Annotated in this window: 145 protein-coding genes, 6 tRNA genes and 1 pseudogene (1 of these 152 running past the window's edge); 85 read left to right on the plus strand and 67 right to left on the minus strand. The window is 70.2% G+C overall.

The window, feature by feature from the left end; genetic code table 11:
- The 3 genes in view from IE142_RS19790 to IE142_RS19800 are tightly spaced (each overlapping or abutting the next) and all read left to right on the plus strand, a layout consistent with a single transcriptional unit that may run on beyond the window.
- Nucleotides 1-599: the 3' portion of a replication initiator gene (locus tag IE142_RS19790; protein WP_191886982.1), read on the plus strand. 892 nt of this gene lie to the left of the window's left edge; only the last 599 of its 1,491 coding nucleotides appear in the window; its start codon lies off the left edge, out of view; its stop codon occupies nt 597-599.
- Nucleotides 596-778 (plus strand): helix-turn-helix domain-containing protein, encoded by a 183-nt coding sequence (locus tag IE142_RS19795; protein ID WP_191886983.1) that lies wholly within the window; start codon nt 596-598, stop codon nt 776-778. Before IE142_RS19790 ends, IE142_RS19795 begins: the two co-directional genes overlap by 4 nt.
- The gene (locus IE142_RS19800) at nt 778-2,061 is read left to right on the plus strand and encodes a site-specific integrase (protein ID WP_191886984.1); all 1,284 of its coding nucleotides are present in this window, start codon (nt 778-780) and stop codon (nt 2,059-2,061) included. The genes IE142_RS19795 and IE142_RS19800 overlap by 1 nt, the downstream gene beginning before the upstream one ends.
- Here IE142_RS19800 and IE142_RS19805 read toward each other — a convergent pair.
- From IE142_RS19805 to IE142_RS19815, 3 genes are all read right to left on the minus strand, one after another.
- Nucleotides 2,058-2,474, minus strand: a complete 417-nt coding sequence (locus tag IE142_RS19805; protein ID WP_059303023.1) for a DUF6234 family protein — start codon at nt 2,472-2,474, stop codon at nt 2,058-2,060. The two genes, IE142_RS19800 and IE142_RS19805, sit on opposite strands and share 4 nt — an antisense overlap.
- 194 nt (nt 2,475-2,668) lie before the next feature.
- Nucleotides 2,669-2,741: transfer RNA gene (locus tag IE142_RS19810), tRNA-Arg, on the minus strand.
- A 168-nt stretch (nt 2,742-2,909) separates the two neighbouring features.
- Nucleotides 2,910-3,000, minus strand: a tRNA-Ser gene (locus IE142_RS19815).
- Nucleotides 3,001-3,178: 178 nt separating this feature from the next.
- Between IE142_RS19815 and IE142_RS19820 the strand changes: the two genes are divergently transcribed.
- Both IE142_RS19820 and IE142_RS19825 read left to right on the plus strand, forming a co-directional pair.
- Complete coding sequence (locus IE142_RS19820; RefSeq protein WP_191886985.1) at nt 3,179-3,664, plus strand: SSI family serine proteinase inhibitor; 486 nt, start codon at nt 3,179-3,181, stop codon at nt 3,662-3,664.
- Between the two features lie 201 nt (nt 3,665-3,865).
- Nucleotides 3,866-8,449 carry a hybrid sensor histidine kinase/response regulator gene (locus tag IE142_RS19825; RefSeq protein WP_191886986.1) on the plus strand — a complete coding sequence of 1,528 codons (4,584 nt, stop codon included), beginning with the start codon at nt 3,866-3,868 and terminating at the stop codon, nt 8,447-8,449.
- 41 nt (nt 8,450-8,490) lie between these two features.
- Here the strand turns inward: IE142_RS19825 and IE142_RS19830 are convergent, their stop codons facing one another.
- Nucleotides 8,491-9,069 (minus strand): TetR/AcrR family transcriptional regulator, encoded by a 579-nt coding sequence (locus tag IE142_RS19830; RefSeq protein ID WP_191886987.1) that lies wholly within the window; start codon nt 9,067-9,069, stop codon nt 8,491-8,493.
- Nucleotides 9,070-9,208: 139 nt separating this feature from the next.
- On the opposite strand from IE142_RS19830, the gene IE142_RS19835 reads away from it, so the two are divergent.
- Nucleotides 9,209-10,438 carry an MFS transporter gene (locus IE142_RS19835; protein ID WP_191886988.1) on the plus strand — a complete coding sequence of 410 codons (1,230 nt, stop codon included), beginning with the start codon at nt 9,209-9,211 and terminating at the stop codon, nt 10,436-10,438.
- 104 nt (nt 10,439-10,542) lie between these two features.
- Here IE142_RS19835 and IE142_RS19840 read toward each other — a convergent pair whose 3' ends face one another.
- The 3 genes from IE142_RS19840 to IE142_RS19850 form a co-directional block, all read right to left on the minus strand.
- Nucleotides 10,543-12,219 (minus strand): long-chain fatty acid--CoA ligase, encoded by a 1,677-nt coding sequence (locus IE142_RS19840; RefSeq protein WP_191886989.1) that lies wholly within the window; start codon nt 12,217-12,219, stop codon nt 10,543-10,545.
- Between the two features lie 226 nt (nt 12,220-12,445).
- Nucleotides 12,446-13,042 carry a SigE family RNA polymerase sigma factor gene (locus IE142_RS19845; protein ID WP_191886990.1) on the minus strand — a complete coding sequence of 199 codons (597 nt, stop codon included), beginning with the start codon at nt 13,040-13,042 and terminating at the stop codon, nt 12,446-12,448.
- A gap of 361 nt (nt 13,043-13,403) precedes the next feature.
- A complete protein-coding gene (locus IE142_RS19850) occupies nt 13,404-13,730 on the minus strand; it encodes a hypothetical protein (protein WP_191886991.1) in 327 nt (108 codons plus the stop codon).
- 404 nt (nt 13,731-14,134) lie between these two features.
- On the opposite strand from IE142_RS19850, the gene IE142_RS19855 reads away from it, so the two are divergent.
- Both IE142_RS19855 and IE142_RS19860 read left to right on the plus strand, forming a co-directional pair.
- Complete coding sequence (locus tag IE142_RS19855) at nt 14,135-15,007, plus strand: bifunctional DNA primase/polymerase (protein WP_191886992.1); 873 nt, start codon at nt 14,135-14,137, stop codon at nt 15,005-15,007.
- An 89-nt stretch (nt 15,008-15,096) separates the two neighbouring features.
- Nucleotides 15,097-15,555: a hypothetical protein gene (locus IE142_RS19860; RefSeq protein WP_191886993.1), complete on the plus strand. Its 459-nt coding sequence runs from the start codon at nt 15,097-15,099 to the stop codon at nt 15,553-15,555.
- Here IE142_RS19860 and IE142_RS19865 read toward each other — a convergent pair.
- The 4 genes from IE142_RS19865 to IE142_RS19880 all read right to left on the minus strand — a co-directional run bounded on the left by IE142_RS19865 (nt 15,543) and on the right by IE142_RS19880 (nt 19,158).
- On the minus strand, nt 15,543-16,565 hold the full coding sequence (locus IE142_RS19865) for a DUF4232 domain-containing protein (protein WP_191886994.1): 1,023 nt from the start codon (nt 16,563-16,565) through the stop codon (nt 15,543-15,545). The genes IE142_RS19860 and IE142_RS19865 overlap by 13 nt on opposite strands.
- Before the next feature lie 57 nt (nt 16,566-16,622).
- Entirely contained in the window at nt 16,623-17,042 is a 420-nt protein-coding gene (locus IE142_RS19870; RefSeq protein ID WP_229830700.1) for a hypothetical protein, read from the minus strand.
- A gap of 424 nt (nt 17,043-17,466) precedes the next feature.
- Nucleotides 17,467-17,554: transfer RNA gene (locus IE142_RS19875), tRNA-Ser, on the minus strand.
- Between the two features lie 62 nt (nt 17,555-17,616).
- Entirely contained in the window at nt 17,617-19,158 is a 1,542-nt protein-coding gene (locus IE142_RS19880) for a S1C family serine protease (protein ID WP_191886995.1), read from the minus strand.
- A 303-nt stretch (nt 19,159-19,461) separates the two neighbouring features.
- On the opposite strand from IE142_RS19880, the gene IE142_RS19885 reads away from it, so the two are divergent.
- The 3 genes from IE142_RS19885 to IE142_RS19895 all read left to right on the plus strand — a co-directional run bounded on the left by IE142_RS19885 (nt 19,462) and on the right by IE142_RS19895 (nt 22,564).
- On the plus strand, nt 19,462-20,289 hold the full coding sequence (locus tag IE142_RS19885) for a glycerophosphodiester phosphodiesterase (protein WP_191886996.1): 828 nt from the start codon (nt 19,462-19,464) through the stop codon (nt 20,287-20,289).
- A gap of 215 nt (nt 20,290-20,504) precedes the next feature.
- A complete protein-coding gene (locus IE142_RS19890) occupies nt 20,505-21,056 on the plus strand; it encodes an ATP-binding protein (RefSeq protein WP_306432576.1) in 552 nt (183 codons plus the stop codon).
- A gap of 518 nt (nt 21,057-21,574) precedes the next feature.
- Entirely contained in the window at nt 21,575-22,564 is a 990-nt protein-coding gene (locus tag IE142_RS19895) for a DUF5926 family protein (RefSeq protein ID WP_191886998.1), read from the plus strand.
- A 365-nt stretch (nt 22,565-22,929) separates the two neighbouring features.
- Here the strand turns inward: IE142_RS19895 and IE142_RS19900 are convergent, their stop codons facing one another.
- On the minus strand, nt 22,930-23,670 hold the full coding sequence (locus IE142_RS19900) for a hypothetical protein (protein ID WP_306432577.1): 741 nt from the start codon (nt 23,668-23,670) through the stop codon (nt 22,930-22,932).
- Nucleotides 23,671-23,725: 55 nt separating this feature from the next.
- Nucleotides 23,726-24,391: a bifunctional DNA primase/polymerase gene (locus IE142_RS19905; RefSeq protein ID WP_191886999.1), complete on the minus strand. Its 666-nt coding sequence runs from the start codon at nt 24,389-24,391 to the stop codon at nt 23,726-23,728.
- 646 nt (nt 24,392-25,037) lie between these two features.
- Between IE142_RS19905 and IE142_RS19910 the strand changes: the two genes are divergently transcribed.
- Together IE142_RS19910 and IE142_RS19915 are read left to right on the plus strand one after the other, a co-directional pair.
- The gene (locus tag IE142_RS19910) at nt 25,038-26,483 is read left to right on the plus strand and encodes a PP2C family protein-serine/threonine phosphatase (RefSeq protein ID WP_191887000.1); all 1,446 of its coding nucleotides are present in this window, start codon (nt 25,038-25,040) and stop codon (nt 26,481-26,483) included.
- 132 nt (nt 26,484-26,615) lie between these two features.
- Nucleotides 26,616-28,109 carry an aminopeptidase P family protein gene (locus IE142_RS19915; protein WP_191887001.1) on the plus strand — a complete coding sequence of 498 codons (1,494 nt, stop codon included), beginning with the start codon at nt 26,616-26,618 and terminating at the stop codon, nt 28,107-28,109.
- 148 nt (nt 28,110-28,257) lie between these two features.
- On the opposite strand, the gene IE142_RS19920 is transcribed toward IE142_RS19915, so the two are convergent.
- Nucleotides 28,258-28,713 (minus strand): ATP-binding protein, encoded by a 456-nt coding sequence (locus IE142_RS19920; protein ID WP_191887002.1) that lies wholly within the window; start codon nt 28,711-28,713, stop codon nt 28,258-28,260.
- Between the two features lie 233 nt (nt 28,714-28,946).
- Here IE142_RS19920 and IE142_RS19925 point away from each other — a divergent pair, with 233 nt between their 5' ends.
- The 9 genes from IE142_RS19925 (at nt 28,947) to IE142_RS19965 (ending at nt 39,148) form a co-directional block, all read left to right on the plus strand.
- Nucleotides 28,947-29,795, plus strand: a complete 849-nt coding sequence (locus IE142_RS19925) for a hypothetical protein (RefSeq protein ID WP_191887003.1) — start codon at nt 28,947-28,949, stop codon at nt 29,793-29,795.
- A gap of 184 nt (nt 29,796-29,979) precedes the next feature.
- Entirely contained in the window at nt 29,980-30,738 is a 759-nt protein-coding gene (locus IE142_RS19930; protein ID WP_191887004.1) for a YcnI family copper-binding membrane protein, read from the plus strand.
- A 126-nt stretch (nt 30,739-30,864) separates the two neighbouring features.
- Entirely contained in the window at nt 30,865-31,515 is a 651-nt protein-coding gene (locus IE142_RS19935; protein WP_191887005.1) for an SCO family protein, read from the plus strand.
- A 65-nt stretch (nt 31,516-31,580) separates the two neighbouring features.
- Nucleotides 31,581-32,054, plus strand: coding sequence for a copper chaperone PCu(A)C (locus IE142_RS19940; protein WP_191887101.1), 474 nt, complete (start codon nt 31,581-31,583; stop codon nt 32,052-32,054).
- 13 nt (nt 32,055-32,067) lie between these two features.
- Nucleotides 32,068-34,125 carry a copper resistance CopC/CopD family protein gene (locus IE142_RS19945; protein WP_191887006.1) on the plus strand — a complete coding sequence of 686 codons (2,058 nt, stop codon included), beginning with the start codon at nt 32,068-32,070 and terminating at the stop codon, nt 34,123-34,125.
- An 8-nt stretch (nt 34,126-34,133) separates the two neighbouring features.
- Nucleotides 34,134-35,462 carry an iron uptake transporter deferrochelatase/peroxidase subunit gene (gene efeB, locus IE142_RS19950; RefSeq protein ID WP_191887007.1) on the plus strand — a complete coding sequence of 443 codons (1,329 nt, stop codon included), beginning with the start codon at nt 34,134-34,136 and terminating at the stop codon, nt 35,460-35,462.
- A gap of 80 nt (nt 35,463-35,542) precedes the next feature.
- Nucleotides 35,543-36,475 carry a prephenate dehydratase gene (pheA, locus tag IE142_RS19955; RefSeq protein WP_043382422.1) on the plus strand — a complete coding sequence of 311 codons (933 nt, stop codon included), beginning with the start codon at nt 35,543-35,545 and terminating at the stop codon, nt 36,473-36,475.
- Between the two features lie 559 nt (nt 36,476-37,034).
- Nucleotides 37,035-38,312 (plus strand): serine--tRNA ligase, encoded by a 1,278-nt coding sequence (gene serS, locus IE142_RS19960; protein ID WP_191887008.1) that lies wholly within the window; start codon nt 37,035-37,037, stop codon nt 38,310-38,312.
- Nucleotides 38,309-39,148, plus strand: coding sequence for an HAD family hydrolase (locus IE142_RS19965; RefSeq protein WP_191887009.1), 840 nt, complete (start codon nt 38,309-38,311; stop codon nt 39,146-39,148). The genes serS and IE142_RS19965 overlap by 4 nt, the downstream gene beginning before the upstream one ends.
- A 249-nt stretch (nt 39,149-39,397) precedes the next feature.
- On the opposite strand, the gene IE142_RS19970 is transcribed toward IE142_RS19965, so the two are convergent.
- The 5 genes from IE142_RS19970 to IE142_RS19990 all read right to left on the minus strand — a co-directional run bounded on the left by IE142_RS19970 (nt 39,398) and on the right by IE142_RS19990 (nt 43,452).
- Nucleotides 39,398-39,658 carry an SGM_3592 family protein gene (locus tag IE142_RS19970; RefSeq protein ID WP_191887102.1) on the minus strand — a complete coding sequence of 87 codons (261 nt, stop codon included), beginning with the start codon at nt 39,656-39,658 and terminating at the stop codon, nt 39,398-39,400.
- Nucleotides 39,659-39,896: 238 nt separating this feature from the next.
- Nucleotides 39,897-40,616, minus strand: coding sequence for an ABC transporter permease subunit (locus tag IE142_RS19975; RefSeq protein WP_043382433.1), 720 nt, complete (start codon nt 40,614-40,616; stop codon nt 39,897-39,899).
- An 11-nt stretch (nt 40,617-40,627) separates the two neighbouring features.
- The gene (locus IE142_RS19980) at nt 40,628-41,539 is read right to left on the minus strand and encodes an ABC transporter ATP-binding protein (RefSeq protein ID WP_191887010.1); all 912 of its coding nucleotides are present in this window, start codon (nt 41,537-41,539) and stop codon (nt 40,628-40,630) included.
- A 52-nt stretch (nt 41,540-41,591) separates the two neighbouring features.
- On the minus strand, nt 41,592-42,500 hold the full coding sequence (locus tag IE142_RS19985) for an ABC transporter permease (RefSeq protein ID WP_191887011.1): 909 nt from the start codon (nt 42,498-42,500) through the stop codon (nt 41,592-41,594).
- Nucleotides 42,490-43,452, minus strand: a complete 963-nt coding sequence (locus tag IE142_RS19990; protein WP_191887012.1) for an ABC transporter ATP-binding protein — start codon at nt 43,450-43,452, stop codon at nt 42,490-42,492. Before IE142_RS19990 ends, IE142_RS19985 begins: the two co-directional genes overlap by 11 nt.
- A gap of 203 nt (nt 43,453-43,655) precedes the next feature.
- Between IE142_RS19990 and IE142_RS19995 the strand changes: the two genes are divergently transcribed.
- The 5 genes and pseudogenes from IE142_RS19995 (at nt 43,656) to IE142_RS20015 (ending at nt 48,228) form a co-directional block, all read left to right on the plus strand.
- The gene (locus tag IE142_RS19995) at nt 43,656-45,374 is read left to right on the plus strand and encodes an SDR family oxidoreductase (RefSeq protein WP_191887103.1); all 1,719 of its coding nucleotides are present in this window, start codon (nt 43,656-43,658) and stop codon (nt 45,372-45,374) included.
- A gap of 224 nt (nt 45,375-45,598) precedes the next feature.
- Nucleotides 45,599-45,870 (plus strand): annotated as a pseudogene (locus IE142_RS20000) (RNA 2'-phosphotransferase); the annotation flags it as partial.
- Between the two features lie 6 nt (nt 45,871-45,876).
- Complete coding sequence (locus IE142_RS20005) at nt 45,877-46,335, plus strand: hypothetical protein (protein WP_191887013.1); 459 nt, start codon at nt 45,877-45,879, stop codon at nt 46,333-46,335.
- A gap of 51 nt (nt 46,336-46,386) precedes the next feature.
- Complete coding sequence (locus IE142_RS20010; protein ID WP_191887014.1) at nt 46,387-47,292, plus strand: LLM class flavin-dependent oxidoreductase; 906 nt, start codon at nt 46,387-46,389, stop codon at nt 47,290-47,292.
- A 48-nt stretch (nt 47,293-47,340) separates the two neighbouring features.
- The gene (locus tag IE142_RS20015) at nt 47,341-48,228 is read left to right on the plus strand and encodes a Cof-type HAD-IIB family hydrolase (protein ID WP_191887015.1); all 888 of its coding nucleotides are present in this window, start codon (nt 47,341-47,343) and stop codon (nt 48,226-48,228) included.
- Between the two features lie 28 nt (nt 48,229-48,256).
- Here IE142_RS20015 and IE142_RS20020 read toward each other — a convergent pair whose 3' ends face one another.
- From IE142_RS20020 to IE142_RS20035, 4 genes are all read right to left on the minus strand, one after another.
- On the minus strand, nt 48,257-49,300 hold the full coding sequence (locus IE142_RS20020) for a M23 family metallopeptidase (protein ID WP_191887016.1): 1,044 nt from the start codon (nt 49,298-49,300) through the stop codon (nt 48,257-48,259).
- A gap of 256 nt (nt 49,301-49,556) precedes the next feature.
- Entirely contained in the window at nt 49,557-53,069 is a 3,513-nt protein-coding gene (gene cydD, locus IE142_RS20025; RefSeq protein WP_191887017.1) for a thiol reductant ABC exporter subunit CydD, read from the minus strand.
- 80 nt (nt 53,070-53,149) lie between these two features.
- Nucleotides 53,150-54,154 carry a cytochrome d ubiquinol oxidase subunit II gene (cydB, locus tag IE142_RS20030; protein WP_191887018.1) on the minus strand — a complete coding sequence of 335 codons (1,005 nt, stop codon included), beginning with the start codon at nt 54,152-54,154 and terminating at the stop codon, nt 53,150-53,152.
- A gap of 20 nt (nt 54,155-54,174) precedes the next feature.
- The gene (locus IE142_RS20035) at nt 54,175-55,680 is read right to left on the minus strand and encodes a cytochrome ubiquinol oxidase subunit I (RefSeq protein ID WP_191887019.1); all 1,506 of its coding nucleotides are present in this window, start codon (nt 55,678-55,680) and stop codon (nt 54,175-54,177) included.
- A gap of 451 nt (nt 55,681-56,131) precedes the next feature.
- Between IE142_RS20035 and IE142_RS37540 the strand changes: the two genes are divergently transcribed.
- On the plus strand, nt 56,132-56,302 hold the full coding sequence (locus IE142_RS37540; protein WP_306432579.1) for a hypothetical protein: 171 nt from the start codon (nt 56,132-56,134) through the stop codon (nt 56,300-56,302).
- Between the two features lie 39 nt (nt 56,303-56,341).
- Here the strand turns inward: IE142_RS37540 and hisC are convergent, their stop codons facing one another.
- Nucleotides 56,342-57,421 (minus strand): histidinol-phosphate transaminase, encoded by a 1,080-nt coding sequence (gene hisC / locus IE142_RS20045; RefSeq protein ID WP_191887020.1) that lies wholly within the window; start codon nt 57,419-57,421, stop codon nt 56,342-56,344.
- A gap of 401 nt (nt 57,422-57,822) precedes the next feature.
- Here hisC and IE142_RS20050 point away from each other — a divergent pair, with 401 nt between their 5' ends.
- The 3 genes from IE142_RS20050 to IE142_RS20060 all read left to right on the plus strand — a co-directional run bounded on the left by IE142_RS20050 (nt 57,823) and on the right by IE142_RS20060 (nt 61,293).
- Entirely contained in the window at nt 57,823-58,935 is a 1,113-nt protein-coding gene (locus IE142_RS20050) for a LacI family DNA-binding transcriptional regulator (protein ID WP_191887021.1), read from the plus strand.
- A gap of 202 nt (nt 58,936-59,137) precedes the next feature.
- Nucleotides 59,138-60,244, plus strand: coding sequence for a metallophosphoesterase family protein (locus tag IE142_RS20055; RefSeq protein ID WP_268252969.1), 1,107 nt, complete (start codon nt 59,138-59,140; stop codon nt 60,242-60,244).
- A gap of 182 nt (nt 60,245-60,426) precedes the next feature.
- Nucleotides 60,427-61,293 carry a hypothetical protein gene (locus tag IE142_RS20060; protein WP_191887023.1) on the plus strand — a complete coding sequence of 289 codons (867 nt, stop codon included), beginning with the start codon at nt 60,427-60,429 and terminating at the stop codon, nt 61,291-61,293.
- Between the two features lie 61 nt (nt 61,294-61,354).
- Here IE142_RS20060 and thiC read toward each other — a convergent pair whose 3' ends face one another.
- Nucleotides 61,355-63,166 (minus strand): phosphomethylpyrimidine synthase ThiC, encoded by a 1,812-nt coding sequence (thiC, locus tag IE142_RS20065; protein WP_229830704.1) that lies wholly within the window; start codon nt 63,164-63,166, stop codon nt 61,355-61,357.
- 253 nt (nt 63,167-63,419) lie between these two features.
- Between thiC and IE142_RS20070 the strand changes: the two genes are divergently transcribed.
- A complete protein-coding gene (locus IE142_RS20070) occupies nt 63,420-64,964 on the plus strand; it encodes a YibE/F family protein (RefSeq protein ID WP_191887024.1) in 1,545 nt (514 codons plus the stop codon).
- 63 nt (nt 64,965-65,027) lie between these two features.
- Here IE142_RS20070 and IE142_RS20075 read toward each other — a convergent pair whose 3' ends face one another.
- The 4 genes from IE142_RS20075 to IE142_RS20090 form a co-directional block, all read right to left on the minus strand.
- Entirely contained in the window at nt 65,028-65,465 is a 438-nt protein-coding gene (locus tag IE142_RS20075; RefSeq protein ID WP_043382478.1) for an SsgA family sporulation/cell division regulator, read from the minus strand.
- 98 nt (nt 65,466-65,563) lie between these two features.
- Nucleotides 65,564-66,298, minus strand: coding sequence for an IclR family transcriptional regulator (locus IE142_RS20080; RefSeq protein WP_306432581.1), 735 nt, complete (start codon nt 66,296-66,298; stop codon nt 65,564-65,566).
- A 295-nt stretch (nt 66,299-66,593) separates the two neighbouring features.
- Nucleotides 66,594-66,806 (minus strand): DUF5326 family protein, encoded by a 213-nt coding sequence (locus IE142_RS20085; protein ID WP_191887025.1) that lies wholly within the window; start codon nt 66,804-66,806, stop codon nt 66,594-66,596.
- A gap of 175 nt (nt 66,807-66,981) precedes the next feature.
- Complete coding sequence (locus IE142_RS20090; protein ID WP_043382483.1) at nt 66,982-67,299, minus strand: cupin domain-containing protein; 318 nt, start codon at nt 67,297-67,299, stop codon at nt 66,982-66,984.
- Nucleotides 67,300-67,358: 59 nt separating this feature from the next.
- Between IE142_RS20090 and IE142_RS20095 the strand changes: the two genes are divergently transcribed.
- The 6 genes from IE142_RS20095 to IE142_RS20120 all read left to right on the plus strand — a co-directional run bounded on the left by IE142_RS20095 (nt 67,359) and on the right by IE142_RS20120 (nt 72,044).
- Nucleotides 67,359-67,736 carry a phage holin family protein gene (locus tag IE142_RS20095; protein WP_191887026.1) on the plus strand — a complete coding sequence of 126 codons (378 nt, stop codon included), beginning with the start codon at nt 67,359-67,361 and terminating at the stop codon, nt 67,734-67,736.
- 4 nt (nt 67,737-67,740) lie between these two features.
- Nucleotides 67,741-68,235, plus strand: coding sequence for a low molecular weight protein-tyrosine-phosphatase (locus IE142_RS20100; RefSeq protein WP_191887027.1), 495 nt, complete (start codon nt 67,741-67,743; stop codon nt 68,233-68,235).
- Nucleotides 68,232-69,410 (plus strand): cystathionine gamma-lyase, encoded by a 1,179-nt coding sequence (locus IE142_RS20105; protein ID WP_191887028.1) that lies wholly within the window; start codon nt 68,232-68,234, stop codon nt 69,408-69,410. Before IE142_RS20100 ends, IE142_RS20105 begins: the two co-directional genes overlap by 4 nt.
- A gap of 228 nt (nt 69,411-69,638) precedes the next feature.
- Nucleotides 69,639-70,544, plus strand: coding sequence for a LysR family transcriptional regulator (locus IE142_RS20110; protein ID WP_191887029.1), 906 nt, complete (start codon nt 69,639-69,641; stop codon nt 70,542-70,544).
- 65 nt (nt 70,545-70,609) lie between these two features.
- Nucleotides 70,610-71,092: an NUDIX domain-containing protein gene (locus IE142_RS20115; protein WP_191887030.1), complete on the plus strand. Its 483-nt coding sequence runs from the start codon at nt 70,610-70,612 to the stop codon at nt 71,090-71,092.
- 88 nt (nt 71,093-71,180) lie between these two features.
- Nucleotides 71,181-72,044 (plus strand): GNAT family N-acetyltransferase, encoded by an 864-nt coding sequence (locus IE142_RS20120; protein ID WP_191887031.1) that lies wholly within the window; start codon nt 71,181-71,183, stop codon nt 72,042-72,044.
- A gap of 71 nt (nt 72,045-72,115) precedes the next feature.
- Here IE142_RS20120 and IE142_RS20125 read toward each other — a convergent pair whose 3' ends face one another.
- Nucleotides 72,116-72,535 (minus strand): GlcG/HbpS family heme-binding protein, encoded by a 420-nt coding sequence (locus IE142_RS20125; protein ID WP_191887032.1) that lies wholly within the window; start codon nt 72,533-72,535, stop codon nt 72,116-72,118.
- A 108-nt stretch (nt 72,536-72,643) separates the two neighbouring features.
- Nucleotides 72,644-73,855 carry an MFS transporter gene (locus tag IE142_RS20130; protein WP_191887033.1) on the minus strand — a complete coding sequence of 404 codons (1,212 nt, stop codon included), beginning with the start codon at nt 73,853-73,855 and terminating at the stop codon, nt 72,644-72,646.
- Nucleotides 73,856-73,993: 138 nt separating this feature from the next.
- On the opposite strand from IE142_RS20130, the gene IE142_RS20135 reads away from it, so the two are divergent.
- Both IE142_RS20135 and IE142_RS20140 read left to right on the plus strand, forming a co-directional pair.
- Nucleotides 73,994-74,458, plus strand: coding sequence for a MarR family winged helix-turn-helix transcriptional regulator (locus IE142_RS20135; RefSeq protein WP_100045400.1), 465 nt, complete (start codon nt 73,994-73,996; stop codon nt 74,456-74,458).
- A 22-nt stretch (nt 74,459-74,480) separates the two neighbouring features.
- Nucleotides 74,481-74,933: a GNAT family N-acetyltransferase gene (locus IE142_RS20140; protein WP_191887034.1), complete on the plus strand. Its 453-nt coding sequence runs from the start codon at nt 74,481-74,483 to the stop codon at nt 74,931-74,933.
- 64 nt (nt 74,934-74,997) lie between these two features.
- On the opposite strand, the gene IE142_RS20145 is transcribed toward IE142_RS20140, so the two are convergent.
- Both IE142_RS20145 and dnaB read right to left on the minus strand, forming a co-directional pair.
- On the minus strand, nt 74,998-76,383 hold the full coding sequence (locus tag IE142_RS20145) for a serine hydrolase domain-containing protein (protein WP_191887035.1): 1,386 nt from the start codon (nt 76,381-76,383) through the stop codon (nt 74,998-75,000).
- 299 nt (nt 76,384-76,682) lie between these two features.
- Nucleotides 76,683-78,161 (minus strand): replicative DNA helicase, encoded by a 1,479-nt coding sequence (gene dnaB, locus IE142_RS20150; RefSeq protein ID WP_107479440.1) that lies wholly within the window; start codon nt 78,159-78,161, stop codon nt 76,683-76,685.
- A 459-nt stretch (nt 78,162-78,620) separates the two neighbouring features.
- On the opposite strand from dnaB, the gene IE142_RS20155 reads away from it, so the two are divergent.
- A complete protein-coding gene (locus tag IE142_RS20155; RefSeq protein ID WP_191887036.1) occupies nt 78,621-79,958 on the plus strand; it encodes an MATE family efflux transporter in 1,338 nt (445 codons plus the stop codon).
- A gap of 131 nt (nt 79,959-80,089) precedes the next feature.
- Here the strand turns inward: IE142_RS20155 and rplI are convergent, their stop codons facing one another.
- From rplI to rpsF, 4 genes are all read right to left on the minus strand, one after another.
- A complete protein-coding gene (gene rplI / locus IE142_RS20160) occupies nt 80,090-80,536 on the minus strand; it encodes a 50S ribosomal protein L9 (protein WP_003975023.1) in 447 nt (148 codons plus the stop codon).
- Between the two features lie 18 nt (nt 80,537-80,554).
- Complete coding sequence (rpsR, locus tag IE142_RS20165) at nt 80,555-80,791, minus strand: 30S ribosomal protein S18 (RefSeq protein WP_003949403.1); 237 nt, start codon at nt 80,789-80,791, stop codon at nt 80,555-80,557.
- A gap of 42 nt (nt 80,792-80,833) precedes the next feature.
- Complete coding sequence (locus IE142_RS20170) at nt 80,834-81,424, minus strand: single-stranded DNA-binding protein (RefSeq protein ID WP_043382521.1); 591 nt, start codon at nt 81,422-81,424, stop codon at nt 80,834-80,836.
- 75 nt (nt 81,425-81,499) lie between these two features.
- Nucleotides 81,500-81,790 (minus strand): 30S ribosomal protein S6, encoded by a 291-nt coding sequence (gene rpsF, locus IE142_RS20175; RefSeq protein ID WP_003975025.1) that lies wholly within the window; start codon nt 81,788-81,790, stop codon nt 81,500-81,502.
- Between the two features lie 276 nt (nt 81,791-82,066).
- On the opposite strand from rpsF, the gene IE142_RS20180 reads away from it, so the two are divergent.
- The 3 genes from IE142_RS20180 (at nt 82,067) to IE142_RS20190 (ending at nt 84,732) form a co-directional block, all read left to right on the plus strand.
- Entirely contained in the window at nt 82,067-82,372 is a 306-nt protein-coding gene (locus tag IE142_RS20180) for a hypothetical protein (RefSeq protein ID WP_191887037.1), read from the plus strand.
- Between the two features lie 149 nt (nt 82,373-82,521).
- On the plus strand, nt 82,522-83,643 hold the full coding sequence (femX, locus tag IE142_RS20185; protein ID WP_100049528.1) for a peptidoglycan bridge formation glycyltransferase FemX: 1,122 nt from the start codon (nt 82,522-82,524) through the stop codon (nt 83,641-83,643).
- 57 nt (nt 83,644-83,700) lie between these two features.
- A complete protein-coding gene (locus IE142_RS20190) occupies nt 83,701-84,732 on the plus strand; it encodes an alanine racemase (RefSeq protein WP_191887038.1) in 1,032 nt (343 codons plus the stop codon).
- Between the two features lie 49 nt (nt 84,733-84,781).
- Here IE142_RS20190 and IE142_RS20195 read toward each other — a convergent pair whose 3' ends face one another.
- Complete coding sequence (locus IE142_RS20195; RefSeq protein ID WP_191887039.1) at nt 84,782-86,290, minus strand: glycosyltransferase family 87 protein; 1,509 nt, start codon at nt 86,288-86,290, stop codon at nt 84,782-84,784.
- Between the two features lie 120 nt (nt 86,291-86,410).
- Nucleotides 86,411-88,786 carry a transglycosylase domain-containing protein gene (locus IE142_RS20200; protein ID WP_370466386.1) on the minus strand — a complete coding sequence of 792 codons (2,376 nt, stop codon included), beginning with the start codon at nt 88,784-88,786 and terminating at the stop codon, nt 86,411-86,413.
- 655 nt (nt 88,787-89,441) lie between these two features.
- On the opposite strand from IE142_RS20200, the gene IE142_RS20205 reads away from it, so the two are divergent.
- The 4 genes from IE142_RS20205 to IE142_RS20220 all read left to right on the plus strand — a co-directional run bounded on the left by IE142_RS20205 (nt 89,442) and on the right by IE142_RS20220 (nt 93,204).
- On the plus strand, nt 89,442-90,119 hold the full coding sequence (locus IE142_RS20205) for a PadR family transcriptional regulator (RefSeq protein WP_191887041.1): 678 nt from the start codon (nt 89,442-89,444) through the stop codon (nt 90,117-90,119).
- A gap of 44 nt (nt 90,120-90,163) precedes the next feature.
- Complete coding sequence (locus IE142_RS20210; RefSeq protein ID WP_191887042.1) at nt 90,164-91,246, plus strand: inositol-3-phosphate synthase; 1,083 nt, start codon at nt 90,164-90,166, stop codon at nt 91,244-91,246.
- Nucleotides 91,247-91,324: 78 nt separating this feature from the next.
- Nucleotides 91,325-92,584, plus strand: coding sequence for an MFS transporter (locus tag IE142_RS20215; protein WP_191887043.1), 1,260 nt, complete (start codon nt 91,325-91,327; stop codon nt 92,582-92,584).
- A gap of 122 nt (nt 92,585-92,706) precedes the next feature.
- A complete protein-coding gene (locus IE142_RS20220; protein WP_191887044.1) occupies nt 92,707-93,204 on the plus strand; it encodes an LppU/SCO3897 family protein in 498 nt (165 codons plus the stop codon).
- Nucleotides 93,205-93,269: 65 nt separating this feature from the next.
- Here the strand turns inward: IE142_RS20220 and IE142_RS20225 are convergent, their stop codons facing one another.
- A complete protein-coding gene (locus tag IE142_RS20225; protein ID WP_191887045.1) occupies nt 93,270-94,739 on the minus strand; it encodes a CCA tRNA nucleotidyltransferase in 1,470 nt (489 codons plus the stop codon).
- A 225-nt stretch (nt 94,740-94,964) separates the two neighbouring features.
- Here IE142_RS20225 and IE142_RS20230 point away from each other — a divergent pair, with 225 nt between their 5' ends.
- From IE142_RS20230 to trxA, 7 genes are all read left to right on the plus strand, one after another.
- Nucleotides 94,965-97,361, plus strand: a complete 2,397-nt coding sequence (locus IE142_RS20230) for a DUF6049 family protein (RefSeq protein ID WP_191887046.1) — start codon at nt 94,965-94,967, stop codon at nt 97,359-97,361.
- A gap of 44 nt (nt 97,362-97,405) precedes the next feature.
- The gene (gene murJ / locus IE142_RS20235; RefSeq protein WP_191887047.1) at nt 97,406-99,826 is read left to right on the plus strand and encodes a murein biosynthesis integral membrane protein MurJ; all 2,421 of its coding nucleotides are present in this window, start codon (nt 97,406-97,408) and stop codon (nt 99,824-99,826) included.
- Nucleotides 99,827-99,965: 139 nt separating this feature from the next.
- Nucleotides 99,966-101,684, plus strand: a complete 1,719-nt coding sequence (locus IE142_RS20240; RefSeq protein ID WP_191887048.1) for a protein kinase family protein — start codon at nt 99,966-99,968, stop codon at nt 101,682-101,684.
- 27 nt (nt 101,685-101,711) lie between these two features.
- Nucleotides 101,712-102,455 carry an RNA polymerase sigma factor SigM gene (gene sigM / locus IE142_RS20245; RefSeq protein WP_191887049.1) on the plus strand — a complete coding sequence of 248 codons (744 nt, stop codon included), beginning with the start codon at nt 101,712-101,714 and terminating at the stop codon, nt 102,453-102,455.
- Nucleotides 102,452-103,324 carry an anti-sigma factor family protein gene (locus IE142_RS20250; RefSeq protein WP_191887050.1) on the plus strand — a complete coding sequence of 291 codons (873 nt, stop codon included), beginning with the start codon at nt 102,452-102,454 and terminating at the stop codon, nt 103,322-103,324. Before sigM ends, IE142_RS20250 begins: the two co-directional genes overlap by 4 nt.
- Nucleotides 103,325-103,474: 150 nt before the next feature.
- Nucleotides 103,475-104,443 (plus strand): thioredoxin-disulfide reductase, encoded by a 969-nt coding sequence (gene trxB, locus IE142_RS20255; RefSeq protein WP_043382567.1) that lies wholly within the window; start codon nt 103,475-103,477, stop codon nt 104,441-104,443.
- Between the two features lie 41 nt (nt 104,444-104,484).
- Nucleotides 104,485-104,817: a thioredoxin gene (gene trxA, locus IE142_RS20260; protein ID WP_019324700.1), complete on the plus strand. Its 333-nt coding sequence runs from the start codon at nt 104,485-104,487 to the stop codon at nt 104,815-104,817.
- An 81-nt stretch (nt 104,818-104,898) separates the two neighbouring features.
- Here trxA and IE142_RS20265 read toward each other — a convergent pair whose 3' ends face one another.
- The 9 genes from IE142_RS20265 to rpmH form a co-directional block, all read right to left on the minus strand.
- Nucleotides 104,899-105,516, minus strand: a complete 618-nt coding sequence (locus tag IE142_RS20265) for a GNAT family N-acetyltransferase (RefSeq protein ID WP_043382571.1) — start codon at nt 105,514-105,516, stop codon at nt 104,899-104,901.
- A 327-nt stretch (nt 105,517-105,843) separates the two neighbouring features.
- Complete coding sequence (locus IE142_RS20270) at nt 105,844-106,944, minus strand: ParB/RepB/Spo0J family partition protein (RefSeq protein WP_191887051.1); 1,101 nt, start codon at nt 106,942-106,944, stop codon at nt 105,844-105,846.
- Complete coding sequence (locus IE142_RS20275) at nt 106,941-108,014, minus strand: ParA family protein (RefSeq protein WP_191887106.1); 1,074 nt, start codon at nt 108,012-108,014, stop codon at nt 106,941-106,943. Before IE142_RS20275 ends, IE142_RS20270 begins: the two co-directional genes overlap by 4 nt.
- Before the next feature lie 248 nt (nt 108,015-108,262).
- Complete coding sequence (gene rsmG, locus IE142_RS20280; protein ID WP_191887052.1) at nt 108,263-108,982, minus strand: 16S rRNA (guanine(527)-N(7))-methyltransferase RsmG; 720 nt, start codon at nt 108,980-108,982, stop codon at nt 108,263-108,265.
- 126 nt (nt 108,983-109,108) lie between these two features.
- Nucleotides 109,109-109,621 carry a Jag family protein gene (locus tag IE142_RS20285; protein ID WP_191887053.1) on the minus strand — a complete coding sequence of 171 codons (513 nt, stop codon included), beginning with the start codon at nt 109,619-109,621 and terminating at the stop codon, nt 109,109-109,111.
- A gap of 15 nt (nt 109,622-109,636) precedes the next feature.
- A complete protein-coding gene (gene yidC / locus IE142_RS20290; RefSeq protein ID WP_191887054.1) occupies nt 109,637-110,932 on the minus strand; it encodes a membrane protein insertase YidC in 1,296 nt (431 codons plus the stop codon).
- Nucleotides 110,933-110,935: 3 nt separating this feature from the next.
- On the minus strand, nt 110,936-111,310 hold the full coding sequence (yidD, locus tag IE142_RS20295) for a membrane protein insertion efficiency factor YidD (protein ID WP_191887055.1): 375 nt from the start codon (nt 111,308-111,310) through the stop codon (nt 110,936-110,938).
- Nucleotides 111,307-111,678, minus strand: a complete 372-nt coding sequence (gene rnpA, locus IE142_RS20300) for a ribonuclease P protein component (protein ID WP_191887056.1) — start codon at nt 111,676-111,678, stop codon at nt 111,307-111,309. The genes yidD and rnpA overlap by 4 nt, the downstream gene beginning before the upstream one ends.
- A gap of 20 nt (nt 111,679-111,698) precedes the next feature.
- Nucleotides 111,699-111,836, minus strand: coding sequence for a 50S ribosomal protein L34 (rpmH, locus tag IE142_RS20305; protein WP_003975051.1), 138 nt, complete (start codon nt 111,834-111,836; stop codon nt 111,699-111,701).
- 376 nt (nt 111,837-112,212) lie between these two features.
- Between rpmH and dnaA the strand changes: the two genes are divergently transcribed.
- The 9 genes from dnaA to IE142_RS20350 all read left to right on the plus strand — a co-directional run bounded on the left by dnaA (nt 112,213) and on the right by IE142_RS20350 (nt 125,209).
- Nucleotides 112,213-114,228 carry a chromosomal replication initiator protein DnaA gene (dnaA, locus tag IE142_RS20310; protein WP_191887057.1) on the plus strand — a complete coding sequence of 672 codons (2,016 nt, stop codon included), beginning with the start codon at nt 112,213-112,215 and terminating at the stop codon, nt 114,226-114,228.
- Between the two features lie 966 nt (nt 114,229-115,194).
- Nucleotides 115,195-116,325: a DNA polymerase III subunit beta gene (gene dnaN / locus IE142_RS20315; RefSeq protein ID WP_043382592.1), complete on the plus strand. Its 1,131-nt coding sequence runs from the start codon at nt 115,195-115,197 to the stop codon at nt 116,323-116,325.
- A 227-nt stretch (nt 116,326-116,552) separates the two neighbouring features.
- Entirely contained in the window at nt 116,553-117,428 is an 876-nt protein-coding gene (gene gnd, locus IE142_RS20320) for a phosphogluconate dehydrogenase (NAD(+)-dependent, decarboxylating) (protein ID WP_191887058.1), read from the plus strand.
- Between the two features lie 29 nt (nt 117,429-117,457).
- A complete protein-coding gene (gene recF, locus IE142_RS20325; RefSeq protein ID WP_191887059.1) occupies nt 117,458-118,579 on the plus strand; it encodes a DNA replication/repair protein RecF in 1,122 nt (373 codons plus the stop codon).
- Nucleotides 118,576-119,148 (plus strand): DciA family protein, encoded by a 573-nt coding sequence (locus IE142_RS20330; protein ID WP_191887060.1) that lies wholly within the window; start codon nt 118,576-118,578, stop codon nt 119,146-119,148. Before recF ends, IE142_RS20330 begins: the two co-directional genes overlap by 4 nt.
- Before the next feature lie 445 nt (nt 119,149-119,593).
- A complete protein-coding gene (gene gyrB, locus IE142_RS20335) occupies nt 119,594-121,654 on the plus strand; it encodes a DNA topoisomerase (ATP-hydrolyzing) subunit B (protein ID WP_191887061.1) in 2,061 nt (686 codons plus the stop codon).
- Between the two features lie 42 nt (nt 121,655-121,696).
- Entirely contained in the window at nt 121,697-124,291 is a 2,595-nt protein-coding gene (gene gyrA, locus IE142_RS20340; RefSeq protein WP_191887062.1) for a DNA gyrase subunit A, read from the plus strand.
- 18 nt (nt 124,292-124,309) lie between these two features.
- Nucleotides 124,310-125,032 carry a DUF3566 domain-containing protein gene (locus IE142_RS20345; protein ID WP_071528906.1) on the plus strand — a complete coding sequence of 241 codons (723 nt, stop codon included), beginning with the start codon at nt 124,310-124,312 and terminating at the stop codon, nt 125,030-125,032.
- Nucleotides 125,033-125,132: 100 nt separating this feature from the next.
- Nucleotides 125,133-125,209: transfer RNA gene (locus IE142_RS20350), tRNA-Ile, on the plus strand.
- Nucleotides 125,210-125,338: 129 nt separating this feature from the next.
- Here the strand turns inward: IE142_RS20350 and IE142_RS20355 are convergent.
- Complete coding sequence (locus tag IE142_RS20355) at nt 125,339-129,361, minus strand: WD40 repeat domain-containing protein (RefSeq protein WP_191887063.1); 4,023 nt, start codon at nt 129,359-129,361, stop codon at nt 125,339-125,341.
- Between the two features lie 211 nt (nt 129,362-129,572).
- Nucleotides 129,573-129,821, minus strand: coding sequence for a hypothetical protein (locus IE142_RS20360; protein ID WP_191887064.1), 249 nt, complete (start codon nt 129,819-129,821; stop codon nt 129,573-129,575).
- Nucleotides 129,822-130,030: 209 nt separating this feature from the next.
- Between IE142_RS20360 and IE142_RS20365 the strand changes: the two genes are divergently transcribed.
- Nucleotides 130,031-130,225, plus strand: a complete 195-nt coding sequence (locus IE142_RS20365) for a ferredoxin (RefSeq protein WP_107480313.1) — start codon at nt 130,031-130,033, stop codon at nt 130,223-130,225.
- 62 nt (nt 130,226-130,287) lie between these two features.
- Entirely contained in the window at nt 130,288-131,163 is an 876-nt protein-coding gene (locus IE142_RS20370; RefSeq protein ID WP_229830723.1) for an FkbM family methyltransferase, read from the plus strand.
- A 235-nt stretch (nt 131,164-131,398) separates the two neighbouring features.
- On the opposite strand, the gene IE142_RS20375 is transcribed toward IE142_RS20370, so the two are convergent.
- The 3 genes from IE142_RS20375 to IE142_RS20385 form a co-directional block, all read right to left on the minus strand.
- The gene (locus IE142_RS20375) at nt 131,399-132,193 is read right to left on the minus strand and encodes a glycosyltransferase family 2 protein (RefSeq protein WP_191887066.1); all 795 of its coding nucleotides are present in this window, start codon (nt 132,191-132,193) and stop codon (nt 131,399-131,401) included.
- A gap of 8 nt (nt 132,194-132,201) precedes the next feature.
- On the minus strand, nt 132,202-132,990 hold the full coding sequence (locus IE142_RS20380; protein WP_191887107.1) for a GntR family transcriptional regulator: 789 nt from the start codon (nt 132,988-132,990) through the stop codon (nt 132,202-132,204).
- 200 nt (nt 132,991-133,190) lie between these two features.
- Complete coding sequence (locus IE142_RS20385; RefSeq protein ID WP_191887067.1) at nt 133,191-133,565, minus strand: DUF6344 domain-containing protein; 375 nt, start codon at nt 133,563-133,565, stop codon at nt 133,191-133,193.
- A gap of 338 nt (nt 133,566-133,903) precedes the next feature.
- Here IE142_RS20385 and IE142_RS36805 point away from each other — a divergent pair, with 338 nt between their 5' ends.
- The gene (locus tag IE142_RS36805) at nt 133,904-134,032 is read left to right on the plus strand and encodes a DLW-39 family protein (protein WP_003999697.1); all 129 of its coding nucleotides are present in this window, start codon (nt 133,904-133,906) and stop codon (nt 134,030-134,032) included.
- 188 nt (nt 134,033-134,220) lie between these two features.
- Nucleotides 134,221-135,597 (plus strand): hypothetical protein, encoded by a 1,377-nt coding sequence (locus IE142_RS20395; RefSeq protein WP_370466384.1) that lies wholly within the window; start codon nt 134,221-134,223, stop codon nt 135,595-135,597.
- A gap of 13 nt (nt 135,598-135,610) precedes the next feature.
- Here the strand turns inward: IE142_RS20395 and IE142_RS20400 are convergent, their stop codons facing one another.
- Entirely contained in the window at nt 135,611-137,275 is a 1,665-nt protein-coding gene (locus tag IE142_RS20400) for a serine/threonine-protein kinase (RefSeq protein WP_191887068.1), read from the minus strand.
- Between the two features lie 89 nt (nt 137,276-137,364).
- Entirely contained in the window at nt 137,365-137,913 is a 549-nt protein-coding gene (locus IE142_RS20405; RefSeq protein WP_100048608.1) for a helix-turn-helix domain-containing protein, read from the minus strand.
- 179 nt (nt 137,914-138,092) lie between these two features.
- Between IE142_RS20405 and IE142_RS20410 the strand changes: the two genes are divergently transcribed.
- Both IE142_RS20410 and IE142_RS20415 read left to right on the plus strand, forming a co-directional pair.
- A tRNA-Ala gene (locus tag IE142_RS20410) sits at nt 138,093-138,165 on the plus strand.
- 354 nt (nt 138,166-138,519) lie between these two features.
- Nucleotides 138,520-139,296, plus strand: coding sequence for an isoprenyl transferase (locus IE142_RS20415; RefSeq protein ID WP_043382622.1), 777 nt, complete (start codon nt 138,520-138,522; stop codon nt 139,294-139,296).
- Nucleotides 139,297-139,393: 97 nt separating this feature from the next.
- On the opposite strand, the gene IE142_RS20420 is transcribed toward IE142_RS20415, so the two are convergent.
- On the minus strand, nt 139,394-140,095 hold the full coding sequence (locus IE142_RS20420; protein ID WP_191887069.1) for a DUF5324 family protein: 702 nt from the start codon (nt 140,093-140,095) through the stop codon (nt 139,394-139,396).
- A gap of 385 nt (nt 140,096-140,480) precedes the next feature.
- On the opposite strand from IE142_RS20420, the gene IE142_RS20425 reads away from it, so the two are divergent.
- Both IE142_RS20425 and IE142_RS20430 read left to right on the plus strand, forming a co-directional pair.
- Nucleotides 140,481-141,014: a peptidylprolyl isomerase gene (locus tag IE142_RS20425; protein WP_043382627.1), complete on the plus strand. Its 534-nt coding sequence runs from the start codon at nt 140,481-140,483 to the stop codon at nt 141,012-141,014.
- Nucleotides 141,015-141,126: 112 nt separating this feature from the next.
- Complete coding sequence (locus IE142_RS20430) at nt 141,127-142,017, plus strand: rhomboid family intramembrane serine protease (RefSeq protein WP_191887070.1); 891 nt, start codon at nt 141,127-141,129, stop codon at nt 142,015-142,017.
- 253 nt (nt 142,018-142,270) lie between these two features.
- Here the strand turns inward: IE142_RS20430 and crgA are convergent, their stop codons facing one another.
- Nucleotides 142,271-142,525, minus strand: coding sequence for a cell division protein CrgA (crgA, locus tag IE142_RS20435; protein WP_003975080.1), 255 nt, complete (start codon nt 142,523-142,525; stop codon nt 142,271-142,273).
- Between the two features lie 121 nt (nt 142,526-142,646).
- On the opposite strand from crgA, the gene IE142_RS20440 reads away from it, so the two are divergent.
- The 5 genes from IE142_RS20440 (at nt 142,647) to IE142_RS20460 (ending at nt 146,131) form a co-directional block, all read left to right on the plus strand.
- Nucleotides 142,647-143,426, plus strand: a complete 780-nt coding sequence (locus IE142_RS20440) for a DUF881 domain-containing protein (RefSeq protein ID WP_191887071.1) — start codon at nt 142,647-142,649, stop codon at nt 143,424-143,426.
- A gap of 81 nt (nt 143,427-143,507) precedes the next feature.
- Nucleotides 143,508-143,669, plus strand: a complete 162-nt coding sequence (locus IE142_RS20445; RefSeq protein ID WP_043382636.1) for a hypothetical protein — start codon at nt 143,508-143,510, stop codon at nt 143,667-143,669.
- On the plus strand, nt 143,666-144,304 hold the full coding sequence (locus tag IE142_RS20450) for an aminodeoxychorismate/anthranilate synthase component II (RefSeq protein ID WP_191887072.1): 639 nt from the start codon (nt 143,666-143,668) through the stop codon (nt 144,302-144,304). The genes IE142_RS20445 and IE142_RS20450 overlap by 4 nt, the downstream gene beginning before the upstream one ends.
- Nucleotides 144,301-145,347, plus strand: a complete 1,047-nt coding sequence (locus IE142_RS20455) for a class E sortase (RefSeq protein ID WP_191887073.1) — start codon at nt 144,301-144,303, stop codon at nt 145,345-145,347. Before IE142_RS20450 ends, IE142_RS20455 begins: the two co-directional genes overlap by 4 nt.
- Nucleotides 145,348-145,360: 13 nt before the next feature.
- Nucleotides 145,361-146,131 carry a class E sortase gene (locus IE142_RS20460; protein ID WP_191887074.1) on the plus strand — a complete coding sequence of 257 codons (771 nt, stop codon included), beginning with the start codon at nt 145,361-145,363 and terminating at the stop codon, nt 146,129-146,131.
- A gap of 807 nt (nt 146,132-146,938) precedes the next feature.
- On the opposite strand, the gene pknB is transcribed toward IE142_RS20460, so the two are convergent.
- The 6 genes from pknB to fhaA form a co-directional block, all read right to left on the minus strand.
- Entirely contained in the window at nt 146,939-148,954 is a 2,016-nt protein-coding gene (gene pknB, locus IE142_RS20465; protein WP_191887075.1) for a Stk1 family PASTA domain-containing Ser/Thr kinase, read from the minus strand.
- A 190-nt stretch (nt 148,955-149,144) separates the two neighbouring features.
- Complete coding sequence (locus IE142_RS20470; protein ID WP_191887076.1) at nt 149,145-150,617, minus strand: peptidoglycan D,D-transpeptidase FtsI family protein; 1,473 nt, start codon at nt 150,615-150,617, stop codon at nt 149,145-149,147.
- Entirely contained in the window at nt 150,614-152,050 is a 1,437-nt protein-coding gene (locus IE142_RS20475; protein WP_191887077.1) for an FtsW/RodA/SpoVE family cell cycle protein, read from the minus strand. Before IE142_RS20475 ends, IE142_RS20470 begins: the two co-directional genes overlap by 4 nt.
- Before the next feature lie 27 nt (nt 152,051-152,077).
- The gene (locus IE142_RS20480) at nt 152,078-153,625 is read right to left on the minus strand and encodes a Stp1/IreP family PP2C-type Ser/Thr phosphatase (RefSeq protein WP_191887109.1); all 1,548 of its coding nucleotides are present in this window, start codon (nt 153,623-153,625) and stop codon (nt 152,078-152,080) included.
- A gap of 144 nt (nt 153,626-153,769) precedes the next feature.
- Nucleotides 153,770-154,288 (minus strand): antibiotic biosynthesis regulator FhaB, encoded by a 519-nt coding sequence (fhaB, locus tag IE142_RS20485; protein ID WP_100048619.1) that lies wholly within the window; start codon nt 154,286-154,288, stop codon nt 153,770-153,772.
- A 10-nt stretch (nt 154,289-154,298) separates the two neighbouring features.
- Nucleotides 154,299-155,177 (minus strand): antibiotic biosynthesis regulator FhaA, encoded by an 879-nt coding sequence (fhaA, locus tag IE142_RS20490; RefSeq protein WP_191887078.1) that lies wholly within the window; start codon nt 155,175-155,177, stop codon nt 154,299-154,301.
- Nucleotides 155,178-155,711: 534 nt separating this feature from the next.
- Here fhaA and IE142_RS20495 point away from each other — a divergent pair.
- Nucleotides 155,712-155,798: transfer RNA gene (locus IE142_RS20495), tRNA-Leu, on the plus strand.
- Nucleotides 155,799-156,329: 531 nt separating this feature from the next.
- Here IE142_RS20495 and IE142_RS20500 read toward each other — a convergent pair.
- From IE142_RS20500 to IE142_RS20510, 3 genes are all read right to left on the minus strand, one after another.
- Nucleotides 156,330-156,707, minus strand: coding sequence for a hypothetical protein (locus IE142_RS20500; RefSeq protein WP_191887079.1), 378 nt, complete (start codon nt 156,705-156,707; stop codon nt 156,330-156,332).
- Between the two features lie 100 nt (nt 156,708-156,807).
- On the minus strand, nt 156,808-157,356 hold the full coding sequence (locus IE142_RS20505) for a chorismate--pyruvate lyase family protein (RefSeq protein WP_191887080.1): 549 nt from the start codon (nt 157,354-157,356) through the stop codon (nt 156,808-156,810).
- A gap of 833 nt (nt 157,357-158,189) precedes the next feature.
- Nucleotides 158,190-158,360, minus strand: a complete 171-nt coding sequence (locus tag IE142_RS20510) for a hypothetical protein (protein ID WP_191887081.1) — start codon at nt 158,358-158,360, stop codon at nt 158,190-158,192.
- A gap of 73 nt (nt 158,361-158,433) precedes the next feature.
- On the opposite strand from IE142_RS20510, the gene IE142_RS20515 reads away from it, so the two are divergent.
- From IE142_RS20515 to IE142_RS20545, 7 genes are all read left to right on the plus strand, one after another.
- A complete protein-coding gene (locus IE142_RS20515; protein ID WP_191887082.1) occupies nt 158,434-159,423 on the plus strand; it encodes an acyltransferase domain-containing protein in 990 nt (329 codons plus the stop codon).
- Between the two features lie 20 nt (nt 159,424-159,443).
- The gene (locus IE142_RS20520) at nt 159,444-160,751 is read left to right on the plus strand and encodes a beta-ketoacyl synthase N-terminal-like domain-containing protein (RefSeq protein WP_268252970.1); all 1,308 of its coding nucleotides are present in this window, start codon (nt 159,444-159,446) and stop codon (nt 160,749-160,751) included.
- A gap of 4 nt (nt 160,752-160,755) precedes the next feature.
- Nucleotides 160,756-163,071 (plus strand): ACP S-malonyltransferase, encoded by a 2,316-nt coding sequence (gene fabD / locus IE142_RS20525; RefSeq protein ID WP_191887084.1) that lies wholly within the window; start codon nt 160,756-160,758, stop codon nt 163,069-163,071.
- A gap of 17 nt (nt 163,072-163,088) precedes the next feature.
- Nucleotides 163,089-163,862: an enoyl-CoA hydratase/isomerase gene (locus IE142_RS20530; protein WP_191887085.1), complete on the plus strand. Its 774-nt coding sequence runs from the start codon at nt 163,089-163,091 to the stop codon at nt 163,860-163,862.
- Nucleotides 163,859-168,745: a beta-ketoacyl synthase N-terminal-like domain-containing protein gene (locus IE142_RS20535; RefSeq protein WP_191887086.1), complete on the plus strand. Its 4,887-nt coding sequence runs from the start codon at nt 163,859-163,861 to the stop codon at nt 168,743-168,745. The genes IE142_RS20530 and IE142_RS20535 overlap by 4 nt, the downstream gene beginning before the upstream one ends.
- Nucleotides 168,742-175,782 carry an SDR family NAD(P)-dependent oxidoreductase gene (locus IE142_RS20540; protein WP_191887087.1) on the plus strand — a complete coding sequence of 2,347 codons (7,041 nt, stop codon included), beginning with the start codon at nt 168,742-168,744 and terminating at the stop codon, nt 175,780-175,782. The genes IE142_RS20535 and IE142_RS20540 overlap by 4 nt, the downstream gene beginning before the upstream one ends.
- 24 nt (nt 175,783-175,806) lie before the next feature.
- Nucleotides 175,807-176,956: phosphopantetheine-binding protein (locus tag IE142_RS20545; protein WP_229830727.1), on the plus strand; the 1,150-nt coding region annotated here is incomplete at its 3' end.

Consider the following 176,956-nt stretch of genomic DNA (forward strand, 5'->3'; position numbering starts at 1 on the left):
GCGAACTCACCGACGCCAGGGTTGCCGAGTACACAGACGCCAAGGTCGCCGGATACGTCGCCAAGTACGCCACCAAGAACGCAGAAGGCGCGGGCACCGTCGACCGCACCCTGATGTGCCGTCCCTGCGCCGGACGCGGCTACGTACGCGGCCCCGACCACTTCCACGACCGGTGCACCGACTGCGACGGCACCGGACAGGCCGAACTCATCAAGGCCCTGCCCATCCAGCAGCACGTACGGCAGATGATCCGTACCGCCTGGGACCTCGGCCACCTGCCGGAGTTCGCCCACCTCAAGCTCTGGAAGTGGGCTCACATGCTCGGCTTCCGCGGCCACTTCTCCAGCAAATCCCGCGCCTACTCCACCACCCTCGGCGCCCTCCGCGACGTACGCCGCGCCTGGCGCCTCGCCCAGGCAGAAGCCGCCCGCGCCCGCGCCGGCCACCCCGCCACCGACGAAACCACCCTCGTCACCACCTCCTCCTGGACCTACCTCGCCAGTGGCTACCGCCCCGGCGAAGAACTGCTCGCCGCCCAGGTCCGCCACGACATCACCCACGCCCAGCGCATCAAGCAGGAAGGACTGGTGCCGGAATGACGACGGCCGTGCTCACCGTGGACCAGGTCGCCGAACGACTCGGCATCAGCCGCTGGAAGGTCCACGACCTGATCCGCTCGCGCGAACTCTCCTCTTTCAAGATCGGCCGTTGCCGCCGCATAAGCGAGGCCGCCTTGGACTCCTACGTATCCCTCCGCACCGAACAGGAAGCCGCCTGATGGCCAAGCCGAAGAAGAACGCCAACAACGAAGGCACCATCTACCAGCGCAAAGACGGACGGTGGGAGGGCAGCGCGTACATACTGACGACAGACGGCACGTACAAGCGACGCAGCGTCTACGGCAAGACCTGGGACGAAGCGCACGAGAAGCTGACCAAGCTCAAGGCCGACTCGCTCAACGGCCTGCCGGTGGCCACCAACAAGATGACGATCGCCGAGTACCTGACGTACTGGCTGGCGAACGTGGCCAAGGGCAAGGTCCGCAGGACTACGTACGTCAACTACGAATCCCTCGTCCGTAACTACGTGACCCCGGAGTTCGGCAGGAAGAAGCTGGTCCGGCTCACCGCCCGCGACATCCGGGCCTTCCTGACCAAGACGGCGGCCACGTGCCAGTGCTGTGCACAGGGCAAGGACAAGAAGCGGCCGGAGCACAGGCGGCGCTGCTGCGCCCTCGGCAAGTGCTGCAAGAAGCTGCCGTCTGATCGGACCGTGCGTTTCCTGCTGGTGATCCTTCGTGCTGCCCTCCAGCACGCCGTACGGGAGGACGAGTTGCCCCGCAACGTCGCGCGGAACGTGGAGCTGAGCATGGGCACCAAGCGTGAGATAGAACCGCTGACAGCCAAGGAGGGGCGTCAGCTCCTGACGGCGGCCCGGGACCACCGGTTGTGGGCTGCGTACGAGCTGGCAGTCCGCATCGGCCTGCGGCGCGGTGAGCTGCTCGGGCTGCGCTGGTCGGACGTGGATCTCCACGAAGGCATCCTGACCGTGCGGCAGGCCCTACAGCGGGTCGGCGGCGAACTGCTCATCGTCGCGCCGAAGACTCAGCGCTCGGCTCGCCGCGTCGCGCTGCCGGCCGAGTGCGTGACCGCGCTCCGTGCCCAGCGCGCGCAGCAGATCGCTGACAAGAAGGCCGCTGCTGCCAACTGGAAGGGGACGGGTCAGGGTCTCGTCTTCACCACGAAGAACGGGACCCCGATCGAGCCGCGCAACCTGAACCGGTCCTTCGAGGCCCTGTGCGCCCGTGCAGCCGTCCGTAAGGTCCGGTTTCACGACCTGCGTCACACGTGCGCGTCCCTCCTCCACGAACAGGGCGCCGACGCCCGCATGATCATGGAGGTCCTGGGCCACAGCTCGATCCGCGTGACGATGGACATCTACACCTTCGTCCGGCTCGACTCCCAGCGCTCCGCCTTCGACCGCGTCGGGGATGCGCTGAGGGGCGACGGCAACGGGCCTGATGATGACGACGGCGCGAATGGAGCCCTCTCAGCCGTCTAGCCGTGCCCCTTGCAGCCCACCGCTGACGGTACGTCGCGGCATCGCTGCTCTTGGTGGGACTGAACCTCAACGCCACCGAAGACAACGATGCAGATCAAGGCGGCCATGACGGCTTGGGAGACAACCGTGACGATGGCTCCGGCCCATGCCGCTATCGCGGCCGCCGCAACGGCGAGGAGCCCGACTCCGCCAGCAGCAGCCAGGTAGTTCCACAACGGGTCGGTCGTGACGCTCTTCGCTGGGTCGAGGTTGAACCCGGATAAGAACCAGAGTCCGAAGATCACCACAAGGGTGATCAGCTCCAGGAGCACGAGACCACACCCGGCCCCGATATCGGCACCGCGGTCCGCACGGCGCCGCGGTCCGGGGCCAGTGGTGGCATCGAAGGCCGGCGGGGCAGCGGGCAGGTTCATACTCGCCACCATGCTCGCCTCTGCGAGGCTGGCGCATGAGTACGGCTACTCAGCTCCGCATCGGGTGGATCTCACGACTCACCCGAGCCCAACCGGTTCCCCACCCGCTCCGTGAGGCGGTTGCCGTCAAACACTGCCGTCAAGGCAAAAGCCAGAGGCCCTGTGGATCACTCCACAGGGCCTCTGGTCTGCTGTGCACTCGGCAGGATTCGAACCTGCAACCTTCTGATCCGTAGTCAGATGCTCTATCCGTTAAGCTACGAGTGCTTGTCTGTTCAGTTTTACCGCCGCTCCCGTTCCTTCCGGCCCGCTCGCGGCGACAGGAAGAACATTACATGACTGCCGCCGTCATGTGAAATCCATTGGCCACACCCCTTGTGACCTGCGAAAACACCGAAGCCCCGGCCTAGCGGGCCGGGGCTTCGGTGATCGGTGCGGAGGCGGAGGGATTTGAACCCTCGATGGGGGGTAAACCCCAAACCGCATTAGCAGTGCGGCGCCATAGACCGGACTAGGCGACGCCTCCAGACAACATCACCGTCTCGCGTGCGAGCGCGAGCGGTGCGTGCCGATGATGACACAGTTGAGCGCGCTGTCACCAATCGACCCCTACGGTACTAGGCGAGCGGGCCACAGGGCAAAGGCTTACGGCGTGGTCCGCGCCGGGCGCGCAACGTCCGGCGGACCGGCGCGTTAGTCAGGTCATGCTGCAGGTCACCCCCCTCCCCGCCGCGCGCCTCCTCGGCGCCGCCGCCCTGTCCGTCGCGAGCCTCGCCCTGTCCGCCGCGCACCCGGCCGCGGCCGCCGGCCCGCACCTCCCCACCGCGGCCGCCGCCCCGGGCGGACCGGCCGCGGACCACCTGACCATCACCGTCCGGGACGCCGGCCCGGGCGCCGACGGGACGTACGAGCTGTCCTGCGGCCCCGTCGGCGGCACCCACCCCGACCCGGCCGGCGCCTGCGCCGTCGTCGAGCGCGACACGCGCTGGGGGCAGGACGCCTTCGCGCCGGTCCCCGAGGGCAGCGTCTGCACCATGCAGTACGGCGGCCCGGCCACCGCCCACGTCACGGGCACCTGGGCCGGCCGCCCGGTCGACGTGACGTACGACCGCCGCGACGGCTGCGAGATCTCCCGCTGGGACCGCATGGTGCCGCTGCTGCCCGAGGTGGGGGCGCCGGGACGGTCGTAGACGGCACCCGGGACCGGCCGGGAGGGCGGCGCACGGGGACCTCGGTCACACGTTCTACGTCAGTCCCGCGTGCGACCTCCGTCCCGTCCCGCGCCGCCCGCCGGGCCCCAACCCTTAGACTCGCTCGCGTGACACGCTGCGGGCCGATTGGCAAGATGGCCCGGGCGGTCGGCAAGTGCGGTAACAGGAGGGAAGCGTCTCGTGAGCAGCAGGCCATCCCGAGGCGCTGCTCGCCTCGCAGCCATACTGGACGCGCTGCCCGACGCGTTGGTCCTGGTCAACGCCAACGGCACCGTCGTCAACGCCAACACCATCGCCCTGGAGGCGTTCGAGGCCCCGGGCACGGCGCTGGTCGGGCGCGGGCTGCTCGATCTGCTGCCCGAGTTCGACTCGCGGCTCATCCCCGGGTCGATGCGGCGCCCGGACCACATCGACCCGCGGGCGCGAACCAAGCCCACGCGCATGGTCGCCCGGCGCACCGACGGCTCCGAATTCCCGGTCGAGGTCACCAGCGCCAACCTGGAGACCGGCCAGCAGGCCTACGACAACTACGGCTACACCGCCGACGAACTGCTGATGCTCGTCGTCCGCGACCTCTCCGGCACCGTCGACACCGAGGCCGAACTGGCCCGTTCGCAGCGGCAGACCGAGATGATCCTGCGGGCCGCCGCGGAGGGTGTCGTCGGCACCGACACCGAGGGGCGGATCGTCCTCGTCAACCCGGCCGCCGCCCAGATACTGGGTTACCGCGCCAGCGACCTCGGCGGGCGCGAGCTGCACACCCTCGTCCTGCACTCGCGGGCCGACGGCTCCCCCTTCCCGTACGACGAGTCCCCGCTCGCCGACACCCTGCGCTCCGGACGCAAGCACCGGGTGCGCGGGCAGGTGCTGTTCTCCAAGAGCGGCGACCAGGTGCCGGTCGACCTGACGACCGCGCCCGTGCGCGACGGCGACCAGCTGGTCGGCGCCGTGATGACCTTCACCGACCGGCGCCCGTACGACGCGCTGGTCAAGGAGCACGAAGAGGCGGAGCGGCGGCACGCCGAGGAGCTGGAGCGGCTCGCCGAGGAGCACGCCGCCGAGCTGACCGCCCTGCGCCAGGAGCACGCGGGTGAGCTGGAGGAGCTGCGGGAGAAGCACGCGGAGGAGACCGCCGCGGACGCGGACCGCTACGCCGCGCTCGGTGAGCGGGAGAAGGACCGCTTCGAGGCGCTCGCCGCCCGGCACGAACAGCTCCTCACCCTTCTCGGCGGCTCCCTGCGCGGCCCCCTGGACGAACTGCGCCAGGAGCTGGCCGCCCTGGCCGCGGACGACGCCGGGCAGTTGTGGCCCGAGGCCAACCAGGTGCTGCACCACCTGTCGGCCGGTTACTCGCGCATCACCACCCTCATCGACAACGTCCTCGGCTACCAGCGCCTCGACGTCGGCAACGAGGACGTCACCCGTACGAAGGTGATGCTGGACGCCGTCGTCGCGTCCGGTGTCGACGGGGCCGTGGAGCTGATCGGGCCGGGGCGGGTGCAGTTCGCGGTGCACGCGCCGCCCATCGAGGCCGAGGTCGACCACCGGCTGCTCGCGATCGCCCTCGCGCATCTCGTCGCGGACGTGGCGGGCGTCGACGCCACCGGCAACTCGCCCGTGTCGGCGACCGGCGGCTACCTGGACAACACCGTCGTGGTCGCGGCGGCACAGCGCGGCGAGGTCGTGCGCATCGAGGTGCGCGGGCCGTACGCCGGGGGAGACCCGGTGCACGAGCCGATCGTGCGCGGGATCGTGCGGGCGCACGGTGGCGTGCTCCAGACGCACGAGGTGCCGGGGATGAGCGGCAGCGCGTACGTGCTGGAGGTGCCGATCGGGGGCGGGGCGGGGGCCGTCACGGGCCGGGCTCCGGCACCGGAGTCGGCCCAGGCGTTGGTTCCGGCGTCGGCGCAGGGTGCCGGGAACGCGGGTGCCGCGGACGCGGGTGCCGCGGACGCGGGTGCCACGGACGCGGCCGGCGCACCGGCCGGTGCGGAAACGGCCGTCGGTGGCGGGCGGCGACGCGCCCGGCGGGCGTCCGTCGACGCGTTCCTGGAGAGCGAGGTCGCGGGCGCGGCGGGCGAGGACGCCGGCGGGGCCGGTGCCGAGGGCCCCTCGGCCGCACCGACGGGACGGCGCAGGCGGCGTGCGGCACCGGCCCCGGAACTGGGGGCGGCTCCCCGGTCGCCCGAGGGGCCGGCCGCACCGGAGCGGACCGTTCAGGAGCAGGGCGTCCAGGCGTCCGCACCGCTTCCGGTTCCCGCGCAGGCCGCTCCGGGCGAGGGGTCCGGCGGCACCGGCCGTCGGCGCGGTCGCCCGGCGGAGGACGTGGGTGCCGGCGTCGAAGTCGCGCACCAGGCGGTGCCGCCCGCCGGCGTGTCCGAGGGCGCCGTCGTCATGGCCGGCGAACACGGCGGCGGTGCCGCGGCCTCCAACACCGGTCTGGGCGGGACCGTACCGCCGCAGGGCGTTCCCGCGCCGACCGGCCGGCGTGCCCGGCGGGACGGTGCCGCACAGCAGGCGCTGCCCCCGGCCCTGCCCGCCCAGGCCGACGAGGCGGACCCGGTCGGCGAGGACCGGCCGACGGGACGCAGGCGCCGCGCCCTCGCCTCCGCGAACGAGCGCGCCGCCGCGCAGGAGGCTGCACCGCGTCAGGTGTTCGCCCTGCCGCCCGCCGACGCGGACCGGCCGTCCGACGCCGCGGCGCAGCCGGAGGGGGCGGCGGAGCCGGCGGAGTCCGCCGGTGGGACCACGGCCGCGGCCGTGACGTCCCCGGCGCCCCAGGGACAGGGACAAGGCCCGGGACACGGAGGGGGGCCCGGACATCTGCCCGGACCGGCCGCTCCCGGCGACGCCCTCGTCGACGACGGCCGGCACGACGCCGTACCGCACGCCCAGACCGCCGACCACACCCCGCCGCAGCCGCACCCCGCCGAAGCGCCCACGGGACGACGGCGCCGTGCCGGGAGCACCCAGCAGGCCGAAGCAGCCTCCCCGGCGCCGGCGCAGGGTGGTCCGGCCCCGTCGGCACCCGTGCCCGGAGCGCCCGTTCCTCCGCAGAGCACCGCCGGTCGGCAGGTGTCCGCCGCGAACTCACCGGGGGCGGCACCGGCCGCCGCCCACCCCGGGGTGCCGCACCCCGCCGCCGCGACCGCCGACGGCGCCCGGGCCGCAACCGGTCAGCCCGTCCCCGGTCAGCCCGCGCAGCAGCCCTGGCCCGCTGCCGCCACGGACGTGCCGGGCGCCGGTACGAACGCGACCGCGGCGACCCCGGACACCCCCGCACCGCCCACCGCCGCGCCGGGCTCGGAAACCCCCGCACCGCCCGACGGCGTCACCGGCCCCGCGCCGACGCCCGCGCCGGGGCCCCCCGCCCCGCCCCCGGCCCGGACACCCCCGCAGGGCATCCCCGCGACCACGCCCAGCCAGGGCACGCCGCTGCCGCCCGAGAACGCTCCCGCCCCGCGTGCGGCGCAACCGCTGCCCGCCGAGGCGTCCGCCCCCGCCGACCCGAACTCGACCCAGGGGCGGGCGATCAGCGTGCGGACGCTGGGCCAGGGCGTGCCGTTCAACCGGCAGGCGGCCCAGGTGCAGCAGCCCACGGCCACCCCCCTCCCGCAGCAGCCGGGCGGTTCGGGCCGGCGCCGCAAACTGGGTACGCCGCCCGACCCGGCCACCGCGCGCGCGGACCAGTCGGCCCGCCCGCACCCGCCGGCCGATCAGCCTGCCGCCGCGCAGCCGCCGAACCGACCGCAGCCCCAGCCCCAGCCCCAGCCCCAGCCCCAACCGCAGGCTCAGAACCACACCCGGGGCGCGGGTCAGACCCAGGGCACGGGCCAGCCCCAGTCCCAGGGGCAGCAACCGTCCCTGACCGGTGGTCAGCCGCGGCGGATGCCGGGGACGGAGGGCGCCGGGCGGTCGTACGCCATAGGCGCCCCGGACCGTAACGCCGCCGAGGGACCCGAACCGCTGGACGGTCCCGGCGGCGCCGTGGAGGTCGCCGACCCGCCGCGTCCGCAGCCGATGGACGACGAGCTGCCGCCGGAGCCGTTGGACAACCCGCGCCGGCTGCTGGTGTGGCCCGCACCGGACGTGTCCACGCAGCAGGCGCTCAGCGACCGGGGTTACCGGCCGGTGATCGTGAACTCGCGCGAGGAGGTCGACGCCCAGATCGCGGCGTTCCCCGCCGCGCTGTTCGTGGACCCGCTGACCGGTCCCATCACCCGCACGGCGCTCCAGTCGCTGCGCCAGGCGGCGGTGGCGGCCGAGGTGCCGGTGCTGGTCACGGCCGGGCTCGGACAGGCCTCGCGCGACGCCGCCTACGGCGCCGATCCAGCCGTACTGCTGAAGGCGCTCGCGCCGCGCGACAGCGAGCAGCACCCGCCGCGCGTCCTGCTGATCGAGGAGCACGCGGAGATCGCGCTGGCGCTGACCTCGACGCTGGAGCGGCGCGGGATGCAGGTGGCGCGGGCGGCGAGCGACGCCGACGCGGTGACACTGGCCGCGCAGTTCCGGCCCAACCTGGTCGTGATGGACCTGATGCAGATCGAGCGGCGCCGGGAGGGGCACGCCGGGATCATCGACTGGCTGCGCGCGAACGGGCAGCTCAACCGCACGCCGCTCGTCGTCTACACCGCCGCCGTCGACCAGGCCGACCTGCCGCGGCTGGCCTCGGGCGAGACGGTGCTGTTCCTGGCCGAGCGCTCCACCAGCGGCGAGGTGCAGGTTCGGATCGTCGAGCTGCTCTCGCGCATCGGGACCAACTGAGGCGCGGTACCGGGCGGTCCGAGGGCCGCGCGGGTGCCGCCCTACCCGTCGACGATCAGGCGGGCCGCCTTCTTGATCGAGGCGCGCAGGCGGTCGGCGTCGGTGTCCTCGCCGCCGACCAGGATGCGTTTCATCTGGGGCATCACCGACGCCCAGTTGGCCATCGCGACCAGCAGGTACAGGAGGTCGGGCGCCGGAATCGCGTCGGTGACCGCACCGCGCTCCTGCCCGTCCCGTACGGCGGCGACCTTGCGGGCGTAGTGGGCCTGGCGCTCGGTCTCGTGGGGCAGCTCGGCGGAGCCGTACTCCATGCCCTCCCAGAAGAGGAGGCGCAGCAGCTCGGGGTGGGCGGCGTGGTAGTCCAGCAGACGGTCGACCCAGCCCTCGACGTCGTCCGGGTCGACGGGGACGGAGATCGCGAGGTCGAGCATCTTCTTCTCGAGCACGGACGCGAACAGCTCGGCCTTGTTGCCGTAGTAGGCGTAGATCAGCTGCTTGTTGGCCTTGGCCTCGGCCGCGATGCGGTCGATGCGCGCGCCGGCGATGCCGTGGCGGGCGAACTCGGCGACCGCCGCCTCGAAGATCCGGGCCTTGGTGGCCTCGGGGTCCCTTGCTGCCATGAGGACAGGGTAGCTGGACGAGCCCGGTAACCAACTGTTTGGTTGACAGCGGGCGGGAATGCTGAGCAGACTCCCCGGGTTATTTCCAACCAACCAGTTAGTTGCTGCTTCGCGCGCACTCGAAGGAGTCGCTCCGCTCATGTCGTCGTCACCGTCAGCGGCCGCCCGGAACACACCGCGGAGCGCGCTCCGCGGCGCGCCCGGGGGGCCGTCCGCCCGCGCCTCCCGTCTCTTCCTCCCCCTGATCGCCGTCTGCACCGCGGTCACGGCCGCCAACATCTACCTCGCGGCACCGCTGCTCCCCCTCATCGCCCATGACTTCGGCTCCACTCCCTCGGCGGTGGCCTGGCTCGCCTCCGTCGCGCAGCTGGGGTACGCCGCCGGGCTGCTGTTCTTCGCCCCGCTCGGGGACAGCGTGAACCGGCGCCGCCTGGTCGCCGTCCTCGCCCTGGTCGCGGCGGCCGCACTGGTCGCCGGCGCCGCGTCGGCCGGGACCGGCACGCTCGCGGCGACCGTCCTGGTCGCCTCGGCGGCCACCGTCGTGCCGCAGCTCCTGGTCCCCCTGGTCGCCGAGCGCGCCCCCGCGGACCGGCGGGCCCGTCATGTCGCGGCCGTCGTCGCGGGCCTGTTCGCCGGCGTCGTCGCGGCCCGGGTGCTGGGCGGGCTGGCCGGCCAGGCCTTCGGCTGGCGCTCGGTGTTCGTGGGGGCGGCCGTCCTGACCGCCGTACTGGGACTGGCCACCGCGTACATCCTGCCCGTGGAGCGGCGCCGTCGGCCGGGCTCGCTGTTCGCGGGCCTGGCCGCGCTGCCCGGAGTGGTGCGCCACTCGCCGGACCTGTGGCGCGCGTGCGTGCGCCAGGCGGGGATGTACGGCGCGTGGAGTGCCCTGTGGACCTCGCTGGCGCTGCTCCTGGCCGCGGACGACGGGTACGGCATGACCACCGCCGCGGCCGGGCTGTTCGGCCTCTTCGGGCTCGCCGCGAGCGTCGTCGCGCCGCTCGCGGGTGGCCTGGTCGACCGGTTCGGGGCCGCCAAGGTCGTGCGGTCCGCGTATCTGGTCGCCGCGGTGTCGGTGCCGCTGTTCTGGCTGGGCGGGCAGGTGATGGCGGCCCTGTGCGCGGCGGCGGTCCTGGTGCACGCCGCGCTGGTCGCCTCCCACGTCGCCAACCAGACCCTCGCCCTGACCACCACCTCCGCCCCGGCCACCGCCAACACGGCGTACGTCGTGTCCGGCTTCGCGGGCGGCGCGCTCGCCTCCGCCCTCGCCGGGCCCGCGTACGGCCACTGGGGCTGGAGCGGGGTCTGCGCGGTGGCGGGGGCGTGGCTGGTGCTGGGGTGGACGGCGACGGCCGTGCGGCGGAAGCGGTGAGGGTGGTGCCGGGGACGCGGTGAGGGCGTGAGGCGGGCGCGGTGAGGGCGGATTCCGGGCGGGGCAGTGAGGCTCCCGCCCGGTGTGTGGGGCGTCCGCGGTGGTCAGAGCCGGGTGACGTCCAGCCCGCCGTCGGCGTACTGCCTGCGCAGCACCTTCTTGTCGAACTTGCCGACGCTCGTCTTCGGAACCGCGTCGATCACCGTCCAGCGCTCCGGGAGCTGCCACTTGGCGATCTTGCCGTCCTCGGCGAGGAAGGCCCGGAGTTCCTCGAAGCCGACGCTCGCGCCCTCCTTGAGGACGACGGTGGCCAGGGGGCGCTCGCCCCACTTGTCGTCCGGGACGGCGACCACGGCGGCCTCGGCGACATCGGGGTGGGCCATCAGGGCGTTCTCCAGCTCCACGGAGGAGATCCACTCGCCGCCGGACTTGATGACGTCCTTGGCGCGGTCGGTGAGGGTGAGGAAGCCGTCGGGGGAGATGGTGCCGACGTCGCCGGTCTTCAGCCAGCCGTCCTCGCTGAACTTGTCGTCGGGACGCAGCGGGTCGGCGCCGGGGCCGTTGTAGTACGCGCCGGCGATCCAGTTGCCGCGCACCTCCAGCTCACCGGCGGACTCCCCGTCCCAGGGCAGGCGCTCGCCGCCGGGACCGGTGAGGCGGGCCTCGACGCCGGCCGGGAAGCGGCCCTGGGTGAGGCGGTAGGCGAACTCCTGCTCCGTGCCGATCGCGTGGGCCGGCGGCCGGGCGACGGTGCCGAGCGGGGAGGTCTCCGTCATGCCCCAGGCGTGGGAGACCCGCATGCCGAGCGCGTCGAACGCCTCCATCAGGGAGGGCGGACACGCGGAGCCGCCGATGGTCACCTGGGTGAGGGAGGAGACGTCCCTGGGCTCGGCGGTCAGCTCGGCGAGCAACCCCTGCCAGATGGTGGGGACGGCGGCGGCGTGGGTCGGCCGCTCGCCCTCGATCATCTCGGCGAGCGGGGCCGGCTGGAGGAAGCGGTCCGGCATCAGCATGTTCACGCCGGTCATGAAGGTGGCGTGCGGCAGCCCCCAGGCGTTGACGTGGAACTGCGGGACCACGACCAGCGTGGTGTCCTCGTCGGTCAGGCCCATCGACTGCGCCATGTTGACCTGCATGGAGTGCAGGTAGATGGAGCGGTGACTGTAGACGACACCCTTGGGGTCGCCCGTGGTGCCGGAGGTGTAGCACATGGCGGCGGCGGCCCGCTCGTCCAGCTCGGGCCAGTCGTACGCCGTCGGCTTACCGGCGATCAGGTCCTCGTACTCGTGCACCTGGACTGACGCACCGGCCAGCAGGGCGCGGTCGCCGGGGCCGGTGACGACGACGTGCTCGACCGTCTTCAGGTGTGGGAGCAGCGGGGCGAGCAGGGGGAGCAGGGAGCCGTTGGCGATCACGACGCGGTCGGCCGCGTGGTTCACGATCCAGGCCAGCTGCTCGGGAGGGAGGCGGAGATTGAGGGTGTGCAGGACCGCGCCCATGGAGGGGATCGCGAAGTATGCCTCGACGTGCTCGGCGTTGTTCCACATGAGGGTCGCCACGCGCTCGTCGTCGCCGACGGCGAGGCCCTCGCGCAGGGCGTGCGCCAGCTGGGCGGCGCGGACGCCGATCTCGGCGAAGGAGCGGCGGTGCGGCTCGTCCCCACCGGTCCAGGTGGTCACCTGCGAGCTGCCGTGGATCATCGACCCGTGGGTCAGGATCCTCGAAATCAGCAGCGGTACGTCCTGCATCGTGCTCAGCACGGTGTCCTCCCGGGGCGACATTGCCTACGCGGCGGTAAGGGTTGCGCTGATTCTGCGCACATACCACGCGGTATGTCACTACTCCAGGCTGATCGATCAGTGCGGGACGGCTCCGCCGTGTCCCGACGGAAGCCTCCGGCGGCGGTCCGCACACCGGCTCAGAACCGGGCAAAACCCTGGCGCGAGACCGGGCCGATCCTGGCGCGGGACCGGGCGGACACCGGCGCGGAACCGGGCGAACACCGGCTCACGACCGGACGAACACCAGCTCTGGATCCTCGCGCAGCTTGCCGAGCGCCCGGGACACAGCCGACTTCACCGTGCCCACGGAAACGCCGAGCACGTCGGCCGTCTGGGCCTCGCTGAGGTCCTCGTAGTACCTGAGGACGACCATCGCACGCTGCCGGGCGGGCAGCTTCATGATCGCCCGCCACATCGCGTCGTGCAGCGCCTGGCGCTCGGCCGGGTCGTCGCCGGCGGGCACGGGCTCCGGTTCGGGCAACTCGTCGCAGGCGAACTCGTCGACCTTGCGCTTGCGCCACTGCGACGTCCGGGTGTTCACCAGTGCCCGGCGCACATAGCCGTCGAGGGCGCGGTGGTCCTCGATGCGCTCCCATGCCACGTAGGTCTTGGTGAGGGCGGTCTGCAGCAGGTCCTCCGCGTCGCTCGGGTTCGCGGTGAGCGACCGGGCGGTACGCAGCAGCACCGGCTGGCGGGCCTTCACGTACGACGAGAACGACGGGTACGGGAAGGTCTGCGTCCTTGCTGTGGCCCTGGCCGGGACCTTGCCCGGGGCCACGGCGGTGGCGGCGTTCGGAGCGCTGGTGCAGACGGGTGCGGTCATGGCTCAACGCTATGAGCGAGGGGGTGCCCGGCGGATCGGCCGCAGGTCCCGAAGCAGCGTCCGCCTCAGGTTGTAGGGGTGGTGCCGGCTGCACCTCCTGTAGGTGGACGAGGGGAGGAGGGAAACTGCGGGTTCACCCCTGGGGGTCACCGGGGCCACGGGCGCCGGGCGCGGGGACCCCCCGCTTCCAAGTGGGCCCCGCCCCCGACGGGCCCGGCCGCCGTACGCGAAAACGCCTGGACGGCGGTACCGGAGTGACCGGTTCACCGCCGCCCAGACGCCTTGCGACCCCATGAAGCACACCCGCACGGCTACTGAGGGGCCGGGGCGCGGGAGCGCGCCCGCGCCCCGGCCCCTCAGCTCACCACCACAGCGGGGAGAAGCTGACGGCCACGTTCTTGTTGCCCTGGTTGATCGCGGTGAACGCGGAACCGTCGACCTGCGCGGTGTTGCTCTGGTTCGAGGCCCCCGAGCCGACCGCCTGCTGCTGCGTGGTGGACGAGTTGCCGTTGTTGTCGTCGCCGACGCCGCTGCCGAGGATGCCGGCGTAGGCCTGTGAGGCGGTCGCGTTCGATCCGTCGTCCGCGAAGGCTCCGTTGCCCGCCGTCGCGATGCCGCCGAAGAGAGCGGCGGCGAGCGGGAGAGCGGCGACGGCGGCGACGACGCGGGCGGTACGGATGCTTGCCATGTTGTTCCTCCAGAACAAGTGCGCACCGGCTACCAGCCGAAGGCGCGAGGAGTACGTGAAGCTGTCTGAACCTGCGTGAAGTTGCGTGAAGCGGTTCCGAACTCTGACCTTTGCCGAGGCAGTTGGCCGACCGCCTCGAAGCTGTGCACGACGTCGCGTGATCAGAGTTGCCCACCGAACCCCGGCAAACCACCCCGGAAGACCTCATTCGCTCTCAAGCGTGATGACAAGTCGATAAACCCCTACACTTCCCTTCCGCCCCAGGTAAGGGCAGTGCGGACGGCTCGACCCCAAGCGCCGCAAGGGGTGAAGCGTTCCAGCACTTTCTCGCCCCCCCACCCCTCACCGGCGTGTCGTGCGCGACCACCCTTCCCTTTTTCGAACGTTAGTACGAACATAGGGTCATGGCCACCACCGACCGGCAGGCCACGACGCTGGCCCTCGCACACGCCCTGTCAGCCGCCGAACGCGGTCTGGCCGTCATCCCCCTGTCCCGGACGAAGCTCCCGGCCCTCCGATCCCCCCACCGCGACGACCCGGCCCCGGCCCCCTGCCACGGCGAGTGCGGCCGCCTCGGCCACGGGGTCTACGACGCCTCCACCGACCCGGCCCGCATCCGCGAGTTGTTCGCCGCCGCCCCCTGGGCCACCGGCTACGGCATCGCCTGCGGCCTGCCCCCGCACCACCTCATCGGCCTCGACCTGGACACGAAGTCGGAGACGGACTCCTCGGCCGCCCTGCGCGAACTGGCCCTGCGCCACCTGTTCACGATCCCGCCCACAGTCGTCGTCCTCACCCCGAGCGGAGGCCGCCACCTGTGGCTGAGCGGCCCGCCCGACGTCGTCGTCCCCAACTCGGCCGGCCGCCTCGCCCCCGGCATCGACATCCGAGGCGCCGGCGGCTACCTGGTCGGCCCGGGCTCCCGCACCCGCCACGGCGCGTACGCCGCGGCGCCCGGCACGGCCCACCTCGCCCCCGCAACCTGCCCGCCCGCGCTGCTGCGCCTGCTGCTCCCGCCACCCAGCCCGCACCGGGCCGCTCCCGGCCGTGCCACGACCGACGCGCACGGCCAGGGACTCGTCCAGTTCGTCCTCGCCGCCCATGAGGGCCAGCGCAACACCCGCCTGTTCTGGGCGGCCTGCCGCGCCTACGAGGACGGCATGGGGGCCGCTCTGGTCGACCCCTTGGTCGAGGCGGCCCTCAACACCGGCCTGTCCGAACGCGAGGCCCGCGCCACGATCGCGTCCGCGGCCCGCATGAAGGGCCACCGCTCCTGACCGCCTCCCGCCCCGCGCCCCCCGCCACCCCACCGGCCGCCCATCGGCCGCCCATCGGCCTACCCGGCACGGAAAACCGAAAGCCCCTCATGCACGACCGCCCTAGAGTGCCGACCATGTCGCTGACCCGGATCGTCCTGTCCTCCGGCCGCAGCGTCGACCTGGCCGAACTGCGCCTGACGTCGACGTACGGCGGTCTCCTGGAGGGCTACCCGTGCCGGCCCGTCAACGAGATGCGCGTCAAGGCTCTCCTGCACACCGCCGAGCGGATGTCCCCCACGACCCCAGTACACCTGGTGCCGCCGCGGCGCGAGTACCCCGACCAGTACGCGGGCTCCTTCGGCCCGGTGGAGTTGCTGCCGCGGGTGGGCTGCGTCGGGCTCTTCTCCTCCACGGCGCTCGACCCGGCCAACGACCCGGTGCTCCACCGCTCCGGACTGACCGTCGTCTGGTTCCAGCCGGCCCCGCAGGTGCCGAGCGCCCACGACGCGGACCCCGCCCTGCGGGACGTCGACTGGGCGGCCCTGGCCCGGGACTACGAACTCTGAGGCCGGACCGGCCCGGTCGCGGCCTCTTCCGTCTCCTTCTCCCAGGGGTCGACCCCGAGTTCGCCGGTGGTGCCGAGGTCGAGGTTCGGCGCGATGACCACGGGGTCGGAACCGGACTCGGCCCGAACCCTGACGTACGGCACGGTCACCGCCTCACCGAACTGGGTCGTGTTGCGCCACGCCAGGGTCGCCCCGGCGGACTCGCCCGGCCGCAGCGTCACCGGCCGGGGCGGCCCGCTCCCCTCGCCCGCCATGGGAATGCCTCCGACACCACGCAGGATGTCGATCCCCTCGACGGGCTCAAGCTCGTCATCGAGCAGTTGGAGCACCGGATATCCCTCCAGGGAGTACGGGCGACTGCCGCAGTTCTCCAGGTGCAGCCCCACCACACGCAGCCCCATGGCCGCGTCACCGTCGTCGGCGGTGAGCCGCAGTCCGGACGACGGACAGGAACCGGCGGACGCCGGCGCCTGGTCGGAGGGCACCGACTTCACGTCGGTGATCCGCACGTGCTCGGGATCCAGAGGCTGACCGCCGCCCCCGTACCCCACAGCCTCCAGAGTGCGCCGCACGGTCCGCCCCGCCCCCACGGACGCCACCGTCTCCTCGTCGGCCGACAACACCCGCCCCTGGTCGTCCACGAAAGAGAAGGTGATGGTGTACGTGAAGGGCTCGGCCTCCTGGTTGGTCACGGAGTAGGCGACCACGCAGGAGGAACCCGGTGAACCCGAACCCGAACGGAAACCGGCCCCTGCGACCATCCCGACGATCCGCACCCCATCCCGCTCCTGCCTCTGCTCTTGCCCCTGCTCTCGACCCTCCATCTGCCCCTGCGCACGCCCGTCACCGTCACTCGCCCCGTAGGTGTCGGACGCCCCGCACGAAGCCGTCGGCTCACCGGCTCCCCCAGCTTCCGACCCGGCGGTCCGGGTGCCACAGGCACCGAGCAGGAGACTGGCGACGAGAGCACCGGAGACCGCGAGCGGCATGCGGAGCTGAGGGATACGCATCGCCCCACTCCACCAGCCGGACCCCGTTCCCGACCGTGGCGGAAGCCACACCTCCGGTCACATCCCTGTCACAGCACGCCCTCCTGGCCTCACCAGTACGACCAGGGCCGCCACCACGGCGCTCCCCACGAAGCCGCCCACCATGACCAACCCGACACCGACCCCGAAGAGCCCGCTCGCGTCGTCCGACCAGTCGTAGTAGGCGGAAACCGTCAGGCCGACCGTCACGCCGAGCACAGCACCCACGACATGGCGCCGGACCACCATCCAGCACACCGGCACCAGGAGGCTCAGTACGAGCCCGGCCACCTGCCACGCCTCGTAAGGCCCGGTCGTCGTCCCGTCGGCGTGCACGTCACGCTTCTGATCCCACCCCAACCAGGCGGCCCACAACGCCGACGTCAGGCCGGCCGCGAGCAGACCCGACACCACTTGGTGGACGGCCTTCGCCTGCCGCTGTTCCATTCCTCGTTCCATGCGCCAAGCGTCCCGACGCACCGCACGGCCGACCAGAGCGCACATACTCACGCCGCCCGAGTACGCGTACCTCCACCTCAGACGGGCAGCCGTCCCACCCCCGCCCGGCAATGCACCCCGTACGCCGTCCGGACGCGGCCGACGGGCCGACTAACCGGCGACGAAACCGACGAGTTCCTCCACCCAGTACCGCACCTGGTGCCACCGGCGGCAGAACCGCTTCGGGCGCCTCCATCGGCGCTCGCCCAGCTGTCGATGGCACTGCCAACACGTCTTCGTACGCGTCCGCCGTTCCCCCATGCCAACGACCTTAGCGCCATGCCAGATACGTCGTCCTCGCCTGTCGCGGCATGTGCACCAGGTACGCGAAAGGGGTGCCGCTCCGGAGAGCCGCACCCCTTGTACCTGCCAGGTCTGTGACTGCTGGCGGTGGGTGTGGGATTTGAACCCACGGTGACTTGCGCCACGACGGTTTTCAAGACCGTTCCCTTAGGCCGCTCGGGCAACCCACCCCGTGCCGCTCGTGATCGGCGGCACGGGGACCAGGGTAGCGGGTCGGTGCGTCGGGGTGCGCTCAGTCGTCGCCGAGCTTGGAGCCCAGGGTGAGTCCGGTGGTGTGCTCCTTGCCGCCGCGTTCGTAGGTGACCGTGACCTCGTCGCCGGGCTTGTGGGTCCAGATCTCGCCGATGAGGGTCGGGCCGCTGTCGATCACGCGGTCGTCGAGCTTGGTGATGACGTCGCCGGGCTTGAGGCCGGCGTCGGCGGCGGGGCCGCCCGGTTCGACGGGCTCGGAGCCGTTCACGCCCTGCTCGGTGAGCTTGGCGCCGTTCGTCGTCTCCTCCAGGGAGACGGAGGCGCCGATCTTGGCGTACACCGGCTTTCCGGTCTTGATCAGCTGCTTGGCGACGAACTCGGCCTGGTTGATGGGGATGGCGAAGCCCAGGCCGATCGAACCGGCCTGGCCGGTGCCGAAGCCGCCGTTGCTCGTGGACTGGATGGCGGAGTTGATGCCGATGACGTTGCCCTGCGCGTCGAGGAGGGGGCCGCCGGAGTTGCCCGGGTTGATCGACGCGTCGGTCTGCAGGGCGCTCATGTAGGAGGCCTTGCTGCTGCCGCTGCCGTCGCTGGAGGCCACGGGGCGGTTCTTGGCGCTGATGATGCCGGTGGTCACCGTGTTGGACAGGCCGAAGGGGGCGCCGATGGCGATCGTGGAGTCGCCGACCGCCACCTTGTCGGAGTTGCCGAGGGGGAGCGGCTTGAGGTCCGAGGGGGCGTTCTCCAGCTTGATGACCGCCACGTCGTAGCCCTGGGCGTGGCCGACCACGCGGGCTTCGTACTTCTTGCCGTTCGGGAAGGTCGCGCTGAGCTTGCCTCCGTCGACCGCTTCGGCCACCACGTGATTGTTGGTGACGATGTGGCCCTGCTTGTCGAAGACGAACCCGGTGCCGGTGCCGCCCTCGCCGTTGCTGCCCTCGGCCTGGATGGTGACCGTGCTGGGCAGCGCCTCGGCGGCAACGCCCGCGACGGTGCCCGCGTCGCGCTTGACGGAACCTCCGGTGTCGGAGGCGGAGACCGTGGTGGAGCCGGTCTCGTCGTTGTTCTCGGCCAGGGTGTAGCCGAGGCCGCCGCCCAGGCCGCCCGCCACCAGCGCGGCGATCAGGAGCCCGGCGACCAGGCCGCCGCGGCCTCGGCCCGCCTTCGGCGCGGGTGGCTGGTACGACGCGCCCCAGCCGCCACCGCCGTAGCCGCCACCGCCACCGCCACCACCGCCGTATCCGTCACCGCCTCCTCCGCCGTACGACGGGGTGCCCGGCGGCGGGGGCGGCGGCCAGGAGGCGTCCGGGGCGCTGTGCGCCGCGCCGGACTCCTGGAATGCCGCCGGGTCATGGGGAGCCGGAGCGGGGGACTGATGAGGCGAGCCGGGTGCCTGGGCGCCGGGTGCCGCAGCGGGCGCGTGGTCGTGCTGCTGCGGTCCCGTGGGTGTGGGGGACTGCGACGGCGGCTGGTTGTCCGGGTGCGGCACGGCCGGCTGGGGGGAGGCTGCGGGAGAGTCCACCGGCACTGGAGGCGCGGACGGGGCCGGGGGTACCGCGGTGCCCTCGTTCTCGGTGCTCACAGCTTCTCTCCTCGTTCCAAGGCTGTCTTCGGGTCCACGGGTACTTCCCGGTCCACGGGCTGTCCCGTCACATCGGCCGGTCTCGGCCACGCTCACGCGGTGCTCCACGACGGCGCGGCGCCGATGTGCAGTGGTTTCGTATGCCATCAGCTTTTCCCACGGGCCGTCAGAGCACCATAAGCGGTTGCTGTGGGTCCACGGACAGCCCTTACATGGGATATCCAAGACTAAACAGACGTATCGACGATGGCCGCCGACGACTCCGATGGCACGGCTACCCGCACGCGGTGGCACCATGACGCGGTGACCCACGCACGACAGCACCGGATTCAGGTCGTCGCCCACCGTGGCGCCTCCGAGGACGCTCCCGAGCACACGCTGGCCGCGTACCGGAAGGCGATCGAGGACGGAGCGGACGCCCTCGAGTGCGATGTGCGCCTGACCGCGGACGGCCACCTGGTCTGCGTGCACGACTGGCGCGTCAACCGTACGTCCAACGGCCGCGGCGCGGTGTCGGCGCTGGAGCTCGCCGACCTGGCCGCCCTGGACTTCGGTGCCCGCCGGACCCGGGAGTTCTGGCGGACGCGCGACGAGCAACCCGACTGGGAGCACCGGCCCGAGGACCGGGAGGAGACCTCCGTACTGACCCTGGAGCGGCTGCTCCAGCTGGTATCCGACGCGGGGCGGCGGGTGGAGCTGGCGATCGAGACCAAGCACCCCACGCGCTGGGCGGGCCAGGTGGAGGAGCGGCTGCTGGTGCTACTGAAGCGGTTCGGACTCGACGCCCCCGCCTCGGCCGCCGACTCCCCGGTGCGCGTGATGAGCTTTTCGGCCCGCTCGCTGCTCCGGGTGCGGGCCGCGTCGCCGACCCTGCCGACGGTCTACCTGATGCAGTTCGTCTCGCCCCGGCTGCGCGACGGCCGACTGCCGGCCGGTGTCCGGATCGCGGGCCCCTCGATCCGGATCGTGCGCAACCACCCCGCCTACGTCGAGCGCCTGAAGCGAGCCGGCCACCAGGTGCACGTGTGGACGGTGAACGAGACCGAGGACGTCGACCTCTGCGCCGGCCTGGGAGTCGACGCCATCATCACCAACCGGCCGCGAGCGGTACTGGACCACCTCGGCCGCTGAATTCGTCCGGAGGCCTTGACCCGGCGGGCTGGTTGCCCCATTCTCCGGTCTCGGCCACACCGACGAAATCCAGCCACATGGCTACGGGGAGTGCTCCGGCGCGTTCGGTATGTGTTCGACCGTGTCGAATGCGTCACTGGACGGGGACGGGCCGGTTTCCGGTTCAGGCCAGAAGGGCATCCACACCGTGGCGTGGGGCGAAGGAGGTCTCGGGGGTGGCGTTGGTGGTGGCACAGGAGGTGCCCACGTCGTCGAGCATGGCCGTTCCCCATGGCCCTGCGGGCGTGGGGAAGGCACGGCGCCGGATGCGTGAGCAGTTGCGCGGCGGCGGTGTGGCGGAATCGGTCATCGACGATGCCGTACTGGTTCTTTCGGAGCTTTTGAGCAACGCGTGCAAGCACGGTCGTCCGCTGGGCGACGCGCTGGCCGGAGACGGAGACGTCCGCGCCGCGTGGCGGGTGGACGCGGCCGGGCGGCTCGTCGTGGAGGTCACGGACGGCGGCGGGCCGACCCGACCTGCGCCGGCGACCCCCTCGGTCACCGCGCACGGCGGCCGCGGGCTGAACATCATCACCGCGCTCGCCGACGACTGGGGCGTACGGGACGACGCCCGCGGAGAGGTCACGGTCTGGGTCGTCGTCCACGACGACGTGCACGCCCCGGACGCCGGGCACCGTCGGGACGACTTCGCCACGCGGATCTCGGCACCGGCGGTGTCGGAGATCCCCGGGCTGGACTTCGCGGAGGCCTTCGACGACGTGGGGTGACTCGGCGGCCCCGCTCAGTGCGTGGCGCGGGTCGTGCGTGGCGCGGGTCGTGCGTGGCACGGGCGACCCGACGGTCCCGCTCGGTCCGTGGCGCGGATCGTCCCGTCGGTCCGCGTCGTGCGTGGCGCGGGTCGACCGGCGGTCCGCGTCGTGCGTGGCGCGACGCGTCCCAGCCCGACCCGCGTGCCGGCGGGCGGAGGTCGCCCGACGTCCGCCGGGGTGAAGGGGGCGGGGTCGGCCCGCGTGCGGCGCGGCGACAGCGTCGGTCGACCCATGTGCCGTGTGGTCCCCGCCGATCCGACCGTAACCGCCGACCGACGGGAAGACGTCCCACCGGCGACCGTCGTCCACAGGCGACCCGTCGTCCACAGACGGTCCGTCGTCCACAGACGGTCCGTCGTCCACAGACGGCCCGTTGTCCACAGACGGCCCGTTGTCCACAGGGTCCCGTCGGCCGGAGTGGGAGCGGCTAGGCTCGCGCCCGTACGAGATTGAGCCGCAACCGGGAGACACCCACGATGGCCAAGAAGCGACCCCAGACGAAGGCCAAGCGGCCGCAGTTCACCGATGGTGCCCGCGCCGCAGGCACTGACGGGAACGTCCCGGTGGTCGGCGCCCGCGAACCCTGCCCGTGCGGCAGCGGCCGCCGCTACAAGGCCTGTCACGGCCGTGCCGCCGCACAAGCCACGACCACACTGGTGCAGCGCCCGTTCGAGGGGCTGTCCGGCGAGTGCGACTGGGTGGCCCTGCGCGAGCTGGTTCCGGCGGCCACGGCCGAACTCACGCTGAAGGACGGCCTGCCCGAAGGCGTCCCGTCCGTCACACTGGCCACGGTGCTGCCGATGGCCTGGCCCGCCCTGCGCCGCGACGACGGCTCCGTCCTGCTCGGCCTGCAGAACGACACCGCCTCCGGTGACATCAGCCGCGACCTCGCCGACACCCTCCAGCGGGCGCTGAACGCCCAGCCGGGCACCCCGGTTCAGGGCCGCCGCGCGCCGGCCGACGGGCCCCGGCTGCAGGACCTGCTCGCTCCCGAGGGCGCGTTCCGGCCCGAGGTGCACGCGGGCTTCGAGTTCTGGGTCCCGGACCCGGAGAACGCCACTCCGGAGGTGACGGCGTCCCTGGAGCGGGCCAACGCCGCGGCGATCCCGACCGTCCGGCTCCAGGGCGTGGACTTCGCCTACTGGTGCGAGACGCCGGAGAAGAACCACCTGCGTTGGGTCATGCCGCACGAGGAGGAGCGGCTTCTGGACGCTCTGGCCCGGCTGCACGCGGCGGGCCGGTCGTCGCTCGGCGAGGGCACCCGCCTCGTCGGCTCCTTCCGGGCGCACGGGCTCACCGTGCCGGTGTGGGACCTGCCGAGCGAGATCACCGCGCAGGACGTCGAGAAGCCCGCGGCCGAGTTCGCCGAGCGTCTCGCCGAGGCCCTGGCGACGGACGCCCCGCTCACCCCCGACGAGCGCCGGGCGCGCGGCGGCCTGACCAACCGGCAGGTCACCCTCAGCTGATCCGCGCCGCGGAAGCGGGCACCGGCCGACCGACCGGTCAGCCGGGCCCCCGGTCGCACAGACGCGTGACCCCGGTCACAACCGCCAGCTCGGACACGCCAGTCGGTGACCGGAAAACAAGAGATCGAATTTGCTAACCGCCGATCTCTTGTTACCGTTCGAGTAGCCCGGTTGCTGGTGCATCCCCCGTCGCCAGCAACCGGGTCTTTCCATGCGCCCGGCCGCACACGCACCGCGACCGCCCGTCAACTCCCCGTTTGCGCCGTCGAGTTGCCCGCCCTGCTGCCACCGCGACCGCCACCGACGGCCTCGCTGCTCGCGTCGCTCCCCTCGCCACCGGCACCGCCACCGCGCTCGCCACCGCCCTACGCACCGCCGCCGCTTTCGGCACCTCCGTCGCCACGGTTGCTCCCGGCGCGCAGCAGCAGCGGCCCGTACCCGGCCCTGCCCGCGAACTCCACGACCGCGGTGTAGGCCGCCGGCCCGCCGCGCACCGGCTCCCTCGGCGTCTCGCAGCTTCCCGGTGCGTCCTCGGCGCCGATCGCGCAGCGCATCCGCACGCTGCGCCCCTCGGGCCCCAGGAGGCTCAGTACGGCGTCCAGCGGATCACCGGTCGCGTTGCGGTAGTAGGTCCGCGCCCAGGTTTCCGTGCCGGCCCCGGTGGCCTGGGCGAGGACGCAGGTCTGGGCCTCGATGCCCTCAGGAGAGGTGAGTTGGGGACCGCAGCGCACGGCGGTGGCCGGTCCGGCCGGCAGCGGGGAGCGGGCGGCAGCCCCGGACCATGCCCGACCGGCGCCTCCCGCCGCTCCGGGCGCCTTGCCGTCATCACCCCGGGAGAGGAGGGTCGCGGCCACGGTCGTCTCCTCCCCGTCACCCGAGGGCCCCGCGGACGCCACGGCGAACGGCAGCACGACCGCGCACACCACGAGACCGACGAGGCCGTACAGCCGTACCCACCGGCGGTCCGGCCCGCCCCGGCGCGGCCACACGCGGTGCCGGCCGGCCGCACGGCGCTGCCCGGCGACGCGGTGGTGCCGGGCGACGCGGTGGTGCCGGGCGACGCGGTGGTGCCGGGCGACGCGGTGCTCCCCTGCATGAAGCGGCATGGGCGGACGATAACGACGGCGGACGGGCGCGCACTTTCGCGCGCGCCGGACGCCCCTACAACTCGGGCGCGCTCACACCCGTACGAGTGAGGGCGTCGACCACCGCGTCCACCACGGCCTCCACGTCGGGCACCCAGGGCGAGGCGGAGCCCGGCAGCGGCGCCCGCTCCCAGCGCAGTGTGCCCCGGCCGGTCTCCGACGGGGGCAGCGCGATGTAGCCGCCCTCACCGTGGAACCGCAGGGAGCCGGGCACGAAGTCCTTGGCGAACAGCAGCTCGCCCAGTTGCTCCATGGAGTACGGCCGGACCAGCAGCGACCAGCGGGTGGGCGAGGCGACGACCGGGCCGAGCCGCATACCCGCGCGGTCGAGCGCGGCGAGCGCGCGGGCGGCCGGCAGGGCGGGCAGGGAGACGGCGCACGGGGCGCTGCCCCCGGTGGCCAGGACGATCGGCGCGGTGGGCCGGTTGGTCCACCACCAGCGCACCATGCGCGCGTCGGTGGTGGCCGCGAGGAGGCCGGGATCGAAGGGATGCGCGCCCGGCACCGTGCACTCGGGGTCGGGACAGCCGCAGCGCGACCGCGCCCGCGGGTCCGCCGCCACGCCCGGGAGTACGGGCCACTGCCATTGCGTCGCGTAGGTCAGGGCCGCGCCGATGAGCTCAGGCCGTCCGTCGTCGTGCTGGGACAAGAGCCTGCGTCGCCTTCCGAGGATCTCGCGCATGAGCGCTCGTTCCTTTCCGTTGCACGCCTGGCAACACCGTGGTCACATCACCATGTGTCGATCTCTTCGCTGTGCGTAGCTGGTGGCGCATCACACCTCTGCCGAGGGCCCTTCCGCCGACGACGTCCCCGCCGAGGGCAAGGAGAAGCCCTGTGGGCCGATCTCTGACTGCGTCCGGGACGGTTCGTCCGCACTGCGTCCATCAAAAGCATGGGCGTGGCGCGGGGGTGGCGAAGTCTGGCGTTTTGCCGTCGCGCGTATTTCTCTCCGCCTCCGCCACGGGAGGATGGGGCACGGTCGTCGGTGGATAGGACGCCCGGGTCCGCCGCCAGGTTCCGGGTGGTCCCCAACCGCCCCTGGCCTTCTCCGAGTACGTACCCATCACGACCGCTGTGACGCTCCGTAAAGCACCCCCAGTCGACCGCAACAAGGCGTCCTCCGGGGCAGTTTCAAGCCAATTTGGATTTTCCGCAAGAGGTCTGCAAGAAGACACTCGCGCCCTACGGACACCAGGAATCCCAGCAGGACAATGCTGGACATCTCCTTACGAGTGCGTGTACATGTGGAGACACTGCTGGCGGCGCAGAATGACATGGGGGTTTGCGATGCTTTTGAGCAGTAGGCGCCGGTCGGAAGGCCGGACGCCATGAACGCCCCGCACCCTGCGAAAGTGGCCGGAATCGATTCAACGGTTCCGGCCCCCGCACACACTGTCCTGTCCGCCTCACCGGGCACCACTCCGGCCACGCCGCAGGACGACGTCACGGACACCGCAGACGTCACACAGGTCCCGGACACCCCCTGCGCCCCCAGCGCCCTGCTCCAGGACCGGCTAGCCGGTTGGGTCTCGGACCTCACCACCCTGCACGAACTCGCCGAGCGCCTGGCCCGTACGGACTCCCTGGCCGATGGCCTTCAGGAACTGCTGCGCGCCGGAGCCGCCCTGGTGGGCGCCCGGCGCGGTCTCGTCACCCTGGAACCGGCCGACGGTCTGGGCCCCGACACCACCATCGGCCTCGGGTTCGCCCGCGCCGACCTCGGCCACATCGAGACCGTGCCCAGAAGTGCCTTGGGCCACGGGCGGATTCTGGACGGGCTGCCGGTCGGCGAGGACGGACTCGCCGAGCCCGACCTGTTCGCCGGAACGGGACTCGACCCCCGACACCGCGAGGTCGCCGCCCGCCTCGGTTACGCCGCCAGCTACGCGCTCCCGCTGACCGCCGAGCGCGCCGAAGGCACCGCGCGCCTGGGAGCCGCCGTCTGGCTCTACGACGAACCCGCCGAGCCGGACGAACGCCGGCGCCACCTCGCGGGCCTCTACACCCGGCACGCCGTACCGCACCTGGCCCGGCTGCTGGAAGTCGAGCGCACCCGCGCGTCCATGGCGACCCTGGCCGAGGAACTACTGCCCTCCCGGCTGCCGAGGGTGCCCGGCGTCCAGCTCGCCGTCCGGCACCGCACCGGTCCGCGCGGCGGCGGCGACTGGTACGACGCCCTGCCGCTGCCGGACGCCGCGCTCGGTCTCGCCGTCGGGTCCGTCACCGGGTCCGGCCCCGGCGCTGTCGCCGCGATGGGACGGCTGCGCGCCTCCCTGCGGGCGTACGCCGTGATGGAGGGCGAGGACCCGGTCGCGGTCCTGTCCGACCTCGAACTGCTGCTGCGGCTCACCGAGCCCGCCCGCTCGGCCACCGCCCTGTTCGGCTACTGCGAGCCCGCGCTGCGCCGGATCACGCTGGCCGGTGCCGGACACAGCCCGCCGCTGCTGATCGGAGAGCGGCGTACCGCGTTCGTGGAGACCTCCGTCTCCGCGCCACTGGGCATGCTCGCCTGCTGGGAGGCACCGAGCGCGGAGGTGCAGGCCGAACCGGGAGAGACGGTTCTGCTGTACACCGACGGGCTGCTGCACCGCACCGGCGACCCGGCCGACCGTGCCTTCGCCCGGCTGCACGCGGCGGCGGCCGGCGTTCCGCGATCCGCGCGCCAGGATCCGGACGCCGTCGCCGAGCACGTCCTGCGCACCGTGCTGCCGGACGGGAGGGCCGAGGCGGACTCGACGGAGGACGTGGCCCTGCTGGCGATTCGGTTCGATTAACGGACGCCTGCACCGGGCTCACCACGGATAACGGACGGTAGTGCCTCCCTGTAACAGGCCCTTCGCCCCTGGGCCCCCTTCCGTACGACCGTACGATGGAGGTGGTCCAGTGCCGTATCTAGGAGGATGACCGTGGCGGAGGAGCTCAACCCGGCAGTATCCGATCCTGCTGCCGACGCAGCGGACCCGGAGGTCCCGGCCGAGGCCGAAGAACCCATCAAGCAGCGCAAGAACGGCCTGTACCCGGGCGTGTCCGACGAGCTGGCCGAGAACATGAAGTCCGGCTGGGCCGACACGGAGCTGCACGACCTGGAGCCGATCGCCCAGGCCGCCGAGACCGCCGCCCGCCGCGCCGCGCTGTCCGCCCGCTTCCCCGGCGAGCGCCTGGTGATCCCCGCGGGCAACCTGAAGACCCGCTCCAACGACACGGAGTACTCCTTCCGCGCCTCGGTCGAGTACGCGTACCTCACCGGCAACCAGACCGAGGACGGCGTCCTGGTCCTGGAGCCCAAGGGCGACGGCCACACCGCGACGATCTACCTCCTGCCGCGCTCGGACCGCGAGAACGGCGAGTTCTGGCTGGACGGTCAGGGCGAGCTGTGGGTCGGCCGCCGGCACTCCCTCACCGAGGCGGAGAAGCTGTACGGCATCCCCGCCTCCGACGTGCGCGAGCTGGCCGACGCCCTGCGCGAGGCCACCGGTCCCGTGCGCGTCGTGCGCGGCCACGACGCCGGCATCGAGGCGGCCCTGACCGACAAGGTCACCGCCGAGCGCGACGAGGAGCTGCGCGTCTTCCTGTCCGAGGCCCGCCTGGTCAAGGACGAGTTCGAGATCGGCGAGCTGCAGAAGGCCGTCGACTCCACCGTGCGCGGCTTCGAGGACGTCGTGAAGGTCCTCGACAAGGCCGAGGCGACCAGCGAGCGCTACATCGAGGGCACGTTCTTCCTCCGCGCGCGCGTGGAGGGCAACGACGTCGGCTACGGCTCCATCTGCGCCGCCGGCCCGCACGCCTGCACCCTGCACTGGGTCCGCAACGACGGCCCGGTCCGCTCCGGTGACCTGCTGCTGCTCGACGCGGGCGTGGAGACGCACACGTACTACACGGCGGACGTCACGCGCACGCTGCCGATCAACGGCACGTACACCGAGCTGCAGAAGAAGATCTACGACGCCGTGTACGACGCCCAGGAGGCCGGCATCGCGGCGGTCAAGCCGGGCGCCAAGTACCGCGACTTCCACGACGCCGCGCAGCGCGTGCTGGCCGAGCGGCTCGTCGAGTGGGGTCTGGTGGAGGGTCCGGTCGAGCGCGTGCTGGAGCTCGGGCTGCAGCGCCGCTGGACGCTCCACGGCACCGGCCACATGCTCGGCATGGACGTCCACGACTGCGCGGCCGCCCGCGTGGAGACGTACGTCGACGGCACGCTGGAGCCCGGCATGGTCCTCACCGTCGAGCCGGGCCTGTACTTCCAGGCCGACGACCTGACCGTGCCCGAGGAGTACCGGGGCATCGGCGTCCGCATCGAGGACGACATCCTCGTCACCGCGGACGGCAACCGGAACCTGTCCGCCGGGCTGCCGCGCCGGTCGGACGAGGTCGAGGAGTGGATGGCGGGCCTGAAGGGCTGACCTCCGCGCACGACGGCCGGGTACCGCGCGGGTGCCCGGCCGTCGGCGTACCCGGGGCCCGTGATCGGCGTACCCGTGGGCCCGCGGAACGGCGTGTCCGGGGGCTTACGGAACGGCTCCTGTTACCTACAGGTGGCAAACGTTTGGGTCACACCGCCACCAAAGGAGCGTCCTCGCGCCACTTGAGGATCTTGTCGAAGCTCACCACGGCACCCGCCCGTCCCGGCTCGCCGCCGATGTGCACGTGGTCGGCGAGTTCCCGGATGAGGCACAGGCCCCGGCCGTGTTCCGCGTCGCCGGACACCGGGCGGGCCGTCCCGCCCGGGGCGGACGCGGAGAATCCCGGACCCGTGTCGGCGACCTCGATCCGGCACCGTTCGCCGTCGAGGTAGGCCGTGACGCGGTACGCCTCGGAGGGGCAGCCCGGCTCGTCGTCGCCGCCGTGCTCGACGGCGTTGGCGCAGGCCTCGCTCAGGGCCACGGAGAGGTCGAAGGAGATGTCCGGGTCGACGCCCGCGGTCTCCATGGTGCCGATCAGCAGCCGGCGGGCCAGGGGCACGCTCGCAGCCTCGCGCCGCAGATGGAGTGACCACCAGATGCTCATGCTCCAGCCTCCCGGCCGCGGCTCGACATACCGTTACGTATTGCCCCCCGTGCCCGGACGTAAGCGCGGTGTCCGCGTCGCACCGCCCGAACGGCGGATGCGTCCCTGCCGCCGATCGGTGTATGTGGGACGACTCGCACCAGAGAGTGATCTTCCCGTTCCCTTCCGGTCGTACGGCATCTTGTGGACCTGCCGTACGGGGCGGGGAGCGCCAGTGCGATGATGAGGCCGCCATGACTGCCCCCCACCCGCCAACGGCGCGCTCCGGGAACGATCTCCGGATCCTGCGGGCCGCGGTGTTCGCCGCGGTCTGCGTCGTGCTGGCCGCGGCGGGACACACCCTCGCCTCCTGCGCCGGCGTTCCGCTGTGGTCGCTGGGCGCGGGATTCCTCGGGGCGGTCGTGGTCGCCGCGCCGCTCGCCGGACGTGAGCGCTCACTGCCCGGCATCGCGGTGCTGCTCACCGTCGGCCAGACCGCGTTGCACGCCCTGTTCGGGCTGGGCCAGCACGGCACCACGGCGGTCACCGCCTCCGGCACGGCCGACGCGGCCACCGGCGGATCCGGCGCACTGTCCGACGCCTCACTGGTCCAGCAGGCCGCACGGCTGGTCTGCGGGAGCACCGCGGCGGCGATCAGTCCGGCCGAGGCCCAGCGCATCCTCACCGACGCGCGGATCGCCCCGGCCGCCGGCCCGCAGTCCGGCGCCGCGCACCTCCCCGCCGACGCACTGGCCGGTCCCTCGGCCTCCCTGCTGCCGTCCCTGCCTATGCTGCTCGGCCACGTCCTCGCCGCCCTGGCCGCCGGCTGGCTGCTGCGCCGCGGCGACCTGGCCCTGGCCCGGCTCGTCGAACTGTCGGCGCAGTCGGCCCACTCGGTGGCCGAAGCGGCGTTCGTACGCGCCCTGCGCGCGGCGCTCTCCCTGGTGCGCGCCCTGCACGCCGGGCTCGCCGGCGCTCCCGGCACGGGTCCGCGCCCGCCGCGCGCCGCCCAGCCGGTACCGCCGCGGCCGTGCGCCACCGCACTCCAGCACACGGTGATCAGGCGCGGTCCGCCGAGCGGCGCGCTCGCCCTCGCCGCCTGACACGACGCGACCACCGCAACCGCTTCCGCCACGGGCCTCGGCTCGCACGGGCTCCCGCCCGCCGGCCGGAGTACGGAGGGGCCGCCGTCGTGCGGCACGCGCGCGTGCGCTCATCCCTCCCGTCGTCCGACACCCGTCACCGGCCCCGTACCGGTGACCCACTCGAAGCGGAGTGCTCCGTCCAATGAAGGCTTCCCGTATCACCGCCGCCGGCGCCGTCTCCGGCATCGCCGTCCTCGCCCTGTCCGCCCCCGCCTTCGCGCACGTCAGCGTGCAGCCGGAGGGCGCGGCCGCCAAGGGCGGCTACGCGACCGTCGGCTTCAAGGTCCCCAACGAACGCGACAACGCCTCCACCACCAAGCTGGAGATCAACTTCCCCACCGACCACCCGCTGGCGTCCGTGATGCCGCAGCCGGTCCCCGGCTGGAAGGCCGAGGTCACCAAGTCCAAGCTGGACAAGCCGCTCGAGTCGCACGGCAAGCAGCTCACCGAGGCCGTCACCAAGGTGACCTGGACGGCCGACGGCGAAGGCATCCAGCCGGGCTTCTTCCAGAAGTTCCCCGTCTCGCTCGGCGCCCTGCCCGAGGACACCGACCAGTTGGTGTTCAAGGCGATCCAGACGTACTCCAACAAGGAGGTCGTGCGCTGGATCGAGGTGCCGCAGGAGGGCCAGGAAGAGCCCGAGACCCCGGCTCCCGTCCTCGAACTGTCCGCCGCCGAGGACGACGCCCACGGTGCGTCGGGCGCCAAGGCCGGCGACGACACCGAGGCGGCCGCGCAGAACGCGGCCGCCGACAGCACCGCCGCGTCCGACTCCGGCTCGGGCGACGGCAGCGACACCACCGCCCGGGTCCTCGGCATCGTCGGCATCGTCGTCGGCGCCGCGGGCGTCGCGTACGGCGTGCTGGCCGGCCGCCGCCGCGACACCGGTGCGGCGGCGTAACCACGCCCGCGCCGGTGTGCCGACGTGACCACGCCGGCACATCCATTCGTCCGGTGCGCGCCGGGCACCCGTCGCTGTGACGGCCCCGGCGCGCACCCGAGCACCTCAGATCTGGGACATTTTCCTATGCGCAAGAAGAAGTTCGCCGCGGCCGCCCTGCTCGCCGCCACTGCCCTGACCCTGACCGCGTGCGGCAGCGGCGCCGACAGCGACAAGCCCGTCACCGTGGTCTCCGAGGACACCGGCCAACAGGCCGCCACCGTCCTCGACAAGCCGTTCGACAAGCCCGACCTGGTACTCACCGACACCCAGGGCAAGGAGTACGACCTGCGCGAGCGGACCGCCGGCAAGCCCACCCTGGTCTACTTCGGCTACACCCACTGCCCCGACGTCTGCCCGCTGACCATGAACAACATCGCGGTCGCCAAGAAGCAGCTGTCCCAGGCCGAGCAGGACGAGCTTCAAATCGTCTTCGTCACCACCGACCCGGAGCGGGACACCCCGGCCGCGCTCGGCAAGTGGCTCAAGGGCATCGACCCGCAGATCGTGGGCCTCACCGGCGACTTCGACACCATCCAGGCCGGCGCCCGCACCCTCGGCATCTCCATCGACCCGCCGACCAAGGACAAGGACGGCAAGATCGTCTCGACGCACGGCACCCAGGTCGTCGCCTTCTCCCCCAAGTCCGACGCGGGCTACGTGCTGTACGGCGAGGACGCCACCGTCGAGGACTACACCAAGGACCTCCCCGAGCTCGTCAAGGGGGAGAACCCGTGAGGGGCACCAACGGCACGAGGGTCGCGAGGGTCGCGACAGGCATGAAGGCGAAGGCCATCAGGGGCATGAGGGGCCGCCCCGCTCTCGGGGCCGTGACGGTGATCGGCGCACTGGTCCTCACCGGCTGCGGCGGTTCCGACTCGGGTTCGTCCGGCTCCGGCGCCGAGCTCTCCGTCGACGCCGCCTACATGCCGCAGCCAATCTCGGACTCGATGGCGGCGGGATTCCTCACGATCACCAACTCGGGCGACGCCGAGGACGAACTGACCTCCGTGACGAGCGAAGCCGGTGACGTCACCGTGCACGAGACCGTCGACGGGACGATGAAGGAGGTCGACCGCCTCCCCATCCCCGCCCACGGCGAACTCGTCCTCGAAAGCGGCGGCAACCACCTGATGTTCGAGAAGCTGAAGCAGCAGCCCAAGCAGGGCCAGACGGTCTCCGTCGAGTTGCACTTCGCCCACTCCGACCCCGTCACGGTCCAGCTCCCCGTGAAGGCGGCCACCTATCAGCCCGCCCACGGGCACTCCGGACACTGAGGGAGGGACCACCTTGACGCAGACCATCGCCCCGCGCGTCCGGACCCTGGTGCTGCTGCTCCTGGCCGCGGCCTGCGCACTGCTCGCCGCCGCCGGACCGGCCTCCGCGCACGCCGCGCTCACCGGCAGCGACCCTCAGCGGGGGGCGGTGGTCGACAATGCTCCGGCCCAGGTGTCGCTCACCTTCTCCGAGTCGGTCTCCATGGACGACGACTCACTGCGCATCCTGGACCCCAAGGGCAAGCGCGTCGACCAGGGCAGGCCGTCCGGCACCGGCGGCACGACGTACACCGTGAAGCTGCACGCCGGGCTGCCTGACGGCACGTACACGGTGACCTACCAGGTCGTCTCCGCCGACAGCCACCCCGTCGCCGGGGCCTACACCTTCTCCATCGGTGCCCCGTCCGAGACCTCCGTCTCCGTCTACGGCACCGACGCGGGCGGCGGGACCGTCGGCTGGCTCTACGGGCTCGGACGGTACGTCTCGTACGCCGGGTTCACCGTGCTGGTGGGCGGCGCCGCCTTCGTCCTCGCTTGCTGGCCGCGCGGCTGCGGAGTTCGGCCCGTACAGCGACTCGTCGTCTCCGGTTGGCTCGCGCTGACCGCCGCCACGCTGCTGCTGCTCCTGCTGCGCGGCTCCTACACGAGCTCCGGCAAGCTCGGTGACGTGTTCGACCTGAGCCTGCTCGGCGAGGTGCTGCAGACCAAGCCCGGTGCCGCCCTGGTCTCCCGGCTGCTGCTGCTCGCGGCGGCCGCCCTCTTCGTCGCGGTGCTTTTCGGGGCCTACGAAAAGCGGGAGGACGAGGAGAAGCGGGACCTCACCTTCGGGCTCGCGGTCGGCGGGACCGTCGTGGCGGCGGGCCTCGCCGCGACCTGGGCGATGTCCGAACACGCCTCCGTCGGCCTCCAGGCGGGCATCGCCATGCCGGTCGACGTCGTCCACCTGCTCGCCGTCGCCGCCTGGCTCGGCGGGCTCATCTCCCTGCTCGTCGCCCTGTACCGGGCACCCGCCGAGACACCGGTGCCCGCCCTCGCCGTACGCCGGTTCTCACGCGTCGCCTTCGGCAGCGTGGTCGCGCTGGTGGTGACCGGCACCTACCAGTCCTGGCGCCAGCTCGGCTCCTGGACGGCTTTCACCGACACGCGGTACGGGCAGCTGCTCCTCGTCAAGATCGGGCTCGTCGCCGTGCTGGTCGGCATCGCCTACCTGTCGCGGCGGTGGACGGCGCGGCTGGCCGAGGCGGTGCCTGCGGTCGCCCGTCAGCGGGAGGGGACGACGGAGGAAGAGGGAGTCGGGGCAGAGGTCGGCTCCAAGGCGGGGAAGACCGACAAGGCCGGGACACCGGAGAAGGCAGTGAGGCCGGAGGAGGCGGAGGCAGCCGGGACGACGTACGCGGCGGCGAAGAGCGCGAGCGCGGGGACAGGCTCCGGCAAGAGCACGGAAACGGGCTCAGGAAAAGCAGCCGTAGCGGTGACCGGCTCCGGTGACTCCCGACGCGCCGCCCAGCTCGCGCGGCAGCGCGCGGCCGTGGACGCCGCCCGGCGGAAACGGCAACGCGACGCCGATCCGCAGCGCTTCGGACTACGGCGCTCCGTGCTCACCGAGGCGGGTGTCGCCGTCGTCCTGCTCGCCGTGACCACCGTTCTGACCCAGACCGAGCCGGGACGGACCGAGGAGGAGGCCAAGGCCGCCGACCCGTCCTCCGCCGCCGCGTCCTCCCCCGCCTCCGGGGCTGTCACCCTGGACATGCCCTTCGACACCGGCGGCCAGAACGGCAAGGGCGTCGTACGGGTCGAGCTCGACCCCGCCCGCGTCGGCGCCAACGACCTGCACCTCTACGTCGAACGCCCGAACGGCGACGCCTTCGACATCCCCGAGGTGAAGGTCGCCTTAACCCAGAAGGCCAAGGACATCGGGCCACTGCCCGTCGTCCCCGACCACATCACCACCGGCCACTGGTCGGCGAGCGGGGTGCAGATCCCGATCGTCGGCGACTGGGAGGTCGCCGTGACCGTACGGACCTCCGACATCGACCAGGTGACCGTCCTCAAGAACACGCAGATCGGCTGAACCGCACCATGGCTGACCAGTCCGTCCCGGACGCCCGCACCCCCGAGGCGACCAGTGGGACGCCCGGTGGACCCGGGCCCGTCGACACCCAGGACACCGCCCGCGCGGGCATCTCACGACGGCGGCTGCTCGGCACCGCCGGTGCCACCGGGCTCGTACTCGGCGCGGCGGGCGCCGCCGCCGGCTACGCCGCCGCTTCCTCCTCGGCGGTCACTCCGCTCACCTCGGTGGGGAGCGAGCAGGTGATGTTTCACGGGAAACATCAGCCCGGCATCACCACACCGATGCAGGCCCGCGGCCACCTCGTCGCCTTCGATCTGGCGGCGGGCGCCGGCCGCAAGGAGGCCGCCGCGCTGCTGCGCCGCTGGTCCGACACCGCGCGGCGGCTGATGGCGGGCGAACCGGCCGGGTCGGGCGACACGGACGTGGCCCGGGACGCGGGACCCTCCTCCCTGACCGTCACCTTCGGTTTCGGGCACAGCTTCTTCGCGCGGACCGGCCTGGAGAAGCAGCGCCCGGTCGCGCTCGACCCGCTGCCCGACTTCTCCTCCGACCACCTCGACAAGAACCGCAGCGACGGCGACCTCTGGGTGCAGATCGGCGCCGACGACGCCTTGGTCGCCTTCCACGCCCTGCGCGCGATCCAGAAAGACGCCGGATCGGCCGCCCGCGTCCGCTGGCAGATGAACGGCTTCAACCGTTCGCCGGGCGCCACCGCCCACCCCATGACGGCCCGCAACCTCATGGGCCAGGTCGACGGCACCCGCAACCCGAAACCGTCCGACGCCGACTTCGACCAGCGAATCTTCGTCCCCCAGAACCCCGGGAAGGACGGGAAGAACGAGCCGGCATGGATGGCGAACGGCTCCTACGCCGTCGTACGCCGCATCCGCATGCTGCTCGACGACTGGGAGAAGCTCTCCCTCAAGGCCCAGGAGGACGTCATCGGGCGCCGCAAGTCCGACGGGGCGCCGTTGTCGGGGGGCAGCGAGACGACCGAGATGGATCTGGAGAAGACGGACGAGGCGGGCAGACTGGTCGTCCCCATCAACGCCCACGCCCGCATCACCCGCCCCGACCAGAACGGCGGCGCGGCCATGGTCCGGCGTCCCTTCTCCTACCACGACGGCTTCGACGCCGACGGTGTCCCGGACGCCGGGCTGCTCTTCATCTGCTGGCAGGCCGACCCGCTGCGCGGTTTCGTCCCGGTGCAGCGCAAGCTGGACCGGGGGGACGCCCTGTCGCAGTTCATCCGGCACGAGGCGAGCGGACTGTTCGCGGTGCCGGGCGGGGCCGCGGAGGGAGAGTACGTGGGCCAACGGCTTCTGGAGGGGTGAACCGGCCGCGCTTCACCCCGGGGAGGGGGCCCGCGCGAGATGCGTCAGCCGCCCCTCCCGGGGCCCATTAGGGTGAGGACATGCCAGCCAGTTACGCGTATCTCGGTCCCGAAGGCACCTTCACCGAAGTCGCCCTGCTCACACTCCCGGAGACGGCGACACGGGAGCTGGTCCCGTACGTGTCCGTCCAGTCCGCGCTGGACGCGGTGCGCACCGGCGAGGCCGAGGCCGCGTTCGTGCCGATCGAGAACTCCGTCGAGGGCGGCATCACCACGACCCTCGACGAGCTGGTCGCCGGCCAGCCGCTGATGATCTACCGCGAGGTGCTGCTCTCCATCACCTTCGCGCTGCTGGTCCGCCCGGGCACCAAGCTGTCCGACATCAAGACGGTCACCGCCCACCCGGCGGCCCAGCCCCAGGTACGCAACTGGCTCAAGGCCCACCTTCCGGACGCCGCCTGGGAGTCGGCCGCCTCCAACGCGGACGGCGCCCGCCTGGTACAGGAAGGCCGGTACGACGCGGCCTTCGCCGGCGAGTTCGCCGCGGGCCGCTACGGCCTGGAGGTGCTGGAGTCCGACATCCACGACGCCGAGAACGCCCAGACGCGCTTCGTGCTGGTGGGCCGTCCGGCCCGGCCCGCGGCCCCGACCGGCGCGGACAAGACCTCCGTCGTGCTATGGCAGCGCGACGACCACCCCGGCGGCCTGCGCGACCTGCTGGGCGAGTTCGCCACCCGGGGCATCAACCTGATGCTGCTCCAGTCCCGGCCCACCGGTGCCGGCATCGGCAACTACTGCTTCTGCATCGACGCCGAGGGACACATCTCCGACCGCCGGGTCGCCGATGCCCTGATGGGTCTCAAGCGGTCCTGTCTCCAGGTGCGCTACCTCGGGTCGTACCCGCGGGCGGAGGTCACACCGGCGGACGTGGACCCGCTGCGGCCGGGCACCTCGGACGAGGACTTCGTCGCGGCGGCGGACTGGGTGGCGCGCTGTCAGGACGGCCGTTTCTGACCGGTCGGAATCGGCCAGTCGTACGTCGTACCTGCTGATTGTCGTTGTCCACAGAAGTTATCCACAGGTCCGCTTCTCGACCTGGGGACAAGTCGACAACGAACCGCCATTCAGTCGACAAATCGCCCCACATGCCCTCACTTCGCCCACAGAGTCGCAGGTCACCCTCTGTCCACCTGCTTCTCGCCCGCCATACTCCGGAGTGACACCGGGTGCCCCGTTTCCACTCGAAAGCGGGCATGTGAAGGGTTTGAGCCGACCCTCTCCCGGAATCAGGAATGATCAATTTCGTGAGTCCACAGATCTTTCGCACAGCCTGTGGATAACTTTTCCAGGTTGTGGATTTCGGTGGACTCCCACCTCCCAAGTCCCCTCCTCCACAGGGAAATCCGGTCAATCCGCCGCCCGCCGACTGGCTCGTTCCAGGGAATGGGACACCATTTATTGACGAGCCACACGAGGTGTACACAACGGGCAATACCCACAAAACGGAATGCGAGACCCGCGATCGGCAATAGTGAGTCGAGACCCGTCACCGCACACCGGTAGCCTTGACCGCGTGATTGACCTTCGCCTGCTCCGTGAGGACCCCGACCGTGTGCGCGCGTCCCAGCGCGCCCGTGGAGAGGACGTCGCGCTCGTCGACTCCCTCCTGTCTGCCGACGAGCGGCGCAGGTCGTCCGGCGTCCGCTTCGACGAGCTGCGCGCCGAGCAGAAGGGCCTGGGCAAGCTCATCGGCAAGGCCTCCGGGGACGAGAAGGCCGAGCTGCTGAAGCGGGCGAGCCAGCTCGCCGCCGACGTCAAGGCGGCCGACGCCGAGCGCGACGCGGCCGACGCCGAGACCCAGGAACTGCTCCAGCGGCTCGGCAACCTGGTCCACCCCGACGTCCCCGTCGGCGGCGAGGAGGACTTCGTCACGCTGGAGACGCACGGCACGCACCGCGATTTCGCGGCCGAGGGCTTCGAACCCCGGGACCACCTGGAGCTGGGCCAGCTGCTCGGCGCCATCGACGTCGAGCGCGGCGCCAAGGTCTCCGGTTCGCGCTTCTACTTCCTGACGGGCGTCGGCGCGCTGCTGGAGCTTGCCCTGGTCAACGCGGCGATCGCGCAGGCCACGGCGGCCGGCTTCACGCCGATGCTGACGCCGGCGCTGGTGCGCCCGCAGTCGATGGCCGGCACCGGGTTCCTCGGCCAGGCCGCGCAGGACGTCTACCACTTCGACAAGGACGACCTGTACCTGGTCGGCACGTCGGAGGTGCCGCTGGCGGCGTACCACATGGACGAGATCATCGACGCCGACCGCCTTCCGCTGCGCTACGCCGGCTTCTCGCCCTGCTTCCGCCGCGAGGCGGGCTCGCACGGAAAGGACACTCGGGGCATCTTCCGCGTGCACCAGTTCGACAAGGTCGAGATGTTCTCCTACGTCCTCCCGGAGGACTCGCAGGCCGAGCACCAGCGCCTGCTGGAGTGGGAGAAGCAGTGGCTGACGTCGCTGGAGCTGCCGTTCCGGGTCATCGACGTGGCCTCCGCCGACCTGGGCTCCTCCGCGTCGCGCAAGTACGACTGCGAGGCCTGGATCCCGACCCAGGGCAAGTACCGGGAGCTGACCTCGACCTCGGACTGCACCGAGTTCCAGTCCCGCCGGCTGTCGATCCGCGTCCGCGAGGACAAGAAGGTGCGCCCGCTGGCCACGCTGAACGGCACGCTGTGCGCCGTGCCGCGCACGATCGTGGCGATCCTGGAGAACCACCAGCAGGCCGACGGGTCGGTGCGCGTGCCCGAGGTGCTGCGCCCGTACCTGGGCGGCCGGGAGGTCCTGGAACCGGTGGCCAAGTGAGTGACACCGACTCCGTCGCGGCGTTCGACGCCAACGCCCCGGGATTCCCGTACCGGCTGATCGCCACCGATCTCGACGGCACGCTGCTGCGCGGCGACGACACGATTTCGCAGCGGACCCGGGATGCGCTCGCCGCGGCCACCGCGGCGGGCGCGGCCCACATCGTGGTCACCGGCCGCGCGGTTCCGTGGACCCGGCACATCCTCGACGACCTCGGCTACGACGGACTGGCCGTCTGCGGTCAGGGCGCGCAGGTCTACCACGCCGGGGAGCACAGGCTGCTGACCTCGGTCACGCTGGACCGCCAGCTGGCCGGGGTGGCGCTGGCCAAGATCGAGGCGGAGACCGGGCCGCTGTACCTCGCGGCGAGCCGTGACGGCCTGGACGGCGACGTCCTGGTCGGCCCGGGCTACTCGGTCGGGGGCAACCTGCCCGCAGTGCCGTTCACCGATGCCTCAGACCTGTGGTCGGCGCCGCTGAACAAGATCTACATCCAGCATCCGACCCTGTCGGACGACGAACTGGCCGAGGCCGCCAGGCGTACGGCGGGCGGCTTCGTCACGGTGACCATGGCCGGCGCGGGCATCGTCGAACTGCTGCCCCTGGGGCTGTCCAAGGCCACCGGGCTGTCGCTGGCGGCGCGCAGGCTCGGTCTGAAGGCCGCGGACACGATCGCCTTCGGCGACATGCCCAACGACGTCCCGATGTTCGGCTGGGCCGCCCGGGGCGTGGCGATGGCCAACGCCCACGAGGAGCTGAAGGCGGTGGCCGACGAGGTGACGTCCTCCAACGACGAGGACGGCATCGCGGTGGTGCTGGAGCGGCTGTCGGCCTGACGCCGCCGTCCCCCGTCCGTGATCTGCCCGGGGCTGTCGGCGGTCCCGGGGCGTGGAAACGCCGCATCACGTACGGTCCGGACGGCGCCGGCGTCCCCGTCGGGCGGCCCACGCCAGGTGTCTCGCGAGGGACGGCCGGCGTGCTCGAAGCGGCTGCCCGATTCGCCGGTGCCGTCCGGCCTCGTGCACGCACCACAGTGCCGGTGCGGAAAGCCGAGCGCCACCGATTAAAAGCGGACGTACGGCGCTTTACCGCCGTCGCCACCTGCGGCGTCGGCCCTTGCTGAAGAACCACCCGGCGGGCGGCTCGTCGGAGCGCCACGGCTGGGGTTCCGGCTGTTCCCGGCGCCAGCGGGCGGACAGCATCCGGGCGCGGGCCGACGGCTCGGAGCTTCCGGCGTCGCGTATGAACTCCTCGTCCAGGACGAGGCCGTCCCAGGGGTCGTCGCGACCGTCACGTCCCTGGCCACGGGGCTCGTCATCGGCCGGAGCGTCGCCGGTCGGAGCAATGCCGGTCGGAGCGTTGCCGGTGGCCGCACCGGTCGGAGCGGTGCCGTGGGGAACGGCACCGGTCGTATCGGAGTCGTTCGGAGCGTCTGAGGCGAGGCCGTGCTGCGGCTGCTCGTGCTCGTCCCGTCGAGGTGCCTGGTCCGCCATTCCGGTTCCTCCCAGCCCTGCTTTCCCCGTGTGTTTCCACCGCTTGTGCCTCGGCCCAGTGTGCCCGGGCCGAGGTCAAGGCCCCGTCAGGTCACTCCTCCCCGGCGAGCGTCAGCGACCGCAGCTTCTGACCGGCGTACCAGGTGGCAAGCACGGTGACCGCTGCCAGCAGCACCGTCGCGGTCGGCAGGCCGACGTCGGAGGTGACGAGGTTTCCGTCGGCCACCTTCTGGGCCACCGCCAGCGACCACTGCTGGACGCTCAGCGTGCGGGCGCCGGGGACCAGGGAGCCGAACAGCGCCTCCCAGACGAGGGCGTAGACCAGCCCGAAGACCACCGCGTGCCGGGACACCGTGCCCAGCAGCAGGAACAGTGCCGCGTAGGCGATGGAGGCGACGAGCGCGGCGATCGTGTAGGCGACGGCGACCTGCTGGCCGTTGCCGTTGAGGATCAGTCCGGCGAGGAGCGTGGGCACGGCGGAGAAGACCATCGTCACGGCGATGGCGACGATCAGCTTGGTGAAGATGATCGTCGGCCGTTTGATCGGCTTGGACAGCAGGTACACCACCGAGCCGTCGTCGATCTCCGGGCCGATGGCGCCGGTGCCGGCGATGACGCCGATGATCGGCACCATGGTGGCGAGCGCGAATCCGCCGAGCACGTCCGCCGAGGTCTGGTCGTCGGCTCCGGCGAGCGCGCGCACCGCCACGGCGATGACCAGCAACAGCAGGGGCAGGGCGCCAAGGATGAGGGCCCGGCGGCGGCCGAGCAGGGCTCGGTAGGTGAGCCGGGCGACTGTGGGGTCGTACATTCTTCGGCCTCCTACGCCGCGACGAGGTACGAGAAGACGGACTCGAGGGACTCGTCGGACGGCGAGACCATGAGCAGCCGGATGCCGTGGTCGCGGGCGACCTTGGGCAGTAGGGCCGTGAAACGGCCGAAGTCGACGGCCTGGATGCGCAGAGCGCCTTCGGTGAGGTCGACCTCGATGCCGGACGTCGACGGGTCGGCGATCAGCGCCGCCGCGAGGGCCCGGTCGTCGCTGGAGCGCACCAGGTAGCGGTGAGGCCGGTCGGTCATCAGGCGGCGGATCTTGCGGAAGTCACCGCTGGCCGCGTGCCGCCCGGCGACGATCACCTCGATGTGCCAGGCGAGCTGCTCGACCTCTTCGAGGATGTGCGAAGAGAACAGCACAGTGCGGCCCTCGTCGCCCATGCGCCGCAGCAGGTCCATCAGCTGCATGCGCTGGCGCGGGTCCATGCCGTTGAACGGCTCGTCGAGCAGGAGCAGGGAGGGGTTGTGCACGAGGGCGCTGGCCATCTTCACGCGCTGCCGCATGCCCTTGGAGTAGGTGGCGATCTTGCGGTCCTGCGCGTACTCCATTTCGACCGTGGCGAGCGCCTGCTGCGCCGCCTTGGCGCCGAGGCCGTGCAGTTCGGCGTTGGCGAGGACGAACTCGCGGCCGGTCAGGAAGTCGTACATCGCCTCCCGCTCGGGGACGATGCCGATGTGCCGGTAGATGGCCTCGTTGCGCCACACGGGCTGTCCGTCGAGGGTGACGCTGCCGGTGGAGGGAGCCAGGAAGCCGCCCATCATGTTGATGAGGGTGGACTTCCCCGCGCCGTTGGGGCCGAGCAGGCCGGTGACGCCGGGGCCGATCGTCATGGTGACGTCGTTGACGGCGACCACGTTGCCGAACCAGCGGGAGACGTGGTCGATGGAGAGAGTGCTCATGGGCGCAGCCCGTTCCTTGGAAGGGTGGTGGCGGGCGACGGGACGGGCGTGGTCACAGTCCCACCTTCTTGTAGCGGCGCATCAGCAGGCCGTAGGCGCCGGCGATCAAACCGAGGGTGACGAGGACGTAGACCGCGCCCTCTGTGTTGCTCGGGCCGACCCCGCCGGGGAAGGCCGAGGTGGCGCCCAGGAAGGCCGACTGGACACCGTCGATGAGGGTGATCGGGGAGAAGAGGCCGATCCAGGCGACGGCGCCCGTGCTGCCCTGGACGTCCGCGATGGCCTGGAGCGTGGAGACCGCGCCGTAGGTGATGGTCAAGACGGCGATGACGGCCGCGATGCCGAAGCCGCGGCGCGGGGTGACCGACGCGACGACCAGGCCGAGGCCGGCGAAGAGAAGCGAAAGCAGTGCCACGGAGACGAGTCCCTGTGCGAATCCCTTGGTCTGGTCCGCGAAGTCGAGTTCGGCGAGCAGCGCGCCCACGTAGAGCACCAGCAGCGGCGCGGCGGTGAGGATGAACAGGGCGGAGGCCAGCGACGCGTACTTGGCGCGTACGTAGTCGGCCGTCTCGATGGGCCGTGAGAAGTACAGCGGTACGGTCTTGAAGCGCAGATCACGGGAGACCGACTGGGGGGCCTGCGAGGCGACGTAGAGGCTGATCACGGCCTGGAGGACGATCGCGTAGCGGGTGTAGTCCAGCGGCAGGTCGTTCGCCTTGGTGGCGACGGCCACGGCGACCATGATGGCCGCGGGCAGGCACATCACCACGAACAGCAGCATCGGCAGGATCTTGGACTTCGCCGAGCGGCCGAGGCCGTAGGCACCGCGCAGGGACTGCGAGTAAAGCGACCGGCGGGCGTAGGCGCGGCCGAGGCGGGGGCCGTCGTAGTTGCGGTAGCCGATGTTGTGGATGCGGGTCTGGTCACCCGCCGCAGTGGCTACGGGCTGCTCAGTTGCCATGGCCGACCGCCTCCTTCCGTTCTGCGTCGCTGTCCTTGAAGACCTCCGAGATGTGGTGCCGGCGCTGTTCCATGCGCACCAGGCCTAGGCCGAGGTCGGCGATGACGTCCCGGACCAGGTCGTAGGTCTCCTCGCCCGACGCGGTGAGTAGCAGGACATGGCCGGCGCCCGGCAGGCCGCTGCCGTCCTGGACGGTCACGCCGCGCGCGTGGAGCGCGTCGCGCACCGCGCGGGTGCCGTCGGGGTGCTCGTCGGTGTCGGTGACCTCGATCGCCAGGGTCGTCGTGGTCTGGGTGAAGTCGGTGGTGGAACTGGAGCGCAGCAGCTTTCCGCCGTCCACGACGACGACGTGGTCGCAGGTGCGTTCCAGTTCGCCCAGCAGATGTGAGGTGACCAGGACGGAGATGCCGAAGTCGGTGTGGATGCGGCGGATGAGGCCGAGCATCTCGTCGCGGCCGACCGGGTCGAGGCCGTTGGTCGGCTCGTCGAGGAAGACCAGCTGGGGGTCGTGGACCAGGGCCTGCGCCAGTTTCACGCGCTGTTTCATGCCGGTGGAGTAGCCGCCGATGGGACGGTAGCGCTCCTCGTACAGGCCGACGTGGCGCAGGGTGTCCGCCGTGCGCTCGCGGGCGGCGGTGGGCGGCAGGCCGGACATGCGCGCCATGTGGACGACGAACTCGGTGGCCGAGACGTCGGGTGGCAGGCAGTCGTGTTCCGGCATGTAGCCGACTCGCTCGCGGATGTCGGCGCCCTTGGTGGCGACATCGAGTCCGAGCACTTCGGCCCGGCCCTCGGTGGCGGGAGACAGACCCAGAAGGATCTTGATCAGGGTGGACTTGCCGGCGCCGTTGGCCCCGACGAGTCCGGTCACACCGGGTCCGACGTCCACGGAGAGCCGGTCGAGCGCGGTCACCCGGGGGAACCGCTTGCTCAGGCTTTCGGTCGCGATCACAGTCACATCCATGACAGTAGTGACGGGCGCCACTGCGGTCGTCAGACCGGAGAGCCGTCTTCGCGTCAGCCTCGAGTAGTACGGGCCCGTAGGGGATGCCGTGCCTGAGTGCTACGGGACGGGGTGCAGGAGCCTCGCCCCACGACCTATTGACGCAGGGTCTAACAGCTGGGAGATTCGGCGGCGTCGCCGTCGGAGGGGAGATCACGGTGCTGGACGGTGCGCGGCAGCGCTGGGTGCGCTCGGGCGAGGTGGAACTGTGCGTGGCCGAGCTGGGCGATCCGCTCCACCCTACGATCGTCCTCGTGCACGGCTATCCGGACAGCAAGGAAGTCTGGTCCGAGGTGGCCGCCCGCCTCGCCGACCGCTTCCACGTGGTCCTCTACGACGTCCGGGGCCACGGCCGATCCACGGCGCCGAGCCCACTGTGCGGCGGGTTCACGCTGGAGAAGTTGACGGACGACTTCCTGGCCGTCGCGGACGCGGTCAGCCCGGACCGGCCCGTGCACCTGGTGGGCCACGACTGGGGCTCGGTGCAGTCCTGGGAGTTCGTCACGGTCGAGCGGACCGAGGGCCGCATCGCGTCCTTCACCTCGATGTCCGGACCGTCTCTCGACCATTTCGGGCACTGGATCAACAAACGCCTGAGGCGCCCCACCCCGCGTCGGGTGGGCCAGCTCCTCGGCCAGGGCGCCAAGTCCTGGTACGTGTACCTGCTGCACGCGCCGGTACTGCCCGAACTGGCCTGGCGCGGACCGCTCGGCAGGCTCTGGCCGGGCATCCTGCGGCGTGTCGAGAAGGTGCCCGCCGGTGACTACCCGACCTCTTCGCTGCCGACGGACGCGGCACACGGGGTGTGGCTGTACCGGGACAACGTCCGGCCCCGGCTGCGTCGCCCGCGCGATGACGTCCACGCGCACGCCCCGGTACAGCTCATCACGCCGTTGGAGGACGCCTTCCTCTCCGAGCGGCTCTACGACGAGCTGGAGCGGTGGGTGCCGCGGCTGGCCCGCCGCACACTGCCCGCCAAGCACTGGGTGCCGCGGACCCGGCCGGACCGGCTGGCGGGCTGGATCACGGAGTTCGTCACCGCCGTCGACGCAGGACGGCCCGGAACCGCAGCGAGCGGGAAGCACGCCGATCGCTTCGGCGGGCAGCTGGTGCTGGTCATGGGAGCGGGAGCCGGCATCGGGCGGGCGACCGCGCTGGCGTTCGCCGAGGCCGGCGCCCGCGTGGTGGCCGTCGACCGCAACGCCGAGGCCGCCGTCCGCACCGCGGAGCTGTCCCGGCTGATCGGCGCGCCGTCGGCCTGGGCCGGGACCGTCGACGTTTCCGACGAGCGGGCCATGGAGGACCTCGCGGCCAAGGTCACCGCCGAGTACGGCGTGGTGGACATTCTGGTGAACAACGCCGGGATCGGCCTGTCGGGCTCCTTCCTCGACACCACACCGCAGGACTGGAAGAAGGTCCTGGACGTCAACCTGTGGGGCGTGATCCACGGCTGCCGCCTGTTCGGCGGGCGGATGGCCGCACGCGGGCAGGGTGGCCACATCGTCAACATCGCGTCGGCGGCGGCGTTCCTGCCCTCCCGGGCACTGCCCGCCTACAGCACCTCGAAGGCGGCCGTGCTGACGCTCAGCGAGTGTCTGCGCGCCGAACTGGCCGAGCGGGGGATCGGCGTCACGGCGATCTGCCCCGGCCTCGTCGAGACCGACATCACATCGACGGCGCGCTTCGCGGGCGTCGGCGCCGAAGAGGAGAAGCGGCTGCAGCGGCGCACGGCACGGCTGTACGGACTGCGCAACCATCCGCCGGAAAAGGTCGCCGACGCCGTCCTAAGGGCGGTCGCGCACAACCGGGCCGTGGTGCCGGTGACGCCGGAGGCACGGGGTGCTCACCTCATGTCCCGCTTCTTTCCGTGAGTGTTGAGGAAAGCCGCTCGGGTGTATCCGCCGGTCTAGTTTCCACAGGAGGGCCCAATCTGCCTGTGGATAACCGCACTTGACTGTGGATCAAACATCGAAACCATAATCGGTCGCGTGACGTGTGTCTCTCTCGGCAGGCTGACTCCATGCACCAGGAACGCACGGACGAGAGACGCACCGTGAAGGTGTCCAAGTACCTGTCGAAGCATCTGACTGCCCCCGCGACCCCGCCGCCGTACCTTTACCACGGGACCGTCACCCGGTATCTGGACGCCATCCGCACCGAGGGGCTGCGGCCGATGAACCGGCACGATGTGCATCTCTCACCGGACCGCGAGACCGCGACCCGGGTCGGCGCCCGCCGCGGTCGGTCGTGCTGTCGGACTCCGCCGCCATGCACCACGACGGCCATGTCTTCCATGTCAGCGTCAACGGGGTCCGGCTGACGAAGGCAGTACCGCCACGGTATCTGCGCTTTCCCGCCCGGCACTGATCCCGCATGATCGGCGGCATGCAGCAGTTGCCCACCACCCAAGCCGCCGTCACCGCCCTCCGCGCCATAGCCGAGGACTACGCGCTGGAGATCGAGGTCACCGACGACATCGGCGCCGACCAGACCTCCCGCCGCAGCGCCGCGGGGGTGGGAGTGGTCGTCGACACCGACGGTTCCCTCCCTCATGAGGCCTTCGTCGAGTTCGGCGGGGTACCTCGGGTGAGCGTCCGGCTCTTCCACGAGGGCGACGCCCTCATCGACGTCGAGGGCGTCGAGTGCCCCGACATCCCGCGGGATGACGTACCCGCGTTCCTGCGCTCCGTCTTCGGCGGTCTCGCCTACGTCAAGGGGCGCCGCTTCCCACCGGCCTACCGCCTGATCGTGCCGCTGTCGGGCGACCGCACTCACAAAGAGTTCGTGCCGATGATCCTGCTCACCCCGTGGCTGAGCAGCCGCATGCGGTGACGCCCGTGAGTGTTTCACGTGAAACCCCGGCAGCCGCTTAGGCTCGGAGGCATGACCCTGCGCCTGAGCACCGTGATCCTCCCGTACCGCCGCTGGCACGAGGGCGGCCGTTCGACCTGGACACGCGCCGAGCAGCTCGGTTTCCACACCGCGTACACCTATGACCACCTGTCCTGGCGGAGTTTCCGGGACGGCCCGTGGTTCGGTGCCGTTCCCACACTCACCGCCGCTGCGTCCGCCACCGAGCGACTGCGCCTCGGCACTCTGGTGACCTCCCCCAACTTCCGGCACCCGGTGACGCTCGCCAAGGAGCTGATCTCCCTGGACGACATCTCCGGCGGCCGGGTCATGCTCGGCATAGGAGCGGGCGGTACCGGCTTCGACGCCACCGCGCTCGGCCAGAAGCCGTGGACGCCGCGTGAGCGGGCGGACCGGTTCGCCGAGTTCCTGCCACTGCTGGACCGGCTGCTGACCGAGGACGCGGTGTCGTACGAGGGCGACTTCTACTCGGCCCACGAGGCCCGCAACATCCCGGGGTGTGTGCAGCGGCCCCGGCTACCGTTCGCGGTGGCCGCGACCGGGCCGCGCGGCCTGCGACTGGCAGCGCAGTACGGCCAGGCATGGGTGACCACCGGTGAGCCGAAGCTCTTCGAGCACGGAACTCCCGAGCAGTCGGACCGGGCCCTGCGGGCACAGGCCGACAAGCTCGCCGACGCCTGCGCCGCCATCGGCCGGGACGTGGGCGAGCTCGACAAGGTCCTGCTCACCGGCTTCACGCCGGACCGCAGTCGGCCGCTGGAGTCCGTGGACGCCTTCGTCGACTTCGCCGGCCGCCACCGTGACCTGGGCTTCACCGAATTCGTCGTCCACTGGCCGATCCCGGATTCGGACTTCACGGCAGACGAGAAGGTCTTCGAGCGGATCGCCACGGAGTCCCTGGCACAGCTGCGGGCATGAGAGCCGTGGCTCACAGATGTGCGGAGTCGCGCACGGGCGTGCAGGCATATGCGGGACAATGACCGGGTGACCTCGACGACCCGACAGCCCGAGCCCCCGGCCGCCGCCCTCCACCCGCGGCTCATCGCCACCGACCTCGACGGCACCCTGCTGCGGGACGACAAGTCGGTCTCCCCGCGCACGGTCGCCGCACTGGCCGCCGCCGAGAAGGCGGGCATCGAGGTCTTCTTCGTCACCGGCCGCCCCGCCCGCTGGATGGATGTCGTCAGTGCCCATGTCCACGGACACGGACTCGCCATCTGCGGCAACGGCGCCGCCGTGGTCGACCTCCACGGCGGCCCCGGTGCGCACCGATTCGTGAAGGTCCGCGAGCTGGCCAGGGAGAACGCGCTGGACACCGTACGGCTGCTGCGCGAGGCGGCGCCCGGCACGGTGTACGCGGTCGAGCAGACGTACGGGTTCCACCAGGAGCCGGCGTACCCGAAGCTGCACACGGAGGTCCCCGACGACCTCCTGCCCGCCGAGGAGATCCTGGCCCCGGGCGGCCGCGCCGCCGCCGAGCCGGTCCTGAAGATCCTTGCCTTCCACCCCGAACTGGACCCCGACGGTTTCCTCTCGCTGGCCCGCCTCGCCATCGGCGACCGCGCCAACGTCACCCGGTCCAGCTCCAGCGCCCTGCTGGAGATCAGCGGTCCGGACGTCTCCAAGGCCAGCACACTCGCCCTGTGCTGCGCCGAGCGCGGGATCTCGCACGAGGAGGTCGTCGCCTTCGGCGACATGCCGAACGACGTCGACATGCTGACCTGGGCGGGACGGTCGTACGCGATGGGCAACGCGCACCCGGACGTGATCGCCGCCGCGTCGGGGCGGACGGTCGCCAACAACGATGACGGGGTTGCCGTGGTCATCGAGCGGATTCTGGCGGACTTGCCTTAGCGAGCGCCCGCAGCCTTGCCCGGTGCTGTCACAGGGCCACCCCACGCTGTGACAGCCAGGGCACCGGGTCCAGGGCCGAGCCCATCTCCGGTGTCACCCGCACCTCGAAGTGCAGATGCGGCCCGGTGGAGTTGCCGGTGCTGCCCGACTGACCGACCCACTGGCCGGGACGGACCCGGTCGCCCTGGTCGACGGCGACCGCGGCGAGATGGGCGTACTGCGTGTAGTAGCCGCCGGCATGCTTAACCACGACCTGCATGCCGAAGGCGCCGCCACAGGAGACCTTCACCACCCGTCCCGCACCGACCGACCGCACCGGTGTCCCGACCGGCACCGCGAAGTCCTGGCCGGTGTGCCGGTTCGCCCAGCGGGCACCGCCGCTGCCGAAGGACGCCGACAGCGTGTACGTCTCGACGGGCGCGACCCAGTCCCGGCCGAAGTCCGTGTCGGGCGGGCCGGGGCGGACGGCGCCGGGGCAGGAGCCGGCCGAGACCGAGGCGTCCGCCACCCCATCCAGGTGCGCCCGCGCCGCCTCGAGCTTGCCTTCGATCTCCTTCTTCAACTCGGCCAGATCCGCGTTGCGTTCCTCCAACGCCCGCCAGGTGGCCCGCGCCTTGGCCTCGTCGGCGGCCAACCGCGCCTCGGCCCGCAGACTCCGGCCGATGGCGTTGTTCACGGCCATGTCGGCGCGGTCCAGGACGCGCTGACCGCGCATCCATCCGTCGGGATCGTCGGCCAGCAGCATCTGCGCGGTGAGCGGGAGGCTGCCTGCACCGCGATACTGCGCGCTGGCGATCCGGCCCAGGTCCTCGTGCATGGCGTCGATCTTCTGCCGCTGCCGGTCGAGACGCTTCTCGTACTCCAGGGCCTTCGACCGTTGCGCCTCGGCCTCGCGCCGCCCGTCCTCGTACTGCCGGGTGGCCCTGGCCGCGTCCGCGTACAGCCGCGCCACCTGCGTGCCGGTGCCGGATCCACCGTCCCCGTCCATGCCGTCCGTGGGACGGGCGGCGAGCACGGCGAGCGCACACAGCAGCACCGGAACCAGCAGCGGATGTCGGCGAGGTGAGCGCATGTCAGCGATCGTGGACCTTGCGGGTGCGCGGGGTCTCGTTCAGGTCGTACGAGTGGGGGACCTGTTGCTGCACACGGCGCAGTGCCGCTGCTGCACATGGGGCAACGCGGCGGCGCACCCAGTACGGGGCCTCCCACAGGACCGCCGTGCCGCTGCGCGAACACCGTTCAGGGAAGTCGGATCCACTGAGAATGTCCTGAATTCAGGGAATCGGGGGGCCGCGGCATTCCACGGCCCCTCGGTTCCCGTCTGCCGGTCACCGTGCTCCCACCAGCGGTTCCGCCTTCGCCTCCCGCTCGGCCATGGTCCGCAACGGCCCCGGCACGGCGGCCAGTTCCGCGTGAGCCCCCCGCTGCACGACCCGGCCTTCGTCCAGCACGATCACCTCGTCGACGGCCTCCAGACCTGCCAGCCGGTGCGTGATCAGGAGGGTGGTACGGCCCTCGGTGGCCGCCAGCAGATCGGTGGTGAGCGCATCGGCGGTCGCCAGGTCCAGGTGCTCGGCGGGCTCGTCCAGGACCAGGACCGGGAAGTCCGCGAGCAGCGCCCGGGCGAGTGCCAGCCGCTGACGCTGACCGCCGGAGAGCCGGGCCCCATGTTCCCCGACTGGAGTGTCCAGGCCGTCGGGCAAGCCGGCGGCCCACTCCAGCAGCCGGGCTCGCCCCAGCGCGTCGCGCAGTTCGTCCTCGGAAGCGCCCTTCCTGGCAAGGAGCAGGTTCTCACGCACCGAACTGTCGAAGAGGTGCGCGTCCTGGGCGCACAGCCCGACGAGCCGCCGCACGTCGTCGCCGGCCAGGGCGTGGGCGTCCACACCGGCCAGCGTGTAGGAGCCCGCGTCCGCGTCGAGGAACCTCAGCAGCACCTGGGCCAGCGTCGTTTTGCCGGACCCGGACCGGCCGACCACGGCGATGCGGCGGCCCTTAGCCAGGGTCAGGTCGAGCCCCGACAGAGCGTCCCGGTTCTGCCCGGCGTGCCGGGCGGTCAGTCCCTCGATGACGACGGGGAACGGCGACGGGGGCGCCTGCCGGGGCGTCTCCGGCTCCCGCACGGGCATGGGAGCGTCGAGCACCTCGTGTACGCGCTCCGCGCTCCTGCGGACCCGCTGGCGGTACTGCACGGCCAGCGGCAGCCCGAGTACGGCCTCGAAGGCGGCGAGCGGGGTGAGTACCACGACGGCCACGGCCACCCCGGCGAGCCGGCCGTCGGCGACCGCCTGGACACCGACGAGAGCGGCGCCCGCGACGGTCAGGCCGGAGATCAAAGCGGTGAGCCCGTCGCCGAGCGCGGTGGCGGTGGCGGCGCGCGAGGCGATCCGGGTGAGCGCGCCATCCGCCCGGCGGGCCTCGGCGGCCCGCGCTGGCAGAGCGCCGGCGACGGTAAGTTCGGCGGTGCCGGTGAGCAGGTCGGTCACCCGGGTGGCGAGCACGCCACGGGCGGGCGCCAGCCTGTGTTCGGCCCGCCGTGCCACGGCGCCGGTGACCAGCGGGACCCCGGCTCCGGCCGCCAGCAGACCGATGGCCAGCACGACGCCCGCCTCCGGCAGCAGCCAGGCGGTGAAACCGATGGACGCGACGGAGACGACCGCCGCGGAACCGGCGGGCAGCAGCCAGCGCAGCCAGTAGTCCTGCAGGGCGTCGACATCGGCGACGAGCCGGGACAGCAGGTCCCCCCGGCGGCTGTGGCGCAGTCCGGCGGGTGCCAGTCGCTCCAGTCGCCGGTACACGGCGACCCGGGTGTCGGCCAGCATCCGGAGGACGGCGTCGTGGGACACGAGCCGCTCGGCGTAACGGAAGACGGCACGCCCGATCCCGAAGGCGCGCGTCGCCGTCACGGCCACCATCAGATACAGCACCGGGGGCTGCTCGGACGCGCGCGAGATGAGGTACCCGGAGGTGGCCATCAGTCCGACGGCGCTGCCGAGCGCCAGGCTGCTGAGCAGCAGTGCGAGAGCCAGCCGCCCGCGCCGGGCGGATGACATGGCACGCACCCTGGCGAGGACACCGCCTCCGGCCTCCGTCCCGGTGGCCGGCGCGTCGAGGGCCGCTCGGGCAAGGCCGTCAGCGACATCTCCCCGGCGCGCAGCCGGTGCCGCCCCGTCGGCCTCGTCGGCGCCTTCGGTCGCCCCGGCGCGCGACGGCGTCTCCTCCAGCCGAACCACCCGGTCGGCCACTTCCAGCAGGGCCGGCCGGTGCACGACCAGCAGAACCGTCCGTCCTTTGGCCAGTCTGCGCACGGCGGCCACGATCTCGGTCTCAGTGGCACCGTCCAGGGCGGCCGTCGGCTCGTCGAGCAGCAGCACGGGTCGGTCGGCGAGGAACGCCCGGGCCAGCGCCAGTCGCTGCCGCTGCCCGGCGGACAGTCCGCTGCCACCCTCGCCGAGCACCGTCGCCGCTCCATCGGGCAGCGCATCGACGAACGCCAGCGCGTCCGCGTCCCGCAGCGCGCGCCGTACGGCGTCGTCGTCGGCGTCGGGCCGCGCCAGTCGCACGTTCTCGGCGATGGTGCCCGCGTACAGGTGCGGATGCTGCGGCACCCAGGCGACGCGGGCGTGCCACTGCTCTAGGTCCAGGTCGGTGAGGTCGGCTCCCCCGACGCGGATTCGCCCCCCGGTCGGGCGCACGAAGCCGAGCAGAGTGCTGAGTAGCGTCGACTTGCCCGCCCCGCTCGGGCCGACCAGGGCGACCGTCTCACCGGGTTCGACAGTGAAGCTCGCGTCCGTCACGGCGTCTGTGGCTCGTCCGGGATAACGGACGGTCACGCCCTCGAACGCCAGGGCGCCGCCGTCCGGCACCGGACCGGTTCCCGCGGCCGGTACCGGCCGCTCCAGCACGGAGAAGATCTCCTCGGCGGCGGCGAGGCCCTCCGCCGCCGCGTGGTACTGGGCTCCGACCTGCCTCAGTGGCAGATATGCCTCGGGCGCGAGCACGAGCACGACCAGGCCGTCGTAGAGGGCCATGTCCCCGTGGACGAGTCGCATGCCGATGGTGACGGCGACGAGAGCCACGGAGAGCGTGGCCAGAAGTTCCAGCGCGAAGGACGACAGGAAGGTGATCCGCAGGGTCCGCATGGTCGCCTGCCGGTACTCACCTGTGATGCGCTTGATCGACTCGGCCTGCGCCTTTGCCCGTCCGAAGACCTTCAGCGTCGGCAGTCCGGCGACCACATCGAGGAAGTGCCCGGACAGCCGCGACAGCAGCCGCCATTGGCGGTCCATCCGGGACTGCGTGGCCCAGCCGATCAGCACCATGAAGATCGGTATGAGCGGCAGGGTGCCGACGATGATGGCGGCGGAGACCCAGTCCTCGGTGACGATACGGGCCAGCACCGCGACCGGTACGACCACAGCGAGCCCCAGCTGGGGCAGGTAGCGCGAGAAATAGTCGTCGAGGGCGTCGACTCCACGCGTGGCCAGGGCGACCAGCGATCCGGTCCGCTGCCCGCTCAGCCGGCCGGGACCGAGTGCGGTGGCTCGCTCCAACAGCCGGCCGCGCAGCTCCGACTTGACCGCCGCGCTGGCCCGGTGCGCGGCCAGTTCGGTGAGCCAGCCGACCAGCGCGCGACCGCAGGCGACAGCCACCAGGAGCATCAGGGGGGTGCGGAGTTCGGCTGCCGTCATTCCGTGCTGAAAGGCACCCACCACCACCTCGGCGATGAGCATCGCCTGCGCGACGAGCAGTCCGGCCCTGACGGCGCCCAGTACGACGACTGCCGTCAGGAAGAGTCGGGTGGCGCGGGCGTACCGCAGGAGACGTGGGTCAATGGGTTTCACGTGAAACATGCCCTCCCGTCCGGAGGGTGCGTTTCACGTGGAACAGAAGGCCATGGCACGTGAAACACACCCCGCCGGACTCAGTGCGCGGTTTCGGCGATGTGCTGGGTACCGATCCGCTTGCGGAACACCCAGTACGTCCAGCCCTGGTAGAGCAGGACGAGAGGCGTGGCGACCGCGGCCAGCCAGGTCATGATCTTCAGGGTGTAGGCGCTGGACGAGGCGTTGGTGACGGTGAGGCTCCAGTCCGCGTCGAGCGTGGACGGCATGACATTGGGAAAGAGCGTCAGGAAGAACATCGCCACGGCGGCCACGATGGTGACGCCGGACAGGGCGAACGACCATCCCTCCCGCCCTGCCTGGTTCGCCGTCAGCGCGACGACCAGGGCGGCAACTGCCACCACGAGGGCCACCAGGCTCTTGCCGTCGCCGCTGGCGGCCTGTGTCCAGACCAGGAAGGCGAGGGCGAGCACGGCGGCGATCAAACCGACGCGCAGGGCCAGGGTCCGGGCTCGCTCGCGGATCTCACCGACGGTCTTGAGCGCCGTGAACACCGTTCCGTGGAAGGTGAACAGCGTCAGGGTGACCAGGCCGCCGAGGAGGGCGTACGGGTTGAGCAGGTCCCAGACCGAACCGACGTACTCCAGGTCCCGATCGATCTTCACGCCGCGGACGATGTTGCCGAAGGCCACTCCCCAGAGGAACGCCGGAATCAGCGAGGTCCAGAAGACTGCGGTCTCCCAGTTGCGCTGCCAGCGCTCCTCGGGCCGCTTCACCCGGTACTCGAAGGCGACACCCCGGACGATCAGGCAGACCAGGATGGCCAGCAAGGGGAGGTAGAAGCCGGAGAAGAGCGTGGCGTACCACTCCGGAAAGGCCGCGAAGGTGGCGCCACCGGCCGTGAGCAGCCACACCTCGTTGCCGTCCCAGACGGGGCCGATGGTGTTGATCAGAACCCGCTTCTCGGCCCTGTTCCGGGCGAGCAGCTTGGTGAGCACACCGACCCCGAAGTCGAAGCCCTCCAGGAAGAAGTAGCCGGTCCACAGGACGGCGATCAAGACGAACCAGACGTCGTGCAGTTCCATGACTGTGCAGCTCCCTCGGCCTAGTACGAGAAGGCCATCGGCTTGTCGGCGTCACGGAGGTCGCCGCCGATCTTCGTGGGCGGGTTGAGGTCGGCTTCACTGAGCTCGGGCGGGCCCGCCTTGACGTATTTGGCGAGCAGCTTGACCTCGATGACGGCCAGGACGGCGTACAGCAGGGTGAAGACGGACATCGAGGTGATGACCTCGGCCGTGGAGACGCCGGGGGAGACCGCGTCGCGCGTCTGCATCACCCCGTAGACGACCCAGGGCTGACGGCCCATCTCGGTGAAGATCCAGCCCCAGGAGTTGGCGATCAGCGGGAACGCCATCGTCCAGAGCGCCAGGAGCCAGTACAGACGGCTGAGCCTGGTGCCGAGCGGCTTGCGCAGCAGGACCAGGTGCGGCACCTCGTCCTCCCCGGTCCGCAGGGCCGCCGGCAGCAGGAATCGCTTCCGCGTCAGCCACAGGCCCAGCAGGCCGAGGGAGAAGGACGCCATACCGAAACCGATCATCCACCGGAAACCCCAGTAGGCGACGGGAACGATGGGCTTGTAGTCACCGGGACCGAACTTTTCCCGCAGGGCCTCGTTGGTGTCGTTGATGCCGGGCACGTACGAGTCGAAGTCGCTGTGGGCGAGGAAGGACAGCAGCCCGGGGACCTCCAGGGCGACCTTGTTGTGTCCCTCGTCGACGTCCCCGTAGGCGAAGATGGAGAAGGGCGCCGGTGCCTCGCCGTCCCAGAGGGCCTCGGCGGCGGCCATCTTCATCGGCTGCTGCTCGTACATGACCTTGCCGAGGGTGTCGCCGCTGACCGCGGTGAGGATGCCACCGACCGCCAGGGTGACGAGGCCGAGCCGGAGCGAGGTCCGCATCACCGGGATGTGCTTCTTGCGCATCATGTGGAAGGCGGCGATGCCCACCATGAAGGCGCCGCCCGTCAGGAAGGCCGCAGAAAAGCTGTGGAAAACCTGGTTGAGGGTGGTGTTCTGGGTCAGGACGGCCCAGAAGTCGGTGAGCTCGGCCCGGCCCTTCTCCTCGTTGATCCGGTAGCCGACGGGGTGCTGCATCCAGGAGTTGGCCGCCAGGATGAAGTACGCCGACAGCAGGGTGCCGATCGAGACCATCCAGATGCAGGCCAGGTGGATCTTCTTGGGCAGCTTGTCCCAGCCGAAGATCCACAGGCCGATGAAGGTCGACTCGAAGAAGAAAGCGATCAGCGCTTCGAAGGCGAGCGGGGCGCCGAAGACATCGCCGACGAAGCGGGAGTAGTCGGACCAGTTCATGCCGAACTGGAACTCCTGCACGATGCCGGTGACGACGCCCATGGCGATGTTGATCAGGAAGAGCTTGCCCCAGAACTTGGTCGCCTTGAGGTACTTCTCCTTCTCGGTGCGCACCCAGGCGGTCTGCAGGCCTGCCGTGAGGGCGGCCAGCGAGATCGTCAGGGGGACGAACAGAAAGTGGTAGACGGTCGTGATGCCGAACTGCCAGCGCGCCAGCGTCTCCGGCGCCAGAGCCATGTCCACGTCGTCACTCTCCTTGCATCGCCACTCGCCGTGGTTGGCGGCAGTTTGTGCGTGTATGTCACACCTAACTCGGGCGCAACCGGCACGCTTGTGAACGCGTTCACATTCACAAGCAATTATGACCTACAGCTTTTCGACACCGGAAGGGGGGTCCCCTGTGACGTCAACCCCATGGCGAAAACATCTACATACTGTTGAATCCGCCGCACGGAGATCCGTATCTCATGGCCTGCGGGCCACCTCACCGCAGCACTCGACGGCACCCCGACCGTGCAGGCGCTCGCCCTAGGAGGCCCTGTCGATCACCGCATACGCTCACACGTGGGGATAAGAGGTGCACTCCTCCAAGGTGTGTCGGTTTCACGTGAAACGGACGCCCGGCAGGTTGTGGTGCCGGGCACGGTCACCTTCTGGACCGACGGCGATGCCCCGGCGCTTCCCCTACAGGCCCATGCCGATTTCGCGAGGCGCCGAGCGCCGCCTCGCGAGCCCCTGCGACGTCCTCGGCCGCCTCGACGACAACCCGCGGCTCCTGGCAACGGTGCGCCACGGCGGCCCGCTACGCGTCGAGCGCGTCGACGCACAGCGGGCCGCCCCTCCCATTGCTACGACCCTGCGGTAGGCGCACACAACCGCCCGGCGGCGAGCGCGCTGCAGCCGCCTACAGCTCCTTGCGGAACGCCTCCGCCACCTTCAGGAAGATGTCGTTCGCTTCGCTCTCTCCGACCGTCACCCGCACACCCTCACCCGGGAACGGCCTGATGACCACGCCGGCCTGCTCGCACGCGTCCGCGAACGCGACCGTGCGTTCCCCCAGCCGCAGCCACACGAAGTTCGCCTGGGTCTCCGGCACCGTCCAACCCTGCGCGCACAGTGCGTCGACCACGCGCGTGCGCTCGCACACGAGCGAACCGACCCGGCCGATCAGTTCGTCCTCGGCACGCAACGACGCGATCGCCGCCTCCTGCGCGATCTGGCTCACGCCGAAGGGCACCGCGGTCTTCCGCAGCGCCGCAGCCACCGGCTCGTGGGCGATCGCGAATCCGACCCGCAGGCCGGCGAGGCCGTACGCCTTCGAGAAGGTCCGCAGCACGCAGACGTTGGGCCGCTCGCGGTACAGCTCACAGCCGTCCGGCACCTCGGGGTTGCGGATGAACTCTCGGTAGGCCTCGTCGAGGACCACCAGCACATCACTGGGCACCCGGTCCAGGAAGCGCTCCAGTTCGGCCCGCCGAACCACCGTGCCTGTCGGGTTGTTCGGGTTGCAGACGAAGATCAGCCGGGTCCGGTCGGTGATCGCGGCCGCCATCGCGTCCAAGTCGTGCACATCACCCGGGGTGAGAGGCACCTGCACCGAGGTCGCGCCACTGATCTGCGTGATGATCGGGTACGCCTCGAACGAGCGCCAGGCGTAGATCACCTCGTCGCCCGGCCCCGAGGTCGCCTGGATCAGCTGCTGTGCCACACCGACCGAACCGGTACCGGTGGCCAGGTGGGAGAGGGGCACACCGAAACGGCCCGAAAGCTCGCTCATCAGGGACGTACAGGCCATGTCCGGGTACCGGTTGAAGGACGAGGCCGTGGCCGTCACCGTTTCCATCACGCCCGGCAAGGGCGGGTAAGGATTCTCGTTGGAGGACAGCTTGTAGGCCTCCGGACCGTCGGCCGCGGCGGGCTTGCCCGGCTTGTAGGTGGGAATCCCTTCCAGCTCGGGGCGCAGCTTGGGGCTCGTCTCGCTCACCGCAGTCCTCCTCATGACCACCACCGGCATCGAATACTTCTCACCTTAAGAGGATTCGGCGCCGCTGCGTATAGGCGAGGGCAGACCTCATCCGCCACACTGGCATCAGGGGCATCAGGACGCGAAGGCGCACGATCCGGGGGGCGCGCCGAACATATATCTACGCGCCGGTGGCTCGCGCCGTGGCGCGCATCCCTCGTGCAGGTGAGTTGAGACCTCTTCGCAACATCGACCACAGGACAGGCTTCCAGTCGTCGGCACGTCAGATACTGGGGACGGCGTCGCCAACCAGCGCGAAATCCAAGGCGGTCAGCTCCCGATGATCTTGCAGAAACGTGACTGTCAACGCGTGCATATGCGTCCGCCCTACCCCGCCCCATGAGCCCTACTATCGGCTCGCCATGACAGCAGCAGGGAAGCACCAGGTGAGCCGCGCGGAAACCTCACGTCGAGGCAGCCGGCCGGGCCGGGCGGGCATCAGGGACGTGGCCGCCGCCGCCGGAGTATCCATCACAACCGTCTCCGACGCCCTCAACGGCAAGGGCCGACTCCCGGATGCCACCCGGCGCCATGTGCGCGAGGTCGCGGACCGACTGGGCTACCGGCCCTCGGCCGCCGCCCGCACGCTGCGCACCGGCAAGTCCGGACTCATCGGCCTGACCGTGACGACGTACGGAAATGAACCTTTCACCTTCACCGAGTTCGCGTACTTCGCCGAGATGGCTCGCGCCGCCACATCCGCCGCGCTCGCCCGGGGCTACGCACTCGTCATCCTCCCGGCGACCTCCCGTCACGACGTGTGGTCCAACGTCGCGCTCGACGGCACGGTCGTCATCGATCCCTCCGACCACGACCCGGTCGTCAGCGAACTCGTACGCCAGGGTTTACCGGTCGTCTCCGACGGCCGCCCGGCCGGCACGCTCCCCGTCACCGCCTGGGTCGACAACGACCACGAGGCCGCGGTGCTCGGCATCCTCGACCACCTCGCCGACGCCGGCGCCCGCCGGATCGGCCTGCTCACCGGCACCACCACCGACACGTACACGCACCTGTCGACCACCGCCTACCTGCGCTGGTGCGAACGCGTCGGTCAGGATCCCGTCTACGAGGCCTACCCGGCACACGATCCGTGCGCCGGGGCCGTCGCCGCCGACCGGCTGCTCGCCCGACCCGACCGACCCGACGCCGTGTACGGCCTGTTCGACCCGAACGGCACCGACCTGCTCGCCGCCGCCCGCCGCTACGGACTGCGCGTCCCGGAGGACCTGCTGCTGGTCTGCTGCAGCGAGTCCACCGTGTACGCCAGCACCGAGCCGCCCATCACCACGCTGTCGCTGAAGCCCCGACGTATCGGTACGGCGGTGATCCAGGTCCTGATCGACGCCATCGAAGGGCTCGCGTCGGACCAGCCGGTCGAGCAGGTGATACCGACGGAGCTGATCGTGCGCACGTCGTCGCAGCGCCGCCCGCCCCGGACCACGGTCAGCCCGCCGAGGTCGCCCGAGCGCGAGTAGGGTCGTGTCCGGAGCGCGGTCGTGCCGCTGTCGCACACGGGCGAAGCCGGGCCCAATCGGGGCGAAAGCCGCGGTGAACCGGAGTCCTGTTCTGATTCACCACCCCTGGGTCATCACACAGCGCGATCCGCATTCCTATGATGGGCCCACACACCGCGGGCCGCTGCGACCAGGCAGTCCGAAGCGGTGCAGATGCGGCGCGATGGTGGAGGGGTCGATGACTCAGGGGGCCGGTCAGGGACCCGAGGTGCAGCGGACGGCGACGGTGCGCGACTTCCGGGTGCCCGCTTACGTCCATGAGACCGCTCCGTACGCCGTCCCCGGGACGCAGGCCAGCGAAGGCGCGCCACCCTCCGAGGAGGGGTACGAGGAGGTCCTGCCGGAGGGGTACACACCCACCCAGCGGGATCTGCCCGTCATCCGTCGGGGTGACACGGTCCAGGTGACCGTCGACCCCGAGCCGGTTCAGGTGGCGCAGCCCGCCACGGGTCAGGGCCCGCTGTTCGTGGTCGGCGACGTGCACGGCTACCTCGACGAACTGGTGGCCGCCCTGCAGGAGAAGGGCCTCATCGACGCCGCCGGCCAGTGGTGCGCCGGCACCACGCGGCTTTGGTTCCTCGGCGATTTCACGGACCGCGGCCCCGACGGCATCGGCGTCATCGACCTCGTGATGCGACTGTCCGCCGAGGCCGCCGCGGCCGGCGGCTACTGCAAGGCGCTCATGGGCAACCACGAGCTGCTGCTGCTGGGCGCCAAACGATTCGGTGACACGCCCGTCAACTCCGGCGCCGGCACCGCCACCTTCCAGGCCGCCTGGCTGCTGAACGGCGGCCAGAAGACCGACATGGACCGCCTCCAGGACCACCATCTGCAGTGGATGGCCCGCCTCGACGCCATGGAAGAGGTCGACGGCCATCTCCTGGTCCACTCGGACGCCACCACTTACCTGGACTACGGCCGCTCCATCGAGGAGGTCAACGACACCGTCCGCGAGACGCTCACGCGCAACGACGCGGAAGAGGTGTGGGACCTGTTCCGCAAGTTCACCAAGCGCTTCTCCTTCCGCGACGAGGGCGGTGCCGACGCCGTGCGGTCCCTGCTGGATACGTACGGTGGCACCCGGATCGTTCACGGCCACAGCCCTATCCCCTATCTGCTGGGCGAGGTCGGCTCCGAGGACGGTGAGGACGACACCCGTACCGCGGTCGAAGGACCTCACATCTACGCGGACGGGCTGGCCATCGCGATGGACGGCGGCGTGACCATGGCCGGAAAGCTGCTGGTCCAGCAACTTCCGCTGGAGGCCTGACCGTTCATCGGACGGTCTTTTCCGCGGCGGCTTCCGTACGGGTCGACACCCAATTTCTGGAAATCCCCTGTCACCCCCCACCGTCACCGCTCTACCATCGGCTTATCCGTAGCAGGCTCCCCTCCGTTTCTGCCCGACGGCTCGTTGGCATGCGAGCCCCAAGCCCTACGGAGCATCGGGGGATGCACATGAACAGCGTTCCGCAGCACCTGCCGAACGAGGACCGCCAGGAGTACGAGCGGGTCCTCGACGAGGTGCTGCGCTCCGCACCACGTCGCCCGGAGCTGGCCGCTGTCGGACAGCGGCTCAACTCCGAACAACTGCGCACCATGGCACTCAACGCCACCGCCCTCATCACCGCGGCGGCCACGACCGAGTACCAGCACTACGTCAAGGTCCGGGAGGAACTGCGCCATCCGGCGCCGTCCGCCCAGGCACCGGCCACGCGCGAGTCCGGCTCCGAGGAGCAGACCACGGGCGCGGCAGGGCTCGCCGCCACCATGGGTGAGGTCGCCGAGGCGACCGGCGCGGGGGCCGTGGCCGTCGTCGCCGTCCTGGCGCCCGTCCTGGCCGGCACCGCCGCGGCGATCTTCCTGCTCGTCGGTTACCTCCTGCAGATGCTCGACCCGGGGCAGGCCTTCGCGCAGACCATGCTCACCACCGGATGGGTGTTCGGCGCCGTGACCGCGGTGGCGGTCCTCGTCGCCGCGGTGGGCCTGCTGCTCACCGCGCTGCGCAACCGCCCCTTCGCCGAGTCCGGCTTCCACGGCGAACTCGACGATGCAGTGGTCCGGGCCAGGAATGCCTGGCTCGATGCCCTGCTCGAGCGGGGCATCCTGCCGTTCCTGCGGGAGGCACTCGCCGATCCGGGCACCGCGGCGCTGCACACGGGACCGACGGCACCCACGAGCCGCATGCCGCACCTCGGCTACGGCCGCCCGGGGTTCACGAGCCCCGGAGAGGGCCCCGCCACCGGCCCGCGTCCGAGCTACTCCAGCCCGGACTACAGCAGCCCGGACTTCGGCGGCCCGGAGCACCGGCCCGAGTAGTCACCGCCCGGGCTCCGTACCCCCTTGCCTTCGGGGGTACGGGGCACCGGGGCGGGTGACGTCAGTCTGCGATCGGCAGGTACACCCTGTTCCCGCTCGCCGCGAACTCCCTCGACTTCTGGAGCATCCCCTCGGCGACCTCCTCGGGAGACGCTCCCTCGGCGGCCGCACCGCCGAACCGCTCCGTGATGCTCTGGCTGATCTTCATCGAGCAGAATTTCGGTCCGCACATCGAGCAGAAGTGAGCTGTCTTGGCAGGCTCGGCGGGCAGTGTCTCGTCGTGGAACTCCCGCGCCGTGTCCGGGTCGAGGGCCAGGTTGAACTGGTCCTCCCACCGGAACTCGAAACGGGCGTCCGACAGCGCGTCGTCCCACTCCTGTGCACCTGGGTGCCCCTTGGCGAGGTCGGCGGCATGAGCGGCGATCTTGTAGGTGATGACGCCGGTCTTGACGTCGTCACGGTTGGGCAGGCCCAGGTGCTCCTTGGGTGTGACGTAGCAGAGCATGGCCGTACCCCACCAGGCGATCATCGCGGCACCGATGCCGGAGGTGATGTGGTCGTAGGCGGGCGCGACGTCGGTCGTCAGCGGGCCGAGCGTATAGAACGGAGCTTCATCGCAGATCTCCTGCTGAAGGTCGATGTTCTCCTTGATCTTGTGCATCGGGACGTGGCCCGGGCCCTCGATCATGGTCTGTACGTTGTGACGCTTGGCGATCGTGTTGAGTTCCCCGAGCGTGCGCAACTCCGCGAACTGCGCCTGGTCGTTGGCGTCCGCGATGGAACCCGGCCGCAGGCCGTCGCCGAGCGAGTAGGTGACGTCGTACGCGGCGAGAATCTCGCAGAGTTCCTCGAAGTTCTCATACAGGAACGACTCCTTGTGGTGCGCCAGGCACCACGCCGCCATGATCGACCCGCCGCGCGAGACGATGCCGGTCTTGCGGTTGGCGGTCAGCGGTACGTACGCCAGGCGCACACCGGCGTGGACCGTCATGTAGTCCACGCCCTGCTCGGCCTGCTCGATGACCGTGTCCTTGTAGATCTCCCAGGTCAGTTCCTCGGCCCGGCCGTCGACCTTCTCCAGGGCCTGGTAGAGCGGCACCGTCCCGATGGGGACGGGGGAGTTGCGCAGCACCCACTCACGCGTGGTGTGGATGTTGCGGCCGGTGGACAGGTCCATGACCGTGTCGGCGCCCCACCGGGTCGCCCAGGTCATCTTCTCGACTTCTTCCTCGATGGAGGAGGTCACCGCCGAATTGCCGATGTTGGCGTTGACCTTCACCAGGAACCGCTTGCCGATGATCATCGGCTCGATCTCGGGATGGTTGACGTTGGCGGGCAGCACGGCACGGCCCGCCGCGATCTCCTCGCGGACCACCTCCGGCGCCACGTTCTCCCGGAGGGCCACGTACTCCATCTCCGGTGTGATCTCTCCCCGGCGCGCGTACGCGAGCTGCGTGACCGCGGCGCCGTCCCGTCCGCGGCGCGGCTGGCGCGGGCGGCCGGGGAAGACGGCGTCGAGGTTGCGCAGACCGCCACGCGGCGAGGTGTGCTTGATTCCGTCGTCCTCGGGGCGCACGGGACGGCCCGCGTACTCCTCGGTGTCGCCGCGGGCGATGATCCAGTTCTCCCGCAGTGGCGGCAGTCCCCTGCGGACATCGGTGTCGACGAGCGGATCGGTGTAAGGGCCCGAAGTGTCGTAGAGCGTGACCGACTGCCCGTTGGTGAGGTGCACCTGACGGACCGGCACCCGCAGGTCGGGGCGCGAGCCCTCGACATACGCCTTGTGCCAGCCGATGGACTTCCCGGCCTCCACGGTCTCCTCCTGGGTGGAGTTCTGTGCGGAGGCAGGCGTGCGTGCGTCCTTGATGGTCATGAGACCTACTCCCTACGCCGGCATTACCCGGTAACAGGTTCGGCGGTCGACGCAGCCGTTTCCGTCCGCCGACGCTTCGTGGGGAACATCACTCGGCTTCGGTGACGTTTCCCGTGAAACATCGATGGGACGGAGGTCAGCGCCCTCTCAGCCCGGTGCTCCGAGCTCCCGCGTGTACAAAGGTGCCTCCACGCTAGCGTCAATTCGGGCGCGGTGAACAGAGGGCCCCCCTTGTTCTTGCGATGATCGGTCGGTGACCACACCGCAGCATCCCCCCTTCCCGCCGCACGAGCCCCGCCGCGGACCGGGCACCGAGCACGGCGACGGCCGCGAAGCCGCTCCGACCTCACCCGGCGCTCATGGCGCGGGCGGCGACAGACATGACGCGGGGGGCGGGCAGGGACCGGGAGGCGGACAGGGTGCCGGCGGGGGGCACGGTCCGGGCGGCGGGGAAGGCGGGCACGGTCCGGGCGGCGGACACGGCCACTCCCACGCGCACAGTCACGGTCCGGCGGCGCCCGTCTCCCGGCACCTTCGGAAGGTCATCGCCGCGGTTCTCATCCCGTTCGCCGCCGCCGTGCTGATCGGACTCGCGGTGCTGTGGCCGGGCGGCGCACCGCCGCACGAGCGCACGGGGGTCGGCTTCGACCGGCAGACGCAGCAGGCCACGGTCACCAAGGTGGTCGAGCTGAGCTGTCAGTCCGTCAACGCATCGGGCGTACCCCCGACCGGCGACACCTCGACGGCCGCGGGCTCGTCCGCGGTGCAGCAGGCGAACGGCGACTGCAAGCGCGCGACGATCCGCGTCGACAGCGGCAAGGACAAGGGCCGAACCTTCGACGAGATCGTGCAGCCGGACCAGTCACGGCAACTGCATGAAGGCCAGAAGGTCGTGGTCGCCTATGAACCGTCCGCGCCCACGGATCTGCAGTACTCGGTGACCGACATCAACCGCCGGATCCCGATGGCCCTGCTCGCCGGCATCTTCGCCCTCGCCGTCGTGGTGGTCGGGCGGCTGCGGGGCCTCATGGCTCTTATCTCCCTGGCCATCAGCTTCCTGGTGCTGAACTTCTTCATCCTGCCCGCGATCCTGCAGGGCTCGAACCCGTTGCTCGTGGCGGTGGTCGGGTCGAGCGCCATCATGCTGATCGCCCTCTACCTGTGCCACGGTCTGTCGGCCCGCACGTCCGTGGCGGTCCTGGGCACGCTCATCTCCCTGGTGCTGATCGGCGTGCTCGGGTCGCTGTTCATCGGCTGGGCCGCCCTCACCGGCAATACGGACGACAACACCGGCCTCATCCACGGCCTGTACCCGACGATCGACATGAGCGGTCTGCTGCTCGCAGGAGTCATCATCGGTTCGCTCGGTGTCCTCGACGATGTGACGGTCACCCAGACGTCGGCGGTCTGGGAACTGCACGAGGCCAACCCGACGCTGGGCCGGCGCGGGCTGTACCGCGCCGGCATCCGGATCGGCCGCGACCACATCGCCTCGGTCGTCAACACCTTGGTCCTCGCCTACGCGGGCGCGGCCCTCCCGCTGCTGTTGCTGTTCTCCATCGCGCAGAGCGGGGTGGGGACGGTCGCCAACAGCGAGTTGGTCGCGGAGGAGATCGTGCGCACGCTGGTCGGCTCGATCGGCCTGGTGGCGTCCGTTCCGGTCACCACCGCGCTCGCGGCCCTGGTCGTGTCGGCCGACCGGCCCACCGACCGCCCGGCGGCCCAGGCCGCCGGAGCGACTCCGGGTGCGAGCGCCACGCCCGTACGCGGTGGGCGGGGCCGACGCCGTAAGCACTGAGCCACCGACGCCCGCCCCGGCGAAGCGTTACGGCACCGCGGAAGAGGTGCCTGCCGTAACGGTTCAGCCTGCGCTCTGTTCCTCCGCCAGGATGCGGTCCAGAGCCTCGTCGAGGTGGGCGTCGAAGTCGGCGAGCGCCCCCTCCTGCCCCAGCGGCACCAGTTTGTCGGTCCGATCGAGGAAGGCCACCAAAGGAGCCGCCGACGAGCGGAACAGCGCATGGTCGTTGCCCACCTGGAGACGGATCAGCACCTCGGCCAGGGGCTCCGGGTCGACAGGAGCGATGCGCACATCGCCGTCACCGCACGGCCGACCCACTCCATCGACCAGCAACTCCCGTCCGAAAGCCCAGGTCACCGGCGCGTCTCCGGGCAGATGGAAGGTCAGTCGCACGGCATAGGGATCACAGGTCTCATAGCGCAGTTCCACCGGGATGCGGAACGAGAGTTCCTCGGACACGAGAAAGCTCATCATGACCTCTGCCTGTACGGACTCGCCCATCGCACACCCGTCATTCGCCGTCGACTGTCCGGGAATCAAACCTCTAACACTGGTGGCATCTTGCTCAACGTACACACCAGATCACAAGGAGTGAGTTTTCAGATACTGATAGAGATCGCCAGTGACCCCAAAAGCCGCCCTACTTCGTCCTGCAATCGCTGTGCCGCGGGCAGCAGCCGGTCGGCCTGGTGGAGGGGCAGAGAAATGGCCATGGTGGCGGCCGTGGTGCCGACCGTGATCGGGATCGCCGCACAGACCGTGCCCAGTGCGTACTCCTGGCGTTCGACCACCGGCGTCATACGATGCATGCGTTCCAGCCGTTTCATCAGGGCATCGCCATCACGCACCGTGTACGGCGTCACGGGCCGCACCGGGTAGCGGTCCAGGTGGTCGCGGCGGGCTTCCTCGTCCAGCTGCGAGAGCAGGCACTGCCCGATGGCGTGCGCGTGTGCGGTCTCGCGGAAGTCCGCCCACTCCTCCACGGCCGGATTGCCCGGGGTGTCGGAGACGCACATGACCTCGATCTCTCCGTCGCGGTACATGGCGTAGTAGACGGGAACACCGATCGCGTCGCGCCAGCGCGCCAACGCGTCGACCACCGTGCTGCGACGTTTCTGCTGGGCCTCTCTGCTACTCAGCCGCTCGGCGGCCTCGCCGAGGAAGAACAAGCCCTTCTCACGGCGCAGATAGCCCTCGTGCACCAGCGTGCGCAGCAGGTGGTAAGCCGTGGGCAGCGCCAGCCCGGTCTCACGGGCCAGTTGCTTGGCGGGGGCTCCGTACTCGTGCTCGGCGACGCGCTCCAGAAGGCGCATCGCCCGCTGTACGGACGCGATGAGCGTCGCGGAGGGGGACGTGGGGGGCGTCCGAGGTGTCGAGTGGGGCTGCGCGGGCAAGGCGTGCAGCGGAACAAGTGCGGTGTCGGCCGTGGCCAAGGGTCACTCCCGGAACGCGAGGGGGCCGCCCCGTGCGGGGAACACGGGTGGGGGTGTACGCCGCTCGCGGGGTCGCCCCCGCGTCGAGTTCCGGACTCTAACCGTCGGTCACCGCTTGCCGACGTTCCGTCCGGGAAACTTCCCTCGCGCGAGGGAACCCGAGATTCCTGTTACCGCCACCCGTGCCCCACAGCCCTCACCAGTCGCTGCGGGACGCTGAATTCGACATGAACTTGCGCACGACGTAGATCAGTCCGCCGACCAAGGCGACGAAGACCAGCAGCTTGAACAGCAGTCCGATCACGAAGCCGAGCACGCTGGCGATCAGCCCGCCGAACACGACCAGGGCGATGACCGGCACCGCGATCCACTTCACCCACCACGGCAGTTCCGTGAAGATCTCTCGCATCGCCCTCGTCCTTACCTCTCCGCCCGTCGAGTGCCGGGTCCTTCGGCGGCCCGGAAGCCCACGGGAATCTCCTGGATGTCCTGTACCCGATGCTAGGGCCGGCGAGGGCCCTGACAGGGCCCTCGCATCCCTTGTCTCCCCCTGACCGATCCCCTAGGGAACCCTGAGGCGCGGCTCAGCTCTCGGGCGGAGAGAACACCACCAGAACCCGCAGGTCCTCGCTGATGTGATGGAACTTGTGGGCGACCCCGGCCGGCACGTAGACCACGCTGCCGCGGGCGACCTGGGTGGTCTCCATGCCCACGGTGATCGCGGCCCGGCCGCTCACCACGAAGTACACCTCGTCCTGCGCGTGCGGCTGCTGCGGGTCGGACGTGCCCGCGTCGAGGGCGTAGAGACCGACCGACATGTTCCGCTCACGCAGGAACTGCAGGTAGGCACCGTCATTGGCGGCGCGTTCCGCCTCCAGTTCGTCCAGCCGGAATGCCTTCATCGCCTCGTCCGCCCCTGCCTCACCGTTCGTTTCCGATCCTGTCTGCCACGATCAGACACATGAAGAATTTCCTAGTCAAGACGATCGCCAACGCGGCCGCCCTCGCGGTCGCCGTGTGGCTGCTCGACAAGATCACTCTGACCGGGGGCAGCACCGGCGAGAAGGCCCTCGCACTGATCGTCGTCGCCTTGGTGTTCGGCCTGGTCAACCTGCTGGTGAAGCCGATCGTGCAGGTGCTGACCTTCCCGCTGTTCATCCTGACCCTCGGCCTGTTCACCCTGGTGGTCAACGCGCTGATGCTGTTGCTCACGTCGTGGCTGGCCGACAAGCTCGACCTGAGCTTCCACGTCGACGGGTTCTGGACCGCCGTCCTGGGCGGCCTGATCATCTCGGTCGTCTCCTGGGCCCTCAATGCGTTCCTGCCCGACAAGGACTGATGCCATGACCTACCGCGTCTGCTTCGTGTGCACGGGCAACATCTGCCGGTCCCCGATGGCCGAGGCCGTCTTCCAAGCGCGGGTGGCGGATGCCGGGCTGAACGGTCTGGTCAAGGCCGACAGCGCCGGCACGGGCGGCTGGCACGAGGGCGAGGACGCCGACCCGCGCACGGTGGCCGTCCTGGCGCAGAACGGCTACGACCTTGACCACACGGCGCGGCAGTTCCAGCCGTCCTGGTTCTCCCGTCTCGACCTCGTCATCGCCCTGGACGCCGGCCACCTGCGGGCACTGCGCCGCCTCGCGCCCACGGAACAGGATGCGGACAAGGTGCGGCTGCTGCGCTCCTACGACCCCGCCGCCGACCGCGGTGACCTCGACGTACCGGACCCCTACTACGGGGGCGTGGACGGCTTCGAGGAGTGCCTTGAGATGGTGGAGGCGGCGAGCGACGGACTGCTCGCCGCAGTACGCGAGCAGGTGGAAGGACGGGCGGCATGAGCGAATCCGATACCGACAACAGGGACGGGGCAGGCACACCACGGCCCGTTCCCGGCTCCGGCGACGGCACACGGGCGGTGCGTGCCGGCCTCCCGGAGCCCGTCAAACACGAGCCGACGCTGCCCGGTCCCGTGTTCGCCGCCCACTTCCACCTGCCGGGGGAGCCGACCGGCCCGTACACCTACGGACGCGACGAGAACCCGACCTGGACCCACCTCGAGCGCGCCATCGGCGAACTGGAGGCACCCGGGCAGGACGACGTCGAGACACTCGTGTTCGCCTCGGGAATGGCCGCGATCTCCTCGGTGCTCTTCTCACAGCTGCGCGCCGGGGACGTGGCCGTCCTGCCCGACGACGGCTACCAGGCGCTGCCGCTGGTGCGCGCCCAGCTGGAGGCCTACGGCATCGAGGTGCGCACCGCGCCGACCGGCGGGGACGCCCAGCTGGACGTCCTGGACGGGGCGGGACTGCTGTGGATCGAGACACCGTCCAACCCCGGGCTGGACGTCTGCGACGTCCGGCGGCTCGCCGACGCGGCCCACGCGCGCGGCGCCCTGGTCGCCGTCGACAACACGCTCGCAACACCTCTCGGGCAGCGTCCGCTGGACCTGGGCGCCGACTTCTCGGTGGCCAGCGGCACCAAGCAGCTCACCGGGCACGGTGACGTCCTCCTGGGCTACGTGGCCGGTCGGGACGCCGAGGCGATGGCCGCCGTACGGCGCTGGCGCAAGATCGTCGGCGCGATCCCCGGGCCCATGGAGGCCTGGCTCGCGCACCGCTCGATCGCCACCCTGCAACTGCGCGTGGACCGGCAGAACGCCACCGCACTCAAGGTGGCCGAAGCGCTCCGTGCCCGGCCGGAGATCACCGGCCTGCGCTACCCCGGGCTGCCCGACGATCCCTCACACAAGATCGCCTCGCAGCAGATGCGGTGCTATGGATGCGTCGTCTCCTTCACGCTCCCCACGCGCGCGCGTGCCGATCGATTTCTCGACGCCCTGCGGCTCGTCGAGGGTGCGACGAGCTTCGGCGGGGTGCGGTCCACGGCCGAGCGGCGCGGACGCTGGGGCGGCGACGCGGTACCGGAGGGCTTCGTCCGGCTCTCGGTCGGCGCTGAGGACCCCGAGGACCTCGTGGCGGACCTGCTGCGCGCGCTCGAGGATTCGGCCGGCTGACCACCGCCGGCCGCCCCTCGCCGGGTCGGCCGAACGCGACGGACGGTCCGAGCCTCCCCCCTCGTGGCTCGGACCGTCCTCCGGTTCTCGCGCGCGAGGAACCGCGCGACTCAGGCTAGTTGACTCTGTGTCAGTGTCCAATCACGGTAGCGACAGCGACCTATCGACATATTTATAGTTGGGCGCGGCCGGAGGGCCGGTGGAGAACAGAAGAGGGGGACGGCTTCCGTGGACCTGGCCTTGCTGCGCACGTTCGTGACCGTGCACCGGGCCGGTTCCTTCACGCGCGCGGCGGCCCTGCTCGGCCTGTCCCAGCCGGCCGTCACCTCGCAGATCCGCACCCTGGAGCGACAGCTCGGGCGCCCTCTCTTCCTGCGACAGGCCCGCGGCGTGACGCCGACGACCATCGGCGACGAACTCGCCCACAAGGCCGCCCCGCACCTCGATGCCCTGGTCGAGATCGCCGAGATCGGGCTGGACGACGACTCCTCGCTGCGCACCCTGCATCTGGCCGGCCCCCCGGAGTTCACCGCCGAGCGGGCGCTGCCCGCACTCACCGAGCTCACCGGCGAGGACGGACAGGGCTTCGCCCTGCGCGCCTCGTTCGGGAACGCCGAAGAGGCCCTGGAGGGGCTTGCCGCCGGGCATCACGATCTGGCCATCGGTACGGCCCGTCCGCGCGGGGCGCTGCTCACGGCGACTCCGCTCTGCGACGAGGAGCACGTCCTGGTCGCCGCGCCCCAGTGGGCGGAACGAACCGGCCCCGATGAGCTCCGACACACGGCCGCACCCGATCTGGAACACGTCCCCGTGGTCGAGGTGCACGAGTCGCTGCCCTTCGTCGCCCGCTACTGGGCAACCGTCTTCGACGCCCGTCCGGCAGCCCCGGGCACCGTCGTCGCTCCCGACCTGCGTGCGGTGCTCGCTTGTACGGTCGCGGGCGCCGGGCTCGCCGTACTGCCCCGCTACCTGTGCGCCGAGGCGCTGGAGCGCGGTGCAGTCGTCGCCCTGCACGACCCCGCAGTACCGCCTCTGCGGACGTACTTCCTGGTGGTGCGTACCGGCACGCTCGCGATGCCACACATCACCCGGGCCCATGAGTGGCTGCTGCGTGCGGCCGCCGACTGGAGCTGAGCCGGCGGTCCAGGCGGTCGGTGCCGCGATGTTTCACGTGGAACCAGCCGGGCCACATTCCTCCCATGACCGTCCGCCCCGTGGTCAAGCGCACCGCCCGCGCCGTCCTCCTCGACGGCGGCCACCTGATTCTGATCAAGCGCACCAAGCCCGGTGTCGATCCCTACTGGGTCACTCCCGGAGGTGGGGTCGAGCCGGGTGACACCACCGTCGTGGACGCCCTGCACCGCGAGGTGCACGAGGAACTCGGCGCCAAGATCACCGACGTCGTCCCGTGCTTCGTGGACACGGTGGAGCACATCGGCGAGGACGGTGGTGCGACCGGTGTGAAGGTGCAGCACTTCTTCGTCTGCCGACTGGAGTCCATGGACCCGTCGCTGCGGCACGGCCCCGAGGTCGACGAGCCCACCGGTGAGTACGAGATCGTCCGGGTGCCGTTCACCAGGGTCGGGATCGCCTCCGTCCACCTCGTACCGCTCTCGCTCCGGCACTATCTGGACGGCAACATCGAGGGCGTGCGTGCCATGCACGCACCCGACCTCGGCTGATCCCGGCGCCGCACGAGGTGGCCAAAAGCTTGCATGTTACGCGCAAAGCGGTGGACGCCGACGGCCGTCGTCGGACAGCCTGACCTGCGTGTCGACACCTTCCCTCGCCTCGCTGCCGATCCGCCGTCTGACGCTCCGCGATCTCACCGCCTGCGCCGACCTGTCCGAGGACCGGGGGTGGCCTCGTGAGGAGCACAAGTGGGGTTTCCTCCTCACAGCCGGGAAGGGGTACGGCATCGACGATCCCGGCGGCGGTCTCGTCAGTGCCTGCACCGTCACCGAGTACGGACCTCACGGGCGCCCGTCCCTCGCCGCCATCGGCATGGTGCTGGTCGCGCAGCGGCACGCCCGCCAGGGCGTCGGACGTCGGCTCATGCGCCACGTCGTCACCGCCCTGGGCCCCACCCCACTGACCCTGCACGCCACCCCGTACGGACGGCCTCTCTACGAGGAGCTCGGCTTCAAGTCCACCGGCCGGGCGGAGATGGTGCGTGGGCGTTTCGTCGCCGACGGGCTCACGCCCATCGCCACGCGTGCGGCGACGGCCGAGGATCTGACCGCGATCCTCCGCCTCGACGAGGAGGTGTTCGGCGCCGACCGTACCCACATCATCACGCGGTTGCCCGCCTTCGCCGATCAGCTCCGGGTCGCCGAGGAGGACGGACGGCTCATCGGGTACGCCGCTGCCTGGCCCAACATGGACACCCACGTCGTGGGCCCTCTGATCGCCCGCGACACCGAGACGGCCAAGGCGCTGCTCGCCTCCCTCGCCGCCCGCACCGACCGCCCGCTGCGCACGGACATCGACGTACGGCACGAGGAGCTGCTGGCCTGGGCGAAGGGGCACGGTCTGACGTCCCTCTCCACCAACGCGGTCATGACGTACGGCGTCACGGAGCTGCCCGGGATCTGGCAGCGGCGGTTCGCTCCGCTGACGGTGGCGGCGGGCTGACCCGATCGGTGCGGCGAGGCCGGTACCCGGGAACGCCCCGGGAACCGGCCTCGTGCGACCGACGTCTGTCGTCAGTCAAGGTCCGCCACGGCGGCCGTGGCGAAAGCGTGGTCCTGCTCGGGCGCTCCGCCGCCGACCCCGATCGCGCCGATCACCCGGCCGTCGCGGTGCACGGGCACGCCGCCCGCGATGAACAGCAAGGGCCGGTCGAGCGCGGTGGGCAGGGTGTGGAAAAGGCCTCCGGGCTGAACGGCGTCGACGAGGTCGGCGGTGGGTGTGTTCAGCTGGAGCGCCGTGTAGGCCTTGCGGGTGCTGGTCTCCCCGGAGATCAGCACGGCCCGGTCGTCGCGCCGGAAGGCCAGGAGGTGGCCGCCTGCGTCGAGGACGGTGACGCTGACGGTGGTACCGGCGGTCTCGGCGGCGCGCTGGGCGACGGTCACGAGGGCTTCGGCGTCCTTGATGGTCAACGGGGCGGTAGCGGTGGTGGTCACAGGTTTCTCCTTGGTGATGCCGAGGGGTACGTGCCTTGATCGTGTTGCGGCGGGAGCGACCGCGAGTGCGGGGGCGCCCTGGCCCCGCGCCCCGGTAGTCAGGGTCGTTCAGTGGTGTACGGCGGCTGTCCGGTGCTCGGCCGGTACGGAGCTCGCGACAACCGCGCGGTCAGCGGGCTCGCGCCGTTCGAGGGCGGCCGAGACGAAGGCGAGGATCAGGGCGGCGGCGGCAAGCACGGCACCGACCCAGTTCGGGGCGGTGTAGCCGAAGCCGGCGGCGATGACCACGCCCCCGAGCCAGGCGGAGAGCGCGTTGCCGAGGTTGAACGCGCCGATGTTCACCGCCGATGCCAGCGTCGGCGCGCCGTGCGCGTGGTCCAGGACACGCTTCTGCAGCGGCGGGACGGTGGCAAAGCCAAGGGCGCCGATCAGGAAGACGGTCACGGCCGAGCCGATCTTGTCGTGGGCGGTGAGTGTGAAGAGGGCGAGCACGACGGCCAGAGCGCCCAGGGAGACGTACAGCATGGGCATCAGGGCGCGGTCGGCGAACTTGCCGCCCACGAGGTTGCCGCCGACCATGCCGAGGCCGAAGAGGACCAGCAACCAGGTGACCGAACCGTCGGCGAAGCCCGCGACGTGGGTCATCATCGGCGCGATGTAGGTGATGGCCGCGAAGACGCCGCCGAAGCCGAGGACGGTCATGGCCATGGCAAGCAGCACCTGGGCGTTCTTGAACGCCGCCAGTTCGTGCCGCAGCCGCACCCCCTCGGCCTTGGGCATGTCGGGGACCAGCTTGGCGACACCGGCCAGGCCGACGACACCGAGTGCGGCGACGATGGCGAAGGTCACCCGCCAGCCGGCGGACTGGCCGACGAGCGTGCCCAGTGGCACGCCGACGACGTTGGCGACGGTCAGTCCGGTGAACATCATCGCGATCGCGCCGGCCTTCTTGTGCGGGGCGACCAGGTCGGCCGCGACGACCGAACCGATGCCGAAGAAGGCTCCGTGGGCGAGAGAGGCGACGACACGGCCGGTCAGCATGACGGAGAAGGCGGGGGCGAGGGCGGAGAGCAGGTTGCCGACGATGAACAGGCCCATCAGCAGCATCAGCATCCGCTTGCGCGGGACCTTGGTGCCGAGCATGGTCATCAGCGGGGCGCCGAACATCACGCCGAGCGCGTATCCGGTCACCAGGAAGCCGGCGGTGGGGATGGAGACCCCGTAGTCGTTGGCGACCTCGGGCAGCAAGCCCATGATCACGAATTCGGTGGTTCCGATACCGAAGGCCCCGATCGCGAGGGCCAGGAGCGCGAGAGGCATGGAGGGGGATTACCTTCCCAAGATTGCAGGAGCGCTTTGCATGCGTTCACAATAATTGCACACGCGGGCTACTTGCAAGCGCGGGCAACTGCGGCTCTGGTCTACCCTGGTCTCAGCCGCTCCGGGACGGAGGAACACATGACAGCGACGGACCCCGCCCTCACCGCCCTCTCCCAGGGCTGGTGTGCCCTCTCTCTGCTGCACGGGAGAATCGAGGCGCACATCGAGCGCGCTCTGCAGGCCGGACACGATCTGAGCGTGCGCGAGTACTCCCTGCTCGACGTACTCAGCCGACAGCACGACGGCGACGGCGGGCACCTGCAGATGAAGCAGGTCGCGGACGCGGTCGTCCTCAGCCAGAGCGCCACCACACGCCTGGTCACCCGGCTCGAGGACCGCGGGCTCCTCGAGCGCTACCTGTGCCCCACCGACCGCCGTGGCATCTACACCAACGTCACCGCAGCCGGCCTGAAACTCCTGGACGAGGCACGACCCACCAACGACGCGGCCCTGCGCGAGGCGCTCGACGAAGCTGCCAGGAACCCCGATCTGGCTCCGCTGGTCCGGGTGGTCGAGACGCTCAAAACACCAGTGCCCGCCTGACCCCTCTGCGTAGGGTGCGGCTATGGCAGATCTTGAGATTCGGCCCACCACGGGGGACGACCTCCCCGCGGTCGTCGCGATGCTCGCCGACGACCCTCTGGGCGCCCAACGCGAGTCACCCGACGACCTGCGCCCTTATCTGGCCGCCCTGGAACGGCTCAGCGCCGATCCGAACCAGCACCTGGTCGTCGCCGTCCGCGGCGGCCGTGTGGTCGGCACACTCCAGCTGACGATCGTGCCCGGCCTGTCCCGGCGTGGTGCCACCCGGTCGATCATCGAAGGCGTACGCATCCACTCCGACGAGCGCGGTAGCGGCCTGGGCACTCAGCTCATCGAGTGGGCCGTTGACCAGTCCCGGCGGCAGGGATGCCAACTGGTACAACTCACCTCCGACAAGACCCGCACCGACGCACACCGCTTCTACGAACGGCTTGGCTTCTCGGCCTCGCACACGGGTTTCAAGCTCCAGCTCTGAGGCGTCCGGCCTCTGGCCCTGTTTCACGTGGAACAGGGCCACGTCGCGAGGGTGGGCGTGGGACCTAGCCGATTCCGCGCCACCCCTCCGGATCGACTCCTCCCGGCACAGGCGCACCCTCGTCATACGGCTGCCGTGTGAACACGAACGACCCGAGGTCCAGGTGACTCACGGTCCCGTCCGGGCGTCGCACGGCTCGCAGCAGCTCCCCGGCGTAATAGCCCTCCAGCCCGGTCCACGTGCCATCGCCGTTCGACCGGAAACGCGAGCGACGGCCGACGCCCGAAAGAGACTCCAACGAAACCCCCTTGTCGGGCGTCAGCCGCAGGGCGAAGGCATGCGTGCCCCAGTACCACTGGCCTGTCAACTCCAGGACTGAGGCCTCGGCCTCCGGCAGCGGGCGCCACGGTCCGGGGATCTTGGGTTCCGCGTCGGCGACGATGCGAACGAGATCGGCACCGACTCCTGCCACCAGCGGCCCGGACGTGCAGTTGGCCAGCACCACCGCGGCCACGTCGTCCTCCACACTGATCGTGAGGTTGGCCAGGAATCCGGGCAGTGAGCCGGAGTGCCCCACGAGCAGCCGCCCGTCCCAGTACTGGATCTGCATTCCCAGGCCGTAAGCCGAACCGTCCGCGACATCCGCGGCCTCCACCGGCGCCGCCGGTATCCGCATCTCCCGCACGGACTCGGCGCTCAGCACCCTGTCGTCCCCCTGCGTCAGAAAGACGGCGAACCGGGCCAGGTCGCCGGTGGTGGACCAGAGCTGACCGGCCGGGGCCATCCGCCCAAGATCCTCAGCAGGCTCCGCCAGCATCACGTCGGCCCATGGATGCACCGCCCAGCCGTCGGCGTGCGGCGCCTGCGGGCGCCCGGATGTTCGGTTCAGGCCCAGCGGCTCCAGCACCTCCTGCCGCAGCACTTCCTCCCACAAAGCACCGCGCACCTTCTCGACCAGCGCGCCGAGCAGCGTGTATCCGGGGTTCGAATAGTGGTGCCGACGGCCCACCGGGTGAAGCAGCGGCTGCTTGCCCAGCACATCGGCGAGCTCGGGCCGCAGCGAGCCCGGCGTCCGCTCCCACCACGGCGCGGGCGACTCGGCGGCCAGACCACCGGAGTGCGCCAGCAACTCGGCGACCGTCGCCTCCCCCGCCCCCGTTCCCGGCAGGTGCTTCTCCAGTGGGTCACCGAGATCGAGCGCACCCTCGTCACGCAGCCGAAGCACGAGCACGGCGGTGAACGTCTTGGTGATCGAGCCGATCCGGTACTGCACGTTCTCGTCCGGCCCGAGCCCGTCCACCGAAGTCCGCGCCCCGTGCCAGACGGGCCGACCGTCCCGGACGACCGCCGCCACGAGCGACGGCGTCCGCCCCTTCGTCTGGGCCACGGCGATCCGGTGCAGCAGAGCCCGGCGGGTTGCGGGGAGCAGTTCTTCCTGAGGTGTGGTCATGCCCCCAGTCCATCGCCCCGGACCCCTTCCGTCGAGCCGATTTTTCTCCCGCGTCGCGATGTAGGTTCTCGCCGCTCGGGTCGGACGCCGCCTTCATGACCTGCGGCTTCATCCACAGTCTCACGACGTGTCGGACGCTGGAGTCGCACGCCCGTGTCGTCTCCTCGACGGTCCGCGCCGGGCGACTCGGACCGCCGGTCCTCTGACCTGGGCGGTCTCACGGCCGGTGTCGAATCCGACGTCAATCCGACATTGGCCGTGAGATTCCGACACGGAATGTGAGATCCCACACGCGAGAATCAGGTCTGTGCCATGTCCACGAAGCGCGAGTAGTGACCCTGGAAGGCGACGGTGATCGTTGCCGTCGGACCGTTACGGTGCTTGGCCACGATCAGGTCGGCCTCGCCGGCGCGCGGTGATTCCTTCTCGTAGGCATCCTCACGGTGCAACAGGATGACCATGTCGGCGTCCTGCTCGATGGAACCGGACTCACGTAGGTCCGAGACCATCGGCTTCTTGTCGGTGCGCTGCTCGGGGCCACGGTTCAGCTGGGAGAGCGCGATGACCGGGATCTCAAGCTCCTTGGCCAAGAGCTTGAGGTTGCGGGACATGTCCGACACTTCCTGCTGACGGCTCTCGGCACGCTTGGATCCGCCGGACTGCATCAGCTGGAGATAGTCGATGACGACCAGCTTGAGGTCGTTGCGCTGTTTGAGACGACGGCACTTGGCGCGGATCTCCATCATCGACAGGTTAGGGGAGTCGTCGATGTAGAGCGGGGCAGCCGAGACGTCGGGCATCCGACGGGCCAGGCGGGTCCAGTCGTCGTCCGTCATGGTGCCGGAACGCATGTGGTGGAGCGCGACTCGGGCCTCGGCGGACAGCAGACGCATCGCGATTTCGTTGCGCCCCATTTCGAGCGAGAAGATGACGCTCGGCAGGTTGTTCTTGATCGATGCCGCCCGCGCGAAGTCCAACGCCAGCGTGGACTTACCCATCGCGGGACGTGCGGCGATGACGATCATCTGACCCGGGTGCAGGCCGTTGGTCAGGGAATCGAAGTCGGTGAAGCCCGTCGGTACGCCGGTCATCTCACCGCTGCGCGAGCCGATCGCCTCGATCTCGTCGAGCGCCCCCTCCATGATGTCGCCGAGCGGCAGATAGTCCTCGCTGGTGCGCTGCTCGGTGACCGCGTAGATCTCGGCCTGGGCACGGTTGACGATCTCGTCGACGTCGTCGTCGGCCGCGTATCCCATCTGGGTGATCCGTGTACCGGCCTCCACCAGGCGGCGCAGCACGGCACGCTCGTGCACGATCTCCGCGTAGTAGGCGGCGTTCGCGGCCGTCGGCACGGTCTGGACGAGAGTGTGCAGGTAGGAGGCGCCGCCGACCTTGTTGATCTCGCCGCGCTTGGTGAGTTCGGCCGCGATCGTGATGGGGTCGGCCGGCTCACCCTTGGCATAGACGTCGAGAATCGCCTGGTAGACCGTCTCGTGAGCCGGCTTGTAGAAGTCGTGGCCCTTGAGGATTTCGACGACGTCGGCGATGGCGTCCTTGGACAGGAGCATGCCACCGAGGACGGACTGCTCGGCGTCCAGGTCCTGCGGCGGCACTCGCTCGAACGACGGTCCGCCACCGTCCCAGGCTCCGTTGTCCGGACCGCGCTCGTGCTGCTCGTCGCGTCCGCGGCCACCGTCACCGCGGCGGCGGGAAGCGGGCAGACGATCACTGGGACCACTGTCGGCCCACGGGTCGTCCAAGGGCTCGGAAATGCTCACCGAGCCACCTCCTCCCGTCCGCCGAGCGGACCTCGCCGTGCCCCTCATTTCTACGGCACGACACTGACAAATAAGACGCCCAACTCCGGTTCAGACGCGTCGGTTTTGTGTTGGTTCACAAGCCGACGGACGGAGCAGGCGCCGGACAACCGTAGGCCCGTCGGCAGCGTCAGCCAATCTGGTTATCCACAGGCCATGTGGACGACGGGCCAGATGCTGTGGAGAACTCCCCGAAACCTGTGCACGACCCAGTGGACAGCCCTGTGAACAAGCCCTCTTCCCACCCCAATAAGCCTCACTGACCTGCATCTTTACCGTCCACGCCCTGTGCAGAAGAAAAACTTCCCCAGTCAGATCAAGATCGCACCGAACCGCGCTCGGAACTGCGCACGACGAGACGATAGGTAAGGGTCCCAAAAGCTTTGCATCTCTTACCTGTGGACGATTAGATTGGTGCTCATGACACAGGCTTCCGAGCGCTCCCGGGCCGTCCGGCGCCGGCACGACCGAGAGATCATCGCGCTGGCCGTCCCGGCCTTTGGCGCGCTCGTCGCCGAGCCCCTCTTCGTCATGGCCGACAGTGCGATCGTCGGACACCTCGGCACCGCACAACTCGCCGGACTCGGCATCGCCTCCGCACTGCTGACCACCGCCGTCAGCGTCTTCGTCTTCCTCGCCTACGCCACCACGGCGGCCGTGTCCCGCCGCGTCGGCGCCGGTGACCTGCAATCCGCGATCCGCCAAGGCATGGACGGCATCTGGCTGGCGCTGCTGCTGGGCGCCGCGGTCATCGCCGTCGTCCTGCCGACCGCACCCTCCCTCGTGGAACTCTTCGGCGCCTCCGACACCGCGGCCCCCTACGCCATCACATATCTGAGGATCTCCGCTCTCGGCATCCCCGCCATGCTCGTCGTGCTGGCCGCGACCGGTGTCCTACGAGGTCTGCAGAACACCCGGACGCCGCTCTACGTGGCCGTGTCCGGCTTCGTCGCCAACGCCGTCCTCAACGTCGTTCTCGTCTACGGCGCCGGTCTCGGCATCGCCGGCTCCGCCTGGGGCACCGTCATCGCCCAATGCGGCATGGCAGCGGTGTACCTCTGGGTGGTGATCCGTGGAGCACACCGGCACGGTGCCTCCCTGCGGCCCGACGTCGCCGGCATCAGAGCCTCGGCCCAGGCAGGCGTCCCGCTGCTCGTGCGTACGCTCTCACTGCGGGCCATTCTGATGATCGCCACTGCCGTGGCGGCGCGCCTCGGCGACGCCGACATCGCGGCCCACCAAATCATCCTGTCCCTGTGGAGCCTGCTCGCCTTCGCCCTCGACGCCATCGCCATCGCCGGGCAGGCCATTATCGGACGCTACTTGGGAGCCGGTGACGCCCAGGGTGCCCGCTTCGCCTGCCGCAGAATGGTGGAGTGGGGCGTCGCGGTCGGAATCGTCCTCGGCCTGCTCGTGGTGCTGTCGCGCCCGGCGTTCCTGCCCCTGTTCACCGGTGACTCCGCGGTCAAGAACGCCGCCCTCCCCGCGTTGGTGATCGTGGCTGTCTCGCAGCCGGTCTGCGGAGTGGTCTACGTCCTGGACGGCGTTCTGATGGGTGCCGGTGACGGCCCTTACCTCGCGTGGGCCATGCTGCTCACCTTGGCTGTCTTCACCCCGGCGGCCCTGCTCGTCCCGACGTTCGGCGGTGGACTCACCGCACTGTGGGCGGCCATGACGCTGATGATGGCAATGCGACTGGTGACGCTGTGGCTGCGCACCCGATCGGGGCGGTGGGTCGTCACAGGCGCGGCGCGCTGAGTGTCCCGCGCGAAGCATCGCAGTTTCACGTGAAACATGATGCCTCAGGTGAAGGATGAGCGAGCAAAGATGGGGCCGCGTTCCCCCTCGGGAGATGCGGCCCCATCTCATCGCTTAAGCGAGAGCAGAGCTCAGGCAGCGACAACCTCGATGCTGACCTTGGCGTCAACCTCGGGGTGCAGACGCACGGACGTCTCGTGAGCGCCCAGGGTCTTGATCGGCGAGCCCAGCTCGATGCGGCGCTTGTCGACCTCGGGGCCACCGGCGGCCTTGATCGCCGAAGCGACATCGGCCGGCGTGACGGAACCGAAGAGACGACCGGCGTCGCCGGAGCGGACGGCCAGACGGACCTTCACACCCTCGAGCTGGGCCTTCACCTGGTTGGCCTGCTCGATGGTCTGGATCTCGTGGATCTTGCGAGCACGACGGATCTGCTCGACGTCCTTCTCGCCACCCTTGGTCCAGCGGATAGCGAACTTCCGCGGGATCAGGTAGTTGCGAGCGTAACCGTCCTTGACGTCGACGACGTCGCCCGCGGCACCGAGGCCGGAGACCTCGTGGGTGAGGATGATCTTCATGAGTCGGTCACCCTTCCCTTATCGCGCGGTGGAGGTGTAGGGCAGCAGCGCCATCTCACGGCTGTTCTTCACAGCCGTGGCGACGTCACGCTGGTGCTGGGTGCAGTTGCCGGTCACGCGGCGGGCACGGATCTTGCCGCGGTCGGAAATGAACTTCCGCAGCATGTTCGTGTCCTTGTAGTCCACGTACGTGACCTTGTCCTTGCAGAACGCGCAGACCTTCTTCTTCGGCTTGCGCACAGGCGGCTTAGCCATGATGTTTCTCCTGTGTGATCAAGAAGTTTGGGTGGAGCCCGCCTAGAAGGGGGGCTCGTCCGAGTAGCCGCCACCGCCGCCGGAGCCTCCGCCCCAGCCGCCGCCACCCTGGCCGCCGCCCTGCGGGCCGCCGGCGGGAGCGCCGGTCGCCCAGGGGTCATCGGCCGGGGCGCCACCGCCCTGCTGGCCACCGCCGGGGCCGCCGCCCCAGCCGCCGCCACCCTGGCCGCCACCGCCGCCGTAACCGCCCTGGCCTCCGCGGCCCTGGCCCGAGGTCTTGGTGACCTTGGCCGTGGCACTGCGCAGGCTGGCGCCGACCTCGTCGACGTCCAGCTCGTAGACCGTGCGCTTGACGCCCTCACGGTCCTCGTAGGACCGCTGCTTCAGCCGGCCCTGCACGATGACGCGCATGCCTCGCTGGAGCGACTCGGCGACGTTCTCCGCCGCCTGGCGCCAGACCGAGCAGGTCAGGAAGAGGCTTTCGCCGTCCTTCCACTCGTTCGTCTGGCGGTCGAAGGTGCGGGGGGTCGACGCGACACGGAACTTCGCGACGGCCGCACCGGACGGGGTGAAGCGCAGCTCGGGGTCATCGACAAGATTGCCGATGACCGTGATGACGGTCTCGCCTGCCATGGGGGAACCTCTCGGCGGGTTTGCTGCTGGCTGCTTGTGCTGCTACTCAGATCCCGGGATCGGCTGAGCGGAAGCTCAGTGCATCTCGGGACGGAGGACCTTGGTCCGGAGGACCGACTCGTTCAGGTTCATCTGGCGGTCGAGCTCCTTGACGACCGCAGGCTCGGCCTGCAGGTCGATGACCGAGTAGATGCCCTCGGGCTTCTTCTTGATCTCGTACGAGAGACGACGACGGCCCCAGGTGTCGACCTTCTCGACCTTTCCGCCGCCGTCACGGACGACGGAGAGGAAGTTCTCGATCAGCGGGGAGACAGAGCGCTCCTCGAGATCGGGGTCGAGGATGACCATCACCTCGTAGTGACGCATGTGGAACCCACCTCCTTTGGACTCAGCGGCCACGGTCGTTCCGTGGCAGGAGGGTTGCGATGCGTTGGCACCGGCATCAACGAGTAAACCAGGACCCACTGACAATCGGGCTTCCTCCGAGGAAGCGGCCCGGCCGTGGGCGGCAGCAGACACCAGTGCAGAAGGTACAGAGTACCCGGCCACCGGCTTGCGGTTGAAATCCGGCCGTGAGGGGACACAATCGGTACTCAGCGGATGTGAGGGCGAAGACACACTGCCGTTGGCAGGAGGTTCCCCATGGCACAGATCATGCGACCCGCCAAGCCCCGGACCGGCTTGCTGGCCACTGACGGAAAGCCGCACCCCCTCCAGGACACGCTGCTGGCTGTGACGCTGGTGCTGGGAGTGCTGGCGCTGGCCACCGCGAGTTTCCGCGGGCTCCACGTCCTGACCTCCTGGGCAGGGCTCCTGGGGGTCCTGACCGGCGGATACGGCCAGCTCATCTCCGCGACGACGCGTGAGCGCTTCGGTCTCATCCTGGGCCTCGGGGCTTCCGCGCTCGGTCTGTTCTTCGGCATCTACCACGGCGGCCTCTTCGGCTGAGTACCGGCCGCCGCCGGCCTGTCGGACACGTCGTTCCGCCCGCCTTCCCGCCGTACGCCGGACGGGGCGCTCACAGGGCGCAGTAGGCTTCGCGCGAGAGCCGGAGCCCCTGTACCCATGGGGACACACCAGCCCGAGGAGCGCCCCGAATGACCCTGACCCTGAGGACCATCAGTCGCGAGCAGCATCTGGCCTACATCCAGAGCCTGCCGGCGGCGAGTCACATGCAGGTCCCGGCCTGGGCGGACGTGAAGGCGGAATGGCGCTCCGAGAACCTCGGCTGGTTCGACGACCGGACCGGTCAGCTGGTCGGCGTCGGACTCGTCCTCTACCGGCAGCTCCCCAAGATCAAGCGCTACCTCGCCTACCTGCCCGAGGGCCCGGTCATCAACTGGTTCGCGCCGAACCTCCAGGACTGGATGGAGCCGATGCTGGCGCACCTGAAGCAGCAGGGCGCCTTCTCGGTGAAGATGGGCCCGCCGGTGATCATCCGGCGCTGGGACGCCGCGTCCATCAAGAAGGGCATCCAGGACCCCGACGTCAAGCGCCTGCGCGACATAGAGGCCGACCACATCGAGCCGCGCGCGTTCGAGGTGGCCGACAAGCTCCGCCGCATGGGCTGGCAGCAGGGCGAGGACGGCGGCGCGGGCTTCGGTGACGTGCAGCCCCGCTACGTCTTCCAGGTACCACTGGCCAACCGCTCCCTGGAAGAGGTCCACAAGAACTTCAACCAGCTGTGGCGCCGCAACATCAAGAAGGCCGAGAAGGCCGGCGTCGAGGTGGTCCAGGGCGGTTACCACGACCTCGAGGAGTGGCAGCGCCTGTACGAGATCACGGCGGTGCGCGACCACTTCCGGCCGCGTCCGCTGTCGTACTTCCAGCGCATGTGGGCGGCCCTCAACAACGAGGACCCCAACCGCATGCGGCTGTACTTCGCCCGGCACAACGGCGTGAACCTGTCGGCGGCGACCATGCTGGTCGTCGGCGGACACGTCTGGTACTCCTACGGCGCCTCCGACAACATCGGCCGTGAGGTCCGGCCCTCCAACGCCATGCAGTGGGCGATGCTCCGCGACGCCTACGCGCTGGGCGCCACCGTCTACGACTTGCGCGGCATCTCCGACTCGCTGGACGAGAGCGACCACCTCTTCGGCCTGATCCAGTTCAAGGTCGGCACGGGCGGGCAGGCGGCCGAGTACCTCGGCGAGTGGGACTTCCCGCTGAACAAGCTTCTCCACAAGGCGCTCGACATCTACATGTCGCGCCGCTGACCCACCGCACCCTTACCCGCACCTCTGACAGCCACGAGAAAGGTTCCAGGTCCGGCCATGGCGCTCACCCTCTACGTCGACACCGCGCGCTGGCGGGCGCACCACAAGCACGTGCAGGAGCAGTTCCCCGGGCTGGTCCCGGTCTGCAAGGGCAACGGCTACGGCTTCGGGCACGAACGGCTGGCGGAGGAGGCCACGCGGCTGGGCTCGGACGTGCTGGCCGTCGGCACCACGTACGAGGCCGCTCAGATCAAGGACTACTTCGGTGGCGACCTGCTGGTACTGACCCCCTACCGGCGCGGTGAGGAGCCCGTTCCGCTGCCCGACCGGGTCGTGCGCTCGGTGTCATCCGTGGACGGCGTGTACGGCCTCGTGGGCGCGCGTGTGGTGATCGAGGTGATGTCCTCGATGAAGCGGCACGGCATCAGCGAGCAGGACCTGCCGCAGCTGCACGCCGCCATAGAGAACGTCCGGCTGGAGGGCTTCGCCATCCACCTGCCGCTGGACCGCACCGACGGCTCGGACGCCGTCGAGGAGGTCATCGGGTGGATGGACCGGCTGCGGGCGGCGCGGCTTCCGCTGCACACGATGTTCGTCAGCCACCTCAAAGCGGACGAGCTGGCCCGGCTCCAGCAGCAGTTCCCGCAGACCCGCTTCCGGGCCCGGATCGGCACCCGGCTGTGGCTGGGGGACCACGAGGCCACCGAGTACCGCGGTGCGGTCCTGGACGTCACGCGTGTGGCAAAGGGGGAGCGCTTCGGCTACCGGCAGCAGAAGGCGGCCTCCGACGGCTTCCTGGTGGTCGTGGCGGGCGGTACCTCGCACGGAGTGGGCCTGGAGGCGCCGAAGGCGCTGCACGGCGTCATGCCGCGGGCCAAGGGCGTCGCCCGGGCCGGCCTCGCGACGGTCAACCGGAATCTTTCGCCGTTCGTCTGGGGCGGCAAGCAGCGTTGGTTCGCGGAGCCGCCGCACATGCAGGTCTCCATCCTGTTCGTGCCCTCGGACGCCCCGGAGCCCACGGTCGGTGACGAGCTGGTGGCCCATCTGCGGCACACCACCACGCAGTTCGACCGTATTCTCGACCGCTAGCGAGAAGGCCGTACACGGTTCCTCCGTGTACGGCCTTCCGTGCGTTCGCTCAGAGCGAACCACCTGTCTGACGACTCGCGCCCCACTGCACCTGTGGCCCCTCGAAGTTGGCCGCGTGCTGCCCGGTCTGCGCCGCGGGTCCCAGGGCGAAGACGTCCGGCGCACCGTCGAGTACCCCGCCCGATGGGTCGTCGTCTCCCGTCCGCCGGGCCGGGTCCCGGTCCGGCATCAGGATGTCGCGGACGACCATCGCGCACAGGAACAACGTTCCCAGCAGGTGTACGCCGATGGCCCAGTGATAACCGTCCGTCGGCAGGCCCTTGTGGGCATCACCGCTGGTCGTGTAGGCGAGGTACATCCAGATGCCCAGGAAGTACGCGACCTCGCACACCTGCCAGATCAGGAAGTCACGCCACTTCGGCCGGGCCAGCGCGGCCAGCGGCACCAGCCACAGCACGTACTGCGGTGAGTAGACCTTGTTCGTGAGGATGAACGCCGCGACGATAAGAAACGCGAGCTGGGCGAACCGCGGGCGCCGAGGGGCCGTGAGGGTGAGCGCCGCGATGGCGCCGCAGCACAGCAGCATCAGGAGCGTGGCGAGGGTGTTGACGGTCTCGGTACTGGGCGGGTTGTCGGAGTTGTGGGCCAGGATGAGCCAGAAGGAGCCGAAGTCGACGCCCCGTTCCTGGCTGAACGTGTAGAACTTGGACCAGCCGTCGAAGGCGAAGAGCATCACCGGCAGGTTGACCACGAGCCAGGCGACCACCGCGCCTCCCAGCGCCTTCCCGAACTCCCGCCATCTGCCGGCACGCCAACACAGCACCAGCAGCGGCCCCAGGATCAGGAAGGGGTAGAGCTTGGCGGCCGTGGCCAGTCCCAGCAGTACACCGAAGGCCACCGGCCGCCTCCGGGACCACATCAGGATGGCGGCGGACGTCAGGGCGACCGCCAGCAGGTCCCAGTTGATGGTGGCGGTCAGCGCGAACGCGGGCGCGAGGGCGACCAGCAGACCGTCCCAGGGACGCCGGGCGTGGGTGCGGGTCACGCAGATGGCGATGACGGCCGCACACACCATGAGCATCCCGGCGTTGACCATCCAGTACCACTGTTCCTGGTGCTGGATGGAGCCGCTGCCGGGGGTGAGCCAGGAGGCGACCTCCATGAACACTCCGGTCAGCACCGGGTACTCGAGGTACTCCATGTCGCCGGGGAGCTTGTCGAAGTACGGCACCAGGTCGTTGACGAACCCGCGCCCCTGGTACAGGTGCGGGATGTCCGAGTAGCAAGCGTGCGTGTACTGCGAACTGGCACCGTAGAACCATGCTCCGTTGTAACAGGGGGCCTTCTGGATCAGGCCGAGGGCGAACACACCGATCGCCACGAGTGCGATCACCCGCACAGGCGTCCACCAGGACGCCCCGAGAACGGCACGTCGGCCGACCGGGCCTCCGATCAGCTCACTACCGGCCGCGGCGACGGTGTCCTCCCTGGTCGGTGGCACCGAGTCCGGCTCGCGCACGCTCGCTGGCGTCGATTCTGCACTGGGCATGGGGCACATCCTGCCGTACGCGCCCGGGAAAAGGCCGGGGCCGCCGCACCCTCGTCGGTGCGGCGGCCCCTGTTTCACGTGAAACGTGCGGGTGTTTCACGTGAAACACCCATGCGGTGCATTCTGCGGCTAGCCGTTCGGTCCCGCGAAGAGGCCACCGTTCTGGTTGCCTCTGCTGTCGTCCTCTTCCCCTGTGGGACTGGGTGACGTCGGGGGCGACGGGCTGCTGCCCTGACCACCCGCATCATTGCCGGCACTGTCGTTGCCGCCGTTCTCCCCGTCCTCACAATTCAGCTCGAAGACGCCGCAGGTGTCACTCGGCGAGGGGGAGGGACTGGTTTCGCTCTGACTGGGGGACGGCGACGGAGACGGGCTCGTCTCCTCCTCCGTCTTGGAGGGCGAAGGAGTCGGGCTCGGTGACGGAGTGTCGTTGATGACCTCGCCGATGGGCACCGGCTTGGGGAACTTCTCCGGCTTGGTGCCCTTCAGCGCATCCTCCATGTAGTCCTTCCAGATCAAGGACGGGAAGGACGCACCGTGGATCTTCTCCTCACCACCCGTTCCGTACATCTCCAGGAAGGTGCGGTTCTTGATGGTTTCGTCGTCCGGGTAGCGGAACATGCTGATCGCGGTCGACAGCTGCGGCGTGTAGCCGACGAACCAGGCGGACTTGTTGCCGTCCGTGGTACCGGTCTTGCCCGCCACCTCGCGGCCGGACAGCTGGGCGTTGGAACCCGTTCCGTCCTCGACGACGGTCTTCAGCACGTCCGTGACGTTGTCCGCGACCTTCGCGGTGAACGCCTGCTTGGTCGTGACCTTGTGCGTGTACACCGTGCCGTTCCTGTTCGACACCTTGGTGACGGAGTACGGCTCACGCTGCTTGCCGCTCTCCGCGAAGGTGGCGTACGAGGCCGCCATGCGGATCGCGCTGGGGTCGGAGATGCCGATCGAGAAGGACGGGTAGGACGTGCCCGTAAGGCTGTCCTCCAGAAGGCCCGAGTCGACGGCGGCCTCCTCCACCTTGTCCAGGCCGACGTCCATGCCGAGCTGCACGAAGGCGGAGTTCACCGACTCCCGCATGGCCTCGCGCAGGTCGATCTTGTAGTCGGGCGGGTCGCCGAGCGACTGCTTGCCGTCATTCTCCTGACGCCACTGCTCGCCCTTCTCGTTCTTCCAGATCGTCCCGTCGTAGTTCTTGATCTTGAGGTTGTTCTTGCCGCTGTAGAGGCTCTTGGGGGAGACGACGGTGCGCTCGTCCTGAGGCTGCACCTCGGCGCCGTCGGGGTCGCGAACGCCCCACTTCATCGCCGCCGCGAGCACATAGGGCTTGAACGTCGAACCGACCTGGGCGCCGGTGACGTCGGCGTTGTTGGTGAAGTGCTTGGTCGCGTCCTCACCGCCGTAGATGGCCTTGATGGCCCCGGTCTCCGGGTCGATGGACGCCCCGCCGAACTGGACGTGGGTGTCCGTCTCGGGGCGCTTCTCGGGGTCGATGTTCTTGTCGTAGACCTTCTTGACGGCCTTCTCGAGTTCATCGACCTTCTTCTTCTCGAAGGTCGTGTAGATCGAGTAACCGCCCGCCTCCAGCTGCTTCTGCGTAACCTTGCCGCTCTTGATCACGGACGCCTTGGCCAGGTCGACGAGGTAGCCGATCTGACCGCCCAGCTGGCTGTTCGAGCGCGGATTCTCCACCTTGGGGAGGTCGGAGAACTTGGCCCGCTCCGCCTGGCTCAGATGCCCGTACTCCACCATCTTGTCGAGGGTGTCCTGCATCTGGGTCTCGGCACGCTTCTTGTTGGCCTCCGGCGTCGCAGCCGGGTCGATGGAGGTCGCGCCCGCCGGGTCGTAGTACGTGGCACCCTTCAGCATCGCCGACAGGAAGGCGCACTGGCCGGCGTTGAGGTCGACCGCGTCCACATTGAAGTACGCCCGCGCGGCCGCCTGGATGCCGTAGGCACCACGACCGTAGTACGCGGAGTTCAGGTAACCCTCGAGGATCTTGTCCTTCGGCTCCTCTGCACCGACCTTGATCGAGACGAAGATCTCCTTGACCTTGCGTGAGATCGTCTGCGACTGGTCGTTCAGCATCGCGTTCTTCACGTACTGCTGGGTGATGGTGGAGCCACCCTGCGTCTCACCGCCCTTGGCCATGTTGAACACGGCGCGGGCGATGCCCTTGGGGTCGATGCCGCTGTCGGAGTAGAAGGTCTTGTTCTCCTGGGAGATGACAGCGTTGCGCATGTTCTCGGGGATCTGCGCGAGGCTGACGCTCTGCCGGTTGCGTTCGCCGCCCGCTGCGACCATCTGGCTGCCGTCGGACCAGTAGTAGACGTTGTTCTGCGCCGTGGCGGTCTCGCTGACGACCGGGACGTTCACCATGGCGTACGCGATGCCGGCGGCGGCGACCATGGTGCCGAAGAAGGCGATGCACAGCCCGGAGACGAGCCTCCAGGACGGCACCCAGCGCTGCCACCCGTCCCTGTCGTGGCGCGGGTAGTCGACCATCCGCTTCTTGCCGGGCGGCAGGCCACGCCCCCTCCCGGCCCCGCCGACAGCGGCCCGCCGGCCACCACGACCGGGATCGGCCGTTCTGCGACGGCCGCCTCCGCTCCGCTGTGCTGCGCGCCGGGCTTCGGCCCGGCTCCCGTACGGACGCTCCTCGCCCTCCTGGCCGTACGAGCCGGACGGAGACCCTGTGGCGCCCCGCGGTGCCGCGCGGCGGCCGGAGGACGAGCCGGACTGGCCGCGTCGGGCCGCGGCACGTCCGCCTCCCTGCGGCTGCGGCGGTTTGCGACGGTGCTCGCTCATCGAACGACTACTCCTCGGGCAGGCGCACCTTTGCGCGCCTGGAAAAGGCGGCTGGTTTCCGGTCCCCCCGAAGTACGGATGCGGTCCCTTCCGCATTCACCCGTACCGCACCAGGGACAGGGACGCCCCCAGGCGTCACTCGGTTCCCGGTGGTCTGCATGGCGCACAGACTACGCACCGCCAAAACCCCCAAGACCCGAAGTTCATCTCAAATCAGGCAACTTGGTCGTGATGAAACTCTGATGTGATCCCGTTCACCGATCCCCCTCTTGTCGCGCACGGAAGCTCGTTCTATCGTGCTGATGTATCGAGTCGATACATCAGCGCGGCATAAGGACGAGAGGAGGCGACGATGAGCCGGCGTTCCGGCATCCTCGAGTTCGCCGTACTCGGCCTGCTCCGCGAATCCCCGATGCACGGCTATGAGCTGCGCAAACGACTCAACACATCACTGGGTGTGTTCCGGGCGTTCAGCTACGGGACGCTCTACCCCTGCCTCAAGACGCTGGTCGCCAACGGCTGGTTGATCGAGGAACCGGGGAACGTCGGCGAGGCCGCCGCATCCCTCACGGGACGCCGCGCCAAGATCGTCTACCGGTTGACGGCCGACGGTAAGGAACACTTCGAGCAGCTCCTCTCACAGACGGGCCCGGACGCGTACGAGGACGAGACCTTCGCCGCTCGCTTCGCGTTCTTCGGCCAGACGTCGCGTGACGTTCGCATGCGCGTTCTAGAGGGCCGGCGCAGCCGGCTGGAGGAGCGCCTGGAGAAGATGCGGGCCTCCCTGGCCCGCACCCGGGAACGACTCGACGACTACACGCTTGAGCTCCAGCGCCACGGAATGGAGTCCGTGGAGCGCGAGGTGCGCTGGCTGAACGAGCTCATCGAGAGCGAGCGGGCGGGGCGGGACCTGAAGGGTTCCGCCGCGGAGGGGACCGCTCAACAGGACACGACATCTGGAGCGACGGGCGGCCTGCCCCGGCCCGGGGACGACCCCCGGCCGGATACGCCCGGCGACACCGCCACGTGAGAGCCCAGTCAGGGCCTCACTCGTACACACAGGGAGCAACCGGAATGGGTTCGGTTCGCGTAGCCATCGTCGGCGTGGGCAACTGCGCCGCATCGCTGGTGCAGGGCGTCGAGTACTACAAGGACGCCGACCCGGCGGCCAAGGTCCCGGGTTTGATGCACGTCCAGTTCGGCGACTATCACGTTCGTGACATCGAGTTCGTCGCCGCCTTCGACGTGGACGCCAAGAAGGTCGGCCTGGACCTCGCGGACGCCATCGGCGCCTCCGAGAACAACACCATCAAGATCTGCGACGTCCCGAACAGCGGCGTCCAGGTCCAGCGCGGCCACACCCTCGACGGTCTCGGCAAGTACTACCGCGAGACCATCGAGGAGTCCGCCGAGGAGCCGGCCGACATCGTCCAGGTCCTCAAGGACAAGCAGGTCGACGTCCTCGTCTGCTACCTGCCCGTCGGCTCCGAGGACGCGGCGAAGTACTACGCCCAGTGCGCCATCGACGCCAAGGTCGCCTTCGTCAACGCCCTCCCGGTCTTCATCGCCGGCACCAAGGAGTGGGCGGACAAGTTCACCGAGACGGGCGTCCCGATCGTCGGCGACGACATCAAGTCGCAGGTCGGCGCCACCATCACGCACCGCGTCATGGCGAAGCTCTTCGAGGACCGGGGCGTCGTCCTGGACCGCACGATGCAGCTGAACGTCGGCGGCAACATGGACTTCAAGAACATGCTGGAGCGCGACCGCCTCGAGTCGAAGAAGATCTCCAAGACGCAGGCCGTCACCTCCCAGATCCCCGACCGGGACATGGGCGAGAAGAACGTCCACATCGGCCCGTCCGACTACGTGGCCTGGCTGGACGACCGCAAGTGGGCCTACGTGCGCCTGGAGGGCCGCGCGTTCGGCGACGTCCCGCTGAACCTGGAGTACAAGCTCGAGGTCTGGGACTCCCCGAACTCGGCCGGCGTGATCATCGACGCCCTGCGCGCCGCGAAGATCGCCAAGGACCGCGGCATCGGCGGCCCGATCCTGTCGGCGTCGAGCTACTTCATGAAGTCCCCGCCGGTCCAGTACTTCGACGACGAGGCCCGCGCCAACGTCGAGAAGTTCATCGCCGGCGAGGTCGAGCGCTGAACGGACACGGACTGAGGTCCGTAGGAGGTCCCCGGGTCGCCTGCCCCGGGGACCTTCCCGTATGTGAGGCTGTGCCCCATGGCCGTCGTCCGTGACCTGCGCGTCCTGCTGCGTCTGAAGGGCTTCCGGCGCCTGCTCGCCGTGCGCCTTCTCTCCCAGGGCGCCGACGGCGTCTACCAGGTCGCGCTCGCCACCTACGTCGTCTTCTCCCCGGAGAAGCAGACCTCGCCCGCCGCGATCGCCTCCGCGATGGCGGTCCTGCTGCTCCCCTACTCCCTGGTGGGCCCCTTCGCCGGCGCCCTGCTGGACCGCTGGCGCCGCCGCCAGGTCTTCCTGTACGGCAACCTGCTGCGCGCCGCACTGGCCTCGGTGACGGCGGTCCTGATGATCGCCTCCGTCCCGGACTGGCTCTTCTACGTCTCCGCGCTCTGCGTCACCGCCGTCAACCGCTTCGTCCTCGCGGGCCTTTCCGCCGCGCTGCCTCGCGTGGTCGACGCCGAGCGCCTCGTGATCGCCAACTCGCTCTCCCCGACCGCCGGCACCTTGGCCGCCACGGCGGGCGGCGGGCTCGCCTTCGTCGTGCGGCTCGTGGTGGCGGACTCCGACGCCGCTGTGGTGCTGCTCGGGGCGGCTCTGTATCTGTGCGGGGCGCTCGCATCACTGTGCATCGCGGTTGAACTGCTGGGGCCCGACCGTACGCAGGCACCGAGGCTGGCGTCGACGCTCGCCGTCACCGCCCGCGACCTGGTGGCGGGGGTACGTCACCTGGCCGCGCCCGCGCGCCGGGAGGCGGCCTGGTCGCTCGCGGGCATGACGCTGATGCGGTTCTGCTACGGCGCGCTGCTGGTCATGCTGCTGATGCTGTGCCGCTACTCCCTGACTTCGGACACGGACGAAGGGCTCGCCCTGCTGGGACTGGCGCTGGGGGTCTCCGGTGCGGGCTTCTTCGCCGCCGCCTTGCTCACCCCCTGGGCGGCGGGACGGCTCGGCCCCGGCCGCTGGATGGCCGTGTGCGCGGGGGCCGCCACCGTACTGGTGCCGGCGCTCGGCCTTCCGTTCGCCACGGGTCCGCTGCTCGTCGCCGCGTTCGTCCTCGGGCTGACGACCCAGGGGGCGAAGATCGCCACGGACACGGTGGTGCAGTCCTCGGTCGACGACGCCTTCCGCGGCCGGATCTTTTCCGTCTACGACGTGCTGTTCAACGTCGCCTTCGTCGGCGCCGCCGGAGTGGCCGCTCTGATGCTGCCACCGGACGGCCGCTCGGTCGCGCTGATAGTGACAGTCGCCGTGGTCTACGGAGCGGTTGCGGTGGCTATGACCCGGTTCGAGAGGCAGTAAGTGTCACATCAGTGCCACGAAGTGACACTGGGCTACAGAGATGTCAGTGGGGAGCGATAGCTTACGTGCGTCTTATCCGCGACATGTTCGCGACACGCACCTATCTCTTCAGGGGGAACCCAGTGACCACTCCGCCGCCCCAGGGCAACCCGTTCGTCGCGCAGGGCCAGCCGCCCGCTCCGCAGCAGCCCCAGGGCATGAACCCGTACGCGCAGGGCCAGCAGAGCTTCCCGCAGCAGGCCGGCCAGCCGGGGTTCCCTCCGCCCGGCGCCCCCGTTCCGCCGCCCTCCCGCTCCAACCGGATCAAGAAGAAGTTGCTGAGCATCGTCGGCGTCATCGTGGTGGCCGCCGCGATTGGCGGGGTCAAGTGGTACCTGGGACAGTCGGACGCCGAGACCACCGCGGTGGGCGACTGCATGCACAACGAGGGCACGCAGATCAGCCCGGACCTCAAGACGGTCGACTGCTCCTCGGGTGACGCGGAGTTCGAGGTGGTCGAGAAGTTCGACAACACCAGCGACGACAGCAAGTGCGAGGCGGTCAAGGAAGCAACGATCGCCTATTACCAGACGGGCAGCAGCAGCCACAAGGTGGTCCTCTGCCTCAAGGAAGTGAAGTAGGACCCAGCAAACGGGCGCGAAAAAGCGGGTCATGTTTCACGTGAAACTTGACCCGCTTCGCGTACTCACCGCTCCTGTGCGGCCCACCACTCCCTGAGCGCCGCCACCGCGGCGTCGTGCTCCATCGGCCCGTTCTCCAGGCGCAGCTCCAGCAGGTGCTTGTACGCCTGACCCACGGCCGGCCCGGGGGGGATGCCTAGGATTTCCATGATCTGGTTGCCGTCCAGGTCCGGACGGATCGCTTCCAGCTCCTCCTGCTCCTGAAGCTGTGCGATCCGCTCCTCCAGGCCGTCGTAGGCACGCGAGAGCGCCGACGCCTTTCGCTTGTTACGGGTCGTGCAGTCCGAGCGGGTCAGTTTGTGCAGCCGGTCCAGCAGCGGACCGGCGTCCCGGACGTACCGGCGAACCGCGGAGTCCGTCCACTCGCCCGTGCCGTAGCCGTGGAAACGCAGATGCAGCTCGACCAGGCGCGAGACGTCCTTCACCAGCTCGTTGGAGTACTTGAGCGCGGTCATGCGCCTCTTCGTCATATTCGCCCCGACCACTTCGTGGTGGTGGAACGAGACCCGGCCGTCCTTCTCGAAGCGGCGCGTGCGCGGCTTGCCGATGTCGTGGAGCAGGGCGGCCAGCCGGAGGGTGAGGTCGGGGCCCTCGGTCTCCAGGGCCATCGCCTGTTCCAGAACGATCAGCGTGTGGTCGTAAACGTCCTTGTGCCGGTGATGCTCGTCCCGCTCCAGACGCAGGGCCGGCAGCTCGGGAAGGACGTGCTCGGCCAACCCGGTCTCCACCAGTAGGGACAGTCCCTTGCGGGGGTGGGGGGAGAGGATGAGCTTGTTCAGCTCGTCCCGGACCCGCTCGGCCGAGACGATGTCGATACGCCCGGCCATGTCCGTCATGGCCTTCACGACCTCCGGCGCCACCTCGAAGTCGAGCTGAGCGGCGAACCGGGCCGCCCGCATCATCCGGAGCGGGTCGTCCGAGAAGGACTCCTCGGGCGTGCCGGGGGTGCGGAGGACACGGGCGGCGAGGTCCTCCAGCCCGCCGTGCGGGTCGATGAACTTCTTCTCCGGCAGCGCGACGGCCATCGCGTTCACCGTGAAGTCACGTCGGACCAGGTCGTCCTCGATGGAGTCGCCGTACGACACCTCCGGCTTGCGCGAGGCGCGGTCGTACGCCTCCGACCGGAAGGTGGTCACCTCGATCTGCCAGGTCCGGTCAGCGTCTCCGACGCGGGCGGCCTTCTGCGCCCCGACCGTGCCGAAGGCGATTCCGACGTCCCAGACCGCGTCCGCCCAGGACTTCATGATCTTCAGTACGTCTTGCGGGCGGGCGTCGGTCGTGAAGTCCAGGTCGTTGCCGAGCCGACCGAGCAACGCGTCCCGGACCGAGCCGCCGACCAGGGCGAGAGAGAACCCGGCCTCCTGGAAACGGCGGGCGAGGTCGTCGGCGACAGGGGCGACCCGCAGCAGTTCACTCACCGCTCGGCGCTGCTCCTGGCTGGGGGCACTGGGGTTGGCTTCCTTGGCGTTCGGCACAACAGAAAAGGGTACGTGGCTCGCGCCGTCTCCCGCGCCCCCATTGATCGCGCACCGAATACCCCTCTTCAGCGCCCCTCCCCTTATAGGCGCACATACGGGGCGGCCGCGCTCGGTGGCGGATCTTGTGGTGTACGTCGCGGCACTTACCCTCAGCGCGCATCGTTACCATGCGGGGACGCACATTCCGACGACCACTGACGATTACGAGGGACGGGCGAGCGCGTGGCCGAGGCGGCAGACTTCCAGGGGACCAGTCCCTCACCTGCCCGCCGGTGGCTACGGCGTACCACGGCACTGGTCGCGGGTGCGCCGCTGCTGGCCGGCCTGGTCCAGTTGCCGGCCATGGGCTCCGCTCACGCCGCGGGGCAGCCCGCCGCGAAGGCCGACGGCGATGCGGGCTCCGTGGCCGTCGCCGTGGACTCGCTCACCCCTTCGGCACCCACCGACGGCGACACGGTGACGGTGTCCGGAACCGTGACCAACCACGGCAAGCAGGCCGTCACCGACGCCCACGTGAGTCTGCGCCTGGGACCGGAGATCAACACCCGGTCGGCCGTGGACGCGATCGCCAAGGACGGTGACGATCTCCAGGGATCCATCGCCCCTGAGATCGACGACAAGTACACGGAGAAGTTCTCCGAACTCACCCCCGGCGTCGCCGAGCACTTCAACATCTCCGTACCGGTCGACGACCTGGAACTCGGTGATGACGGTGTCTACGAATTCGCCGTCTCCCTCTCCGGGGAGACGCCCGCCCAGCCGTGGGAGCGGATCCTGGGCATCCAGCGGACCTTCCTCCCTTGGCAGCCCGACGAAGCGGGCACCACGACGAAGACAACGGCCCTGTGGCCGCTCGTCTCCACCACGCACATGGCCGCCGAGACCGGGGCGGACGAGGAACAGACGCCGGTCTTCCTCAACGACGACCTGGCCAAGGAGATCTCCCCCGGGGGACGCCTCAACCAGATGGTGACGCTCGGCAAGGACCTCGACGTCACCTGGGTCGTCGATCCCGACCTGCTGGCCTCCGTCGACGCGATGACGGGCAGCTACAGCGTCCGGGACGGGGACAAGACGGTCGCCGGCACCCACCAGGACGTGGCCAAGCAGTGGCTCGCAGACCTCCAGGACGCGGTGGCCGACAAGGAGGTCATCTCCCTTCCCTTCGCCGACCCGGATTTGGCCTCCCTGGCTCACAACGGCACCGACGTCACCGGCTCCCTGAGCCAGCTCAAGAGCGCCACGGACGTCATCCACAACACGGTCGATCCGATCCTGCACGTGAAGCCGAGCACCGACTTCGCCTGGCCCGTGGAGGGCGCGATCGACCGGTCCATCGTCAAGGTCGCCACCTCGGCGGGCGCGGACAAGGTGATTGCCCGCAGCGACAGTCTCCGGGAGACCAGCGGCTCGCCCTACACGCCCTCCGCGGCCCGCCCCATCGGCGGCGGCACGACGGCCGTCGTCGCGGACTCCCGGCTGTCCACGGCCTTCGAGGGCGACCTGTCGAAGGCTTCCGCGTCGACGCTCGCGGTGCAGCGGTTCCTCGCCCAGAGCCTCGCTCTGAACCACCAGGTCGGCAAGGAGCGCAGCGTCGTCGTCGCCCCGCAGCGGATGCCCTCCGGCAGCCAGGCCCGCGCCATGGCAGAGGCGCTGCGAGCGCTGCAGGGTGGCACCTGGTCCGAGTCCCAGCACCTGTCGGCGGCCGCCACGGCGAAGCCGGACCCGGACGCCACCACGACGGTCCCGGGAAACTCCGCCTACCCCGCCGCCCTGCGCAAGAAGGAGCTGCCCCGGTCGGCGTTCGCACAGATCGCGCGCACCCAGGACACGCTCGACAACTTCCAGGTCGTTCTGTCCGACCCGTCCCGGGTGGTGACCCCCTTCGGACGCGCGCTGAACCGGGAGATGTCCGCGTCCTGGCGCGGCCGAGCCGCCGAGGCGGAGTCCTTCCGCACCGGAGTCAAGGAGTACCTCGACGGTCTGACCGGCCGGGTCAGACTGATCGACAAGTCGGAGACGAAGCTCTCCGGCCGCAGCGCGACGATCCCGGTGACGGTGCAGAACAACCTGGTGCAGGACGTCGGGCCCCTGGTCCTGCGGCTCACCTCCACGAACCCGACCCGTCTGGAGATCGGCGGCGCCGACTACGAGGAGCAGCCGATCTCGGTCTCCGGCGGCCACAGCCAGTCGGTGAAGTTCACCACGTCGGCCAACGCCAACGGCCGGGCGACGGTGATCGCCCAGTTGTACACGACGGACGGGCGCGCGTACGGCGATCCCGTCACCTTTGACGTGAAGGTCACCGAGATCACGGCCACCGTGATGCTGGTCATCGGGGGCGGCGTCCTGCTGCTCGTCCTGGCCGGCTTTCGGATGTACACCCAGCGCAAGCGAGCCGCGGCCCGCGACGCCGAGAAGGGCGAGAACGGTGACGGGGGGACGGCTGAGGGCCCCGATGACGGACCGGAGAACCCTGAAGGCCCCGGTGAGCGTCTCCATGAGGCGTCCGAGGCACGTCCCCGGGCAGGCGACCCGGAGCAGCCGAGTGACCCGACACCGGACACCGCAGCGGAAAGCGCCGACCCGTCCGGCACGGGTGAGAGAGTGGACCGTTGAGGATGTCGTGGCCGGTGGGCCCGGGACGATGAGGTGGGGTAACCATGAACGCGCCGTACGACGGTGACCGCGGTCGGGCCGCGGACGGCTCGGGTCACCCCGAGGGTCCACCGTCCGACTCCGGAGGAACACCGCCGCAGCCGCACGCGGACATGTACCTGCAGGACGCCTACGACCAGGATCCCTACCGGGCGCACGACCTTTCCGCCCAGGACCCTGTCTCCGAAGCGCTCTACGACCGCGCCGCGCACCCGCCACCACCGCCGGGCACCCACCCGCCGCAGCAGCCGCTGTACTCCCAGCCCTCCCAGTCGCCCTACGCCCCCGACCCACGCGTCTGGGCCCAAACCCCGGCCCCCGAGCCGGAGGGCCCGACGCAGTACCTGCCCTACGGTGACGACCCGCGCACCACGCAGTTCGTCGGCGTCGACGACCTGGTCACCCAAGCCGGCGAGCAGCGGCACGAGCCGGATGCCTTCGCCCACCTGTTCCGCGACCAGCAGCAAGGCGGCGGTCACCCCTCGTACGACGACCACGCCTCCGTCCCCGCCCCCGCCCCGGCACCGGGCCAGTACGGCGGTGCACCCGGGCAGCAGCCGGGTCAGTACGCCACCCCGCAGGGGCCCGCCCCGTACGGGAACGCTCCGGCTCCCGGGCAGTACGGCGGGCAGCCCGGCCAGTACGGCGGGCAGCCGCCGGCGTACGGTCAGCAGCACGCGGCGCCCGCTCCGGGCCAGTACGCGGTGGCTCCCACTCCTGAAGCGGCCGGGGCCCCTCTCCAGGAGCCCGAGCCCGTCCCTGCGGCGGCCGCATCGGCCGCAGCGCCCAAGAAGGGCGGACGGGCGGGCGGCCTGCTGAAGTCGAGCGCCGTGATGGCGGCGGGCACGATGGTGTCGCGACTGACGGGATTCATCCGGTCGGCGCTGATCGTCTCCGCACTGGGCGTCGGCCTGCTCGGCGACACCTTCCAGGTCGCCTACCAGCTGCCGACGATGATCTACATCCTGACCGTCGGCGGCGGTCTCAACTCGGTCTTCGTACCGCAGCTCGTGCGGGCGATGAAGGAGGACGAGGACGGTGGCGAGGCCTTCGCCAACCGTCTGCTGACCCTCGTCATGGTGGCCCTCGGCGTGCTCACCGCGATCACGGTCTTCGCCGCGCCCCTGCTGATCCGGCTCCTGTCCAACCCCGTGGCCAGCGACCCGGCCGCCAACGAGGTCGGCATCACCTTCGTCCGCTACTTCCTGCCCTCGATCTTCTTCATGGGCCTCCACGTGGTGATGGGGCAGATCCTCAACGCCCGCGGCAGGTTCGGCGCGATGATGTGGACCCCGGTCCTGAACAACATCGTCATCATCGTGACCTTGGCGATGTTCATCTGGGTGTACGGCACCGCGGAGACCTCCGGCATGAAGGTCACGAGCATCCCGCCGGAGGGCGAGCGGCTGCTCGGCATCGGGGTCCTGCTGGGCCTCGTCGTACAGGCCCTGGCCATGATCCCGTACCTGCGCGAGACGGGCTTCCGGCTCCGGCCACGCTTCGACTGGAAGGGTCACGGTCTGGGCAAGGCCGTCACCCTCGCCAAGTGGACGGTCCTGTTCGTCCTCGCCAACCAGGCGGGCGCCATGATCGTCATCCAGCTCTCCACGGCCGCCGGCAAGGCGTCGCCCGTCGACGGCACCGGCTTCGCCGCCTACGCCAACGCGCAGCTCATCTGGGGTCTGCCCCAGGCCATCATCACCGTCTCCCTGATGGCCGCTCTGCTGCCCCGAATCTCCCGCTCGGCGTCCGAGAACGACGGCGGCGCGGTCCGGGACGACATTTCGCAGGGCCTGCGCACCACAGCCGTCGCCATCGTTCCCGTCTCCTTCGGCTTCGTCGCCCTGGGCATCCCGATGTGCACGCTCATGTTCGGCTCCTCGGGCACGAGCGAAGCCACCAACATGGGCTACATGCTGATGGCCTTCGGCCTCGGCCTCATCCCGTATTCCGTCCAGTACGTCGTCCTGCGCGCCTTCTACGCCTACGAGGACACCCGGACCCCCTTCTACAACACCGTCATCGTGGCCGTGGTCAACGCCATGGCCTCCGGACTGTGTTTCCTCCTGCTGCCGTCGCGCTGGGCCGTCGTCGGCATGGCCGCCTCCTACGGCCTCGCCTACGTGACCGGTGTCGGCGTCGCCTGGCGCAGGCTGCGCAAGCGGCTCGGCGGGGACCTGGACGGCCCACGGGTGCTGCGGACGTACGCCCGGCTGTGCATCGCGTCCGTGCCGGCCGCCCTGATCAGCGGCGCGGCCTGCTACGCGATCAGCCGTGCGCTCGGCCAGGACGTCCTCGGATCGTTCGCCGCGCTGCTGGCCGGCGGTGTGCTGCTGTTCGGCGTCTTTTTCGTCGCCGCCCGCCGCATGCGCATCGAGGAAGTCAACTCACTGGTCGGCATGGTGCGCGGACGCCTGGGACGCTGAGGGCTGGGGTAGGCGCACAACCATCGTTCACCGCCGTGTGTCGTGCATAGCGGCGGACTGTGGGCACAATTGGGTTCGGCGTCGGACCGCGCGCATCGGCAGCCGGTCGGCGCGCATCGAATGGGGAGGCAGAACGACGGTGGCGGAACGGAGCACAGCTGCCGTCGACGTGGCAGACAACAGCGGTGACGAGCCGCTGACCGCACAGGCGGACCAGTCCACGGCCGACGGGGTGGCCAACAACCGGGAGCGGGACACGGACAGCGACGAGGCACAGGGGAGCCCGAAGAGCGAGGATTCCGGCAGCAAGGCCTCGCCTCCCGAACTGCACAGCGGGCACAAACTCGCCAGACGCTACCGCCTCGAGGAGTGCGTCACCCGTCTGGACGGCTTCAGCAGTTGGCGGGCCGTCGACGAGAAGCTCCGCCGCGCCGTCGGAGTCCACGTCCTCCCGACGGACCATACCCGCGCTCGCTCCGTGCTGGCCGCGGCCCGTTCCTCCGCCCTGCTCGGTGATCCCCGCTTCGTCCAGGTACTCGACGCCGTCGAGGACAACGACCTGGTCTACGTCGTCCACGAGTGGCTCCCCGACGCAACCGAACTGACCGCGCTGCTCGCCTCCGGCCCGCTCGAGGCTTACGACGCCTACCAGATGGTCAGTCAGGTCGCGTCGGCCATGGCGGCGGCCCACCGTGAGGGCCTCGCCCACCTGCGCCTGAGCCCCAACGCGGTGCTCCGGACCTCGACCGGCCAGTGGCGGATCCGCGGACTCGCCGTCAACGCCGCCCTGCGCGGCATCAGTTCCGAGACGCCCCAGCGCACCGACACCGAGGCCGTCGGTGCCCTGCTGTACGCCACGCTCACCCAGCGCTGGCCCTACGAGACCGACGCACACGGTCTGGCGGGGCTGCCCAAGGACATCGGGCTGATCCCGCCGGACCAGGTACGTGCGGGAGTCCACCGCGGCCTGTCCGAGCTCGCCATGCGCGCCCTCGCCAATGACGGCGCCACCGCCTCCCGCCACGAGTCCCCGTGCACCACGCCGGAGGAACTGGTGAAGGCGATCGGCGAGATGCCCCGCATCCGCCCGCCGGAGCCGGCGTACACCGCCCCGCCCGAGTACCAGCGCACCGCCTACCAGCAGGGCGCCTACGGCCGTCCGGCGCCGCGTCCTGGGGCCACCCGGCCGGTACCGACTCCGCCGCCTCCGCTGCAGAGCCGCACCGGCAAGGCACTGAAGTGGAGTGTCTCCGCTCTGCTGATCGCCGCGCTCGGTCTGGGCAGCTGGCAGCTGGCGGACGCGCTGATGGAGCGTGGAGGCAAGGCCGACGACCAGAACCAGACGCAGACGACGGACGGCGACGACAAGAACGGGGAGCAGCCCCGGCCGATGAAGCCCATCGCGGTCCAGGGTGCCCAGGAGTTCGTCGCCAAGGGTGACGCACAGCACCCGGCCGACGTCGGCAAGACGTACGACGGCGACACCGCAACCCTCTGGCGGACGAACAGTTTCTACGACGGTCCGGTCATCGGCCCGTTCAAGCCCGGCGTCGGCATCGTCTATGACCTCGGTTCGGCCAAGGAGCTGTCGACGGCGGACATAGGACTGTTCTACGGCGGCGACCACACGACGGTGGAGCTGTACGCCGCAGACTCCTTGCAGCCCTCGTCGATCGACGCGATGCGGAAGATCGGCACGGTCACCACGAGCGGAACCAACGCGACGGTCAAGCTCACCAAGCCGGTGAAGACGCAGTACGTCCTCGTGTGGCTCACCGCCCTGCCCCACGCACCTGGCGACAAGTACAGCGACCCCGGTTACAAGCAGGCCATCACCGACGTGACGTTCAAGGGCTGAGCCCGCCGGCTGAAGGAAGGGGGTCCAATGGCAGACGGCACCGCCTACGGCGACGTCAGTGACCGGGATCTCCTCACCCGCCATGTGAAGGGCGACCCGGATGCCTTCGGCGAGCTCGTCCGCCGCCATCGCGACCGTCTCTGGGCCGTGGCCCTGCGGACGCTGGGTGACCGCGAGGAAGCCGCCGACGCCGTCCAGGACGCCCTGATCTCCGCCTACCGGGCCGCGCACACCTTCCGCGGCCAGGCGGCCGTGACGACCTGGCTGCACCGAATCACAGTGAACGCCTGTCTGGACCGCGCCCGTAAGGCCGCCTCTCGGAGATCCGCTCCCGTCGACGACACCGAGCGACTGGAGCAGCTCCTGGAGCCGCACGAGTCGGCGTCGGCCCCCGCAGAGCGCAAAGACCTGCACCGCCAGCTCTTGAAGGCCCTCGGCACCCTGCCGGCCGACCAGCGGGCGGCACTCGTCCTGGTGGACATGCAGGGCTACCCCGTCGCGGAGGCGGCCCGGATCCTGGATGTGCCGACCGGCACCGTCAAGAGCCGCTGTGCCCGTGGCAGAGCCAGACTCCTGCCCCTGCTGACACACCTGCGCCCGGACGGCAGCGGCGAGAGCAGGAAGGCCGGCCAGGGCAGAAAGCCCATCGACGAACGGAACCGGACTCAGGGGACATCCGTCCCACCGGCAGCGGGACCGCGCCGTGCGGGTCCGCCGGACGCAGGACCGAGCGATTCAGCCGCAGTGAAGGGCGGAGGTGGACGAACGTGACGTCGTCGACGGCAGACCTGACCGGACACCCGGACGTCGCGGAGATCTCCGACCTTGCCGAGGGCCTGCTCCCTCCGTCACGGACCTCGGACGTACGACGGCATCTGGAGACCTGCGAGCTCTGCGCGGGCGTCTACGCATCACTGGAGGAGATCCAGGGACTGCTCGGCACACTGCCCGGCCCGACCCGGATGCCCGACGACGTGGCCGACCGTATCGACGCCGCCCTTGCCGCCGAGGCAGCGCTGAGCGTGACCAGCGACCACGACGGCGCGCGTGTTTCACGTGAAACATCGGCATCCGCGGACCGCCCTGCCGGAAACGCCCGCCCCTCGTCCACCGGCCCGGGCCGCAAGGAACGCCGACGAGGCGGACGCCGCAGGATCGCCGTACTCGGCGCCGTTGCCGCTGCCGCGACCCTCGGGCTCGGCTCCGTCATTGTCTCGTCCCTCACCGGTGGTAACCGGGACAACGACACCGTTCACGGGCAGCAGACCGCGCTCGCGGACACCTTCTCCGAGGGGAAGCTCGAGGAGCAGGTCGCCGGACTCATCTCCGACGAGCAGAGCACTCGAAACGGGCCGCGCACGCCGCGCAGCTTCGGCATGGAGTCCGAGACCGGCGCCGAGAACCATGTCTTCAAGCAGCCGACGATCCCCGAGTGCGTCCAGCATGGCATCGGTCGCGAGGACACCGCGCTCGCCATGAAGGAGGGCGTCTACAAGGGCAAGGAAGCGCTGCTCGTGGTGCTGCCCGATGCCTCCAACGACAGCCGGGTCACCGCCTACATCGTCGAGTCGGCATGTGTGGACCAGCCCACGGTCAGCAAGGCCAAGGTCCTGCTGAAGCACTCCTACGCACGCTCCTGAAGGCTCGCCCAGCCTCGTCCGGCGTGTGTCTGCCGTGTGCCCGGACACAGCGGGAATGCGCGCCCCTTAGGATCCGTTGGGTGGGGTGAGGGCTCCGAGAGAAGCTCCACCCGGCCCTGAAGACGCAGTCCAGAGACGAGGAATGAAGCCGTGAGCGACGTCCGAAACGTGATCATCATCGGCTCCGGGCCCGCCGGCTACACGGCGGCGCTCTACACCGCGCGCGCGTCGCTGAAGCCGCTGGTGTTCGAAGGCGCCGTCACCGCGGGCGGCGCGCTGATGAACACCACCGAGGTGGAGAACTTCCCGGGCTTCCAGGACGGCATTATGGGCCCCGAGCTCATGGACAACATGCGCGCCCAGGCGGAGCGCTTCGGCGCCGAGCTGATCCCGGACGATGTCGTCGCCGTCGACCTGACCGGCGAGATCAAGACCGTCACCGACACTGCGGGCACGGTGCACCAGGCGAAGGCCGTGATCGTCACCACCGGTTCCCAGCACCGCAAGCTCGGTTTGCCGAACGAGGACGCCCTCTCTGGCCGTGGCGTCTCGTGGTGCGCGACCTGCGACGGCTTCTTCTTCAAGGACCAGGACATCGCCGTGATCGGCGGCGGTGACACCGCGATGGAGGAGGCCACGTTCCTCTCCCGCTTCGCCAAGTCCGTGACGATCGTCCACCGCCGTGACACCCTGCGCGCCTCCAAGGCGATGCAGGAGCGGGCCTTCGCCGACCCCAAGATCACCTTTGTCTGGGACAGCGAGGTCGCCGAGGTCCAGGGCGACCAAAAGCTGTCGGGCCTGAAGCTGCGCAACGTCAAAACCGGCGAGCTCTCGGACCTGCCGGTGACCGGCCTGTTCATCGCGATCGGCCACGACCCGCGCACCGAGCTCTTCAAGGGTCAGCTCGACCTGGACCCGGAGGGCTACCTGAAGGTCGACGCCCCCTCGACCCGCACCAACCTCACCGGTGTCTTCGCCGCCGGTGACGTGGTCGACCACACCTACCGCCAGGCGATCACCGCCGCAGGTACCGGCTGCTCCGCCGCCCTCGACGCCGAGCGCTTCCTCGCTGCGCTCACCGACGAGGACAAGGCCGAGCCCGAGAAGACCGCCGTCTGACCTCCACCCACCCCACGCACCAACCAGTTAAGGAGCCCGCCGTGGCCGGCACCCTGAAGCAAGTGACCGACGACTCCTTCGAGCAGGACGTCCTCAAGAGCGACAAGCCCGTTCTGGTGGACTTCTGGGCCGCCTGGTGCGGTCCGTGCCGCCAGATCGCACCGTCCCTGGAGGCGATCGCCGCCGAGTACGGCGACAAGATCGAGGTCGTCAAGCTGAACATCGACGAGAACCCGGGTACGGCCGCCAAGTACGGCGTCATGTCCATCCCGACCCTGAACGTCTACCAGGGCGGCGAGGTCGCCAAGACCATCGTCGGCGCCAAGCCGAAGGCTGCGATCGTTCGCGACCTCGAGGACTTCATCGCCGAGTGACGTTTCACGTGAAACACGAAGGGGCCGACCCGAGCGGGTCGGCCCCTTCGTTTCGCCTCCCTACCAGGCACGGCGACGCAGCTACAGCGGCCGCAGTGCAGGCTCCTTCTGAACCGCCCCCAGCAGGCGGTCCAGAGCCATCTCGACGTCCTCCTTCCAGGAGAGCGTGGAGCGAAGGTCCAGGCGCAGTCGCGGGTGACTGGGGTGGGGGCGAACCGTCTTGAACCCCACGGCCAGCAGATGGTCGGCAGGCAGAACACAGGCCGGCTCTTTCCAGCGAGCGTCCCCGAACGCCTCGATCGCCTTGAAGCCTCGACGCAACAAGTCCTTGGCAACCGTCTGTACCATCACCCGGCCCAGCCCCTGGCCCTGGTAACCGGGCATCACGAACGCGGTCATCAGCTGGACCGCGTCCGGCGAGACGGGACTGGTGGGGAATGCAGTCGAACGCGGCACATACGCGGGGGGCGCATAGAGCACGAAGCCCACCGGCACGTCGTCGACGTAGACCACCCGCCCGCACGACCCCCAGTCCAGCAGGACGGCGGAGATCCAGGACTCCTTTTCAAGAGCAGGCGTACCCGCCTTTACCGCGGCTTCGCCGCTGACGGGGTCCAGCTCCCAGAAGACGCACGAGCGACAGCGCTGGGGAAGGTCCTGCAGGTTGTCCAGCGTGAGCGGTACGAGCCGGCGCCCCATGAAGGCTGTTCCTCGCTTCCTTCGCCCGCCGCATCGCGGGCGGCTGTCAAAGCGCTCCGTTCCCTGAGCAGACTGCCGATGAAGCCACCGACCGCGCCCAGCCCCAAGCCCGCGCTCACCAGCCCGGTACGGCCCATCGTTCGCATGGCCCCTGCCTTCCTCTCAGAGGTACTGCCAGGTGCTTGCGCCCTCTCGTTCGCATCGTATCCACGAAGCGCTGCCCTCGGCACCGGCAAAAGCAAAGGGCGGGCCGTGTTCCGGCACGCACCGGACACGACCCGCCGTGTCGACAGGGAAGCGCGACTCAGCGCGCCACTCCCACGCGTCTCAGTAGTCGAGCTCCTCGGCTTCGCCGTCCGAAAGGCTCTTCTGCAGTACCGGCCCCTCGCCCGGAGCGAGGCTCCCAAGAATCCGCTCGAGGTCTTCCATGGAGGCGAACTCCACGGTGATCTTGCCCTTCTTCTGACCCAGGTCGACCTTCACCCGCGTCTCGAAGCGATCCGAGAGCCGTGTCGCCAGGTCGGACAGCGCCGGGGAGACCAGAGAGCCGGCCCGAGGTCCCTTGGCACGCTGAGGCTTCTGCGGCCGGGAGCCCATGAGGGTCACGATCTCCTCGACCGCCCGAACCGAAAGCCCTTCAGCGACGATCCGGTGAGCCAGCCGCTCCTGCTCCTCCGAATCCTCGACGGAGAGCAGCGCCCGTGCATGACCGGCGGAGAGCACCCCGGCGGCCACCCGGTTCTGCACCTTCGGGGAGAGCTTCAGCAGACGCAGTGTGTTCGAGACCTGAGGGCGGGAACGTCCGATGCGGTCGGCCAGCTGGTCATGTGTGCAGTCGAAATCCTTGAGCAGCTGGTCGTAGGCGGCTGCCTCTTCGAGCGGATTCAGCTGCGCCCGGTGCAGGTTCTCCAGCAGCGCGTCCAGAAGAAGCTTCTCGTCCTCTGTGGCACGCACGATCGCCGGGATGGCTTCCAGGCCGGCCTCACGGCAGGCTCGCCAGCGGCGCTCACCCATGATCAGCTCGTAGCGCGCCGGTCCCACCTGACGCACGACGACCGGCTGGAGAAGACCCACTTCCTTGATGGAGGTGACCAGCTCGGCCAACGCGTCACCGTCGAAAACCACACGCGGCTGCTGCGGATTCGGCGTGATGGCGTCGAGTGGAATTTCCGCGAAATGCGCACCCACCGGAGGCCGGAGAGGCTCCGGGCCGCTCTGAGCCGCCGACTCCTCGGTTTCACGTGGAACAGGCGGCAGCGTGGTCACCTTGGCCGCCGCCACCCCACGGTCGTTGGGCAGCAGGGGCATCCCGGCCGGGGACGCGGGAGCCGCATTCCCCAGCGCCGCCGAGGCCACCGACTTCTCGGTCGGAGCATTGGGAATCAGTGCGCCCAGACCGCGGCCCAGCCCCCTCCGTCGCTCACTCACTGGATCCCCTCCACCATGTTCGGGTCGTTCTGTGCGCCGATGTGCGCGTGCGTCGCGTCATAGCTGACGCCCACCCCCCTGAGCGCGATCTCTCGCGCCGCCTCCAGATAGGAGAGGGCTCCGCTCGATCCTGGATCGTAGGTCAGGACCGTCTGTCCGTAACTCGGGGCCTCCGAGATGCGGACCGAGCGGGGAATGCTCGTCCGCAGTACCTCGTCGCCGAAGTGGCTGCGCACCTCGTCGGCGACCTGGGACGCGAGCCGCGTCCGGCCGTCGTACATGGTGAGCAGGATCGTCGACACATGCAGTGTGGGGTTGAGGTGGCCACGGACCAGGTCGACGTTGCGCAGCAGCTGCCCCAGCCCTTCCAGCGCGTAGTACTCGCACTGGATCGGGATCAGCACCTCTTGGCCCGCGACCAGCGCGTTGACCGTCAGCAGACCGAGGGAGGGCGGGCAGTCGATGAGGATGTAATCCAGCGGCTGCTCATACGCCTGAATCGCCCGCTGAAGCCGGCTCTCGCGCGCCACCAGGGACACAAGCTCGATCTCCGCACCGGCGAGATCGATCGTGGCGGGTGCACAGAAGAGACCTTCGACGTCGGGGACCGGCTGGACCACTTCCGAGAGCGGTCGGCTCTCGACCAGGACGTCATAGATGGACGGAACCTCGGCATGATGGTCGATCCCCAGTGCCGTGGAGGCATTGCCCTGTGGATCGAGGTCCACGACCAGGACCCGGGCTCCGTGCAGAGCGAGCGACGCGGCAAGGTTGACGGTCGTCGTCGTCTTGCCCACACCGCCCTTCTGATTGGCGACCACCATGACCCTGGTCTGCTCGGGCCGCGGAAGACCCTCGCCGGCGCGGCCCAGAGCCTCCACCGCCAGTTGGGTAGCACGCCCGATCGGAGTGTCGTCCATCGGGGGCGGTGTTTCACGTGAAACATCCGTCCCCATCGACTCGGTACGGGGACCGGGGACCGGATCGGTCATCGGTCCCGCGATATTGGCGTCGGACCGCAAGGATTCACTCTCCTCGACTTCAGGCTCGCAATGGACAGAGCCTCCCATGCCTTCGGGGTCATGAACCAGTGAGGCCTGTTGTTCTGTGGAGAAATCCACCTCTGTGGACAACTCCGTGCCCTCTCCGAGTGACCCGAGAGGCTTTCGGTCGCGGGGGTCGGCCGCAGCGCGGCCCCGACTGATGATGCCGTGCAGCAGTGAGCGACGTTTCACGTGAAACACGATGCACAGCGGCCGAAGCCGAACAGCCGCGACACTCCGGCATGCGTAGGTATGGCAGCTTATGTGGAGTACGGCTACCCGCGACGCCGCCGGGCTCGGCCCGTCCGCGCCGCCTTGGCCCGCTTGGCAGCGAACCGCACGCCGCCCGGGCTCTCCCCGACCTCAACCCGCACCACGGTCGACATGGGGTCCACGACGCCCTCGCCCACATGGAGGATCGAGGTTTCCACCGCCCCCAGCTTGCTGAGCGCGGTGGACGCGGCCTTCAGCTCCTCCTCAGCCGTGTCGCCCTTGAGAGCGAGCATCTCGCCGTACGGACGCAGCAGTGGGATCCCCCAGGTGGCCAGACGATCCAGCGGAGCCACGGCACGGGCCGTCACCACATGCACCGGCGGCAACTTGCCCATGACCTCCTCGGCCCGACCACGTACCACGGTCACATGGTCCAGGCCCAGAAGCTCCACGACCTCGGTCAGGAAGTTGGTGCGCCGCAGCAGGGGCTCCAGAAGAGTGATCTTCAGGTCCTCCCGGACGAGCGCCAGCGGGATGCCGGGCAGACCGGCGCCGGAACCGACATCGCACACCGTTACGCCCTCGGGCACGACCTCCGAGAGCACCGCGCAGTTCAGCAGATGCCGCTCCCACAGGCGGGGGACTTCACGCGGACCGATCAGACCGCGCTTCACCCCCGCCTCTGCGAGCAGCTCGGCGTAGCGGATCGCGTCCGCGTACCGAACACCGAACACATCACGTGCCTGCTCGGGAACAGGGGGAAGCTCCGCTGCCTCCGTCACGAGGGGACCGTCCTTCCGTACGGCACCGGCGCACCGGGCGCCGCTGCCAGAACCACCAGAACTATCAGGCTGACAAAACTCGGCCCCGTCTGCGCAACAGACGGGGCCGGAGAACGTGTGGACCGATCAGGCGGGAAGCACGACGACGAAGCGCTCCGGCTCCTCGCCCTCGGACTCGCTGCGCAGTCCCGCGGCCTTGACCGCGTCGTGCACGACCTTGCGCTCGAACGGCGTCATCGGCTTCAGCCGGACGGACTCGCCGCTGCTCCTGACCTCGGCCGCGGCCTTGGCGCCCAGCTCGGAGAGCTCGGCGCGCTTGTCGGCCCGGTAGCCCGCGATGTCGAGCATCAGTCGGCTGCGATCACCGGTCTCCCGGTGCACAGCCAAGCGCGTGAGCTCCTGCAGAGCCTCCAGCACCTCGCCGTCCCGGCCGACCAGCTTCTGCAGATCACGGCTGTTCGTGTCGCTGATGATCGAGACGGAGGCGCGGTCGGCCTCGACGTCCATGTCGATGTCACCGTCGAGATCGGCGATGTCGAGCAGACCCTCCAGGTAGTCCGCGGCGATATCGCCCTCCTGCTCGAGGCGGGTCAGGGTGTCTGCGCCCTCGGCAGCGGCGGAGGTGGTGCCTTCCGTCACGGGATGGACTCCTTCTTACTTCTTCGACGGGGACTTGGGCCGCTGCGGGCCCTTGCGCTGTCCGGACTGGGCCTTGCTGCGGCCACCGCCGCCGGGCTTCTGCGCGGGCTTCTTGGCGGCGCCGGCGGACATGCCGCCCTGCTGGCCGCTCTCCGGCTCGCCGGACTTGCTGAGGGAGGTCTTGGCCTCCGGCTCACCGGCGGACTCACCGCCCGGCTTCGCGGACTGGCGCTGCGCCTTGGTCTGCCGCTTGGGCTGCTGCCGCTTGGGTGCCGCCGTGGTGCCGGGGGCGCCTTCCGCGCTCTGGGCGGCGACGGCGGTGTCGCTCTTCTCCACGGTGCCGTCGGCCTGGGCCGCGAGACCCGCCTTGTTCAGTCCGTTGATGAACTTGCGCTCGAACTCGTTGCGGTCCCGGCCCTTGGCGACGATGGCCTTGACGACGGACCGCTGACCACGGCCGCGCGTCTTGCCCGTGTCCGTGACGTGCTTGAGCAGGCGCTCCAGGTAGGCGGCCTGAGCCTTGGAACCCGGAGTCGGGTTGTTGCGGATGACGTACATCTGCTGGCCCATGGTCCACACGTTCGTGGTCAGCCAGTAGACGAGGACACCGACGGGGAAGTTGATACCGAAGACGGCGAACATGACCGGGAAGACGTACATCAGCATCTTCTGCTGCTGCATGAACGGCGTCTTCACCGTGGTGTCGACGTTCTTGGTCATCAGCTGGCGCTGAGTGAAGAACTGCGATGCCGACATCAGCACGATCATGATCGCGGTGACGATCCTGACGTCCGTCAGCGACGACCCGAGGGCTTCCACCCTGGAGGAGCCGTCGGTGAACTTCGCGGCCAGCGGTGCGCCGAAGATGTGAGCCTTCTGGGCGCTCTCCAGCAGGCGGTCGTTGATCACGCCGATGGTGTCGTTCGACGCGATCGAGTTGAGCACGTGGTACAGGGCGAAGAAGAACGGGGACTGCGCCAGGATGGGAAGGCACGAGGAGAGCGGGTTGGTGCCCGTCTCCTTGTACAGCTTCATCATCTCTTCGGACTGACGCTGTTTGTCGTTCTTGTAGCGCTCCTGGATCTTCTTCATCTCCGGCTGGAGCGTCTGCATCCCACGCGTCGCCTTGATCTGCTTCACGAAGAGCGGGATCAGGCAGATGCGGATGAGGATCACCAGGGACACGATGGACAGGCCCCAGGCCCATCCGGTGTCAGGGCCGAAGATCGCGCCGTACACCTTGTGGAACTGGACGATGACCCAGGAGACAGGTGTCGTGATGAAACTGAAGAGGCTGGCAATCGTGTCCACTAATCATGCTCCTTGGGCATGGGACGGGGTCTCTGCGGCCGGACTCGAAGGACTGGACTGACTCGTGGGAGAAGTCTGTCCCTCGTTGGCCGGTTCGGCGGCGGAGGTCCCGCCCTTGCGTGCACGCCAGGCGTCACGCAGCATTTCGTGCCACCGCGGGCGTTTGCGCGGCGGAACATGGTCCACGCCACCCAGCGACCACGGGTTGCATCGCAGGATGCGCCAAGCGGTGAGCGCCGTACCTTTGAGAGCACCGTGTCGGTCGATGGCCGTGTAGCCGTAGTGGGAACACGACGGGTAGTACTTGCACACCGGCCCCAGCAGAGGACTGATCGTCCACTGGTACAGCTTGATCAGAGCCAGCAGCGGGTACTTCATCGCGCGCCCCCTCCCAGTAGCCGCTCCAAGGCGGCGTCCAGGTCTCGGGCCAGCTGTGCATGGTCGGCGTCGCCCGCACCGGGCAGCGCTCGTACGACTACCAGGCTACCGGGGGGAAACAGGTCGATCCGGTCGCGCACCAGGTGGCGAAGCCTGCGCTTCACCTTGTTGCGCACCACCGCGCCACCCACGGCTTTGCTCACGACGAAACCCGCACGTGTCGGGGGAGCGCTCTCCCCAGGCGCGTGCGGGTCCGTGGCACCGCTTCGGAGGTGGACGACCAGGGCCGGGCGTCCGGCCCGGCGGCCTCGTCGTACCGCGGTCGCGAAGTCCTCGCGCCGCCTCAGCCGGTTGTCGGTGGGCAGCACGACGTCATGACCTGACCGGATCAGGCGGACAGACGGGCGCGACCCTTGCTGCGGCGGGTCGCGAGAATCGCGCGGCCGGCACGGGTGCGCATACGCAGCCGGAAGCCGTGGGTCTTGGCGCGACGACGGTTGTTCGGCTGGAAGGTGCGCTTGCTCACTCGGGGGCTCCAGAAAGAATCGGGGTTGGCGGGGTGCCGTCCTGGCTGTCACCGTGCGCCCACGAGTAGCTCGCGTTACGCCCGAGTGCACCGCTTTTCGATCACCTTGGACGTGACCTGTGCCCATCGGAGGCAGGCGGCAGCAGCCATCGACAACTCGACCTGGTTACGGTACGTGGGACTGCGCCATTCGGTCAAACCAGCGGTGACCGGGAGACGCTTGTCCACAGGCTGGGGACAACAACTTGAACCCTACCGGCCACGCTGACTACCGTGACTGGACTTCGATTCGTTCCCTTATCCCTGCCCCACCCGAGTTTCATCCCGACCCGTCCCCGAATCACACCTTCGAGGGACTCGTGAGAGAGCGTGCCCTGTGGCTGACGTACCTGCCGATCTTGCCGCAGTGTGGCCACGCGTACTGGAGCAACTCCTCGGAGAGGGCCGCGGGCAGGGCGTCGAGTCGAAGGACGAGCACTGGATCCGGCGCTGCCAGCCCCTCGCGCTGGTCGCCGACACCGCCCTCCTCGCCGTACCGAACGAATTCGCGAAGGGCGTACTGGAGGGCCGCCTCGCCCCGGTCGTCAGCGAGACGCTGAGCCGCGAGTGCGGCCGCCCGATCCGCATCGCCATCACCGTCGACGACACTGCCGGCGAGCCCGCACCCGCCACACCGGCCCCGACGCCGCAGGCACCGCCCACCCGCCCCCAGCCCCGCTACGAGGAGCCCGAGCTCCCCGCGCCCGGCCACGGCCAGGGCGGCCGCGACGACTACGAGGGATACGGCCGCCACCGCGCCGACCAGCTCCCCACCGCCCGCCCCGCCTACCCGCAGGAGTACCAGCGCCCCGAGCCCGGCTCCTGGCCTCGTCCGGCACAGCAGGACGACTACGGCTGGCAACAGCAGCGCCTCGGCTTCCCGGAGCGGGACCCGTACGCCTCCCCGGCCCAGGACGGCTACGACCAGGAGCGATACCACCCGCAGGACTCGTACGGCAACAACTACCGCCAGCAGCCGCCGGAGCGCCCGTCGTACGACTCGCAGCACGGCGACTACAAACGAGGCGATTACGACCGCGGCGGTGACTACGAACCGCGCGACTACGAAAAGTCCCGCGGCGACCACGGCCAGCCACGCCCGGATCACGACCAGCCGCGCAGCGACTACGACCAGCCACGGGTCGACTACGACCAGCAGCGCGGCGACTACGACCAGCGCGGCCCCCGCCGGGACCTGCCCGAACCCCCGTCCGGCTCCGGCCACGTGCACCGCGGCGGCCCCGTCGGTCCCGGCCCCGCGACCGGCGCCCCCGGCCCACTGGCCGCACAGCCGGCACCGGCCGCCGGACCGGGCGAGCCGACCGCACGCCTCAATCCGAAGTACCTCTTCGACACCTTCGTCATCGGGGCCTCCAACCGCTTCGCCCACGCCGCGGCCGTCGCCGTCGCCGAAGCCCCCGCGAAGGCCTACAACCCGCTCTTCATCTACGGGGAGTCGGGACTCGGCAAGACCCACCTCCTGCACGCCATCGGGCACTACGCCCGCAGCCTCTACCCCGGCACGCGCGTGCGGTACGTGAGCTCCGAGGAGTTCACCAACGAGTTCATCAACTCCATCCGCGACGGCAAGGGCGACAGCTTCCGCAAGCGGTACCGCGAGATGGACATCCTGCTCGTCGACGACATCCAGTTCCTGGCGGACAAGGAGTCGACGCAGGAGGAGTTCTTCCACACCTTCAACACCCTCCACAACGCCAACAAGCAGATCGTGCTCTCCAGCGACCGGCCGCCCAAGCAGCTGGTCACCCTGGAGGACCGGCTGCGGAACCGCTTCGAGTGGGGGCTGATCACCGACGTCCAGCCGCCCGAACTGGAGACGCGCATCGCGATCCTGCGCAAGAAGGCGGTGCAGGAGCAGCTCAACGCCCCGCCCGAGGTGCTGGAGTTCATCGCCTCGCGGATCTCGCGCAACATCCGTGAGCTGGAGGGCGCGCTGATCCGGGTGACGGCGTTCGCGTCGCTCAATCGACAGCCGGTGGACCTCGGGCTGACGGAGATCGTCCTCAAGGACCTGATCCCCGGCGGGGAGGATTCGACGCCGGAGATCACCTCGACGGCCATCATGAGCGAGACCGCCGACTACTTCGGCCTCACGGTGGAGGACCTGTGCGGCAGCTCGCGCGGCCGCCAGCTGGTGACGGCGCGGCAGATCGCGATGTACCTGTGCCGTGAGTTGACGGACCTGTCCCTGCCGAAGATCGGCGCGCTGTTCGGCGGGCGGGACCACACCACGGTGATGCACGCCGACCGCAAGATCCGCAATCTGATGGCCGAGCGGCGCTCCATCTACAACCAGGTCACCGAACTGACCAACCGCATCAAGAACGGCTGAGAGCCGCCGGCACCGGCTTCCGGGGCGCCCCGGACCCCCGGGGCGCCCTTTCTCGCCGCGGCACCGCCCCCGCGCCACCACCGCGACCACCGAGCTACCGGCGCGCCACCGCCGTGCCGCCGTGCCGCCGCCATGCCATCGCCCGACCACAGACCCGCAACCACCGCCACACCGCACCGTCCCCGCTGTTCGATTACCTGCCGGGTTACGGCCGCCCTCCACAGATGCGGCAACTTTTTTCCGTCCACACCTTGGGGACTGGGAAGTTGTCCCGATCCTGTCCACAGGCCAGGCTGTTGAGGAAGCATCAGGGCAGGTCAGCCGCCTGTGGATTCGTGGACGAACGATCTCCACAGCCTGTGGACGACGGGCTGGTGCACAAGTTGTGCATCGAGTTGTCCACGGCCAACCCACAGGCTGTACCCGGTTGTCCCCAGCGATCCCCTGCTTCTCCACACCTCTGTCCACTGTTCGGCAACACAACGCGCCCTTTCACCGCGTCGAGTGAAAGCCATCACACCGAGGTGCCGGATTGGGCTGTGGGAAAGGTGGGTAAAGCTGGGGACGGCCCTGGGGAGAAGTCGCCCCTCCCTGTGCACGGAGTGTGCAGAACTTTCTGTTCTCCACAGATACGCCCGGTTGTCCACCGGCTCCGCCCACAGGCCCCGTGGACAAAATTCCCGCGCTGACCTGCGCAAACGAGGTTATCCACGGTATCCACAGGCCCTACTACTACTCCCAACCAGTAAGAGAGCGGAATTCGTTTCGAAGCGGGCCCTGTGCACAACTCGCCCTCTCGAGCCCGACCGCCCCTCGTCACGACTTGACCCCGAAGGGCACCTACTGTCAGTGGGGTGCGTCAGACTGTTCTCCGGTGTTCTGCCCCGGACGGGGACCGACGACACCGAGTCAGACGACGAAGCCAGGCAGGGCGAGAAGCGCCGGCAACAGCAGGAGGCGGCAACAGTGAAGATCCGGGTGGAACGCGACGTACTCGCGGAGGCAGTGGCCTGGGCGGCTCGCAGTCTCCCGGCCCGTCCGCCGGCGCCTGTCCTCGCGGGCCTGCTGCTGAAGGCCGAGGAGGGGCAGCTGAGCCTGTCCAGCTTCGACTACGAGGTCTCCGCGCGGGTGTCGGTGGAGGCGGAGATCGAGGAGGAGGGCACGGTCCTCGTCTCCGGGCGCCTGCTCGCCGACATCTCCCGCGCCCTTCCCAACCGGCCGGTGGAGATCTCCACAGACGGTGTACGGGCGACGGTGGTCTGCGGGTCCTCGCGGTTCACCCTCCACACCCTGCCGGTGGAGGAGTACCCGGCGCTGCCGCAGATGCCGGAGGCCACGGGCACCGTCCCCGGTGAAGTCTTCGCCTCGGCCGTGCAGCAGGTCGCCATCGCCGCGGGCCGCGACGACACGTTGCCCGTCCTCACCGGTGTGCGCATCGAGATCGAGGGCGACTCGGTGACGCTGGCCTCCACCGACCGCTACCGCTTCGCCGTCCGCGAGTTCCTGTGGAAGCCGGAGAATCCGGAGGTCTCCGCGGTCGCCCTGGTGCCGGCGAAGACGCTGCAGGACACCGCCAAGGCGCTGACCAGCGGTGACCAGGTGATCCTGGCTCTGTCCGGTTCCGGTGCGGGTGAGGGTCTGATCGGTTTCGAGGGTGCGGGCCGCCGGACGACGACGCGTCTGCTGGAGGGTGACCTCCCGAAGTACAAGACGCTGTTCCCGACGGAGTTCAACAGCGTCGCCGTGATCGAGACCGCCCCCTTCGTGGAGGCCGTCAAGCGCGTTGCCCTGGTCGCCGAGCGCAACACCCCGGTGCGGCTCAGCTTCGAGCAGGGCGTGCTGATCCTGGAGGCAGGTTCCAGCGACGACGCACAGGCTGTGGAAAGGGTCGACGCCCAGCTGGAGGGCGACGACATCTCGATCGCCTTCAACCCGACGTTCCTGCTGGACGGTCTGAGTGCCATCGACTCCCCGGTGGCCCAGCTGTCCTTCACGACGTCCACGAAGCCGGCGCTGCTCAGCGGCAAGCCGGCCCTGGACGCCGAGGCGGACGAGGCCTACAAGTACCTGATCATGCCGGTGCGGCTGAGCGGCTGAGCGGCTGAGCGGCTGCTCCCTCAGGGGGTCCGGCAGGGGCCGACGTCCGGTTGTCCACAGGCTGAGGACGAACGTGCAGGTGAGGGCGTACGTATGAGCGCGTACGCCCACAGCTGTGCACGGACGTCCGGGTTTAGGCTCGGGGCGGGTACGAAAGTGCCGCGGCACGCCTTCCGGCCGGTCGGACGTGCCGCCCCGCCACCTCGCACACCTAAGGAACGCAACTGATGGAGCTCGGTCTCGTCGGCCTCGGCAAGATGGGCGGCAACATGCGCGAGCGGATCCGCCGCGCGGGCCACACCGTCGTCGGATACGACCGCAATCCCGACCTCGCCGATGTCCACAGCCTGGACGAGCTTGTGGGCAAGCTCGAGGGCCCGCGCGTGGTCTGGGTGATGGTCCCGGCAGGTGAGGCCACTCAGGCCACCATCGACCGTCTCGGCGAGCTGTTGGAGCCCGGTGACGTCGTCGTGGACGGCGGCAACTCCCGCTGGACGGACGACGAGAAGCACGCCGAGGAGCTGGCAGCCAAGGGCATAGGCTTCGTCGACTGCGGTGTCTCCGGTGGCGTGTGGGGCCTGGAGAACGGCTACGCGCTGATGTACGGCGGCGACGCGGAGAACGTCGCGAAGGTGCAGCCGATCTTCGATGCCCTCAAGCCGGAGGGCGACTTCGGTTCCGTGCACGCCGGCAAGGTCGGCGCGGGCCACTTCGCGAAGATGGTCCACAACGGCATCGAGTACGCCATGATGCAGGCCTACGCCGAGGGCTGGGAGCTGCTGGAGAAGGTCGACTCCGTGGACAACGTCCGCGAGGTCTTCCGCTCCTGGCAGGAGGGCACGGTCATCCGGTCCTGGCTGCTGGACCTGGCCGTCAACGCGCTCGACGAAGACGAGCACCTGGGCGGGCTGCGCGGTTACGCGCAGGACTCCGGTGAGGGACGCTGGACCGTGGAGGCCGCGATCGACAACGCGGTGCCGCTGCCGGCGATCACCGCGTCGCTGTTCGCGCGGTTCGCGTCCCGGCAGGACGACTCGCCGCAGATGAAGATGATCGCCGCGCTGCGCAACCAGTTCGGCGGCCACGCGGTCGAGAAGAAGTAGCGAAAGGCTGGGGAGGTCGGCGCACGACCATGCACGTCACGCATCTGTCGCTGGCCGACTTCCGCTCGTACGCCCGGGTCGAGGTCCCGCTGGACCCGGGCGTCACGGCCTTCGTCGGTCCGAACGGGCAGGGCAAGACCAACCTGGTCGAGGCGGTCGGCTACCTGGCCACCCTCGGCAGCCACCGGGTCTCCTCCGACGCCCCCCTGGTCCGCATGGGTGCCGAGCGGGCCGTGATCCGTGCCCAGGTCCGGCAGGGTGAGCGGCAGCAGCTGATCGAGCTGGAGCTGAACCCGGGCAAGGCCAACCGCGCCCGCATCAACAGGTCCTCGCAGGTCAGGCCCCGTGATGTGCTCGGCATCGTCCGTAGCGTCCTGTTCGCGCCCGAGGATCTCGCCCTGGTCAAGGGCGACCCTGGGGAACGGCGTCGCTTCCTGGACGAGCTGATCACGGCGCGCTCCCCGCGCATGGCCGGTGTGCGCTCCGACTACGACCGGGTCCTCAAGCAGCGCAACACCTTGCTGAAGTCGGCCGCGCTGGCCCGCCGGCACGGTGGACGCACGATGGACCTGTCCACGCTGGACGTCTGGGACCAGCACCTCGCGCGCGCGGGCGCCGAACTCCTCGCTCAGCGTCTGGACCTGATCGCCGCCGTGCAGCCGCTGGCCGACAAGGCGTACGAGCAGCTGGCCCCGGGCGGCGGCCCCCTCGCCCTGGAGTACAAGCCGTCGGCGCCCGGCGAGTCGCACACGCGCGAGGACCTGTACGAGCAGCTGATGGGGGCGCTCGCCGAGGCCCGCAAGCAGGAGATCGAGCGGGGCGTCACCCTGGTGGGGCCGCACCGGGACGACCTGCTGCTGAAGCTCGGTTCGCTGCCCGCCAAGGGCTACGCGTCCCACGGCGAGTCGTGGTCGTACGCGCTGGCGCTGCGCCTGGCCTCGTTCGATCTGCTGCGGGCGGAGGGCAACGAGCCGGTCCTCGTCCTGGACGACGTCTTCGCCGAGCTGGACGCACGGCGTCGGGAGCGGCTGGCGGAGCTGGTGGCGCCCGGTGAGCAGGTGCTGGTGACTGCCGCGGTCGACGACGATGTGCCGGCCGTGCTGGCCGGTGCGCGGTTCGCGGTGGCGGAGGGGACGGTGGAGCGCGTATGAGCGCGCAGGGACCGCTTCCCGGCCGACCGTCCGGCGATCGGGGCCCGGGTCAGGGAGATCCGGAGCCTTCGGGCGTCGACCTGGCCCGTGTCGCGCTCAGGGCGGCGCGCGAGGCGGCACGCGCGCGTGGGGATGCCGCGCAGCAGAAGAAGCAGGCGCGCCGCGGTGGCCTGCGTTCCGGTGCGCGCGCCGACGGTCGTGACCCGATGGCGCTGGGGTCGGCGATCAACCGGCTGATCACCGAGCGCGGCTGGGAGACGCCGGCCGCGGTGGGCGGCGTGATGGGGCGCTGGCCGCAGATCGTCGGCGAGGACGTGGCGAAGCACTGTGTGCCGGAGCGGTACGACGAGGACGAGCGGGTGTTGATCGTCCGCTGCGACTCGACGGCGTGGGCGACGAATCTGCGGTTGCTCGCGCCGACGCTGGTGGCGCGGCTCAACGAGGACCTCGGGCACGGGTCGGTTCGGATGATCAAGGTGCTGGGACCGGGTGGTCCCGGGGGTGCCGGTCGTCGGTACGGTCCGTTGCGCGCACCTGGCAGCCGGGGGCCGGGAGACACCTACGGGTGACCCGGGACGGCCCGGCGGGTGCTCTGGCACCCCGTCAGCACTGGGTGATGTACCTCACATAATTGGCCGTCAACGGTCGGTGTGAACCGTCGGAGGTCGCTTCGTCGTGCCACCGCACAGAATTGCGAATCGCGATCTGACTCCCAAGTAGCCAAGGGTTGACGCCCGGAAGCGCTGAGTGCCGTCGTGAGCCTCTTGAGGCCCCCATCCGCATATCGGGAGTAGGACGAGCCCGGTTCAGGGCGGCACATGCGGACTCAGGTACCGGCAAACCCCCATCAGTGTCAGTGCTACCGGTAGAATGGAAGGCAATCCCGCCCCGAACGTGGGGACCGTCCGGGACTAGCTGAGCAACGCTGATCAAGGCTTACCAACGCAACATGCCGCAGCCGCTCCGGCAACCCGCCGACGAGCCCGGCTCGTGCTGTGCCAGAAAGGGCGCTTCGTGGCCGATTCCGGCAACCCCAACGAGAACAACCCGTCCATCGACACCGGCGTGAACGACGTGGTGAGCGCCCCGGCCGGCGAGGCCTTGGCCTCGTACGACGCCAGTGCCATCACCGTGCTCGAGGGTCTGGACGCGGTCCGCAAGCGACCCGGTATGTACATCGGCTCGACCGGTGAACGAGGTCTGCACCACTTGGTGCAGGAGGTCGTGGACAACTCCGTCGACGAGGCGCTGGCCGGTCACGCGGACACGATCGACGTCACGATCCTCGCCGACGGCGGTGTACGGGTCGTCGACAACGGCCGTGGCATTCCCGTGGGCATCGTCCCCTCCGAGGGGAAGCCCGCGGTGGAGGTCGTGCTGACCGTGCTGCACGCGGGCGGCAAGTTCGGCGGCGGCGGTTACGCGGTCTCCGGTGGTCTGCACGGTGTGGGTGTGTCCGTCGTCAACGCCCTCTCCACGAGGGTGGCGGTGGAGGTCAAGACCGACGGCTACCGCTGGACGCAGGACTACAAGCTGGGCGTTCCCACGGCCGCGCTCGCCCGGCACGAGGCCACCGAGGAGACCGGTACGTCGGTCACCTTCTGGGCCGACGGCGACATCTTCGAGACCACCGACTACTCCTTCGAGACGCTTTCCCGGCGCTTCCAGGAGATGGCCTTCCTCAACAAGGGTCTGAGGATCAACCTCACCGACGAGCGTGAGTCGGCGAAGGCCACCGCCGGTGCGGACGAGGCGGGCGAGGACGAGAAGCACGAGGTCAAGAGCGTCTCATACCACTACGAGGGCGGCATCGTCGACTTCGTGAAGTACCTCAACTCCCGTAAGGGAGACCTGGTGCACCCCACCGTGATCGACCTCGAGGCCGAGGACAAGGACAAGAACCTGTCCCTCGAGATCGCGATGCAGTGGAACGGCGGCTACACCGAGGGTGTGTACTCCTTCGCCAACATCATCCACACGCACGAGGGCGGTACGCACGAGGAAGGTTTCCGCGCGGCGCTCACCTCGCTGATCAACAAGTACGCGCGGGACAAGAAGCTGCTGCGGGAGAAGGACGACAACCTCACGGGTGACGACATCCGCGAGGGTCTGACCGCGATCATCTCGGTGAAGCTGAGCGAGCCCCAGTTCGAGGGCCAGACCAAGACGAAGCTGGGCAACACCGAGGTGAAGACCTTCGTCCAGAAGATCGTCTACGAGCACCTGGCGGACTGGCTCGACCGCAACCCGAACGAGGCGGCGGACATCATCCGCAAGGGCATCCAGGCGGCCACCGCGCGCGTGGCGGCCCGCAAGGCCCGCGACCTGACGCGTCGTAAGGGACTGCTGGAGACGGCGTCGCTGCCGGGCAAGCTGTCCGACTGCCAGTCGAACGACCCGACGAAGTGCGAGATCTTCATCGTCGAGGGAGACTCCGCCGGCGGCTCCGCCAAGTCCGGCCGGAACCCGCAGTACCAGGCGATCCTCCCGATCCGCGGCAAGATCCTCAACGTCGAGAAGGCGCGCATCGACCGGATCCTGCAGAACCAGGAGATCCAGGCGATGATCTCCGCGTTCGGCACGGGCGTGCACGAGGACTTCGACATCGAGAAGCTCCGCTACCACAAGATCATCTTGATGGCGGACGCCGACGTCGACGGCCAGCACATCAACACCCTGCTGCTGACCTTCCTGTTCCGTTTCATGCGGCCGCTGGTCGAGTCAGGGCACGTGTACCTGTCCCGTCCGCCGCTCTACAAGATCAAGTGGGGCCGGGACGACTTCGAGTACGCGTACTCCGACCGCGAGCGCGACGCGCTGATCGAGATGGGCCGCAATGCCGGCAAGCGCATCCGCGAGGACTCCGTGCAGCGCTTCAAGGGTCTCGGCGAGATGAACGCCGAGGAGCTGCGCATCACGACCATGGACCAGGAGCACCGGGTACTCGGCCAGGTCACGCTCGACGACGCCGCGCAGGCCGACGACCTGTTCTCGGTGCTGATGGGCGAGGACGTCGAGGCCCGGCGCGCGTTCATCCAGCGCAACGCCAAGGACGTCCGCTTCCTCGACATCTGAGTCGGTCTCAGCTGACCGCACCAGGAAGGACCTTCACCAGCAATGACCGACGAGAACACCCCTGTGACGACGCCCGAGGGTGACGCCCTCGCCATGCGTGTCGAGCCCGTCGGGCTCGAGACGGAGATGCAGCGCTCGTACCTCGACTACGCGATGTCCGTCATCGTCTCGCGTGCGCTGCCCGACGTCCGCGACGGCCTCAAGCCCGTCCACCGGCGCGTGCTGTACGCGATGTACGACGGCGGCTACCGCCCCGAGCGCGGCTTCTACAAGTGCGCCCGCGTCGTCGGCGACGTCATGGGCAACTACCACCCGCACGGCGACTCCTCCATCTACGACGCCCTGGTCCGCCTCGCCCAGCCCTGGTCGATGCGCATGCCGCTCGTCGATTCCAACGGCAACTTCGGCTCGCCGGGCAACGACCCGGCGGCGGCCATGCGGTACACCGAGTGCAAGATGGCGCCGCTGTCGATGGAGATGGTCCGCGACATCGACGAGGAGACCGTCGACTTCACGGACAACTACGACGGCCGCTCCCAGGAACCGACCGTCCTGCCTGCCCGCTTCCCGAACCTGCTGATCAACGGCTCGGCCGGTATCGCGGTCGGTATGGCGACCAACATCCCGCCGCACAACCTGCGCGAGGTCGCGGCCGGCGCCCAGTGGTACCTGGAGAACTACGAGGCCTCGCACGAGGAGCTGCTGGACGCGCTCATCGAACGCATCAAGGGCCCCGACTTCCCGACCGGTGCCCTGGTGGTGGGCCGCAGGGGCATCGAGGAGGCCTACCGCACCGGGCGCGGCTCGATCACCATGCGCGCGGTGGTCGAGGTGGAGGAGATCCAGAACCGCCAGTGCCTGGTGGTCACGGAGCTGCCCTACCAGGTCAACCCGGACAACCTCGCGCAGAAGATCGCCGACCTGGTGAAGGACGGCAAGATCGGCGGCATCGCGGACGTCCGCGACGAGACGTCGTCGCGCACCGGGCAGCGCCTGGTCATCGTCCTCAAGCGGGACGCGGTCGCCAAGGTCGTCCTGAACAACCTGTACAAGCACACCGACCTGCAGACCAACTTCGGCGCCAACATGCTGGCCCTGGTCGACGGCGTGCCGCGCACCCTGTCCCTGGACGCGTTCATCCGTCACTGGGTGAACCACCAGATCGAGGTCATCGTCCGCCGTACGCGCTTCCGCCTGCGCAAGGCGGAGGAGCGGGCGCACATCCTGCGCGGTCTGCTCAAGGCCCTGGACGCGATCGACGAGGTCATCGCGCTGATCCGGCGCAGCGACACCGTCGAGATCGCCCGCGGCGGCCTGATGGACCTCCTCGACATCGACGAGATCCAGGCCAACGCGATCCTGGAGATGCAGCTGCGGCGCCTGGCGGCCCTGGAGCGGCAGAAGATCGTCCAGGAGCACGACGAACTCCAGGCGAAGATCAACGAGTACAAAGAGATCCTGGCCTCCCCGGTCCGCCAGCGCGGCATCGTCAGCGCGGAGCTGACGGCGCTGGTCGAGAAGTACGGCGACGACCGCAAGACCAAGCTGATCCCGTACGAGGGCGACATGTCCATCGAGGACCTGATCGCCGAGGAGGACATCGTCGTCACGGTCACCCGGGGCGGCTACATCAAGCGCACCAAGACCGACGACTACCGGGCGCAGAAGCGCGGCGGCAAGGGCGTGCGCGGCACGAAGCTCAAGGAAGACGACATCGTCAACCACTTCTTCGTGTCCACCACGCACCACTGGCTGCTGTTCTTCACCAACAAGGGCCGGGTCTACCGGGTGAAGGCGTACGAGCTGCCCGACGCCGGCCGGGACGCGCGCGGTCAGCACGTGGCGAACCTGCTGGCCTTCCAGCCGGACGAGACGATCGCCCAGATCCGTGCGATCCGTGACTACGAGGCGGTGCCCTACCTGGTCCTGGCCACCAAGGCGGGCCTGGTGAAGAAGACGCCGCTGAAGGACTACGACTCGCCGCGTTCCGGTGGCGTGATCGCCATCAACCTGCGCGAGCAGCAGGACGGCAGCGACGACGAGCTGATCGGAGCCGAACTCGTCTCGGCCGAGGACGATCTGCTGCTGATCAGCAAGAAGGCGCAGTCGATCAGGTTCACCGCCTCCGACGACACGCTGCGGCCCATGGGCCGTGCCACCTCGGGCGTGAAGGGCATGAGTTTCCGCGAAGGGGACGAACTGCTCTCGATGAATGTTGTTCGAGCCGGTACGTTCGTGTTCACTGCCACCGACGGCGGATACGCGAAGCGGACCTCCGTCGACGAGTACCGCGTCCAGGGCCGTGGCGGCCTCGGCATCAAGGCTGCGAAGATCGTCGAGGACCGTGGATCGCTCGTGGGCGCGCTGGTGGTCGAGGAGCACGACGAGATCCTCGCCATCACACTCTCGGGCGGTGTGATTCGTACGCGAGTCAGCGAGGTCAGGGAGACGGGCCGTGACACCATGGGCGTCCAGCTGATCAATCTGGGCAAGCGCGATGCCGTGGTCGGCATCGCGCGCAACGCCGAGGCGGGACGCGAGGCGGAGGAGGTCGACGGCGACGTGGTCGTCGACGAGGCCGCCGAGGGTGCCGCGACCACCGGCATGGACGAGGGTGAGGCGCCCTCGGCCGAGTAGCACGAGGAGAGAGTCATCGTGAGCGGAGCCACGGGCGCCGGATCGGCCGGTACCTCCAGGGGTACGGAAACGGACGGGGGCGGCCGTGGCTCCGCCACGCGTGCGGCGGATCCGCACACGACTCAGCTGCGCAAGATCGAAGACGGAGCGACCGACTCGCACTCGGGGAGCTCGTCCCACACGCATTCCCAGGGGGGAACTGTGACGGACACCCGGGGCCAGCAGACCCAGCAGGCGGCCTCGCCGCTGCCGGGAGAACGGCAGCCCCAGCAGCCCGGCGGCCCGTACCACCCGCCGCAGGCTTACCAGACCCAGGGCGGCAACGCCGCCGCGGTGCGCCGTCCGCGCACCGGCGCCCGCACCGCGCCCCGCGTCCGCAAGGCGCGTCTGCGCGTGGCCAAGGCGGACCCGTGGTCGGTGATGAAGGTCAGCTTCCTGCTCTCCATCGCGCTCGGCATCTGCACCATCGTCGCGGCGGCCGTGCTGTGGATGGTCATGGATGCCATGGGTGTCTTCTCGACCGTCGGCGGCACCATCTCGGAGGCGACCGGCTCCAACGAGTCCAACGGCTTCGACCTGCAGTCCTTCCTGTCGCTGCCCAACGTGCTGCTGTTCACGACGGTCATCGCGGTCATCGACGTCGTCCTCGCGACGGCTCTGGCCACGCTCGGCGCGTTCATCTACAACCTGTCCGCGGGCTTCGTCGGCGGTGTGGAGCTGACGCTCGCCGAGGACGAGTGATCGCCGCTCGCCTGCCCTGCGCCAACCGATTTTGGGACTGCCCGCCTCGTGCGCTAATCTTCAGGAGTCAGCGCGCGGGACACACACCGCAGAGCGCGGCGGGGCTATAGCTCAGTTGGTTAGAGCGCATCCCTGATAAGGATGAGGCCACAGGTTCAAATCCTGTTAGCCCCACCAGCACAGAGACCCCCAGTCGGATTCGACTGGGGGTCTTCTCCGTTCGCGCCCGGCCGCCGACGACGGGGGATACGGCGGCGGCCGGGCTGTGGCTCAGGCTAACAAGGGCGGACGGGGCGCGGGAAGGATTCAACGCTCGCACGGTGGTTCGTACGAGAGGCGTGGCAGGTACTCGTGCCACCTTTCCTCGGTCAGCACGCCCCGGGTCGCGGAGCAGATGCGGTCGATGGCGTCGTCCACGTCCAGGTTCCACAGGCGGACGCTGTCCGTGCCGCTCGACACCCCGAGCATGTGGCGCACAGGACTGAAGGTGAGGAAGCCGCCCGTCTTGGCGTTGGGGCTCATCGCCTCGCCGATCGGTGAGGGATCGGTGGGTGCGGTGACGTCCCAGAGGCGGACCGTGTTGTCGTTGGCGCCGCTGGCCAGGGTGGCGCCGTCCCGGCTGAACGTCAGCGACACCACCGAGTCGGTGTGGCCGGTCAGCGGCTCACCGGCCGGCATGGGGCGGCCCGGGTCGGTGACGCTCCAGAGGCGGACCGTGCCGTCGTCGCTGCCGCTGGCCAGCGTACGGCCGTCCGGGCTGTAGGCGAGGGCGTTGACGGGCCCGAGGTGCCCTGTGCGGGAGGCGCCGAGGGCGGTGGCGTGCGTGGGGTCGGTCACGTCCCAGAGCCGTACGGTGTCGTCCGCGCCGCCGCTGGCGAGGGTGCGGCCGTCCGGGCTGAAGGCGAGGGTGTTGACGTAACCGGTGTGGCCGGTGAGCGGCTCGCCGCGCGGGCGGGGGCGGGACGGGTCCTCGGTGTTCCACAGCTGGACGCTGCGGTCCTCCTGTGCGGTGGCCAGGGTGCGGCCGTCCGGGCTGAAGGCGAGGGTGTCGGGGCCGGCGTAGCGGGTGCGCAGCGCCACCGGGGGGCCGTGGGCGGTGGGCCGGGACGGGTCCGTGACGTCCCACAACTGCATCGCGCGGCTGCCCGTCAGCACGGCGAGGGTGCGGCCGTCCGGCGAGAACACCAGGGAGCGGACGTCGCCCTCTCCCGGCCTGAAGGGTTCGCCCAGGGACACGGGCCGGGCGGGTTCGGCGACGTTCCACAGCCGCACCCGTCCGTCGCGGGCGGCGGTGGCCAGCACGTGTCCGTCCGTACGGAACGCGCCGATGCGGCCGATCATGTCCGACGTGGGCAGTGACCACAGACGGACCTTGCTGTCGCCGCTGCCGGTGGCGAGGGTGTGGCCGTCCGGGCTGAACCCCAGCGCGTACATCTCCCCGCTGCTGCCCGCGAGGGGCACGCCGACCTGCGAGGGGTAGGCCGGGTCGCTGACGTTCCACAGGCTCGCCGTGCTGTCCGCGCTGCTCGCGGCGAGCGTGTCGCCGTCGGGGCTGAAGGCCACGGACCAGACGGGCCCGGTGTGGCCGGTCAGCGGCGAGCCGATCCGCGCGGCGTCGTGCGGGTCGGTTACGTTCCACAGCCGTACGGTGTCGTCCGCGCTGCCGCTGGCGATGGTGCGGCCGTCGGGGCTGAAGGCCACGGAGTGGATCAGGCCGGTGTGGCCGGCCAGCGGGGAGCCGATCCGGGTCGCTCCGTGCGGATCGGCGACGTCCCACAGGTGGACCGTCTCGTCGTCGCCGCCTGCCGCCAGCGTTCGCCCGTCGGGGCTGAACGCCACCGAGCGCACCGCCGCGGTGGCGCCCGTCAAGGTGTCCACGGCCTTCGGCCGCCCGGGGTCGGCCACGTCCCACAGCCGTACGGCGTGGTCGTCGTGGGCGGAGGCGAGGGTGCGGCCGTCCGGGCTGAAGGCGAGCAGGTAGACGGTGCCGCCGCGGCCGGGCAGCGGATCACCGAGCCGGCGCGGCTCGCCGGGGTCCGACACGTCCCACAGCCTGATCATGCCGTCGTCCGAGGCGCTGGCGAGGGTGCGGCCGTCCGGGCTGAACACGGCGGTGCTCACCCAGCTGGTGTGACCGGTGAGGGGTCGGCCCAGCGGTTCGGGGCGAGCGGGGTCCGACACGTCCCACAGCCGTACGGTCCGGTCGTAGCTCGCGGTTGCCAGGGTCCGCCCGTCCGGACTGAAGGAGGTCAGGTAGACGGCGCCGGTGTGGCCGAGGAGCGGTGTGGCCAGGGGCGCGTTCACGATCGAGATCAGGCGGTTCTTCACGTCCGCGTCGTCCGGGCGCAGGCGGTGCGCCGCCAGGTCGAGCTGGGCCGACAGCGACGGGTCCGTGTACTGGACGCGGTCCGCCTCGGCGACCACCTGCTCGAACACCGCGTCGTTGCGCTGTTGCCAGGCGATCACCGCCGAACCGACCGCGAGCAGCGCCAGGACGACCAGGGACGACACCGCGGCTCGCCTGATCAGGACGGTGCGCCTGCGCAGTCCGACCGCGGCGGCCAGGAAGTCCACCGCGCCGCGGGTGAGGAAGGTGCCGTCGGCGGACTCCGCCCAGCCGCGGGCCTGCTCGAGCCGGGAGCCCCGGTAGAGCAGCGAGGAGTCGCGGTCCGACTCCTCCCAGGCCCGGCCGTCCTCCTCCAGACGCTGCCGCAGCAGGTTGCCGGCCCGGTCCTCGTCGATCCAGTCGCGCAGGCGCGGCCAGGCGTGCAGCAGCGCCTCGTGGGTGATCTCCACGGTGTCCGCGTCGAGGGTCACCAGCCGGGCGCGCACCAGCGCCTCCAGGGACTCCTCGGTCTTCTCCGGGTCCCGGGACTCCTCGGCCAGCCGGCGCCGGGTGCCCCGCCTGCGGGTGGCCTGGGTGTCCTCGCTCACCCGGACCAGCCGGAGCAGCAGCAGCCGCGCGGCCGTGCGCGCCGCCGGGTCGAGGTCCGACCAGGCCCGCTCGGCGGTCGCCGCCACCGCCCCCTGGATGCCGCCGGCCGCGCGGTAACCCGCCAGCGTCAGCCGGCCCGCCTTGCGGCGCTGCCAGGTGGCCAGCAGGGCGTGGGACAGCAGCGGCAGCACGCCCGCGTCGTGAGCACCGCGTGGGCCGTCGGCGCCGACCTCCCGGACGATCAGCTCCGCCAGTCCGGGCTCCAACTCCATGCCCACGGCCCGGGCCGGGCCGGTGACCGCCTCGCGCAGTTCCGAGGTGGTCAGCGGTCCGAGCACCATGTGCCGGTGCTGCAGTGCGTCGGCCAGCTCGGGGTGGCGCAGGCACTGTTCGTAGAAGTCGGCGCGCACGCCGAGGGCGACCAGGACGGGCGCGGGGTCGTCCGGGCCGCCGGGTGTGCAGACGGCCTGGAGGAGGCGGATGAACGTGCGCCGGTCCCGCTCGTCGGCGCAGAGGGTGAAGACCTCCTCGAACTGGTCCACGATCAGGACCGGACGGGCCGGTGCGGCCGACGCGGCAGGCTCCGCTGTCGCCGCCGACCCGTCGCGGGCCCAGGCCGCGAAGGCCTGCCGGGCCGGGCGCCCGAACTCCGGGTCGTCCGGCCGCGCCCGGTCGGCGGCGACCACGGACGCGAGCCCGGGTATCCGGCGGGACAGTTCCCCGAGCGGGTCGACTCCCGGTACGAGCTGGAGCACCTCCCTCGGCGGCCCTGTGTCACCGGTCGGGCCGCCGTAGCGCAGGGCGGGCACCAAGCCCGCGTTGAGCAGGGAGGATTTCCCGGCGCCCGATGCGCCCACGAGCATCACCAGGCCGCCGGTGTCCTCGGCCGCGCGGAGCTGGGCGACGAGGGCGTCCGTGCTGCGTTCCCGTCCGAAGAACCAGCCGGCGTCCTGCTGCCGGTAGGCTGCCAACCCCCGGTAGGGGCAGACGCCGCCCGGGGCACGGTCCGGCGGGTTCTCCTCCTCGCCCGCGGCCGACGCCGGACGTTCGGCGGTCGGGTCGGCCACCGCCCGCTCCCACAGGCGCTGCCACTGGGCCAGGTCGTACAGGCCCGCGGCGACCGGATCGGGCCGCGCGCGCCGTGCCTGAGGGATGAGGACGTGCAGAACCGCGGCGAGGGCGGGGAACTGGGCGGGTACGTTCTTGGCCCGCCGCCAGTCGCTGATCCGCTGGGCGGAGACTCGTACGGGCCGCCCCCGTTCGTCGACGCGCTGGAGCCGGACGACCGCTTCGGATACGCGTTTGAGGGGCGGGTTGCCGGCCTCCCGGTACAGCAGTGCGAGACGTTCGGCGAAGGCCGTGCGTGCCCCTGAGTCGAAACTCAAGGTCTCCACTCCCTACTTCCCCCGCACCTGGACGTCCGGACCGGAAAACTCACTCTATACGCCTGACCTGCGGCTACGTCACTGTCGCGAGACCGGACCCTCCTCGCGGGCGACCACAGCTGGCAGGATCGCGTCGCAGTGGCGATCCGGTCGGCCGGCACCCGGACAGGTCAGCGGCCCGGTGCTCCGAAAGGCGCCCCGTGAGGCCGCACGTTCTCGGTCAGCTTTCGACGGCCCAGCCCTTCTCGTCCGGTACGGCGTCCAGCACGCCGCCGGCATGGTTGGGCACCGGTCCCCACGAGGGGAGGGACCGGTGCCGAAGCATGCCGGTGGTCGCGGTCTCCCGACGGTGGCGGTCGGTCCCCGGCGGAGGCCGGTGGGCACGTCGGCGGGCGGCAGCGGCCGTGCGGCACGTCCGCTGACGCGTCTCGGGCCGGGCCTCGACGGCGTCGTCACCGCGGAGCAGCATGACCCGCTCGAAGGCGGGCCCCGACGTCGGCCGGTCCGCCGGACCCTCGCGGAGTTCTCGCCGGTCCGTCCCCCGCCCCTCCTTCGCGGAATACAGGTCGATCTCGTGTTCGACTCCCCAACGGGTGAGCGGGGAGGGCGGATTCAGCGGGCCGGTCCGCGGGCAGGCACGTCGTGTTGGTTCCGAACCCGACCGCCGCTGGAGGGCGTATGAGGATTTCCGTCGATCCCGAGCAGTGCTACGGCTCCGGCGACTGCGTCCACCGCGCCCCGTCGGTGTTCACCGAGGTGGACGGACTGGGCGCCGTGATACCCGGCCGGGAGCACGACCTCGATCTGCCGCGGGTGCGCGAGGCGGTCGAGGGATGCCCCGCCGCCGCGATCACCGTCACGCGGGAGGACTGATCATCCGGGGCGAACCGGGCGGCATCGTCCCCCGGACGCTGGTCACCCTCGGCAGCCGCTACGTGCGCGGCGCTCCCGGCACGGTCGGGAAGGCGGCGCTCGCCGCGCGTCTGCTGAACCAGCATCTGCGCGATCACCCGCGCCGCCGAGTCGTCCAGGTGCGTTCCGGCGACCGGTTCGCCGTGGACACGCGGGACCTGATTCAGCGGTACCTCTACCTCTTCGGTGTCTGGGAGCCGCACCTGACGGCATGGCTGCGGCGCCGGCTGCGGCCGGGGGACGGCTTCGTCGACGTCGGGGCCAACATCGGCGTCTTCAGCGTCCTCGCGTCACGGCTCGTCGGCGACGCGGGCCGGGTCGTCGCGATCGAGGCCTCCCCCGCCTTCCACCGCCGGCTGGTGCAGCACGGCCGGCTGAACGCGTGCGGGAACATCCGGGCGGTCAACGCCGCCGTCTCCGACGGCCGCAAGACCCTCACCTTCGTCCTCGCCAGTTCGCACAACATGGGCGCGAACAGCATCGTCCCCTACGACGGCCCGGCGGAGTCCACGTTCGAGATCGAGGCCCGCCCGCTGCCGGAACTGCTCGATCCGGCGGAGATCGCGAGCGCCCGGGTGATCAAGATCGACGTCGAGGGGGCGGAGGGCGGCGTCGTGCGCGGGCTTGCGCCGATGCTGGGCGCCCTGCGGCCCGACGCGGAGATCAGCGTCGAGGTGGCACCCGAGCGCATGGCCCGCCTCGGCGATTCCATCGGGGAACTGCTGGCGGTGATGCGCGACGCCGGCTTCCACGTCTACCGGCTGGCCAACGACTACAGGCCCGAGAGCTACCCGTCGGCGCGCGGCGGCACGCTCGGCGTCGCGGTGCGCTCGCGGGGGCCCGTGGCCGGGGAGTGCGACCTGATCTTCTCCCGGGTCGACGCGGAAACGCTCCGCTGATCCGCGAGGGTCCCGCTCCGGCGCGTTCCAAGGGGCCTCACGGTGCCTGCGGAGGGGCGTGGGCGGGGCGCCGTCCGGGCCTTCGCGGGCCAGCTGCTCGGGCGGGGCGTCCCGGATGTGCGCCGGACAGGGTGGGCGGCGGACGGGGTGGGAGGGGGCGCCGGCGCCTACGCACCTCGGCCGCGCGGGTCACCGGGGTGATGCCGGACGGTGCGGTGGGCATGTCCTCCGGGCCTCACCGAGCCGGTTGGCCCGGTGAGCCGGCGCCGTCGGCCGGGAAGCGCCACCCGAGGGAGGCCAGCGCCCGCGCCCTGGCCTCCACCACCGCCATCCGGGCATCCCGCTCGGCGGGGTCCACGTGGGCCGCCTGGCCGGTCACCTGGCCCTCCCACTTGCGGTAGAGGAGCCCCACCTCCTGCGAGAACCACCCTCGGCTCACGCAGTTGAGCGCCAGCAGCAGGCCGGTGTCCTCGGAGGCCGGCAGGGCCATCCAGCCGCCGAGTGCGAGCAGCAGGTCGCGCCGCACCAGGAGCGTCGCCGGGTGGACCCGGGCGCGGTAGTCGTTGGCCTTCCAGTGGTCGAGTACCTCGCCGCACTCGATCGGTCCGTGCTCCGGATCGCCCGGGAAGCCGACCGTCGATCCGTCGGGCAGCAGGTCCAGCGCACGTGACGTGGCCCATCCGAGCGTCGGGTCGGCCTCCAGGGCCGCCAGGTCGCGGGCCAGCGCACCCGTCGGTAGCTGGTCGTCGGCATCCAGGGTCTTCACGTACTCGCCGTCCGCGTGGGACAGGGCGAGGGTGCGGGTCACACCGGGCCCGCCGCGCATCCCGGGCCGCCCCTGCCGGAAGACGACGCGCGGGTCGTCGGGCACGTACGGCCGTACGCCGTCGGTCCGCCCGTCCTCCTGGATCACCCAGCGCCATTCCCAGCCCTCGGGCAACTCCTGTGCACACAAGGAACGGTGGGCCTGAGGCAGGAAGGGCGCCGAGGGGGCGTGGACGGCCGTGACGATGATGACGCGCCGGCTCACGGCGGCACTCACCACCTTTCCAGTCGAGTGGTGAACAGCAGTTCCGTGCGGTCGCCGGGCAACGTGACGTGGGAGACGTCCACGACACGGTCGTCGACGTCGTACGAGGTCCCGTGGAGCAGGATCACCGACGTGCCCGGGGGCAGGTCCAGGGCCGCGACCTCCTCCGGGGTGCGGGGACGGGCGGTGACGCGTGCCTCCACGCGGCCCGGTTCGATGCCCACGGTGTGGAGTTGGTGCCGGCTGCCGCCCGGCCAGGACTCGTTGGCCTCGTCCAGGAGATCGGGGTCGGCGGCGATCACGTCGCGGACGAGGCCGGAGGTCACGAGGCTGAACGGGGCGACCTCCACCGAGTACCGCGTCCGGTAGGCGCGGCGCAACAGCACGGTGCCCGCGGGGACGCCGAACGCCCCGGCCGGCTCGGCGGACGCCTCCACCTCCCGGTACTGGGCGTGGAAGACGAGGGCCTCGGCGTGCAGGCCGGTGTCGCGCTCGGTTACGCCGGTCGCGGCCCGGGTGGCGAGCGGCAGGCGGGCGCGGTCCTCCTCCCACTGGTACCGGCTGTCGTCCCGGACCGCCGGGGTGCGGGGGCGGCGCACGACGTTGCCGCGGCCGTGGCCTCTGTCGATCAGGCCCTCGTCGCTCAGCAAGCGCAGCGCGTTCTGCACGGTCGGCACGCTGCGGCCGTGGTGGCGGGCGAGGTCCGCCTTTGCCGCCAGGCGGTCACCGGGCCCCCGCTCACCCTCGCGGATGGAGGGGCGGAGGTCGTCCGCGATGACTTCGTACGCCCTGATCAGGGTCACTCACCGGTTCCGGGTGCGGGTTCGTGATGCGGACCCACCGTACGACTCCTCGAGAGGTCTCGATGTGTCGGGTGTTCCCTGCCGGACGGCGCCCGACATGGCGGCGGCCCGGCTGCTCTGTCGAGCGGCCGGGCCGTTCTGGCGTGTGGTGCGGTACGCAGATCGCCGTCGGGTCGGTGGTGCGTGGGAGCGGCTCAGCGTTGCAGAGGCGCGGTGTGCTGGGCGGCGGGGTGCTGCGTCCGGGACTCGGCGGTGTCGTCGCACAGGAGGTCGGTGGCGGTGGCGGCGGTTCCGGTGGCCGGACGGTGCCGGCAACTGGGGGCCTTGCCGTGGGCCTCGGCGCGGATGCGCTGTTTCATCGTGGGGGGCAGGAGGCCGGTGCGGGACCGGGGCCGGGGGATCGTCACCGCGGGTGCCGTCTCGGACGAGGCGCTCTCCGTGTTGCTGTGCGTTCCGCTCTGCGGTACCGCGGCCGAGGCGGTCGTCGTGACGAGTCCGAGCGCCGTGCACAGCGCGAGGAAGGCGGTGACGATGGTGGTCCACAGCGTCATGACCTTGTTCCGGGCCATAACCCCTCACTTTCGGGTTGGGCGATTTGCGTACTTTCCTCATGATGTGTATGTGCCTCACGAAGTGGTGGACCGACGCCCGTGGCGCGGTGATGTTCAGATGAACACCACTCGGATGGGTGCAATAGGCAGGAAAAGGTGTCAATACGGGAGGGAATCGGGCGAAGCGACCGTTCGTGAGGATGCGATCACCCTCCGATCGGATCGGTCGTCGTCCGCTTCTACGGGGCCCCGGACACCGGCAGTTGGCCGCCGACGCAGGTCACCGATCGATATCGGCCGGTGTGTATAGTCGGGCGCCAGAGGTCCCCTACGTCAAGGAAAGACGAGGTCGCGCGGTGAAGAAGCTTCTCCTGGTCGCACTGGCCGCCATCGGCGGGCTCCTCGTGTACCGCCAGATCCAGGCGGATCGCGCCGAGCAGGATCTGTGGACGGAGGCGACTGACTCCGTGCCCACGGGTTCGTGAGTACCACCGGCATCCGGCTCTGAGATCCGGCTCCGAGCAGACCCCGGCCGTCTCGCGGTCGGGGTTTTGTGTTGCCCGGAACTCACATGAATTCCCGGCGAGGGCGCGGGAGCAGGGGTCCGCGCGGCAGGATGGGCCACGGTCCGGGGCGGCGGCGACAGTGCCGGTGAGCGCGAGGGGTGGCGGGTATGGGACGGCGGTGCGGGGGCCGGCGGGGCGCCGGGGTGGAACGCGAGCAGCCGACGGCGGTGACCGGCGTATGTGCCGCGACCGCTGTACGTGCCGCGACCGCCGTACGCGCCGCAACCGTCGCACTCACCACGACCGCCGCACTGGTCGCGGCCACCGCGCTGCCCGGCGGCGCGGCCCTGGCGGCCGGTGCGCCCGCCGGATACGCCTTCGCCGAGCACGCCCGGCGGATCGAGGGCGCGAGCGGCACATCGGGCGCCGTACCGCTGGACCCCGGAGCCACGTACCGCAGTTCCCTGCCGAGGAACGGCACCCTCTACTACCGGCTCGAACTCGACGCCGCCTCGGACGCCTACGTCGCCGTCACCGCCGTACCCGGCGCCGACGGCGAGGTCACCGCAGTCGACGGCGTCCGGGTCACCGTCCGGGACGCCGACGGCGCCTCCTGCTCCTCGGACAGCGCGACCTTCGGCGCGGCCCGCAGCCCCCGGCCGGTCACCGCCTGGGGCCAGCGCGAGATCGACCCCGGAGGATCCCGCTGCCAGGACCCTGGCACGTACTACGTCACGGTCGAGCGGACCCGGCCCGAGGACTCCCCACCGGACGCCTGGGACCTGGAACTCACGGCCGTCACCGAACCCCGCCCGGAGCGGACCGGCCGGACCACCGCACCCGAGTCCTGGGACTCCGCCTCACCCGAACCCCTCGCCGGTGAACCGGAGCGCCGTCCGGGCGGCAACGGCTTCGCCCAGGCCACCCCGGTCGGACAGGGAGCCTGGCGCGACGACATCCGCCCCGGACAGACCCTCTTCTACAAGGTGCCGCTCGACTGGGGCCGCCAGGTCCACGCCACCGCCGAACTCGACGGATCCACCGACCGCTCCGGCTACGCCACCAGCGCCCTGCACCTGGCCCTGCACAACCCGGTGCGCGGTGAGGTCGACGACATCGCCAAGGGCTACACCGGCCGGCCGGCCACAGTCGGACTCGCCCCCCTGCCGCCGGTCGCCTACGCCAACCGGTACGCCGCCGATGGCCAGGTCGCCGCGATGCGGTTCGCCGGCGCCTACTACCTGGTGGTGCACCTGGCGGCCCAGGTAGCCGACGACTTCGGCGACGGCCCCTTCGGCCTGACGCTGCGCGTACGGCTCGGGGGAGCGGCGCAGGCCGGGCCGGAGTACACGGCGAAGTCCCGGCCGGAGGGCGTCTTCGAGGTCTCGGCACCGGACCGGGCGGCCGCGCCTCGGGCCTCGGGCACGGACGACGACCTCGCCCTGAAGGCGGTCGCCGTGGGCGGGATCGGCACGGGCAGTGTGCTGCTCCTTGGCCTGGGCGTATGGACGGCGGCGGCCCGGCGCGGGGCCCGCGGAGCGTAGACGGCGGCCCGACTCAGAGTCGGGCCAGGGCCCAGAAGCCCACGGCGTAACAGACCAGCGCCAGCAGCAGCACCGCAACCGCCACGCCGGCCGGCGGTCCGGTACGGCGCCGCCGTCGCCGCGCCGCGCGGTGTTGCGGCCCGGTGACGGCAGGGGCGGGGGCGGGTGCGGGCTCGAACGGTGACGGCGGTGGCGAGGCCGGTGCCGGACCCTGCGGGTTGCGGGCGGTGTACGAGGCGGTGGTGGCGTCGGCGTCACGCTGCCCTACGGACGGCGCCGGCAGGGGCTGGGCGGGAAACGGCGGGCCGTGGTACGGGCCCTGCTCCCGCCGGCTGCCCGGGTGGGGACCGGACACGGACGCGGCGGTGACGGCCGCCTGCGGAGGCGGCAGACGGAAACTGCCCGTCTCCGACAGGTCAGCCGGACGGGGGGCCTCGGGAGCCGGCGCCGGGAGCGAGCCGGGCGGGGACGGCTGCGTGCCGTGCGCAGGGAGCGCCGCGCCGGGCGAGGACGGTGGCGTGCGACCCGGCGGCGATTGCGGGCCGTCCGGAGAATCAGGTGCCCGGTACCCGGCCGACGGCGTGGTGCCGGAGGCGCCCGCCGCGCCGGCCGGGGCGCCCTCCGGGGCCGGCTGCGGACCGGAGGGGGACGCCGGTGCGGGGCTCCCGGCGGACGGCGTGGCGCCCGGCCCTGGCGCGGGCGGCGTGTCCGACCGGAGCGCCGGTACGGGGCGCACGGTGGGCGGAGTGATCACATCGCGGGGGGCCGTCGGTGTGGGGTCCAGCCCCGAAGCCCGTTCGAGCGGGCCGTCGGCGGTGAACCCGGCGGGCAGCGGCCCGACCTGGTCGAAGATCTCGATCAGCTCGTCGTCGGGACCCGGCTCCGGCAGCAGCTCCGCCGCCGCGGCCAACGCCTTCCGCGCCCCCGTCGCCGTACGGAACCGCGCCGCCGGGTCCGGCTGCACCAGCGCCGACACGACCTGCCAGAGCGGCGCGGGAACCCCCTGCGGCGCGGGCGGCGTCCCGTGCTCGGCGAAGTACTGCACCAGCGCCTTGGCGTCCGGCTTCGCCCCCTCCAGCAGATACAGCGCGACCAGGCCCACCGCGAACAGGTCGGCCGGGAAGTCCGGTTCCGCACCCATCATCTGCTCCGGCGCGAGATAACCCGGCGTCCCCACCACGAGGTTGGTCTCCGTCAGCCGGGGCTCGCCCAACCGCATCGCGATGCCGAAATCGGACAACCGCAGCCGGGGCCGGCCCGTCCCGGTCGCCTCCAGCAGCAGGTTTGCGGGTTTGATGTCACGGTGCACGACACCCTCCGCGTGCACCGCGGCCAGGCCCGCCAACAGCTGGTCGACAAGGGTGCACACGAACGCCGGCGGCAGCGGACCGTAATCCCCGACCAGATGGACCAGCGAACCGCCCGCCACCAGATCCATGGTGAACAGCACCTGGTCGTCGTCGGCGGCCCAGCTCGCGGGCGCCAGCACATTGGGGTGATCGATCCGCAGCGCCTGCTCCCGCACGAACCGCAGCAGCGCGTGCGCGTCCCGCTGTTGGAGCACCTTGGCCGCCACATAGCGCCGCCGCCGGTGGTCCCAGGCACGCCAGACGGCACCCACCCCGCCCCGGCCGACCGGATCGACCAGCTCGTACCGACCCGCGAATACCTCACCCATGGCCGTGCACCGCTCCTCCCCCGGTACCTGTCGCGCCACTACCCCCGGCCCGGCCGCCGCACCCCCGAACGGCGACGCGGACCCCGCGATCAGTTCTGGTGGGACTGGTAGTGCGCGACCGCGTCCGAGGTGCGGCCCGCGCCGTACACGCGCAGGAACTCCGCCAGCTCCGGGTGGGTCGGGGAGAGCGCGTCCGCCGCATCGATGATGTCCCCGGCCGCCGCCACCGAGCGCAACAGCGACTGGATCTCGCGGACCACCCGCTTGACCGTGGGCGCCCCCGAACTGCTCGTCGTCTGCGTCGTGTTGTTGAGCACCGAACCCCCCTGCGACTTCTTGATCTCGTCCATGCGCTCCGTCGCCTCGGCCGCGCTCACGCTGCCGTCCGCGACCTGCCCCGCCAGGTCCTGCAGCAGCTGCACCCGCTGGACCACCGCGGGATTGCCGATCTTCGCCCGCTGGCCGCTCATCAGCTGCGACAGCATCGGAGCGGACAGCCCCAGCACCCCCGCCAGACGAGCCTGGTTGAGACCAAGATCGTCGATAAGCCTACGGAAGAGCGCCCCCAACGGCTCCCCGTACCAGTTCCGCTGCAGTTCCCGCGCTCTTGCGGTGGCTTCCTGCTGTGCGGCGTCCATTGCGTCTCCCCATCGCTTCCCCAGAAACCGCAGTTCGCTCCAGCGAACCACGCCGAGCATCTTACGGAGCGTGGTCGTTCCCCGGGACCCCCAATCATTTGTGAGATACGGGGGGCGACCCGGTACTCTTGTCTGCGGCACCCGCCGGTACGCGGTTCCTCCGGCCGGAAGCCGATTCAGGGGCCTTAGCTCAGTTGGTAGAGCGCTGTCTTTGCATGGCAGATGTCAGGGGTTCGACTCCCCTAGGCTCCACAGCAGGTCAAACGCCCTTCAGGACACCGTCCCGGAGGGCGTTTCGTCGTCGGAGGCCCGGGCCCGGAGCAACGGCCCACCACCTCACCGCCCGCCCCGCCGATCTCGCCGACAACCCCCTCACTGACAGAAAGAGTTGTCCCGCGGACCCCGCCGGACCCCAGGGCCGGAAAGGCCGCACCCCCGGGACCTGCACCGACCTCCCGGGACCCCGCCGAACACCCGGGGACGCTGTCTGCTCTTGATATCGTCACCCCACAGGGCACCAGCGCCACACCCCTGCGGGGCGGTGCCACGTGGCTCATCGCCGTCGCAGCCGTTCGGTCGCTGCCGACGAGGTGGAAGGGGTAGACCATGCGGGCGAAGGTACGGGCCGCTCTCGACGCGCTCTATATGAAGCGGCTGGTCAAAGAACTGGAGGGACGCCCACGCCCCCAGCACATCGGCATCATGCTCGACGGCAACCGCCGGTGGGCCAAGATGTCGGGCATCGACGACCCACGCGAGGGCTACCGGGCCGGCGGGGCGAAGGTGCTGGACTTCCTGCGCTGGTGCGACTCCGCGAAGATCGAACACGTCACCCTGTTCATGCTCTCCGACGACAACCTCCACCGGCCCGAGGAGCAGCTGACCCCCCTCATCGACATCATCGCCGAGGTCGTCGAGCGGCTCGCCGCTCCCGGAAATCCCTGGCCCGTCGAAGCCGTCGGCGCCCTGGACCTCCTGCCCGCCGAATCCGCGAGCCGCCTCAAGACCGCCACCGCCGCCACCCAGGGCCGCAAGGGCGGCACCAAGGTCGACGTCGCCGTGGGCTACGGAGGCCGCCGGGAGATCGTCGACGCCGTGCGGTCCGCCCTGACCGAGCACAGCGCACAGGGCGGGGACATCGACGAATTCATCGAGACCTTCACCATGGAGCACATCTCCAAGCACCTGTACTCCAAGACACGGTCCGAGTCCGACCTCATCATCCGCACCTCCGGCGAGCAGCGCCTCTCCGGCTTCCTGCTCTGGCAGTCCGCCTACGCCGAGGTTCACTTCTGTGAGACCTACTGGCCGGACTTCCGCGAGATCGACTTCCTGCGCGCCCTGCGCTCCTACTCCCTGCGCGAACGCCGCTACGGCCGCTGAGCCGCCGTTTCACGTGAAACATCGCCGCGAGGCAGGAGACCGTCAAGCCTCCCGCCCCGCGACGATGCCGATGCGGCCCGAAGTCGTCCGGGGAACCTCAGCGAGGCTCCTCGCCCTCCGCCGCGTCATCCCGCGCCTGCTTGGCCTGCACCTCGGGGTCGACCATCGCCTCACCAGTGCCGTCCACGGACGACAGCCGCCCCGACTCGGCGACCTCCGTCGCCTCCGGCGGCTCCACCAGCCAGTCCGGGTTGGCCTGCTTGTCCCACCACTTCCACGCGGCGAAGGCCCCACCGGCGACGACGCCCACCACCGCCAGAACCTTGGCGACACGCCCGGCCCGAGCCCGTCGCTGGTGCCTGCGCGTCAACTCTTCGATCTCCTTGGCCGTCACCTGACCCCGCAGTGCCGCCAACGCGGCAGCACCCCGCGCAGCGGCCTCGTCCCGGACAGGCACGGCCGCGGCTACCGCCTGCCCGATCACCGGCTTGGAGTACTCAGCGGCCTGCCGGGCGGCAAGGCGCGTACGGACAGCGGCCTCCTGAGCGGCCGCGTCCACCTTCGGCGGCACATGCGTACGCGCCTGGTCCAGCCTCGGCGCGACGCGCGTGCCGTACTGAAGACGCGCCTGGCACGCGGCCTGCGACACCTTGGGCGCCAGCCGTACGCGCGCCTCCTGTGCGTAGTGAGCGGCCCTGTCCTTGGTCGTATCGGCGTAGGGCGCCACCACTTCCGCGGCGTGCAGCACGCTGTCCTTCGCCGAACCGGTCGCGGCGCGCACGCTGTCGATGCGGGTCACGGGTTCCTCCTCCTCGGTGGCGTACGGTAATTCGACTTTCCACCCTTTTACGGATCATGCCTGCGGACGCACCGCCGGGCATGTGAGGGCGGGCATCCGGGTCACGGGCGGTGTCTTCGTGATGTCCGGGACATGTGGTGATGAAGTTGCCGACAACAGCCGATCAACCTCAATAACGAATGAATACCGGGCAACGGGAGCCTGCCGACGACAATGCCACGAATCGGCGCCCCGCGCTCGCGACCCAGCAGTACCGGCCGGAGCACTCGACCGGGTCTCCGCAACCCACTTCGCCGAATCGGAGCAGGGAACGCCTGCCCGACACCCCGCCCGCACCCCGCCGTGCGAGGATCGGCGAGCACCAGAACACGACGGAAGGCACATCGTGGCCGAGCAGCTCTACGCCACCCTGAAGACCAGCCACGGCGACATCGAGATCCGGCTCCTGCCGAACCACGCCCCCAAAACGGTCAGGAACTTCGTCGAACTCGCCCGGGGCGAGCGGGAGTGGACCCACCCCGCGACCGGCGAGAAGACCACGGCCAGGCTCTACGACGGCACGGTCTTCCACCGGGTCATCAGCGGCTTCATGATCCAGGGCGGCGACCCGCTGGGCAACGGCACCGGCGACCCGGGCTACCAGTTCGAGGACGAATTCCACCCGGACCTCTCCTTCAACAAGCCTTACCTGCTGGCCATGGCCAACGCCGGCCCCGGCACCAACGGCTCCCAGTTCTTCGTCACCGTCGCCCCGACCACGTGGCTGAACCGCAAGCACACGATCTTCGGCGAGGTGACGGACGCGGCCGGCCAGAAGGTCGTCGACACCATCGCCGCCCTCCCGACCAACCCCCGCACCGACCGCCCCGTCGACGACGTGGTCATCGAGTCGGTCCTGGTCGAAACCCGCGAAGGCTGACCCCGACCGGGCCGCAAGGAACCAAACGCCCCGCTCATCCGTAAAGATGGGCGGGGCGGTCCGTTGCCGAACAGCGACCGACCACCGCCCGCAGGACGACCGAGGGGAAGCCATGGACCACGCGGCAGCCGGCTCACCGGACGCCCAGAGCCTGCCGGGCTGCTACCGCCACCCGGACCGAGAGACCGGCATCCGCTGCACCCGCTGCGAACGCCCCATCTGCACGGACTGCATGGTCAATGCATCCGTCGGCTTCCACTGCCCCGACTGCGCCAGCGGCCGCACCGGTGGCAACGGCCCCGCCCCGGCCGCCTCCCGGCCCCGCACACTCGCCGGCGGCACCATCGCCGCCGACCCCCACCTCCTCACCAAGATCCTCATCGGGATCAACATCGCGGTCTTCATCGCCGTCCACACCCTGTCGGAGACCTTCCTCGGCGACATGGTGCTCATCGGACAATGGCCCCCCACTCCGTACGTCCCGCACGAGGGCGTCGCGGAGGGCGAGTGGTACCGCCTGGTGACCACCATGTTCACCCACGAGGAGATCTGGCACCTCGGCTTCAACATGCTCAGCCTCTGGTTCCTCGGTGGACCCCTGGAAGCGGCCCTCGGCAGAGCCCGCTACCTCACCCTCTACCTCGCCTCCGGCCTCGCCGGCAGCGCCCTCACCTACCTGCTCGCCTCACCCAGCCAGGCCACCCTCGGCGCCTCCGGCGCGATCTTCGGCCTCTTCGGCGCCACCGCCGCACTCGTCCGCCGCCTCAACGCCGACATGCGGCCGGTCGTCATCCTCCTGGCGATCAACCTGGTCTTCACCTTCACCTGGAGCGGGATCGCCTGGCAGGCCCACATCGGCGGCCTCGTCGCCGGCGCCGCGATCGGCTACGCCATGCTCCACGCCCCGCGCGAGCGGCGGGCGCTCGTGCAGTACGGCACCTGTGCGCTGGTCCTGGTGGCCGTCGTCGGCCTGACCCTGTTGAGGACCGCCCAGCTCACCTGAGCGCGGGTTGTCCACAATGTGTGGCCGATCTTGTGCACAGTGTGCGGGAACAAGTGTGCCCCCTGTCGCTGACCAGTGTTTTCGCAGGTCAGGCAGGGGGCGAACGAGTTTTCGGTTGCCAGTACTTCCGTCACACCGGCGTCAACGCCCGGCGGGTTATCCACAGATCGTCTTTCTTTTCCACCTGTGGACAACGCCTGTGGATAACTCGGTGGATAGCCCTGGGGAGAGCTGTTCCGGGGCTACTGTCGGGTTACTTCCACTGCGTCGAGACACCGAATCCGGCGGCGATGAAACCGAAGCCCACCACGATGTTCCAGTTGCCCAGGGAGTCAATGGGCAGTGAACCGTCGGTGACGTAGAAGACGACGATCCAGGCGAGACCGATGACGAACATGGCCAGCATGACCGGGGCGACCCAGCCGCGGCTCGTCAGCTTGATGCTGGTCGCCTGCTTCGACGGCGGCGGCGTGTAATCGGCCTTCTTGCGGATACGTGACTTCGGCACGAGGGTCTCTCCTGTCGATGCGCTGCGTGGCCGCGCAGGGAACGGGGTCGGGGACTTGGAGCGCTCCCCCGGGCGTCCGTTAGCGTAGTGCTTCCGTGGCGCCGAAGGAGATAAGGGTACGTTGAGCAATTCTGCCGACTCCCCCCAGGCGGGATCCAGCCCCGCCCGCGGGCGCCGTTTCCGGCCCGTGCGAGTCCTGACGGCAGCGGTCTTCGCGCTCGCGGGACTCATCTTTTTCACCAGCTTCGACACCGCGAAGGGCACCAATATCCGTACGGATGCCTCTTTGCTCAAGTTGTCCGATCTCATCCACGAGCGCAGCCGGGACAACGGCGAACGCGAGGAGTCCAACGCGGCCCTGCGCGAGGACATCGAATCGCTCGCCGAGCGCGACGACGGGCGCACGAAGTCGGAGGACGACAAGCTGGCGGCTCTGGAGGAGAAGGCGGGCACGCAGGAACTGAAGGGCGAGGCGATATCCGTCACGCTCGACGACGCCCCGCCGAACGCCACCGCCAAGCTCCCGGGCTACCCGGAGCCCCAGCCCGACTACCTGGTGATCCACCAGCAGGACCTGCAGGCGGTCGTGAACGCCCTGTGGCAGGGCGGCGCCGAGGGCATCAAGGTCATGGACCAGCGGCTGATCTCCACCAGCGCGGTCCGCTGCGTGGGCAACACCCTCATCCTCCAGGGCCGCGTCTATTCGCCGCCGTACAAGATCCAGGCGGTCGGCGACCCGGAGAAGCTGAAGAAGGCGCTGGCCGCGTCCCCGGCGATCCAGAACTACATGGTGTACGTCAATGTCTACGGGCTCGGCTGGAAGGTCGAGGACGACGGGACGGTGACGCTGCCGGGCTACTCGGGCACGGCGGACCTGCAGTATGCCCAGCCTGTGGATTGACGCCTTTGCGGAGGGCCCCGCGCCGCTAGTCTGGTGCGGTGCGGCGTGAGTGCGGCGCCGTGGTGCGACGGAAGGGACGGCATGTACGGCTGGATCTGGCGGCATCTGCCGGGGAACGCGTGGGTGAAGGCGCTGCTCTCGCTCGTGCTGGCGGTGGCCGTGGTCTACGTCCTCTTCCAGTACGTCTTCCCGTGGGCCGAACCGCTGCTTCCCTTCAATGATGTGACGGTGGACAACCAGTGAGCGCGCGCATCCTCGTCGTCGACAATTACGACAGCTTCGTCTTCAACCTGGTCCAGTACCTCTACCAGCTCGGTGCCGAGTGCGAGGTGCTGCGCAACGACGAGGTGTCGACGGTGCACGCCCAGGACGGCTTCGACGGCGTGCTTCTGTCCCCTGGGCCGGGTACGCCGGAGCAGGCTGGGGTCTGTGTCGACATGGTCCGGCACTGCGCGGCGACCGGGGTCCCGGTCTTCGGTGTCTGCCTGGGCATGCAGTCGATGCAGGTGGCGTACGGCGGTGTGGTGGACCGGGCGCCGGAACTGCTGCACGGCAAGACCTCGCCGGTCGAGCACGCGGGCAGAGGAGTCTTCGCCGGTCTGCCCTCGCCCTTCACGGCGACGCGGTACCACTCGCTGGCGGCCGAGCCGGCCACGGTGCCGGCGGAGCTGGAGGTGACGGCGCGTACGTCCGACGGGATCGTGATGGGGCTGCGCCACCGGGAACTTCCCGTCGAGGGCGTGCAGTTCCATCCGGAGTCGGTGCTGACCGAGCACGGGCACCGGATGCTGGCCAACTGGCTGGCCGAGTGCGGTGACCAGGGTGCGGTGGCGAGGTCGGCGGGGCTCGCCCCGGTGGTGGGCAGGGCCACGGCGTGACCGCGCTGCGCCCCGAGCGCGACTCCGGCACGGCCGGTGACCAGGGATCCTCGTACGGGCAGCCGTACGGGGATTCCGGCGCGTTCGGGGGCGGTTGGGACGGGTGGTACGAGGATTTCACCTCGCAGGGGGCGACGCAGGTCCCCGTCGACGACGAGACGGTGGCGTTGCGGGTTCCGGACCCGCCGCCGGTACGGGCGCCCGCCGCGCCTCCTCCGGGTGGGGGTCGCGCGGCCCGCAGGAAGGCCGCGAAGCGGCGTCACGGGCGCCGTGGCGGCTCCCGAGGGCCTTCCCCGGCCCAGGAGTCGGACGAGGCGTCGCAGGCCCCTCTGTCGCGTGTGGAGGCGCGTCGGCAGGCCCGCGCCCGGAAGCCGGGCGCCGCGGTGATCGCCAGCCGTGCGGTCGGTGAGCTCTTCATCACGACCGGTGTGCTGATGCTGCTGTTCGTCTCGTACCAGTTGTGGTGGACCAACGTCCGCGCCCAGGCGCAGGCGGACAAGGCGGCGAGCAGCCTCCAGGAGGACTGGGCGAAGGGCAAGCGCAACCCGGGGGTCTTCGAGCCGGGGCAGGGTTTCGCGCTGCTGCACATTCCGAAGCTGGACGTGGTGGTGCCGATCGCCGAGGGCATCGACGACGAGAAGGTCCTCGACCGCGGCATGGTCGGGCACTATGCCGAGGGTGCGCTGAAGACGGCGATGCCGGACGCGAAGACCGGCAACTTCGGCCTGGCGGGGCATCGCAACACGCACGGTGAGCCCTTCCGGTACATCAACAAGCTCCAGCCGGGTGATCCGATCGTCGTGGAGACGCAGGACGAGTACTTCGTCTACAAGATGGCGTCGATCCTGCCGGTGACGTCGCCGAGCAACATCAGCGTCCTCGATCCGGTGCCGGAGCAGTCCGGCTTCGAGGAACCGGGCCGCTACATCACCCTCACCACGTGCACGCCGGAGTTCACGAGCAAGTACCGGATGATCGTCTGGGGCAAGATGGTCGAGGAACGGCCGCGCAGCAAGGGCAAGCCGGATGCGCTCGTCAGTTAAGGGCGGATGACCAGTGGCAGCGACCACCGACACGCAGCACGAAGAGCAGTCCGGCACGGACGGCCCTGCGGCGCCCGCGGCACGCCGCCGCGGTCGCGCGGGGCGGATCGTCGCGCGGACCGTCAGTGTCTTCGGTGAGCTCCTCATCACCGCGGGCCTGGTGCTGGGCCTGTTCGTCGTCTACTCCCTGTGGTGGACGAACGTGGTCGCCGACCGCGCGGCGGGCGAGCAGGCGGACAAGGTCCGTGACAACTGGGCCCGGGACCGGGTCGGATCGGACGGCCCGGGGGCGCTGGACACCAAGGCGGGCATCGGATTCCTGCACGTGCCGGCCATGGGCGACGGCGACATCCTGGTGGAGAAGGGCACGTCGATGGAGGTCCTCAACGACGGCGTGGCCGGCTACTACACCGACCCGGTCGAGTCGGCGCTGCCGACCTCCGGCAAGGAGGGCAACTTCTCCCTGGCGGCGCACCGGGACGGGCACGGGGCCAAGTTCCACAACATCGACAAGATCGAGGAGGGTGATCCGATCGTCTTCGAGACGAAGGACACCTGGTACGTCTACAAGACCTACGCCGTCCTCCCCGAGACCTCGAAGTACAACGTCAGGGTCCTCGACCCGGTCCCCAAGGAGTCCGGGAAGAAGAAGGCCGGCCACTACATCACCCTGACGACCTGCACGCCGGTGTACACGAGCCGGTACCGGTACGTGGTGTGGGGCGAGCTGGTGCGCACGGAGAAGGTGGACGGGGAGCGGACGCCGCCGAAGGAGTTGCGGTGAGCTGTCCGGGGTCCTGTACGGACCCCGGTCCTCCAGCATGACGGAGGCCCGAAGCCGCGACTTGCTCTTGCGACTCCGGGCCTCCTCGTTCGCGTCACTGCAGGACGGTCAGTGGTGCTCCGGCCGCCCATTCCTTTAGGAGCCCGCGGTGTACGGCGGTGCGCTGGACTGCGATTGTCTGGTGCGTTGGTCGATGCGGTCGTCGAGAGCGGACGAGTCTGGCGGGACGGGTTGTCCACAGGTTGTGCGCGGGCCAGGTACTCCATGTCCAGATGGACACGCACCTGACGTGCGACTTCGCTGTCTCGGAGCAGCATGGCGACGTTGAGGACGGAACGACGCGAGCAGAGAGTGAGGCTCGACCGGGGCTGTGGATCACCTGCCGGATGGCGTGACAGGACGTCACGCTTGGATCGTGCCGGCTCAGAGCCTTTGGGCGTCAGCATTGCATTGCTCCACAGCTCCTCACGGTGCTTTGCCTTGAGCTGACGGATGGCCTCAGTGGTGACTTCGAAGTACGCCGCCACCATCGCCGTGGTCACATGCGTGCCGTCCGGCAGCAGGGGAGTGCCTTGACGCGGTCGAGTACGTCGGTGCGTTCGAGGACGCTGTTCCGCAGGGCCGCTGACACCAGCAGGGCCGTCTCGCTGATCACGGCCGTCCCTCTTTCGGGTTGTGTGGTCACCCTGAGTCAGCGAGTCATGACATATGAAAACACGAGCTGTATCACCGCGGGAACGACAGAGCCCCGGTCCCTCCGGTGAGGGTCCGGGGCTCCTGCCGTGCGCGGGGGGTCTCGCGGGAGCGTCAGTCGTCGCCGCGGAGGCCGCCGATGAAGCCGCCGCTGTTGTTGCCGTTGTTGCCGCCGTTGCCGTTGTTTCCGCCCACGGTGGTGAGGGTGATCTGCGTGGCGGCCGGGTCGGCGACCTCGGAGTTGGCAGGCGGGGTCTGCTGTATCACCACGGCGTTGCCGTCGTTGGGTCCGGAGACCTGGATGTTGGTGAAACCGGCCTGGTTCAGGGTTTGCTGGGCCTGTGCCAGGGGGGTGCCGAGCGGGATCTCGGGCACCTTCGTCTTCTCGACGGCCTTGGCGATCTTCACGTTGATCGTGCTGCCGCGGTCGACGTCCTTGCCGCCCCCGATGCTCTGCTCGAAGATCGTGCCTTCGGCCTGAGCGGCGGAAGGCACCTGTTCCTGGGTGCCGAGGACGAGACCTTCCTCCTCCAGACGCTTCCTGGCGTCCTCGGGAGTCATGCCGGTCAGGTCCGGCACGGTCACCTGCGCCTGCTCCTTGGCGACGGTCAGGGTGACGGTGGTCCCCTTCTCCCGTGACGCACCGCCTTCGGGGTCCTGGGAGAGGACCGTGTCGGGAGTCTCGGTGGACTCCTCGGACTGCTTTTCGACCTCGAAGCCCTTGTCCTTCAGCGCCGCTTCGGCCTCGCTGTAGGTCAGTCCCTCGACGTCCGGGATCTCGATCTTCGGCGCACCCGTCGAGACCACCAGGTCGACGGCGGACTGCTTCTGCACGGAGGTGCCCTGTTCGGGGTTCTGCGAGCAGATGTTGCCCTTGGGCTGGTCCTCGCAGGGCTGCTGCTTGAAGGTCAGCTCCAGGTCGGCGTTGTCCGCCAGTTGCTGGGCGTCCGCCTTGGTCTGGCCGACGAAGGCGGGTACGTCGACCTTGTCGTTGCTGGGTCCCGCGTCTTCGCCGAAGAGGTGCATGCCGATGAGGATCGCGCCGACCAGGACGAGGACGCCGGCCAGGACCAGGAAGACCGTGGAGGCGTTGGACTTGCGGGACTGCTGGCGGCGCCGGTCGGGGCGCTCGTCGTAGCCGTAGCCGCCGTCGTCCGGGTTCATCGGCGGCAGCATGGTCGTGGCGCCCGCGCCGGCGTCGGAGCGCAGGGCGGTCGTCGGCTGGTCGTCGGGGTAGGCGCCGTAGCCGCCGGCGGCCATGGCGCCCATCGCGGCGGTGGCTGCGACGGGCTGGCCGTCGAGGCAGGCCTCGATGTCGGCGCGCATCTCGTCGGCCGACTGGTAGCGGTAGTCGGGGTCCTTGACCAGCGCCTTGAGGACGATCGCGTCCATCTCGGGCGTGATCTCGGGGTCGAAGACGCTGGGTGCCTGCGGTTCCTCGCGCACGTGCTGGTAGGCGACCGCGACCGGGGAGTCCCCGACGAAGGGCGGGCGCACGGTCAGCAGCTCGTAGAGGAGGCAGCCGGTGGAGTACAGGTCGGAGCGGGCGTCGACCTGCTCGCCCTTGGCCTGTTCCGGGGAGAGGTACTGGGCGGTGCCGATGACCGCGGCCGTCTGGGTCATGGTCATGCCGGAGTCGCCCATGGCGCGGGCGATGCCGAAGTCCATGACCTTGACCTGGCCGTTGCGGGTGAGCATCACGTTGGCCGGCTTGATGTCGCGGTGGACGATGCCGGCCCGGTGCGAGTACTCCAGCGCCTGGAGGATGCCGATGGTCATCTCCAGCGTCCGCTCCGGCAGCAGCTTGCGGCCGGAGTGGAGCAGCTCACGGAGTGTGGAGCCGTCGACGTACTCCATGACGATGTACGGGATCGACACGTTGTCGATGTAGTCCTCGCCCGTGTCGTAGACCGCCACGATCGCGGGGTGGTTGAGCGAGGCGGCCGACTGGGCCTCCCGGCGGAAGCGGGCCTGGAAGGACGGGTCGCGCGCGAGGTCGGCGCGCAGCGTCTTCACCGCCACGGTGCGGCCGAGCCGGGTGTCGTGCGCGAGGTATACCTCCGCCATGCCACCACGGCCGAGCACCTGGCCCAGCTCGTACCGGCCGCCGAGGCGACGCGGCTCTTCCATGGTTACCTACCAGCCCTCTCCGTCGGTCCCGACCGGCATGCTTGTACGGTCGGAGGCTGCCGTCCGGCCTACCGTACCCGGCTCGCTCCGGGTGGCTCGGCCAAGCCCGATACCCGATACAGGACCGGTATCGCAACGTGCGCCTATGTGAAGGGGACGTGATCGGAGTCACGTCCTGTTCAGCCCGTGGTCACTTCTTGCTCTCCAGAACGGCCTCCATCACGTTCTTGGCGATCGGGGCCGCGAGGCCGCCGCCGGAGATGTCGTCACGGACGGCGTTCTCGTCCTCGACGACCACGGCCACGGCGACCGGCGAGCTTCCGTCCTCGCCCTTGGCGTAGGAGATGAACCAGGCGTAGGGGTTCTCCTTGTTGTCCACGCCGTGCTGCGCGGTGCCGGTCTTCCCGCCGACGGTGACGCCGTCGATCCGCGCGTTGGTTCCGGTGCCCTTCTCGACGACGGTCTCCATCATGTCCTGGAGGATCTGGGCGTTGTCCGCGGACAGCGGCTTGCTCATCTCCTCGGGGTCCGTCTTCTCGATGGTGTCGAGGTTGGGTGCCTGGAGTTCGTCCACCATGTACGGCTTCATCAGGGTGCCGTTGTTGGCGATGGCCGAGGTGACCATGGCCATCTGGAGCGGGGTGGCGGCGGTGTTGTACTGGCCGATGGCGGAGAGCGCGGTCTGCGACTGGTTCATGTCGTCGGAGAAGACCGAGGCGCTGGAGCGGACGGGGACGAACTGCTCCTCGGTGAAGCCGAACTTCTTGGCCGTCTCGAGCATCTCGTCGTTGCCGAGGTCGGAGCCGACCTTGCCGAAGACGGTGTTGCAGGACACGCGGAGTGCTTCGCGGAGGGAGGCGTTCTCGCAGGGGAGGTCGCCCTCGTTGGGCAGCTCGGTGGTGGTGCCGGGCATGGTCCAGGGCAGGGGGGAGTCGGTCTTCTCGTCCGCCGAGTCGTACAGGCCGTGCTCCAGGGCGGCGGCCGCGGTGAGGACCTTGAAGGTGGAGCCGGGCGGGTAGACCTCGCGCAGGGCCCGGTTGAGCATCGGGTCGTCGGGGTTGTTCTTCTTCTGGAGCTTGTTCCAGGCCTCGCCGGCCGCGTCGTCGCTGCCGGCGATGGCGGTGGGGTCGTACGAGGGGTAGGAGGCCATCGAGAGGATCTTGCCGGTGGACGGTTCGATCGCGACGACGGCACCCTTGCCGCCCTGCTTCTTCAGGCCGTCGTAGGCGGCCTTCTGGGCGGCGCTGTTGAGGGTGGTGACGACGTTGCCGCCCTCGCGTTTCCTGCCGGTGATCATGTCGAGGGTGTTGCGGAAGAAGAGCCGGTCGTCGTTGCCGGTGAGGATGCCGTCGTCGATGGCCTCGATCTGGGTGGCGCCGTAGGCCTGGGAGACGTAGCCGGTGACGGGCGCCCACATGGCGCCGTCCTTGTAGGTGCGCTTGTACTTGAAGTCGCCCTCGGTGGTGGCGTGGCCGGTGATGGCCTTGCCGTCGACGATGATGTCGCCGCGCGGGCTCGCGTAGCGCTCGATGGCGACGCGGCGGTTGTGCTCGTCCTCCTTGAGCTCGTCGGCCTGGACGTACTGGAGCCAGTTGTCGCGGATGAGCAGGGTGAGGACGAGGAGGCCGCAGAAGATCGCGATGCGGCGCAGTGGCTTGTTCACGGGCGGACCACCTGGGTCATTTCGGCGTCGGGGTTCGCGGGGGCCGAGGGTGCGGGCCTGCGTGCCGTGTCGCTGATGCGCAACAGGATGCCGATCAGGGCCCAGTTGGCGATGACGGAGGAGCCTCCGTAGGCGAGGAAGGGCATCGTCATACCGGTGAGCGGGATGAGGCCCATCACACCGCCGGCGACGACGAAGACCTGGAGGGCGAAGGCGCCGGACAGGCCGATGGCGAGGAGCTTGCCGAAGGGGTCGCGGGCGGCGAGGGCGGTGCGCACGCCGCGTTCGACGATCAGTGCGTAGAGCAGGAGCAGCGCCATGAGGCCGGCCAGGCCCAGTTCCTCGCCGAAGGTGGCGAGGATGAAGTCGGAGTTGGCGGCGAAGCGGATCAGTTCGGAGTGGCCCTGGCCCCAGCCGGTGCCGAGGGTGCCGCCGGAGCCGAAGGCCCACAGGGCCTGCATGGCCTGCTCGGAGTGGCCGACCTGGTTGGCGCGGGAGAGCATGAACTCGCGCATCGGGTCGAGCCAGGCGTCGACGCGCTGCTGGATGTGGGGTTCGAAGCTGGCGACGCCGACGGCGCCGACGGCGGACATCATGAGACCGAAGACGATCCAGCTGGTCCGCTCGGTGGCGACGTACAGCATGATCACGAACATGCCGAAGAACAGCAGCGAGGTGCCGAGGTCGGTCTCGAAGACGAGGATGAGGATGGAGACCATCCAGACGACCAGGATCGGGCCGAGGTCGCGGCCGCGGGGCAGGTAGAGGCCCATGAAGCGGCGGCTGGCGAGGGCCAGCGCGTCGCGTTTCACCATCAGGTAGCCGGCGAAGAAGATCGCGAGGACGATCTTGGCGAATTCGCCGGGCTGGATGGAGAAGGAGCCGACCTGGATCCAGATCTTGGCGCCGTAGATGTTCTTGCCGAGACCCGGCACCAGCGGGAGCAGCAGCAGGAACAGCGCGGTGACCATGGAGATGTAGGTGTAGCGCTGCAGGACGCGGTGGTCCTTGAGGAAGATCATCACGGCGACGAACAGGGCGATGCCCATCGCGGTGTACATGAGCTGGCGGGGTGCGGCGGTGCCGGCCTGTTTGATCTGCTGGAGCAGTTCGGACTGGTCGAGGCGCCAGATGGCGACGAGTCCGAGTCCGTTGAGCAGGGTGGCCAGTGGCAGCAGCAGCGGGTCCGCGTAGGGCGCGAACTTGCGCACGACGAGGTGGCCGACGCCGGCCAGCAGGCCGAGGCCGAGGCCGTAGCTCAGCAGGCCGGCGGGCACCTCGTCGTTGATGGCCAGTCCCACGTTGGCGTACGCGAAGACCGGGATGAGTACGGCGAACACGAGCAGGGCCAGCTCGGTGTTGCGCCGGCTCGGGGCGCCGATGGCGCCGATCGTGGACGTGTGGTGCGTCGGCGAGTTGGAAGTACTGCTCATCGGGTGACGGTGCCTCTCACGGCTGGCCTACTGCTTACCGCACAGCGAGGCGACCTTCTGCTCTTCCTCCGAGAGGGTCGGGCCGGGGCCTGGGGTGGGTGCGGTCGTGGACGGGGGCTCGGACGATTCGACTGCCTTCGGCGTTCCCGACGTGCTCGGGCTCGGTGAGGCCTTGGACGTGAAGGAGGCGGGAGTGGTTCCCGTGGTGCCTCCGGCCTGTCCCTCGCCAGGCTTCGCGTTCTGTTCGGTCTCCGCGGCGCTCTGCTCGGCCTTCTTCTTGCAGGCGGAGGCCTGGACCGCCAGTTCCTCGATCTTGGCCCGCGCGTCGGCGAGGTCGCTCTCGGGGATGGTGGCCTCGACCAGTTTCTGCTGGTAGGGCGGCAGGTATTTGAGTTCGATCTCGGGGTGGTCCTTCTGGACCTTCGAGAGCGAGATCCAGGCCAGGTCCTGGCTGATGCCCCGGTACAGCGCGAGGTGGTCGTCCTTGGTGCCGACGTAGTACTGGGTCTGGGTCCAGCGCCAGCCGCCGTACGTGCCGCCGCCGAGGACGGCGAGGGCGAGCACCGTGTAGAGGGATCTTTTGAGCCACTTGCGGCTCTTGCGGGGCTTGGCGAAGTCGTCGGGGCCGTAGTCGTCGAAGCCGCCGGCCGGGATGAAGCCGGTGGTGTCGCCGCTGCCGGGCGGTCCGAATTCGCCGCCGCCGTGCCGGCCGCCGCCCTGGCGGCCGAGGCCGGCGGCGCGGCCGGCCGGGGTCTGCATGATGCCGTTGTCGCCGAAATGAGCCTGGTTCTCGGCGACGGCGCCGACCACGACCGGGGTGTCGGACAGCTGCCCGGCGAGGGTGTCGCCGGTGTCCAGGTCGAGGACGTCGGCGACGATGACGGTGATGTTGTCGGGGCCGCCGCCGCGCAGCGCGAGCTGAATCAGCTCCTGCACGGTCTCCTGCGGTCCCTGGTAGCTGGCGAGGGTGTCCTCCATCGTCTGGTGGGAGACGACGCCGGAGAGTCCGTCGGAGCAGATCAGGTAGCGGTCGCCGGCCCGGACCTCGCGGATGGACAGGTCGGGTTCGACGTGGTCGCCGCTGCCGAGCGCCCGCATCAGCAGTGAGCGCTGCGGGTGGGTGCCGGCCTCCTCCTCGGTGATGCGGCCCTCGTCGACGAGGCGCTGTACCCAGGTGTGGTCCTGCGTGATCTGGGTCAGGACGCCGTCGCGCAGCAGGTAGGCGCGGGAGTCGCCGACGTGTACGAGGCCGAGGCGCTGGCCGGTCCACAGCAAGGCGGTGAGGGTGGTGCCCATGCCCTCGAGGGCGGGGTCCTCCTCGACCATCTGCCGCAGCTGGTCGTTGGCGCGCTGGACGGCGTGGCCGAGGGAGGTGAGGAGGTCGGAGCCGGGCACGTCGTCGTCGAGGGCGACGATGGTGGAGATCACCTCGGAGGAGGCGACCTCGCCGGCGGCCTGGCCGCCCATGCCGTCGGCGATGGCGAGCAGGCGGGGGCCGGCGTAACCGGAGTCCTCGTTGCCCTCCCGGATCATGCCCTTGTGGGATCCGGCGGCGAAGCGCAGTGACAGACTCATGCCCACCTCGCCCGTCGGCTGCTCCGGGTACAGCCGGTCGTGTCGAGCCACACTGCCCACCCTCCGGTCGGGAGCGCGCCGGGGCCCGGGGGGCCGGCCGCCGTTGCGTGCTCGCTCCGCTCGCGCTCAATCATTGGTGTAGCACTACTTCCGCAGCTCGATGACGGTCTTGCCGATGCGGATCGGCGCACCCAGCGAAATCGGTGTGGGGGTCGTCAGCCGGGACCGGTCCAGGTAGGTGCCGTTGGTGGAGCCCAGGTCCTCGACGATCCACTGGCCGTTCTGGTCCGGGTAGATCCTGGCATGGCGGCTGGAGGCGTAGTCGTCGTCGAGCACGATCGTCGAGTCGTGTGCCCGGCCGAGCGTGATGGTCTGGCCCTGGAGGGCAACGGTGGTGCCGGTGAGGGTGCCCTCCGTGACTACCAGCTTGGTGGGGGCGCCCCGGCGTCCCCGGCCGCCGCCTTGCTGCTGGCGCTGCGGTGGTGGCGCCTGGCCTTGGCGCGCGGCGGCCTGCTGCGGCCGGTCGGCGCCGCGCCGTGCTCCGCGCTGGGTGACCCGCGTGCCGAACAGGTCGCTGCGGATGACCTGCACGGCCACGATCACGAACAGCCACAGTACGGCCAGGAAACCCAGCCGCATGACCGTGAGGGTCAGCTCTGACATTGCCCCCGGATCACCCTTCGGCTTGCCTATAGATAACGGTGGTGCTGCCCACGACGATTCGCGAGCCGTCGCGGAGCGTAGCGCGGGTGGTGTGCTGCCCGTCCACCACGATGCCGTTGGTGGACCCGAGATCCTGGATCGTCGAGGGCGTTCCGGTCCGGATCTCGCAGTGCCGGCGGCTCACGCCGGGGTCGTCGATCCGCACGTCGGCCTCGGTACTGCGTCCGAGCACGAGGGTCGCGCGGGAGATCTGATGGCGGGTGCCGTTGATCTCGATCCAGTGGCGGGTGCGTCCGCCGGCCGCGGGTGCGGCCGGGGGTTGCTGGCCGCCCGCGGGCTGCGGGTAGCCGTAACCGCCGGGGCGGCCGCCGGGTGGCGGCGCACTCGGCATGGGCGGGGCGCCGGCGGGCGGGGCGGGCTGCGGGTAGCCGTAACCGCCGGGTGCGCCGGGGCGTCCGGTCGGGGTGGGGGGCGCGGCGGGGCCGGCGGGTTCCGGGCCGCCCTGGTGACTGCTGGAGGAGGCGAGCGTACGGCTGCGCACCCGGTACAGGCCGGTGTCGAGGTCGTCCGCCTTCTCCAGGTGGACCTTGATCGGTCCCATGAAGGTGTAGCGCTGCTGCTTGGCGTAGTCGCGGACCATGCCGGCGAGCTCGTCGCCGAGCTGGCCGGAGTAGGGGCTGAGGCGCTCGAAGTCGGGCGTGCTCAGCTCCACGATGAAGTCATTGGGTACGACGGTGCGGTCGCGGTTCCAGATGGTCGCGTTGTTGTCGCACTCGCGCTGGAGCGCTCCCGCGATCTCCACGGGCTGCACCTCGGACTTGAACACCTTCGCGAAGGTGCCGTTGACCAGACCTTCGAGACGCTGCTCGAACTTCTTCAGGACTCCCATGGGGCACCTCCTCCGTCGCTGCCGTCCTGTCCACTGTCCTGCGTACTGCTGCCTTGCGTGCCGCTGCCGTGCGTACTGCCCGCGTGCGTACTGCTCACCCGCGCACTGCCCACCTGGTACTGCTTACTGATCGTATCCACGCGCGGGTCGATCGGCTGGTTCCCCCCGTCGGCCCGGTCGACGGGTGTCGACGCGTCTCGGAGTTCCCACCGGCGCCGTCCTTCGAACGCCAGGGGTCCTTCGGGACGGTTCCCCGCAGGTACTCATGCCCAGGATCGTAGAGGTGGCCGCAGACCAGTGTCCCGCACCTGGCTGTGGGCCCCTACCGGCTCCTGGGCGAAAGCGCCGGACCGGTACGAGGTTGATACGTGAACGGGCGGCGGGCGGGACGAGTGCCCGAAGGAGGGCGGGGGTCCCGGTTCCTGCAGCTGACCCCGGCGGGAAAGGGATGTGAATCCACCCGGTCCAGCGTGCTAATGTTCTCGTGTCGGAAGGCGCCGGACCGCAAGGAAAGGCCCCGAGGACACACCCAATGCGCGGGTGGCGGAATAGGCAGACGCGCTGGATTCAGGTTCCAGTGCCCGCAAGGGCGTGGGGGTTCAACTCCCCCCTCGCGCACCAGGGAGCATCGACGAAAGTGCTCCTGAGGCACCGAAGGAACGGGCTCATCGTGATCACGATGAGCCCGTTTCGTTTGCTGGCCCCGGTCAGGCCGGTGTGTCGATGCTTACATGTGTGACGGCCCGACGGCCGGCTGGCCGCCGGGCTGTGTGGCCGCTGATCTTCAGCGGGCTACCGGGGTGTGGGCTGTCTCACTTCGAGGGCGACGTGGCCGACGCGGCGGGGGTCGCGGGCGACGATCGGGGAGGCGCCACAGCCGAAGAGGCACTGTGTCGATGACCTCCTGCCCGAACCGATGACGGTTACGGGCCGCTTCGGGACGGATCTCTGCGTGGCCGGCCGCTTCACGCTCCCCCGACATGAGGCCCTTCCCTGTCCGCCCCCATCGTTGCTGTCCGGGATCGGGTGGATACTGTGAGGCAGGAGGACGGCGTCCCGCACGAAGTCTGGGGGCGCCATCCTCGGGAGGGCGGAGAGAGCCGGTCGGTCATCACGACGCGCGGTCCGGCGCCGGGCGAGGGCCTCACCCGCTCAAGAGGTACACACCTTGCCCATTTCGTCGGCCGCGTCTATCACCGGACCGATGTCGAGCGTCCTGTCGCCGTTGTCGATGGCTGAACGCACGTTGTCCACAGCCTGGTTGAGGTCTTCCACCGCTTTGGACAGGTCGGCGTCGTCCACTCTGCCCTCCAGGTCGGACAGCTCCTTGTCGATGGCGTCGAGCGACTCGTCCGCCTGGGTCGGGTCATCGACCGCACGTTCCACAGCTTCGCGGAGGCCGTCCACACTGGTGGCGATGGCACGGGCGGTCTGCGCGCAGTCGAGAGCTTTGTCGACCGTGTCGCATCCGCCTGCCAAGACGGAGACGGCAAGCGCTGCCAGGACTGCGACGGGCGTGGTGGGGCGCATCGAGGCTCCTACGGTTCGCCGGGCGGTATGGTCGCGCTGTTCCTCGCGGTCCTGATGCTGTGTCAGTGGTGTGGGCCGTAGACCTTCGGCGACGCGGTGCTCACTGGCTCGGGGCGCCGATGTCCACGAAGTCCTCCTGGATGAGGATCGCGGGCCGGTCCTGGACGATGATCCTGTAGAGCCGTGAGTACACGGAGTCGGCTCCCCGGCGGACCCAGATCAGCTCTCGCCGGCTGGGGATCCGGGAGCGGAGTATCTGTGTGCCGAGGCTGGAGCCGGGGCGGGAGAGCTCGTCGAGGAACGGAGCGGGGAGCCTGGGCGGGTACAGGTAGGAAAGGGCGCGTACATAGGTTCTGCCGGAGGACGCCCCGTTCAGCGTCACGCGTCTGCGGATGCACGGCTCGCCACCGATCTCCAGCCAACTGCGCTGCTCGGGATCCGGCAGTCCTTCGTCGTTCTCCTCGCACCGGGTGACGATGTCCTCCAGGTGCAGGGCCGACAACATCTGAGTGAGGGTTCCGTCACTGACCATGACGGCCCGGTAGGCCGGGAAGAGACGGTCGTCGTCCCCGAGGTCGGCGAGTGACTGGTCGGTCTCCGTCTGGGAGAGGAAGAACTTCGACAGAACGGGCGCTTCGTACTTCAACATGACGACTCCGGGCCTGAGGTGAGGGATGTGATGGCCAGCGACTTGGCGCTGACGTCCGTGCGTGAAGCGCTGACTCCCGCCCTGTCAGGGGGCGAACGCCCCTGGAGGCATTGGCTGGGAGGAGCGGCTGGCGAGGCCTGCCGCGGCGATCGAGTACGCGACAGTGTGGTCGAACATGTTGAAGGGCAGTGATGTGCGTGGCCCGTGCGGGCGGGTGATGGTGCTGCTGACCGACGTCAAGACCGACGCTCCCCCGTGAGCTTCAGACTTCAGCAAGTTTCGGAGATGTTGGTGATGGGCGGCCGGCGTCAGTGGCGCGAGGCTCTGCCTGTGCCGGCGGGCGGTCTCTCTTGGCACACGGGCGCATCCAGTCGCCCGCCGTGTGGGCCGCCGCCCTCATCTCAGCCTGCTGTCCGGTTCCGTGCAACAGGTTGTCGATCTGTTTACTGAATAGACATGGATCACCGCCGGATCTGGCTTGATCTGTACGGCCCTATGGCGCGAATCCATCCCCCTCCATGTTGTTCAAAGTTGTATTAACTCATGGTCAATTTACGGGCGGGTGTCCCTCCGGGCTGCATCCAACAAGCGGATTCATTGATTCCGGCGGGTGGAATCACCGATTCCCTTTTATCGTCGCTTTACCTTCGCCCTTCCTTGGTGTGACCGGTTCCGATCGAGGTTGACTGGAAGACGTCCCTCTGGCTATGGTCACGATCTCGTACGGGCATCCGTACTTGTACGCAGTGACAGCAAGTCCCTCCCCGTCCGCTGTTCGTGGCGTCCGGCCGAGGGTTCCAGGAATCGGGGGATCATGGAAGTCGCGGCTTCGGCTATTTCACTATCGCGCCTGTCGGTGCGGCGATAGTTCTCCGCTGCTCGTCGGTGAGCAGCTCCTCAATAAAGCCTCTGGAAGCTTCATGAGCTCCAGCTGTGCTATGTGAATTCAACTGCTCATTGCCCTTGCTCTTCACTTTGTTGTACATCGGCTTGGTGTCAGCCATGTCGAGTCGCAAAGACTGTGCTGGAGGTATGTCGGTGATCGGTGTATTCCGATGAGCGTGTGGTGGCCCGCAGATGACGGATGAACCCGAGATAATTCCGGCCGGCGAGGAGAAAGTCGTCTTCCTTCTCGGAGGTCAGGGAACGCAGTACTTCGGAATGGCCCGGAGCCTGTTGGACGAGGATGCCGTCTTCCGGTCGACCATGCACGAACTGGATCGATCGGCTGCCGACCGGTGCGGGCGCTCCGTGCTCGAGTACCTCTACGCCCCTGGTCGCGGCTTCGGCGACCGTTGCGGCGACCTGCTCATGACCAACCTGGGCCTGTTCTTGGTCGAGTACAGCCTGGCGAGGAGCCTCGACGACCGCGGCGTCAGGCCGGACCTCCTGGTCGGCAGCAGTCTCGGTGAATTCATCGCAGTGGCAGTGGCGGGGCACCTGCCGGTGACGGATGTCCTGGACTTTCTCTGTGAGCTCTCCGACTGCGTCGTCCGGACGATGCCTCCGGGAGGAATGATCGCCGTTCTCGCGGGCCTCGATCAGTTCCGGGAGGTCGTGAAGCCGAGCGCGGACATCACGATCGCCTCGGTCAACAGCGATCGGCATTTCGTCATCAGCGCCGATGTCGCGGCACTCGATCGGGCACGCCGGGCAATGGTTGCCCGGGATGTGCTTCACCAGGACCTTCCCGTGGATTTCGCCTTCCATTCCCCTGCGGTCAACGTGATGAACTCCGAGCTGCGCAGGCTCGGCAAGAGAATGCATCTTCAGTTGCCCGCCGGTACCTCACGGATCTATTCGTCCCGTACCTGCTCGCTGATCACGGAAGTTTCGGGGGAGACCTGTCGTCAGGTCATTCGCGGTCCCATCCGCTTCACGGAGACGGTGTCCCGGATAGCTTCCTACAGAAGTCACCGGTACGTCGATCTCTCACCGTCCTCGTCGCTCGCCGCGATTCTGAGCTCGAGCCTTCCGGAGACGGAAACGCTTCCTGTCATCACCCCCTTCAACGCTGAATCGCAGAACATCAGGCGGGTGGTCGAGAAGCTGGGTGCACGGGGCTGACGCAACGAACGGGGGCAGCAATGGTGAGCGTCACGGGTATGGGGGTCCAATGTGCGGTGGCCCATGGAGTGCAGGAATTCGACGAGGCATTACGCGACGGTCGTGCGGGGATAACTTTCGAGGATCCCGCGCCTGGTCTGCCCAAGGTCCTGGGCCTGCGCGGACGACTGCCGCGCAGTCCGGAACAGGTGCTGGCGGAGCAGTATGCGGCCGGCCGGTTGCCGGGCACGGACGAAGCACTGCTCCGCACGCTTCGCAGCCTCGTGCGGAGGGCGAGCCGGTCGATCGGCTTCTCGCTGCTGGCCGCGGTGGAGGCCTGGGGGGAGGCCCGACTCGGCGCGGTCACCGATCGCCGCAGGATCGCCCTGGTGATCGCCGGCAGCAATCTCTCCCAGCAACTGTCCTTCTCGATGGCCGAGAAGTACCGCAAGGATCCGGCCTACGTCTCGGCGCGGTACGCGCACCAGTTCTGGGACAGCGATCTGCTGGGTGTCGTCAGCGAGGGCCTGGACGTCCGCGGCGAGGGCATGACCGTCTCCGGGGCCTCGGCCGCTGGGAACCTCGGACTGATCCAGGGCATGCGGCTCATCCGCTCGGGATGCGCCGACGTCTGCCTGGTGGTCGCGGGGATGCAGGAACTCTCCGACGTCGAACTCATGGCGTTCGTCAACCTCGGCGCCCTGGGCGGTGAAGGGACGAACGCCGATCCGGCGCGGTGCAGTCGCCCTTTCGACGCGGGCCACGACGGTTTCGTCTACGGCGAGGGCGCCGCCGCCCTCGTGCTCGAATCGACGACCGTCGCCCAGGAGCGCGGGGCCACGACGCTGGCCGTGCTCGACGACGGGGTCAGTGCCCTGGACGGCAACCGTCTGACCCAGCCCTCCCAGGAGGGCGAGGAGTTCGTGATGGGGGAGGTGCTTCGCCGGTGCGGTGTGGACGCCGGAAGGCTCGACCTGATCAGCGCCCACGCCACCTCGACCCCGTTGGGCGACGAGACAGAGGCGGCGGCCATCAGTTCCCTGCTGGGCGAGCGGGCCGGCCGGCCGTGGGTCAACGCGACCAAGTCCCTCGTCGGACACTGTCTCGGCCCGGCGTCGGCGATCGAGGCGATCGCCTGCGTCCTGCAGATGCGCGGGGGATACGTCCACCCCAACGTGAACCTGATGGAGCCCATCACCCGGGAGCTCCGCCTGGCACCGCCCCGGCGAACGGCCGCCGTGATTCGCCGCGCCCTGAACAACGCCTTCGGCTTCGGGGGGATCAACACCGCGCTGCTGCTCAGGTCCGCGCAGGCGGCGGCACACGTTCCGGACACTCGAAAGGACTGAGACAGTGGTCGCATACCTCTTCCCGGGGCAGGGATCCCAGCAACTCGGCATGGGCGACAGCCTCTTCGACGACTTCGCGGAACTGGCGGAGACGGCGGACGAGATACTGGGCTACTCGGTCCGCACGCTCTGCCTGGAGGACCCGGACCAGCGCTTGAGCCTCACCCAGTACACCCAGCCCGCGCTGTACGTGGTCAACGCACTGAGCTACTACCGACGGGTGGAGGAGAGCGGGCGCAGACCCGACGTCGTCGCCGGCCACAGCCTCGGTGAGTACAACGCCCTGCTGGCGGCGGACGCCTTCGACTTCGCCACCGGCCTGAAGCTGGTCAAGAAGCGTGGCGAGCTGATGGCGCAGGCACGCAACGGCGGCATGGCCGCGGTCCTCGGCATGGACGAGAAGGAGATCCGCGACCTGCTGCAGGAGAGCGGGCTCGACGGCATCGACGTCGCGAACCTCAACGCTCCGGCGCAGACCGTCATCTCCGGCCTGCGCGAGGACATCGAACGAGCTCGGCCGGTCTTCGAGAAGGTCGGGTCCTGCCGGTACGTCGTCCTCAACGTCAGCGGTGCCTTCCACTCCCGCTACATGGCCGGGGCACAGCACGAGTTCGCGGACCACCTTGACGGGTTCGAGCTGCGGGCTCCCGAGATCCCGGTCGTCGCCAACGTCACCGCGCGCCGGTACCGGTCCGACGAGGTGAAGGAGACCCTGGCCGCGCAGATCACTTCGGCGGTCAAGTGGAGCGAGACGATCCGCTACCTGCTCGGCGGGGGCGAGGAGGAGTTCGTCGAGGTCGGACCCGGCCGCGTGCTGACCAGCCTGTTGCGCAACATCAAGCGGGACGCCGAACCGCTCATCCTCGACGAGGAGGAGGACGAGGCAGCTGGGCCGGCCGTCGCTGCCCCGGCGCCGCAGGAACCCTCCCTCCAGCAGGAACCGTTCGCCTCACCGGAGGGCGCGGGCCGCACCGCGGTGGTGGCGGAGCAGCTGGGCAGCGCCGGCTTCAGGCGGGACTACGGGCTGCGCTACGCATGCCTGGTCGGAGCGATGTACCAGGGCATCGCGTCCTGGGAACTGGTCGCCGCCGCGGGCCGGGCCGGCCTGCTCGGCTTCCTCGGCACCGGCGGCCTGCCGCAGGAACGGGTCGAGGCGGACATCACCCGGCTCAAGCAGAAGCTGACCGGGGGCGAGCCGTTCGGCGTCAACCTGGTCCACGACCCGCACTCGCCGCAGCGGGAGGAGCAGCTCGTCGACCTGTACCTGCGCCACGACGTTCGTACGGTCGAGGCCTCCGCCTTCATCGCGCTCACCCCAGCGCTGGTCCGCTACCGGCTCACCGGGCTGCGCCGGGACGAGTCCGGGCAGGTCATCGCCCGCAACCGGGTCATCGCCAAGGTCTCCCGCCCCGAGGTGGCCACGGCCTTCCTCAGCCCGGCTCCGGCCGCGCTCGTGGCCGAGCTGCTCGCCGAGGGCGCGATCACGGCGGCCGAGGCGGAACTGGCCCGTGAGCTGCCCGTCGCCGCGGACCTGACCTGCGAGGCCGACTCCGGCGGACACACCGACCAGGGCGTGTCCTTCAGCCTCGTACCGACCATGCTGCGGCTGCGGGACGAACTCACCGCCCGTCACGGTTACACCCGGCGGATCCGGGTGGGCGCCGCGGGCGGCATCGGCACGCCGGACGCCGCGGCCGCCTGCTTCGTGATGGGCGCGGACTTCGTCGTCACGGGCTCGATCAACCAGTGCACCGTCGAGGCGGGGACCAGCGACCTGGTCAAGGACCTGCTGCAGGGCATCGACATCCAGGACACCGGCTACGCACCGGCAGGCGACATGTTCGAGTACGGAGCGCGGGTGCAGGTGCTCCGCCGCGGCGTGCTGTTCCCGGCCCGGGCCAACAAGCTCTACGAGCTCTACAAGAACCACGAGTCGCTGGACGAGCTGGACCCGGTGACGGCCGACCAGGTGCAGAGCCGGTACTTCAAGAAGAGCTTCGAAGAGATCTACGCCGACATCCGTTCCGGCCTGCCGCCCAAGGAGGCCGAACGGGCGGAGAAGGACCCCAAGCACCGGATGGCCCTCGTCTTCCGTTGGTACTTCGACCACTCGACCCGCCAGGCGCTCGCCGGCTCCGAGGAGGGCCGGGTGGACTTCCAGGTGCACTGCGGACCCGCGCTCGGTTCGTTCAACCAGTGGGTTAAGGGCACCGAGCTGGAGGACTGGCGCCACCGCCACGTCGGCGACATCAACGAGCGGCTCGTGCGGGAGGCGGCGGCCCTGCTGACCCGCCGTCTCGCGGCGCTGGGCACGGACTGAACGGGAGTCGGCCGACCATGGACTTCTCGACGATACAGGTGCGCCGCGAGGGCACGGTGTGCCGGCTGCGGCTGCACCGGCCGGATCGGGAGAACACCATCGACGACACGATGGTCCGCGAGTGCCACGCGGCCCTGGACGCCTGCGAGCAGCACTGCACGGTGGTCCTCCTGGAGGGGCTGCCGCACGTCTTCTGCGATGGAGCGGACCTGACCACGTACGGCCCGCGGGAGGGGGCCGACAGGCCGGCGAAGTACGACCCGTCGCCCCTGTACGACCTGTGGACGCGGCTTGCCGACGGCCCGTGCGTCACCGTCGCCCATGCGCGCGGACGCACCAACGCGGGCGGCATCGGCTTCATCGCGGCCAGCGACATCGTCGTCGCCGAACCCCAGGCCACGTTCGGCCTCTCGGAGCTGCTCTTCGGGCTGTACCCGGCGATGGTCCTGCCGTTCCTGGTCCGGCGCGTCGGCCGCCAGCACGCTCACTACATGACCCTGACCACCAAGGCCGTCACCGCAGAACGGGCGCTCGACTGGGGCCTGGTGGACGTGTGCGCGGAACGCAGCGGCGCGGTCGTGGGCCAGCACCTGGGCCGGCTCAGCAAGCTGCCCAGGGACGGCGTCGCCGCGTACAAGCAGTTCATGGGCGGCCTGTCCGGTTCCGTGCGCGAGCAGCGGGCGACGTCCGTGGCCGCCAATCAGCGGCTCTTCACCGACACCTCCAACATCGAGCGCATCACCCGCTTCGTCGAGCACGGCATCTACCCGTGGGAGCAGGCACCCGTATGAGCATCACGTTCGAGCAGGTCGAGGAACTGGCCCAGTCCTCCGCGACCTTCTACGAGTTCTGCGAGCGCTACCCGCGCACCCGGCCGCTGCGCATCTACCAGGAACGCGACGAGTGCACCGAGCTGAACATCGACGACCTGGAGCGCCGGGTCCGCACGCTGGGCACCCGGCTGCAACGCCGGTGCGCGCCGCAGCAGCGGGTCATGCTGCTGCTGCCCCGCATCGAGGACTACGTCGTCGGACTCCTGGCCTGCTTCCACGCGAACGTCGTCGCGGTGCCGACCGTCGTCGACGCCTCGGCCCGCTCCGACGCGAAGGCGGAGATGATCGCCGCGGTACTGGCGGACAGCGAAGCGTCCTGTGCGCTCGCCGACGAGGAGACGCGGCGCTGGCTGGAGCCGCGCGAGGACATGGCGTCGGCTGTCTTCCTCGGCGTACCGGCCGCGGACGACGACGAACCGGAGACCCGGCCGGCCCGTGGCGCCGCGCGCGACGACCTGGCGATGATGATGTACACGTCCGGCTCGACGTCGCAGCCCAAAGGCGTGATGTTCAATCACCGGTCGCTGGTGTTCCAGGCGGCGCTGGCCGCCCTGCTGTGGGAGATCGACTCGGACAGCACGGTCGTGTCCTGGCTGCCCCTCACCCACAACTTCGGTCTACCGCTCGGGCTGCTGACCCCGCTGATCGCGGGGGCGACCACCGTGCTCCTGGCCCCTGAGCTGTTCATTCAGTACCCCGAGCACTGGTTCGAGCTGATCGATCGGCATGCCGGCACGCACGCCGGAGCGACCAACTCCGCACTGGAGTACTGCGTGGACGCCCTGCGGGCGCTGGAACCGGGGTCCGTCTCCCTGTCCAGCGTGCTCAGCGTGTTCTGCGCCGGCGAGCCGATCCGTGCGCAGAGCGTGGCGGCGTTCGCTGAGGCGTTCGGGCCGCTGGGGCTGCGGCCGGACGCGGTCCGACCGCACTACGGGCTCACCGAGGTCGGCTGTCTGGCCACCGAGAGTTCCGATGCGACGCCGACGGTACTGGAGGCCGACCTGGAGAGCCTGGGCCAGGGCCGCGCCGAGCGCGCCGAGCCGGGCCGCACGTCCCGGGCCCTGGTGCGCAACGGCAGGATCCGCGGGCCGGTGCAGGTCGAGATCGTCGACCCGGAGAGTCACGAACTACGCCCGCCAGGGCGGACCGGGGAGATCTGGTTCAAGTCCACGGCCACTTGCCAGGGTTACTACAACAAGCCCGAGGAGAACGCCCGTACGTTCGGCGCGACCATCGCCACCACGGGTGAGAGCGGCTTTTTCCGCACCGGTGACCTGGGCTTCGTACTGGACGAGCACCTGTACCTGGTGGGCCGGGCCAAGGAGCTCCTCATCGTCAACGGGATGAAGTTCTACCCGCCGGACCTGGAGACCACGCTCCGCAAGCGGATCCCGGAACTGCGGCTCAACACCGCCGTGTTCCCGCTGGACACCGTCAACGGCGAACGGATCGTCCTCGTGCAGGAGCTGGCGGAGCCGCTGGACGAGGACGGCTACCAGCGGCTGGTGCAGCGCATCCGGTCCGTGGTCTCGGACTACTACGGGATTTCGCTGTACGACATCGTCTTCGCCGAGCCCGACGCGATACCGCGCAGCGGCATCGGCAAGGTCAAGCGGAACGGCTGCCGTGACCGCTACACGGCCGGGGAGCTGCCCGTCCGCTTCCGCCTGCGTCGGCCGGACGTGCCGGACGGGCCGGGGCGTATCGGGTCCGACGAGGCCGAGGTGCCGGCTGCCGAGGTCCGTGAGGTGGTGCACCGGCTCGCCCACGAGGTGGTCGCGCCGGTACTGGTGGTCGGCCCGGAGCAGGTGCTCGCAGTCGGGTCGATCGGGGAGCTGGGCTGCACCTCCGTGCAGTACATCCAGCTGGCCAAGCGGATCGAGGAGGTGTTCGGGCTCCGCTTCGCACCGGCGCGGCTGTTCAAGTACGGCCAGGTGGCCGAACTGGGCGGACATATCGCGCGGGAACTGGCGGAGGCCGCGTCCGCGACCGGTCCGTCGGCCGCGCCCGGCACGCGGACCGCCGCCGGTCCGGTGGCCGGGTCCGCGGCGCGGCGGGACGCCGGGAGCGCCGTCGACGACGGTGCCCCCATCGCCGTCATCGGGATCAGTTGCCGGTTCCCGGGAGGGGCGAGCGACCCGGACGCCTTCTGGCGGAACCTCGACGCGGGCCGGGACGCCGTGACACGGATCCGGGACAGCCGGCCGCAGATCGTCGCGGACCAGCTCCGGGACCGTGGCGACCTGGCCGACTTCCCCGAGTTCGCCGGATTCACCGACGGTGTCGACGAGTTCGACGCGTCCTTCTTCGGCATCGCGCCCCTGGAGGCCCAGGCCATGGACCCCCAGCAGCGCAGGCTGATGGAACTGACCTGGCACCTCCTGGAGGACAGCGGCTACCAGCCCTCCCGGCTGCGGGGTCGGCGCGTCGGTGTCTACGTCGGGGCACACACCTTCGACTACGCCGAACTGTTGTTCAACAGGCCGGAACTGGTCGACACCTACGGCGCCTACATGGACTCGGGCACACACCCCGCTTTCCTCGCCAACCGCATCTCGCGCTGGTACGACTTCCACGGGCCGAGCAGGGTGTTCAACACCGCCTGCTCCAGCTCCCTGGTGGCCCTGGACGCCGCCGTGGCGGACCTGCGCGCGGGCACCTGCAGCGAGGCCGTGGTGGGCGGCGTCAACACCCTGCTGTCGGCGCGGTCGTTCGCGTGCAACTTCAAGGCGGGCATGCAGGCCGCCGACGGTCGGTGCAAGACGTTCGACGCACGCGCCGACGGCTACGTACGCGCCGAGGGCTACGGCGCCGTCCTGCTCAAGCCGCTGGCGGCCGCCGAACGCGACGGCGACCGGATCCACGGCGTCATCCGGGGCACCGCCGTCAACCACGACGGCCAGGCCGACTCACTGCGGGCACCCAATCCGGCGGCCCAGGCCGCGCTGATCGAGGCCGCGTTCGCCGACGCGGGCATCGCCCCGGCCACCGTGGGCTATGTCGAGGCGCACGGTACGGGGACCGCTCTCGGCGACCCGATCGAGGTGCAGGCCCTCGTCGACGCCTTCCACACGCTCGACCCCGACCTGCCCCCCGCGTCCTGCGGCCTCGGCTCGGTGAAGACCGCCATCGGCCACCTGGAGTCCGCCGCGGGCGTCGCCGGCCTGATCAAGGTCCTGTTGAGCATGCGCCACCAGCGGCTCCCCGGCCTGCTGCACTTCTCCAAGCTCAACCCCTTCATCGAGCTGGAGAAGTCGCCGTTCCGCGTCGTGGACCGGGCCGAAGCCTGGGAGCGCAGGCGGGACGCGTCCGGGGCCGAGCTGCCGCTGCGCGCCGGCATCAGTTCCTTCGGCTTCGGCGGCGCCAACGCCCATGTGATCGTGGAGGAGTACCGGCAGCCCGTACCCGCCGCCCCGCACACCGACCACGGGCCCTGGCCGATCCTGTTGTCCGCCCGGGACAGCGACCGGCTCACCGCACAGGCGCGGCGGCTGCTCGACCATCTGCAGTCCCGCCCCGCCGATCCGGCGGCGCTGGCCCGCACCCTGCGCACCGGCCGCGAGCCGCTGCCGGAGCGCCTGGCCTTCACCGCCGGCAGCCTGGACGAGATCGAGGACGGTCTGCGGCGCTTCCTCCAGGGTGAGCGTGGCGGCACCCTGTTCACCGGCAACGCCAAGCAGTCCCGCGAGTTCTCCGTCCTCTTCGGCGAGGACGAGGAGCTGGCGGGCCTGCTCGCCCGACGTCTGGCCTCCGGCGACCACACGAAGGCGCTGGAACTGTGGGTCAAGGGCGTGGCCGTCGACTGGTCCCCACTGGACCGGCCGGGCGAGGGAACGAGGCCCCTCGCCCCGCTGCCCGGTTACCCGTTCGCCCCCGACCGGCACTGGTTCACCGACACCTTCGACGGCGCGGCCCCCGTCACCGCCCCGGCGCCCCGCGGCCTGCACCCGCTGGTCGCGGAGAACGTCTCCGACCTCAGCGAGCAGCGCTTCCGTACTCACTGGACGGGTCAGGAATTCTTCCTCCGCGACCACGTCGTCCAGGGCCGCCCCACGCTGCCGTCCGCCGCCTGGCTGGAGGCGGTCCGCGCCGCGGTCGCCCTCGCGCACTCGGCAGGCGTCGACCGGGCGGGAATCCGGCTGACCGAGCTCGCCTGGCACGCCCCTTACATCCACGGGCCCGCCTCCGGGCCGGTCGACATCTCACTGATGGTGGCCGCGGACGGGGGCGTCGACTTCGACTGCTATCGCCCCGCCGCCGAAGCCGACCCGGACGGACCCGTCGAGGTCTTCTTCCAGGGCCGGGCGCGGCTTGGCACCGGCACTGCGGCGGAGGCATCCTCCGGTGTCGACCCGCGACTGCTCACCGAGGGCACGCGGCCTGCCTGGTCGGCGCCGGACGTGGAAGGGTTCCTCGCCACCGCCGGGGTGCACCACGGGCCCGCCTACCGGGCCCTGACCGATGTACACCGGGGCCCCGGACGCTGGGTGGCCGAGCTGAGCCTGCCTGCGGCCCTGCGCCCGGCGGCGGGGGACTTCCTGGCCCATCCCGTCCTGCTCACCGCCGCGCTCCAGGTGGCCGCGCTGTGGCCCGGCCGGACGGAGGGCACCGTGTCCGTACTGGCCGGGATCGACGAGGCGCTGTTCCTCGCCCGGTGCGACGGTGACGCCCTGGCCGTCGTCACCGAGCAGGCCGCACCCGGGCCGCACGGCATTCCGCTGCTGGACCTCGGCCTGTACGACCCCGCGGGCCGCCCGCTGCTCCGCCTGTCCGGGATCCGCTTCGCCGACCGGACGCCGTCCGTGCACGCCGCACACGCTCACAGTGAGGGTTCATCGTGACTATCCCGGACGACCTGCACCTGTTCACCGAGGACTGGGAGGAGGCACCGGCGGTGCCGGCGCCGGCACCGCGCCCCTCGGGGTGCACCGTCGTCTTCCTGTCGGACCCGCACCTCCAGCAGGAGGTCCGCCGGAGGCTCCTCGCCGACGAGCCCGGGCAGGCGGTGGTCACCGTCGGGCGGGGCGCGGCCGGGCTGTGCCGGCTCGCTGACGACCGCTACGAGATCGGCGGCGAGGCGGACACCGAGCTGCGGGAGGCGTACACCACCCTGCTGCGCACGGTGACCGCCGGGCACGGCCCGGTCGGCACGGTCGTCCACCTGTGGGCCACCGAGGACCGCGGGCTGCTGCGCGAGCCGGACGGCGTCGTCACGCTGCTGCAGACCCTCGTGCGGGAGGAGACGGCACCGCGGCGGGTCGTGCTCGGCGCCGCGTTCGACGACGCGACGGAGCGCTGTGCGGCCGAATCGTGGCTGGGCTTCGAACGGTCGGCCGGGATCGTGATGCCCGGCACCCGGCTCACGGTCCTGCTGTCGGACGGCGCCGGGCACCGGTCCGCCTGGGCGGAGCTGCTCGCGGCCGAGCTGCGGGCCGAGAACCCGGTCGGCGCGCTGTACTCCGGCGGGCGGCGCCACGTCCAGCGCGTCCGGGTGGCAGCGCCCGAGCCGGGGGCGGCGGACCGGGACCCGCTGCGGCGCGGCGGGACGTATCTGATCACCGGCGGCACGGGTGGACTCGGCCGGATCTTCGGCACCTGGCTGGCCCGCGAGTACGCAGCCCGGCTGGTACTGGTGGGCCGTCGTCCCCAGGACGAGCCGGTCGAGCGGCTGCTTGCCGACCTCACGGCGGCGGGCGCCACGGCGGCCCTCTACTGCCAGGCCGACGTGTGCGACGCGACGGCGCTGACGGCGGCCGTCGACACCGCCGTCGCCCGGTTCGGCCGGATCGACGGCGTGCTGCACGCGGCGGGGGTGGAGCGGAGCGGCAACATCAGCACACGGGACCTGGCCGTGTTCCGCTCCGTCCTCGGTCCGAAGGTCTCCGGCACGCTCAACCTGGAGACCGCGCTCAAGGGCCGCGCACCCGAGTTCGTCGTCTACTTCTCCTCCAGCGCGGCCGTGCTCGGCGACTTCGGCGGCTGCGACTACGCGTGCGGCAACAGGTTCCAGATGAGCCTGGCCCGCCACCTCGCCGCGAGCGAGCCCTCGGGCCCGCGGCGTCTGGCCGTCAACTGGCCGCTGTGGAACAGCGACGGCATGAACTTCGCGGACGACACCGCCAAGGAGTTCTATCTGCGCTCCAGCGGCCAGCGCTTCCTGGAGCCGGACGAGGGCACCGCCCTCCTGCGCGAACTCCTCGGCCGTACCGGGCCGCAGTACCTCGCGCTGGCCGGTCGGGCGGAGCGGGTGCGGACCATGCTGAAGGCCGAGGACCCGCTGCCCGCACCGGCGGGGCCCGCCGAGCCCGGACAAGAGGGATCCGCCGCGCGGCAGCGGCGGGACGAGCCGGAACGCACGGTCGCCGCGTCCCTGGAGCAGGAGCTCAAGACCGTCGTCAGCCAGATCCTGCGCCTCCCCGTCGAACGGCTCGCCGTCGACGAGAACTTCCAGGAGTTCGGCTTCGACTCGATCAGCCTCGTGGAGTTCGCGGGAGTCCTCTCCGAGCTGCTCGGCATCGACGTCACCCCCGACCTGTTCTTCAGCCACACCACCCTGCGCGGCCTGCATGCCTTCCTGCTCGACCGGTACGGCACCCGGCTGAAGGACCGCTACGGCACCGTGGCCGCGACGCCCGCCGCCGAGACCGGGACCACGCGCGAGCCGACCGGCCCGCAGGCCCGGCGCCACACCGGGCAGGCCGCACCCGCGCGCCGCACCCGGCGGGCCACCGGCAGCCGCTTCACCCCGGCCCCGGCGGGGCGTGGCGGCGCCGCCGGCGCCGCCGGCGCCGACGAGCAGATCGCCGTCGTCGGTATGAGCGGCCGGTTCCCGTCCGCCCGTGGCGTCGACGACCTGTGGCGGCTACTGGTCGAAGGCCGCAGCGCGGTCGCGACCGCGCCCGTGGACCGGGACCCCTCGTGGGCCGACGGCAAGGAGCGCCGCCTCGGCTGGGTGCCCGGCATCGCCGAGTTCGACCCGCGCTTCTTCGAGATCGCGCCCAGCGAGGCCGAGACCATGGACCCCCGCCAGCGCCTGCTGCTGGAGGAGATGTGGAAGGCCCTGGAGGACGCCGGCTGCGGCCGTGAGCAGCTCGCGGGCCAGGGGGTCGGCGTCTTCGTCGGCGTCGAGGAGGGCGACTACCGGCTGCTGGCCGCGCAGGAGGAGGGCATCACCTCCAACCACAACGCGGTGCTCGCCGCCCGCCTGTCGTACTTCCTCGACCTCACCGGACCCGGCGTGGCCGTCAACACGGCCTGCTCCTCCGGACTGGTCGCCCTCCACGAGGCATGCCTGAGCCTGCGTCACGGGGACTGCGACACCGCGATCGTGGCCGGCGTCAACCTCATGGCGACACCGCGCGAGTACGACGCCCTGGACGGCGCCGGGATGCTGTCGTCCGACGGGGTGTGCCGGGCCTTCGACCGGCGGGCCGACGGCATGGTGCCGGGCGAGGCCGTAGCCGTGGTCGTCCTGAAGCGGCGGGACGCGGCCGAACGCGACCGCCACCCGATCCTCGCCCGCATCCTCGGCACGGGCATCAACAACGACGGCAGGACCAACGGGATCACCGCACCCAGCGGACAGGCCCAAACCCGTCTGGTCCGGGAGGTCCAGCGTCGGGCGGGCGTCTCACCGGAGACCGTGGACCACATCGTCACGCACGGCACCGGCACCCGGCTCGGCGACCCCGTGGAGATCAACGCGCTCACCGAGGCGTTCCGGCCGGACACCGAACGGACCGGCTTCTGCGCGCTGACCTCGACCAAACCCGCCGTCGGCCACAGCCTGGCCGCTTCGGGTCTGGTCAGCCTCATCGCCCTGATCCTGTCCATGCGCCACGAGACGATCCCGCCCACCGCCAACTGTGAGCAGATCAGCGACTTCGTCCGCTGGCAGGACACCCCCTTCCACGTCAACCGCGCTCCGCGCGCCTGGCCCGAGCTGCCGGGGGCTCCCCGGCGGGGCGCGGTCAGCGCGTTCGGCTTCAGCGGCACCAACGCCCACGTCGTGCTGGAGAGCCACGGCACGGCCCGGGAGGACCTGACGCGGCTCGGCGCCCAGACCGCCGCGCCCTGGCACCTGCTGCCTTGCTCGGCCAAGACCGACTCGGCGCTCGCCGGTCAACTGCGTGCGGTGGCGGACTGGCTGGCGGCCCACCCGGACGCCGGTCCGGGTCTGATGCGATCGGTGAGCCACACGCTGATGGCCGGACGCCACCACTTCGCCCGGCGCTGCGCCCTGGTCGTGCGCGACCGTGAGGACGCCGTCCGGGTGCTGCGCCGGGCCGCCGACGCGGTGGAGCGGTCCGGGGGACACCCGGGCGGCGACATCGGCGTCCTCCTCGGCACCGTCGCCCGCGACTTCACTGCCGACCCCGAGGGCAGCCGGGAGGTCCGTGACCTGGCTGCCTCAGGGCCGGGACTGACGGAGGACGCCCACCGGCAGCTGCTGGACACGCTCGCGCGTTCCTACTGCCAGGGTCACGACCCTGCCGGGTTCGCCCCGATCTGGGGTGCCACCCCGCCCGAACGCATGAGCATGCCCGGCTACGTCTTCGACCACGCCGACTACTGGGTCACCCCGGCCCCCACCGCTCCCGCTTCGCCCGCGGCCCCCGCCGGGCCGGAGCAGCGGCTGCACCCGCTGGTCCACCGGAACACCTCCGACCTCAGCGGTCAGCGCTACACCACTGAGCTGGGCGGTGACGAGCCCTGGTTCACCGCCGCCGACGAAGGCCGGGTCCTTGGCCTCGGCGCCCAGCTCGAACTCGCTCGGGCCGCCGTGGTCCTGGCGCTCGGGGAGGGCGACCTGCCGATCAGCCTCCGCGACGTGGCCGGCCACGAGCCGGTCACCGCCCACCCGGCCGGCCGCACCCTGCGGATCGACCTGCGGGCCACCGCGGACGGCACGGTCGACTGGGCGCTGTACGCGCACGAGAGCGCGGCGGACGGCGAACCGTGTCCGGTCGCCGACGGCAGCGCGAGCCGGGCGGTCACGGAACACCGCACCGACACGCTCGACCTGGCCGCGCTGCGCGCCCGCTGCACCCATGAGCTGTCCGCCCCCGCCGCGTCCGGTGCCGCCCGGATCCTGGCCGGGCCCACGGGCGCCGCAGACGACGAACTGCACCTGCTGCTGGACCTCGCCGGAAGCGAGACGGACACCGACACGGCCCACGGTGGCGCGGACACGGACCTCGTGCTGGTGCCGCAGTTGCTCGACACCTGCCTCGGCGCGGCGCGCGCGGCCGCCGGTGCGGCCGCCGCGCAGGCAGTGACGGTGACGCGGGTCGCCGAGGCCGCCTTCGCCGCGAAGGCCCTGCCGGTGCGCTGGGGCCACGTCGTGGTGCGGTCCGCCGCCCCGGTGGAGACCGTCGTCGTCGACGCGACGCTGGCCGCCGCCGACGGCACGGTCGTCGCACGGCTGAGCGACGTGACCCTGGCCGGGTGCCTGGAGGAACTCGCGGCTCCGTCGGTCACGGCGGACGTGCCCGCCGGTGCCCCGCTCGTCGCCCCCGGCGAGGGAAGGCGGCCGGAGATGCGGGGCTGGACCGTTCCCGAGTGCCTGGCCTGGGAGCTCGCCGATGCCGCCGGCCGCACACTCAAGATCCCGGCGGACCAGCTGGACCCCGACGAGAACCTGGCGAACTTCGGCTTCGACTCCCTCAACATCACCAAGTTCGCCACCGACCTGACCAAGCGACTGGGCTTCAGCCTCACACCCGACGTGTTCTTCAGCCACCCCACACTGGGGCGGCTCGCCACCCACCTGCTCACCGACCACGCCGACCGCGTCGAGGACCGCTACCGCGAGGGCACGGCCGCACCCGCCGCCCCCGCACCCGAGCGCCGCACTTCCGGAAGCAGGCGACGCCCCGGCCGCCTGACCACCACCCGCGTCCGCCCGGGCGCCGGTACCGAGCCCGCCGCCCCCGTCGCCATCGTCGGCATGAGCGGGCGCTTCCCCGACGCCCGGTCCGTCGACGGCCTCTGGTCCATCCTGGCCGACGGCCGCAACGTCATCCGTGAGGTGCCGGAGGAACGCCTGCCCTGGTGGCGCACCGGGGGCTCCGAGGACGAGGACCGCGCCCGGCGCTTCGGCGCCGTACCCGGGATCGCCGAGTTCGACCCGCTGTTCTTCGAGATGTCACCGCGCGAGGCCGAACTCATGGACCCGCGCCAGCGGCTGCTCCTGCAGGAGATGTGGCACGCCCTGGAGGACGCCGGACACGGGGAGCGGGCGCTCGCCGCAGAGAAGGTGGGCATCTTCGTCGGCGTCGAGGAGGGCGACTACCGCTACCTCGTCGACGGTGAGGCATCGGTGACCTCCAACAGCAACTCCGTGCTGGCGGCCCGGCTGGCGTACTTCCTCGATCTGACCGGGCCCAGCATGGCGATCAACACGTCGTGCTCGTCGGGCCTGGTGGCGTTGCACGAGGCCTGTCTGAGCCTGCGCTACGGCGACTGCGACACCGCGATCGTGGCCGGCGCCAGCCTCATGGCCTCCGCACACGACTACCTCGCGATGGAGAAGGCCACCATGCTCGCCCCGGACCGGACGTGCTACGCGTTCGACCGGCGGGCGGGCGGCATGGTGCCGGGCGAGGCGGTGGCCGTACTGGTGCTGCGGCGCCTGCCGGACGCCGAACGCGACGGTAACCGCATCCACGCCACCGTGCTGGGCAGCGGCATCAACTACGACGGCCGTACCAACGGCCTCACCGCCCCCAGCGGTGAGGCCCAGTCCCGCCTCCTGCGCTCCGTCTACGAGCGCCACGGCATCACGCCGGACAGCCTCGACTACATCGTCGCTCACGGCACCGGCACCCGACTCGGCGACCCCATCGAGGTCAACGCCCTGGTGGACGCCTTCCGCGCGCACACCGACCGGACCGGGTTCTGCGCCCTGACCTCGGTCAAGCCGAACATCGGGCACAGCATGGCCGCCTCCGGCCTGGTCAACCTGATCGCGCTGGCCTCGGCGATGCGTCACGAGACCATCCCGCCGAGCATCAACTGCGAGGACCTCAGCGACTTCATCGACTGGGACGCCAGCCCCTTCTTCGTCAACCGCGAGGCACGCCGCTGGCCCGCCTCCGCCGGACGGCCCCGCCGTGGCGCCGTCAGCTCCTTCGGGGTCAGCGGCACCAACGCTCACGTGGTCCTCCAGGCCTACGACGAGCACCCGGACGGCACCCGGCCCGCCGCACCGGATGCTCCGCCCAGCCATCTGCTGCTGGTCTCCGCCAAGGACGAGGACGCCTTGATCCGACGCCTGCACGACCTGGCCGACCACCTCGAGACCCACGGCGAGGACACCGGGTCCCTCGCCTCGGTCAGCCGCACATTGATGACCGGCCGAATCCACTTCGCCCACCGCTGCGCGCTGGTGATCCAGGACCGGGCCGACGCCGTACGGCTGCTGCGTGAGGCGGCCGCCGGAACGAAACTGCCCCGGCTGTACCGGGCGACGGTCGCCCGCCGGTTCGCGCCCAACCACACCATCCACCGGGCCGTCGGGGAACTGGTGCGCTCCGGCCGCGCCGTGCGCCACGACGCCGCCGCCTACCAGGACCATCTGGCGGCCCTCGCCGAGTTCTACTGCCAGGGCTACACGCCCGCCTTCGAGGGCCTGTGGGACACCTTGCCGAGCCTGGCCGGCCTGCCCCTCTATCCCTTCGCAGCGGAGCACCACTGGGCTCCGGCCGCCCCAGCTCACCCGGCCGGAGCCCGGATCCGGCCCGCGCACCCCCTGGTTCACCAGCAGTCCTCGGCCGGCACCGTCCACCGCTTCAGTACGCGCATCACCGGCGGCGAGGAGTTCCTCGGCGAACTGCTCGTCCCCGCCGGGACGGACCGCCCCGCAGCAGCACGCTAAGCAGGAGGAATCGAGTTGTTCACCATGTTCGACGGAAAGAACGACGTCGCCTCGGACGAGGCGCTCGCCGCCGTCAAGGTGCTGCCCGAGGCCGAGCAGCTGGAACTGGTCCGTGCCGCCGCCGAGTCCCTGGCCACGGGGAACGCCGGGGACGTCGTCCGGCTGACGCACGTGGTGTGGTACGAGCCCCTCGTAGTGGGCGCGGGCTGCCAGGTGCACGTCGACGTCACCCCCACCGGTGACGGCGTCGGCGACTGGACGGTGTACGCCGATCCCGGCGACCCCGACGGCGGCAGCACCGGCGGCGTGACCGTCCCGGCCGACGCGGCACCGGAGCGGCTGGACACCGACGCCTGGCAGGTTCGTACGGCCGGGACCGGAGCGGTGCTGGTGGACCTCACCGGCCACGCGGCAGGGGACGCCCGCCTTCCCGCCCGGCTCGCCGCCTGCCTGGCCGCTGTGTGCGAGCACGTGGGCTGGCAGGCGCGCGGCGTCCGGCTGCTCCAGGCGGACGAAGTGACCTTCGCCGCCGCCCGGGGCCGCACACCGGTGCGGGCCGCCGTCGATTACACCGTCGAAGCAGCCGAGCGGGTCGCCACGCTGGCCGTCGACCTCCTCGACGACGACGGCACGGTGCTGGTCCGCGTCCGCGGTCTGCGGGTCACCGCCCCCGCCGCCGCGCCCGAGCCCGAGAACGTGAGCACGGCGGTGGGCGAGACCGTGGCGGTGACGGCGGGTCCGGGCCGGCGTGCGGAGATGGCCGGCTGGTCGGTGGAGCAGTGCCTGGCGTGGGAGCTGCGGGATGTCGTCGCGCAGTTGCTGAAGCTGCCGCTCGGCAAACTCGACGACACCGCCAGCTTCCAGGACTACGGGTTCGACTCGATCAGTCTGGTGGAGTTCGCCGGGGTGCTGGGGGAGCGGCTGGGTGTGGAGCTGACTCCGGACGTGTTCTTCAGCTACCCGACGCTGACCGAGCTGGCCGCCCATCTCTTGCACGCGCACGGCGCGTTGCTCGACGACTTGTACCGGGAGGGCGGCCCGGGCGCCGCTTCCGCCCCCGCCCCCGCGGCCCTTCCGGCCCTCGTCCGCCGTCGCCGTCCTGCAGGTCGTGCGGTGGGTGTGGGGGGTTCGGGTGTGGTGCCGGTGGCTGTGGTGGGGATGAGTGGCCGGTTCC

It is taken from the genome of Streptomyces mutabilis, assembly GCF_014649815.1.
Lineage (GTDB): Bacteria > Actinomycetota > Actinomycetes > Streptomycetales > Streptomycetaceae > Streptomyces > Streptomyces mutabilis.

Excerpts from the sequence above, each read along its gene's own strand:
- IE142_RS20430 (WP_191887070.1), top strand. The coding sequence starts at position 141,127 with ATGGACCACGCGGCAGCCGGCTCACCGGACGCCCAGAGCCTGCCGGGC.
- sigM (WP_191887049.1), top strand. The coding sequence starts at position 101,712 with ATGGCAGACGGCACCGCCTACGGCGACGTCAGTGACCGGGATCTCCTC.
- IE142_RS19975 (WP_043382433.1), bottom strand. The coding sequence starts at position 40,616 with ATGTACGACCCCACAGTCGCCCGGCTCACCTACCGAGCCCTGCTCGGC.
- IE142_RS19925 (WP_191887003.1), top strand. The coding sequence starts at position 28,947 with ATGACTGCCCCCCACCCGCCAACGGCGCGCTCCGGGAACGATCTCCGG.
- IE142_RS20510 (WP_191887081.1), bottom strand. The coding sequence starts at position 158,360 with ATGGCTGACACCAAGCCGATGTACAACAAAGTGAAGAGCAAGGGCAAT.
- IE142_RS20535 (WP_191887086.1), top strand. The coding sequence starts at position 163,859 with ATGAGCATCACGTTCGAGCAGGTCGAGGAACTGGCCCAGTCCTCCGCG.
- IE142_RS20385 (WP_191887067.1), bottom strand. The coding sequence starts at position 133,565 with ATGGCCCGGAACAAGGTCATGACGCTGTGGACCACCATCGTCACCGCC.
- IE142_RS20140 (WP_191887034.1), top strand. The coding sequence starts at position 74,481 with ATGGCAGATCTTGAGATTCGGCCCACCACGGGGGACGACCTCCCCGCG.
- IE142_RS19865 (WP_191886994.1), bottom strand. The coding sequence starts at position 16,565 with ATGCGTATCCCTCAGCTCCGCATGCCGCTCGCGGTCTCCGGTGCTCTC.
- IE142_RS20210 (WP_191887042.1), top strand. The coding sequence starts at position 90,164 with ATGGGTTCGGTTCGCGTAGCCATCGTCGGCGTGGGCAACTGCGCCGCA.
- IE142_RS20135 (WP_100045400.1), top strand. The coding sequence starts at position 73,994 with ATGACAGCGACGGACCCCGCCCTCACCGCCCTCTCCCAGGGCTGGTGT.
- IE142_RS19795 (WP_191886983.1), top strand. The coding sequence starts at position 596 with ATGACGACGGCCGTGCTCACCGTGGACCAGGTCGCCGAACGACTCGGC.
- IE142_RS19860 (WP_191886993.1), top strand. The coding sequence starts at position 15,097 with ATGCACGACCGCCCTAGAGTGCCGACCATGTCGCTGACCCGGATCGTC.
- IE142_RS20190 (WP_191887038.1), top strand. The coding sequence starts at position 83,701 with ATGGCGCTCACCCTCTACGTCGACACCGCGCGCTGGCGGGCGCACCAC.
- murJ (WP_191887047.1), top strand. The coding sequence starts at position 97,406 with ATGAACGCGCCGTACGACGGTGACCGCGGTCGGGCCGCGGACGGCTCG.
- IE142_RS19920 (WP_191887002.1), bottom strand. The coding sequence starts at position 28,713 with ATGAGCATCTGGTGGTCACTCCATCTGCGGCGCGAGGCTGCGAGCGTG.
- fhaB (WP_100048619.1), bottom strand. The coding sequence starts at position 154,288 with ATGTCAGAGCTGACCCTCACGGTCATGCGGCTGGGTTTCCTGGCCGTA.
- IE142_RS19850 (WP_191886991.1), bottom strand. The coding sequence starts at position 13,730 with ATGGCAAGCATCCGTACCGCCCGCGTCGTCGCCGCCGTCGCCGCTCTC.
- recF (WP_191887059.1), top strand. The coding sequence starts at position 117,458 with ATGCACGTCACGCATCTGTCGCTGGCCGACTTCCGCTCGTACGCCCGG.
- IE142_RS20520 (WP_268252970.1), top strand. The coding sequence starts at position 159,444 with ATGGTGAGCGTCACGGGTATGGGGGTCCAATGTGCGGTGGCCCATGGA.
- IE142_RS20050 (WP_191887021.1), top strand. The coding sequence starts at position 57,823 with ATGACAGCAGCAGGGAAGCACCAGGTGAGCCGCGCGGAAACCTCACGT.
- IE142_RS20100 (WP_191887027.1), top strand. The coding sequence starts at position 67,741 with ATGACCTACCGCGTCTGCTTCGTGTGCACGGGCAACATCTGCCGGTCC.
- IE142_RS20060 (WP_191887023.1), top strand. The coding sequence starts at position 60,427 with ATGCACATGAACAGCGTTCCGCAGCACCTGCCGAACGAGGACCGCCAG.
- IE142_RS19895 (WP_191886998.1), top strand. The coding sequence starts at position 21,575 with ATGGCCAAGAAGCGACCCCAGACGAAGGCCAAGCGGCCGCAGTTCACC.
- IE142_RS19900 (WP_306432577.1), bottom strand. The coding sequence starts at position 23,670 with ATGCCGCTTCATGCAGGGGAGCACCGCGTCGCCCGGCACCACCGCGTC.
- IE142_RS20145 (WP_191887035.1), bottom strand. The coding sequence starts at position 76,383 with ATGACCACACCTCAGGAAGAACTGCTCCCCGCAACCCGCCGGGCTCTG.
- IE142_RS20090 (WP_043382483.1), bottom strand. The coding sequence starts at position 67,299 with ATGAAGGCATTCCGGCTGGACGAACTGGAGGCGGAACGCGCCGCCAAT.
- IE142_RS20095 (WP_191887026.1), top strand. The coding sequence starts at position 67,359 with ATGAAGAATTTCCTAGTCAAGACGATCGCCAACGCGGCCGCCCTCGCG.
- IE142_RS19855 (WP_191886992.1), top strand. The coding sequence starts at position 14,135 with ATGGCCACCACCGACCGGCAGGCCACGACGCTGGCCCTCGCACACGCC.
- IE142_RS20395 (WP_370466384.1), top strand. The coding sequence starts at position 134,221 with ATGGGACGGCGGTGCGGGGGCCGGCGGGGCGCCGGGGTGGAACGCGAG.
- IE142_RS20155 (WP_191887036.1), top strand. The coding sequence starts at position 78,621 with ATGACACAGGCTTCCGAGCGCTCCCGGGCCGTCCGGCGCCGGCACGAC.
- IE142_RS19805 (WP_059303023.1), bottom strand. The coding sequence starts at position 2,474 with ATGAACCTGCCCGCTGCCCCGCCGGCCTTCGATGCCACCACTGGCCCC.
- IE142_RS19980 (WP_191887010.1), bottom strand. The coding sequence starts at position 41,539 with ATGAGCACTCTCTCCATCGACCACGTCTCCCGCTGGTTCGGCAACGTG.
- pheA (WP_043382422.1), top strand. The coding sequence starts at position 35,543 with ATGCCAGCCAGTTACGCGTATCTCGGTCCCGAAGGCACCTTCACCGAA.
- IE142_RS20415 (WP_043382622.1), top strand. The coding sequence starts at position 138,520 with ATGCGGGCGAAGGTACGGGCCGCTCTCGACGCGCTCTATATGAAGCGG.
- IE142_RS20170 (WP_043382521.1), bottom strand. The coding sequence starts at position 81,424 with ATGGCAGGCGAGACCGTCATCACGGTCATCGGCAATCTTGTCGATGAC.
- IE142_RS19835 (WP_191886988.1), top strand. The coding sequence starts at position 9,209 with ATGTCGTCGTCACCGTCAGCGGCCGCCCGGAACACACCGCGGAGCGCG.
- IE142_RS20180 (WP_191887037.1), top strand. The coding sequence starts at position 82,067 with ATGGCACAGATCATGCGACCCGCCAAGCCCCGGACCGGCTTGCTGGCC.
- IE142_RS19840 (WP_191886989.1), bottom strand. The coding sequence starts at position 12,219 with ATGTCGCCCCGGGAGGACACCGTGCTGAGCACGATGCAGGACGTACCG.
- IE142_RS37540 (WP_306432579.1), top strand. The coding sequence starts at position 56,132 with ATGCCGATTTCGCGAGGCGCCGAGCGCCGCCTCGCGAGCCCCTGCGAC.
- IE142_RS19910 (WP_191887000.1), top strand. The coding sequence starts at position 25,038 with ATGAACGCCCCGCACCCTGCGAAAGTGGCCGGAATCGATTCAACGGTT.
- IE142_RS20445 (WP_043382636.1), top strand. The coding sequence starts at position 143,508 with ATGTACGGCTGGATCTGGCGGCATCTGCCGGGGAACGCGTGGGTGAAG.
- IE142_RS19905 (WP_191886999.1), bottom strand. The coding sequence starts at position 24,391 with ATGCGCGAGATCCTCGGAAGGCGACGCAGGCTCTTGTCCCAGCACGAC.
- thiC (WP_229830704.1), bottom strand. The coding sequence starts at position 63,166 with ATGACCATCAAGGACGCACGCACGCCTGCCTCCGCACAGAACTCCACC.
- IE142_RS20105 (WP_191887028.1), top strand. The coding sequence starts at position 68,232 with ATGAGCGAATCCGATACCGACAACAGGGACGGGGCAGGCACACCACGG.
- pknB (WP_191887075.1), bottom strand. The coding sequence starts at position 148,954 with ATGGAAGAGCCGCGTCGCCTCGGCGGCCGGTACGAGCTGGGCCAGGTG.
- IE142_RS20360 (WP_191887064.1), bottom strand. The coding sequence starts at position 129,821 with ATGCTGCTCCGCGGTGACGACGCCGTCGAGGCCCGGCCCGAGACGCGT.
- IE142_RS20055 (WP_268252969.1), top strand. The coding sequence starts at position 59,138 with ATGGTGGAGGGGTCGATGACTCAGGGGGCCGGTCAGGGACCCGAGGTG.
- efeB (WP_191887007.1), top strand. The coding sequence starts at position 34,134 with ATGGCTGACCAGTCCGTCCCGGACGCCCGCACCCCCGAGGCGACCAGT.
- IE142_RS20475 (WP_191887077.1), bottom strand. The coding sequence starts at position 152,050 with ATGAGCAGTACTTCCAACTCGCCGACGCACCACACGTCCACGATCGGC.
- IE142_RS20265 (WP_043382571.1), bottom strand. The coding sequence starts at position 105,516 with ATGGGGCGCCGGCTCGTACCGCTCACGCTGGACAACCTGCAGGACCTT.
- IE142_RS20010 (WP_191887014.1), top strand. The coding sequence starts at position 46,387 with ATGACCCTGCGCCTGAGCACCGTGATCCTCCCGTACCGCCGCTGGCAC.
- IE142_RS20530 (WP_191887085.1), top strand. The coding sequence starts at position 163,089 with ATGGACTTCTCGACGATACAGGTGCGCCGCGAGGGCACGGTGTGCCGG.
- IE142_RS20005 (WP_191887013.1), top strand. The coding sequence starts at position 45,877 with ATGATCGGCGGCATGCAGCAGTTGCCCACCACCCAAGCCGCCGTCACC.
- cydB (WP_191887018.1), bottom strand. The coding sequence starts at position 54,154 with ATGGAACTGCACGACGTCTGGTTCGTCTTGATCGCCGTCCTGTGGACC.
- IE142_RS20330 (WP_191887060.1), top strand. The coding sequence starts at position 118,576 with ATGAGCGCGCAGGGACCGCTTCCCGGCCGACCGTCCGGCGATCGGGGC.
- IE142_RS20515 (WP_191887082.1), top strand. The coding sequence starts at position 158,434 with ATGACGGATGAACCCGAGATAATTCCGGCCGGCGAGGAGAAAGTCGTC.
- IE142_RS20205 (WP_191887041.1), top strand. The coding sequence starts at position 89,442 with ATGAGCCGGCGTTCCGGCATCCTCGAGTTCGCCGTACTCGGCCTGCTC.
- IE142_RS20480 (WP_191887109.1), bottom strand. The coding sequence starts at position 153,625 with ATGAGTCTGTCACTGCGCTTCGCCGCCGGATCCCACAAGGGCATGATC.
- IE142_RS20200 (WP_370466386.1), bottom strand. The coding sequence starts at position 88,786 with ATGGTCGACTACCCGCGCCACGACAGGGACGGGTGGCAGCGCTGGGTG.
- IE142_RS19830 (WP_191886987.1), bottom strand. The coding sequence starts at position 9,069 with ATGGCAGCAAGGGACCCCGAGGCCACCAAGGCCCGGATCTTCGAGGCG.
- IE142_RS20130 (WP_191887033.1), bottom strand. The coding sequence starts at position 73,855 with ATGCCTCTCGCGCTCCTGGCCCTCGCGATCGGGGCCTTCGGTATCGGA.
- IE142_RS20195 (WP_191887039.1), bottom strand. The coding sequence starts at position 86,290 with ATGTGCCCCATGCCCAGTGCAGAATCGACGCCAGCGAGCGTGCGCGAG.
- IE142_RS20400 (WP_191887068.1), bottom strand. The coding sequence starts at position 137,275 with ATGGGTGAGGTATTCGCGGGTCGGTACGAGCTGGTCGATCCGGTCGGC.
- IE142_RS19800 (WP_191886984.1), top strand. The coding sequence starts at position 778 with ATGGCCAAGCCGAAGAAGAACGCCAACAACGAAGGCACCATCTACCAG.
- rplI (WP_003975023.1), bottom strand. The coding sequence starts at position 80,536 with ATGAAGATCATCCTCACCCACGAGGTCTCCGGCCTCGGTGCCGCGGGC.
- IE142_RS20365 (WP_107480313.1), top strand. The coding sequence starts at position 130,031 with ATGAGGATTTCCGTCGATCCCGAGCAGTGCTACGGCTCCGGCGACTGC.
- rpsR (WP_003949403.1), bottom strand. The coding sequence starts at position 80,791 with ATGGCTAAGCCGCCTGTGCGCAAGCCGAAGAAGAAGGTCTGCGCGTTC.
- IE142_RS20275 (WP_191887106.1), bottom strand. The coding sequence starts at position 108,014 with ATGGGAGGCTCTGTCCATTGCGAGCCTGAAGTCGAGGAGAGTGAATCC.
- gyrA (WP_191887062.1), top strand. The coding sequence starts at position 121,697 with ATGACCGACGAGAACACCCCTGTGACGACGCCCGAGGGTGACGCCCTC.
- IE142_RS20405 (WP_100048608.1), bottom strand. The coding sequence starts at position 137,913 with ATGGACGCCGCACAGCAGGAAGCCACCGCAAGAGCGCGGGAACTGCAG.
- IE142_RS20085 (WP_191887025.1), bottom strand. The coding sequence starts at position 66,806 with ATGCGAGAGATCTTCACGGAACTGCCGTGGTGGGTGAAGTGGATCGCG.
- IE142_RS20215 (WP_191887043.1), top strand. The coding sequence starts at position 91,325 with ATGGCCGTCGTCCGTGACCTGCGCGTCCTGCTGCGTCTGAAGGGCTTC.
- IE142_RS19940 (WP_191887101.1), top strand. The coding sequence starts at position 31,581 with ATGAGGGGCCGCCCCGCTCTCGGGGCCGTGACGGTGATCGGCGCACTG.
- IE142_RS20075 (WP_043382478.1), bottom strand. The coding sequence starts at position 65,465 with ATGGGCGAGTCCGTACAGGCAGAGGTCATGATGAGCTTTCTCGTGTCC.
- IE142_RS19820 (WP_191886985.1), top strand. The coding sequence starts at position 3,179 with ATGCTGCAGGTCACCCCCCTCCCCGCCGCGCGCCTCCTCGGCGCCGCC.
- femX (WP_100049528.1), top strand. The coding sequence starts at position 82,522 with ATGACCCTGACCCTGAGGACCATCAGTCGCGAGCAGCATCTGGCCTAC.
- IE142_RS20015 (WP_191887015.1), top strand. The coding sequence starts at position 47,341 with ATGCGGGACAATGACCGGGTGACCTCGACGACCCGACAGCCCGAGCCC.
- IE142_RS19985 (WP_191887011.1), bottom strand. The coding sequence starts at position 42,500 with ATGGCAACTGAGCAGCCCGTAGCCACTGCGGCGGGTGACCAGACCCGC.
- IE142_RS19845 (WP_191886990.1), bottom strand. The coding sequence starts at position 13,042 with ATGACCGCACCCGTCTGCACCAGCGCTCCGAACGCCGCCACCGCCGTG.
- yidD (WP_191887055.1), bottom strand. The coding sequence starts at position 111,310 with ATGAAGTACCCGCTGCTGGCTCTGATCAAGCTGTACCAGTGGACGATC.
- IE142_RS19930 (WP_191887004.1), top strand. The coding sequence starts at position 29,980 with ATGAAGGCTTCCCGTATCACCGCCGCCGGCGCCGTCTCCGGCATCGCC.
- fhaA (WP_191887078.1), bottom strand. The coding sequence starts at position 155,177 with ATGGGAGTCCTGAAGAAGTTCGAGCAGCGTCTCGAAGGTCTGGTCAAC.
- IE142_RS20500 (WP_191887079.1), bottom strand. The coding sequence starts at position 156,707 with ATGCGCCCCACCACGCCCGTCGCAGTCCTGGCAGCGCTTGCCGTCTCC.
- IE142_RS19870 (WP_229830700.1), bottom strand. The coding sequence starts at position 17,042 with ATGGAACGAGGAATGGAACAGCGGCAGGCGAAGGCCGTCCACCAAGTG.
- IE142_RS20505 (WP_191887080.1), bottom strand. The coding sequence starts at position 157,356 with ATGTTGAAGTACGAAGCGCCCGTTCTGTCGAAGTTCTTCCTCTCCCAG.
- IE142_RS20020 (WP_191887016.1), bottom strand. The coding sequence starts at position 49,300 with ATGCGCTCACCTCGCCGACATCCGCTGCTGGTTCCGGTGCTGCTGTGT.
- IE142_RS20115 (WP_191887030.1), top strand. The coding sequence starts at position 70,610 with ATGACCGTCCGCCCCGTGGTCAAGCGCACCGCCCGCGCCGTCCTCCTC.
- IE142_RS19935 (WP_191887005.1), top strand. The coding sequence starts at position 30,865 with ATGCGCAAGAAGAAGTTCGCCGCGGCCGCCCTGCTCGCCGCCACTGCC.
- rpsF (WP_003975025.1), bottom strand. The coding sequence starts at position 81,790 with ATGCGTCACTACGAGGTGATGGTCATCCTCGACCCCGATCTCGAGGAG.
- gnd (WP_191887058.1), top strand. The coding sequence starts at position 116,553 with ATGGAGCTCGGTCTCGTCGGCCTCGGCAAGATGGGCGGCAACATGCGC.